Annotated in this window: 207 protein-coding genes, 7 tRNA genes, 2 pseudogenes and 2 riboswitches (1 of these 218 running past the window's edge); of the genes and pseudogenes, 86 read left to right on the forward strand and 130 right to left on the reverse strand. The window is 53.8% G+C overall.

What is annotated here, in order from left to right; genetic code table 11:
- From bcsA to KUO20_RS10575, 5 genes are all read right to left on the reverse strand, one after another.
- A protein-coding gene (gene bcsA / locus KUO20_RS10555; protein ID WP_235039830.1) for a UDP-forming cellulose synthase catalytic subunit crosses the window boundary here: on the reverse strand, positions 1 to 769 show its start. It extends 3,758 nt beyond the left edge of the window; the window shows 769 of its 4,527 coding nt (coding positions 1-769); the start codon lies at positions 767 to 769; the stop codon falls past the left edge of the window.
- Entirely contained in the window at positions 769 to 1,551 is a 783-nt protein-coding gene (gene bcsQ, locus KUO20_RS10560) for a cellulose biosynthesis protein BcsQ (RefSeq protein ID WP_235039831.1), read from the reverse strand. Before bcsQ ends, bcsA begins: the two co-directional genes overlap by 1 nt.
- Positions 1,548 to 1,976 (reverse strand): hypothetical protein, encoded by a 429-nt coding sequence (locus KUO20_RS10565; protein ID WP_235039832.1) that lies wholly within the window; start codon positions 1,974 to 1,976, stop codon positions 1,548 to 1,550. The genes bcsQ and KUO20_RS10565 overlap by 4 nt, the downstream gene beginning before the upstream one ends.
- Positions 1,977 to 2,175: 199 nt before the next feature.
- The gene (locus KUO20_RS10570; RefSeq protein WP_235039833.1) at positions 2,176 to 3,057 is read right to left on the reverse strand and encodes a DMT family transporter; all 882 of its coding nucleotides are present in this window, start codon (positions 3,055 to 3,057) and stop codon (positions 2,176 to 2,178) included.
- Positions 3,054 to 3,323 carry an Rdx family protein gene (locus KUO20_RS10575; RefSeq protein ID WP_235039834.1) on the reverse strand — a complete coding sequence of 90 codons (270 nt, stop codon included), beginning with the start codon at positions 3,321 to 3,323 and terminating at the stop codon, positions 3,054 to 3,056. The genes KUO20_RS10570 and KUO20_RS10575 overlap by 4 nt, the downstream gene beginning before the upstream one ends.
- 361 nt (positions 3,324 to 3,684) lie before the next feature.
- Between KUO20_RS10575 and KUO20_RS10580 the strand changes: the two genes are divergently transcribed.
- From KUO20_RS10580 to ettA, 3 genes are all read left to right on the forward strand, one after another.
- Positions 3,685 to 4,107 carry a PAS domain S-box protein gene (locus tag KUO20_RS10580; RefSeq protein WP_235039835.1) on the forward strand — a complete coding sequence of 141 codons (423 nt, stop codon included), beginning with the start codon at positions 3,685 to 3,687 and terminating at the stop codon, positions 4,105 to 4,107.
- 183 nt (positions 4,108 to 4,290) lie between these two features.
- Entirely contained in the window at positions 4,291 to 4,503 is a 213-nt protein-coding gene (locus KUO20_RS10585) for a PA3496 family putative envelope integrity protein (protein ID WP_235039836.1), read from the forward strand.
- 182 nt (positions 4,504 to 4,685) lie between these two features.
- Complete coding sequence (ettA, locus tag KUO20_RS10590; protein ID WP_235039837.1) at positions 4,686 to 6,347, forward strand: energy-dependent translational throttle protein EttA; 1,662 nt, start codon at positions 4,686 to 4,688, stop codon at positions 6,345 to 6,347.
- Between the two features lie 101 nt (positions 6,348 to 6,448).
- Here the strand turns inward: ettA and coq7 are convergent, their stop codons facing one another.
- The 6 genes from coq7 to phaR form a co-directional block, all read right to left on the reverse strand.
- Positions 6,449 to 7,090: a 2-polyprenyl-3-methyl-6-methoxy-1,4-benzoquinone monooxygenase gene (gene coq7, locus KUO20_RS10595; protein ID WP_235039838.1), complete on the reverse strand. Its 642-nt coding sequence runs from the start codon at positions 7,088 to 7,090 to the stop codon at positions 6,449 to 6,451.
- 47 nt (positions 7,091 to 7,137) lie between these two features.
- Positions 7,138 to 7,479 (reverse strand): histidine triad nucleotide-binding protein, encoded by a 342-nt coding sequence (locus KUO20_RS10600; RefSeq protein WP_235039839.1) that lies wholly within the window; start codon positions 7,477 to 7,479, stop codon positions 7,138 to 7,140.
- A 30-nt stretch (positions 7,480 to 7,509) separates the two neighbouring features.
- Positions 7,510 to 8,382, reverse strand: coding sequence for a phosphoribulokinase (locus tag KUO20_RS10605; protein ID WP_235039840.1), 873 nt, complete (start codon positions 8,380 to 8,382; stop codon positions 7,510 to 7,512).
- The gene (locus KUO20_RS10610) at positions 8,382 to 8,822 is read right to left on the reverse strand and encodes an acyl-CoA thioesterase (protein ID WP_235039841.1); all 441 of its coding nucleotides are present in this window, start codon (positions 8,820 to 8,822) and stop codon (positions 8,382 to 8,384) included. The genes KUO20_RS10605 and KUO20_RS10610 overlap by 1 nt, the downstream gene beginning before the upstream one ends.
- A gap of 56 nt (positions 8,823 to 8,878) precedes the next feature.
- Complete coding sequence (gene purD / locus KUO20_RS10615; RefSeq protein WP_235039842.1) at positions 8,879 to 10,165, reverse strand: phosphoribosylamine--glycine ligase; 1,287 nt, start codon at positions 10,163 to 10,165, stop codon at positions 8,879 to 8,881.
- A 66-nt stretch (positions 10,166 to 10,231) separates the two neighbouring features.
- Positions 10,232 to 10,765, reverse strand: coding sequence for a polyhydroxyalkanoate synthesis repressor PhaR (gene phaR / locus KUO20_RS10620; RefSeq protein WP_235039843.1), 534 nt, complete (start codon positions 10,763 to 10,765; stop codon positions 10,232 to 10,234).
- 151 nt (positions 10,766 to 10,916) lie between these two features.
- Between phaR and KUO20_RS10625 the strand changes: the two genes are divergently transcribed.
- Positions 10,917 to 11,630, forward strand: coding sequence for a 16S rRNA (uracil(1498)-N(3))-methyltransferase (locus KUO20_RS10625; protein WP_235039844.1), 714 nt, complete (start codon positions 10,917 to 10,919; stop codon positions 11,628 to 11,630).
- Positions 11,631 to 11,639: 9 nt separating this feature from the next.
- Here the strand turns inward: KUO20_RS10625 and rloA3 are convergent, their stop codons facing one another.
- From rloA3 to hemH, 12 genes are all read right to left on the reverse strand, one after another.
- Positions 11,640 to 12,194, reverse strand: coding sequence for a retropepsin-like aspartic peptidase RloA3 (gene rloA3 / locus KUO20_RS10630; RefSeq protein WP_235039845.1), 555 nt, complete (start codon positions 12,192 to 12,194; stop codon positions 11,640 to 11,642).
- A 42-nt stretch (positions 12,195 to 12,236) separates the two neighbouring features.
- Entirely contained in the window at positions 12,237 to 13,505 is a 1,269-nt protein-coding gene (locus tag KUO20_RS10635; protein WP_235039846.1) for a lytic murein transglycosylase, read from the reverse strand.
- Positions 13,506 to 13,597: 92 nt separating this feature from the next.
- Entirely contained in the window at positions 13,598 to 14,887 is a 1,290-nt protein-coding gene (locus tag KUO20_RS10640) for a DASH family cryptochrome (protein WP_235039847.1), read from the reverse strand.
- Positions 14,871 to 15,080 carry a DUF2256 domain-containing protein gene (locus KUO20_RS16780; protein WP_096278990.1) on the reverse strand — a complete coding sequence of 70 codons (210 nt, stop codon included), beginning with the start codon at positions 15,078 to 15,080 and terminating at the stop codon, positions 14,871 to 14,873. Before KUO20_RS16780 ends, KUO20_RS10640 begins: the two co-directional genes overlap by 17 nt.
- A gap of 163 nt (positions 15,081 to 15,243) precedes the next feature.
- On the reverse strand, positions 15,244 to 15,648 hold the full coding sequence (gene mnhG / locus KUO20_RS10645) for a monovalent cation/H(+) antiporter subunit G (RefSeq protein WP_235039848.1): 405 nt from the start codon (positions 15,646 to 15,648) through the stop codon (positions 15,244 to 15,246).
- Complete coding sequence (locus tag KUO20_RS10650) at positions 15,641 to 15,910, reverse strand: MrpF/PhaF family protein (protein WP_096278986.1); 270 nt, start codon at positions 15,908 to 15,910, stop codon at positions 15,641 to 15,643. Before KUO20_RS10650 ends, mnhG begins: the two co-directional genes overlap by 8 nt.
- Positions 15,910 to 16,383, reverse strand: coding sequence for a Na+/H+ antiporter subunit E (locus KUO20_RS10655; RefSeq protein WP_235039849.1), 474 nt, complete (start codon positions 16,381 to 16,383; stop codon positions 15,910 to 15,912). The genes KUO20_RS10650 and KUO20_RS10655 overlap by 1 nt, the downstream gene beginning before the upstream one ends.
- Complete coding sequence (locus KUO20_RS10660; protein ID WP_235039850.1) at positions 16,380 to 17,978, reverse strand: Na+/H+ antiporter subunit D; 1,599 nt, start codon at positions 17,976 to 17,978, stop codon at positions 16,380 to 16,382. The genes KUO20_RS10655 and KUO20_RS10660 overlap by 4 nt, the downstream gene beginning before the upstream one ends.
- On the reverse strand, positions 17,975 to 18,322 hold the full coding sequence (locus KUO20_RS10665; protein ID WP_096278980.1) for a Na+/H+ antiporter subunit C: 348 nt from the start codon (positions 18,320 to 18,322) through the stop codon (positions 17,975 to 17,977). Before KUO20_RS10665 ends, KUO20_RS10660 begins: the two co-directional genes overlap by 4 nt.
- Before the next feature lie 18 nt (positions 18,323 to 18,340).
- Positions 18,341 to 18,772 (reverse strand): Na+/H+ antiporter subunit B, encoded by a 432-nt coding sequence (locus KUO20_RS10670; protein ID WP_096278978.1) that lies wholly within the window; start codon positions 18,770 to 18,772, stop codon positions 18,341 to 18,343.
- Positions 18,765 to 21,116 (reverse strand): putative monovalent cation/H+ antiporter subunit A, encoded by a 2,352-nt coding sequence (locus KUO20_RS10675; protein WP_235039851.1) that lies wholly within the window; start codon positions 21,114 to 21,116, stop codon positions 18,765 to 18,767. Before KUO20_RS10675 ends, KUO20_RS10670 begins: the two co-directional genes overlap by 8 nt.
- 221 nt (positions 21,117 to 21,337) lie before the next feature.
- Positions 21,338 to 22,417 (reverse strand): ferrochelatase, encoded by a 1,080-nt coding sequence (gene hemH / locus KUO20_RS10680; protein WP_235039852.1) that lies wholly within the window; start codon positions 22,415 to 22,417, stop codon positions 21,338 to 21,340.
- Between the two features lie 195 nt (positions 22,418 to 22,612).
- Between hemH and KUO20_RS10685 the strand changes: the two genes are divergently transcribed.
- On the forward strand, positions 22,613 to 23,011 hold the full coding sequence (locus KUO20_RS10685) for a thiol-disulfide oxidoreductase DCC family protein (protein WP_235039853.1): 399 nt from the start codon (positions 22,613 to 22,615) through the stop codon (positions 23,009 to 23,011).
- A gap of 18 nt (positions 23,012 to 23,029) precedes the next feature.
- On the opposite strand, the gene KUO20_RS10690 is transcribed toward KUO20_RS10685, so the two are convergent.
- The 9 genes from KUO20_RS10690 to rnr form a co-directional block, all read right to left on the reverse strand.
- The gene (locus KUO20_RS10690; protein ID WP_235039854.1) at positions 23,030 to 23,332 is read right to left on the reverse strand and encodes a DUF6482 family protein; all 303 of its coding nucleotides are present in this window, start codon (positions 23,330 to 23,332) and stop codon (positions 23,030 to 23,032) included.
- A gap of 176 nt (positions 23,333 to 23,508) precedes the next feature.
- Positions 23,509 to 23,802: a hypothetical protein gene (locus KUO20_RS10695; RefSeq protein WP_096278968.1), complete on the reverse strand. Its 294-nt coding sequence runs from the start codon at positions 23,800 to 23,802 to the stop codon at positions 23,509 to 23,511.
- Positions 23,803 to 23,834: 32 nt separating this feature from the next.
- The gene (gene dnaB, locus KUO20_RS10700) at positions 23,835 to 25,223 is read right to left on the reverse strand and encodes a replicative DNA helicase (protein ID WP_235039855.1); all 1,389 of its coding nucleotides are present in this window, start codon (positions 25,221 to 25,223) and stop codon (positions 23,835 to 23,837) included.
- 202 nt (positions 25,224 to 25,425) lie between these two features.
- Positions 25,426 to 25,872, reverse strand: a complete 447-nt coding sequence (gene rplI, locus KUO20_RS10705; RefSeq protein WP_096278964.1) for a 50S ribosomal protein L9 — start codon at positions 25,870 to 25,872, stop codon at positions 25,426 to 25,428.
- 15 nt (positions 25,873 to 25,887) lie between these two features.
- On the reverse strand, positions 25,888 to 26,739 hold the full coding sequence (locus tag KUO20_RS10710) for a hypothetical protein (RefSeq protein WP_235042468.1): 852 nt from the start codon (positions 26,737 to 26,739) through the stop codon (positions 25,888 to 25,890).
- Between the two features lie 12 nt (positions 26,740 to 26,751).
- Positions 26,752 to 26,979, reverse strand: coding sequence for a 30S ribosomal protein S18 (rpsR, locus tag KUO20_RS10715; protein WP_007113337.1), 228 nt, complete (start codon positions 26,977 to 26,979; stop codon positions 26,752 to 26,754).
- A 33-nt stretch (positions 26,980 to 27,012) separates the two neighbouring features.
- A complete protein-coding gene (gene rpsF / locus KUO20_RS10720; protein ID WP_235039856.1) occupies positions 27,013 to 27,390 on the reverse strand; it encodes a 30S ribosomal protein S6 in 378 nt (125 codons plus the stop codon).
- A gap of 205 nt (positions 27,391 to 27,595) precedes the next feature.
- Complete coding sequence (rlmB, locus tag KUO20_RS10725) at positions 27,596 to 28,381, reverse strand: 23S rRNA (guanosine(2251)-2'-O)-methyltransferase RlmB (RefSeq protein ID WP_235039857.1); 786 nt, start codon at positions 28,379 to 28,381, stop codon at positions 27,596 to 27,598.
- A 2-nt stretch (positions 28,382 to 28,383) separates the two neighbouring features.
- Complete coding sequence (rnr, locus tag KUO20_RS10730; RefSeq protein WP_235039858.1) at positions 28,384 to 30,816, reverse strand: ribonuclease R; 2,433 nt, start codon at positions 30,814 to 30,816, stop codon at positions 28,384 to 28,386.
- Between the two features lie 249 nt (positions 30,817 to 31,065).
- Between rnr and KUO20_RS10735 the strand changes: the two genes are divergently transcribed.
- From KUO20_RS10735 to KUO20_RS10760, 6 genes are all read left to right on the forward strand, one after another.
- Positions 31,066 to 31,152: transfer RNA gene (locus KUO20_RS10735), tRNA-Leu, on the forward strand.
- Positions 31,153 to 31,252: 100 nt separating this feature from the next.
- Positions 31,253 to 31,339, forward strand: a tRNA-Leu gene (locus KUO20_RS10740).
- A gap of 44 nt (positions 31,340 to 31,383) precedes the next feature.
- Positions 31,384 to 31,470 (forward strand) — tRNA-Leu (locus tag KUO20_RS10745).
- A gap of 317 nt (positions 31,471 to 31,787) precedes the next feature.
- Positions 31,788 to 33,350: a BCCT family transporter gene (locus KUO20_RS10750; RefSeq protein ID WP_235039859.1), complete on the forward strand. Its 1,563-nt coding sequence runs from the start codon at positions 31,788 to 31,790 to the stop codon at positions 33,348 to 33,350.
- On the forward strand, positions 33,347 to 35,371 hold the full coding sequence (locus KUO20_RS10755; RefSeq protein ID WP_235039860.1) for a CocE/NonD family hydrolase: 2,025 nt from the start codon (positions 33,347 to 33,349) through the stop codon (positions 35,369 to 35,371). Before KUO20_RS10750 ends, KUO20_RS10755 begins: the two co-directional genes overlap by 4 nt.
- Before the next feature lie 84 nt (positions 35,372 to 35,455).
- Positions 35,456 to 36,361, forward strand: coding sequence for a LysR substrate-binding domain-containing protein (locus tag KUO20_RS10760; protein ID WP_235039861.1), 906 nt, complete (start codon positions 35,456 to 35,458; stop codon positions 36,359 to 36,361).
- Between the two features lie 13 nt (positions 36,362 to 36,374).
- On the opposite strand, the gene KUO20_RS10765 is transcribed toward KUO20_RS10760, so the two are convergent.
- A complete protein-coding gene (locus KUO20_RS10765; protein ID WP_235039862.1) occupies positions 36,375 to 37,238 on the reverse strand; it encodes a DNA/RNA non-specific endonuclease in 864 nt (287 codons plus the stop codon).
- Between the two features lie 73 nt (positions 37,239 to 37,311).
- Positions 37,312 to 37,587, reverse strand: a complete 276-nt coding sequence (locus tag KUO20_RS10770) for an Lrp/AsnC family transcriptional regulator (protein WP_008958975.1) — start codon at positions 37,585 to 37,587, stop codon at positions 37,312 to 37,314.
- Positions 37,588 to 37,943: 356 nt separating this feature from the next.
- Here KUO20_RS10770 and KUO20_RS10775 point away from each other — a divergent pair, with 356 nt between their 5' ends.
- Positions 37,944 to 38,258: a high-potential iron-sulfur protein gene (locus KUO20_RS10775; RefSeq protein ID WP_235039863.1), complete on the forward strand. Its 315-nt coding sequence runs from the start codon at positions 37,944 to 37,946 to the stop codon at positions 38,256 to 38,258.
- Positions 38,259 to 38,371: 113 nt separating this feature from the next.
- On the opposite strand, the gene KUO20_RS10780 is transcribed toward KUO20_RS10775, so the two are convergent.
- Genes KUO20_RS10780 through KUO20_RS10790 form a run of 3 tightly spaced genes read right to left on the reverse strand, consistent with a single transcriptional unit; the run spans position 38,372 to position 43,239 of the window.
- Positions 38,372 to 39,937, reverse strand: coding sequence for a SpoVR family protein (locus KUO20_RS10780; RefSeq protein ID WP_235039864.1), 1,566 nt, complete (start codon positions 39,935 to 39,937; stop codon positions 38,372 to 38,374).
- Positions 39,938 to 39,980: 43 nt separating this feature from the next.
- A complete protein-coding gene (locus tag KUO20_RS10785; protein WP_235039865.1) occupies positions 39,981 to 41,267 on the reverse strand; it encodes a YeaH/YhbH family protein in 1,287 nt (428 codons plus the stop codon).
- 49 nt (positions 41,268 to 41,316) lie between these two features.
- A complete protein-coding gene (locus KUO20_RS10790) occupies positions 41,317 to 43,239 on the reverse strand; it encodes a PrkA family serine protein kinase (protein WP_235039866.1) in 1,923 nt (640 codons plus the stop codon).
- A 318-nt stretch (positions 43,240 to 43,557) separates the two neighbouring features.
- On the opposite strand from KUO20_RS10790, the gene KUO20_RS10795 reads away from it, so the two are divergent.
- A complete protein-coding gene (locus KUO20_RS10795) occupies positions 43,558 to 44,076 on the forward strand; it encodes an invasion associated locus B family protein (RefSeq protein WP_235039867.1) in 519 nt (172 codons plus the stop codon).
- Between the two features lie 39 nt (positions 44,077 to 44,115).
- Here KUO20_RS10795 and KUO20_RS10800 read toward each other — a convergent pair whose 3' ends face one another.
- A complete protein-coding gene (locus KUO20_RS10800) occupies positions 44,116 to 45,159 on the reverse strand; it encodes a threonine aldolase family protein (protein WP_235039868.1) in 1,044 nt (347 codons plus the stop codon).
- A gap of 194 nt (positions 45,160 to 45,353) precedes the next feature.
- Positions 45,354 to 47,375, reverse strand: coding sequence for an NADPH-dependent 2,4-dienoyl-CoA reductase (locus tag KUO20_RS10805; RefSeq protein ID WP_235039869.1), 2,022 nt, complete (start codon positions 47,373 to 47,375; stop codon positions 45,354 to 45,356).
- Between the two features lie 150 nt (positions 47,376 to 47,525).
- On the opposite strand from KUO20_RS10805, the gene KUO20_RS10810 reads away from it, so the two are divergent.
- On the forward strand, positions 47,526 to 48,440 hold the full coding sequence (locus KUO20_RS10810) for a DMT family transporter (RefSeq protein WP_235039870.1): 915 nt from the start codon (positions 47,526 to 47,528) through the stop codon (positions 48,438 to 48,440).
- 42 nt (positions 48,441 to 48,482) lie between these two features.
- Positions 48,483 to 50,078 carry a bifunctional GNAT family N-acetyltransferase/carbon-nitrogen hydrolase family protein gene (locus KUO20_RS10815; protein WP_235039871.1) on the forward strand — a complete coding sequence of 532 codons (1,596 nt, stop codon included), beginning with the start codon at positions 48,483 to 48,485 and terminating at the stop codon, positions 50,076 to 50,078.
- A gap of 60 nt (positions 50,079 to 50,138) precedes the next feature.
- On the opposite strand, the gene KUO20_RS10820 is transcribed toward KUO20_RS10815, so the two are convergent.
- The 3 genes from KUO20_RS10820 to KUO20_RS10830 form a co-directional block, all read right to left on the reverse strand.
- Entirely contained in the window at positions 50,139 to 50,438 is a 300-nt protein-coding gene (locus tag KUO20_RS10820; protein WP_235039872.1) for an MGMT family protein, read from the reverse strand.
- A gap of 16 nt (positions 50,439 to 50,454) precedes the next feature.
- Positions 50,455 to 51,891: an alanine/glycine:cation symporter family protein gene (locus KUO20_RS10825; RefSeq protein WP_235039873.1), complete on the reverse strand. Its 1,437-nt coding sequence runs from the start codon at positions 51,889 to 51,891 to the stop codon at positions 50,455 to 50,457.
- Between the two features lie 120 nt (positions 51,892 to 52,011).
- Positions 52,012 to 52,875 (reverse strand): LysR substrate-binding domain-containing protein, encoded by an 864-nt coding sequence (locus KUO20_RS10830; RefSeq protein WP_235039874.1) that lies wholly within the window; start codon positions 52,873 to 52,875, stop codon positions 52,012 to 52,014.
- Between the two features lie 153 nt (positions 52,876 to 53,028).
- On the opposite strand from KUO20_RS10830, the gene KUO20_RS10835 reads away from it, so the two are divergent.
- From KUO20_RS10835 to KUO20_RS10845, 3 genes are all read left to right on the forward strand, one after another.
- Positions 53,029 to 54,216, forward strand: a complete 1,188-nt coding sequence (locus KUO20_RS10835) for a TauD/TfdA family dioxygenase (protein WP_235039875.1) — start codon at positions 53,029 to 53,031, stop codon at positions 54,214 to 54,216.
- A 118-nt stretch (positions 54,217 to 54,334) separates the two neighbouring features.
- Entirely contained in the window at positions 54,335 to 55,273 is a 939-nt protein-coding gene (locus KUO20_RS10840) for an ABC transporter substrate-binding protein (protein WP_235039876.1), read from the forward strand.
- Positions 55,274 to 55,559: 286 nt separating this feature from the next.
- The gene (locus KUO20_RS10845; RefSeq protein ID WP_422823076.1) at positions 55,560 to 56,096 is read left to right on the forward strand and encodes a lipocalin family protein; all 537 of its coding nucleotides are present in this window, start codon (positions 55,560 to 55,562) and stop codon (positions 56,094 to 56,096) included.
- Here the strand turns inward: KUO20_RS10845 and KUO20_RS10850 are convergent.
- The gene (locus tag KUO20_RS10850; RefSeq protein ID WP_235039877.1) at positions 56,065 to 57,021 is read right to left on the reverse strand and encodes a LysR family transcriptional regulator; all 957 of its coding nucleotides are present in this window, start codon (positions 57,019 to 57,021) and stop codon (positions 56,065 to 56,067) included. The two genes, KUO20_RS10845 and KUO20_RS10850, sit on opposite strands and share 32 nt — an antisense overlap.
- A 163-nt stretch (positions 57,022 to 57,184) precedes the next feature.
- Between KUO20_RS10850 and KUO20_RS10855 the strand changes: the two genes are divergently transcribed.
- The gene (locus KUO20_RS10855) at positions 57,185 to 58,258 is read left to right on the forward strand and encodes a tartrate dehydrogenase (RefSeq protein ID WP_235039878.1); all 1,074 of its coding nucleotides are present in this window, start codon (positions 57,185 to 57,187) and stop codon (positions 58,256 to 58,258) included.
- A gap of 113 nt (positions 58,259 to 58,371) precedes the next feature.
- On the opposite strand, the gene KUO20_RS10860 is transcribed toward KUO20_RS10855, so the two are convergent.
- Positions 58,372 to 59,526: an alpha-hydroxy acid oxidase gene (locus KUO20_RS10860; protein ID WP_235039879.1), complete on the reverse strand. Its 1,155-nt coding sequence runs from the start codon at positions 59,524 to 59,526 to the stop codon at positions 58,372 to 58,374.
- Positions 59,527 to 59,699: 173 nt separating this feature from the next.
- Between KUO20_RS10860 and KUO20_RS10865 the strand changes: the two genes are divergently transcribed.
- The 8 genes from KUO20_RS10865 (at position 59,700) to KUO20_RS10900 (ending at position 66,940) form a co-directional block, all read left to right on the forward strand.
- Complete coding sequence (locus tag KUO20_RS10865) at positions 59,700 to 60,728, forward strand: SMP-30/gluconolactonase/LRE family protein (protein WP_235039880.1); 1,029 nt, start codon at positions 59,700 to 59,702, stop codon at positions 60,726 to 60,728.
- Positions 60,729 to 60,889: 161 nt separating this feature from the next.
- Positions 60,890 to 61,330 (forward strand): hemerythrin domain-containing protein, encoded by a 441-nt coding sequence (locus KUO20_RS10870; protein ID WP_235039881.1) that lies wholly within the window; start codon positions 60,890 to 60,892, stop codon positions 61,328 to 61,330.
- A gap of 174 nt (positions 61,331 to 61,504) precedes the next feature.
- Complete coding sequence (locus tag KUO20_RS10875; RefSeq protein ID WP_235042470.1) at positions 61,505 to 62,491, forward strand: succinylglutamate desuccinylase; 987 nt, start codon at positions 61,505 to 61,507, stop codon at positions 62,489 to 62,491.
- A 256-nt stretch (positions 62,492 to 62,747) separates the two neighbouring features.
- On the forward strand, positions 62,748 to 63,518 hold the full coding sequence (locus KUO20_RS10880; RefSeq protein WP_235039882.1) for an ABC transporter ATP-binding protein: 771 nt from the start codon (positions 62,748 to 62,750) through the stop codon (positions 63,516 to 63,518).
- A gap of 15 nt (positions 63,519 to 63,533) precedes the next feature.
- Positions 63,534 to 64,235, forward strand: coding sequence for an ABC transporter permease (locus KUO20_RS10885; protein ID WP_235039883.1), 702 nt, complete (start codon positions 63,534 to 63,536; stop codon positions 64,233 to 64,235).
- Between the two features lies 1 nt (position 64,236).
- On the forward strand, positions 64,237 to 64,968 hold the full coding sequence (locus KUO20_RS10890) for an ABC transporter permease (RefSeq protein WP_235039884.1): 732 nt from the start codon (positions 64,237 to 64,239) through the stop codon (positions 64,966 to 64,968).
- Between the two features lie 171 nt (positions 64,969 to 65,139).
- Positions 65,140 to 65,910, forward strand: a complete 771-nt coding sequence (locus tag KUO20_RS10895) for a transporter substrate-binding domain-containing protein (RefSeq protein ID WP_235039885.1) — start codon at positions 65,140 to 65,142, stop codon at positions 65,908 to 65,910.
- Between the two features lie 226 nt (positions 65,911 to 66,136).
- On the forward strand, positions 66,137 to 66,940 hold the full coding sequence (locus tag KUO20_RS10900; protein ID WP_235039886.1) for a TraX family protein: 804 nt from the start codon (positions 66,137 to 66,139) through the stop codon (positions 66,938 to 66,940).
- Between the two features lie 102 nt (positions 66,941 to 67,042).
- On the opposite strand, the gene KUO20_RS10905 is transcribed toward KUO20_RS10900, so the two are convergent.
- Together KUO20_RS10905 and purE are read right to left on the reverse strand one after the other, a co-directional pair.
- Positions 67,043 to 68,200, reverse strand: a complete 1,158-nt coding sequence (locus tag KUO20_RS10905) for a 5-(carboxyamino)imidazole ribonucleotide synthase (RefSeq protein WP_235039887.1) — start codon at positions 68,198 to 68,200, stop codon at positions 67,043 to 67,045.
- Positions 68,201 to 68,212: 12 nt separating this feature from the next.
- On the reverse strand, positions 68,213 to 68,728 hold the full coding sequence (gene purE / locus KUO20_RS10910) for a 5-(carboxyamino)imidazole ribonucleotide mutase (RefSeq protein WP_235039888.1): 516 nt from the start codon (positions 68,726 to 68,728) through the stop codon (positions 68,213 to 68,215).
- Positions 68,729 to 68,948: 220 nt separating this feature from the next.
- Between purE and KUO20_RS10915 the strand changes: the two genes are divergently transcribed.
- Entirely contained in the window at positions 68,949 to 69,221 is a 273-nt protein-coding gene (locus KUO20_RS10915) for an XRE family transcriptional regulator (RefSeq protein ID WP_235039889.1), read from the forward strand.
- A 102-nt stretch (positions 69,222 to 69,323) separates the two neighbouring features.
- On the opposite strand, the gene chrA is transcribed toward KUO20_RS10915, so the two are convergent.
- Together chrA and ilvD are read right to left on the reverse strand one after the other, a co-directional pair.
- A complete protein-coding gene (gene chrA / locus KUO20_RS10920; RefSeq protein ID WP_235039890.1) occupies positions 69,324 to 70,517 on the reverse strand; it encodes a chromate efflux transporter in 1,194 nt (397 codons plus the stop codon).
- A gap of 102 nt (positions 70,518 to 70,619) precedes the next feature.
- Positions 70,620 to 72,302, reverse strand: coding sequence for a dihydroxy-acid dehydratase (ilvD, locus tag KUO20_RS10925; protein WP_235039891.1), 1,683 nt, complete (start codon positions 72,300 to 72,302; stop codon positions 70,620 to 70,622).
- A gap of 144 nt (positions 72,303 to 72,446) precedes the next feature.
- Here ilvD and recC point away from each other — a divergent pair, with 144 nt between their 5' ends.
- The 5 genes from recC to recD all read left to right on the forward strand — a co-directional run bounded on the left by recC (position 72,447) and on the right by recD (position 83,278).
- Entirely contained in the window at positions 72,447 to 76,103 is a 3,657-nt protein-coding gene (gene recC / locus KUO20_RS10930; RefSeq protein ID WP_235039892.1) for an exodeoxyribonuclease V subunit gamma, read from the forward strand.
- Positions 76,104 to 76,279: 176 nt separating this feature from the next.
- Entirely contained in the window at positions 76,280 to 76,588 is a 309-nt protein-coding gene (locus KUO20_RS10935; protein ID WP_235039893.1) for a nucleotidyltransferase family protein, read from the forward strand.
- The gene (locus tag KUO20_RS10940) at positions 76,585 to 77,112 is read left to right on the forward strand and encodes a hypothetical protein (RefSeq protein WP_235039894.1); all 528 of its coding nucleotides are present in this window, start codon (positions 76,585 to 76,587) and stop codon (positions 77,110 to 77,112) included. Before KUO20_RS10935 ends, KUO20_RS10940 begins: the two co-directional genes overlap by 4 nt.
- On the forward strand, positions 77,109 to 81,008 hold the full coding sequence (recB, locus tag KUO20_RS10945) for an exodeoxyribonuclease V subunit beta (protein WP_235039895.1): 3,900 nt from the start codon (positions 77,109 to 77,111) through the stop codon (positions 81,006 to 81,008). The genes KUO20_RS10940 and recB overlap by 4 nt, the downstream gene beginning before the upstream one ends.
- A complete protein-coding gene (gene recD, locus KUO20_RS10950; protein ID WP_235039896.1) occupies positions 81,005 to 83,278 on the forward strand; it encodes an exodeoxyribonuclease V subunit alpha in 2,274 nt (757 codons plus the stop codon). The genes recB and recD overlap by 4 nt, the downstream gene beginning before the upstream one ends.
- A 141-nt stretch (positions 83,279 to 83,419) precedes the next feature.
- On the opposite strand, the gene KUO20_RS10955 is transcribed toward recD, so the two are convergent.
- The 3 genes and pseudogenes from KUO20_RS10955 to KUO20_RS10960 all read right to left on the reverse strand — a co-directional run bounded on the left by KUO20_RS10955 (position 83,420) and on the right by KUO20_RS10960 (position 85,343).
- Positions 83,420 to 83,992, reverse strand: coding sequence for a hypothetical protein (locus KUO20_RS10955; protein ID WP_235039897.1), 573 nt, complete (start codon positions 83,990 to 83,992; stop codon positions 83,420 to 83,422).
- Positions 83,993 to 84,086: 94 nt separating this feature from the next.
- A pseudogene (locus KUO20_RS16840) lies at positions 84,087 to 84,179 on the reverse strand (transposase); the annotation flags it as partial.
- An 11-nt stretch (positions 84,180 to 84,190) separates the two neighbouring features.
- A pseudogene (locus KUO20_RS10960) lies at positions 84,191 to 85,343 on the reverse strand (IS3 family transposase).
- A gap of 36 nt (positions 85,344 to 85,379) precedes the next feature.
- Between KUO20_RS10960 and KUO20_RS10965 the strand changes: the two are divergent.
- Both KUO20_RS10965 and KUO20_RS10970 read left to right on the forward strand, forming a co-directional pair.
- Positions 85,380 to 85,781, forward strand: a complete 402-nt coding sequence (locus tag KUO20_RS10965; protein ID WP_235039898.1) for a response regulator transcription factor — start codon at positions 85,380 to 85,382, stop codon at positions 85,779 to 85,781.
- 220 nt (positions 85,782 to 86,001) lie between these two features.
- On the forward strand, positions 86,002 to 87,204 hold the full coding sequence (locus KUO20_RS10970; protein ID WP_235039899.1) for an MFS transporter: 1,203 nt from the start codon (positions 86,002 to 86,004) through the stop codon (positions 87,202 to 87,204).
- A gap of 306 nt (positions 87,205 to 87,510) precedes the next feature.
- On the opposite strand, the gene KUO20_RS10975 is transcribed toward KUO20_RS10970, so the two are convergent.
- Positions 87,511 to 89,274, reverse strand: a complete 1,764-nt coding sequence (locus KUO20_RS10975; protein WP_235039900.1) for an ATP-binding protein — start codon at positions 89,272 to 89,274, stop codon at positions 87,511 to 87,513.
- Between the two features lie 42 nt (positions 89,275 to 89,316).
- On the reverse strand, positions 89,317 to 90,369 hold the full coding sequence (locus KUO20_RS10980) for a hypothetical protein (RefSeq protein WP_235039901.1): 1,053 nt from the start codon (positions 90,367 to 90,369) through the stop codon (positions 89,317 to 89,319).
- Between the two features lie 261 nt (positions 90,370 to 90,630).
- Here KUO20_RS10980 and KUO20_RS10985 point away from each other — a divergent pair, with 261 nt between their 5' ends.
- Both KUO20_RS10985 and KUO20_RS10990 read left to right on the forward strand, forming a co-directional pair.
- Complete coding sequence (locus KUO20_RS10985) at positions 90,631 to 90,894, forward strand: transposase (protein WP_078087611.1); 264 nt, start codon at positions 90,631 to 90,633, stop codon at positions 90,892 to 90,894.
- Positions 90,843 to 91,751 (forward strand): IS3 family transposase, encoded by a 909-nt coding sequence (locus KUO20_RS10990; RefSeq protein WP_235042471.1) that lies wholly within the window; start codon positions 90,843 to 90,845, stop codon positions 91,749 to 91,751. The genes KUO20_RS10985 and KUO20_RS10990 overlap by 52 nt, the downstream gene beginning before the upstream one ends.
- Here KUO20_RS10990 and KUO20_RS10995 read toward each other — a convergent pair.
- The 4 genes from KUO20_RS10995 to KUO20_RS11010 all read right to left on the reverse strand — a co-directional run bounded on the left by KUO20_RS10995 (position 91,745) and on the right by KUO20_RS11010 (position 95,187).
- Entirely contained in the window at positions 91,745 to 92,836 is a 1,092-nt protein-coding gene (locus tag KUO20_RS10995; RefSeq protein ID WP_235039902.1) for a hypothetical protein, read from the reverse strand. The genes KUO20_RS10990 and KUO20_RS10995 overlap by 7 nt on opposite strands.
- 25 nt (positions 92,837 to 92,861) lie before the next feature.
- Positions 92,862 to 93,071: a DUF427 domain-containing protein gene (locus KUO20_RS11000; protein ID WP_235039903.1), complete on the reverse strand. Its 210-nt coding sequence runs from the start codon at positions 93,069 to 93,071 to the stop codon at positions 92,862 to 92,864.
- Between the two features lie 275 nt (positions 93,072 to 93,346).
- Positions 93,347 to 93,949 carry a glutathione S-transferase N-terminal domain-containing protein gene (locus KUO20_RS11005; RefSeq protein ID WP_235039904.1) on the reverse strand — a complete coding sequence of 201 codons (603 nt, stop codon included), beginning with the start codon at positions 93,947 to 93,949 and terminating at the stop codon, positions 93,347 to 93,349.
- Positions 93,949 to 95,187 carry a YbfB/YjiJ family MFS transporter gene (locus KUO20_RS11010; protein ID WP_235039905.1) on the reverse strand — a complete coding sequence of 413 codons (1,239 nt, stop codon included), beginning with the start codon at positions 95,185 to 95,187 and terminating at the stop codon, positions 93,949 to 93,951. Before KUO20_RS11010 ends, KUO20_RS11005 begins: the two co-directional genes overlap by 1 nt.
- Positions 95,188 to 95,349: 162 nt before the next feature.
- On the opposite strand from KUO20_RS11010, the gene KUO20_RS11015 reads away from it, so the two are divergent.
- Positions 95,350 to 96,240, forward strand: a complete 891-nt coding sequence (locus tag KUO20_RS11015; protein WP_235039906.1) for a LysR family transcriptional regulator — start codon at positions 95,350 to 95,352, stop codon at positions 96,238 to 96,240.
- 178 nt (positions 96,241 to 96,418) lie between these two features.
- Here KUO20_RS11015 and KUO20_RS11020 read toward each other — a convergent pair whose 3' ends face one another.
- The 9 genes from KUO20_RS11020 to trpB all read right to left on the reverse strand — a co-directional run bounded on the left by KUO20_RS11020 (position 96,419) and on the right by trpB (position 104,760).
- Complete coding sequence (locus KUO20_RS11020; protein ID WP_235039907.1) at positions 96,419 to 97,432, reverse strand: zinc-dependent alcohol dehydrogenase family protein; 1,014 nt, start codon at positions 97,430 to 97,432, stop codon at positions 96,419 to 96,421.
- A gap of 60 nt (positions 97,433 to 97,492) precedes the next feature.
- Entirely contained in the window at positions 97,493 to 97,828 is a 336-nt protein-coding gene (locus tag KUO20_RS11025; RefSeq protein ID WP_235039908.1) for a zinc ribbon domain-containing protein YjdM, read from the reverse strand.
- A 226-nt stretch (positions 97,829 to 98,054) separates the two neighbouring features.
- Positions 98,055 to 99,404, reverse strand: a complete 1,350-nt coding sequence (locus KUO20_RS11030) for a carboxylesterase family protein (protein ID WP_235039909.1) — start codon at positions 99,402 to 99,404, stop codon at positions 98,055 to 98,057.
- 30 nt (positions 99,405 to 99,434) lie between these two features.
- A complete protein-coding gene (gene mmuM / locus KUO20_RS11035) occupies positions 99,435 to 100,394 on the reverse strand; it encodes a homocysteine S-methyltransferase (protein WP_235039910.1) in 960 nt (319 codons plus the stop codon).
- Complete coding sequence (locus tag KUO20_RS11040) at positions 100,391 to 101,869, reverse strand: amino acid permease (protein ID WP_235039911.1); 1,479 nt, start codon at positions 101,867 to 101,869, stop codon at positions 100,391 to 100,393. The genes mmuM and KUO20_RS11040 overlap by 4 nt, the downstream gene beginning before the upstream one ends.
- 240 nt (positions 101,870 to 102,109) lie before the next feature.
- Positions 102,110 to 102,469, reverse strand: coding sequence for a VOC family protein (locus KUO20_RS11045; RefSeq protein WP_235039912.1), 360 nt, complete (start codon positions 102,467 to 102,469; stop codon positions 102,110 to 102,112).
- Positions 102,470 to 102,507: 38 nt separating this feature from the next.
- Positions 102,508 to 102,678 (reverse strand): hypothetical protein, encoded by a 171-nt coding sequence (locus KUO20_RS11050; RefSeq protein ID WP_235039913.1) that lies wholly within the window; start codon positions 102,676 to 102,678, stop codon positions 102,508 to 102,510.
- Positions 102,671 to 103,546, reverse strand: coding sequence for a tryptophan synthase subunit alpha (trpA, locus tag KUO20_RS11055; protein WP_235039914.1), 876 nt, complete (start codon positions 103,544 to 103,546; stop codon positions 102,671 to 102,673). The genes KUO20_RS11050 and trpA overlap by 8 nt, the downstream gene beginning before the upstream one ends.
- Positions 103,543 to 104,760, reverse strand: a complete 1,218-nt coding sequence (gene trpB / locus KUO20_RS11060) for a tryptophan synthase subunit beta (RefSeq protein ID WP_235039915.1) — start codon at positions 104,758 to 104,760, stop codon at positions 103,543 to 103,545. The genes trpA and trpB overlap by 4 nt, the downstream gene beginning before the upstream one ends.
- Before the next feature lie 146 nt (positions 104,761 to 104,906).
- On the opposite strand from trpB, the gene KUO20_RS11065 reads away from it, so the two are divergent.
- On the forward strand, positions 104,907 to 105,809 hold the full coding sequence (locus KUO20_RS11065; RefSeq protein ID WP_235039916.1) for a LysR family transcriptional regulator: 903 nt from the start codon (positions 104,907 to 104,909) through the stop codon (positions 105,807 to 105,809).
- A gap of 7 nt (positions 105,810 to 105,816) precedes the next feature.
- Here KUO20_RS11065 and KUO20_RS11070 read toward each other — a convergent pair whose 3' ends face one another.
- The 3 genes from KUO20_RS11070 to KUO20_RS11080 form a co-directional block, all read right to left on the reverse strand.
- The gene (locus KUO20_RS11070; RefSeq protein ID WP_235039917.1) at positions 105,817 to 106,446 is read right to left on the reverse strand and encodes an SDR family oxidoreductase; all 630 of its coding nucleotides are present in this window, start codon (positions 106,444 to 106,446) and stop codon (positions 105,817 to 105,819) included.
- Positions 106,447 to 106,631: 185 nt separating this feature from the next.
- Positions 106,632 to 108,233: a PQQ-dependent sugar dehydrogenase gene (locus tag KUO20_RS11075; protein WP_235039918.1), complete on the reverse strand. Its 1,602-nt coding sequence runs from the start codon at positions 108,231 to 108,233 to the stop codon at positions 106,632 to 106,634.
- A 126-nt stretch (positions 108,234 to 108,359) separates the two neighbouring features.
- Positions 108,360 to 109,430, reverse strand: a complete 1,071-nt coding sequence (locus KUO20_RS11080) for a zinc-binding dehydrogenase (protein WP_235039919.1) — start codon at positions 109,428 to 109,430, stop codon at positions 108,360 to 108,362.
- A 177-nt stretch (positions 109,431 to 109,607) separates the two neighbouring features.
- Between KUO20_RS11080 and soxR the strand changes: the two genes are divergently transcribed.
- Entirely contained in the window at positions 109,608 to 110,051 is a 444-nt protein-coding gene (gene soxR, locus KUO20_RS11085; RefSeq protein ID WP_235039920.1) for a redox-sensitive transcriptional activator SoxR, read from the forward strand.
- Between the two features lie 125 nt (positions 110,052 to 110,176).
- Positions 110,177 to 111,112 (forward strand): glycerophosphodiester phosphodiesterase family protein, encoded by a 936-nt coding sequence (locus tag KUO20_RS11090; protein ID WP_235039921.1) that lies wholly within the window; start codon positions 110,177 to 110,179, stop codon positions 111,110 to 111,112.
- A gap of 61 nt (positions 111,113 to 111,173) precedes the next feature.
- Here the strand turns inward: KUO20_RS11090 and KUO20_RS11095 are convergent, their stop codons facing one another.
- Complete coding sequence (locus tag KUO20_RS11095) at positions 111,174 to 112,067, reverse strand: dihydrodipicolinate synthase family protein (RefSeq protein ID WP_235039922.1); 894 nt, start codon at positions 112,065 to 112,067, stop codon at positions 111,174 to 111,176.
- Between the two features lie 468 nt (positions 112,068 to 112,535).
- On the opposite strand from KUO20_RS11095, the gene KUO20_RS11100 reads away from it, so the two are divergent.
- The 4 genes from KUO20_RS11100 to KUO20_RS11115 all read left to right on the forward strand — a co-directional run bounded on the left by KUO20_RS11100 (position 112,536) and on the right by KUO20_RS11115 (position 117,964).
- Positions 112,536 to 113,009, forward strand: coding sequence for a substrate-binding domain-containing protein (locus tag KUO20_RS11100; RefSeq protein WP_235039923.1), 474 nt, complete (start codon positions 112,536 to 112,538; stop codon positions 113,007 to 113,009).
- Positions 112,978 to 114,201 carry a hypothetical protein gene (locus KUO20_RS11105; RefSeq protein WP_235039924.1) on the forward strand — a complete coding sequence of 408 codons (1,224 nt, stop codon included), beginning with the start codon at positions 112,978 to 112,980 and terminating at the stop codon, positions 114,199 to 114,201. Before KUO20_RS11100 ends, KUO20_RS11105 begins: the two co-directional genes overlap by 32 nt.
- Before the next feature lie 33 nt (positions 114,202 to 114,234).
- Positions 114,235 to 117,063, forward strand: a complete 2,829-nt coding sequence (locus KUO20_RS11110) for a bifunctional diguanylate cyclase/phosphodiesterase (protein ID WP_422823144.1) — start codon at positions 114,235 to 114,237, stop codon at positions 117,061 to 117,063.
- Positions 117,064 to 117,145: 82 nt separating this feature from the next.
- A complete protein-coding gene (locus KUO20_RS11115; RefSeq protein ID WP_235039926.1) occupies positions 117,146 to 117,964 on the forward strand; it encodes a PEP-CTERM/exosortase system-associated acyltransferase in 819 nt (272 codons plus the stop codon).
- Positions 117,965 to 117,981: 17 nt separating this feature from the next.
- Here the strand turns inward: KUO20_RS11115 and KUO20_RS11120 are convergent, their stop codons facing one another.
- A complete protein-coding gene (locus KUO20_RS11120; RefSeq protein WP_235039927.1) occupies positions 117,982 to 118,947 on the reverse strand; it encodes a zinc-binding metallopeptidase family protein in 966 nt (321 codons plus the stop codon).
- 108 nt (positions 118,948 to 119,055) lie between these two features.
- Positions 119,056 to 119,787 (reverse strand): oxygen-insensitive NADPH nitroreductase, encoded by a 732-nt coding sequence (gene nfsA / locus KUO20_RS11125; RefSeq protein WP_235039928.1) that lies wholly within the window; start codon positions 119,785 to 119,787, stop codon positions 119,056 to 119,058.
- 154 nt (positions 119,788 to 119,941) lie between these two features.
- Between nfsA and KUO20_RS11130 the strand changes: the two genes are divergently transcribed.
- Entirely contained in the window at positions 119,942 to 120,709 is a 768-nt protein-coding gene (locus tag KUO20_RS11130) for a class I SAM-dependent methyltransferase (RefSeq protein WP_235039929.1), read from the forward strand.
- Positions 120,710 to 120,729: 20 nt separating this feature from the next.
- On the opposite strand, the gene KUO20_RS11135 is transcribed toward KUO20_RS11130, so the two are convergent.
- The 5 genes from KUO20_RS11135 to hemA are packed head-to-tail and all read right to left on the reverse strand — an operon-like array spanning position 120,730 to position 125,263.
- Positions 120,730 to 121,485 (reverse strand): HesA/MoeB/ThiF family protein, encoded by a 756-nt coding sequence (locus KUO20_RS11135; RefSeq protein WP_235039930.1) that lies wholly within the window; start codon positions 121,483 to 121,485, stop codon positions 120,730 to 120,732.
- A 4-nt stretch (positions 121,486 to 121,489) separates the two neighbouring features.
- Positions 121,490 to 121,990 (reverse strand): winged helix-turn-helix transcriptional regulator, encoded by a 501-nt coding sequence (locus KUO20_RS11140; RefSeq protein ID WP_235039931.1) that lies wholly within the window; start codon positions 121,988 to 121,990, stop codon positions 121,490 to 121,492.
- A 29-nt stretch (positions 121,991 to 122,019) separates the two neighbouring features.
- A complete protein-coding gene (gene prmC / locus KUO20_RS11145; RefSeq protein WP_235039932.1) occupies positions 122,020 to 122,871 on the reverse strand; it encodes a peptide chain release factor N(5)-glutamine methyltransferase in 852 nt (283 codons plus the stop codon).
- On the reverse strand, positions 122,871 to 123,959 hold the full coding sequence (gene prfA, locus KUO20_RS11150; RefSeq protein ID WP_235039933.1) for a peptide chain release factor 1: 1,089 nt from the start codon (positions 123,957 to 123,959) through the stop codon (positions 122,871 to 122,873). The genes prmC and prfA overlap by 1 nt, the downstream gene beginning before the upstream one ends.
- A complete protein-coding gene (gene hemA / locus KUO20_RS11155) occupies positions 123,956 to 125,263 on the reverse strand; it encodes a glutamyl-tRNA reductase (RefSeq protein ID WP_235039934.1) in 1,308 nt (435 codons plus the stop codon). Before hemA ends, prfA begins: the two co-directional genes overlap by 4 nt.
- A gap of 258 nt (positions 125,264 to 125,521) precedes the next feature.
- Between hemA and KUO20_RS11160 the strand changes: the two genes are divergently transcribed.
- From KUO20_RS11160 to KUO20_RS11200, 9 genes are all read left to right on the forward strand, one after another.
- Complete coding sequence (locus tag KUO20_RS11160) at positions 125,522 to 127,315, forward strand: tetratricopeptide repeat protein (RefSeq protein ID WP_235039935.1); 1,794 nt, start codon at positions 125,522 to 125,524, stop codon at positions 127,313 to 127,315.
- A gap of 128 nt (positions 127,316 to 127,443) precedes the next feature.
- The gene (gene lolB / locus KUO20_RS11165; protein ID WP_235039936.1) at positions 127,444 to 128,091 is read left to right on the forward strand and encodes a lipoprotein insertase outer membrane protein LolB; all 648 of its coding nucleotides are present in this window, start codon (positions 127,444 to 127,446) and stop codon (positions 128,089 to 128,091) included.
- A gap of 24 nt (positions 128,092 to 128,115) precedes the next feature.
- On the forward strand, positions 128,116 to 128,988 hold the full coding sequence (gene ispE / locus KUO20_RS11170) for a 4-(cytidine 5'-diphospho)-2-C-methyl-D-erythritol kinase (RefSeq protein WP_235039937.1): 873 nt from the start codon (positions 128,116 to 128,118) through the stop codon (positions 128,986 to 128,988).
- A gap of 132 nt (positions 128,989 to 129,120) precedes the next feature.
- Positions 129,121 to 130,062: a ribose-phosphate pyrophosphokinase gene (locus KUO20_RS11175; protein WP_235039938.1), complete on the forward strand. Its 942-nt coding sequence runs from the start codon at positions 129,121 to 129,123 to the stop codon at positions 130,060 to 130,062.
- 96 nt (positions 130,063 to 130,158) lie between these two features.
- Entirely contained in the window at positions 130,159 to 130,803 is a 645-nt protein-coding gene (locus KUO20_RS11180) for a 50S ribosomal protein L25/general stress protein Ctc (protein ID WP_235039939.1), read from the forward strand.
- Between the two features lie 184 nt (positions 130,804 to 130,987).
- Positions 130,988 to 131,575 (forward strand): aminoacyl-tRNA hydrolase, encoded by a 588-nt coding sequence (gene pth, locus KUO20_RS11185; RefSeq protein ID WP_235039940.1) that lies wholly within the window; start codon positions 130,988 to 130,990, stop codon positions 131,573 to 131,575.
- Positions 131,576 to 131,689: 114 nt separating this feature from the next.
- Positions 131,690 to 132,781 (forward strand): redox-regulated ATPase YchF, encoded by a 1,092-nt coding sequence (ychF, locus tag KUO20_RS11190; protein ID WP_096278819.1) that lies wholly within the window; start codon positions 131,690 to 131,692, stop codon positions 132,779 to 132,781.
- 141 nt (positions 132,782 to 132,922) lie between these two features.
- Entirely contained in the window at positions 132,923 to 135,091 is a 2,169-nt protein-coding gene (locus KUO20_RS11195) for a cation:proton antiporter (RefSeq protein WP_235039941.1), read from the forward strand.
- Positions 135,092 to 135,200: 109 nt separating this feature from the next.
- Positions 135,201 to 135,277: transfer RNA gene (locus KUO20_RS11200), tRNA-Met, on the forward strand.
- Positions 135,278 to 135,417: 140 nt separating this feature from the next.
- Here the strand turns inward: KUO20_RS11200 and KUO20_RS11205 are convergent.
- The gene (locus KUO20_RS11205; protein ID WP_235039942.1) at positions 135,418 to 136,737 is read right to left on the reverse strand and encodes a M18 family aminopeptidase; all 1,320 of its coding nucleotides are present in this window, start codon (positions 136,735 to 136,737) and stop codon (positions 135,418 to 135,420) included.
- Positions 136,738 to 136,874: 137 nt separating this feature from the next.
- On the opposite strand from KUO20_RS11205, the gene KUO20_RS11210 reads away from it, so the two are divergent.
- On the forward strand, positions 136,875 to 138,986 hold the full coding sequence (locus KUO20_RS11210) for a carboxy terminal-processing peptidase (RefSeq protein WP_235039943.1): 2,112 nt from the start codon (positions 136,875 to 136,877) through the stop codon (positions 138,984 to 138,986).
- Positions 138,987 to 139,230: 244 nt separating this feature from the next.
- Here the strand turns inward: KUO20_RS11210 and KUO20_RS11215 are convergent.
- The 3 genes from KUO20_RS11215 to KUO20_RS11225 form a co-directional block, all read right to left on the reverse strand.
- A tRNA-Asn gene (locus KUO20_RS11215) sits at positions 139,231 to 139,306 on the reverse strand.
- Between the two features lie 58 nt (positions 139,307 to 139,364).
- Positions 139,365 to 139,440 (reverse strand) — tRNA-Asn (locus KUO20_RS11220).
- 69 nt (positions 139,441 to 139,509) lie between these two features.
- Positions 139,510 to 139,585 (reverse strand) — tRNA-Asn (locus tag KUO20_RS11225).
- Between the two features lie 202 nt (positions 139,586 to 139,787).
- Here KUO20_RS11225 and miaB point away from each other — a divergent pair.
- The 5 genes from miaB (at position 139,788) to lnt (ending at position 145,460) form a co-directional block, all read left to right on the forward strand.
- Entirely contained in the window at positions 139,788 to 141,131 is a 1,344-nt protein-coding gene (miaB, locus tag KUO20_RS11230; RefSeq protein ID WP_235039944.1) for a tRNA (N6-isopentenyl adenosine(37)-C2)-methylthiotransferase MiaB, read from the forward strand.
- A gap of 98 nt (positions 141,132 to 141,229) precedes the next feature.
- Positions 141,230 to 142,309: a PhoH family protein gene (locus tag KUO20_RS11235; RefSeq protein ID WP_235039945.1), complete on the forward strand. Its 1,080-nt coding sequence runs from the start codon at positions 141,230 to 141,232 to the stop codon at positions 142,307 to 142,309.
- On the forward strand, positions 142,306 to 142,821 hold the full coding sequence (ybeY, locus tag KUO20_RS11240; RefSeq protein WP_235039946.1) for an rRNA maturation RNase YbeY: 516 nt from the start codon (positions 142,306 to 142,308) through the stop codon (positions 142,819 to 142,821). The genes KUO20_RS11235 and ybeY overlap by 4 nt, the downstream gene beginning before the upstream one ends.
- A 194-nt stretch (positions 142,822 to 143,015) precedes the next feature.
- Positions 143,016 to 143,915 (forward strand): HlyC/CorC family transporter, encoded by a 900-nt coding sequence (locus tag KUO20_RS11245; RefSeq protein ID WP_235039947.1) that lies wholly within the window; start codon positions 143,016 to 143,018, stop codon positions 143,913 to 143,915.
- A gap of 63 nt (positions 143,916 to 143,978) precedes the next feature.
- A complete protein-coding gene (gene lnt / locus KUO20_RS11250) occupies positions 143,979 to 145,460 on the forward strand; it encodes an apolipoprotein N-acyltransferase (protein ID WP_235039948.1) in 1,482 nt (493 codons plus the stop codon).
- 106 nt (positions 145,461 to 145,566) lie between these two features.
- Here the strand turns inward: lnt and KUO20_RS11255 are convergent, their stop codons facing one another.
- Positions 145,567 to 146,640 carry an NAD(P)-dependent alcohol dehydrogenase gene (locus KUO20_RS11255; protein ID WP_235039949.1) on the reverse strand — a complete coding sequence of 358 codons (1,074 nt, stop codon included), beginning with the start codon at positions 146,638 to 146,640 and terminating at the stop codon, positions 145,567 to 145,569.
- Between the two features lie 191 nt (positions 146,641 to 146,831).
- On the opposite strand from KUO20_RS11255, the gene KUO20_RS11260 reads away from it, so the two are divergent.
- On the forward strand, positions 146,832 to 147,725 hold the full coding sequence (locus KUO20_RS11260; protein ID WP_235039950.1) for an AraC family transcriptional regulator: 894 nt from the start codon (positions 146,832 to 146,834) through the stop codon (positions 147,723 to 147,725).
- A 52-nt stretch (positions 147,726 to 147,777) separates the two neighbouring features.
- On the opposite strand, the gene KUO20_RS11265 is transcribed toward KUO20_RS11260, so the two are convergent.
- On the reverse strand, positions 147,778 to 148,203 hold the full coding sequence (locus tag KUO20_RS11265; RefSeq protein ID WP_235039951.1) for a VOC family protein: 426 nt from the start codon (positions 148,201 to 148,203) through the stop codon (positions 147,778 to 147,780).
- 132 nt (positions 148,204 to 148,335) lie between these two features.
- Between KUO20_RS11265 and KUO20_RS11270 the strand changes: the two genes are divergently transcribed.
- Complete coding sequence (locus tag KUO20_RS11270) at positions 148,336 to 149,223, forward strand: LysR family transcriptional regulator (protein ID WP_235039952.1); 888 nt, start codon at positions 148,336 to 148,338, stop codon at positions 149,221 to 149,223.
- 75 nt (positions 149,224 to 149,298) lie between these two features.
- On the opposite strand, the gene mqo is transcribed toward KUO20_RS11270, so the two are convergent.
- Complete coding sequence (gene mqo, locus KUO20_RS11275) at positions 149,299 to 151,023, reverse strand: malate dehydrogenase (quinone) (protein ID WP_235039953.1); 1,725 nt, start codon at positions 151,021 to 151,023, stop codon at positions 149,299 to 149,301.
- A gap of 150 nt (positions 151,024 to 151,173) precedes the next feature.
- Here mqo and KUO20_RS11280 point away from each other — a divergent pair, with 150 nt between their 5' ends.
- Positions 151,174 to 151,404, forward strand: a complete 231-nt coding sequence (locus KUO20_RS11280) for a DUF3820 family protein (protein WP_096282316.1) — start codon at positions 151,174 to 151,176, stop codon at positions 151,402 to 151,404.
- Here the strand turns inward: KUO20_RS11280 and KUO20_RS11285 are convergent.
- Positions 151,401 to 151,742 (reverse strand): hypothetical protein, encoded by a 342-nt coding sequence (locus tag KUO20_RS11285; RefSeq protein WP_235039954.1) that lies wholly within the window; start codon positions 151,740 to 151,742, stop codon positions 151,401 to 151,403. The genes KUO20_RS11280 and KUO20_RS11285 overlap by 4 nt on opposite strands.
- A 64-nt stretch (positions 151,743 to 151,806) precedes the next feature.
- Here KUO20_RS11285 and KUO20_RS11290 point away from each other — a divergent pair, with 64 nt between their 5' ends.
- The gene (locus KUO20_RS11290; protein ID WP_235039955.1) at positions 151,807 to 152,574 is read left to right on the forward strand and encodes a DUF1499 domain-containing protein; all 768 of its coding nucleotides are present in this window, start codon (positions 151,807 to 151,809) and stop codon (positions 152,572 to 152,574) included.
- A 4-nt stretch (positions 152,575 to 152,578) separates the two neighbouring features.
- On the opposite strand, the gene KUO20_RS11295 is transcribed toward KUO20_RS11290, so the two are convergent.
- The 3 genes from KUO20_RS11295 to KUO20_RS11305 all read right to left on the reverse strand — a co-directional run bounded on the left by KUO20_RS11295 (position 152,579) and on the right by KUO20_RS11305 (position 154,398).
- The gene (locus tag KUO20_RS11295) at positions 152,579 to 152,941 is read right to left on the reverse strand and encodes a ribbon-helix-helix domain-containing protein (protein WP_235039956.1); all 363 of its coding nucleotides are present in this window, start codon (positions 152,939 to 152,941) and stop codon (positions 152,579 to 152,581) included.
- 116 nt (positions 152,942 to 153,057) lie between these two features.
- Positions 153,058 to 153,627: a DJ-1/PfpI family protein gene (locus KUO20_RS11300; RefSeq protein ID WP_235039957.1), complete on the reverse strand. Its 570-nt coding sequence runs from the start codon at positions 153,625 to 153,627 to the stop codon at positions 153,058 to 153,060.
- Positions 153,628 to 153,783: 156 nt separating this feature from the next.
- The gene (locus KUO20_RS11305) at positions 153,784 to 154,398 is read right to left on the reverse strand and encodes a flavin reductase family protein (protein ID WP_235039958.1); all 615 of its coding nucleotides are present in this window, start codon (positions 154,396 to 154,398) and stop codon (positions 153,784 to 153,786) included.
- A gap of 107 nt (positions 154,399 to 154,505) precedes the next feature.
- Between KUO20_RS11305 and KUO20_RS11310 the strand changes: the two genes are divergently transcribed.
- The 3 genes from KUO20_RS11310 (at position 154,506) to KUO20_RS11320 (ending at position 156,203) form a co-directional block, all read left to right on the forward strand.
- Entirely contained in the window at positions 154,506 to 155,453 is a 948-nt protein-coding gene (locus tag KUO20_RS11310) for a D-2-hydroxyacid dehydrogenase family protein (protein ID WP_235039959.1), read from the forward strand.
- 88 nt (positions 155,454 to 155,541) lie between these two features.
- Positions 155,542 to 155,958 carry an alternative ribosome rescue aminoacyl-tRNA hydrolase ArfB gene (gene arfB / locus KUO20_RS11315; protein ID WP_235039960.1) on the forward strand — a complete coding sequence of 139 codons (417 nt, stop codon included), beginning with the start codon at positions 155,542 to 155,544 and terminating at the stop codon, positions 155,956 to 155,958.
- A 38-nt stretch (positions 155,959 to 155,996) separates the two neighbouring features.
- The gene (locus KUO20_RS11320) at positions 155,997 to 156,203 is read left to right on the forward strand and encodes a DUF1289 domain-containing protein (RefSeq protein WP_235039961.1); all 207 of its coding nucleotides are present in this window, start codon (positions 155,997 to 155,999) and stop codon (positions 156,201 to 156,203) included.
- On the opposite strand, the gene KUO20_RS11325 is transcribed toward KUO20_RS11320, so the two are convergent.
- The 5 genes from KUO20_RS11325 to KUO20_RS11345 form a co-directional block, all read right to left on the reverse strand.
- On the reverse strand, positions 156,179 to 157,237 hold the full coding sequence (locus KUO20_RS11325) for a proline racemase family protein (RefSeq protein ID WP_235039962.1): 1,059 nt from the start codon (positions 157,235 to 157,237) through the stop codon (positions 156,179 to 156,181). The two genes, KUO20_RS11320 and KUO20_RS11325, sit on opposite strands and share 25 nt — an antisense overlap.
- Entirely contained in the window at positions 157,237 to 158,427 is a 1,191-nt protein-coding gene (locus KUO20_RS11330; protein ID WP_235039963.1) for an alcohol dehydrogenase catalytic domain-containing protein, read from the reverse strand. The genes KUO20_RS11325 and KUO20_RS11330 overlap by 1 nt, the downstream gene beginning before the upstream one ends.
- A gap of 23 nt (positions 158,428 to 158,450) precedes the next feature.
- On the reverse strand, positions 158,451 to 159,419 hold the full coding sequence (corA, locus tag KUO20_RS11335; RefSeq protein ID WP_235039964.1) for a magnesium/cobalt transporter CorA: 969 nt from the start codon (positions 159,417 to 159,419) through the stop codon (positions 158,451 to 158,453).
- Between the two features lie 93 nt (positions 159,420 to 159,512).
- Positions 159,513 to 160,907, reverse strand: coding sequence for an SLC5/6 family protein (locus KUO20_RS11340; RefSeq protein ID WP_235039965.1), 1,395 nt, complete (start codon positions 160,905 to 160,907; stop codon positions 159,513 to 159,515).
- A riboswitch (TPP riboswitch) is annotated at positions 160,897 to 161,005 on the reverse strand. (Overlaps the previous gene by 11 nt.)
- Before the next feature lie 74 nt (positions 161,006 to 161,079).
- A complete protein-coding gene (locus KUO20_RS11345) occupies positions 161,080 to 161,682 on the reverse strand; it encodes a peroxidase-related enzyme (RefSeq protein ID WP_235039966.1) in 603 nt (200 codons plus the stop codon).
- Positions 161,683 to 161,859: 177 nt separating this feature from the next.
- On the opposite strand from KUO20_RS11345, the gene KUO20_RS11350 reads away from it, so the two are divergent.
- Positions 161,860 to 162,552: a hypothetical protein gene (locus KUO20_RS11350; RefSeq protein ID WP_235039967.1), complete on the forward strand. Its 693-nt coding sequence runs from the start codon at positions 161,860 to 161,862 to the stop codon at positions 162,550 to 162,552.
- A gap of 98 nt (positions 162,553 to 162,650) precedes the next feature.
- Here the strand turns inward: KUO20_RS11350 and KUO20_RS11355 are convergent, their stop codons facing one another.
- Positions 162,651 to 164,150: a CoA-acylating methylmalonate-semialdehyde dehydrogenase gene (locus KUO20_RS11355; RefSeq protein WP_235039968.1), complete on the reverse strand. Its 1,500-nt coding sequence runs from the start codon at positions 164,148 to 164,150 to the stop codon at positions 162,651 to 162,653.
- Between the two features lie 278 nt (positions 164,151 to 164,428).
- Between KUO20_RS11355 and KUO20_RS11360 the strand changes: the two genes are divergently transcribed.
- Positions 164,429 to 165,484: a zinc-binding metallopeptidase family protein gene (locus KUO20_RS11360; protein ID WP_235039969.1), complete on the forward strand. Its 1,056-nt coding sequence runs from the start codon at positions 164,429 to 164,431 to the stop codon at positions 165,482 to 165,484.
- 4 nt (positions 165,485 to 165,488) lie between these two features.
- On the opposite strand, the gene KUO20_RS11365 is transcribed toward KUO20_RS11360, so the two are convergent.
- Together KUO20_RS11365 and KUO20_RS11370 are read right to left on the reverse strand one after the other, a co-directional pair.
- Positions 165,489 to 166,505 carry an alpha-E domain-containing protein gene (locus KUO20_RS11365; RefSeq protein WP_235039970.1) on the reverse strand — a complete coding sequence of 339 codons (1,017 nt, stop codon included), beginning with the start codon at positions 166,503 to 166,505 and terminating at the stop codon, positions 165,489 to 165,491.
- Between the two features lie 4 nt (positions 166,506 to 166,509).
- Positions 166,510 to 167,991, reverse strand: coding sequence for a circularly permuted type 2 ATP-grasp protein (locus KUO20_RS11370; RefSeq protein WP_235039971.1), 1,482 nt, complete (start codon positions 167,989 to 167,991; stop codon positions 166,510 to 166,512).
- A gap of 360 nt (positions 167,992 to 168,351) precedes the next feature.
- On the opposite strand from KUO20_RS11370, the gene KUO20_RS11375 reads away from it, so the two are divergent.
- From KUO20_RS11375 to KUO20_RS11390, 4 genes are all read left to right on the forward strand, one after another.
- On the forward strand, positions 168,352 to 171,702 hold the full coding sequence (locus KUO20_RS11375; protein WP_235039972.1) for a transglutaminase family protein: 3,351 nt from the start codon (positions 168,352 to 168,354) through the stop codon (positions 171,700 to 171,702).
- Between the two features lie 62 nt (positions 171,703 to 171,764).
- Positions 171,765 to 174,176 (forward strand): circularly permuted type 2 ATP-grasp protein, encoded by a 2,412-nt coding sequence (locus KUO20_RS11380; protein WP_235039973.1) that lies wholly within the window; start codon positions 171,765 to 171,767, stop codon positions 174,174 to 174,176.
- Positions 174,173 to 175,039 (forward strand): transglutaminase family protein, encoded by an 867-nt coding sequence (locus KUO20_RS11385; protein ID WP_235039974.1) that lies wholly within the window; start codon positions 174,173 to 174,175, stop codon positions 175,037 to 175,039. The genes KUO20_RS11380 and KUO20_RS11385 overlap by 4 nt, the downstream gene beginning before the upstream one ends.
- Before the next feature lie 118 nt (positions 175,040 to 175,157).
- The gene (locus KUO20_RS11390) at positions 175,158 to 176,882 is read left to right on the forward strand and encodes a potassium/proton antiporter (protein WP_235039975.1); all 1,725 of its coding nucleotides are present in this window, start codon (positions 175,158 to 175,160) and stop codon (positions 176,880 to 176,882) included.
- Positions 176,883 to 176,907: 25 nt separating this feature from the next.
- Here KUO20_RS11390 and KUO20_RS11395 read toward each other — a convergent pair whose 3' ends face one another.
- Positions 176,908 to 177,615, reverse strand: coding sequence for a DUF3581 family protein (locus KUO20_RS11395; protein WP_235039976.1), 708 nt, complete (start codon positions 177,613 to 177,615; stop codon positions 176,908 to 176,910).
- A gap of 109 nt (positions 177,616 to 177,724) precedes the next feature.
- Between KUO20_RS11395 and KUO20_RS11400 the strand changes: the two genes are divergently transcribed.
- Positions 177,725 to 180,670 carry a translocation/assembly module TamB domain-containing protein gene (locus KUO20_RS11400; RefSeq protein WP_235039977.1) on the forward strand — a complete coding sequence of 982 codons (2,946 nt, stop codon included), beginning with the start codon at positions 177,725 to 177,727 and terminating at the stop codon, positions 180,668 to 180,670.
- Between the two features lie 5 nt (positions 180,671 to 180,675).
- Here the strand turns inward: KUO20_RS11400 and KUO20_RS11405 are convergent, their stop codons facing one another.
- Entirely contained in the window at positions 180,676 to 181,392 is a 717-nt protein-coding gene (locus tag KUO20_RS11405) for a trimeric intracellular cation channel family protein (protein ID WP_235039978.1), read from the reverse strand.
- Between the two features lie 241 nt (positions 181,393 to 181,633).
- On the opposite strand from KUO20_RS11405, the gene KUO20_RS11410 reads away from it, so the two are divergent.
- The 4 genes from KUO20_RS11410 to KUO20_RS11425 are packed head-to-tail and all read left to right on the forward strand — an operon-like array spanning position 181,634 to position 189,340.
- Positions 181,634 to 183,760 carry a type VI secretion system Vgr family protein gene (locus KUO20_RS11410; RefSeq protein WP_235039979.1) on the forward strand — a complete coding sequence of 709 codons (2,127 nt, stop codon included), beginning with the start codon at positions 181,634 to 181,636 and terminating at the stop codon, positions 183,758 to 183,760.
- Complete coding sequence (locus KUO20_RS11415) at positions 183,760 to 184,566, forward strand: DUF4123 domain-containing protein (protein WP_235039980.1); 807 nt, start codon at positions 183,760 to 183,762, stop codon at positions 184,564 to 184,566. Before KUO20_RS11410 ends, KUO20_RS11415 begins: the two co-directional genes overlap by 1 nt.
- 14 nt (positions 184,567 to 184,580) lie before the next feature.
- The gene (locus KUO20_RS11420; protein ID WP_235039981.1) at positions 184,581 to 188,150 is read left to right on the forward strand and encodes a hypothetical protein; all 3,570 of its coding nucleotides are present in this window, start codon (positions 184,581 to 184,583) and stop codon (positions 188,148 to 188,150) included.
- Complete coding sequence (locus KUO20_RS11425; protein WP_235039982.1) at positions 188,150 to 189,340, forward strand: hypothetical protein; 1,191 nt, start codon at positions 188,150 to 188,152, stop codon at positions 189,338 to 189,340. The genes KUO20_RS11420 and KUO20_RS11425 overlap by 1 nt, the downstream gene beginning before the upstream one ends.
- Positions 189,341 to 189,595: 255 nt before the next feature.
- Here KUO20_RS11425 and copM read toward each other — a convergent pair whose 3' ends face one another.
- Entirely contained in the window at positions 189,596 to 189,961 is a 366-nt protein-coding gene (copM, locus tag KUO20_RS11430; RefSeq protein ID WP_235039983.1) for a CopM family metallochaperone, read from the reverse strand.
- A 204-nt stretch (positions 189,962 to 190,165) separates the two neighbouring features.
- Here copM and KUO20_RS11435 point away from each other — a divergent pair, with 204 nt between their 5' ends.
- Both KUO20_RS11435 and KUO20_RS11440 read left to right on the forward strand, forming a co-directional pair.
- Complete coding sequence (locus KUO20_RS11435; RefSeq protein WP_235039984.1) at positions 190,166 to 190,660, forward strand: nodulation efficiency, NfeD-like protein; 495 nt, start codon at positions 190,166 to 190,168, stop codon at positions 190,658 to 190,660.
- Between the two features lie 2 nt (positions 190,661 to 190,662).
- Entirely contained in the window at positions 190,663 to 191,715 is a 1,053-nt protein-coding gene (locus KUO20_RS11440) for an SPFH domain-containing protein (RefSeq protein WP_235039985.1), read from the forward strand.
- A 158-nt stretch (positions 191,716 to 191,873) separates the two neighbouring features.
- Here KUO20_RS11440 and KUO20_RS11445 read toward each other — a convergent pair whose 3' ends face one another.
- The 7 genes from KUO20_RS11445 to KUO20_RS11475 all read right to left on the reverse strand — a co-directional run bounded on the left by KUO20_RS11445 (position 191,874) and on the right by KUO20_RS11475 (position 198,063).
- Complete coding sequence (locus KUO20_RS11445; RefSeq protein WP_235039986.1) at positions 191,874 to 193,376, reverse strand: sodium:solute symporter family protein; 1,503 nt, start codon at positions 193,374 to 193,376, stop codon at positions 191,874 to 191,876.
- Positions 193,369 to 193,596: a hypothetical protein gene (locus KUO20_RS11450; RefSeq protein WP_235039987.1), complete on the reverse strand. Its 228-nt coding sequence runs from the start codon at positions 193,594 to 193,596 to the stop codon at positions 193,369 to 193,371. The genes KUO20_RS11445 and KUO20_RS11450 overlap by 8 nt, the downstream gene beginning before the upstream one ends.
- A gap of 29 nt (positions 193,597 to 193,625) precedes the next feature.
- Positions 193,626 to 195,035 carry an amidase gene (locus tag KUO20_RS11455; RefSeq protein WP_235039988.1) on the reverse strand — a complete coding sequence of 470 codons (1,410 nt, stop codon included), beginning with the start codon at positions 195,033 to 195,035 and terminating at the stop codon, positions 193,626 to 193,628.
- 145 nt (positions 195,036 to 195,180) lie between these two features.
- A complete protein-coding gene (locus KUO20_RS11460) occupies positions 195,181 to 196,086 on the reverse strand; it encodes a LysR family transcriptional regulator (protein ID WP_235039989.1) in 906 nt (301 codons plus the stop codon).
- 10 nt (positions 196,087 to 196,096) lie between these two features.
- On the reverse strand, positions 196,097 to 196,570 hold the full coding sequence (locus KUO20_RS11465; RefSeq protein ID WP_235039990.1) for a GNAT family N-acetyltransferase: 474 nt from the start codon (positions 196,568 to 196,570) through the stop codon (positions 196,097 to 196,099).
- A 113-nt stretch (positions 196,571 to 196,683) separates the two neighbouring features.
- On the reverse strand, positions 196,684 to 197,388 hold the full coding sequence (gene bluB, locus KUO20_RS11470) for a 5,6-dimethylbenzimidazole synthase (protein ID WP_235039991.1): 705 nt from the start codon (positions 197,386 to 197,388) through the stop codon (positions 196,684 to 196,686).
- A 186-nt stretch (positions 197,389 to 197,574) separates the two neighbouring features.
- On the reverse strand, positions 197,575 to 198,063 hold the full coding sequence (locus KUO20_RS11475; RefSeq protein WP_235039992.1) for a MarR family winged helix-turn-helix transcriptional regulator: 489 nt from the start codon (positions 198,061 to 198,063) through the stop codon (positions 197,575 to 197,577).
- An 84-nt stretch (positions 198,064 to 198,147) separates the two neighbouring features.
- Between KUO20_RS11475 and KUO20_RS11480 the strand changes: the two genes are divergently transcribed.
- The gene (locus tag KUO20_RS11480) at positions 198,148 to 199,065 is read left to right on the forward strand and encodes a DMT family transporter (protein WP_235039993.1); all 918 of its coding nucleotides are present in this window, start codon (positions 198,148 to 198,150) and stop codon (positions 199,063 to 199,065) included.
- An 80-nt stretch (positions 199,066 to 199,145) separates the two neighbouring features.
- On the opposite strand, the gene KUO20_RS11485 is transcribed toward KUO20_RS11480, so the two are convergent.
- The 8 genes from KUO20_RS11485 to fabV form a co-directional block, all read right to left on the reverse strand.
- Positions 199,146 to 200,663, reverse strand: coding sequence for a Na+/H+ antiporter NhaC family protein (locus KUO20_RS11485; protein WP_235039994.1), 1,518 nt, complete (start codon positions 200,661 to 200,663; stop codon positions 199,146 to 199,148).
- 375 nt (positions 200,664 to 201,038) lie between these two features.
- Positions 201,039 to 202,394: an N-succinylarginine dihydrolase gene (gene astB, locus KUO20_RS11490; RefSeq protein WP_235039995.1), complete on the reverse strand. Its 1,356-nt coding sequence runs from the start codon at positions 202,392 to 202,394 to the stop codon at positions 201,039 to 201,041.
- Positions 202,391 to 203,863 carry a succinylglutamate-semialdehyde dehydrogenase gene (gene astD, locus KUO20_RS11495; RefSeq protein WP_235039996.1) on the reverse strand — a complete coding sequence of 491 codons (1,473 nt, stop codon included), beginning with the start codon at positions 203,861 to 203,863 and terminating at the stop codon, positions 202,391 to 202,393. Before astD ends, astB begins: the two co-directional genes overlap by 4 nt.
- A 50-nt stretch (positions 203,864 to 203,913) precedes the next feature.
- Positions 203,914 to 204,945 carry an arginine N-succinyltransferase gene (gene astA, locus KUO20_RS11500; RefSeq protein WP_235039997.1) on the reverse strand — a complete coding sequence of 344 codons (1,032 nt, stop codon included), beginning with the start codon at positions 204,943 to 204,945 and terminating at the stop codon, positions 203,914 to 203,916.
- On the reverse strand, positions 204,945 to 206,009 hold the full coding sequence (locus KUO20_RS11505; protein WP_235039998.1) for an arginine N-succinyltransferase: 1,065 nt from the start codon (positions 206,007 to 206,009) through the stop codon (positions 204,945 to 204,947). Before KUO20_RS11505 ends, astA begins: the two co-directional genes overlap by 1 nt.
- A gap of 38 nt (positions 206,010 to 206,047) precedes the next feature.
- Complete coding sequence (locus tag KUO20_RS11510) at positions 206,048 to 207,262, reverse strand: aspartate aminotransferase family protein (protein ID WP_235039999.1); 1,215 nt, start codon at positions 207,260 to 207,262, stop codon at positions 206,048 to 206,050.
- A gap of 116 nt (positions 207,263 to 207,378) precedes the next feature.
- A complete protein-coding gene (locus KUO20_RS11515) occupies positions 207,379 to 208,356 on the reverse strand; it encodes a GlxA family transcriptional regulator (RefSeq protein ID WP_235040000.1) in 978 nt (325 codons plus the stop codon).
- 127 nt (positions 208,357 to 208,483) lie between these two features.
- Positions 208,484 to 209,695, reverse strand: a complete 1,212-nt coding sequence (fabV, locus tag KUO20_RS11520) for an enoyl-ACP reductase FabV (protein ID WP_235040001.1) — start codon at positions 209,693 to 209,695, stop codon at positions 208,484 to 208,486.
- Between the two features lie 190 nt (positions 209,696 to 209,885).
- On the opposite strand from fabV, the gene KUO20_RS11525 reads away from it, so the two are divergent.
- Complete coding sequence (locus KUO20_RS11525) at positions 209,886 to 210,272, forward strand: DUF7079 family protein (RefSeq protein ID WP_235040002.1); 387 nt, start codon at positions 209,886 to 209,888, stop codon at positions 210,270 to 210,272.
- Between the two features lie 18 nt (positions 210,273 to 210,290).
- Here KUO20_RS11525 and KUO20_RS11530 read toward each other — a convergent pair whose 3' ends face one another.
- Complete coding sequence (locus KUO20_RS11530) at positions 210,291 to 210,782, reverse strand: glutathione peroxidase (RefSeq protein WP_235040003.1); 492 nt, start codon at positions 210,780 to 210,782, stop codon at positions 210,291 to 210,293.
- Between the two features lie 60 nt (positions 210,783 to 210,842).
- Positions 210,843 to 211,460: a LysE family translocator gene (locus tag KUO20_RS11535; protein WP_235040004.1), complete on the reverse strand. Its 618-nt coding sequence runs from the start codon at positions 211,458 to 211,460 to the stop codon at positions 210,843 to 210,845.
- Between the two features lie 203 nt (positions 211,461 to 211,663).
- Here KUO20_RS11535 and KUO20_RS11540 point away from each other — a divergent pair, with 203 nt between their 5' ends.
- Complete coding sequence (locus tag KUO20_RS11540; RefSeq protein ID WP_235040005.1) at positions 211,664 to 212,398, forward strand: YebC/PmpR family DNA-binding transcriptional regulator; 735 nt, start codon at positions 211,664 to 211,666, stop codon at positions 212,396 to 212,398.
- Between the two features lie 11 nt (positions 212,399 to 212,409).
- Here the strand turns inward: KUO20_RS11540 and KUO20_RS11545 are convergent, their stop codons facing one another.
- Positions 212,410 to 213,246 carry a mechanosensitive ion channel family protein gene (locus KUO20_RS11545; RefSeq protein WP_235040006.1) on the reverse strand — a complete coding sequence of 279 codons (837 nt, stop codon included), beginning with the start codon at positions 213,244 to 213,246 and terminating at the stop codon, positions 212,410 to 212,412.
- Between the two features lie 38 nt (positions 213,247 to 213,284).
- Complete coding sequence (locus KUO20_RS11550; RefSeq protein ID WP_235040007.1) at positions 213,285 to 214,430, reverse strand: hypothetical protein; 1,146 nt, start codon at positions 214,428 to 214,430, stop codon at positions 213,285 to 213,287.
- A gap of 166 nt (positions 214,431 to 214,596) precedes the next feature.
- Here KUO20_RS11550 and KUO20_RS11555 point away from each other — a divergent pair, with 166 nt between their 5' ends.
- Entirely contained in the window at positions 214,597 to 214,863 is a 267-nt protein-coding gene (locus KUO20_RS11555; protein ID WP_235040008.1) for a hypothetical protein, read from the forward strand.
- A gap of 84 nt (positions 214,864 to 214,947) precedes the next feature.
- On the opposite strand, the gene KUO20_RS11560 is transcribed toward KUO20_RS11555, so the two are convergent.
- The 3 genes from KUO20_RS11560 to KUO20_RS11570 form a co-directional block, all read right to left on the reverse strand.
- Complete coding sequence (locus tag KUO20_RS11560; protein WP_235040009.1) at positions 214,948 to 215,955, reverse strand: zinc-dependent alcohol dehydrogenase family protein; 1,008 nt, start codon at positions 215,953 to 215,955, stop codon at positions 214,948 to 214,950.
- A 52-nt stretch (positions 215,956 to 216,007) separates the two neighbouring features.
- Positions 216,008 to 217,894: an ABC transporter ATP-binding protein gene (locus KUO20_RS11565; protein ID WP_235040010.1), complete on the reverse strand. Its 1,887-nt coding sequence runs from the start codon at positions 217,892 to 217,894 to the stop codon at positions 216,008 to 216,010.
- A gap of 75 nt (positions 217,895 to 217,969) precedes the next feature.
- Positions 217,970 to 219,010, reverse strand: a complete 1,041-nt coding sequence (locus tag KUO20_RS11570) for an AbrB family transcriptional regulator (protein WP_235040011.1) — start codon at positions 219,008 to 219,010, stop codon at positions 217,970 to 217,972.
- A 219-nt stretch (positions 219,011 to 219,229) separates the two neighbouring features.
- Positions 219,230 to 219,400: riboswitch (FMN riboswitch) on the forward strand.
- Positions 219,401 to 219,500: 100 nt separating this feature from the next.
- On the opposite strand from KUO20_RS11570, the gene KUO20_RS11575 reads away from it, so the two are divergent.
- Positions 219,501 to 219,977: a 6,7-dimethyl-8-ribityllumazine synthase gene (locus KUO20_RS11575; protein WP_235040012.1), complete on the forward strand. Its 477-nt coding sequence runs from the start codon at positions 219,501 to 219,503 to the stop codon at positions 219,975 to 219,977.
- Between the two features lie 134 nt (positions 219,978 to 220,111).
- On the opposite strand, the gene KUO20_RS11580 is transcribed toward KUO20_RS11575, so the two are convergent.
- From KUO20_RS11580 to KUO20_RS11620, 9 genes are all read right to left on the reverse strand, one after another.
- The gene (locus KUO20_RS11580) at positions 220,112 to 221,017 is read right to left on the reverse strand and encodes a ribokinase (RefSeq protein ID WP_235040013.1); all 906 of its coding nucleotides are present in this window, start codon (positions 221,015 to 221,017) and stop codon (positions 220,112 to 220,114) included.
- A 157-nt stretch (positions 221,018 to 221,174) separates the two neighbouring features.
- Positions 221,175 to 222,131 carry a D-ribose ABC transporter substrate-binding protein gene (locus tag KUO20_RS11585; protein WP_235040014.1) on the reverse strand — a complete coding sequence of 319 codons (957 nt, stop codon included), beginning with the start codon at positions 222,129 to 222,131 and terminating at the stop codon, positions 221,175 to 221,177.
- Positions 222,132 to 222,209: 78 nt separating this feature from the next.
- Positions 222,210 to 223,307 carry an ABC transporter permease gene (locus tag KUO20_RS11590; RefSeq protein ID WP_235040015.1) on the reverse strand — a complete coding sequence of 366 codons (1,098 nt, stop codon included), beginning with the start codon at positions 223,305 to 223,307 and terminating at the stop codon, positions 222,210 to 222,212.
- 25 nt (positions 223,308 to 223,332) lie between these two features.
- A complete protein-coding gene (locus tag KUO20_RS11595) occupies positions 223,333 to 224,880 on the reverse strand; it encodes a sugar ABC transporter ATP-binding protein (RefSeq protein WP_235040016.1) in 1,548 nt (515 codons plus the stop codon).
- 9 nt (positions 224,881 to 224,889) lie between these two features.
- On the reverse strand, positions 224,890 to 225,534 hold the full coding sequence (locus KUO20_RS11600) for a DUF2291 family protein (protein WP_235040017.1): 645 nt from the start codon (positions 225,532 to 225,534) through the stop codon (positions 224,890 to 224,892).
- Between the two features lie 47 nt (positions 225,535 to 225,581).
- Complete coding sequence (locus tag KUO20_RS11605; protein ID WP_235040018.1) at positions 225,582 to 226,688, reverse strand: MDR/zinc-dependent alcohol dehydrogenase-like family protein; 1,107 nt, start codon at positions 226,686 to 226,688, stop codon at positions 225,582 to 225,584.
- Positions 226,689 to 227,121: 433 nt separating this feature from the next.
- Complete coding sequence (locus KUO20_RS11610) at positions 227,122 to 228,090, reverse strand: sugar-binding transcriptional regulator (protein ID WP_235040019.1); 969 nt, start codon at positions 228,088 to 228,090, stop codon at positions 227,122 to 227,124.
- A 38-nt stretch (positions 228,091 to 228,128) separates the two neighbouring features.
- Positions 228,129 to 229,859 (reverse strand): dihydroxyacetone kinase family protein, encoded by a 1,731-nt coding sequence (locus KUO20_RS11615; protein ID WP_235040020.1) that lies wholly within the window; start codon positions 229,857 to 229,859, stop codon positions 228,129 to 228,131.
- 117 nt (positions 229,860 to 229,976) lie between these two features.
- On the reverse strand, positions 229,977 to 230,450 hold the full coding sequence (locus tag KUO20_RS11620; protein ID WP_235040021.1) for an RpiB/LacA/LacB family sugar-phosphate isomerase: 474 nt from the start codon (positions 230,448 to 230,450) through the stop codon (positions 229,977 to 229,979).
- Between the last annotated feature and the right edge of the window lie 236 nt (positions 230,451 to 230,686).

Raw genomic sequence — 230,686 nt, forward strand, 5'->3', positions numbered from 1 at the left:
CAAAGGGGTCAGGCGAATAAAAATGGTGGGGAGTCTGTATAAGTGCTTGCTTCTCGTCGACAAGAAAAGAGCCCACCGTCGCCTGTAAAAAAGCCCGCGTGGCAATATGGTCACAGTCAAAAATACAAATAAGCTCGCCTGTCGTTTTTTGCAGAGCATTATTTAAATTACCCGCTTTTGCGTGCTTATTATCTGAACGTGTTATATACCCTACACCCGCCTGAGATGCGAAAGCGCTAAACTCGGCTCGTTTACCATCATCTAGAAGGTAAACATTTACTTTATCGGCTGGGTAGTCAATATTTTGTGCTGCCAAAACCGTATCACGAACTACGTCTAAGCTTTCGTTATACGTCGGAATATATACATCTACCGTCGGCCATTGAGTGATGTCTTTAGGCAGTGGGACAACTTTACGATCAAGCAGCCACGCCGACTGAAAAAAGCTCAGCACCAAAACAACCCAGCAGTAACCTTCAGCGGCCAACAGTCCAAAGCTCAAAATAGGCTCTATAAAACCATCAGTAATGAGCGTTTCAGTTACCCGCCAATAGAGGTACCGAGTGGCCGTCATGACGGTTACTAATGCCATGGCTAAACGTATCCGCGGCAAATCAATCTGCCCCATTATTAATAAAAATACCGCGGTAATCCCACCAAATGCCAGCTGATTATTCAAAGTCATTGGCGTTGAAACAACAATTATCAATACCGGTATACAAAGAATAAGCAGTAGAGCAATCCAGCCTTTATACACAAGAGATTTCATTATTCGCCCTCTTGCCGTACTTGGGACAGCTCGGCATCTTGCATCAGACGAATAAGATTGTGGGCGATCGCTTCAATATCATTAACAACCGCGGAGGTATGCGCATGTTGTAACACAGAAACCTGCAGTGCATGTGCTTCGGACACCGCCGCGTCACGGTGAATCGATCCTAGTAATGACGCCTTCAAACGCTCTTTTAAAAGCGCGTATACATCGCGACTAAGGTCATTGCGAAGGTCTAACTGATTAACGACATAATACAAATGCCTGCCAACGCTTTCAGGATAAAAACCACCACTTTCAATAGAAGGTAGAACAGCCAAAGAAGCGCTATCGGCCATTAGTACTGTGATGCAAAGCGGCTTCAGCTGACAAACAGCTTCTAATGCTACGGAGTGTCCAGGCGGCAAATCAACTATTAGCACATCATTCGGAGAGTTATAAAAACCGCTAAGCGCTTGATACAGGGCTCTTGGATCACTGGCGAGAAATGTTTCGAAACGATGGCGCTGTTCTCTAGTCGTACTACCATAGGCAAGCACATCAATGCCGCTTGCCGTTGTACGGGCCATCTCACCCCAATAGGGAGTAGACGCAGCTTCTACGACATAGCCCTGAGTATCATTAAAAGCAATACCGAAGTGGAGTTTAAGCGCATCTTGGCTATCAAAATCAATGACAGTGACATTAAAGCCTTGGCGCTGCAAAGTGTAAGCGAGATTAGCAGTTAACGTTGTTTTACCAACACCTCCTTTCGGAGAAGCAACGCAAATAAGTGTCATGTATTGATTTGCCTTAACAACGCTTTTAGCGAAGTTCCCTGTTGGTGATTACTTTGAGCATCATCATTATTATCTGTGTATGACTGAAATAGATGGCCAAAAGAACGCTGCTTTGATGGTTTTTCAATCGGGTGCTGACGAGAAATATCAACACGTGGTGTCGGTGATTTATCTTCTAGGCGAGATAGCACCGCCTGCTGCACAGGCGGCTGTTCACGCTCCTGCACATAAATCGGAGGTATAGCAATGGGCCTAGACCGCTCGACGATTTTTTGCGTGGTGCCCGGTGCTTGCTTGGCAATCCCATCAAGCAACTTCCAACGCTGCTGATCGTGTGAATAAGCCACATCAGACGTAAATTGCTGATACTCAAAATCTTCCCCTAATCGCTCGCTCAACGTACCAATGTCTGTGCTCTTGTCCATACCTTTGTTATAACCTCGCTCTAGCCTCAGCTACCCACCTAGCCTGCGCCTAATGTATCGTTATGATCACATTTAATTATTTAAGAAAATGTACTCATACTTCAGCACTAGTATTTAGTTTGACTTTTATACTAGTTCACATTTCACTTCAAGGATTAAAATAATAAAAAACATGCAAAAAAACATTGCTCTATCCAGACTATTTCCCCTCTGGCTGTTTCTGCTGAGTTTGCAGCCCTAATCCCAAAAGGATCAACACCAGCCCCGCCAGGGTTGATGGCAAAATAGGCTCTCCAACCACCAAAAAAAGCAGCATCAGCGATACCGGTGGTGAGAGAAAAATAAGATTAGAAACTTTTGCAGTACGCGACACCTTGTGAACAGCCATCTGCCATAAAATGAACGCGATACCCATTTCAAACAGCCCTACGTAAACGCCTGCGCCTAACGCCCCCCAGCCGTGCCACTGAAAGCCAGGCCCCAGCAATAGCAAGATGGTTAATACCGGTAAACCTACTGTGAAATTTTGCCATTGGCCCACTAATGCCGGGCGCGAGTCGCGTGCATTCAGCAACCAATAAAGCGCCCACAGCAATGTTGAAGCTAGTGCTAGAACAACCCCTAGCGGATCAGCAAAAGAGACATTAAACACCGTGCCACGCGTTGCAATCACCCACACCCCGGCATACGCAATCAGTCCAGCGACGATATCCATGCGCGTTAAGCGCTGCCCCAGCAAAGGCACGGCTAAGAATGCCATCGCCAACGCCCAGGTGTAGTTGAGCGCCATCGCCTCCTGCCCGGGCAACCGGTCATAAGCAGCAAAGAGCACTAAATAGTAGGCGACAGGGTTCATTAACCCCGCCCACGCGGCAGTCTTCCAACCGGTGCGCAGCGCCGTAGCAAGATTGCCCTGCTTGATAACGAGCGCCCCCATTAATGCCCAGGACACTAGCACTGCGAGCCACATCAATTCTAATGGGCTCATCCAAGCAAGGGCCACTTTGAAGGCAGTCGCCACTGTCGACCATAGTGCAACGGCCCCTAGCCCATACAGAATTGCTTGGCGATCCTGATTCATCGGTCGATATGCCCTAAATCACGCCCAGGCTCTAGCTGGTCACGCACACCCTGCTTGAGGCGTTTGATATCAGGAAAACCACCGTCGCGCTTGCGCTCCCAGAGCAGCACGTCTTCATACCAAATTTCAAAAGTCCCTCCATGAGATGGCATCAGCGCCACTTCATCTAAATCTTCCCCGAAGGTTGAGAGCAGCTCCTGGGCATACCAGGCACTGCGCAGTAGCCATTGGCACTGCGTGCAATAGCGAATTTGAACACGTGACATTTTAAATTTTCCGGTCAGATTAATAGGGCCTCTTTAAACGCCATTCTGTCATGTCGAGTTAGCTTGAAACAGGAAACAACCACCCGCTCGCCTAATAGCGTTACGTTTTATGCATCGCTATCATGTCGGCTCATGGCCAACGGCGAAGGCAGGTATATAAAATACGTCGAGACTGATGCCAAGAGTGCGTTGACGATTGCAATGCATCGCAACGCTCGCCATGATGTAGCCAGATAGCCGTTAGGGACGGACACATTGGCTATCTAGCCTCTAAAAATGAGTAAAAAATCCCGCTCGGGCCAAGCATAGAGTGAAAGGCATGGTCTCCGGAAAGGACAGGAGCTGCAACAGGAACCCTTAGATGAAACGATCTCCCTTGATCAGCCCAGAACTGCTCGAACGCATTATTGATGCATCTGAAGATGGCATTGTGGTTGCCGAACAGGAAGGGGATGAAAATATCCTCATCTACGTCAATAAGGGCTTTGAGCGTTTGACGGGCTACAGCGCAGACGAAATTTTATATCGCGACTGTCGCTTTTTACAAAACGAAGACCGCGACCAGGACGCGCTTGGTGCCATTCGAGAAGCGCTAAAAGCAGGCCGGCCATCGCGTGAAGTGCTGCGCAACTACCGCAAAGACGGCACCATGTTTTGGAATGAACTTTCCATTACGCCCGTCTACGACGAGGCGGATAAGCTGATGTATTACATTGGTGTACAGAAGGACGTCACTGATCGCGTAGAGGCACAGCTTGCTTTGGCTGAATTACAAAAGCAGTAAGAAACCAGCTAAAAACTAACTTTTTCACGCAAAAAAACCAACAAGACTTGAACTTTAGCCCAACTGGCGTTATATAGCGGCAAGGCGCTTAAACTGCGCTAGGCGCTTCACTTTGTAAACTAAACGCGTTTACCAATGAAGCCGTTGTGATGCCGGTACGCCGGCTGGGTTGGAGGGCATATCATGAGCCGTGACCCCTTAAGTCGTGAAACCTTTACTACCGATAGCATCGACTCAGACGAGTTCGAAAGCTTAGATGCCGTTAATGATGACCATTACAGCAAAAGCAAACCCAGCAAAGCCGACAGTTTGCGCTCTCGACGGCAAGTTGAAGCTTGGTTAGAAGAGCGCCGATTGCAGCGCGTTATTGAAGATGACTGGGATGAAGAAGAGTAGCCATTCGCTCTATCGCTTTCCAGTACTGCCATCAAGCAGCTTGGCCTTCTCGCTTTATGGGTAGGCTTAGCTAGCAGAACACCTCTCACAGCCTAGCCTTTCCCGGCGCAGACCTCTATCATCAGTGCATAGCTAGCCGCATTCGGCTATCGCTTTTTCTTTCATCAACCTAACGGATCTCCATGGCGCAATACGTTTTCACCATGAATCGGGTTGGCAAAGTAGTGCCACCCAAAAAGCAAATTCTTAAGAATATTTCGTTATCGTTTTTCCCAGGTGCCAAAATCGGCGTGCTGGGCCTCAACGGTTCGGGTAAATCCACACTGCTGCGTATTATGGCCGGTGTCGATAAAGAGTTTGAGGGTGAAGCTCGTCCGATGCCCGGTATCAATGTTGGCTACTTACCTCAGGAGCCACAGTTAGATGACGAGAAGAACGTCCGTGACACCGTCGAGGAAGCGCTCGGTGCCATCAAAGAGGCGCAGGAGAAGCTTGATGCGGTTTACTCTGCCTACGCAGAGCCAGACGCAGACTTTGATGCACTCGCAAGCGAACAGGCGCGTCTTGAAAATATTATAGAAGCAGCCGATGCGCACAACTTAGAACGTAAGCTTGAAGTGGCCGCGGAAGCCCTTCGCCTGCCCCCGTGGGATGCCAAAGTAGGCAATCTATCGGGCGGTGAACGTCGCCGCGTAGCGCTCTGTCGCCTACTGCTTTCCAGCCCCGATATGCTGTTGCTTGACGAGCCCACCAACCACCTTGACGCAGAATCGGTGGCTTGGCTTGAACGCTTCCTGCATGACTATAACGGCACCGTGGTCGCAATTACCCACGACCGCTATTTCCTGGATAACGTTGCAGGCTGGATACTTGAACTTGACCGTGGGCAAGGTATCCCGTTCGAGGGTAACTACTCGCAGTGGTTAGAGCAGAAAGATGAGCGCCTGGGTCAAGAGGCCAAACAAGAGGCCTCGCGCCAGAAAGCCATCAAGCAAGAGCTTGAATGGGTGCGCAGCAACGCCAAAGGCCGTCAGGCTAAAAGCAAAGCACGCCTTAACCGCTTCGAAGAAATGCAGTCCGGTGACTTCCAAAAGCGTAATGAAACTAACGAAATTTATATTCCGCCGGGGCCGCGCCTGGGTGATAACGTTATTGAGTTTCGTAATGTCACCAAGCGCTTTGAGGACAAGCTACTTTATCAAGACCTCTCCTTCACCATTCCACATGGTGCGATTGTAGGTATTGTCGGTGGCAACGGTGCGGGTAAATCGACCTTATTTAAACTGATAACGGGTAAAGAGCAGCCTGATGCCGGTGACGTAGTGATTGGCGAGACGGTCGATATTGCTTACGTTGAGCAGCTACGCGACGCGCTGGATGACAAGCAAACCGTGTGGGAAGCCGTTTCTGGTGGTCAGGACATCCTCAACATCAACGGCTATGAAGTGTCATCACGCGCCTACGTTGGTCGCTTTAACTTTAAAGGCAACGATCAGCAGAAGCGCTTAGCAGAACTGTCTGGCGGTGAGCGTGGTCGCTTGCAGCTTGCACAGACGCTTCAGCAAGGAGCAAACGTTCTGCTGCTTGATGAGCCATCTAACGACTTGGATATCGAAACGCTGCGGGCACTGGAAGAAGCACTGCTGGCATTCCCAGGCTGTGCCATGGTGATTTCGCACGATCGCTGGTTCCTTGATCGCATCGCTACCCACGTGATGGCATTTGAGGGTGATTCTGAGGTGGTCTTATTCGAAGGCAACTATGCAGAATACGAAGCAGACCATAGAAAGCGGGTGGGCAATGACACGCCTAAGCGCATGAAATATAAGCGCATTGATGCCTAACGCAAGATAAGATGACGGCACTAAAAAGGCTCCGCTTGCGGGGCCTTTTGATTTTCAAAGAATGTTCACCGCAAATATCAGCAGCTTCTCGGCCCTGCCTTTTAAAAGTGGTAGACACTCTTGGTCATCGCTTCAGCGCTTAAACGCATTACCCACTTAACTGGCGCAGGAAAGCGCAACCCTCCAGCCTCTAGGGCCATATGCGCATGATGCGCTTTATCAACGGCCATTTGACCCAGTATAGCGCGTGAACAGTCATCACCTGCGGGTAACGACTGCTGGTGTGCGTCAAGACACTTACCTACCTGCTCTTCGGCGGCGGACACAAAACCTAAACTCACGCGATCACTTACCGCCCCCGTGGCCGCGCCTATTCCAAACCCGGTGAAATAAAAAAGCGGATTTAAGTAACTGGTTCGGCTGTGTAACTGCTCAAGGCGCTCGTCACACCAGGCGAGATGATCGATTTTCTCAAGCGCCGACTGCTCCATTTGCTTGCGAGCATGGGGCAACCTCACGGTGATGCTTTGTCCTTGGTACAGCCCTTGCAAACACACCTCGCCGGTGTGATTAATACGCATTAAGCCAGCGGCATGACGGCGCTCGTGATCGTCCAGCTTTTCTCCGGTGACACCCTTAGCGGGACTGACACGCTGAGGAGATGCCGCATGGGGGACAAGAGTACGCAAAACGGTATCAAACTGATTAATCAGTCTATCGGCACGACTCTGCAGACGATCCATGGAAACACTCCGTTGTCTTACTCAGCGTACTTGCTAAAGCGAACCTACTAGCCGGGAGGCCAGGTGAAAATACGCCCGCCCATTAAATGCATGTGAATATGATAGACCGTCTGCCCGCCCATTTCATTGCAGTTCATCACTACACGGTATCCATCTTGATCAAAACCCTGCTCACGAGCCAGCTTAGCGGCGGTGAGCTGAAGGCGCCCTACGGTGGCAAGATCAGGTTCTTCAATATCATTCAGCGTCGAGATATGCTTTTTAGGAATAATCAGCTGATGGGTAGGTGCCTGAGGGCCGATGTCGTTAAAAGCCAGCACGTGCTCATCTTCGTAAACAATATCGGCCGGGATTTCACGATTGATGATTTTACAAAAGAGGCATTCCATACATTACTCCATTATTTTTATCAGCAAGGATTAGCGAAAGCGTCGCTGCGCCAATAAATGGCGTACTAAGGGGGCAAGAATCAGCTCCATCGCCAATGACATCAGTGCGCCGGGCACTACCAGCGTATGGGGGCGAGTCATAAAGGAGTCTTTAATCATGGCCAGCAGCCAGGGAAAGTCAACGGTGGAAGGATCTCTAAAGCGGATGACTACGAGCGACTCAGCATCCGTGGGAATATCCTGCACTTCAAAGGGGTTAGAGGTATCAACAGTAGGCACACGCTGAAAATTGATGTGGGTGCGCGAGAACTGCGGCTGAATGTAGCGCACATAGTCATCCATTCTGCCTAAAATCGTATCGATCACCGCCTCTTGTGAATAACCGCGCAGCTTGGTGTCACGATCAATCTTTTGGATCCACTCAAGGTTCATGGTGGGCGCAACGCCAACTAAAAGATCAACATGACGCGCAATATCAAACTCTTCTGTCACCAGCCCGCCGTGCAAACCTTCATAAAAAAGCAGATCAGTACCACAGGGCAGCGACTGCCACTCGGTGAAGGTGCCTACGCGGCAGCCGGCTTCAATTTTCTGCTTATCTTCGGCGTGAATATAGTGCCGAAACGTACCGGAGCCATGCTCGCCGTACTCACCGAACAGCCCTTCTAGCCGATCCAGCAAATTAGCCTCAACGGCAAAATGCGAAAGCTCGTCTTTACGTTCTGGCTCATCTCGAAAAATACGGTGCAAGTCATCACGCGTATAGCGATGAAAAGCATCGCCATCGACGATTGCTGCATGCACATCTTCGCGTAAAAACATACGCTCGAAGCTGCGTCTTACGGTCGTTGTCCCGGCCCCAGAGGAGCCGGTCACGGCAATTACCGGGTACTCTCTTGACATCAGCCACTCCTCGCAAGAGAAAGCGCATGTTTAACGTCAGCGGGCACATCCACAGGGCGACCGGTGCTCTGGTCAATCAGCAACTGATTGACGCGCGCCGTCGCCACAACCTTCTGCGAGTCACTCTGTAGGATGCGCTGATAAATCGTCAACGCTTTGCCTTGAGGCTCGGGTACGGCAGTTTCAATGATCAAGGCATCGGGCCAGCGCGCTTCGCTGAGATACTGGATCGCCAGATCAGCCACTAGGCTGGGATACCCACACATGTCCCATTCGGGCAAACCAAGCGCCGCAAAAGCCTGCACACGGGCCTCGTGAAGCAGCGACACTATGGCGTCATGCCCTAAGTGTCGGCCGTAATTCATATCGGTTACCCGCACCGTCAAGGGATGGCGATGAATCACCGCTTCAGCGGGAAAGTCCAGCTTGACACGCTCCATGCCTGAATCCTCAACGGTGTTGGATAGCAATTACGCTAAATGGGCGTAACCGTTTTTTAGGCCTCGCGCGACATCGCTCTAAAGGCAATATCACGCCGGTATTCAGCGCCGTCCCAGCGAATCGCCTTAACGCCTTGATACGCTAACTGCTGTGCCGCCGACACCGTCGTACCCAGCGCAGTGACACACAGCACGCGTCCGCCGTTGGTCGTAATCTCGCCCTGAGCATTCTGCGCGGTGCCGGCATGAAATACTTTACAGCCATCTTGCTCCGCCGCTGCCAAGCCATGAATCACATCGCCCTTACGGTAGTCGCCAGGATAACCACCTGCCGCCATCACCACACCGACCGCCGCACGCGGATCCCATTCGCAGTGATGCCCTGCTAATGCACCCTGTGCGCCGGCTAAGCAGAGCTCAGCGAAGTCAGACACTAGCCGCATCATAATCGGCTGGGTCTCGGGATCACCAAAACGACAGTTATATTCAATCACTTTGGGATTGCCGGCGACGTCAATCATCAGGCCTGCGTACAAGAATCCGGTGTAGGCATTTCCCTCTGCGGCCATGCCGCGCACGGTAGGCCAAATGACCTGCTCCATAATACGCGCGTCAATCTCGTCAGTAACAACGGGCGCCGGCGAGTAAGCCCCCATGCCGCCGGTATTAGGGCCGGTGTCGCCGTCATAAGCGCGCTTATGGTCCTGGCTAGTCGCCATGGTCACAACGTTCTCACCGTCCACCATGACAATAAAGCTGGCTTCTTCACCTTCTAAAAACTCTTCCATGACCACGCGTGCGCCAGCATCACCAAACGCATTAGCTTCCAGCATGTCACGAATGGCGTCGGCTGCTTCTGCTTCGCTCATCGCGACAATAACGCCTTTGCCCGCCGCCAGACCATCCGCTTTGATGACAATGGGCGCGCCCATTTTGCCCAGGTAGGCAAGCGCGGGCTCGACCTCAGTAAACGTTTGGTAGTCTGCTGAAGGAATGTGGTGGCGCGCCAAGAAATCTTTAGTGAAGGACTTCGAGCCCTCAAGCTGAGCCGCGGCTTGATTAGGACCAAAAATCGTCAAGCCGGCTGCTTGAAAACGATCAACGACACCTTCCACCAGCGGCGCTTCCGGGCCAACCACCGTCAAGCCAATCTGCTCGTCGCGGGCAAAGGCCACCAGGCTATCGATATCCGTTGCCGCAATGGCGACATTGGTGACCTTAGCTTCCGTCGCCGTACCGGCATTGCCCGGTGCAACGAAGACGTGTTCAACGCGGCTCGACTGAGCCAATTTCCAAGCTAGAGCGTGCTCACGACCACCGCCGCCAATCATCAAAACCTTCATGTTCATCCTTCTCAAACGGGAGAGCGTTATTGGCGGCATTATGCCACAGCGCGGCCCCAAGTGGGGTCAGGAGGTTTTGTCCTGTTTCTTTTTATTGTTTCCGCCGGCGTCGTCACCAGGCTCAACGCTACTTTTTGGCGTTTGATGATCGTCAGCGTTAGCGTCATCGCTTTGCGCAGATTGATTCAAGGTCTTTTGCCAAAAACGCATATTCTCTTCGCCTAGCTCGCGCATAAAGTCCAGCGGCGTGTTACGCATGGCCTGCTTCCATTGGCTTTGCATGCGCTTTTGCTGTTCCATCATCAGCTGCGTACCCTGCTCAAGATAACGCGACAGTGGCAATGGCGACGACATGTCATAAACGCGGATCAGCTGCGCCAACAAATCGTTGGAGAACACCTGAGACTCACCGTCTGCCTGCTCTTGCTCAATGATGATCGATAGCAAAATAGTGCGGGTCAGGTCTTCCCCGCTTTTGGCATCTTCAACGCGAAAAGGCGCTTCATCGATGATTAAGCGACGCAGGTCTTCTAACGTTACGTAGCGGCTTTGCTGTGTATCATACAGCCTGCGGTTAGCATACTTGCGAATCACGCGCACGGCGCATCTCCTTAAAAGCGATAGGGACTTTAAAAGCGATAGGGGCTTTTTCCCGTTGCTGGTATTGTGCCTGCACCACGCGCCCATGCAAGCGGCTTTGATCGATTAGATAGACGCAACACGCCTATTCTGTGACCAATAGACTCTCATTATGAATTTGATTTTACTCAGCCCCGATGACCTTACCGACGATAACCGCGCCTGCATCAGCGACCCGAGAAGACTGGGCCATCTGCACAACGTTCATCGCTCCTCGCCTGGAGACCTGCTTACCGTCGGCATCCAAGGCGGGGCAATGGGCAAAGCGCGGCTAACTGAACTCACCGCTGAACGCGCTTACTTTACGTTAGAGACGATGGATGAGCCGCCGCCAGCGCCACTACCAGTGCATTTGGCATTAGCACTGCCAAGGCCACGTATGCTAGCACGCACTCTGGAGCACGTGACTGCGCTAGGTGTGAAAGACATCACCCTGCTGCATACCAAGCGGGTAGAAAAAAGCTACTGGCAGTCTCCCGAGTTACGCGCTGATAAAATTCACCAGCACCTAGTCCTAGGTTTGGAACAAGCTCGCGACACGCAGCTGCCCAACATTACGCTTAGCAAGGGGTTTAGGCCTTTCTTAGAAGAACAGCTTCCCAACCTACTCAAGCAATACCGAGGACTGCTGGCACACCCGGGCATGCCAAACGCTTGCCCAAGAGATGTTAAGCACCCAACGCTCTTATTGGTAGGCCCAGAAGGCGGCTTTATTGCTTGGGAAGTAGAGCAACTGCTTGCGGCAGGCTGCGAGGGAATGCACCTAGGGCCGCGTATTTTGCGAGTAGAAACAGCCGTGACAGCGCTGCTGTCACGGCTGTTCTAGGCGTTTGCGTTAAGACTGATCATCTTCCGGGTCGTGAGGCACGACCTGGGAATTCTCATCACATCCTGGCTCTTGCAGAAAGCTGTTACGCACATCTAGCAAGCCAAGGTGGCTGATCGTGCTGCGGCCAAGCAGCATCGGATATATCATCTCTTCGCGATCGCGCAGACTGAACTGCTCTTCGTAGATGGTATCGCCCATGCACACTTCCATTAGAATAACGGGGCGGTCATCACTGCCACCCGCGCCGCGCACGGTTTGTTCGCGATACAGCGGGCGCTCAATCTCATCGCTGAATGTTTCTCCGCTGTCCTGATCTTCAAGCTTGAGACGAAAACGCACCCACTCTTCATCATCTTGCTCGAACATCTCAATGTCACGAGCGTCAAGCGATGATGTTAATGCACCGCTGTCGAGCTTTGCCTTAACCGTAATGTCCCAGGGCTGAAGCGTCGCATTTTCTACCCAGCCAAACACTTGGTCGTCATCTGCCATCGCGGTGGAAGTAGATAGCAAGGCACCAATAACAGCGCTGCCTAATAACGTTTTTCCTAGCACTCGCATAGCATCATCCTTGGTAAGTTAAAACTTTCAATAAAACGTTGCCTACTCAGCACGGTTTCGCAATTGCTCTAATAGGGTCTGAGTTGCAAAGCCGTCTGGTATTAACCCTTGATCACGCTGGAAGTTCCGTAATCCTTGACGCGTATTGGGGCCCATGACGCCGTCAGCCCCGCCCGCTGAGTAGCCGGTACGGTTTAGCTCGCGCTGGAGTTCTTTCACGTCATCGCGGGTAAGCGTCGTTTCACCTCGCGGCCATTCATGCTGGATACCCTCTCGCCCGGCAATAGCATCGCCCAGCGTAGCCACGGCAAGGGCGTAACTGGTGGCATTGTTGTAACGTAAAATAGCGCGGAAATTAGCCCCCACTAAAAAAGCGGGGCCTTGGGCACCAGCAGGTACCACCACTGACGCGCTGTCGAAACTTGGCAGCTCGCCCTGCTGCGCTCGAACGCCTTGATTACGCCACTCGGCACTACTGCGTCGGTCGGTCTGAGTATAATCAAACCCTTCCGGTAGGCGTATTTCCACGCCCCAAGGCTGACCCGTTTTCCAACCAGCTCGCGCCAGGTAGTTTGCCGTCGACGCCATGACGTCGGGAATACTTCCCCAGATATCACGCCGACCATCACCATCGCCATCGACGGCATACGCCTCAAAGCTGCTGGGAATAAATTGGGTATGGCCCATCGCCCCGGCCCATGAACCCTTCATTTGATCGGCGGCAATATCACCTTCGTCAATGATACGCAGCGCAGCAAGTAGTTCACCTCTAGCAAAATCACGGCGGCGGCCATCGAAAGCGAGCGTAGCAAGGGACTCTAACGTTGAGAAATCACCGAAATTGCTGCCGTAGTTACTCTCGATTCCCCAAATAGCGACAATAATTTCGGCGGGTACGCCAAAGCGCTGCTGCATTTCCAGCGCGGTATCGCGGTGAGCCGCTAACTTTTCTCGCCCGGTATTAACACGCGTAGATGAAACCGCGGTATCAAGGTATTCCCAAATAGGCCTGACAAATTCGGGTTGATAGCCATCGAGCTCAATGACGCGATCAAGGTGGCGTATGCCATCGAATGCTTCGCTCAATGTCGCTTCGCTAATGCCTTCACCGGCGGCATAGCGACGAAACTCATCTAGCCATTGCTGAAAATTAGCGTAGTTAATCTGTGTAGTAGCACGCGCATCGACTTCAGTCATTAGCTGCTGATTTGCGAGTGCTGCGCCTCCAACGAAAGGGGTGCTCAACGCTATCGCCAGCGAGGCACACAGTAAGGGGCGGTAACGCCGCCCTGCAGGCAAATTAATAGACATCGTTTATATCCTTAGGCAGTCCTTGGCATGTCTAGAATGATGGCCTAGAAAAGTAGTAGATACTAGACGCTGAGGCTGATTAGGGGGCGCAATTATCTTTCAAGCGATGTCATCCAGTGGGCGACATAGCGCCCATGCGGGTCATAATGGTTGATCTGCTGCTGCACATCAAAGTAGCGACGATGGCGCGCGCCTCTTCCCACGCCGGCAATATAGCGCCAGTTTCCCCAATTGCTGGCAACGTCATAATCAATCAAGCAATGCTCGAACCATAAAGCGCCTAAACGCCAGTCTACCTGCAGGTCGTTGACCAAAAAGCTGGCGACATTTTGCCTGGCGCGATTAGATATCCAGCCGGTGCGATGAAGTTCCAGCATGGCCGCATCCACAAACGGCACGCCAGTCACAGCATTACGCCAAGCATCAAACGCCGTACTCGGCTTGGCCGCTAGAACCTTACCAAACATTTGCACACCTTCAGCCTGCGCGACACGTATAAAATACTCACGCCAAAGCAGTTCAAACGTGATCCAGTAGCTCGATTCATTGCTGCCGTGTTCGGCTTCCCACGCTTTCACTGCATCATTAACTTGGCACGCAGTGACACAGCCGCGCGCAAGCCACGGCGAGATGCGTGTTGAAAAATTCGCGCCTAAAAGACCGTTTCGAGTTTGCTTATAGACTTCTGCGCCCTTTTGATGCCACAGATAGTCATGAAGACGCGCATGCGCCGCCGACTCCCCTCCCTCGTAGGTATAGCCTTGACGTGTATCCGGCTGCCACACAGCGCTATGCTCAGAGACAGCCTTTAACGGCGGAAAGCCACGTGGCGCCTCAGGCCAAGGCGGCAGTGTTACCGGTGCAGGTCGGCTCGCGGAAAGTGAGCAGTTTTTTTCTACGCAGCGCCTAAAGGCCGAAAAACTTTGCGGTAACCTATCCGCGTCGAAAGGCAGCGCCTGCCGATTAATCAGTTGCCCGCTCTCAATACAGCTCAGCGTTGTGTGGCCGGAAAGCCCGCTGGCCACCGCTTTAATCTGCTGTATTTCTTCAACCCCGGGGTGGTCAGAAACGCGGACCTGGCGAGCACTAAGCGACCTGGCCAGCTCAATCACCACATCGCTTGGATTACCGATGCGGACAAGCAAATCACTGCCGCGCTTTAAAAGCTCGCCGCGCAACGCCATTAAGCATTGCCATAGGAAGCGTAAACGCGCCGGGCCTATCCGCGGCACGGAATCGTCTTTTATGAGAGGAGCACACCAGCGCTGGTCCAACACATAAAGGCACAGCAAATGACTGGGGGGAGCATTAAAGTGTAACAGAGGGTTGTCGGCCACGCGCAGGTCGTCTTGCAGCCAGACAATATCAACGGTGGTGTTCATGCCCTTGCCTCCCAGAAGCGCTTTGCTGTTTTGCAGTACGTCGACATCGCTCGCTGCAATAGCGCACCTCATCCCAACAGCGCGCCCATTTCTTTCGCCAAGCAAAGGGTCGCTGACACAGGGCACACGTTTTTTGGGGCAGGTGTTGTTTGCGTTGCTTGCTCACAGTCGGCGTACTTCTTAATAGGCACATGATTAATTATGAACATATCATCCTACACGGTATAACTGTTGTACATTAATTGTTAATCATCGATGCTGATAAAAATAAAGCGTTGCGAAACATCAAATGCAAAAAAGCCACCCTTAGGTGGCTCAGCGGCAAGATACAGCCTTCTAACTATCGAACTCGCACTCTAATCTGGATCAGTATCTCTTGGCTGACGCTTGGCATTTTCTTGGGTCTCCAGGCCACTTTTTAATTCGTGGGTCAAAGGATCATAGTTAGGCCGTAATTCATCCTTTATCGTGCCGCTCCAAAGCTTGGACCCAACGAAATAACCGGCACGACCAATCACATGGGCGGCCACCGGTGCCGTCATTAAAATAAACAAAATGACGGCAAATGAGCGCGCCACGATCCCCACTTCAGCAAAGTGCATTGCCGCCGCCAGCATAATCAAAATAACGCCCAGTGCGGCGGCTTTCGTAGTTGCATGCATACGCGTTAGCAGATCGGGTAAACGCAGCAAACCCACAGAGGCAAGCAGCATAAACAGCGCACCGCCAAGAATCAGCGTGCCTTTTATAAAATCAATCATCTCGCGGGCCTCCTCGTTCTAAAAAGCGCGCAAAGCCAATAGCCGCCAAAAAGCCCATCAGTGCGACCACAATCGCAGCGTCGAGGAAACTAGCAACCTCTGTTTTAATCGCATAAACCCCCACCAATCCCACCAGGGTGGTCGAAAAAAGCTCTAACGCTACAACGCGATCAGGCAAGCTGGGGCCGCGTACGACGCGCACAAAGGTGAGTATGAGCGCGATACTCATAATCACTTGGCTAATTAAAATAACGGTATCCATCAGCGAAATAGCTCCAGGGCCCGGTGCTCCATTTCTTTTAAATTACGCCGCAGCTCTTCTTCATCGTCTAAAAACATCGCATGGATATAAAGCACCTTGCGATCATCAGACACATCCAGGCTAAGCGTACCGGGCGTCAGCGAAATCAAGTTAGCTACCATGGTGATTTCCATTTCCGTACGAGCCGAAAGTGGCAGCGCAATAACGCCAGGTTTCATATGCCAAGGCGGTGTCAAAATATCGAAGGCCACCCGCAGGTTGGCTTGAATCAGCTCTTTCAGGAAAAAACCGATAAAACCCACAAGCCGCGGAACGCGCGCCGGATAGCCTTTCAATGAGTCAAGCTGAGGCTCAATCAAAACCAGCGTGATATAGCCGAATATCAATCCGACAAGAAGGTTCAAACCGGTGAAGTCGCCGCTCAACAATACCCACGCCAGACCTAATAGTAAGTTCCAGATAGCTCCCGTCATGGCGCATCCTCTCCTGTTTGCGCTTCTTCAGCGTCCGCGGCTGATGAATTCAGCAACGTGTCTTCTACACTGACCGAAGCGCCCAGAACGGCTTCGATATACCCCGATGGCTCAAGCAGCTGATCACCAATCCCGGTCATCACCCACATAATTGGCTCAGCAAATACTCCGATCAACAGAGAAGACATCGCCAACACCATCACCGGTAAATACATCATCCACAGGCTTGGCTTTAACAGTCGCCCATCATCCCCAGTCGGGGTAACGGTTTCAGGCACGTGATTATCATTCGGCAGCGACTTCCAGAACACCTCATTCCAAATTTTCACCATGGAGTAGAGCGTCATTAAACCGACCGCCAGGGCGATTCCAGTCACGACATAGGCTTCAGCCTCCAGGCCTGCCCGCACAATGACAAATTTAGCAAAGAAGCCAGACAGCGGCGGTATGCCCGCTAGAGAGAAAGCCGAAATAAAGAAGGCGACGGCTAGCCACGGGCGCTCCCGATACAAGCCCCCCATCTTTTTGAGTTGATAGGTGCCCTGCAGACGATGGGTAATCCCGCTAATCAAAAAGAGGTTAGTTTTCACCACCATGTTATGCACGATGGCAAATACGCCACCGGCTATCGCCAAGGGTGTATAAAGCGCTAAACCCAAGATCATATAGCCAATCTGGCTGACAATATGAAACGATAGAATACGCCTAAACTCATACTGGGCGGCCGCGCCCAGCACGCCCGTCACCATCGTAAAGACCGCTCCCCAGAGCATAATGTCCTGCAAATAGCCCATGGTCTGGTCAAACATCAGCGTAAAAACGCGGAACAGGGCATAAACGCCGACCTTGGTGAGCAGCCCGGCAAACAGCGCTGAAACGGCGACGGGCGGCGTATGATAAGAAGCAGGTAGCCAAAAGAACAATGGAAAGGCGGCCGCCTTAATACCGAAGGCCACCATAAACATAACGGCCAACACTTCAACCATGCCCGTGTGCTCAGCTTCCCCCATACGCAGCGCTATATCGGCCATGTTAAGCGTCCCCACCATGCCGTAGAGCAGCCCAACGGCGGTCAGGAAAATGACCGAGGCCAGCAGATTCAAGGTGACATATTTAATCGCCCCCTCCATCTGCGCACGCTCCCCGCCTAGAATTAGCAGCGCAAACGACGCCACCAGCATCACCTCAAACCACACGTAAAGGTTAAAGATATCGCCGGTTAAAAATGCCCCCATAACGCCCGCCAGGAGCAGGTGCATTAAAGGGTAATAGCCAAATTTCTCATGGCCCCGGCCGGTCGTGGCCAGCGAGTAGATTCCCATTGCTAAACCGATGACGGCGGTCATCAACACCATCACGGCACTCAGCATATCGGCGATGAGCGTGATGCCAAACGGCGCGGGCCAACTACCCATCTGCATGGTGACGTAGCCGTCTGAGAGCGTGGAGACGAACAGCCACAGGCTAACAATCAGCAGCGCCGCATTACCGGCCACGGCCAAAAAGCGCTGCATGGGGCGGGAACGCCAAAACAACAAAGAGATTGCCCCTGAAAGCAGCGGCAAGAGGACGGGAAGAGCAACTTCAGGCCTCACGTATCGGTATCCTTCATCTTATCAAGATCATCAGCCTTAACGACTTCATAGGCACGTCGAATCAACACCACCGCAAAGGCAAGTACGCCAAAGGCAATCACGATAGCCGTCAGCACTACCGCTTGAGGTAAGGGATCAGCGACGGCGCCTACCGGCTGCATCATGCCTTCAGGAATCAATGGCGGCGCGCCTCGCGTCAATCCCGCCGTTGTAAAGATCAGCAAATTGGCCGCGTTTGAAAGCAGCATTAATCCAATCACCAGCTTAACGATAGAGCGGCGCAGCATCATGAAAATAGCCGTCGCGTAAAGCAGCCCGATGGCTACCGCCATTAGTGGTTCCATGCTGAGCCTCCTGTTAACTCAAGGTTCATCCTTGTCGACCTCCATTAGCGTCATTACCATGCCGGTGACAGAGCCCAGCACCGCAAAATACACACCGATATCAAAAATCAGCGGCGTTGAGGCTTTAAAGTCGATGATTGGAATAGTCCACCACTGGGCAGTTAGAAACGGTTGCCCCATAAACCAGGCAGGCACGACGGAAATCATTCCCAGCAATAGGCCAATGCCAATGAGGTCTCTGGGATCAACCATACGCAGCACTTGCTTGGTCGCGCTAACGCCAAAGGCAAACAGGTAAAGCGTAAATGCCCCCGCCGCCACAAGGCCTGCGATAAAGCCACCGCCCGGCTCATCGTGTCCTCTAAGCAATAAGAAAACGGAGAACATCAGCTGCAGTGGCATTAAAAACCGCGCAGCCGTGTTGAGAATAATGGTGCCTGACTTAACCATCGTTAGGCTCCTTAGCCGCTACTTTGCTGCTTTCACTCGGTTTATTCTCACTACCTTCACCATGACGCAGCCTCAGCATGGCAATAACGCCAACGGCTGCAAGCGCCAATACAAACATTTCGCCTAGCGTATCTAGCGCTCGATAATCGACCAAAATGACATTGACGATATTGCGGCCAAAGGCCAAGGGAGCGCTGTTCTCAATCATATATGTCGAGATCGGCTCAAACTGCTTAATACTCCACGAGGTCATAATCAGTAGGCAGATCAAAATGCCCATCATGGCGGCGACAGCGCCATCACGGATACGCTCAAGGCTGGTAGAAAGACTCGAAAAGCGCGGCAGCCGGAACAATACCAGTACCAGTAAAATCACCGTCAAGGTTTCCACCAGCAGCTGGGTAATGGCGAGATCAGGCGCACTGAAGAGAATAAATATTAACGCGATAGAGAAGCCCATCACGCCGACCGACACCACTGCCCCAAGCCGGGATCGAGAAATGGTCGCGAACAACGCCCCCATTACCATACAGCCTGCCACCACGGCCTCGTGAAAGCGCACGTCTAGATCAAAGGCAAACTCAGGCGAATGACGCAGCAATATGGAGTTACTAATCAAAACGATCAGCGTAATCAGCATAATAAGAATGTAATTACGCATATAGCCGTTTTGCAGCAAGCGCGTTTGCCATTCGGAGAAATGTACGATGCCGTTCATCGCGCTCTCATAGCCGGCCTCAGGGCCATGGCGCATGATCGGCGCCAGTATGGATAGCCTGGCGCGTACGCTGTCCCAGCGTTTAAACAGCAGAAAGCCTAAACCAAGGCTGATAACCGACATGACTAATGCCACATTCACGCCATACCAAAGCGACAGCGAAATCTCCATCGGTTGCCCAGAAATCGAGCTTGCGGCAGCGCTCAGCAACGCATCGGCGCCTAACGCCGCTGGCCATAAACCAAGCAACAGTGATCCTGTTACTAAAAACGCCGGCCCCGCTAGCATGCTGAGCGGCGCTTCATGAGGATCTAGCGGTGTTTGATGGCGTTTGCCGAAAAAAGGACGTAACGCAATGATAAAGGCAACCGCGATAGTTAATACCGCGGCAATAAAGGCAAATAGCACCAGCAACATGTTGAAGCTGTCAGCGCCGAGTGCCGACTCAAACTTCAACTCCTTGCCTATAAAACCAATTAACGGCGGCACGCCCGCTAGCGAAAGCGCAGCAATCAGCGCAATCGTCGCCGTCACCGGCATCACTGAGCGCAGCCCGCCCATGTGCGTGACATCCTTGGTACCGGTTTCGTGATCCAGAATACCGGCGACCATAAATAGCGCCCCTTTGTACAAAGAGTGCGCCAGTAGGAAAGTAACGAAGGCAGTCATCGCATAATCACCGCCAATGCCTAGCAGCATTGTCAGCGTGCCCAGCGCCATAATCGTTGAGTAGGCTAATAGCTTTTTAATATTCGTATGCTGAATGGCTAAGAATGAACCGACCAGCATCGTGGTCGCGCCAACGACGGAAAGAATTGCCACCCATAACGCCGTGCCGCCCAGCTCTGGGTGTAGTCGCGCTAGCAGATAAATACCTGCTTTCACCATGGTGGCTGAGTGCAAGTAAGCCGAAACCGGCGTTGGCGCAGCCATCGCATTAGGCAGCCAAAAATGAAACGGAAACTGGGCTGATTTGGTAAACGCGCCAAGCAGCAAGCAGATCAACATGGGCGTATAAAGTGCATGCTCACGTAAATCTGTATCGCCACCCAGAATCTCTGACAGCGACCAGCTGCCGCTAGCAATGCCCAGCAGTATCAGACCGGCCATTAATGCCAGGCCACCAGCGACGGTCACAAATAATCCTTGGCGCGCTGACTTACGAGCTTCTATATCGGCATGATTAAAACCAATCAGCAAATACGAGGTAATACTGGTTAATTCCCAAAAGATGAACAGTGTTAATAAACCGTCGGCCAGCACTAGCCCCAGCATGGAAACCATGAAGGCTATCAGCGCGATATGAAACCGCGCGAGATCAGGATGGTCTTTCAAATAACCGCCGGCATAGACAAGAACGAAAGAACCAATGACGGTAATCAATAGTCCGAAGAGTAGCGACAGACCATCTATCAAAAACGTAAGGCTGATGCCCAATGACGGCACCCACTGCCACTCAAGCAGCAAGCTACCATTTTCAATCACATAGGGAGCTTGAAGAGCCAACCACGCCGCTAGCCCGGCTGGAAAGACTGCCAGCACAAGGCTGGTGCGTTGGCCAAACCATCGATGCAGCAGCGGCGACGATGCAGCCAGCAAAAAACCCATTAATACGGCAAGTTGCATCTTGCAAAATCTCCTACATAACAAAAGGCCCGACCGTTTGATCAGGCGCGAAGATTATTGGCACCATGCCTTTGGACTGGAACGCCAGCGTTGAATAAAAGTGATTTCAAAGTGAGACAGCTTATAACAGGCAGTTTTGTCTGACCAGTCAAACGCTTAAATGCAAACAGCCGCAGCGAAGTAAACCCCGCTACGGCTGTTGTTGCGCCACTCTAAAAAAATTAGCGGGTGGGCAACCATCCGGCTAATTCATTATTAATCACCGCGAGCAGTGCCTCTATATGGTCGTCGCGATCATTCAAGCACGGTATGTAGCTAAACGTTTCACCACCTGCCGCCATAAAGCTATCGCGAATTTCTTCTTCTATCTCTTCCAGTGTCTCAATGCAGTCTGATGAGAAAGCGGGCGAAATAACCGCGATGTGCTTGTGCCCCTGTCGAGCCAACTCGGCCACGTGCTTAACGGTCGCCGGCCCCAGCCACGTCTCAGGGCCAAACTTCGATTGAAAAGCCGTATCCACGTCTTCTTTGCTGAAGCCGAGCTGCTCGCGCAGCAGCCGCGTTGTTTTCTGGCACTGGCAGTGATAGGGATCCCCTTGCATCAGGTAGCGCTCTGGAACCCCGTGATAGCTAGCCACCAGCTTGGTTGGCCGCGTCGGCAACCCGGCGTAAGCCTCTTGCACAGAGTTAGCCAGCGCCTGAAGGTAAATAGGATGATCAAAATACGCGGGCACCGTGCGAATGTACGGCTGCCACTTCATCTTCATTAACGTGCGAAACGCCTGGTCATTAGCCGATGCTGTCGTTGGCGAACCGTATTGAGGATAAAGCGGAAAAAATACGATTTTTTCACAGCCTTTCTCTTTCAAGCGCGTCAGCACACTTTTAGTTGAAGGATTCCCATAGCGCATACAGAAATCAACTTCAACATCATCACCATAAAGCGCCTTTAAGCGCGCCGTCATTTTCACGGTCTGCGCGCGGGTTATGGTCAGTAGCGGACTTTCATTTTTTTCTTTATTCCAGATACTGCGATACGCCTTGCCCGACGAGAATGGCCGCTTGCTCAAAACAATCAGTTGCAGCAGCGGCTGCCATTTCCAGCGCGCATAGTCGACTACGCGCTGATCAGAGAGAAACTCGTTTAAATAACGACGCACAGACCAATAGTCCGTGGCATCCGGCGTACCCAAATTCGCGAGCACAACACCCACTTTGGCACGCGGTACCGGCGGGTGATCACTGGACGCATGCGCTAAGCGCCCTGCTCCAGGCTGATCTTTGACGACGCTTTCGGTCATTAGATTTACTCCCGAAAATACCTAAGCAATTGAAAAATTGGTAATTAAAAACATAAAAAACGCACAACATTATGGCTTAACTGCCAAGCGGCCCCGTAAATGCTATCACTTATCGGCAAACTGCTGACATAAAGTTATACTATCATCATCAATTGTATAACTATGTTGCAAATAGCCACCGATAGGCGAACCGCTATGAACCGTTTTACGCCGCTGCAGGCCCATCCTCCGGTTACTCTATTTCACGACGGTCACTGCCCCTTCTGCCGCCAAGAAATTGCCTGGCTAGCCAAACATCGCCACCGAGAACACATCACATTAGTGGATATCCAGGCACATCATTTTAACGCGCAAACGCACGGATGCGAATTCACCGCCATGATGGGGCAGCTGCATTTACACGATATTCAGGGAAAATGGTATATCGGCATGGATGCCAGCCGTGCCCTGTATGCGGTATTGGGCTACCGGCGGCTGGTATGGATATCGTGCTTGCCGGGGATACGCGGCTTAATGAACGCGGGTTACCGGTTTTTTGCCCGTCGCCGAATACGAATCGGGCAGTGGTGGGAAAAACGTCAATCTAAAGCTTAGCAAGGTGACTTAAACGCGTTAAAAGACTAGCGGCATACGCGAAGTAAGTGGCTCACTGTAGTGCGTGTCGCGACCAATGACTTCATCGTGAGGCACGTGCTGGACTAAATAGGCACGGTGAATCGCGGCGCGCTTAAGCTCCATATAAACGTCATCTAACGAACGGAACAACATCGGCTTATTGCGCTGCGTTAACATATGGCGCTCGCCTTCAACATCCTCTAACTCAATTTGATAAAAACGACTACCCGAATGGGTAATCACGCGTATTTCGAAGTTGTCGTGGCTGGCGACAAACTGTTTAAGATCTTTCAACTCCATGGTTCACTCCTATTATTGATACATACTAAATAGGGCACAGCATGGCTGTGCCCTATGACATTTAAGTTGCCTGATTATTACATTGTCATGACAATTTTCAGCTTCATGATATTCAACAACTAAGACGGCAGTAGTGCAAGAGAGTTCCTGACCAAAGCGTCAACAAATGCGGTTAATTACTGATATTCAGAGGGATCGATCGCTTTACCCAGTGAATTACGATCAATCCAATTGCCACCTTTCGTTTCTTTATAGCGGAAAACCACTTTATCGCCCACGGTGACGGGAACCTCTCCGTCTTCGGTTTGATAGCTGTATTTCTCGCCCTCCACTACCAGGTGGTAACGATAAAGATCCGGCATACCCAGCCACTCTTTGAAAGGCCCTTCCCGCTCTAGTGACTGTAGCTCACCGCGACCTTCAAGCTTAGGAAGACGCTGCCGATTACCGCGCCGAAATCCACCTGCCATTTGCTACTCCCGTTTTTACATTACACATCAAGTTAATCGCCAAACGAATCGCCGTAGCTATCCGGGGCTAAATCTTCAAAGCGCGTATACTTACCGATAAACGCCATATGCACCGTACCGATAGGCCCGTTACGCTGCTTACCAATAATTAACTCGGCAATCCCTTGGTTGTCGGGATTGTCAGGGTTATAAACTTCATCGCGATAAACAAAAGCGATAACATCAGCATCCTGCTCGATAGCGCCCGACTCACGCAGATCCGACATGATAGGACGCTTGTTAGGACGCTGCTCCAACGAGCGGTTCAGCTGTGAAAGCGCGACCACCGGGCAATTAAATTCTTTCGCTAAGCCTTTCAAAGAGCGCGAAATTTCCGAAATCTCGCCGGTGCGGTTTTCACTGAAGCCGGGGATCTGCATTAGCTGAAGATAATCGATCATGACCAGCGCAATGTTGCCATGCTCACGAACTACTCGACGCATCCTGGAACGCATTTCATTGGGCGACAATGCGGCAGTATCATCGATAAACAGCTGCTTATCTTTGAGCAGATTCACCGCCGAGGTTAAGCGTGGCCAGTCTTCGTCTTCTAATTGACCGGTACGAACACGGGTTTGGTCAATCCGACCCAGCGAAGACAGCATCCTCAGCATCAACGATTCCGCGGGCATCTCCATCGAGAACACCATCACCGGCTTGTCGCTGGCGATGACCGCATGCTCGACCAGGTTCATGGCAAACGTAGTTTTACCCATCGATGGCCGGCCAGCAATAACCACCATATCCGATGGCTGCAGACCCGTGGTCATTTCGTCCAGGTCACGAAAGCCCGTCGAAAGGCCGGTCATCTCACCCTTCAGGTTAAACAACTCGTCAATACGGTCAACGGCTTTGGTAAGCAGCTCACTCATGCCGATAGGGCCGCCCGTTTTGGGGCGTTCCTCAGCAATCTGGAACACTAGCCGCTCGGCTTCATTGAGCAGTTCATCCGCCGGACGCCCTTGAGGCGTAAAGGCGCTGTCAGCAATTTGACTAGCCGCACGGATCAGCTTACGCAGCGTGGCACGCTCACGCACAATGTCGGCATAGGCGCGAATATTGCTGGCAGACGGCGTGTTACGCGCAAGCTCGGCCAGAAAGGCCAGCCCACCCACGGTATCCAGGTGGTCGCGTGCTTCCAGCGCCTCAGAGATCGTCACTACGTCCAGCGGCTGTGCGGACTCGGCTAAGTGGATCATCACGTTGAACACCAACCGATGCTCATAGCGATAAAAATCATCGGCGACCAGACGCTCTGAGACGTTATCCCACGCCTGATTATCCAGCATGAGCCCGCCTAATACCGACTGCTCTGCCTCAAGCGAATGCGGCGGCAGTTTTAGCGCGGCCGTTTCTTTATCAGCAGAAGGCGTGTCCTGCATAGCAAGCTCCTTTAAATACGACAACGTACCCAGTGAAGGTGCTTATCTTAGCCGAGCCCATACCGCGCGACGACCCACATCATCAAGATGTTGCCTTAAAGTACCCGGCGTTCATGCGCTGGATAATTTAGGCAACGTCCAGAAATAACAAAAGGCGCGGGAAAACCCGCGCCTTTTGAAGCGTACGTGTCAGCGCAAAGAATTACTCTGCAACGACGACCACGCGTACAACGGCGTCCACTTCAGCGTGCAAGTGTAGCGCGATGTCGTATTCGCCAGTTTGACGAATCGGGCCATTCGGCATACGTACTTCGCTCTTGGCAACATCGATGCCAGCAGAGGAAATTGCGTCGGCCAGGTCACGTGGACCAATCGAACCAAACAGTTTGCCTTCGTCGCCTGCTTTGGAAACCAAAGACAGTTCGATGTCGTTCAACTGTTCAGCACGCGCTTCAGCTTCTGCTTTACGCTCAGCGGCTTGCGCTTCGAGCTCAGCGCGCTGTACTTCAAACGCTTCGATGTTGTCTTTGGTGGCCGGTACGGCTAAACCGTAAGGCACCAAATAGTTACGACCATAACCAGGCTTAACAGTGACCTTGTCACCCAGGCCGCCCAGCTTACCAATGTTGTCGAGCAGAATGACTTCCATCTCGTAAACCTCTTGTCAGTTGCTGCGGGCAAGGCGTGCGCGAACGTTCGCGAATGTATCAATCAGCCCCAACAGCAGCACAATGAGAATCGTGGGCCAGGTCGTGATTAGCAGCACATAAAATGCGACTAGCCACAGCCCGTTCATCCCCTTTAATCCAATAAACCCGTGCACTAACGCAACGCCAGCTACCAATAGCGGAATCCAGCCAAGCATGGCTAACGCGTGGACACCTAACAGCGAGCCTGCCACCCCAATCACGGCCAAAATGGCCAGCTCTTTAGGGCTCAAGCGCAGTGCGTGAAACTCTTCACGAAAGCCGCCTGGGTTGTACAACCCAGCTTGCCAGCTTCGTGCAAGTGCTAAACACACTATGGCTGCCAACAGCACCACGAGCCCGGTAACTCCCCCCACTACCAGCGCGGCAATGGTTTGAGTGTCGTAGCCTTGGTTGGCAAATTCCGTGAGCATGCGATCCACTTCTTGCGAACCTTCTCGCAGCTGCTCAAGCATTAGCTCTGTACCACCTGGCGGTGAAAAAATGCCAAGTTGAACCATGACCACAGCGACCAGTGTCCCCACAATCAATGTTTCGCCCCAACGCATTCTTTCGCGCAGGATGACGGCCATCAGCGTTACCAGCAGTATGCTAGCAAGCGGAATCACGTCGCCCTGGGCCCACCACCAGCCAGCCGGTAGCGCTGCTGCGATGATCACCGGTAGCGCAGGCGCAAAGCCTTTACGCAGGGTTATCAGCGCGGCAATGGCTGCTCCTAACCAGAACAGCCAAGGCACTAGCGTTGCTAGGGCCGCCACGCCTGCAGCGTAGGGCGTGCCCCGCATCAGCCATCGGGCTAGTGCCAGCATCACGTTAAACGCTTACTGGTGGCTATCGGAGTAGGGCAGCAGTGCCAGATAGCGCGAGCGCTTGATAGCGGTCGCCAACTGACGCTGATAGCGTGCTTTGGTACCGGTAATACGGCTTGGAACGATCTTGCCGGTTTCGGTGACATAAGCCTTCAGCGTGTCCAGATCTTTATAATCGATCTGTTTGATGCCTTCAGCAGTAAAGCGGCAAAACTTACGGCGACGGAAAAAACGTGCCATGGACTAGCTCCTTAAAACGTGCAGTGAATAAAATCAGGCAGTTTCTTCTTCTTCAGCGCGCGGTTTATCTTCGCGACGCGGACGTTTTTCTTCTGCCGGTTTCATCATCGGGGAAGCTTCAGTAACGGCTTCCTTGCAGCGAACAACCAAGCTGCGGATGATGGCGTCGTTGAAGCGGAAGATATTCTCGATTTCTTCGAGAGTCTCGCCAGCACATTCGACGTTCATCAGCACGTAGTGGGCTTTGTGGATCTTGTTGATCGGGTAAGCCAAGTGACGACGGCCCCAATCTTCTAGACGGTGCACAGTGCCGCTATTTTCAGTAACAATGCTGGTGTAGCGCTCGACCATAGCCGGCACTTGCTCGCTTTGATCCGGGTGGACCATAAACACGATTTCGTAATGACGCATGGAATCTCCTTGCGGTTTGACAGCTTCCTTAGTGTGCCACTGCGAAAGCAGATAGCGACTGGGAAGCAAGGAGTTAACTGAAGTGTTCGATGGCCGCATTAAGCGATCACCAAAGCATCAAACAGATCGTTTATTTCAATTACACTGTTCACAGCTAACGCCCGCTTGCATACAAACGGGCGCATGTATCTTAGTGGCGCGGCGGTTAACTTGCAAGCTGCCGCTGACGAACAGCTTCAAACAGACAAATTCCGGCCGCGACCGATACATTCAGGCTAGACACCTCACCCGCCATCGGCAGCTTAGCAAGGTTGTCACATCCTTCACGGGTTAACCGGCGCATGCCCTTGCCTTCAGCGCCCATCACTAGAGCCGTCGGGCCGGTCATATCGATGGCAAATACGCTGGACTCCGCCTCACCCGCCGTGCCGGTTATCCAAACGCCCGCATCTTTGAGCTTGGCGAGGGTGCGCGCCAAATTGGTTACTTGGTAAACCGGAACAACTTCGGCGGCACCGCAGGCCACTTTACGCACGGTGGCATTTAGCGGCGCCGCTTTATCTTTCGCTACAATCACCCCGTGAGCACCGGCAGCATCGGCACTGCGTAGGCAGGCACCAAAATTATGCACGTCGGTCACACCGTCTAAAATCAGCAAAAGCGGCGGCGTTGACGACGGCCAGGCTCGCAGCTTTAACCATAGCGACTCTTCGCCTTCAGGCGTAAGCGGCGGGCAAAAAGCTACCACGCCCTGATGAGCCGCGCCTTGCGTCAACTGATCCAGCAGGTCTCGCGGCTGCTCCTTCACGCGAGCACCGCGCGCCTGAGCTTGAGCAACGACCTCTTTTAAGCGGCTACCTGCGCCCTGCTGCACCCAAAGCTCACGTGGCGACTCACCTCGATCCAAAAGGCTTTGCAGGGCATGTACGCCATACACTTGATCCAACCCATCGGGAGTCTTAGGCCCCCGTCGAGACGATGCCGGCTTCATGCTCAACCCTTATTCGGTGATGGCTTGCGCGGGCCAGTGCGCGTCCGCCGAGGGCCACGACGGACGGCAGGCCGATCGCCGTTAGATGCCTTAGCACCGGCAGCCTTAGCACCGGCAGCCTTAGCGCCTCCAGCCGAAGAACTACCGCCCTCTTCTCCGCCGCGACTCTTACGCGGCTGACGACGCGGCCGAGGCTTTTCATCGCCTAGACCAAAGTCGATCTTACGATCGTCCATATCGACGCGTGCCACCTGAACAGTAAGGCCATCGCCTAGCCGGTAAGTGGTGCCCGTCCGCTCGCCCTTGAGGCGGTGCTTTTCAGCTTCGTAATGATAGTAATCGGAAGGCAGCGAGGTTACGTGAACCAAGCCTTCTACGTAAAAGGCATCTAAGCGTACAAACAGACCAAACTGAGTAACCGATGCAATGGTGCCTTCAAACATCTCACCTAGCTTGTCGGACATAAACTCACACTTCAGCCAGCTCTCGACATCACGCGTGGCCTCATCGGCGCGCCGCTCGGTCATTGAGCAGTGTTCGCCCAGCTCGAGCATTTGCTCAAACGTATACGGGCACCACTTGCTCGGCGGCTCAACCGGCGCACCCTCAACGCGCAATACCGTGTTGGTCTGGCGCGGCCCGCGGATCACCGACCGTATAGCGCGATGCACCAACAGGTCAGGGTAACGGCGAATGGGCGAGGTGAAGTGGGCGTAAGCTTGATAAGCCAAGCCAAAATGGCCTTCATTTTGCGGAGAATAAACCGCTTGATTCATCGAGCGCAGCATAACGGTCTGGATGATATCGAAATCGGGACGATCGGCAATAACTTCACGCAGCGCCTGATAGTCTTGCGGCGTCGGCATATCACCGCCGCCAACAGACAGGCCGAGTTCGTTCAGGAACAGGCGCAGCTTATCAAGGCGCTCAGGCGTAGGACGCTCGTGGATGCGGTAAAGCGCCGGCAAATCATGCTTATCTAAGAAGCGCGCGGTCGCAACGTTGGCTGCCAACATGCACTCTTCAATCAGCTTATGGGCATTATTACGGCTACGCGGAACGATTTTTTCGATCTTACGCTCATCGTTAAAGATGATCGCCGTTTCGGTAGTATCAAAGTCGATAGCGCCGCGCTCTGCTCGCGCTTCACGCAGCAAGTAGTATAGCTCTTCCAGGCTTTTCAGCGGCTTCACTAATTCGCTGTATTCTGAGCGAAGCGCTTCGCCCTCTTCGCTTGTCTCATCAAGAATCGCCGCCACTTTGTTATAAGTAAGGCGCGCATGAGAGTTCATTACCGCCTCATAAAAGCGATAACGACTAATCGCCCCCGTCTGGGAGATATTCATTTCACAGACCAGCACTAAGCGATCCACATGCGGATTCAGTGAACAAAGGCCGTTTGAAAGCAGCTCCGGCAGCATAGGGACGACTTGGCCAGGGAAGTAGACCGAGTTACCACGCGTGCGGCCTTCATCATCCAGCGCCGTACCAGGGCGCACGTAGTGGGAAACGTCGGCAATCGCCACCAACAGCTTCCAACCACCCGACTTTGTTTTCCATGCGCAGACGGCATCATCAAAATCTTTGGCAGACTCATCATCAATGGTGACCAGCGGCACATCGCGTAAATCAACGCGGTGCTGCTTATCGTCTTCCAGCACTTCGGCTGAAATGCTACCAATTTGATCAATAACCTCAGGCGGAAACTCAGCAGGAATGTCATAGCTACGAATCGCTATATCAATTTCCATGCCGGGGTCCATACGTTCACCCAGCACTTCAACCACCTCACCTACCGGCTGTACGCGGGTAGCGGGCTGCTGAACAATTTTGGCAGAGATCACCTGCCCATCCTGTGCGCCGCCGCAGGCGCTATGAGGAATAATCACTTCCTGCGTGATGCGCGGATTTTCCGGAATCAGGATGCCAAACTCAGGCGTATTGCTACGATAAACGCCTACAATCGTTTGCGTGTTGCGAGCGATAACGTCGGCGATGGTCGCCTCATCGCGGCCACGACGATCGCGGCCACTAATGCGGGCCAACACATGGTCGCCGTGAAACACACGCCGCATTTGGCGCGGAGGCAGTACCAGGTCAGGTTTTTTGCCGTCATCACGCAGCAGAAAGCCAAAGCCATCGCGATGGCCCAGCACTTTGCCTTTCACTAAGTCGAGCTTATCAATCAGCGCGTAGGCACCTCGACGGTCGCGCAGCACCTGGCCGTCACGCTCCATGGCGGCCAAACGACGCCTGATCGCTTCGATAAGATCTTCGTCTTCAAGCCCCAACATGCGGCTCATATTTTCGTGGCTAATCGGCTTGCCGTAGCTTTCTAATGCGGCGAGAAGGTATTCCCGGCTCGGCGCTGGGTTGCCGTATTTGTGCGCCTCGCGCTCGGCGTGCGGATCATCACTTAACGTCCAATACTTCATGCGATCAACATCCTTGATGGCGTCATCTGCGAGAGGCGTAAAAAAAGCGCAGACGCTATGCGTTGCGGGCGGGCTACTTCAGCGCTTGAAAGGCTAAAATGAATAGGGTTTTGTTTAGTCATGGCCGCAGTATAGCGCCGCGCGCTCAATCACCCAACCGTCTTAGGCGTTGTTTATACAATTTGCTTTATAAAAAGCGCCTGAGAGGCCTTGCATTTAACCATCACCCCGGTATTATACGCGCCACTTGCCCAGATGGCGGAATTGGTAGACGCGCTAGCTTCAGGTGCTTGTGTCCGTATGGACGTGGAGGTTCAAGTCCTCTTCTGGGCACCATACTGTTTCTATCCCCCTCACGGATATAAACAGTAAGGTGTAAAGTAAGGCAGTACTCGTCAAGGCAGTATTGCTAAGCAGTGGTAAATGTTTTGTGTTCGCCCAGGTGGCGGAATTGGTAGACGCGCTAGCTTCAGGTGCTAGTGTCTGTATGGACGTGGAGGTTCAAGTCCTCTCCTGGGCACCATACGAACACAAACAGTAACTCGTAATCCAAGCTTTAAATGATGCGCCCAGGTGGCGGAATTGGTAGACGCGCTAGCTTCAGGTGCTAGTGTCCGTATGGACGTGGAGGTTCAAGTCCTCTCCTGGGCACCATTTATAGTTCCAGCTTTTTTTATACTCATCTACGCCTTCCTAGCTTTATCCTAGCCCTTCTTTAATTATCACGCTTGTTGTTAATACAACACGCTATCTACTACCTTTTTATTTACCCAGTCTCCTATCACCGTTTCAATACACTCTTATTCATTAGTATTTGTGCTTCATTGCAGCCCCCATTTCAAACACCCCATGCGTACAGCGCATGCCCTCATGCCCAGTTTGCAATGCCTCTCGGGCCTGAAATGACGTTAAGTTATACTGCCATGATATGTATGCATGGAGAATGACGATAACGATAATGAGGGAAAGGTATGCAAACATCACTTCGACCGCTGGTCTTTTGGCCAACTTTTCTTGTTCTGATTGCGGCAGTCATTGCCAGCTATGTCAATTTAGATGCATTTTTAGCCACGGCTAGCGCCCTTAATGAGGCGGTTCTCAACAATTTCTCCTGGCTGTTCAGCCTGGGTAGCCTTTATCTTCTAATCATGGCGGTGATCGTTTACTTTTCACCGATCGGTCGCGTGCGTATCGGTGGCCCGGATGCGACGCCGCTGCTGTCGCGGATGCGCTGGTTCTCAATCACGCTCTGCACCACACTGGCTGTCGGTGTTTTGTTTTGGACCACGGCCGAGCCGCTCTATCATTTTATGAGCCCGCCGGTGTCGAGCGGGCTTGAAGCTGGCTCTAGCGATGCCATGCTATTTGCGATGTCGACCATGTTTCTGCACTGGTCTTTTACCCCTTACGCTATCTACGCTGTGCCGGCGCTGATCTTCGCCCTGGCGTTCTACAACCTGCGTCTGCGCTTTTCTATTTCAAGTATGTTGGAGCCGATCTTCGGTCCAAAAGTGAAGCGCTTCGCGGGATTAATCGATGCAATCTCGCTCTATGCGCTGGTTGCAGGCATGGCGTCATCATTGGGTACCGGCGCTTTGACGCTGGCCGGCGGTGCGGGCCAGTATCTAGACGGTGAGACCAATCCGCTGCGTCTTGGCATCGTGATCGCCATCATAGTAGTGACTTTCGTGCTCTCTGCAGCCAGCGGCCTGCAGAGAGGTATTGCAAGGTTGTCATCACTGAACGCCTTTTTACTGCTGATTCTCGGCATCTTCGTGTTTATAGCTGGCCCCACGGCCTTTTTCCTGGCGCTGGGCGTAGAGTCATTCGGCCGCTATGTCGATAACTTCTTTAGTATGAGCCTGTTCACCGGCGCCGCCGGCCAAGATCAGTGGCCACGTTCTTGGTCGACCTTCTACTGGGCGGTATGGTTTTCGTGGGCACCGGTTGCAGCGCTATTTTTGGGCAAAATCTCCCGTGGCTATACCGTCAGAGAATTCCTACGCGTCAATCTGCTCTACCCAGCACTGTTCGCCAGCGTGTGGATTGTCATTTTTTCTGGCACTGCCCTCTATTTTCAGTCACAGCTTGGACAAGCCAGTACCGGCATCGACCTCTATAGCGTGCTAAATGATCGCGGCGTAGAAAACGTTCTATACGAACTATTTCGCCAGCTACCACTTTCAAATATGTGGATTCCGGTGCTGCTATTCGTCGCTTATATCTCCTATGTCACCGCCGCCGACTCGCAGACTGATGCCATCGGCAACCTTTGTACCCGCGGACTGACCGCCGACTCCGACCTCAATGCAGGAATAGCCATGAAAGTCATATGGGGAATTATTGTCGGCATCGTCTCTTGGATAATGGTCAGCTTTGTGGGAATTGACGGCGTCAAGATGCTTTCTAATCTGGGTGGACTGCCCTCAATGCTGATAGTGCTGCTAGCCAGCGGTTCACTTTGGGTCTGGCTAAAACACCCGGAACGGCTCCAGCCGGTGCCCAAACTCACCCGTGACGAGAATGCGCCATGAAGATCAAGCAAGATTTCCCCCACAGCATCCGCGAGATCGAAAATATCTGGATACCGCTGGCCGATGGCACACGCCTAGCCGCCAGAATTTGGTTACCCGAAGATGCTGAGATAAAGCCGGTACCTGCGATTCTAGAGTATTTGCCTTATCGCAAGCGAGACGGCACGGCGGTTCGCGACGAGCTGACTCACCCTTATTTCGCCGGTCACGGTTATGCTAGCGTGCGCGTTGATATGCGCGGCAACGGCGAATCCGATGGTCTTATGGAAGATGAATACGCGCCACAGGAACAAGCCGATGCTCTGGAAGTGATCGATTGGATCGCGACCCAGCCCTGGTGCGATGGCAAGCTCGGCATGATGGGTATCTCGTGGGGTGGTTTTAACGGGTTGCAAGTGGCGGCACTGCGACCTAAGCCGCTGAAAGCCATCATCACGCTCTGCTCTACCGACGATCGTTATGCCGATGACATCCACTTCAAAGGTGGCAATATGCTGCTTGAGAATCTTGGATGGGCCGCCACCATGCTAAGTTTCTCTGCTGGCGTGCCCGATCCGGCACTAGTCGGCGAGCGTTGGCGCGAGATGTGGAAGCACCGCCTCAACAATATGCCGCTACTGGCCGAAACCTGGCTTGAGCACCAGCATCGTGACGACTATTGGAAGCACGGCTCAGTTAATGAAAACTATGGCGATATTGAAGCTGCGGTTTACATGATCAGCGGCTGGGGTGATTCTTACATTAATACCATTCCGCGTATGATGGAGAACCTGAAGTGTCCGAAAAAGGCTCTGCTGGGGCCCTGGATGCACAAGTACCCGCACTTTGCGATTCCCGACCCGGCGATTGGCTTTCTTCAAGAAGCCTTGCGCTGGTGGGATTATTGGCTCAAAGATACCGATACTGGCATTATGGATGAACCGCCCTGTACCTTTTATCTACAGGATGGCCTCCCCCCAGCGCCCAAGTACCTAGAGCGCCCCGGGCAGTGGATTCGCACTCACCGCTGGCCAATGCCTAGCGACAACACTGACATCAGTAAGTTAGTGCTTGGCGATAACGGGCTCACTCAAGATGGCCAGCTAAGTAACGATCGCCTTATCGCATCGCCACTGACAGCCGGTTCGCTGCAGGGCGAATACATTCCCCTCTGGTTCGGCGCAGACTTCCCACCGGATCAGCGTCGTGACGATGGCTTATCACTCATCTTTGATTCAGCCCCCTACGATGATGGCCTCGACATTCTCGGCCAGCCGACGGTGTCAGTATCATTGGAAAGCAGCGAAGACTGCGGCCAACTGCATGTACGTCTTTGCGACGTTGCACCCAGCGGGGAAAGTGCATTAATCACCTACGGCACGCTGAACCTCAATCTTCGCAACGACCCGGGAACGATAACCCCGCCAATCCCCGGCGAACCCATGGACGTGCGGCTCTGCCTAGATTTGATTGGCTATCGCTTGCCAAAGGGGCACCGCCTTCGCATCGCGCTCTCTAGCGCCAGCTTCCCGCTGGTCTGGTCGCCGAAGAAACGCGCCGACCTGACGCTAAAGGCAGGCACTCCAACACTAAAGGTACCACTGTCAACGGCAGACTATGTTCCGATGCCGTTCGAACCACCAGAGAGCGCCTCACCTTGCCAAGTCGAAACACTGCGCGCCGGTCAGCCAAAGCGCACTATCAGTGAGGATATCGGTAGCGGGGAAGTGACCATCACCGTTGAAGATGACATGGGGGACATTCGCTTCGAGGATCACGGTCTGCGCGTCGAACAGCGGGCGAAAGAGGTTTACTCCAGTCATCCAACCGATGCCACGCGGACACGCGCTGATATCGAATGGATTTATCGCGCTCGTCGTGATGAGGGTGAAGGCCAATTCGCGGTAGAAGTGACAAGCCGTTACCATCTTCATTGTGACGAAACAACGTTCTACCTAACCGCAGAGCAGCGCGCGTTTGAGGGGGACAACTTGGTCAGCGAGAAATCGTGGCAGCGTGAAATTCCGCGTACAGCGATTTAAGCTTGAGATACCTCGCGGGGGTCGAATTGATATCTCGCGTGGTATGCTTTGGGCCATCGCTCCCAGACCCTTGAGATTTATGCAATGCGCGATGCCTTACCGCCGTTATCTTGCTTACGCGCCTTTGAAGCCGCGGCCCGCCACAGAAGTTTTACTCAGGCGGGCAGCGAGCTTAGCTTGAGTCAAAGCGCCATCAGCCGTCAGATCAAGCGACTAGAAGATGATCTCGGTCGCCCGCTGTTTGAGCGCCATTACGACGGCCTACGCTTAACCCCGGCTGGCGAGCATTACTTTCGCGTTGTTCAACGCCTGTTGCGCGAGTTACGCACCGAAAGTGCACGCCTTAGGCGACGCGGCGATGATCGCCAACTGACGCTAGCCTCCAGCCCTACTATTGCCTCAATCTGGCTTGCACGCCAACTGCCCGACTTTCAATACGCCCATCCCGATATCGAGATACGCATTCTTACCGTTGAGGATCCACACCGTCTTGATCTCGCCGAATTCGATCTCGGCATCTACTATCATGTGCCGAGAGAAGTCGATCCGCCTGGCCTAAGCGCAGATGCTATTTTCAAGCATGAAGACGTTGCCGCCGTCTGTAGCCCTATTTATTTGGAACGCCATGGCAACATCGCTGATCCACAGGATTTGCTCATGCGGCACACGCTGATGGTGGTCGAGGATCATTATCATGATTGGCTCACCTGGGAACTCTGGTATCGATCCCTTGGGCTCGATTGGCAGCCGCCAACTCATACGTTACGCGCCAACAGCTTTCAACTACTGATGAACGCAACGCTGGCTGGTCAGGGCGTCACGCTGGGATGGACGAATCTGCTCGCCGCCGAGTTTGAACAGGGCAATCTTGTGAAGGCATTGCCCTTAGCGCTACCCAGCAAAGGAAAACTGTCGCTGCTCACACCGCGGCGCAGACACCTCACTGAGCCCATGCGCATTTTCCGCCAATGGGTGTTAGATAGCGCTTAAACACCGAAAAACCCTACTGAAAACGCCCGGGCCGACGTGATACTTCTTCAAGCGCCCATCCTTGCGTACGCAGCTCTCCTTCCAGAACAGCTTCCACCTCAGCACTCAACTCTGGAAAGAAGTTAAGGCCAGTAAGCGCCTCAACTTCATCAATCGTCACTAAGTAATCATCGAGCGGCTCGTTACCCCGAACATCTTGCGGCATGATAAATGCCAGCGCTAATGGCGCGTTACTGTGCGGCGCAACGATGATCTTGTAGAACGCCTCAGGCACTTCGACAAAGCCCACACGGTTAAACACGTTATCCATAAAGCTTGCTGGAAAAATAGGCCCCGTAATCACCTGCAAATGATCAAAGCGCGGCGCGAAATGATCCATGACCGATTCTTCTAAGCGTTGCCATAGCTGACGATTGAGCTGTGGCCGTTGCGGTGTCATGTTACTCATTAAGAACGTATCGACCTGGGCGCTGCGGCCATGCACAGCGGCAATGGCATAGTTAGGTGCCATATGCCCTCGGTCATAGCCACTGCCCGCATAGTCGCCAGTGCCTATTGGCCAGAGCGTGCGCCAATCCGCTTGAAAACTAGGTCGCGAGCCGATTCGCGTGTCGTCGCCAACCGCTTCAACCTGATAGCTCACCCACAGCGGATTAACCCGCACATCCGACCAACCCACTAAATAGCCGTCGTTACGCAGCACTCGATGCATCGTTGTGGGGCTAAACGCCTCCCATGTCGGCACGCCCATCCAGGTATACGCATCTTTGTGTTGGCGTTCTTGAAACTCCCACAGCCCGGTACCCGCAACAATAAACAGCACAACGATGCCCAGGCGTCGACCGTTACTACGCCAGCGCGAAAGCGATTTCCCCAACAGACTTACTCCCTGCCTAGCGCCTAAAAGCACCTATCGTTTTGTTCAAACACTAATGGCGAATTTAGAACGCCTACCAGCCCAGTGAAAACATGGTTTCCAGGTCATGGCGCGAATGTACCTGCATGGCGTTGAGTGTCTCGGTATCGCTGATACCTTCAACGGCGTTTAAGCGCTCGGTAACCAGCTCGGCTAAACTTTCAAAATCACGGGTGCGGGCAATCGCCACCAGGTCGTAACGACCACAGGTGGAATACACCTCACTAATACCCTCTACATCGGCCAGCCGCTCAGCGACGGCTTTCACTTGCCCTTTGTCGGTATTGATTAAAATGACTGCGTTTTGCATGGTGCGCCCTCTCAACAGAAAAAAATCACGACTCACAATGGGATGTCGGCGTCGGGCAGAGTATACCAGCGACATGAAGGCGGGCGTAGCACCTGGCGCCGGCGCGGCTTATTGCTGGCTCAGCTCATCAGTATGCGCACAGACTTATTCGCACAACCTTATTAGCACAACCTTACTCGCACAAACTTTGTCATCCGCTAGTATCTAGCAGATAATTAGCTGGAGACTGATTGAGAGCCCTGTGAAGGCTTTGAAGAATACGTTTTAAGCTAATTAACAGAACCAAGAGACTCAAGAGGTGGATAACCACCCGACAATCGTGGTCTAACGTCAAACCGTGACGATAAGGAGAAATCATGGCTAATCAGAATCGTCGTGACTTCATGCGCAAGAGTTTACTGGGGCTTGCCGCCCTTCCACTAGGTGTGGGCATTCTGTCTAAGACCGCTTTTGCTCAAGGCCTTCCGCGTCTTGATCCTTCAGCGCCTAACGCACAGGCACTTAATTATGTAGAAGTTGCCCGTGATGCCAGTGATCATCCGGCTTTTAAAGAAGGCGAACTCTGCGACAACTGCATGTTCTATAGCGCTAATAATGAAGGCTGCCAACTATTTCCAGAGAATAGCGTGGAACCTGCCGGATGGTGCCAGTCCTGGACTGCCCAGTCCTAAGCATCTATCGCTAATGAAATGCCTATAAAGCACTGCCCCGCTCATCATGCGGGGCAGAGATAGTTAAAGAGCCGGCGCTAAAAAAGTCCTTCAACAATCCTCCCCCCCCCCCTTTAAGCAGTGCTGTTTTCGTCTTCAATCGGCCAGTGATAGCGGCGCGTTACGCGGCCTTCCTCAAGCGAAACCAAATGAACGGGAAACCCCCATAGCTGCTGCAAATGGCGCATGACGGGATAGACGCTACGCCCCAGCGGGCGACGGCTGTCCTGGACATGATGAAGCGTCAATGAGCGATCTCCCCGGATAGCCGCTTCGGCAACTTGAATATTAGGTTCACGCACAGACAGCGCATACTGGGTAGCCAGCGCGTCACGCACGCGGCGGTAGCCCTGCTCGTTGTGAATAGCCGCCACTTCAAGCGTCTCAGCCTGATCATCATCCACGACAAGAAACAGCTTATGGTCGCGCATCACCTTCGGCGATAGAAACTGCTGAATAAACGATTCGTCTTTGAAGTTACGCATCGCAAACTCTAGCGTCTCCCGCCAAGGTGTTCCGGCAATGTCTGGAAACCACGCCTGATCTTCGTCATTGGGCGCCTCACAGATCCGCTTAATATCTATAAAAATTGCAAAGCCTAGCGCGTAGGGATTAATGCCACTGTAGTGCGGGCTATCAAATGGCGGTTGATAAATAACGGCCGCGTGGGACTGCAAAAATTCCAGCATCAGCCCCTCATCGACATCGCCATCGTCGTAAAGCCGATTCATTAACGTGTAGTGCCAAAAACACGCCCAGCCCTCATTCATCACCTGCGTTTGCCGCTGAGGATAAAAGTACTGTGCTAATTTGCGTACAATCCGCACGATTTCACGCTGCCACGGCGAAAGCAGCGGCGCGTTTTTTTCAATAAAATAAAGTAAGTTTTCCTGGGGTTCCGAAGGATAATGCCCGCCGCTATGCAGGCCTAACGGGTCATCATCGCTATGCAGGCTGGCCAGTAGCGGCGAGCTGCCCTCAGGCAATCCCGGAATGGTGCGCCAGAGCATGTTTACCTGGGTTTGTAGATAGGTCTCTCGCTCATCTTGGCGTTTAGCTTCTTCTTCCGCAGAGATCGGCGAAGGCCGCTTGTAGCGATCCACGCCATAGCTTTGGAGCGCATGGCAGGCATCCAGCAGCTGCTCGACGGCTTGCACACCGTGACGCTCTTCACACTGATTGATATAGCGTCGGGCAAACACCAAGTAATCGACAATTGATGAGGCGTCGGTCCAGGTTCGAAATAGGTAATTGCCTTTAAAAAAAGAGTTATGGCCGTAGCAGGCATGCGCCATCACCAGCACCTGCATCATCAGCGTATTTTCTTCCATCAAATAGGCAATGCAGGGGTCAGAGTTGATCACCAGCTCATAGGCCAAGCCCATTTGGCCGCGCTTGTAAGCTTGATCAACCGCTAGAAACTGCTTACCAAACGACCAGTGATGGTAGCCAACCGGCATCCCTACGCTTGCGTAGGCATCCATCATTTGCTCAGTGGTGATCACTTCTATCTGGTTAGGATAAGTATCCAGCCGATACTCGTCGGCAAGACTTGCCAGCTGCGTGTCGAAGCGTTCCAGCACAGCGAAGTTCCAATCGGAGCCGGTGGCAATCGGCTTGCGTTTGCGGGTCGCACTCATAGCCCACTCCTCTTCACGCGGTCCCTAGCCTCGATATAAGGTCTTAGGACTGGCTTAAGCGACGCTTAAACAGCTCGCGAAAGACCGGATAAATATCGCCCGCCTCCACAATTTGCCGCATCGCAAACCGATCGGGAAACTCATTAACCACGCTCTCATACTCCTGCCATAGCGACTGATGATCGTGAGGAGTAATTTCAACGTAGGCATAGTACTGAAGCTGCGGCATTAGCTGCTTAATCAGCAAATCGCGGCAGATATTCGAGTCATCATCCCAGTTATCGCCATCGGAGGCCTGCGCTACATAGAGGTTCCACTGGCTAGTGGGATAACGCTTCTCGATGATTTTATTAACAAGGTTTAGCGCGCTGGAAACAATCGTGCCGCCGGTTTCACGTGAGTAGAAAAACTCCTCTTCATTTACTTCCCTGGCGGCCGTGTGATGGCGTACAAACACCAGCTCGACTTTCTCATAGTGTTTTTCCAAAAACAGGTAGAGCAGGAGGAAAAAGCGCTTGGCGATATCCTTGTGGTTTTGAGTCATTGAGCCGGAAACGTCCATGACGCAAAACATCACCGCTTGATTAGAGGGCTGCGGCTGTGCGCTGAGCTGGTGATAGCGCAGGTCATAAGTGTCAATAAAAGGCACGCCAGCAATACGCTTCTCCAAGCGCTCGATCTCGGCTTTTAGCTCGGTGATACGCGTAGGGTTGCGCAGCACCGAGTCTTTACGCTCTTCGGCATCCAATGCCTCAACCGCGTCCTTAAGCGCTCGTTTAATGGGCGCTCGCATCGCAATACGCCTGGCGTACGCCTCACGCATCGAACGAGTAATGCTGATACGTGAAGGAACCCCGTCGCGCGAAAGCCCCGCCCGCACCATTTTGACCTCTTCCAACGACTTAAGCGGCTTGCGCTGCAGGTGGGGCAATTCAAGGCCATCGAAAACGAACTCTAAAAACTCCTCACGACTAAGGGTAAAAGCAAACTCGTCAACGCCCTCGCCTTGGTTCGATGCTCCCCCTTCACCACTCCCGTTGCCATCCCCCTTGCCCTTTGGTCGGCTAATCTTATCGCCGGCAACATATTCCTTATTTCCGGGCGAAACGATATTGCGCGCGCCCCCCGGGCCATGCTGGAAGACTGGTTCAGAGATATCCTTCGTCGGAATAGAAATTTTCTCACCGCGCTCCATGTCGGTAATTGAGCGGCGGTTAACGGCCTCCTCGACCGAGCGCTTGATATGCTTACGGTAGCGCTCTAAAAAGCGCTGCCGGTTAACCGCGCTTTTATGTTTAGCGTTTGGTCTTCGATCAATAAAGTAGGTCATACGACCTCCTTAAGCGTACAACGTAAGCGCGGCTCTTGTACGCTGCCCCTTACTGAGACTTGCGTACACGCAAATACCATTCGGATAACAGCCGAACCTGTTTCTCGGTGTAGCCACGCTCGACCATCCTGGCCACAAAATCTTCGTGCTTTTTCTGATCCGACCGGGAAGCCTTGGCATTGAACGAGATCACCGGCAGCAGCTCTTCCGTATTGGCGAACATTTTGTGTTCGATAACGCCTTTCAATTTTTCGTAAGACTGCCAGCTTGGATTCATGCCGTTATTTTGCGCTCGCGCCCGCAGCACAAAGTTAACCACCTCATGTCGAAAGTCTTTCGGGTTCGAAATCCCCGCGGGTTTCTCGATTTTCTCTAGCTCTTCGTTCAACGATTGGCGGTTTAGCTGCTCGCCGGTTTCATGGTCACGGTATTCCTGATTCTGAATCCAAAAATCGGCATAGGTGACATAGCGATCGAAGATGTTCTGGCCATATTCGCTGTAGGATTCGAGATAGGCGGTCTGAATTTCTTTACCAATGAACTCCACATAGCGCGGTGCCATAAATTCTTTGATAAAGCCTAAATAACGTTCAAACGCCTCCGACGGCAGCTGTTCGCGCTCTAACGCCTGTTCCAATACGTAGAGCAGGTGCACCGGGTTAGCCGCCACTTCAACACTGTCAAAGTTGAACACTTTAGACAGAATTTTGAACGCAAAGCGGGTAGACAGCCCCTGCATGCCCTCGTCCACACCGGCCGCGTCGCGGTACTCCTGAATCGATTTAGCGCGCGGGTCGGTGTCTTTCAGATTTTCGCCGTCGTAGACGCGCATCTTTGAATAAATATTAGAGTTTTCCGGTGCTTTAAGCCGCGACAGCACAGAGAACTGCGCCAGCATGCGCAGTGTGTCCGGCGCACAGGGGGCGGCGTTAAGCGAAGAGTCTTCAAGCAGCTTTTGATAGATTTTGATTTCTTCCGACACCCGCAGGCAGTACGGCACCTTAACGATATAGACCCTATCGAGGAAAGCCTCATTGTTACGGTTATTACGAAAAGCCTGCCACTCAGATTCGTTAGAGTGAGCTAAAATAACGCCGTCAAACGGGATCGCTCCCATGCCTTCGGTAGGGTTGTAGTTGCCTTCCTGCGTTGCGGTGAGCAAGGGATGAAGCACCTTGATAGGCGCTTTAAACATCTCAACAAACTCCATCAGCCCCTGGTTAGCGCGGCACAGGCCACCGGAAAAACTATAGGCATCGGGGTCATCCTGGGAATAAAGCTCTAGCTGACGAATATCAACCTTGCCCACCAGCGACGAGATATCCTGATTGTTCTCATCGCCGGGTTCGGTTTTAGAAATAGCGATCTGATGGAGTCGCGAAGGATACAAACGCACGACTCTAAACTGAGAGATATCGCCGCCGTACTCTTTTAGCCGCTTTGCCGCCCAAGGCGACATCACGCTGCGTAAATAACGCTGTGGAATTTTGTACTCTTGCTCTAATAGCTCGCCATCTTCTTCCGGGGAAAACAGCCCCAGCGGCGACTCATAAACCGGTGAGCCTTTAATGGCATAAAACGGAATGCGCTCCATGAGCAGCTTAAGACGCTCCGCTAGCGATGACTTACCGCCACCTACCGGGCCGAGGAGATAGAGAATCTGTTTGCGCTCTTCAAGCCCCTGGGCCGCATGCCGAAAGTACGCCACAATTTGCTCAATGGCGTCTTCCATACCGTGAAACTCTGCAAAGGCAGGATAACGGCGGATGACTTTATTGGAAAAAATACGCGATAACCGTGCGTCCTTAGCAGTATCCACTACGCCTGGCTCGCCAATCGCTTCAAGCATGCGCTCGGAAGCGCTGGCATACACTGCTGGCTCACGACGACACAACGCCAAATACTCCTCCAGGCTCATGTCTTCTTGCTGAACGCGGGAAAAACGGTCTTGAACGTGATCAAAGATGCTCATGGCACTCTCCTGTGGCCCATCCCCGGACAGTCACCGCCAAGCCAAGTGTTTCGCAACGGCGTGCCAAACGAGGTGTCGCTTTTTTAGCGTAGTCAGTATTAGCAAAAAGTGATGACTAAAACCTTCAACGCTAGAGGGTCGAAAAGGTTTAAAGTGCCCCGAGGCATCGCGGCCGACATTTGAACGCGATACTGGAACCCTAGGCTTGCATCATGTTCGAATGCAGGTAATCTTTAATCGCTTGTCGGCGACCTCTTTAGGGCAGCCGTTTTTAAGCCCTGTTTTTAAGCCCTGTTTAACCCCCGGAGATATGACTTCATGCAAATTCGTCGCGTGCTGATGACCGCTTTGTTACCGCTGTTCGCCGCCATCGCTACTTCAACGGCCCAGGCCCAGCAGCAAAGCGCCCCGAACTTCGACACCGAACGCTTTCAGGACTGGGAAGTGAGATGCCCCTCCGGGTCCGGTCAGCAGCAGGGCTGCACCATGAACCAGATAGTCAACAACCCTGACAGCAATGAACCCTTGATGAGAGCAATGGTCGGCCGTTCGCCTCAGATAGATAGCCCGGTGATGGCCTTTGTGATGCCGCTGGGGGTGAACCTAGCGTCAGGTATGCAGCTGCAGGTAGATAACAACGAGCCGGTCGGTTTCCCCTACCAGTTCTGCCAAGAGCAAGGCTGCCGAGCCGATCTGCCGCTGGAGTCGAGCATGTTGCAGCAACTGCGCAGCGGCACTACCGCGACCGTAAGTGCCATCTCGCCGGACGGCCAACGCATTGATATGGACATGTCACTGATGGGCTTTACCAGCGCCAGCCGAGAAATATCGCCCTGATCGGCCCGGCGCCCGGCGGTTAAGCCAGCCCAATGAGAGCTAAGCGATCACCTCTCTCACGTCGGCTAACAGCGCGTCTAGCAATTCAACGGTGGTGTTCCAAGCGCACACAAAGCGAGCGCCGCCGGCGCCAATAAAGGTATAGAACGTCCAGCCTTTTGCTTTCAACGCTTCAATCGCCGGGGGCGGCAGTTCGACAAACACGCTGTTGGCTTCGGTTGGAAACATCAGCGACACGCCTGGCAGCGCCTGTAGCCCTTCCGATAGATAGCGGGCCATGGCATTCGCATGCTGGGCATTGGTTAACCAGGCACCGCTTTCCAGCAGCCCTAGCCACGGCGCCGATACGAAGCGCATCTTAGAAGCCAGCTGGCCGGCCTGCTTACAGCGGTAAGAGAAATCTTCGGCAAGCTCACGATTAAAAAACAAAATGGCTTCGCCAAATGCCAAGCCATTTTTAGTTCCAGAGAAACACAGCGCATCCACGCCGACCTGCCACGTTAGCTCTGCCGGCGTGGCATTGAGGCTTGCACAGGCATTGGCAAAGCGTGCCCCGTCCATATGCAGGCGCAGGTCGTGTTTATCGGCAATGGCGCGAATGGCCATGAGCTCTTCGCGGGAGTAAAGCGTTCCCACCTCGGTTGCTTGCGTCAGCGATACGACTTTGGGCTTGGGATAGTGAATATCGCTTCGCTTAGTGACCAGCGCCTCGATACCTTCAGGCGTTAGCTTGCCATTTGCACCTGGAGAGGTCAGCAGCTTCGCACCGTTGGAGAAAAACTCAGGGCCGCCGCATTCATCCGTTTCGATATGGGCCAATTCATGGCAAATAACGCTGTGGTAGCTGCGCCCCATTGCGGAAAGCGCCAGCGAGTTGGCGGCCGTCCCATTGAAAACAAAGAAAACGTCGCAGTCATAGTCAAACATCTCGCGGAAACGGTCTGCGGCGCGGGCCGTCCAAAGATCGTTACCATAGGCCAGATCGTCACTACGGTTGGCTTCAAGCAGATATTCCATCGCCTCTGGGCAAATGCCTGAGGTGTTATCACTGGCTAAAAAACGCGGGCTACACTCCGAGGTCATGACGCTTGTCCTTATATCTGGCGATCTTACGGCGCAGGCTGGGTGCCACCAGCGCCTTTAATGCCTAGTTACGCTTAATAAATAGGCCAAGAAATCCCTTATTAAATGGTCATTTAGTCTATCGCCATTTATAGGCTAACGTCACCCGCGCTTTTTAAGCATTTGCTTATCCATACATTCTGATGCACTTAACGCTATAAAAGCGCGGCCAGACGAGTGCCCTGCTCAATCGCCCGCTTGGCATCCAGCTCGCTGGCTTCATCAGCACCGCCGATAATATGCACCGCCATCCCGGCCTGCTCTAGGGGCGTCAATAAATCACGCACCGACTCCTGCCCGGCGCACACCACCACGCTATCTACCGCAAGCAGCTGATCAACGCCGTCTCGCCGGATATGTAAACCGGCGTCATCGATATTGAGATACTCACAGCCGGTTAGTATCTTCACGCCACGCTGCTTAAGCGAAGCGCGGTGCACCCAGCCGGTTGTTTTACCCAAGGACTTACCCGGCTTAGAGGTTTTACGCTGCAACATCACTATGTCACGGGCAACCTCTGGCGGCGTGGGCGCCTTTAACCCACCTCGCTCACCTACGGCTAAATCAACGCCCCATTCGTCGCACCAGTCATCGATATCCTGCGCGGCATGGCCCTGGTGTGCTAACAGCTCAGCGACATCAAAGCCAATGCCTCCTGCGCCAATCACCGCCACCCTACGCCCTACTCGTTCAGGGGATTCAATCGCCTCAGCGTAGCTAAGCACCGTGGCATGGTCGTGACCTGGCAAGCTTAGCTCGCGAGGCTGAACCCCTGTAGACAGCACCACCTCGTCAAAGCCCGTTAACGCTTGCACCGTGGCTGCCGTGTTCAAACGTACCTCTACGGCATATTTAGCAAGCATGACGCGGTAATAGCGCAGCGTTTCGTTGAACTCCTCTTTACCAGGAATTTTGCGCGCATAGTTAAACTGACCGCCTAGTTCACTACGCCGCTCAAACAGCACCACGTGATGCCCGCGACTGGCCGCCGTCACCGCCGTGGCTAGCCCCGCAGGCCCGCCCCCCACAACGGCGATGTGCTTGGGCGCATGTGTCGGTGCAATGGTTAGCTCGGTTTCATGACAGGCGCGGGGATTAACCAAGCAGGATGTCAGCTTTCCCGCAAAGGTGTGATCCAAACAGGCTTGGTTACAGGCAATGCAGGTATTGATCTCCTCTGCCTGGCCTGCATGCGCCTTACTCACCCAGGCCGCATCGGCCAGAAACGGCCGCGCCATAGACACCATGTCAGCGTGGCCTTGCGCCAGCACCTGCTCAGCAACGTCCGGCATATTGATCCGATTGGTGGTAATCAGCGGGATCGTGAGCGCCGACTTAATACGCCGGGTCACCTCGGTAAAGGCCGCCCGCGGAACGCTCGTCACAATGGTCGGCACCCTGGCTTCGTGCCAGCCGATGCCGGTATTGATCACATCGGCCCCGGCCGCCTCAATCGCCTGCCCCAACGTGACGATCTCCTCCCAGGTGCTGCCGTCTTCAACCAAATCAATCATCGAGAGGCGGAAGATAATCACAAAGCTATTCCCTACCGCCGCGCGTACGCGACGGACAATATCGACGGCAAAGCGCATCCGGTTCTCAAATGGCCCGCCCCATTCGTCGTCGCGCTGATTGGTCCGCTGGCAGATGAATTGATTGATCAAATAGCCTTCCGAGCCCATCACCTCAACGCCATCGTAACCCGCCCGTTGCGCAAGCTGGGCGCAGCGAACGTAATCGGCTATCTGCTGCTCAACGTCTTCGCTGCTCAGCGCCCGGGGCATAAAAGGATTAATCGGCGCCTGAATGGCCGAAGGGGCGACTAAATCCGGCGAATAGGCATAGCGCCCGGCGTGAAGAATCTGCATGCATAAATGGCCGCCTGCGGCATGCACCGCCTCTACTACCTGGCGATGCTCAGGCAGCTGCGCTTCATCAGTCAGCGCGTGCGCACCCTGAAATACCGCACCCTCAGCGTTGGGAGCTATCCCCCCTGTCACAATGAGGCTAACCCCTTCCCGCGCTCGCTCCGCATAAAACGCCGCTAAGCGTGAAAAACCGTTAGGCGCTTCTTCCAAATTGGTATGCATTGAGCCCATTAATACGCGATTGGGCAGCGTTAGGTGGCCAATGGTGAGCGGGTGAAAAAGATGCGGGTAGGCGGGTTCAGGGGTCATCAGGTTTCTCCAGTCATTATTAGACGCCATTATTCAAACAAGCGTATGACATCCTGAGCATCACGTATAGTCCCGCGGGGTTCTGTCAATCGCTTGCCCAGCGTATGAATTCACGGCACATTACCCGGCTAACGATAAGGAAACGTTGCTATGCCCTTGATTTACTTTTTACCGCCGCTCGCTACCGTGCTTATCTGGTCGGGCAACATGACCATTAATCAGCTTAGCGTAGGTGCCATTGCACCGAGCAGCATCGCTTTTTTACGCTGGCTATTAGCACTGGCGGTAATGACCCCCTTTGTACTGCCAGCGGTGCTGCGACACCGCGCGGAGATTCGCCGCCAGTGGCCTAAGCTTGCGCTGCTTGGGCTGCTCGGTATGGGGCTATGGCAAGGGCTTGCCTATGTCGCGGCAGAAACGACGACCGCGACGAATATGGGCATCCTGGCCGCGATGGTACCGCTATTAACAGTGCTGCTAAGCGCGCTGATTCTGCGCGAGCCACCCACTCTCGGCGGTATCATCGGCGGCGTGCTGGCATTTATCGGCGTTACGGTACTGCTGGGGCGCGGCAATCCGCTGTCACTGCTGCATTTACAGGTCGCGCTTGGCGATGCGCTGATGGTTGTGGCGGCCACCTGCTACGCGCTGTATGGCGTTATGCTCAAACGCTGGTCGATGAATTTACCGCCCTGGGTAATGCTCTATGCGCAGGTTTGTTTTGCGGTTTTGTTCTTACTACCGCCGTACTTGATGGGCCCGATGACGCCCATCGATGGACAAAACATTGGATTGATTCTCTATGCAGGCATTCCCGCCTCAGTAATTACCACCTTTCTTTGGATGCGCGCGGTGCGCCAAATCGGCGCCAACCAATCAAGCATTTTCATCAATTTAATGCCGCTGTTTAGCGCCGTGATAGCCATGATTTTTTTAGGCGAACAGGTGGCTAGTTTTCATCTGATGGGAGGGCTGCTAATTCTGGCTGGCGTGATCATGGCGCAAACGCTGACACGGCCGTTCGCACGTGACTTAACCTCCGATAAGTCGAGTCGCGCTCGATAATGCTAGAATGGTCGTTTATTTCTGACGCTGGGAAGCCCTAATATGTCCCTGGAAGAGCTGCATCTTAATCTGCGCAACCTAATGAGCGATGACTACGATCAGCTCAAGACATTGATGGACGCTGTCTATCACGATATTGGCGGTGCTTGGCCAAAGCGCACGATCGACAAGCTCATTCAAGAGTTTCCTGACGGCCAAATCGCCATTGAAGATGATGGCAACCTGGTAGGCGTGGCGCTGACGGTACAGGTGGATTACGACGAGTTTTCTAACCCGCACAAGTATGACGACCTGATCGGCCATCGTGAGATTATCCTCAATAATCAGGAAGGCGATGCGATGTACGGGCTGGATGTGCTGATCCATCCGGACTACCGCGGCTACCGCCTGGGCCGTCGCCTTTATGAAGCGCGTAAGGAGCTGTGCCGCTCGCACAACCTGCGCGCCATATTGGCCGGTGGGCGCATTCCCGAGTATTACCATCATGCCGATGAACTGAGCCCGGCACAGTACATCGACAAAGTCTCCCGCAAGGAGATTTACGACCCCATCCTCTCGTTCCAGCTGGCCAACGATTTCCAGGTCAAGCGCCTGCTGCGCAAATACCTTCCCGAAGACGAGCAGTCCAAGGGGTACGCGACCCTGCTTGAGTGGAACAACATTCTGTTTGAGCCAGCCGAGAACGTGCTGGACACGCGGCCAACCCAGGTGCGGGTAGGCGCCGTACAGTGGCAGATGCGTGAATTTGCCTCGGCAGAAGCCGCGCTACAGCAAATCGAATACTTTGTGGATGCGCTGTCGGACTATCAAAGCGACTTTGCGGTATTTCCTGAACTGTTCACCACGCCGTTAATGGGCCTTCAGGATCGCGCCGCGCAGCAAGATCAAATGGGCGCTATTCGCTTCTTGGCCGGGTTCACCGAACGCTTCAAGACCGAGCTTTCGCGCATGGCGGTCTCATACAATATAAACATTGTCGGCGGCTCGATGATTGAAGCCGGTGAAGATGACCGGCTCTACAATATCGCCTACCTGTTCCATCGCGACGGCAGCATCGAACGCCAGGCCAAGCTCCATATCACGCCACAGGAGCGCCGCGACTGGGTGATTGAGGGTGGCGACGGGCTACAGGTCTTTCAGACCGATGCAGGCCGCGTCGGCATTTTGATCTGCTACGACGTAGAGTTTCCAGAGCTGGGTCGTCTGCTGGCCGATCAAGATATGGACATTCTGTTCGTACCTTTCTGGACCGACACCAAAAATAGCTACCTGCGCGTACGTCACTGTGCCCAGGCGCGGGCCATTGAAAACGAATGTTACGTGGTGCTTTGCGGCAGCGTCGGCAATCTGCCTTCGATTGAAAACCTCGACATTCAATACGCTCAGTCAGCGGTTTTCTCGCCGTCTGATTTCGCCTTTCCTCACGATGCGGTACTGGCGGAAACGACGCCCAATACCGAGATGATTTTCTTCTCGGATCTGGATCTAACACGTCTCACGGTCGTGCGCGCTGAAGGCTCAGTGACGAACCTGAAAGACCGTCGTAAAGATTTGTTCGATTTACGCTGGCGCGACTGGTCGTGGAAATCAGGCGGTAAGCCTGACGAGCTAATGATTGGGCAAAATACCGATTCATAAGCTTAAACAACAACGCCGCCCCATTGGGCGGCGTTGTTGTTAGTAAGCGGCACGGCGCGCTCAATCAGGCCAAACAAGATGGGCAGGCACTCGCCCTTTCGCATCAAACAGCACGCCTTCATCGCTTAATTTGCGATGCTGACGCTCAGCCCCGCCGTGATCAGCCAGTTTCAAAGACGCCGCAATCACGCGATGCCAAGGCAGCTGATGGCCGTCCGGCAAATGCCGCATCGCCGAGCCGACCATGCGCGGCGTCGCGCCTTCCGTCATTTTAGCGATGCGGCCATAGGTGGTCACACGGCCAGGCGGAATCTGATCGACGATCGTGTAAATCTGTTCGAGTAGTTCCGGTCGAGCCATGACGACAACCTCCTTTTTACTTTTTCGGCCAAGCCTTAGGGTCAACCTTATTGGCTAACTTAGGGAACTTGCTGGGATCGAAGGTAGGCTCCTTGCCCGCTTTCAACTGCACTTCATAGTCGCGAAAGAGTGAGAAAGCCACCGGCGACAGCATCAAAATAGCCACCAAGTTAATAATCGCCATCATCCCCATCGATAGATCAGCGAAGTTCCAGATAGCTCCCAGGCTGGCCACCGAGCCCACCATAATCATCGCCAGCACCGCGAAGCGATAAAGCATAACGGCCACGGGGGCACGGCGTCCGGCTAAATACTCAATATTAGACTCACCGTAAGAGTAGTTGGCAATAACCGACGTAAACGCAAACAGCAGAATTGCCACCGCGACAAACATGCCGCCCCAGTCGCCCACGTGGCTGGATAGCGCCATTTGGGTTAGCTGAATGCCATTATTTTCATCACCGGACATGAGCTCTGGCCCGGCCATAATGATGATCGCCGCCGTTGCCGTACAGATGACCAGGGTATCTAAAAACACCCCCAGCATTTGGATAAAACCCTGCGCGGCAGGGTGGTCCGGCCGGGTAGAAGCCGTTGCCGCGGCGTTGGGTGCCGAGCCCATACCCGCCTCGTTAGAGAAGAGCCCGCGCTGAATACCGTTCATTATCGCCTGAGAAACGGCGTAACCAACGGCACCGCCGGCTGCCTGTTCAAGACCAAAAGCACTGCGCACAATCGTCATGATCGCGGCGGGCAATTCACTGATATTCAACCCCACCACGACCAGCGCCAGCACCAGATAAAGCAGCGCCATCAGCGGCACCACCAGCTCAGCTACTTTGGCAATCGACTTTAAACCGCCAAAAATGATCGGTGCGACCACCGCCATCAAGACTAACCCCATGGCCCAGGTGGGAATGGCAAATGCCTGTTCCATCGCCTGGGCGATGGAGTTGGCCTGAACACTGTTAAAGGCCAATCCAAACGCAATAATTAAACAAATTGAAAACAGCATCGCCAGCCAGCGCAAGCCAAGGCCTTTTTCAATATAGCGGGCCGGGCCACCGCGAAAGGTATTATCGCCATGGTCGGTTTTATACGCCTGCGCCAACGTTGACTCTACAAAGCTGGTTGCCATGCCGACCATCGCGGTCATCCACATCCAGAAAATGGCGCCGGGGCCACCAAAATAGATAGCGACGGCCACGCCAGCAAGGTTACCCGTACCGACTCGCGCTGCTAAGCTGGTTGAAAGTGCTTGAAATGAAGAGATACCGCCGTTTGATTGGCGGGAGCTGCGCAGCAGCTTAAACATATGGCCAAAATAACGAACTTGAACACCGCGGGTCATAACGGTGAAGTAGATACCAGCACCAATCAATAAGTAAACCAGCACGCTGCCCCACAGCAGTCCATTGCCTCGATCCACTAGCGCTGCAAGAGAAAATTCCATATATCAGACGCCTTTTTTTAGCATTGAAAACGCATCATTCTTCACGGTTGCACCAAAATGGCAAGAACATTGGAAAAATGATGCCTGTCACCAACGCATCAAACCAGCGATACAAGCGTCTTAACGTGACTCGACTAGCCACGTCCAAACCAAGGCGGCATCCTCATCTGCGTGACGACGATTAGGCCGCACTAACCAAAAGCGCTCATCACTCACTACGCTAAGCGCAAAGGGGGCAACCAGATCCGTACGCCGCTCCATTAAACGTCGATGGGTAAGCGCGATACCCCCGCCCTGGCTGGCTAGTGCCAGCGTCATCACCAGGTTATCGCAGGTTATTGACCAACACCGTGCTTCCATATCCGCTACGTTTGCGGCCTGAAGCCAACCTGACCAGCCAATGCCAAACCCTGCCGCATGCAGCAATGTATGCCCTGCCAAATCGCTTGGCGAAGCCAGTGTTTTAGCCAGAGCGGGCGAACAAACCGGCATCAGCTGATCCTCACCCAGCGACTGCATATCCACACCGGCCCATTCCCCTTTGCCGTAGCGAATTTCAATGTCGGCGCCCTCTGGGCCGAAGTCATCTGGCCAGATCGCACTGACCAAGCGAAGGGCCACCTGTGGATAGGCACGGTGGAAAGCGATTAAGCGCGGTGCCAGCCAGGACTGCTGAATGACAGGGGTCGTGCGCAGCGTAACCGGTTGCTCAGAGGTGCTGCCAAAGACTTCTAGCGTGCCTTCGCTGATACGCGCGAAAGCATCGTGGATACTCGGCAGCCATGCCTGCCCGGCGGGCGTTAACGTCAAACTACGGGCATGGCGCACAAACAGTTTTTGGCCTACGCGGTCCTCCAGCAGCCTAACACGCTGGCTGATGGCAGCCTGGGTGACGCCCAGCTCGTTACCTGCGGCGGTAAAACTCAAAGTGCGCGCCGCTGATTCAAAGGCTTGCAGCCATAGCAACGGCGGTAATTGACTCATGAAAAAGCAACCTATAAGTAAAACGATGTCTTAGGGGCCAGATTAATCGTTTGTCACCGGCGCGGCTACTCCTTCACCCTAGATAGCAACTAAGCACACCTCTTAGGCATCACCCTTTAGGCACTGCTGCCAAGGGAGCTATTCGGAGTTTTAATGAACAGCGCAGTACAAACGATACCCACGACAATAACGAACACTGCTCAAGTACCCAACATGGGCGAATTAACCCCCTACCAAACTGGTCCTGCACTCACCCAGGCAACGCTTGCCCAATATGGCGTCTCACTTGAGTGGCAAGATGGCCAGCAAACCACCCTGCCCCTGCTCTGGTTGCGCGACCACTGCGCCTGCCAAGCCTGCCGTCACCCGCAGACACGCGAAAGGCTCTACCTGCCACTTGAAGCAATTGCTGAGCCGCCAAGCGTTGAACTACTGGATGGCCACCTGCATCTGAACTGGCAAGATGGGCATGTCAGCGCATTTCATAGCGGCTGGCTATATCAACGCCGCCCAGAAGCGAGCCTGAGCTCAGCGGTCCCCAGCGTTAAGCCGTGGAACGATAACTTTGCGCCTGAGCGCATCAGTCACAGCGATTTTTTAACGCCTCACGGTGAGAAAGTCTGGCTCACCGCCATGCTACGCGATGGCTTGGCACTGATGACAGATGGCCCCCTGGTAGAAGAGGAAGTCAGCCGCTTGGCTGAGCGCATAGGGCCGCTGCGTGCCACCAACTTTGGCGCTCGCTTCGATGTGCGCTCAAAACCCAATCCTAACAACGCGGCTTATACGGCGGTAGGATTACCGCTGCATATCGATTTGCCCAACTGGCGCCAGCCGCCGGATATTCAGTTGCTCTACTGCCTGCAAAACGACGCCAGCGGTGGCGAATCGCTGTTTGCAGATGGCGCCCGCGTCGTCGAAGCCTTGCGCCAGCAGGATCCAGCAGCGTTAGCCATTCTCAGCGAGACACCGATTGATTTTCGCTTCCAGGATGAAACCCACGATATCTCTATGCGAGCGCCGGTGATTACGCTGGATAGCGCAGATAACTTGGTTGAGATACGTTTGAATAACTGGATTCGCGACGCACTTCACCTACCGGTGGAACAGATGGATGCTTGGTACAGCGCCTACGCTCTACTGTGGGAGCTATTTCACAGCCAAGCACACGAGATGGAGTTCACCCTTCTCCCTGGGCAGATGGTGGCGTTTGATAATCGCCGCGTGCTTCATGGTCGGCGCGAGTTCGACCCCAACAGCGGCGCACGCCATCTGCAGGGCACCTACCTAGACCGCGACATGCTGGCTTCACGCCTGCGCGTGCTGGCCCGCAACGTCTAGCGGTATTCAATAATCACCGCTTAGCTTGCAACATCTATTCGCCCATAAAGCCTATTTCACGACAAAATCTGTCCCACAATAAAATCTGTTCCACAGTAAACTTTAGCAAGGAGATCGCATGACACGGCTTAAACCTCTCGTATCAGGCATTGCCCTCGTCACCACCACACTATTTGCGTCGACCGTTCAGGCAGACGATCAAACCCTCGACTTTGGTGTACCCGCCTGGCCCGGCATTACGGTCAAAACCGCTATCGCCGAGCAGCTATTGAACCCATTAGGCTACGAGACTAGCACGCAGGAAATCGGCCTACAGGTGGTTTACCAAGGTATTGAAAGCGGTGATATCGATGCCTTTCTAGGCGCTTGGTTGCCCGCCCAGCGAGATATGTTTAACCCTCGTAAAGAATCGGGGGTCCTCATAGACGTCGCCAATAATGTTGATGGTGCGCAAATGACCTTGGCAGTGCCGGAATACCTGTATGAAAGCGGTATTCAAAGCTTTGCAGACCTTGACCAGAATCGCGATCAGTTCGATGGAAAAATACATGGCTTTGGCGCAGGCTCTGCGGCCAGTGAAATTCTCCATCAAGCGATTGATGACGACACCTGGGGATTGGGTGACTGGCAGATAGTTGATACCAGCGAAGTAGGCATGCTGTCCGCCGCACGCGATGCGATATCAAGGGAAGAGCCGATTGTCTGGGTTGGCTGGACGCCTCACTGGATGAACCTTGAACTGCCGATGCGCTACTTGGAAGATCCCGAAAATCTATTCGGTGAGAACAACGGCGAAAGCGACGTGCTGACACTTCTGCGCAACGACTATGCAAAAGCCAATCCCAATATCGTCACGTTTTTCGAGCAATTTACCTTCACCGCCGAAGAGCAAAGCGGGATGATTCAGGCGTTTGGTCAGGAGGAACGTCCGCTATCCGATGTCGCGGAGCAGTGGATTAGCGACCACCCAGAGCGTATTGAAGCGATGCTCGCTGATGTAGCCGCCACCGACGGTGATCCCGCCTGGCCGGTGATTGAAGAGCGCTTTAAGCTATAAGCTAAAAGCTATAAGCCTTCACCAGCATTAAGATTCTTTACCGCCATTCGATGTGGCCAATTGCCGCCGCGTCCCTCCTGGGTCGCGGCGTTCTCGCTGCCCCGAACCTGTGCCCCTGAAAAGTGTTCCTAATGAGGGTTTCTAACAAAGGCTATGCCGTTTGCTGTAAGCGACTTTTTAGTGATCACGTCACGTTAAAAGATGCTGATTCGCAGCGGCATGCTCTATTCTGTCGCTATTATCATCAACAGCCGCTGAACAAATTTACCGGCAAGGAGAGCGCTCAGTGAAAACCCTTATAGGCAGCAGCTTAGCTAGTGTGGCACTACTCACCGGCTGTACCGGCATTCCAGAAGGCACGCAGCCCGTCACCGGTTTCGAACTAGACCGCTACTTGGGCCAGTGGTACGAAATTGCCCGTTTAGATCACTCTTTTGAGCGCGGCCTTGATTGCGTCACCGCCACCTACAGCCTGCGTGACGACGACGGCGTGCGGGTTATTAACCGCGGCTACAATTTGCAGGAGCAAGAGTGGGATGAAGCTGAAGGCCGCGCCTATTTTATAGACGACGAGAGCGTCGGGCGTTTAAAAGTCAGTTTTTTCGGCCCCTTTTACGGCGGCTACAACATCTTAGAATTGGATGATGACTATCAATCCGCGCTAATAGCGGGCCCTAATCGTGACTATCTGTGGATTTTGTCACGCACACCGCAAATGGATAGCGCGACAGAAGCGCGTCTTCGTCAGCGTGCGGCAGAGCTCAACTTCCCGACCGATGAGCTCATCGACGTTACTCAGGGCGAGGCGTGCCCAGGCCGTTAATCGTTTCTTCTGGCAGTGCCGACACTCGCCCCACCATCTCGCGTTGCGCAAAATCAATAAAGGCGCGCAGCCTAGCAGGCACGTGGCGGCGCTGCTCAAATACCGCGTAAAAGTCTGCTCGTACGCCTTGCCAGCTTGGCAGTAACGCCACTAAGGCGCTGTTCGCTAGGTGCTCATTAACATCCCACCAAGAGCGCAACATCACGCCGTGGCCATCTAGCGCTAACCGGGTGATAACCTCCGCATCATTGCTTGCCAACCGGCCGCTGACTTTGACCGACTGCACCTTGGTAGGCTGACCGCATCGCTCAAAGCGCCACACCGGAAAATCGCTGTCGTTCTCGCGGATCACTAAGCAAGCATGCTGCTGCAAATCTGCGGGCGCTTGAAGCGTTGGCGCCTGAGCGATATACGCCGGTGATGCACAGAGCACTCGCCGATTCGCCAAAATTCGCCGGGCAACTAAGCGCGACTCAGGAGGCTCGCCAATGCGGATACCAATATCAAAGCCGTGATCGCTCAAATTAAGCGGAAAGTTAGTGAGCTCGAGCCACCCTTCTACGTCGGGATGCTGGGCACAGAAACGCGACAGCAGCGGAGCAATGTGGCGGCGACCAAAGCCGAAGGTGGCGTTAATACGCAGCCTGCCGCTAAGCGCTTGGTTAATATTCTCGCCTAATGAATTTTCCAGCTCATCAAGCTCATCTAAAATCAGCGCGCCGCGTGCAAAATAGCGCTCGCCCTCGGCCGTCAGGGTTAGTCGCCTTGTGGTGCGGGCAGCCAGCTCGACGCCTAAACGCCCTTCCAGCATTTTTAACCGCTTGCTCACCGCTGACAGCGAAAGGCCAAGCTCGCGCGCCGTCGCCGTTAAACTTCCGGCACGAGCTAAATGCTGAAAAAAAGCCAAATCATCCAAGTGAGCCATCTAATCCCTCGGCTATTCTCTACTTTCAGGCAATAATACCTTGAATAATAGCCTGATTATCTCTTAACAAATAGCCGCTACACTGAGTCCAGGTATTGCTGTGACGTTTCAATACGCATGCATCAGCACTCATCGTTAATAACAAACAATGTAAGGAGTTACCATGGCTCATACGATTGCAGTCATCGCTGGCGACGGCATTGGCACCGAAGTCATGCCCGAGGGCATTCGTGCGCTTGAAGCGGCTGCCAAGCGTTTTAATATTGATCTTGAATTTACCGTCTTTGAATTTGGTAGCTGCGACTACTATCTGGAACACGGCAAAATGCTGCCGGATGACTGGCTCCAGCAGCTAAAGGGTTTCGATGCGCTCTTCTATGGTGCCGTTGGCTGGCCCGAAAAAGTGCCCGACCATATATCCCTGTGGGGCTCATTGCTACAATTCCGCCGTCAGTTCGATCAATACATTAACCTGCGCCCTTGCAAGCTAATGCCCGGCATTAAGAGTCCGCTGGCGGGTCGCGAAGCGGGTGACATCGACTTTTATGTGGTTCGCGAGAACACCGAAGGCGAGTATTCAAGCGTTGGCGGCAAAATGTTTGAAGGCACCGATCGTGAAGTCGTCATTCAAGAAACCATCATGACCCGCATCGGCGTTGACCGTGTGCTGAAATATGCATTTGAGTTGGCTCAAACACGCCCACGCAAAAAGCTCACCTCGGCGACCAAGTCCAACGGCATCTCAATCACTATGCCCTATTGGGATGAGCGCGTAGTCGAAATGTCGAAAGGCTACCCAGAGATCGCCGTGGATAAATTCCATATCGATATTCTGACCGCTAACTTTGTACTTCATCCGGACTGGTTTGACGTAGTAGTGGGCAGCAATTTGTTTGGCGATATACTGTCTGACTTAGGTCCCGCCTGTACCGGCACTATCGGCATTGCGCCTTCGGCTAACATTAACCCGGAAGGCAAATTCCCGAGCCTGTTCGAGCCGGTTCACGGCAGCGCGCCTGATATCGCAGGCAAAGGTATCGCCAATCCTATTGGCCAGATATGGTCAGGTGCCATGATGCTTGAACACTTAGGCTACAAGGAAGCCGCCGATGCAATGGTAACGGCGATTGAAGAAGTACTTAGCGAAGGCGATAGCCAAGTGCTTACCCGCGACGTAGGCGGACAAGGCACTACCGCAAGTCTGGGCCGCGCCATTGCTGACAAACTTGCAGTCTGAGCAGAAAAGCGAGGCGTTCAATAAGTCGCTTATCCTCTTTGCTAGCGATGCACGTTTAAACCTGCGCTTGTAGCAACACAACGCCGCGTGAGCCATTGGCTCACGCGGCGTTTTTAAGGGCGGACCACTAAGTGCTCAGGAGCAAGCTGACCAATATCCGTCACTCCCATTAATGCCAAGTCGCGGACGACCTCTTCGCGCAGTAGATTCAAAGCATGAGTCACGCCCGCCTCCCCTGCATAGGCTGCCGCGTAGTTAATCGGCCTGCCAATGAATACAAAATTTGCACCTAATGCTAGCGCTTTAATAACGTCCGTGCCGCGTCTAAAACCGCTATCGACCATCACCGGGATATGCTCCACAGCCTGGACAATATCAGGCAGCGCATCGAGTGCCGCAACGCCACTATCGAGCTGCCGGCCGCCATGATTGGACACAATAATAGCGTCGCCTCCCAGCGCCTCAACCCGCCGTGCGTCCTCAGGATGCAGGATGCCTTTGACGATCAGCTTGCCTGGCCATAGCGCCCTTACCCGCTCCAGATAGCTCCAGTCGAGATGGGTGCGGCCAGAGAAATCGCGAGTGACATTCTTGGAAATAACCGCAATGCCTCGCTCGGCATAGTTATTCTCAAAATGCGGTATGCCGTGATGATAGAGCGTGCGTAGAAAGGTACCGACGAGCCAGCGTGGGCGAATAATGCCATCCCAGGCCAGCCGCAAACTCGGCCGAAGCGGCGATGAAAAACCGCTGCGGCGATTATTGTCGCCATTAGGCGGCACGGCATAATCCACCGTAATCACTAAGTTGCGGTAGCCAGCCCGCTCGACGCGGGCAAGCAATGCTTCAATCTCAGTAAGCGTGCCGGGCAAATAAGCCTGGAACCAGTCGGTGGGCCCCTCTTTATGAACGGTTTCAAGAGGGATAAGCGAGCTGCCGCTAAGGATCATCGGAAGCTTGGCTTTAGCGGCCGCGCGCGCCTGCACAAGATCACCGCGGTAAGCCGTTAGGGCACTAATCCCCATGGGAGCAATGCCAAAGGGCGCGCTATAGCGCTGGCCTAACAACTCGGTTTCGGTCGAGATTGCTGAAACGTCAACCAGGGCCCTTGGCCGCAAGGCGTAACGATCAAAAGCCTGCCGATTGGCGAGCTGCGTTTTACCTTCTTCTGCACTGTTAGCCACATAGCCAAACAGCGGCCTTGGTAAGTGCTTACGTGCTACGCGCTCAAAGTCCTGCAGGTTGCCAATTTGTTTTAGTTGCTTCACACCATTTCCTATTGGGTCTTCGTCCACGCGTTGGGGTTAAACAATAATAAAACTTATTCAACAGTCAATGTGTGACCTTTAATCGATTATGTTCTACATTTCTCATGAGGTGAATATACCCTCACTTCCACTTTGCCCACACCATGCAATCAAACAATAATCAGGATAACGCTATGAAACTTGGACGCCGTCAGTTCCTTTCGGCAACGGCCGCCCTAGCGGCTGTTAGCACGTCACCTCAGCTGTTTGCTTCTCAGATCTCATTAGGCCCTGTCCCCGACCGCTACCCCATTGATGCTTGGAAAGTCGAGGACTCACGCTTCAGCGATTACATGATTTTCAATAGCCCACTGGAGCGACATTGGAGCGGTGGGCTATGGACAGAAGGACCTGCTTGGAACGCAGTAGGACGTTACGTCGTTTTCAGCGACATCCCTCGCGCCAAACAAATGCGCTGGGATGAATCGACCGGCCAAGTCAGCGTCCTTCGAGACAATGTTGGCTACTCTAACGGTAATGCCTTCGATCACCAGGGTCGATTGATTTCTTGTGAGCACTCTCCCGCCCGCGTCTTGCGCTATGAGTGGGACGGCAGTACAACCGTTCTCGCTGAGCGCTATCAGGGCAAGCCGTTGAATGCGCCCAATGACCTGGTGGCACTTCCTTCAGGTGGTATTATTTTTACCGATCCAGGCTATGGTGCCCACTTCGACTACGAGGGCAAGAAGCGTGACCTGGAGCTTGAGACAGCCATCTATTACGTCGATGACAGTCTTGATGAACCCATAATGCTGACCGATGATATCCGTAAGCCAAACGGTATTGTACTGACACCAGATGGCAACGGATTCTACGCCAGCGACAGTGCCTCCACCCATTTTGAAGAACCTGCTCAGATCATTCACTGGTCGCTTGGCGCAGATGGGCGAAGCGTCAGCGATCGGCAAGTTATCGTGACCAGTGAGGATACAGTCTTTGACGGCATGACCTGCGACATGGATGGCAATATTTGGTCGAGTGCTAACGGCGGTGAAGGGATCGATGGTGTGGTGATGTTTTCACCGCAAGGCGATCTGCTAGGACGTATTTTGCTACCCGAAGTCTGTTCTAACGTGTGTTTCACTGGCAAGGATCGCAACCGGTTGTTTATGACGGCAAGCCAATCCGTGTACACCATTTATACGGCAACTCGCGGGGCATAAAGGGCCATATAAGGCCAATTGATACCGAGAGCTTTCAGTGGTGGGTTAGCGTGCCCACCACGGCCCCCATTAAGGTGAACATATTTGCTACCTTGCACTTTACGCCATCCACCGCTAGCTTTTGTCATGCCACCCCCTGAAACGTTTCCAAGGAGCTAGGAATGACGATTTTTGAAGCCCTGCGCAAGGATCATGATATTCAGCGCGACCTGCTCGCCCAGTTAGTGGAGACTCATGGCGACAGTGAAGAGCGCGATAGTCTTTATCAGCAGGTGCGGGCTGAATTGCACTGCCATGCGGCGGCGGAAGAGCGGGCGCTGTATATCCCCATGATGGCCATTGATCTAACCCAAGAAAAAGCGCGCCATAGCGTGGCTGAGCACCATGAAATTGACGAGCTATTAGAACTGCTCGATGAGACTGAATATAGCGCGACTCACTGGCTGACCCATGCTAAACAGCTGCAGCATTTAGTGACCCATCATCTGGATGAAGAAGAGCAAGAAGTCTTTCAGCTGGCCGGGCGTGGGCTTGAAGACAAACAAAAAACCTCTCTCGCCAGCGAGTATCAGCAAGAGATGAAGCGCCAGCGTTCAGCCTAACCTGATATTTCTTCTGCAAAAACGCGCGCATGCTTAGCATGGGCGCGTTTTTATTGTTTCATGATTAAACTGGGCTTTTTCACGCGAACGACCTATGGGTATGTCACACCCGCTCAACGTGCTAAACCTAGGCTCACGGTTATGCTGACAACCACATGGATGAAGGAACCAACAATGCTAGGCCACTGGCTCGATTGGTCGCTTGACGAGCAGCCCCCCGCCTCTCGCAGCGGCGCTTTTAGAAGCGGAACGTATTCTTTGCACGCGCCAGGCATTATGGAGCTAGCCCCGCATCAGCCAAGTGCCGATGCCCACGCGTGTATCTTTTCAGCAGCGATTCATGGTAACGAAACGGCACCGGTCGAGCTTATCGGTGAGTGGCTAAGCGCCTTGGAAGCAGGCACCGTGACGCTGGGCGCGCCGGTGCTAGTTATTCTGGGCAACTTGCCTGCGCTTAAGGCTCAGCAGCGCTTTCTCAGCACTAATTTAAACCGCCTGTTCAATCGCGAGCTAACGGCTGAAGGCCCAGAGCCTGATCGCGCCCGTGAACTCATGGCCGCGGTCGATCATTTTTATACTCGCCATGCCAATCAACCCAAGTTGCATTACGACCTTCATACCGCCATTCGAGGCAGTCGCTACCCACGTTTTGTCGTGGAACCCTTTGCGCAATCAGCGACTAACCCTGCGCAGTGGGAGTGGTTCGCGGCAGCAGACATGCAGGCAGTGCTGCATCAACACCAGCACAGCTGGACATTCTCTCACTACAGCAAGCATTATCACGCAGCCCAGGCGTTTACGTTTGAGCTGGGGCGTGTAGCGCCTTTCGGCCAAAACGACATGGCATCGCTGATACCCATGGGTGCGCTGCTGACATCACTGAGTGAAGGTCATCAGCCAGCAAGTAAGGCAGCGTCACAGATGGTATTTTTTCAAGTGCACCACGAACTCATGCGTCGCTCTGACAATTTCCAACTCTGTTTTGCCGATGACACGCCCAATTTCAGCCGCTTCGAACCCGGCACGCTTTTGTCGCAAGACGCTACTGCGGGTGATTTTCGAGTAGGCGATAAGCCTCTTTGCGTGGTGTTTCCTAACGCCAACGTTGAAGTTGACGCTCGGGCAGCGTTATTAGTAGCGCCTATTTCAGCGCAATCTTAAGTCAGCAAAATCCTAAGAGCATCACAAAAAAACTGAGAAAAACTGGGCTTTAAAACCGTATAAAAGTAAGCGATGTTGACAATAATAATGGCGAGATGATCACAGGCCCTTAAGCACCACGACGAACGTCGAATGCTTAATCTCATAATTAGGGCGCGCGCAGTGTGCCCGGCCTGATAGAATCGCCCCTTTTTTCGCGCCAGCCGCACCAAACAACCTACTGTTGCTGCGGCAACTCTGTACTGGAGCCAATCTTATGGCCGCTACGCCTACTCCCCTTGAAGTGCGTAATATTAAAAAGCGCTTTGGCGAAACGGAAGTCCTGAAAGGCCTTTCACTGCAAGCCCAAAAGGGCGATGTCATCACGCTGATTGGCGCCTCTGGGTCAGGTAAAAGTACCTTTTTACGCTGCATGAACCTGCTTGAGCAACCCGACGATGGCGAACTCATTGTTCACGGCGAGCCAATCCGCTTTAAAACCACTAAACATGGCCGCGAGCCAGAAGATTGGAAGCAGGTGGTGCAAATGCGCGCCAAGCTTTCGATGGTGTTCCAAAGCTTTAATCTGTGGGCACACATGACGCTGCTGGAAAATATTATTGAAGCGCCGATCAATGTGCTGAAAAAACCCAAAAAAGAAGCTTTAGAGCATGCTCACGCCTTGCTTGATCGCGTGGGTTTAACGGCGCGTGCCAATGCCTACCCCGCCCAAATGTCAGGGGGCCAGCAGCAGCGTGGCGCGATTGCGCGTGCCCTGGCGATGGACCCAGAAGTGATGCTGTTTGACGAACCCACCTCTGCACTTGACCCTGAGCTTGTTGGCGACGTACTCAAGGTCATGCACGGCTTGGCTGAAGAAGGTCGAACGATGGTCGTGGTCACGCACGAGATGAGCTTTGCTCGTGACGTGTCCAGTCAGGTTATTTATCTTCATCAGGGCTTAGTGGAAGAAGCTGGGCCGCCTGATCAGGTGCTTGGTAATCCGCAGTCTCCGCGTCTGAAGCAATTTTTAGCACCTAAATACTGATCTGCGAGGCTTACCATGCTTGATTTACAAGGTTATGGCCCTCGGCTGATCGAAGGGGCTGGCGTCACTATTCAGTTGGCGGTGCTGTCGTTAATACTGGCGATTATTTTAGGGCTGCTAACCGCCACCGCCAAGATGTCGCGTAATTGGTTTTTAAGGCGAACCGCTACGGTTTACACCACGCTGATTCGTGGCGTGCCTGACCTTGTGCTGATGATGCTGCTCTTTTTTGGTGGCCAAATTGGCGTGAACGCTATTAGCGACATGCTTTATTACAGCTACGAGATCGATCTTTATATTAATTTCAATGCCTTCGCAGCTGGCGTGCTGACCATTGGCTTTATCTTTGGCGCCTACATGGGCGAGACCTTTCGCGGTGCCTTTATGGCGGTCGACAACGGTCAGATTGAAGCGGGTAAAGCCTACGGCATGAGTAGCGGCCTGGTATTTAGGCGCATACGTTTTCCGCAGATGATGCGCCATGCGCTGCCAGGGCTATCGAATAACTGGATGGTACTGCTGAAAACCACCGCGCTGGTGTCCGTTATTGGCCTGACCGATATGGTTCGCGTCGCCGCAGAAGCCTCCCGCGCCACTCACGAACCGTTTACCTTTTTAATTCCCGTTGCCGTGGTTTATCTGCTAATTGCCAGCGTATCCGAATGGATTTTTGCGCGGCTGCAAAAACGCTACGACATCGGCTTCGGAGGTCAGTGAGATGCTTGATATTTCCACTTGGTTTAATGACGTGCTCGCTGGCAACACCATTTTTACCGCCGATACGCTCGGGTACTACGCCCAAGGGTTTGTCACCACCACCCAACTGGTCTTTTTATCGCTGATTGCGGGGCTAATTATCGCCGTGCCGCTGGCGATTATGCGCAGCTCAAAGCATAAATGGATTAGTTTGCCGATTTACCTGTTTACCTATGTATTTCGCGGAACGCCGCTGCTGATTCAGCTCTACATCATTTATTACGGCGTGGTGTTTATCGACGGCATTCAAGAGTCTTTTTTATGGCCCATACTGCGCGGTGCTTTTTATCCTGCGCTGATTGCCTTCACGCTTAACACTGCCGCCTATACCACCGAGATTTTTCGCGGTGCGATCAAAGCGACCTCGCAAGGTGAAATTGAAGCCGCCCGCGCCTACGGCATGTCACAAAGCCTAATGATGCGGCGAATCATCTTGCCGAGTGCCTTTCGGCGCGCCCTGCCCGCCTACGGCAACGAAGTTATCTTCATGCTACATGCAAGCGCCATTGCCAGCGTAGTGACATTGATGGATTTAACCGGTGCCGCACGGTTTGTGTATGCGCGTTTTTACGCTCCGTTCGATGCATTTCTGTTTGTCGCTGCTATCTACCTATGCTTAACGTTCGCAATTTTGTACTTTTTCCGTTTCTTGGAAAAACGCCTATTGGCGCACTTGCAGCCACAAACGCCTTAATCAATCCATGCTAGCCCCTGGGCCTGTTAAGTTTGTAGCAGCGAAACATAAATCTGCCACCGTCAAACAAGCGTTGGTTTATAGCAGTAATTGCCTCTTTTCGTCTGCCGTCAGCTGGGGTAGGTTAAGGGGGATGATAATTAGTGAACCTGTTCCCTATGGAGTAGAAAAATGAAAAAACTAGTAACGGTTTCTCTTCTGGGCGTAGCCATCGCCGCAGCCTCCTCCGCCCAAGCGCGCGATTACGATAACGTCCGTATTGGCGTAGACGTTCCCTATGAGCCGATGGAATTTCGCACCGCTGAAGGTGAGCTTACCGGCTTTGATATCGACCTTGGCAACGAGCTGTGCGATCGCATGGGCGTTACCTGCGAATGGGTTGAGCAAGAGTGGGATGGCATTGTTCCCGGCCTGATGTCACGCAACTACGACGCCATCATGTCGTCGATGACCATCAACGATGAGCGTCGCGAGCAGGTGCTGTTTTCTGACCCCTACATCACTATGCCGTCAGCCTGGTTTGCCGCCAGCGACCTGGACATCAGCGAAGCAAATGAAGAAACGCTGGCAGGCATGACTATCGGCGTTCAGCGCGGCACCTTGCAAGATAACTACGTGACGGACAACTTTAGCAGCGTCGCCGAGATCAGCCGCTACTCCACGGCCGACGACATGGTGCTGGACATGGAAGCCCAACGCCTGGACATCGTTTTCCTCGACTTCCCGATTGGCCAGACAACGCTGCTTGAAAGCGACGATGCTGACTATGTAGTGATCGGTGAGCGCATTAGCGAGCCTAAAGAATACTTCGGTGACGGTTTTGGTATCGCCTTCCGTCAACGCGACGAAGCGCTAGCCGAAAAATTCAACGAAGCGCTGGCTGAAGTACAGGAAGACGGCACCTACGACGAAATCTTTACCCGCTATTTCGGTGAAGAGTAATCGCAAAGCCGGGTGAGCAGTCTCCCGCTTAACAAGCAACAAGCGCTATCGTCACCCCGGCCTATGCCGGGGTGACGCGCTTTCAGGCCGTACAATGGCGGCACGGTCGGTACGTTCTCACTCAGCTAGCGCCCATTCTAGCTGCTTTCAAAGGCAGCAAATTCAGTGAACTAGGTAGAACGGCCTGAGTCTGTGTATCATTGCAGTTGATCAACACGGAGGTTTTATGGCTCTTTCACCGGGTACTCACCCAGACACTCGCTCGCGCCCGTCATCCCATTGGACTGGCTGGGGGCAATGGCTAGCACTGTTCACAATGACCGTCGATCATCTCACGCGCTATGTATTGCCGGGTGATTGGGATTTAGGTTGGGCAGGTTCATCCATTGGCCGCATTGCTTTCCCACTCTTCGCTGCGATGGTGGCCTGGCACGGGCTGTTTAATACGCGTAACCCGCTGCGCTATTCACGGCGCATTTTGGTGATTGGCCTGGTTGCTCAGCTGCCCTATATGCTCATGCCCCGTGCATCCGACGCCTTCATCTTAAACGTCTGCTTTACCTTGGCCAGTGGCCTTGTGCTGGGTACGTTAGTACGCCAAGGCTGGCAGCACTACCAGCAGCAAACGCTAGGCTTACCTTGGCTTTTAGCCGGTTCAGCAGTAGGCGTGACAGTTTGGTATTTACTCGGTTTCTGGGTGGAATACGGTCATAACGGGCTGCTGCTGATCCCGCTGCTAATGTTTGCGATGCACGCACTACATCAAGCAGGCAATCATTTCCAAGCGCGCCTATGGGCGGGGCTAGCGGCCTTTCCCGTGCTCTGGATTGCAGGGCAGATGAATGCTTCTGATATGGCCAAATCATTCACCGTCGGCACCTGCGTCATCGTGCTTATTCTCGCCGCCGGTGCGGCCCGCTCTATTCCTACCGTCATCGTGGAGATGCCGCGCCGTTTATGGCTAGCCTGGTATCCCGGCCACTTTGCACTCATTGCGCTGTGGGTAGTGCTGAGTGGCCAGCTGAGCTAAATGCGTCAGTGATCAGCAGTACTCAATCACCAGTACTCAATCACCAGTACTAAAAAAGCCGCCTGCTGTGAACAGGCGGCTTTTTTCTGATACAGCTTGATATCAGAGCTTGCCAGTAAAGCTTAGCGCTGGGGGCGGCGCCTCTGGCAGCAGCGCGCTACAGGCGCGTACTTTTTCAAGCAGTTCGGCGTGATTAGCCGCGAGGATATTGACGTGAGCAAGCTTACGACCGGCGCGCTCAGCCTTGTCGTAGCGGTGCAGGTGCGTGTTGGCAAGCGCCAGCATGGCCGCGTTATCGCCTTCGCGGCCAATGATGTTAATCATGCAGGTAGGCGCAATCGCTTGAGTATCGCCTAGCGGCAGGCCCTGTATCGCACGCAGATGGTTTTCAAACTGGCTGGTGACGGCCCCATCCATGGTCCAATGACCAGAGTTATGCACGCGAGGGGCCATTTCATTGGCTAGCAGGCTGCCGTCACGGGTTTGAAATAACTCCAGCGCCAGCACACCAACGTAATCCAGCTCATCTAACAGCGCACGAATATAGCTATCGGCGGTTTGCTGAACGCTGGCATCCAAGTCCGGCAGCGGCGCAACCGAGTAGCGCAAAATGCCGTCAACGTGCTGGTTTTCCGCCATGGGATAGAACACCACCTCGCCATCGCGACCCCGTACGGCAATCATCGATACTTCGCGAACGAAATCAACGAAGGCCTCAACGACCAGCTGCGAGTGGCCGATAGCCGCCCATGCGTCCTGCGCCTGCTCAGGATGCTTCAACACCGCCTGGCCTTTGCCGTCGTAGCCTTCAGTAACTGATTTAGCCACCACGGGGCAGCCAAGCTCACGGGCAGCCGCCTCAAGCTGCTCGGCACTCTCAACGACCCGGTAGGCGGGCGTGGGGATGCCTAAGCGATCAAACAGCGTCTTTTCTTCGACACGGTTCTGGCACACTTCAATTGCCCGGCTGCTGGGGTATACCGGCTTGTGCTGCTCAATGTCACGGACCAGTTGAACGGGCAAGTGTTCAAACTCGTAGGTCACCACGTCGACGTTAGCCAGGAACTCGGCCAAGCGCTGGTTATCGGGGTCGATGATCACCTCACCGATGCCCGCACTAGGGTAGCCAGTGGTATCCAGAAAGGTGAAGCGATTACCCAGCGGATATCCTGCCAGCGCTAACATACGGCCCAGTTGTCCGGCGCCTAAAATGCCGATACGTTGGGTAATGCCTGAATGTTTGGTCATACCAGACGTCATAACCGAGCTTCCTTATTCAACGTCCGGCTCGGGGCGCGGATCTGGGTTATCGAGTACTTTCTGGGTCTGCTCGGCGCGAAAGGCTTCTACCGCACGGCGCACCGCGGCATCTTGCAGGCCAACGATTTGTGCCGCCAATAGGCCTGCGTTGGTCGCCCCGGCTTTACCAATCGCGAGCGTTCCTACTGCAATACCACCCGGCATCTGCGCAATCGAGAGCAGTGAATCCAAGCCCTTCAAGGCTTTGGACTCCACCGGCACACCCAGCACGGGCAGCGGGGTCTGTGAAGCAACCATACCCGGCAAATGGGCCGCGCCACCCGCGCCAGCCACAATGACCTGCAGGCCGCGCTCAGCCGCGCTCTTGGCATAGTCGAACAGCAGGTCAGGCGTGCGATGAGCCGATACTACGCGCGTCTCATAAGCCACGCCCAACTGTTCCAGCATCGCCACGGCGTGCTCCATGACGGGCCAGTCAGACTTAGACCCCATGATCACGCCCACCTTGGGTGTGCTGTTCGACGACATGCAAAACTCCTCGGCCCAACGGCCTATAAAAGCGAAACGAAATTGAAAAAAACGGCGTGCGCTAAGCCAGGCACACTGAAAAATAGGAAGGCGGATAGTTTACCAGAGCTAGCCCGTTTGCGGGCTTTGCACGCGTCGTGAAATTTTCATCAAAATAGGCATTGAAATGCGCACGCGTTGGCGGCATTGTGTGTTTGTCATTTCAGACTAATGGAGCCACATGAGCACGGCACGCGCAACTGCCACTGCGGAACAGGTTGATCCCCCGCGAAGCAGCCCTGACCTCGATGTCAGGGAACTAGAAAAACGTACGCGCTTAATGCGTATTATCACGCGTCTGATCGCAGTATCAGACCTAGGAAGTCGAGAAATTGCCCGCCGGGCAGGACTTCCCGTCCAGAAAATTAGCGACTTGCTCGCCGGAAGGCTTGAGCATCTGTGCGTGGATGAACTCCTCGCCCTGCGTCGCACCTTAGAACTGGAGGCGCCTTAGCAGTATTCTTCTGCTTTCTCATCGCGCTTTCTTCCACAGGCCGCCTCCCGGCGGTCTGATAAAACTCTCTTTATGTTTAGACCTCACACTCCAATCATTTGCTTAGGGTGCGATCACTGCTCCCCCCACCGCGACGACGGCGACCACTAGCCAAGCGGGCAGCTTCCATACGCTTAATAGTAAGAAACCGGCCAGCGCCAAAACGAACTCCCCCATTCCCACAATCGCACTGGTCCATACCGGCTGATAAAGCGCGGCCGCTAAAATACCCACTACGGCGGCATTGGCCCCTCGCATCAGTGCTTGAGCATTGCTCCACCGGCGAAAGTGATTCCAAAAAGGCAGCACGCCGACCAGCAGTAAAAAACCCGGCATAAAAATCGCCAGCAGTGCTAGCACCGCTCCCGCGAAAGGATGAATGCCGGGCAACAGTGCCCCCAGGTAAGCGGCAAAGGTGAATAGTGGCCCAGGCACCGCCTGAGCTGCGCCGTAGCCGGTAAGAAAGTCATTCGGCGTCACCCAGCCAGACTGCACCACTTCGGCCTCTAACAAAGGCAGCACCACGTGCCCGCCACCAAACACCAGGGCGCCTGCGCGGTAAAACGCATCAGCGATATTTAGCCATTCAGCGCTGACGGCGAACAGCGGCAGCAGCACAAGCAGCCCGCCAAAAATCATCAGCGACACGGTACCCGCAAGGCGTGAGACCGGAAAATGCAGCGCCTCACCCACGGTTGTTATCGCTGTATCACGGCATAGCATCAGCCCGGCTAAGCCGCCCGCAGCAATAGCGGCAACCTGGCCAAGCGGGCCATTCACCATGGCCACCGTAAACACAGCAGCCAGCGCGATCCCTGCGCGTGTTTTATCCGGGCACAGGCTGCGCGCCATTCCCCACACCGCATGGGCCACAATCGCCACCGCCACCACTTTCAATCCGTGAATAAGGCCGCTGGCAATCGGACCACCCATTACCGTCGCACCAAGTGCAAACAGCATTAGGATAATTGCCGACGGCAGTGTAAATGCCAGCCACGCCATGGCAGCGCCCCAAGGGCCTGCACGCAGCAGCCCCAGCGCAAAGCCCACCTGGCTACTAGCGGGCCCTGGCAAGAACTGGCATAGCGCGACTAGATCGGCGTAGGCCTGCTCAGAAAGCCATTGGCGACGCTCTACAAACGCCGTGCGAAAGTAGCTCAGATGCGCGACCGGGCCACCAAAGGAGGTTAAGCCCAGTGCTAAAAAGGCCCAAAACACCTCACCTATTCGTCCGCGCGTCTGCGTTTGCTCTACCATCGACCCCACCGTTTAGCCACTGACGTTTGACTACAAAAAAAGCGCAAGGCTCATATGCTAAGCCTTGCGCTTGACGTTTTAATGACACTCGCCGATAAACCGTTACTCTTGGTCGGTTACCGCACCGGTACTGGCAGAGCTAACGAGACGCGCATATTTAGCGAGAACGCCGCGCGTATAGCGGGGTTCTGGCTGCTGCCACGCCGCGCGACGGCGAGCCAGCTCTTCATCCGACAAATCAACCTCAATCGTGTCCGCTTCAGCATCAATGGTGATGGTATCGCCATTTTCCACCAGCGCCAGCGGGCCACCGTCGAAGGCTTCCGGCGAAACATGGCCGACCACAAAGCCGTGGCTGCCGCCCGAGAAACGTCCGTCGGTAATCAGCGCCACGTCGTTACCCAGGCCGCGACCCATAATGGCTGAGGTAGGTGTTAGCATTTCGCGCATACCCGGGCCACCTTTCGGGCCTTCATAGCGAATAACCACAACGTCGCCCGCCACAACGGTGCCGTCATTAATGCGTGCCTGCGCTTCTTCCTCAGAGCCAAATACCCGCGCGGAGCCAGAAAAACGCGTGCCTTCCTTGCCGGTAATCTTCGCAACGGCCCCTTCTGGCGCCAAGTTGCCGTAAAGCATACGCAAATGGCTTTCTGTTTTAACGGGCTTATCCAGCGGCGCGATGATCGGCGGCTCAGCGGGATAAGGCGCCACATTTGCCAGGTTTTCTGCCAGGGTTTTGCCGGTGACGGTCATGCAGTTACCGTGCAGCAAGCCTGCGTCCAGCAGTATTTTCATCATTGGCTGAATGCCACCAATCGCCACCAGCTCGCTCATCATGTAATGGCCGCTAGGACGCAGGTCAGCCAGTACCGGCACGCGCTTACCAATCTCGGTAAAATCAGAAAGCGTCAGCTCAACACCAATGGTGCGCGCCATACCAATCAAGTGCAGCACCGCATTGGTAGAACCACCCAACGCGATAGTGACCGTAATGGCGTTTTCAAACGCTTCGCGGGTCATGATATCGGAAGGCTTAATATCGGCTTCTAGCAGCGCCAGCACCGCTTCACCCGCCGCTTTGCAGTCATCGCGCTTCTCTTGAGAGATAGCGTTCTGCGCTGAGCTGCCCGGCAGGCTCATGCCCAGCGCTTCAATCGCGGAGGCCATGGTGTTAGCGGTGTACATGCCGCCACAGGAGCCCGGGCCAGGAATAGCGGTTTCTTCGATATTCTTTAATTCGATCAGATCGATATCGCCACGGGAGTGCGCACCCATGGCCTCAAAAACCGAAACAATATCGGTGTGCCCTTTACCCGGCATGATAGTGCCGCCGTAAACAAATACGCTGGGGCGATTCAACCGCGCCAAGCCCATCATGCAGCCCGGCATGTTTTTATCGCAGCCGCCAATCGCCACCAGGCCATCAAAGCCTTCACATCCGGCCACCGTTTCGATGGAATCCGCAATCACTTCACGGGAAACCAGCGAGTACTTCATACCTTCGGTGCCATTCGCAATGCCATCAGAGATAGTGATGGTATTGAAAATCACGCCTTTACCACCGCCTGCATCAGCGCCATCGCGGGCGAAATCAGCCAACTCACCAATATGGCTGTTACACGGGGTCACCATGCTCCAGGTGGAGGCAATACCTACTTGGGGTTTCTTAAAATCATCATCATTAAAGCCCACCGCCCGCAGCATGGCGCGGCTAGCAGCTTTACCTGGACCATCGACCACTAGAGAAGAGTGGCGACGGGAATGTTGGGATGACTCAGTCATTGTTGATCTCTCTTAGCTTTGCTCACGGTATCCGTATAGCTTGGCGATATATTTCGTATCCCGCAAGATGATTAACATATGGCACCATAGCGCTATGCCCATCGCCACTGCCGTCAAGGAATCATTCATTAAGGACTATCGTGCATGCCTGTAAACCCTCTGCTCTCACAAACGCCGTTAGCGCCAGGCTTTATGGTGGTGCATGCCAATCGTCTTGAAGACCTGCGCGGTTTGGCGGTGGAGTGGATGCGCAGGCACCCGCTAGCGCCGCTGGAAAATGAAACCATCTTGGTACAGAGCAACGGTATCGGGCAATGGCTAAAACTGGCGCTCGCTGAAGACCCCGCGCAAGGCGGCGCAGGCATTGCCGCAGCGCTGAATGTCACCCTGCCCGCGCGCTTTCTATGGCAAGCCTACCGCACGGTGTTAACGCACGTTGCGCATGACGACACAGCATTCGAAGATACAGCCTTCGACGACAACGCCCATAGCGAACAAGCGGTGCCCGAAACCTCACCCTTTGATAAATCGCGATTAGTATGGCGCTTACTGCGCCTGCTGCCCAGCCTTGCCGAGCAGGACATCTTTGCCCCGCTGGCACGTTTTTTAGAGGTCGATCGCGACCAGCGCAAGCACTACCAGCTGGCCGAGCGGCTGGCCGATCTATTTGATCAGTATCAAGTTTACCGCGCGGACTGGCTCGACGCCTGGGCGAAGGGCAGCGATGTGCTGATTACCGCTCGCGGTGAAGCGCGCCCGCTGGAAACGCACCAGCAGTGGCAGCCGGCACTATGGCGAGCACTGCGCGACGACGTGGCCCACACGCAAGGTGCAGCGGGCCTTAACAGCAGCCGCGCCCAGGTGCACAGCCGTTTTTTAACCGCGGCTGAGCAGCTCGAAGGCCAGTCATGCCCGCCCGGCCTGCCTCGGCGACTCATCATTTTTGGCATTTCATCGCTGCCGCAACAGACCCTGGAAGCGCTGGCCGCACTGTCGCGCTGCTGCCAAATTGTGCTCTGCGTGCACAATCCCTGCCAGTACTACTGGGCGGATATCATCGAACACAAAGACCTGCTGCGCGCCAGCCGCTATCGCCAGCAGCGTAAGGCAGGCATGCCCGACGCGCTGGACGTACTGGGTACCGGCGATGCCACTGACGCTCTGCATCTTCACGCCCAGCCGCTGCTGGCCGCCTGGGGCAAACAGGGCCGCGACTACTTACGCCTGCTTGATGAGCACGACGATTCAGGCAACTACCAAACGCTGTTTGAGCAGCAGGCGCTGCGAATCGATATGTTTGAGCCGTTTAGCGGCGAAGAACGCAACTGCCTGCTCAGCCAGCTGCAGGACGACATCCGCGAGCTGCGCCCGGTCGCTGAAACTCAAACCCACTGGCCCGCATTAGACGCTGCCAGCGACGATTCCATCGTGTTTCATATCGCCCACGGCCCCCAGCGTGAAGTGGAAATCCTCCACGACCAGCTGCTCGCCGCGTTCAGCGCCGACCCGGATCTTCGACCACGCGACATCATCGTGATGGTGCCAGACATCGACCGCTACGCGCCGCACATTGCAGCCGTGTTTGGTCAGTTGCAAAGTGACGACCCGCGCTACATTCCCTACACGCTGTCGGATCAGGCCAGCCGCCACCGGCTACCGCTGATGATCGCGCTGGAAAAGCTGCTGCGCCTGCCCGAGCTACGCCTCTCGGTAAGCGATCTTTTAGATCTTTTAGAAGTCCCCGCGCTGCGCACCCGCTTTGGCATTGAAGAACACGACCTGCCCACGCTGAGCCGCTGGATTGAAGGCGCGGGCATTCGCTGGGGGCTCAATGCCGAGCAGCGCACTCGGCTGGATTTACCTGAAGGGCTGACCCAGAACACCTGGGCATTTGGCCTGCGCCGCCTGCTGCTGGGCTACGCCATTGGTGACGCCGACGCCTGGCAAGGCATTGAGCCGTTTGACGACATTGGCGGGCTGGAAGCGTCGTTAGCGGGCCCGCTAGCCACCTTGCTAGAGCGCCTGGAAAACACCTGGGAAACGTTCTGCCAGCCCACCGATGCCGCCACCTGGGTGGCACGGCTGCGTGAGCTGTTGGAAACCTACTTTGTAACCGACGACGCCCAAGAGAGCGTGATGCTCACCAAGCTGGAAACCGCGCTGCAGCAGCTTCTGGACAGTACCGAAGAGGCCCAGCTTTTTGACCCTCTGCCGCTTTCCATGGTGCACGAACACTGGCTGGGGCAAATCGACGAACATAGCCTCTCACAGCGCTTTTTAGCCGGGGCGGTCAACTTCGCCACGCTAATGCCGATGCGCGCGATCCCGTTCAAGCACGTCTGTTTACTGGGCATGAACGACGGCGAGTACCCACGCTCGCAGCCACCGCTAGATTTTGACCTGATGGGCAGCGACTACCGCCCCGGCGACCGCTCACGCCGGGAAGACGACCGCTACCTGTTCTTAGAAGCGCTGCTCTCTGCCCGCCAGCAGCTCTACATTAGCTGGGTGGGCCGCAGCCTGATCGATAACAACCCGATGCCACCGTCGGTGCTGGTCGGCCAACTGCGCGACCACCTTAAAGCAGGCTGGCACACGCAAAGCGGTGAACCGCTGCTAGACGCCTTAACCACCGAGCACCCGCTTCAGCCGTTCAGCCGTCGCTATTTCACCGCACAAACCAACGACTCACCCGCTCAGGCGCGGCTCTTCACATACGTTCATGAGTGGCACGCGTTACACGCTCCACGGAAGATCGAATCAAGCGCAAAACCATCACGGCTTGAGGCCTATAGCGAACAACCGGCCTCCATAAATCTAGTTCAGCTGGGCAGCTTTTTACGTGAACCGGCGAAAGCGTTTTTCAATACCCGCCTAGGTGTTTATTTTGAGCAGGAAGAGCTTGCCCAGCTCGATGTGGAACCCTTCACCCTAGACGGGCTACAAAACTGGCAGCTACAGGATCAGCTAATCGCCGCCCAGCGCCATGCCATCGATAACGGCCTGCCACGCATCGAAGCACTGCACGCGGCGCTTGAACGCTTTAAAGGCCAAGGCGTGCTCGCCGTGGGCGCTTTTGGCGAGCGCATGCGCGAAGCGCTGGCAGAGCCGATGGAGGCACTGTTTGGCGCCTACGAAGAAGCGTTACAAGAGTGGCCCCACATAGTGACGGCGCCACAGGCAGTGCATGTTGTTGAAGAACGAGTTGTCGAAGAAAGAGTTGTTGAAAGAGTTGAAGGACGAGTAACGCTGGAAGACTGGCTGGGCGAGTTACGAGAAGATAGCGAGGGCAACCGCTGCCGCCTATTACTGCTGAGCAGCAGCCTGGTAAGCCAAGGCCGCGGGCGCGCTCAGTACCGCTGGCAGCACCTGCTACGGCCCTGGGTCGCCCACCTAGCGGGTAATGCCGAGCGCCCGATGACCACGCAGCTGCTCTCAAAAGCAGGCCATGTGCGCTTGGAGCCTTTAGAGGCCGAGAATGCCCGCTACCAACTACACAACATGCTCAACGCCTGGAGCGATGGCATGCAGGCTCCGCTACCGCTCGCCCCGCAGGCCGCGTTCGCCTGGTTAGCCAAACAGGGCACGCCAGAATCTGACCCAGCAAGCGATGCCTACGCCGCCGCTGAAACGGCCTATGAAGGCGGCCGTTTTCAGGCCGGTGAAGTTGCCCAAAGCGCCTACCTCGCCCATCAATGGCCACACTTCGAAAGCCTGTTTAGCGAGAACAATAGCGGCCACTGCTTTGCGACACTGACGGAGATGCTTTATGCGCCACTGCATCAGTCGGTAAAAGGCTGATGGACATCAGCATGACATTTCATCGTTAGGGTGAAGCGAGGCCGCCGGTAGCGTAAACTGGTTATCTCAATAGTGGCTTAGCGGCAAGGCTATTAATGGCGGGCCTCTCATATCATTTAGAAGCTAAGTTATTAGGAGCTATGTTACTAGGAGCTACGTTACTAGGAGCTACGTCGATGCGACTTACGCAAACACAGCGCGCCATTATCCATTCGAGCGTGCGCGAGTTTATTGGCATTTCTGCCCGTGTTCACGTGTTTGGCTCGCGGCTGGATGATACCAAGCGAGGCGGCGATGTTGACCTGCTGCTAACCTCACAAACTGCGATACCGCTGCTTGCCTGTGCTGAGCTCAAAATGGCACTTGAAGAACGTCTCCAGCTGCCGGTCGATATAGTGACCTATGTTTCGACAACGCAACCCACGCCCTTCCAAGCAATCGCCTTGTCACAAGCCTGCCCAATTACTAGTGAGGAAGCGGCATGAGTCAGGATGTTCTTAGCGACCAGCAACGCTATTTAGCTCAGCTGTTAGAAGCAATCCAGCGTTGCGCCTGGTTTCTGCAACAATCACGCAACAAGATCAACTGGCCGATTGAGGGTGAGTGGCTGGTCGAACATAAAAAAGATGTGACGCTGTTCGAAACACTGGCCGCCATCAACGAGCGGTTTGCCAAGCTGCAAGACTCTATCGCCTCGGCGATGCGGCATAGCGCCCTGCTTGCAGGAGAATCCACCGACAGCTTTCTCAAGGTACTGGCGCTGTTTGAAAAGCAAGGTGTGGTGAATGCGACCAGTGACTGGCAGCGCTGCCGTGCCATTCGCAATATTGCCACCCATGACTATTCGACTGATTATGCCCAGATAGCAGAACACTTCAATCTGCTGAATGAGCTAGCCGATATACTCTTAGTGACGTCGCAGCGCCTTTTAGCCTGGAGTGCTGAGCAGCTGCAGATTTTCCCCGCCAGCCAAGATTTCGCCACTGAGTTTGACACCATTTTCTTATGAGCCAGCCCGCCCCACTCAATCCATTACGTCTCCCGCTTCACGGCAGTCGTTTAATTGAAGCAAGCGCAGGCACCGGTAAAACGTTCACCATCGCGCTGCTTTACGTGCGCCTAGTACTCGGCGGCCACAGCGTTGACGACGACACCGCGTTTATCCGCCCGCTCACGCCGCCGGAAATCTTAGTCGTTACCTTTACCAACGCCGCCACCCAAGAGCTACGCGAACGCATCCGCAACAGGCTGGTAGAAGCGGCGGAAGTGTTTCGTGAGACTCCAGATGCTAAGGAAGCAGGTCACGAAGAGGGTCTTTTGCCATGGCCGGAAAATGTTCCCGACGATTCCGGCATTCCCGCCGTCCATGGCGGTCAGATGGCAAAAGTAGCGCCCAAGGACGGGTTCACAGCGCCCTCGCAGTGGCCTGCTTCCGTGCCACCTGCTCATGATCCGCTGCTCGTCCAACTCCGCGACCAATACGACCCGGCCACCTGGCCCGCCTGCTCGCGTCGCTTAGCGCTAGCCGCCGAATGGATGGACGAAGCCGCGGTTTCCACCATCCACAGCTGGTGCTACCGCATGCTGCGCGAGCACGCCTTCGACAGCGGCAGTTTGTTCTCGCTCAATCTAGAGAACGACCAGCGCGAACTGGAGCAGGAAGTGGTGCGCGACTACTGGCGCAGCTTCTATTACCCGCTGGACAGCGACGCGCTGGGCATTGTCACCCGCTACTGGAAATCGCCCGACGATCTGCATGCGTTACTGCAGCGGCTATTGCCTGAAAGCGAAGCGCTGGGCGGCGCAAAGCCACAGCCCCGCGAGACACTGGCCGCTACCCAAGCCGAACGCAGCGCCCAGCTCAGCGAGCTCAAAGCGCCCTGGCCCGCTTGGCTAAACGAGCTAGTGCCCGCCCTGGAAGACGCCGCCACGCGCAAAGCCTTCAAGGGCCAAAGCTTCAACGCCAAAAGCCGCGCCAACTGGCTAGGCGCACTGCGCGAGTGGAGCGAAAGCGATGCCGACCGCCCAGCGCTCACCGACGCCGCCTGGAAACGCATGACGCCCGACGGCATGGCCGATATCTGGAAAGACGGCGCGCCGCCCTGCCCGCAGGTTTGGGAAGCACTGGCGCAGCTACCGGCAGCGTTAGACGCCCTGCCCGAGCCACGCAACGACCTGCTGATTCACGCCGTGCAATGGTGCCGCGCCCGACTGGAGCGCGAGCAGGAACGCCGTGCCGAGATGGGCCCCAACGACCTGCTAACCCATCTCGACCGCGCCCTGCAAGGCCCCAATAAAGAAGCCCTGGCAGCACAAATCCAGCGCCAGTTCCCCGTCGCGCTGATTGATGAGTTCCAGGACACCGACCCGGTTCAGTACCGCATCTTCAACGCCGTATATGACGTCGCAACGCCCCGCCGCGACATCGCCATCCTGCTGATTGGTGACCCCAAGCAGGCCATCTACGCCTTTCGCGGCGCGGATATCTTCACCTACCTGCAGGCCCGCCACGACACCGATGGCCGCCATGTAACGTTGGGCACCAACTTTCGCTCCAGCCGCGCCATGGTGGCGGCGGTCAACCACTGCTTCAGTTACGCTGATCAGCACGACGCCGGCGCCTTTTTGTTCCGCTTGGATGACGGCGGCAACCCGCTGCCGTTTCAGCCGGTTGATGCCAAAGGCACGTCCAACACGCTGGTGCTCAACGGCCAGCCGCTACCCGCAATGACCCTGTGGCCCTTGGAAAGCGACGAGCCGCTCTCCAAAACTGCCTACCAAACCGAGATGGCAGAGCGCTGCGCCTCGCACATGGCCGCGCTGTTGGAAGCAGGCCGCAAGCAACTGGCAGGCTTTGCGAAAGCGGTAGACAACAGTGCGACGGGCGATAGCAGTGTGAGAAGCGAAGAGCAATCACTCACACCGCTTGCCCCTTCGGACATGGCGGTGCTGGTCAACGGGCTGCAGGAAGCCCGAGCGATTCGCCTGGCGCTGGCCAGCCGGGGCATCAAGAGCGTGTATCTTTCCGATCACGACAAGGTGTTTAGCTCCCCCGTTGCGCCGCAGCTGGCCATTTGGCTGCGCGCCTGCGCCGAGCCCCAGGCCAACTCCCGCCAAGCGGAAGCAAAACTGCGCGCCGCCCTGGCAACGCCGGTGATCGGGCTAAGCTTGGCGGCGCTTGACCACCTCAACCAAAGCGAGCTGGCCTGGGAAGCACGGGTCGAGCAGTTCAGCGGCTACCATCGCCTATGGCAGCGCCAGGGCGTGCTGCCGCTGGTGCGCCGACTGATGGTTGATTTTGATATCGCTGCACGGCTGTTGAGCGAGTTTGCCGAGGGTGAGCGCTTGCTAACCGACCTGCTCCATCTGGGGGAAATGCTGCAGCACGCCAGCCAAGAGTTGGATGGCGAACACGCGCTGATTCGCTTTCTTTTTGATGCCATTGCCGACCCGGATAGCCACGGCGACAGCCACAAGCTGCGCCTGGAAAGCGATGCCGATCTGGTCAAAGTAGTCACCATTCACAAATCTAAAGGACTGGAGTACCCGCTGGTGTTCCTGCCGTTTATCGCCAATCACCGGCCGGTCAGCGATACCGATCTACCGCTGCGCTGGCACGACAGCGAAGGCAGGCTGCAGCTCAGCCTAAGCGCCGATGAAGCCACGCTGGCCACCGCCGACCGCGAACGACTGGGCGAAGACCTGCGCAAGCTTTACGTTGCCCTCACCCGCGCCCGCCACGCTACCTGGCTAGGGCTGGCTCCGCTTAAAGGCAGTGAGAACAGCGCCATCGGCCATCTCATCAACGGCGGTAAAACCATCGCCCCCAGCGCGTTTACTCAAGCGCTAGGCGAGCTAGTGGCAGGCAGCAATATCGAACTGAGCGCCGCGCCGGAGCCCACTGCATTACGCTTTACCCCCGCGCCGGAACAGCAAGCGCTGGGCCACGCCTGCGCCCCGCTGCGCCCAGCCCGCGAACAGTGGTGGATCGCCAGCTACTCGGCCCTGCGCACCTCAGGGGCCATAACGCCATTGATGCCGACGCCCGAACCCACCACGCCCCAGGAAGCCACCACCCTGGAAGTGCTGGATGAACCCCACGACAACGCCATCAACACCGAGGCGTTTCACTTGCACCGTTTTCCCCGCGGCCCCGGCCCCGGCACCTTCCTGCATGGTTTGCTGGAATGGGCAGGCCAACTCGGCTTTCAACACGCCTTGGACGACCCCGCCGCACGGGAAGACATGCTGCGACGGCGCGTGCAGCTGCGTGGCTGGCAGACATGGCACGACACCCTGTCGGGCTGGTTTGAAGAACTGCTCGCCATACCGCTGCCTCTGCCAACGTCACGGCCCGGCCATGGCGGCCACGTGGCGCTGAGCGAGCTTAAAAGCTATCAGGTGGAACTGGAGTTCTGGTTTGCCGCGCACCACGTGGGAACGCGTAAGTTGGATGAGCTGGTAAGTGACCACTTACTGCCTGGGGTGTCGCGCCCCGCGTTGGATGCCGACACCCTCAACGGCATGCTCAAAGGCTTTATCGACCTTGCCTTTGAGCATGAAGGCCGCTTCTATGTGCTCGACTGGAAATCCAACTACCTGGGTAGCGATGACAGCGCCTACACCGCCGATGCCCTGCGCAACGCCATGCTCGAAAAGCGCTACGACCTGCAAGCGGCGCTGTATCTGCTCGCGCTGCATCGGCTGCTCAAAGCGCGCCTGCCCGACTACGACCCGCACCAGCATTTGGGCGGCTCAATGACCGTATTTCTACGCGGCAGCCGCACCACCGCCCGCGGCGTACACGCCGTGCCTGCGCCGGTGGTGCTGATTGAAGCGCTGGATCACTTATTTGCAGGCACCGCGGCAGATACCGCAGCCACCCATCAGGAGGCGGTCGTATGAGTAAGCGCGAGACGGGCTCTATGAATTTCGACCTATTTGCCGATGACGCACCGCCCGTTCCGGCTGACTCAACGGCACCGGCAGCAGCATCGACAGAATCAGCCACCAGTGCCGAGTTGCCACATCCCGCGCTAAGCGATACCGCCGCGCTGTTACAGCTGTGTGAGCGCTGGGTTTCACGTGGCTGGCTGCGGGATTTAGATCTGGCACTGGTGCGCTTTTTTGAGCGCGAAAGCCAACACGCCCCGCCGCTGTTACTGCTGGGTGCAGCGCTAGCCAGCCACCAGTTAGGCCGTGGCCATGTGTGCCTGGATTTAGCCGCCACCCTGGAAGCGCCGGATTTTGCGCTTTCACTGCCACCGGAAGGCGACGATCTCAACGACCCGCCGCCGCTGCCCAGCCACGTGCTAGCCACGCTAACGCTAAGCGAGTGGCAGGCCGCGCTTCACCACCCCACGTTAATTAGCGATGGCCCCGGCAATACGCCACTGGTGGTGAGCGACAACGGCAACACCAGCAAACTCTACCTGCGCCGCTACTGGCAGTTTGAGCAAACTCTGCACCAGGAAATCGCCAACCGTGTTAGCACGAGCAACGAAGCGAATAGCCCGCTACTCAAAAGCGCGTTAGATACGCTATTCCCCGCCTGCGAAAACCTGGATTGGCAAAAAAACGCCTGCGCCCTGGCCGCCCGCAGCCCGTTCGCGATCATCACCGGCGGCCCCGGCACCGGCAAAACTACTACCGTGGTGCGCCTTCTGGCCCTGCTGCAAACCCTGCAGCTAGCAGAACCCAACGCACACCCGCTGCGCATTCGCCTAGCCGCCCCCACCGGCAAAGCCGCCGCACGGCTAAATGAATCCATCGCCGGGCAGGTCAATAGCTTACCCATTAGCGCGTTAGAGTCGCTGCTGAGTGAGCACTCACCTGCCTCAACATCTAGCGTAATAGCAATTCCCACCGAGGTGACAACGCTTCATCGCTTGTTAGGCGCTAGGGCCGACACCCGCCACTTCCGCCACAACGCCGCCAACCCTCTAGCGCTGGATGTGCTGGTGGTCGATGAAGCCTCGATGGTGGATATCGAAATGATGACGGCGCTACTCAGCGCCCTACCCGCCAGCGCCAAGCTGGTGCTGCTGGGGGATAAAGACCAGCTGGCCTCTGTAGAAGCAGGCGCCGTGCTGGGCGACCTATGCCGCCGCGCCGACGCCGCCCACTACACCTCCGCCACGGCGCAGTGGCTGGCCGAACTCACCGGCCACCCGCTGCCGGAAGCATTAATCGACCCCAACGGCCAGCCGCTGGATCAAGCCATTACCATGCTGCGGGTCAGCCACCGCTTTACTGCGCAAAGCGGCATCGGCCAGCTCGCACAGGCGATTAACCAGCCGCTAAGTGAGGCATTGCGGGAACGGGATAAACACAAAGCCGTGCATGGCGTACTGAATAACGGCTACGCCGACCTGCACCATCTGGTGTTGAAGCCAGATGCACAAAACGAAGACAGCGCCCTAGAGCGCCTGGTGATCACCGGCAGCCCGCAGCGCTTTCCCAACGCAGGCGAAAACCGCACCAATTTTAAGGGCGAGCCAATTGCACCACCCACCGGCTACCAGCACTACCTGAATACCCTAGCGAGTGAACGGCCTGATACGGTTCTAGCGTTTGAAGAGAACGGCGAGAATTACGATGCCTGGGCGAAGCAAGTACTCAACGCCTACAGCAGCTTTCAGCTGCTGTGCGCACTACGCAAAGGGCCGTGGGGGGTAGAAAGCTTAAACCTGCGCATCGCCAAAACATTGCGCCGCGAAAAGCTGCTGTTCGGCAACGACCACACGTTAGAGAAAGGCTGGTTCGAAGGCCGCCCGGTACTGGTCACCCAAAACGACTACGGCCTAAAACTGATGAATGGCGATATAGGTATCACACTCGTCGTACCTGATCCCCGCACTCCCGGCAGGACACTTTTACGCGTCGCCTTTCCAACCAGTGACGCAGAAAACACAATTCACTGGGTGCTGCCTTCCCGCCTGCATGCAGTAGAAACCGTGTTCGCGATGACGGTACACAAGTCACAAGGCTCAGAATTTCAGCACACCGCCCTGCTGCTACCGCAAACGCCCAACCCCATCCTCACCCGCGAGCTGGTCTACACCGGCATCACCCGCGCCCGCGATTGGCTCACGCTAATCGAAGCTAAGCGCGGGATATTGAATGATGCGGTGACTAGGGAAGTTATGAGGGTTAGTGGAATGGGGAGGTTGTAATCAAAACCGATATTACCGTTGATGGTGTCGTTTTTCGGTCAGGAGCGGTCTTTTCGGCGACACTTATATATAATGTGGAAACTCAGCTGACAGAAAAACGCGCAGCTTTTTGATGGTTGGAGTGCACCGCATTGTTAAGCGTTATAGCTGCTCAGTGCATGCGATTCTGTAAGCAGCAGCAAGCCTTGCGGCACCATCTCGGATTCCGGCGAGTTCGGTGTTTGCATCAAACTCGCCTTCGCGGGGCGGAGCACGTTGCTCGAGAGGAACTTCGCTAGTCCGTAGGCTCGTAACAACATAATGATGAAGCGTAGTGCGGCTTAGAGTCTCAGCCTCTGATTCTGCCAAGAAAGGAATTAACTCAGAGGCTCTTTTTTCAAACCCGAGTTGTTCAGCATTTATCTGAGCCGTTGGGACTGAAAGCTCTCCTAGACTCTTATTCCCAAATGCAAAGTCGCTGAGCTGAATGGCGTTGAGGTACCCTCTATCGGCACTGAAATTTATCTCTGCGGCAAGAGTTGCGCTGGCCTGGAGCTTATCGCAGGCGAGCTGTGCCCCCTTTGCTCTACGTTCAACGGCAGCCCTCTCGGTCTCTTCTCTCATCTTTGCTCCTAAAAGCAGATAGGAAGAGGCAGACGTACCAATCGTGGTTGCGATGCTCATAACGATGGTGAGTGCAACGGCGACGTGCCAGGGTCGTTTTTCAATTTCCAATACAACGCCTCATGCAATGTAATAAATTTACGCTTCCCAACGCCCTGGACTCGTGCCGGTTTGGAGCCGCAAAGCGACGGAAAAGCGGTCACAGTGAGAGCACTTTGAAAATAATATTGGTTTCGCAGCTCCACTGCACTTCGCGGCTGGAGGTGATGACTTTTAAGTAAGCAAACACGATGAATCGCCCCGAGTATTCTAGACACCCGTTAGGCTCTTAAAGTAACGCCTTTCATACTCAACCGGTGACAAGTTATCACTTGTGCCGTGTCGGCGCCTTGGGTTGTAAAACATTTCAATGTAATTGAACACGTCACATCTAGCCGCTTCGCGTGTTGAATAAATCTGTCGCTTGATTCGCTCTCGCTTGAGAAGTTGAAAGAAGCTTTCAGCAACGGCGTTGTCATGACAGTTACCACGTCGGCTCATGCTGCCTACCAAGTGATTCGCTTTCAGAAAGCTTTGCCAGTCTCCACTGCTAAACTGGCTTCCTTGATCCGAATGCACCATCACCGTTCCTTGTGGCTTGCGTCGCCAGACTGCTGATAACAAAGCATCCAGTACCAACTCCGTGGTCATGCGAGACTTCATCGACCAGCCAACCACTTGACGAGAAAACAGGTCGATAACTACCGCTAAGTAAAGCCAGCCTTCGTAAGTGCGGATGTACGTGATGTCCGTCACCCAAGCAACATTTGGCGCTGTTACTTCAAACTGACGGTCTAAATGGTTAGGGGATACAACAGCCGGTTTTCCACCGCCATATCCGCCAGGACGTCGTCGATAGCCCGTCTGAGAGCGTAAACCTTCCCTACTCATAGACGCGCCACACTGTGCTTCCCGCAAGCTTCGCCAGCTTCACGCAAGTCCTGGTAGACCTTGCGATAGCCATATACACCGCCGCTTTCAAGCCAGGAGTGCTTGATCAATCCCAGCAGGCGCTCATCTTCCCGAGCTCGATTAGAGAGCGCTTTTTTACACCATGCGTAGTAACCGCTGGGATGCACTGCCATCATCTGACACAAGCGACGTACCGAATATTGGCTCGCATAATGTTGAATAAACGCGTACCTCAGTCGGACTCCCTGGCGAAGTACGCGGTGGCCTTTTTTAATATGTCTCGCTCTTCTGATACGCGTTTGAGTTCGGCCTTCAAACAACGGTTTTCAGCTTGGAGATTATCATCTTCTTGCCGTTGTTCTACCGGCTTATCGTAGCGCTTGATCCAGTTGTACAGGCTGTGACCTGACACCCCTAGCCGCTCAGCGACCTCGGCCACGCGATGGCCGCGCTCTACCACCTGTTTGACGGCTTCGATTTTGAATTCTTCAGTGTAGCGGGGATGGCTCATGGTTCCTCCTAGATACCTTTAGTATAAGGCCTGGAGGTGTCTACGAAACCTGGGGCGATTCATATTTCTCATGGAAGAGAGGTTGGCATACTCACTTTATGTCTAGATAACAAAGAAACTAGCTTATTTTCCATAATAAAGAAAAATGAAGCAGAAATTCAATTCTGTTTAATAAAATATCATGAACAACATAAGCAGCTTTACACTCACTGTTCAGGCACCAATGAACATGATCGGATCAAGAAGCTATCGTGCCGGGAAATAGAGGTATTACGCTGGGTGTCGAGTGGTAAAACATATTCAGAAGCTGCCGTTATTTTAGGCATTACCGAGCGCACCATTAAATTTCACGTAGCCAACATAAAGCAAAAACTCGATGTATATAGCTCACGGCAGTTGGCTTCTATTGCCACCAAGTACGGCCTGATTCACTTATAAACTAAACACTTTAAAACCCTGCATGACAGCGAAGCTTTTTAAGCCTGCTGCATTTTAACTGACCCTAGGTACAGTTGTTTCAGGTTAGCAACATCTTAAAATCACTCCTCCATTTTAAATACTGATAGCTACGGACACGGCAGCCTTCTATTGGCCTTGCTTAATCCTGCTTGGTAGTGGCCAAGCACGAATACGTGCTTATTAAAACTTGGAGATAAACGTGAAATATCAAAGTATGGGGACGGTTTACCTGATAGCTCTGGGTGCTTTTGCACTGGGAATGGCTTCTTACGTTATTGCAGGGCTGGTGCCAATGATTGTCAGCGATTTTAGTGTGTCGGTTGCCAGGGCTGGTCAGTTGGTTACCGCCTTTACACTGGCCTATGGCATCGGATCACCGGTATTTGTTGCTCTGCTACCAGCCAATAAGCAGCGTTTAGGTCTATTGATCGCGCTGGCTATTTTCACCGTAGCCAACCTGGTTAGTGCACTGGTAACGACCTATACAGCTCTGGTCGTTAGTAGAATTTTTGCTGGCGTAGGCGCCGGTGTATATCTAGCCATGGGGATTGCTGCATCGGCTGCCGTTGTACCAAAGGATAAACGTGGCCAAGCACTGGCGATCATTATGGGTGGAATGGCCAGCGGCACCGTATTAGGCGTGCCTGCCGGACTAATGATCGCTGAGCAATTGGGATGGGCCTCAACGATGTGGCTTATTGCTATTCTTGGGCTCGTCTCAATGGTGAGTCTGGCAATAAAACTTCCTGCACTTCCCGCCTCAGAAGCCTCCACCCTTCGGGAAAAATTTACCATCCTTAAAGATATGAAAGTCACTTTGATTCTGACAGTTTCCCTATTAGCTGCAGTATCTAGCCTTGGGCTTTACACCTATATCGCGCCCATAATGGCTAATGAAAGCTTCGGTGGTATTTCAAATATCACTCCTTGGCTGTGGGTATGGGGTATTGGCGGTGTAGTGGGCAGTTTCCTTATTGGCCCTATAGCAGATCGCGTTAGCGGACCAAAGCTCGTGGCCATTATCATGCTTATGCTGACCGTATCCCTAGCTGCCCTACCCTTCACCGCGGGTGTTAATGCCTGGCTAGCAATGGTGCCGATTGCCATATGGGGAGCTGTGGGTTGGGCGCTACAAGTACCCCAGAACAATCAGTTGATATCCGCACGTGAAGGAATTGGCGGTGGCAACGTAGCCGTAGCGCTCAATGAATCAGCACTTTACCTGGGTAGCGCGATTGGTGCCGCTGCTGGCGGGCTAATATTTGCCTTCCAGTTGGGAGGGTGGGCACTGCCTTTTACTGCCGCATCCATTGCGGGGCTTGGATTACTGTTGCAATTAATAGCACTGAAATCAAATGGCATATTTAGCGCAAACAAGCCTGCCAGCTGTAGCTCTTCCTGACTGTCATATCGATATATCGAGGCCTCGCTGCTCACTGGTTAAATAAAGGCACGAGGCCTTACTACTTCTACCACAAATGCCCAAGCCGATTCTCACCCGTGAGCAGGTCTGCACCAGCATCATCCTTTTACCCGGTTGGCTCACGGTGGTGGAAGCCAAACGCGGGGTGTTGAATGAGGCGGTGACGAGGGACGTTATGAGGGTTAGTGGAATCGAGGGTCAAAGCCTTTAACACATATGGCTTTGTAGTTAATGTGTAGCATCACTACAAAGCCGTAGCTATTATTTTGATTATTAAAAATTAAACTATGCATGAGCTTCGCCACCAAGTTCCTTTAAAAGCCAGTTCAACTGATTCCTAGCATTTGAAATAATCTCGTCAAAAATAACAACCTCAGTATTAGGCTCTCGATTATAGTGAGGCGGGAGGTCTTGACCTCTTTTTCCTCCCACTAGTAAAATCTTCATTTCTGCACTCGTATAGGGTACAAAATCATTTCTATAAGCAGTAGCTTGTTGATAGTCTTTGTATCTTAAGCTATGGCTTGGTCGTTTGAATTCTATCAAAAGATATTCATTTGCAAAATTAGAGCTCATCAAAAGATCAGGACGCTTACTTTCTCTTTGTCCCGAATATTTTTTATTTAAATAACTTTCAACCTGGCGCTTAAGCGTTTTATTACTACTAAATATCGAATACTTAACACCAAAAACCCATAAGCACTTTTCAAGTGCTGAGTGAACCACATTTTCCTCCGTATCATCTTTATTACAAAGCTCCTCAAACCGATCAAGGAACTCCAATCTAGTCTTTGCCTGCTCAGCTACGATAGCAAGCTCTGCCAATCCAAATTCGGACAATGCTTCGGCTAGCTTAGCTATATCAGAATGTTCAGCTTCATGGATATAGTCTAATATAGCGCGATAATCTGTTCGTTCAAGAGCATCTAACAAGACCTCGACCATTGGCTCTACTTTTGCTTCTGGCTCTCCGTAGTACCTTCCCAAGATTGACTTTATAGCCTTATCCGCGTATTGCCTCTTATACTCTGGTAGATGTGCAAGTCTTTCATTAATTCTCTTCTTCAATCTTGCTTGTGCAAGCCCCATTTCGCGGCCATATTCCTCTTTGACTTTGGCTTTAATTATCGGTCGCACATACTCTGCAACCTCATGATAAAGTTCGCTATTTTCGACCAGCGCTCCCCAATCAGAAGTAACGTGATCAAACAATCCATCAACTTCTACTTCTCCATATATTTTTTCTAATAATTTTGGAGGAAAATCTTCTTCTTTGTCTAACCCGAAAAAGTCAGGTCTACCTACTACTTTACCGCCAACTCTTATAGATATTCCCGGTTGTTTCAGTTTCCCTTTTTGATTAGAAACCGTGAATTGCAGGGTCACTGCACCAACAGACGGGAGCTTTTCATGATATTCATTATATATCCCTTGTATGTCATCAATACCCAATATTTTGCCGTTAACGTTAATAACAAACCCTTCCTCTCGACCATACTCTTGAAGCAATAATTGTCGAATTTTTTCTGGACTCGGAAATACCAGCCCATGAATCAAGTCTGATAGTGTAATTTTGGTACCCTGCATCTCTGAGTCACAGTCTTTAACAAAAAGATTTATTGGCAACTCTTCTATATCAGTTGCATTTTCAAAATCTTTAATTGATATTGAAAACTCACATATTCTTCCTCTCGACCATGTCTCTAACTGCATTGAATTTGCAATCATTAACCCCGCGAATTTACCTATACCTTTCTTGCCTTTTACTTTTCGCCTCTTTAACGCTGTAATATTGCCTCGTCTTTTTCTGCGATCACTAGCAATAATTAGATATTCTTTTAAGAGTTCTGTTTCTGTCATTCCAGAACCATTGTCATATATAATAATAGGACTATCTGTCATAGGTTCCGGTAAAAAAATATTAACTGATGACGCATCCGCATCCCAAGCATTATCGACTAATTCTTTAAGAGCCCTCTCAGTCGAACGATAATTTTCTGAGAGGAGCTTGGCTAGCCTTGTATCAACTTGAAATGCTATTTCTTTCATAATTAACTCCATTATTTTAAATCATATTACGCATACTACTTATTATGGAATATTTGCTACAGAGCCAAAGTCTTTACGGTTAATTTCCCAATAGTCGAGCAAGCAGCCAATTACCCCGCGAAGTTCAATTGAAGACTCATAATGGCTTCTAAAACTTCGACTCATTGCGACATTTTCTAGCTCTTTTGCCACTGAAAAAATCACCTTCCCAACTTCACTTTTCGAAAAATATTCGCCGATAACATTTGTTGGCAAAGATTCAAAATCAGCAATTACCTTTGCACGTACCAGTGAAGATACAGCTTTACCTTCTGGAGCAAACTGTTCTACAAGAGATAGCGACGTAGACAACATTTTTGTAACGCCATTTCTACCCATAGAACCATATGTAAACCCTTCGACCAGCTTATTCATCCTTTCATCATGATCCAAAAATGAAAGTTCTTTTAGAATAAAATCCACACCTACAGAAAACAATGATAAAGAATAGTAGAAGCACCTTAATGCGACTTCTCGCTGGCTAGGCTTAGTCAATACCTGTTCAGCAAAAAATCTTGAAACTTCCATCCATTGATTACATGCATCAAAACCAATACCTTTAGCTAATAAGCCTTTTGATTTAATAATTTGGCCTTTCCAATCACCATCCAATTTACCTAAACTATAACCATCAATTAGCTCCAAAAATTCTTCATCAGCAAGCCTGGTTTTTAAGAACCGATCTGACTTTGATAATTTGGAAACAAAAACCCCATCCAATACTAAAACATCTAAATCATGACCAAATTCTTTAACTTCGCTTCGCTTATCTGTCGTTGCCACTACAACATTGTTCGCATTTACGGCTTTCGCCAAACCTTTAGCCCAGAAAATCCTTTCAATGGCTTGTGGAGTTTTTTTATTTTTCACATCAACTATGGTAATGTTTCTTGCTAGAGAAGATTCACGGCTATATAGCCATAAATCTATATCGGTAACATCAAAACCTTTATATTCAAAGGGAACACCTCGAGCAACATAGTAACCTGATTGCAGAAAATAACTTCTTAGTTGCTCTTCCATTTCAAAACCTTTGGGATTTTTTTTGACCGTCAAAATCCACCTCCTGTTCTCAAGGAATTTATCATGTCATTAGTTTCAAATGGACTTCTTTGTATTTGTTCTCGCCTAATTATCTCCCTATTAACTTCTGGCCCTCTGAACTTGGTAATTGCAGCTCCAGGAAGAGAAGCAATTGACTGCTCACTTACGTCACCTTGTCTTATTGCCTGCAAAGCTAACTCTCCCACCGACGTCCCCCCCTGATTGAGTAGCGCTACACTTTAGAGTCCGATCCTATGCGTAAGGAGATTGGACATGAAGAAGCGTTTCAGCGAAGAACAGATCATTGGTTTCCTGGGCGAAGCCGAAGCGGGACTGCCCATCAAGGAGCTGTGCCGTCGGCACGGTTTCTCAGAAGCCAGCTATTATCTTTGGCGCAGCAAGTTCGGCGGAATGAGCGTACCGGACGCCAAGCGACTCAAAGAACTCGAAACCGAAAATACGCGATTAAAGAAGCTACTCGCCGAATCGCTACTGGAGATGGAGGTCACTCGCGAGGCGCTGAGAAAAAAGTGGTGAGCGCGCCTGCACGCCGCGAGATGGTGCGCTTCATGGTCTCGCGTGGCCTGAGTGAGCGCCGTGCGCTCTGTGTCATCTGTATGAGTGCCAGCGCGTTGCGCTATCAAGCGGCCCCTGATCGCAATGAGGCACTGCGTGAACGCATTGTTAGCTTGGCCCATCGGCATCGTCGTTATGGCGCTGGCATGATCTATCTGAAGCTGCGTCAAGCCGGTGAACGGGTCAATCATAAGCGCGTCGAGCGCCTCTATGCCGCGGCTCGATTGCAGATAAAACGGCGCAAGCGCAAGAAGGTTCCCATGTCTGAGCGTAAGCCACTGAGCCGCCCTAATGCTGCCAATCAGGTCTGGTCAATGGATTTTGTGTTTGACCGTACAGCGGAAGGCCGCGTCATTAAGAACCTCACCGTTGTCGACGACGCTACGCATGAAGCCGTGGCTATCGTGCCTGAACGTGCCATTGGTGGTCTGTTTTTAACACGGATGCTGGATCATCTGGCTTTACAACGCGGCCTACCTAGCGCCATTCGTACGGACAATGGAAAGGAATTCTGTGGGCGGGCCATGCTGTTATGGGCGCATCTACGTGGCGTTGCACTGTTTTTAATCGAACCTGGACAACCCAATCAAAACGCCTACATCGAATCGTTTAACGGGCGTTTTCGGGATGAATGTCTCAACGAGCACTGGTTCACCAGCCTACATCACGCCAGGGTCGTCATCGAGGCGTGGCGACGGGAATACAACGAGGAGCGGCCGAAGAAAGGACTTGGAGGGTTAACGCCTTCCGCCTATGCAGAGCAACTGGCGTTAAAAAACGATAAAGTAACTTCAGACTCTAAACCCGGATGCTACTGAGAATGGGGTGACGTCGCCACTTCTTTCTTTAAAAGTCTCATCAGTGGGCCACTACGACCACCTTTTGAACCATTCCTTATCGAGACTACACCTTTCAATTCTAATATCTTGTAATCTTGCCCAATAGCGCTCACGGGCCCGACCTCTCTTCCTTCAATTAGAGCCCCTAACAGTCTATCTATCATACTTATCTGACCTCTCACATACGTACTTTTGGTCATACCATAAGTTAATGAGGCTACAAATGCTTTAGCCAAATCAAATGCATCATCAACCATAGAACTACTATATTTTGAGAATGCTGATGGTAAAGTAAGATAACCGACTTCCTCTTGATTATTACTTACGATATTAATATCAAAAAAACCGATTGAGTTTACTTTTTTAAAAAGTGGCTCACCTAAAATTTTAACTGCATCTACATATGAAACACATGCTTTTTGTTTGAGTAGTAAAGTTAATTCTTGAAGGGATACTTGTTCGCTTGGACGTAGAGAGTCTAAAACAAGCTTAGTTTTAACTGCTGAGTCTCTTCTAAAAAGATTACCATTAAAAAGTAATTTTTCATTTTTTCCAATAGCCTCGGCATCAACAAATCCAATAGATTCAGAGTCATAAAACAACTGCAGAATTTCATTTTTAGCAAGTTTGTAATCATCTGACAACTGTTTTTCCAGCTCTGAACTTTTCACAGGTTTTACAGACGCAAACTCTGCTAATTCCAAAGCAGAAATTTCAATACTTTTGGGAACAAGAGATTCGAATATATTAGACGTATGCTGTAATGCTGATGAGGTTGTTATACCAAGAACACCAATACCTGATGGAGCAATATCAACCAATTCTTGCTCTTTTAAAACCTCAAGTAGTCTTGGAAGCTCAAATCCTATATTAATGTTAGAAGCGCTAGCTAAAACCTCTAACTTTTCATTTGACAATGTACTTTGATTAGTCTCAGAAATAGCTGATAGCAGAATTCCTGCTTTCCCTGCAACAAAAGTGTTCTGATACTGACCCTGGTTCGTAACATTCTGTAACTTATTCGTATGGTGAATTAACCAAGCACCTTGTACTTTTTTATCCAAACAACACCTCCTTATCAAAAATTCTTTATAACGTTGCTATGTGTAAGGGCAAAAAAGTAGTGGTTTCTGAAACGGTGACTAAATCAACCCATACATCTTCACAGTAGATATAGTGTCTTGGCTGGTAGGCGAGTACGCGATACGCAAGTGCTTGTTTAGAGTTAGCGGACAGCTCGCCATCAATATGTACTTGCTGGCTAATGGGGTAAAGCTCAATGCGTGAGGCATTTTGCATGTAGATTGTCCCTGCGGCGTTTTTTTCGCTCTAATTATTTCAGATTAGCAGCTAAGTTCGTTGAAACCCATATTTGATTCATTAAACTTTAGGCTACGAGAATGACTTGAATCATGCTCATACCCCATTACCGCCCTGCTACTCCCCCTACGCTACTGCGGGACAGCACGGCTATGATCTGTACTTTTTGTAAATCACGATGGGCGAGATGCCATCATGAAATCACCCCGCAATAGCGAGGCGTAAAGGCTGCGAAGGAGTTGTCATGGGCTCTTCTAAACGAATGCAGTCTCCTGAAAACTAGCACGTGCAGTCACAGCAAGGTGCCATTCCTGTAACTGTGGATTCTCTTCTTTCCAGCTCACCTCAGGCAGCCTGAACGCTAGATAATCCAACGCCACCGCAATAGCAATTTCACCCAAATTGATAGTTGAGGGCTGCGGTGTTTCTCCAAGCTCACCTTTCAACTGATTCAACAACCTCTGAATGGCTCGCGAACGCCTCTGGCCCAGCTCGCTCTCGTCAATAGCGTTGCCATAATGCTTTCTGGCGATCACGGTCGTGAACGCGGCATCCATCAGGTTTTGGCCCAGCCCCGCCAGGTGCATCACTTCTGCCATATTGGCTGCTGGCAGCATTGGCGGGTTGGGGCTTACGCTATCCAGGTAAACGGCAATCAGCATGGATTCGCTAAGCGTGGCGCCCTCCTCCGTTACCAGCGCGGGAATACGCCCGGCGGGGTTGGCCTTTAAGAGTTCGGCATCGTCTGCCCAGGGGTCGCACCATTTGAGAGTGACGGTTTCTGCTAAGCCTTTTTCGAGTAACACGATGCGCGTCAGGCGCGCATAGGGTGATGTGGCGTTTAGGTAGAGTTCCATTATTGCCTACCTTGGTGTGTAAAGTGCTTTGTAGAATGCTGATCAGGTAAGTGGGCTTGGCGCTGCTGTACGCTACGGCTGAGTAGCACCAGCAAAAAACCTGCCGCTAGCATAACGCCGCTGATGGCAAACAGTGGCGCGTAGCTGCCCCAGGCGTCATAAAGCGCTGACATGCTATAACCCGCCACGGCTTGGGCCGCAGCAAAAGCAGCGGTTGCCTGCCCCCAGAGCTTCTTATGTGCAGCCGGGCCGACTAATTCGGCAAGGCGGCCAGAGGTGAGTGCGACAATGCCGGGGATCATCGCCCCCACCATGAAGGAGGAAACGGATTGGCTGAGCAGTGCGAGCGAAAATACTGGCAGCGAGACGGCGGCTGCTTTGACCACAAAGGCAGTCGCCAAGCCACGATGCCAGCCCACTCGCTGCGCTAAGGCCCCGGCCATTAGCGGACCACAGACGGCGCCCAAGCCGAAAATACCCCACTGCAAGGAAGCGGCGTGATTACCCAGTGCGTTTTCCCTGGCGAGATAATCCACCCAGAACACGGTATGGGGCACAAAGCCAATCGCATCCAGGGCGTATGCGCCAATAACCAGCAACACCACTAGCTTTATTCCTGCATAGCCCTTCTGGCTATTGGCCGTTGGGCTAGCCCTCAAAGGGGTGGCTAAGGGCGTCACGCCTTGTCGTAAAAAAGCGTCGCTTACCAGGCCCGCTGCGATACACAGTAGCCCCAGCGTGGCCCAAGTAGCCGTTAGGCTTAACTCAAGAAGTACGGGTACGATGGAGGCCGAAAGCAGTGCACCTAGGCCAATGCCGGTAAACACCATGGCCCCCACACTGGCTCGCCTCTCAGGCGGTGTCGCCGCCAGCGCCAGCGAAGGGCCAACTACCATCAAGATGGCCCCGGCAATACCGGAGACTAATCGCCATAAGAAGAACCAGAAGAAACTACCCGCCCCAGCGCAGAGTATAAAGCTGAGCGCGATAGCTGCGAAGCTTGCGCCGATGACTAAGCGGGAAGAAAAACGCTCGCTCAGAGCGTGGGCGCAGAGCGCGCCGATAAAGTAACCCAGCAGGTTAGCGGCCCCGAGGTAGGCGCCTTGGCTGGCGGTGAACCAGCCTTCCTGAATAATCGCCGGCAATAAAGGTGTGTAGGCAAAACGCGCAATGCCAATTCCCGCCAAGGTTGCCATTACCCCTATCATCAGGGGGGGCCAGTCTTTTCTGTTGATCATGTCGTGTCCTTAGCGTGCCGCCATTTGGGCAAAGTCGTCAGCTCGTTTGTGTAGGTACAGACTACCCGCGCAAGCGCATTTTCTAAAAACGATTATAATTGATCGCCACTATCTTATTTTGAGATAGTCATAGCGTGACGATTATCGACCGGGAGGTAGGCCATGCAACTTAAATCGCTGCGGCTGTTTATGGCAGTGGCCGAAACAGGCAGCTTCGTCGCGGCGGCTAATCAGCTGCACACGGTGCAATCTAACGTGACCGCCCACATCAAAAAACTTGAGGAGGAGTTAGGCGTACAGCTTATTCAGCGTGCGGGGCGAGTGCGGCCTACGAATGCGGGCTTGGCGCTAGTGGAGTACGCCGAGCGCATACTAGCGGCCCACGATGAAGCGGTGTCGCTATTCAAAGGCCAGGAGAAGGCCTGTGGCCGGCTGCGGATAGGCGCCATGGAGACCACGACCGCCCTGCGCCTGCCGCCGATACTGGCGGCTTACCACGCCGCGCAGCCTGACGTTGATATCCAGCTAAAGACCGGGCCAACGGCAGAATTGGTCGAGCTGTTGCTAAACGGGCAGGTGGACTGTGTGTTTGTGGCCGGGCGGCTTGAGCATAGTCGCTATCACTTGCTCAAAGCGTTCAGCGAGCAGCTTGTGCTGGTCGGCTCAACGCCGATGTCGACGATGCCCTCTTCACAACAGCTGCTGACCTCTGCCTTTATGGCATTTCGTCAGGGGTGTAGCTACCGCCAGCGTATCGAGCTATTGCTGGCCTCCCATGGCGTTAATGCGGGGCGGATATTTGAGTTCGGGTCATTGGACGCGATGCTTGGCTGTGTCGCGGCGGGAATGGGTTATACGGTGCTGCCCCGTGGGACAGTTGAAGCCCACCAACACCGGTTCGCAATTCACACCCTGAAGCTGCCCGCGTCCATCGCTAATGTCGATACCTATTTTGTCGCCCCCGAACCGGAGACCTGGACACCCGCCCTGGCAAGCTTCGCTGAAACGGTACGTGACGCGGTGGTAGATGAGCCTCAGCTTACTGCGTCTTGAGAGGGGTGCTGTCCATGTCATGCCTCCTGTCGTCGCGAAGGTACTATGGTGGCTCAACTCAGGGGGGTGAATTCTATACCCAACGACGAAGAGCCAATAAAAAAGCTAACTCAATAAGCCATATAAAAAATCTCGCAGCAGCTTCTTCTTTTTGTTTTTGAAGCTTGTTAGCGCAATTTTAGAATTTGATCAGTACTTTGCCGATGTGTTTGGCGGCAGCTTGGAAGCGGTAGGCTTCTGGGGCGTCGTCAAAGTCAAAGGTTTTGCTGATTAGGGCGGTGCTGTCGTTTGCTGCCAGTGCGTTGATGTAGTCGACGAACATGGCGCGGCTGCCGTTGGCGATGCCTTTGATGGTGATGTTTTTGAGGATAAAGGCGATGTAGTTAGGAATCGGCGAGTTCTGCCCTGGGGAGACGCCGATGATAACGATGCGACCATTAACCGCCGCTGCTTCAACAGAGTGGCCTAGGGTGTCTTGCCCGCCGGTTTCGACGATGATGTCGGCGCCGTGGTTGTTGGTTTGCTTCATTAGTTCGGCAGGCCAATCTGGGTATTGCTTGTAGTTGATGGTGATGTCAGCACCCAGTTCACGGACAACGCTGAGTTTCTCGTCACTTGATGAGGTAATCGCCACGCGCGCACCGTGCATTTTCGCCACTTTTAGTGCGGCTAAAGACACGCCGCCCGTACCAAGGCAAAGCACGAGATCGCCCGCTTTTATTTTAGAGATTTCTACCAGTGCGTTCCAAGCGGTTAATCCGGCGGAGGCAAGCACGGCGGCATCTTGATCTGGAAGGCTTTCTGGAAGGCGAATCAATGAGGCGGCAGGGAGCAGAACTTTTTCTGCTAACCATCCATCGTGGGTGATGCCAATGTCGTGGGAGAAAATATTGGCACTGAACGGGCCTTCGCGCCAGTTAGCAAAGTGACCACACACCACGCGGTCGCCAACGCTGATCTCTGTTACGCCTTCGCCAACGGCAATCACATCGCCTACGCCTTCGCTGCCAGGCACGCGCTTTGGGTCTTGTAATGGGCCGTATGTGCCGACGAGTATTTGTATATCTCGACTGATCAGGCTGACTAACCGTGGCGCAATGATGGCTTCTCCAGGACCTGCGATCGGTTCTGGTCGTGTGGTGGCACTTAAGGTGTTGGTGCTGTGTTGTTCGCCAATTTGAAATGCTTTCATCGAGTAGGTAATCCTTTTTTTGCCTGTATAAGAAAGATGCTATCGCGTTGGGCTAACAGTTCAGGCCTTTTTCACAAAATGGGCGGTTACCATCATGTCACCCACACCATCGACCTTGCAGTCCAGCTGGTGATCCTTGCCCTCTTTGAGCCGCTTGATAACGGCTTTGGTACCTACCTTGAGTACCAGCGAGCTGCCTTTAACTTTGAGGTCTTTGATCATCGTTACCTTATCGCCTTCCGCTAACAGCGTACCGTTGGCATCTTTTACCGTTACGGCATCTTCCGCTTCAGCTTCAGAGGGGTTCCATTCGTGGGCACACTCAGGGCAGATGAACAGGCGTTGATCTTGATAGACAAATTGAGATTGGCAGTTTGGGCAAGGTGGGCATGACATAAATAAAGGCTGCTGTGGTTTGGTTGGCTGCTTATGGTACCGAGCCTGTGTGACCTTGGCGAATGCTCCGGGGCAGGGCCAAGGGTAACTAAAGCCAGCCCTTTGAGGAAGCTGACCGGGAGAATGTTCTGGCTTTTCACCTTCTCTTTATAGAGCGAGGGCCAACGCTCTCACGGCCGCACGTTGACACAGTAAACGGCTCGCAGTTTCCCAAGATGAGCTAGCGCTAGCCCACCTCCCACCACTCAAGCACCTGCGGCTCAATGTGGCCGGTAGCCGAAAGCTGGCCGGTACGCGCGAAGTCAGCCCATAGGGCGCGCAGGCGTTGGCCGTGTTCCAACAAGGTGGCCTCATCCACGCCTTTTACCAAATCGGCATGTTTCCAGCTGGATGGCTCGCCCAGTAGCAGCGGCAGGTCGATCGTGTGGGCGGCGCCAAACGGGTAGCGGCCCTTGCACCAGTCCAGCCGATACAGGTAAGCGTGCCCACCCGCCTGCGTATGGCGGCGGGCAAATTTGTGCGCATCGCGTATGTAGACGCTGCGTGTGGTGACAGCCACCATCGCTTTGCAGAGTGCCTCCCCCACCAAGGGCGTGTTACGCAGGCGTGTAAGGCTCGGCGACATGACTAAAAACAGCGCGCTCTCTTCCGCGGTGTAGCCAATAAACAGGTCAATCTTTGTGGCCGCACGACGCCAGGCCGCATCTGCATCGGCCTCAATCGGCAGCGGGTAGTGGCCGTACTGGGTGCCAAACGGCATGGCCGCTTTCAGGCCAAAGCCACGAGCGGATTCCGCCACTTGGGTTTGCACGCGCAAAAGCTCCTCAAGCGGTGCATCGTCTTTTAAGGTGGCCGCCTTTTGGCCCATCTTGGCATTCATTTTTGCTCGGCCACGGCTAATGCCCAGCGGCGCGCTCTGAATAATAGCGCGCTGAAAAAGCCCCTCGGTGCCTTCGGCAATCATCAGATGCGCCGCCGCGTCGCCCCCGGCGGACTGGCCAAACAGAGTGACATTGGCGGGGTCGCCTCCCATGGCCGCAATATTGGTGTTTACCCAGCGCAGGGCTGAGATCATATCGAGCAGGCCCAGATTCGCAGGGCGGTTGGCGTAGCCACCCAGAAAGCCTAACAGGCCAAGCCGGTACGTCACCGCCACTACAATTACGTCCTGCTCAAGCGCCAATGGGCGTACGTCGAACACCGAGAGATCCCCGGCACCAAACACGTAAGAACCACCGTGAATCCAGACCATCACGGGGCGCGGCGTTGACGAGGGGTTTTCCGGCAGGGTGACCGACAAATGCAGCTCGCCTTCGCAGGAGGAGAACGCCTGGGCGCTAATCCCCAGCGCAGCGTTTAGCTCGGGAATGATGTTTTGCGGCGAGCAAGGCGACCAATCGGTGGCCTGGATGGGCGCGGTTGAGGGCAGCTCATCTTTTGGGGCGCAAAAGCGCTGGGTGCGGGCATAGCAAATGCCCGTGGCGCGGATAACGCCGCGGCCCCGCCAGCCGACAATCTCTCCGGCTGGGGTGGTAAAGCGTGGCGCATCGTGGTCTTTTAGCTCAGCGTGGCGCATACCGCTCCTTGGTTTTCTTCATTAAATAAGCTAGCGCAACCGCCGCCACTGGGCCAGCGCTTGAATATCGCGGGGTGCTGTTCGACAGCACCCGCCAATGCCTGATGCGCCTGCGGCTAGCCAGTGCTCAACCCCCTGAGCCAAACCAGAAGGCCCGCTGGCAGTATGCGCGCAATCGGCGGCGTGCCAGGTTTTAGTCACCGCGTCGTAGACTTCTCCCGAGTTGGGGTAGACCAGTATTGGCAGGTCACACTCACGGCGGATTTCCTGAATCAATGATTCGATGTGGGCCAGCGCGGTGCAGTTCACGCCGATGGCCGCGACGCCTGGGCAGCCAGCCAGGGCGGCCGCACACTCGGCGATTGGCGTGCCGTCGCTGATGTGTTGGCCATCCTTCGCGGAGAACGTGATCCAGGCCTGTGCGCCGGGGTGTTCGGCCAGCAAATCGGTGATTGCCAGCGCTTCATCCAAGGAAGGCAGGGTTTCAGCGGCGAGTAGGTCCGCGCCCGCCTCTAACAACAGCTTAAAACGCTCGCGGTGAAATGCCACCAGCCCGGCGCGATCCAGGTCATAGCCGCCTCGGTATTCACTGCCGTCGGCTAGGTACGCGCCATACGGGCCGACGGAGGCCGCCACCAGTGGTTTGGGCCGGTCTGTTTGACCCGGTTGCCAGACCGAATCCCGTGCCTGCTGCGCCAGCGTGACCGAAAGCTGAATTAGCTCCCGCGCCTCTTCTGCCGTCATCCCTGCCTGCATAAACCCAGGCACCGTGGCCTGATAGCTGGCGGTGATGGCACAGTCGGCCCCGGCTTCAAAATACGCCTGATGCACTTGGCGAATCTTCTCTGGAGCCTGCGCTAACAAACGTGCCGACCACAGGGCATCGTTAAGATCGCAGCCGAGCGCTTCTAGCTCCGTGGCCATGGCGCCGTCAATGACCATGAAGGGCACTTCTGCCAACAGGGCGGTGATCGGATTCGACTCACTCATGGGGACGTTTCCTTAATAGTGTGGCTTAACGAAGGCGATGGGCGTTGCGCGGCCCCGCGATGGCGTACGAAGTGCACCAGATAGCACAGCGCAATAAACGGTACGCCGAAATACAGCGCCACGCGCTGCTGCGGGTCAAACGCGATGCCAATGCACGCCGCCAGACAGGCCGCAAACGCGATTAACGGCACCCAGGGGTAAAACGGCGTGCGATACACCAGGTCCTTCAATTGCCCGCCTTCGCGCAGGTAGTGGCGGCGGAAATTGAACTGGCTGAGCGCTATCGCCATCCAAACCACCACCACGGCCAAACCGGAAATCGAAACCAGCACCAGGTAGACGGTTTCAGCGGCATACACGCTGGAAAACAGCGCCCCCAGGCCACCCACCATGCTGAGTAATACAGCATTCATCGGAATGCCGCGCTTGTTAATTCGACCTAGCGATTTGGGTAAGGTGCCCTGATCTGAGAGGGTCCATAGCATGCGTGAGGAAGCATAAAGCCCGGAATTGGCCGCCGAAAGCAACGCAGTAATGATGACAAAATTCATGATATCGGCTGCGCCCGGCACCCCAAGCCGCTGAAAAACCGCTACGAAGGGACTCTCGCTAAGACTTGCTTGGCTTTGTGGTAACAGCGCCGCAATCACGATGATGGTGCCCACGAAAAACAGGATCAAGCGCCACAGCGTCGCGCGGATAGCCTTGGGTACATTGCGGGCGGGGTCGACGGTTTCCCCAGCGGCAACCCCAATCAGCTCAGTGCCTGAAAACGCAAACATTACCGCCAGCAAGGTGGTGCCAATAGCCAGCAGGCTGGGCGGCATGGCGCCTTCTCCCCATAGCGCCGACAACCCCGGCGAGGCAACCTCAACACCCGCCTCATTATGCAGCGGTACCCAGCCAATAATCGCTATCGCACCCACCAACACAAATACGACCACCGCGATCACTTTGATCAATGAGAGCCAAAACTCAGACTCGGCAAAGAAGCGCGAGGTAAACGCGTTCACGCCAAAGACAATCGCAGCGAACAAGCCACTCCAGTACCAGCCGGGGATATCGGGAAACCAGCGGCCCATAAACACCGCCGCGGCGGTAAACTCTGACCCCAACGCCACCGTCCAGGTGAGCCAGTACATCCAAGCCACCATATAGCCGGTGCCCGGGCCGATATAACGGCTGGCATGAGCGCTGAAGGCGCCTGAATCTGGCATATGCACCGCCAGTTCGCCCAGGCACATCATCACTAGCCAAGCGATAATGCCACCGACCAAGTAAGCGAGCACCGCGCCGATAGGCCCTGCCTGCTGTACGGTATAACCGGAACTCAGAAATAATCCGGTGCCAATCACCCCACCCAGCGAGAGCATCACCAAATGGCGCGTCTGCATGCTGCGTTTGAAGTATGCGCTGCCTTCTTGCTCGCTCTGTACTAGCTGATTCTCTTCTTGCTGACTCGCCTGCTCAGGCATAGTGGCATCCCCATTATTGTCCTATCGAGGCACAGCAGCACTGCGGCCTGCCTTAAAAAGGCACCATATTAGTGCATTAAAATATCTCAAAAAAGCATAAATATCGTATTTTATATTCTTATTTTGAATATGCGGAGCTGATGAGGCGATACGCGTTACCGCTGCGCTCCAGCCCAGCTATAAAAAAAGCGCCCCGGCTGGGGCGCTTCTGAATTTAAGCTACTTTTTAAGCAGCCTGCATTAGGTGCGCGCCTCTGACCAAACCGCAAACTCGTTGCCACTGGGCTCCTGAAAGTGAAAACGGCGGCCACCGGGAAAATCGAAAACAGGCCGTGTGATTTCACCGCCGCTCTTCTCAACATTGCTGAGCGTTGCGTCAATATCCGCACTATAGAAAACCAGCAGCGCACCGCCGTTTGAGCTTTGGTTACAGGCCTGCGCTTGGTAGAAACCGCCATCCAGCCCCTGATTGGAAAACGCGGTGTATTCAGGGCCGTAATCGACAAATTCCCAACCAAATGCCGCAGAGAAAAATGCTTTTGTCGCGGCCAAGTCTTTCGCGGCGAACTCGACGTAGTTGAGCTTTTCATGCTGATTCATCGCCTGCTCCTTTGTTTGTTGTTTTTTCATTCGTCAGACTACGGTGCGTTGTCTATTGGCTGAACCACCACGGGAACTTGCTCACTTGAAACCGTAGCTACGTTACCCGCACGAATGTCGTCTAGCCGGCTACGAGCAACATCGACCCATTCCAGCAGCAAAAACAGCGTTAATCGATGAGGGACGAAGCCTGCCTCTTTATCAGCCAATTAGCGGTTCACTCACCTCTCGGCATGACCTGACGCTTTCCGCCAGCTCACTGACTAAGCCATGTACCCGCTCAATAGCTTCATCAGGCGTGTTGGCATGCTCGATACAGTCGACCAGCGCGGAGCCAACGACAACCGCATCGCTGTAGCGGCCAATGGCGGCCGCTTGCGCTGGCGTGCGAATGCCGAAGCCAACGGCAATAGGAAGATTCGTGTGCTCGCGCAGATCGGCAACGGCGCACTCCAAACGCTCCGGCGTCGGTGCGCTGCCGCCGGTCACGCCCGCCACTGAGACGTAGTAAATAAATCCTGACGCGTTAGCCAGCACCGTGGGCAGCCGCTTGGCATCGGTGGTCGGCGTAGCGAGGCGGATAAAATCAATGCCGTGCTTCGCCGCTGGCTGGCAGAGTTCGTCGTCATGCTCGGGGGGCAGGTCGACCACAATCAAGCCATCCACCCCGGCGCGCGCTGCGTCCGTAAGAAAGCGCTCAACGCCATAGCAATAAATAGGGTTGTAGTAGCCCATCAGCACAATCGGCGTGGTGCTGTTTTCTTCCCGGAAACGGCGCACCATTTCCAGCGTTTTGGTTTGCGTTTGGCCGTTTTCTAAGGCGCGCAGCGCCGCTTTTTGAATCGCGGGACCATCGGCCATGGGGTCGCTGAACGGCATCCCCAGTTCGATAATATCCACCCCGGCAGCTGGCAAGCCGTGTAGCAGGCGGCGCGATGTGTCGGCGTCCGGGTCACCGGCCGTAAGATAACTCACCAGCGCGGGGCGATTGGCTTGCTTGAGCTCAGCAAAGCAGCCTTTAAGACGTGAAACCTTGTGCGTGGCGTCGCTCATCGCGTTGTCATGTGCTGTACTCATTTGAACTTATCTCCTAAATAGTGGGCCACGCTCATCATGTCTTTATCGCCACGGCCGCTTAAATTCACCACCATTAAGTGGTCACGGGGCAGCGTGGGCGCGCGCTTGGCTACTTCTGCTAAGGCGTGGGCGGTTTCCAACGCGGGAATAATGCCCTCCTGGCGGCAGCACACTTGAAAGGCTTCCAGCGCTTCGTCGTCGGTGGCAGAAACGTACTCGACCCGCCCCTGCTCGTGCAGCCATGCGTGCTCTGGCCCAATACCGGGGTAATCTAAACCGGCGGAAATCGAGTGGGCGTCGCTAATCTGGCCATCTTCGTTTTGTAGCAGATAGGTACGATTGCCGTGCAACACGCCGGGGGTACCGCCGTTGAGGCTAGCCGCGTGCAGGCCGCTCTTAACCCCTTTACCTCCCGCCTCTACACCGATCATTTTCACGCTAGGCTCGTCGAGGAACGGATGAAACAGTCCCATCGCGTTTGAGCCACCGCCAATACAGGCCACCAGCGAATCAGGTAGACGGCCCCGCTTTTCAAGCATTTGCGCGCGAGTTTCGTGGCCAATAACCGCTTGGAAGTCGCGCACCATGGCGGGGTAAGGATGCGGCCCGGCGACGGTGCCAATAATGTAGAAGGTGTCATCCACATTGGTGACCCAGTCACGCAGCGCTTCGTTCATGGCGTCTTTTAACGTGCCGGTGCCGGAAGTTACCGGGATGACTTCGGCCCCCAATAGTTTCATGCGGAACACGTTGGGCTGCTGGCGCTCGATGTCGGTGGTGCCCATGTAAATCACGCATGACAGGCCAAAGCGCGCCGCGACGGTGGCCGTGGCCACGCCATGCATGCCCGCGCCGGTTTCAGCGATAATGCGTTTTTTGCCCATCTGCTTGGCAAGCAGCACCTGGCCAATGCAGTTGTTGATCTTGTGCGCACCGGTATGGTTGAGCTCTTCACGCTTCAGATAAATGCTGGCGCCGCCGAAATGATCGGTCAGCCGTTCGGCGAAATAGAGCGGGCTTGGCCGCCCCACATAGTCACTCTGAAAATAGGCCAGCTGACGCTTGAATTTAGGGTCATTTTTAGCGGTGGCGTATTCGTCTTGTAGCTCTAGAATTAGCGGCATTAGCGTTTCGGCGACGAAACGGCCACCGAAGCTGCCAAACAGGCCGTTGGCATCGGGCAGGCTCTTGGATACGTCTACAGGTTGATTCATCACGACCTCTGAATGCGTTATCAAACAGTTCAGTGAAAACCGTTTAGTGAAAACAATGCAGTGAAAGTAACGCAAGCGGGTGGGGATAAAAATCGATAAGATGTCAGCAATATGTGAGCTTAAGTCAACAGTCAGCAGGACATACCATGCAACATAGCATGCCACCGCTTAGCGCCCTGCGCGCCTTTGAAGCCACTGCCCGGCTGGGTAGTGTGACTGCCGCTGCTGGGGAGCTGAGCGTTACTCACGGCGCAGTTAGCCGCCAGCTAAAGAGCCTAGATGATCATTTTGGCGTAGCGCTTTTTACCAAAGCGGGCCGGGGCATTGCATTGACCCAACACGGGGAACGGTTACAAACCGGTGTTGGTGAGGCATTCACACGACTGAAAGATAGTTGCGCAGCGCTCAAGCATGATGTGGAAGAAGCGCCCTTCACTCTCGCCTGCCCGGGCAGCCTGCTGGCGCGCTGGCTGATCCCCCGCCTGGATCGCCTGCACCGCGAGCTGCCCCAACTAAAGCTCAAAGTTGTGGTAAGTGAAAGCGAGCAGCCAGGTATAAAGAGTGACGCCAGCGCTACTTTGGCTTTTGCAGAGCCCCCTTGGCCTGCAGACGTTGAGGTATTCGAGCTAATGCCGGAACAGATTTGCGCGGTAGCAAGCCCTCAACTAATGTCACACATTGACTCCACCAAGCCAGAAACACTCTTTGCAAACAAACTACTGTACACCGCCTCCCGTCCTCAGGCCTGGCCACAATGGGCCACGGCACAAGGTCTTGAAATGTCACAGCTGGAGCAGGCGCTAAACGAAGGCCAAGGCTTCGATCATCTCTATTACTTGATGGAAGCAGCAGTGGCTGGACTGGGTATCGCTATTGCGCCGCGGCTATTGGTGGAAGACGATCTGAGGAGTAACAGGCTGGTGGCCCCCTGGGGAGGTATCGAAACCCCTGCGCGCCTCTGCCTGTGGTTACCCCGCCAAGCCCACCCTCGCCAAAGCGAGCCGCTGGCAAAGTGGCTTAAGCGAGAGTTGGATTACGAGCACTGCTGATATCTCATTAGCCAATAATTTCTTCAATAGAGCGCTTACCATCCAGCAGCACGTACTCTTGATTAATCAGGCTAGCCGTTTGCACCACGTGCAGCAATGCTTGGACCACATTGGCACGCGAGATTTGGTTATCGCCTGCTTCCTCCAATGAGCTAGCAAACTGCTGACTGGCGGCTTCGTCAGTCAAACGTCCAGGCTTAAGAATGACGTAGGGAAGACCGCTATTGCGCAAGTGGGCATCTGCGGCGAATTTCGCGACCATGTAGGGACGCATTTTAGCAGGCGCTTCAAGCGGTTGCTCGGCGCGTATAGCGCTAATCATAATGTAACGGGAAAGACCCTTTTGCTTGGCAATATCGGCCGTACGAATCGCGCCGAACAGGTCTATCATCAGGGTTTTGTCTGGTCCCGTGTGCGGCCCTGAACCAGCGGTGAACGCAACTTGGTCACACCCTTCAAAAGCGTGCTCGAAATCACCTTCAAGGTCGGCAATCACGGTGTCAATGCCGCGCTCGCTAAACCAGGCTGCCTGCTCTTCGCTGCGGATCATTGCCTTGATAGGCGTTCCTGCCTGCTGTGACAGCTCGCAAAACTGTTTGCCAATCTGTCCGTTCGCACCAATCACTAACGTCGTCATATTAAGTCCTCGTGAATCAGTTACTTTTTAGTAAATGCAGGCATCTGGGCACAATTCAACCCTGTAAAACAGATCACCTTGCATATCACTCGTCGGCATCTAAAATGACAGCGCGCAGCCAACCTGTACGGTGAAATCGAGGATGCCCTGCATGAATCATGAGATTATCCTCATCGTGATAAACGTTAACTGCCTGATAAAGACGGCATCACTCGCAGAATCCTACCCTCCGGACTGTCGGTCAGTAGATAGATCGCGCCTTCTGGGCCGACGCGCACATCTCTAATGCGCTCCTCCAGTTCGCCAAACAGGCCTTCTATATCCTCCGCGCTTGAGCCATCATCTGATAGGCGCACTCGACGCACTTCTTGATTAACAAGAGCACCTACTAACAGATCACCTTGCCATTCGGGAAACAGCTCGCCGGTGTATAGCGCCATACCGGATGGGGCAATTGAAGGCGTCCACTCCAGCACCGGTGGCACGGTGCCTGGGTAGGCCGCGAACGGTGTGATCCTTGCGCCGGTGTAGTCCAACCCGCCCGTTGCAATCGGCCAGCCGTAATTGTCACCCGCTTCGATGATATTAATTTCATCACCGCCTCGCGGGCCGTGTTCATGGGCTATCAGCCGCTGATATTGCTCATCAACGACCAACCCTTGCACGTTACGATGCCCGTAGCTGTAAATTTCTGGATGGGCATCGTCGCGATTCACAAAAGGATTATCTTGCGGGACGCTGCCATCGGGGTTCAGGCGCACAATGCTCCCGATAGGGTTATGCAGATTTTGGGCTTGCTCACGATAATCAAAGCCATCGCCCAGCGTTAGAATCAAGGTGCCGTCTGGCAGCCAGGCCATACGACCACCAAAATGGGCGTTGCCCTGTTTGGCGGGCTGGACACGAAATACCTCGCTAACGTCGTTTAGTCCGGTTTCTGTCAATGTGCCGGTGGCAAGACAGGCGTGATTGGCTTCTTGGCTGCCACAGGCATAGCTGAGATATACCCGCTGATCCTTTTCAAACTGGGGCGATACCAGCACGTCAAATAGCCCAGACTGCCCAGAGGCATAAACGTCCGGCACGCCGTTAAGCGATTCTACAAGAGTGCTACCTTCGGCACTTAATAATCGCAGGCGGCCGGGGCGCTCTGTTACCAGCATGCGCCCATCAGGCAGGAAAGCGAGTGACCAGGGGTGCTCTAGAGCATCGGCTATTGTATCAATCTGGTAAGGCTTGCCCTGTTCTTGCTGCGCCACGGCCTGCTCGGATGTTAAGCCTGCGACTCCGAGCATAACGACTAAACTGGCGACGTTATATGAGGCATTAAAGCGACTCGAACGCCCTTTCATCACGGCGAATAATCCGCCTGCCAACGCGGCCGTTATTAGCATAATTCCTAGTCCAAAAGTGCTGCGCGTTGCCGCAATAAAGGTCGGCATGGGAGCAAAGGTATCCACGAGGTTTAACGTTATCAGCAGCGCTACCGCTGCGGCACCCGCACTGAGCAGCATCAGAAACCGCCCCCCCAACCAGCGTGATAGCCACACGGCGGCGGCCTGGGCTAACAAAAATCCGATAGAAAAAAGCAGCGCATAAATGGGAGCAAAGGTGATTAGATCGCTAAGCGTGATTTCTAAGCGAAGCAACGTTGGGATTTCCACGCCCATGTTTTGAAGCGCTGCCAAATTTAGCTGGGTTTGAGCGATACTTCCGAGCAACACCCCCACCAGCAGCGCAATAAGGAAATTAATACTGGTCGATAACCATCCTGCTCGTGCGGGCATTGTAAAATCTCATTGTAAGTAGCGTTTAATGTCTAAAAGCGATCCTCAAGATTAGCAGCTGTTCAGCGTCAATAGGAGAAGGTCAACACAGCAGCGGAACGGCGCACGTTCCGCCACTTAATTGCATCAGGGTTTCAGCGCGACAAAGTTCAGCCCGGTCGTCTTCGTGGCTTTTTCGATGGCAGACTTCGGATCTTCGATGCCTACCTCAACCATTCCTACTTTATCAAGATCGATCAAGCCGGCCTCAACCATTCTCCAGATTGCTAGAACCGTCGAAGAGCGATACATGCGCGATCCTCGGATCGTCAGCCTGCGGCGCAGAATCTCACCATAGGGAATCGGAACATCACGGCGCACTCCGCCCATCAAAACAATGGTTCCGCTATCTCGCAAGGCTTCAAAGCCTGCCAATATTGCATTGGCGCTGTCGGCATCGCCCATCGTATCGATAATGACATGAGGAGCCCCCGCACAGGACATCGCCGCTGCGTCTACGGTGATATTGCCTGTCAGTCGAACGGGCACGACACGAGCATCCAGCGTCGCTAGTTTCTCTAAAGCGGCTTCGTTACGACCCAGCGCGATGACGCGCGAAGCGCCTCTGGCAAGTGCCACAAGAACAGCTGCACCACCCATTTGCCCAGTGGCACCTAGGATGGCGACAACATCGCCCGGCTGCTGACCGGATTGCACAACGCCCTCCCCGGCTATTCCCAGCCACGTGAGAAACGCGAGCCGACCGGGATCGTTATACTGCTCGGCCCCTGGAAGCCGGGTGACTGCCTCCTTGGGAAACAAAACTTGCTGTGCCATCGTGCCGTTGCGCCACTGCGTGCGCATGGCATCCACAACCTCGGTTTCCTCACCCCGTCCACCGACTTCGCCAAGGCCCATCAGTACGTCTTCGGGATGATCGATATCGCCGGACTCGACCAGGGAATCAAGCGCCACAACGTCACCAACAGACACGTTAAAGACATCGTCCGCTTTTTTACGAACCACGCCAACGCCCCCTGCGCCGAGTACCAGAGGAACGGGCAGCGGAATGTCCGTGCTGTCGACCATCGCCATCAGGTAAGCCGGCACGTGAACTGCCATGACATCCACGATGACGGTACCGGGCTGGATGTCGGGATCAGGGCGTTCGACGCAGCGCAGAGGAGTGTCCAACGCTTCCTTGTACCAAGCTTTCATCAGTAATCACTCTTTAAAATCTGATAGATAAAATGTCCAATATGGCGATTAGAGCCACTGCCATAGGCTATTACCTCAACTATAGTTTAGGTCAATAGCCTTTTTTTTTGTTCAAGTAACTGTATTTCGATCACTGAAAAGAAAATCAATGAACCATTGTCGAGGTGTGTAAATATCATGGCTATCGATCTATCGGTGGGGGATGTTGCCAAGCGCAGCGGCGTGCGGGTGTCGACCCTTCACTTTTACGAGTCCAAGGGCTTGATCCAGTCATGGCGAACGAGCGGCAATCAGCGCCGCTATCCGCGTAGCGTTTTGCGGCGCATTGCGGTGATTCGGATCGCACAGCGTGCCGGTATCCCGCTTGCAATGACCAAGGAGCATCTGGACTCAATTCCCACCGACCGACAGCTGAATGCGTCAGATTGGCAGGCGATTACGGCCACCTGGCGAGCGGAAATCGACCGGCGCATAGAAAGCCTGATGCAATTACGCAACCAGATGGATCGATGCATCGGCTGCGGCTGTCTCTCCCTGGCCGACTGCCCGCTGCGTAATCCCGATGATCATCTGGCTGAGGAAGGCCCCGGCGCTCGTTTACTGGTCTCGCCTAACCGTTAGAGCGTGTTTGAGCATGACCCAAGTAAATTACCGGCTTGACGGAGGGCTCATTAATTCGCCGGGTTTGGAATGCCGCGATAAAAGCGGTAGGGTCATTGATCAAACATTCAACAAAAGGAGTTGTCATGCAACGTCACGCAATCGTCTCTCTGCCCCTGGGTCTTTTAGCAGGTGCTCTTGCTTCGGGTAGCGCCCTGGCCGATATCACGCCACTGGAGCAGCAGCTAAAGGATCTTGAGTCTTTTCAAGTAATTGCTCACCGTGGCGCCAGCGGGCATGCGCCGGAGAGCAGCATGGCGGCGCTGGAACTCGCCCGCGAATGGGGGGCTGATTACTTAGAACTTGATGTTCAAATTACGTCCGATGGCGAGCTGGTGGCCTTTCACGATGATGATATCAGCCGTACCAGTAACGGCGAAGGCAGCATTAACGAGCACACGCTGGCAGAACTTAAGGCATTAGACACCGGCGCATGGTTTAACGACGCCTATCCCGATCAAGCCGACGAAGCATTTGAAGGCACTCAAATACTGAAACTCGATGAGGTATTTGAACGCTTTGGTCACGATGCACGCTACTACCTGGAAACCAAGTCGCCGCAGCTGAATCCGGGATTGGAAGAAGCCTTAGTAGCCATGCTTGAAAAGTACGACATGATTGAAAGTGGTCATGTGTTGATACAGTCTTTCGAGCAGGATAGTTTGCTGAAAGTACACGCATTAAACGAGAACGTGCCGCTCATTCAACTGGTGTGGTACTACCCCAGCGACGACGACACTTCACGCCTTGTAGAATGGACCGGCGTAACGCCGGGGCCAGAAGAAATCACGGATAAAGATTTCCAGAAAGTCGCGGATTACGCAGCGGGCATTGGCACTAACTTCATTTACGAAGGTGAGCAAGTCATTGACGATGACTTTATTCGTCAAGCCAATGAAAACGATCTACGGGTGCACGTCTATACCATCAATGAAACCGATGAGATGGGGCGCTTAATGGAAATGGGCGTGAACGGCCTGTTCACTAACTATCCTGACCGCCTGCTTGAACTCACTAAATAAGCGTGATGTGAATGCCCGTAATGCCCGGCCCGACTGAGCCGGGCGTTATTCGTATAGCGTCTTAATCGAAGCCCAGCTGCTTTAGCACCTGCTCCACTCTTTTTCGGCTGTCGCCTTGCAGCGTTTTAAGCGGCTGCGGCAAGCAAGGCTGGCTCACCTTGCCGGTTAGCTCGGCAATGGTCCCCGCCACTCGCAAGCTGCCCCCATAGTCGCGATAAAGTGCCCATAGCGGTTCAAGGGCATCTGAAAGCGTTTGGAAAAGCAGCATATCGCCTTTTTGCGCGGCGCGTGTAATGGCCAATGCCTGCTTGGGAAACAGTCCGCCGAAAACGGAGTACCAGGCATCGCAGCCTGCGCTTAGCCCTACCCCAGCTACTGGATCGCCGCTAATACCGATGGTGACACCGGCAGGAATCAGCTTACGCAGTCGATCAACGCGGGCACGAGCGACCTCTACTTCACTCGCCACGGGCGGAATCTTGATGGAATGTACCTGCGATAGCTGAGCAATACGGCCATGCAGTTCATCGCTAAATTCAAAATGCGTGGTGCCGGGGTTGTCGTACACGCAAAGCGGCACACTCAGCGAACGACAAACCGTTTCATAAAGGTCAAAAACCTCATTATCGGTAAGCTTTTGGTACGAAACAGGGGCTAACAGAACGCCGCTGGCACCTGCTTTCTGGGCACTTTCTGCATTGGCTAACACATCGCGGGTGCGTAGCGCGCCAATACCCACCACAACCGGCACGCTGGCGGCGCTTTCCACGCTAAGCTGAGCCACACGGGCGCGCTCTACTTGGCTTAAATAGGCATAGCTGCCGGTCGATCCCAGCACGCCAATGGAGTCCACCCCAGCGTTGGCTAAGTGCTCCACTAAATACCTCAGCTCGCGCTCTTGGATGCCCTGCTCGTTCATAGGGGTTAGCGGGAACGCACTTAGGCCGGTGAACATGGTGGATCGTCCTATTTAGAGAGTCTTTATCACAGTGTCGCACAGGGGCTTAGCGACTAACTAAAAGCATTTGATATAGAAACGGCCGTAGGCAACGTATAATAATTGGCCAGGCCAGAGCCTACATTAGTAATTCCACCCAGTTTCAATCGGTTATGTGCGTGACCGAGCGGTGGATATCCATTGAGTCAATCCAACAGTCTCCATCAAGCCTGATCGTCAATCATTAACATAACTGCCTGTTATTTTTCTTGAATTGATGTAGTGTCTGCGTATATTCCTTAGCACAGACGCAGTGATGATTTTCTGAGGCTTATCATTTCTTTATATCCTAAGCACTCGACATAAAAAACGATATTTAAAAAAGGCTGAAAGGGGAGAAATCGCCATAAAATCATACGCGTATCAAGTGCAGCTAGAATCTGTATGGTGCATGATCCTGGCATTCCTTAAGCAGCAAGTATACCAATGCCATCATCCTTCCTGATTAGTTTCATCGCGCGGATAGCTTTATTAGCGGTGATCACCACTATTGTATTGGTGTGCATTTCATTTATGAGCACCAGTGCCATGGCGCGGGAAGCACCTATTGTTCTGGTTGCACACCCTGATGTTGCTACTAATGGGCTTAATACTGATACCACCCGCGCTATTTTCGCCATGCGTCAACGCACATGGCCAAGCGGGCAAGCGGTCCAAGTCTTTGTGTTGAACAACAACGACCCTGTGCATGCCCGCTTTGCTAAAGAACATTTGGCCGTTTACCCACATCAACTCCAGCTGGCCTGGGACCGAATGGTGTTTTCAGGTACCGGGCAAGCGCCCAACCTAGTAAGCGATCAGGAGGAGATGCGCGAGCGCGTTGCGACAACGCCCGGCGCCATTGGCTATCTTGAAAGGGAGTATCTGGATGATAGTGTCCAAGTCATTTCGATGGAATGAGTGCCGTTCAACCGCGGCATTAGTCGGCGCGCTGGCCTTGATGCTTTCCGCTCAAAGCCAGAGCAATGAGGACATTCTGGATACTTTTCAGATGCATGGCTTTCTTAGCCAGGCGCTGATCGTTACTGATAACAATAACTTTTTTGGCCCCAGTAGCGAAAATGAAGGCAGCCTGGAATTTACTGAAGTAGGCCTAAATGCATCATTACGCCCGCATCAAAATGTCCTGATTGCTGCCCAGGTACTAAGCCGCCGAGCAGGTGGCGACATTAGCGATGCAAACCCTGTGCTCGACTACGGCCTCATTGATTATCAACTGATATCCAATCAACAACGTACACTGGGTGTTCAAGTAGGACGCTTTAAAAACCCGCTAGGGTTTTATAATCAGACACGCGACGTAGCCTTTACTCGCCCAAGCATATTATTGCCGCAATCCATTTATTTTGATCGTACGCGGTCGTTAGCGCTTTCAGGTGATGGCATAAGCCTTTATCACGAGGCACGATTATCTGCTGGCGTGGTACGCACTCAAGTAGGAATTGGCCAGGCGCAAGCGGGTGACGATTTACAAAGCGCCCTGCGACTAGAAAATGTGCCAGGAAGTTTGGATGCTAAACAATCTGCCATTGGTCAGATTCGCTATGAGCATGACGGAGGCCGTATTATTGCAGCGCTGAGTGCTGCACAAGCAAAAGCGCGCTTTGACTCAGGCACGCCGCAGCAGCCTGACATTGCCTTTCGCTTCCGCCCCGCTGTTTTGTCCTTGCAATACAACGAAGAGCTTTGGAGCTTGACCGGCGAGTTCGCGCTTAGGTCAACTAAACTTGGCGGGGTAGAAAATCCTTGGGTTAATGATGTCACCGGAGAAAGCTGGTATATCCAATACACGCGTCGATTTGCAAATACCTGGCAATGGTTAGCTCGGTATGACAGCTTGACCAATAATCGCGATGATCGTAGCGGGCGGGCGTTTGAAGAAAGCACCGGTGGCGCCATCCCAGCCCACACCCAGTTTGCAGATGACCTGACGTTTGGTCTTCAGTGGACCCCGCATCCAAGAATCATGCTGGCAGGCGAGTACCATCATGTGGATGGCACTGGTTGGTTACCTATCCGAGATAACCCTGATTCATCACAGACTAGCCGTCGTTGGAATATGCTCCTATTCCAACTATCGCTTCGCTTCTAACGTCATGCTCACTAGGTTAGGAAGCTGAATGTGATAAAAACCACCGTTCCTATTCACAAATCTCATCGACTCAGCCTTACTTGGCGCGTCATTACGCTAAGCAGCTTACTGCTTCTGGCATTAGTGACACTGTTTACCATGCTAGGCCACGACAATTTAACTCGCCAATTTCAGGAAAGCCGAGATCAACACCTTGAACGCCAGCAGCGTGAAATTCGCTTGGCCCTGCAGCACTCGTCGGAAAATCTTCGTCAATTAGCGGGATTAACTGCAGCGTCTTCAAGCCTGGGGCCTCCGCTGCAAGCTGGCGACTCAGCAACGGTTAGCCAAGCATTAAATTCGCAATGGCCTGCGCTACAGCTTGAGGCGGGCATTGATGAAGTTCTGGTTATGGACACCAGTGGTCAAGTGTTAGGCAGCTGGGGAATGGGGGCTAGCGAACGCAAACTGCCCATATCGAACTGGGTTAGGCGTGTGATCAATACCGAGATACCGCTCACCACGCTGCGGTGCTCAATCAGTTGCCAGCAGTTTGCTGCCGTGCCCGTATTGGTCGAAGGTGAAAGCGTCGGTATGCTCGTATTAACCCGGTCATTAGCCGATGTGACCAGGGAGGCCAATGAGGTTTCAGGTAGTGAAGTGGCATTGGTCGTCACAGGGGCGGATGAACAGTTCGATACTGCCGATGATCGCTACTTAGAACGCTGGAATGGTCGTATCGCAGCGCTAACGCATCAAGAACATAGTTTGGCACTCTTACAACAGGCCGCTGAGACTGTTTCGCTGCCTAGCCTTTTAAAAGCGCCGGCTATCTTTCAAAATGAGAGTAGGAGTTTAGAATTAAGTGCCGTCGATATTGAAGAAGATGCAGACCTTATTCATAGCAGCTACTTCTTATTGATATCCGATATTACCGAACAAATTGATACTATTAATCAAGACACGCGCACGCTGCTGTTTGTCGGCGTGATTGGTTGGATCTTAGCGGAGTTGCTGCTGCTATTCATACTCCTTGGACCCATGGCTCGGCTACGCCGGGTGGCGGTGCTGCTGCCAACACTGGCGAGTGGAAGGTTTAATGATATACGTGCCGCCATTCCCGACAGACGCCGACGTTTTCCTGACGAAATTGACGTGCTTGAAAGCACCACACTGGCACTTTCCCATCAGCTCGAAATGCTAGAGACGCAAGTCCAGGAACGCGGTGAACAATTAGCCGAACGTATTGAAGAGCTAGCTAAGGAACGTGACTTTGTTAACAGCCTGTTAAATACGGCCCAAGTGTTTATTGTTGCTCAGGACAGCACCGGGCGTATCAGCCTGGTTAATGAATATTCTCAAGAGATGCTAGGGCTCAATGAATCCTCCCTACTTGGGCGCGATTTTGGCGACATCTTTGAGGCTGGCAGTTCAACATTGATCCATACACCAAACGTTTGCCAGCAAGAGGAAAAAATGCTGCTAACGTCAGACCAAAACCTGCATACCATCGCGTGGTACCACGCCCCATTGCAGGCTGGCAGCGACGGGCCGTCGCCAAGAATATCGGTGGGACTTGATATAACGGAGCGTAAAGCTGCCGAGGCGCGTTTAACTTGGCTGGCCGAACGAGACCCTCTCACCGAGCTTTATAACCGGCGCTATTTCCAAAACGCGCTGCACGCTGCTATTGAACGCACTGCGTATGCTAGCGGCGCCGTACTCCTGCTGGATCTAGATCAATTTAAAGAGATTAACGAGCTTAGCGGGCATCATGTGGGTGACCAGCTGCTATGCGAAGTGGCCAAGACACTCTTTCACAACCTTGGTCGGCATGGCGTTGTTGCCCGCTTAGGCGGCGATGAGTTTGCGCTACTGTTAGAAGATACCAGCGCAGAACAAGGCGTTAAGATCGCGCAATACATCGTGCAATTGCTTGAGGATATCGGCTTCATCGCAGGAGAGCGGCGCCACCGTGTTACTGCCAGCATCGGCATTGCCCTCTTCCCCACCCATGGTCATACACCTGCGGACATGATGGCGAGTGCTGACGTCGCCATGTATAAAGCCAAGGAAAGTGGCCTCCAGCATTGGCATTTACTATCCAAAGCGGAGAATGCTAAAGACGAGCTGAAGGAGCGGGTCTACTGGGTTGAGCGCATACGCAACGCGCTTGAAGAAAGCAGCTTCGAGCTGATGGTACAGCCGATTGTGCGCTTAGAAGACAACGACGTAAAACACCATGAGGTGTTACTACGCATGCGTGATACGGACGGTAGTCTAATTTCACCTGCGCACTTCATTCCCGTTGCCGAACAAAGCGGTCAAATTATCCTCATTGACCGCTGGGTATTACGTCAAAGCTTGAAGGCGCTTAGTCAACTTCAGAAACAAGGTATTACCCTGGCGGTTAACCTTTCTGGCCAGTCACTGCACGATGAGGAACTAAATCAGTATCTTTCCGACGAACTGGCCACTAGCGGTGCTGACCCACATCATCTTATATTAGAAGTGACTGAAACCGCGGCGGTGACCGACTTCTCCACTGCGCGGGGTGTTTTGCAAGCCGTGCGTGATTTGGGATGCCGCACCGCGCTGGATGACTTTGGTGTCGGCTTCAGCAGCTTCCATTATTTGGGACAGCTGCCCATTGATTACATCAAGATTGACGGCTCATTTATTAGTAGCTTGCTGACCAACCCCGATAGCCGCGTCATTGTCCAAGCTATTGCTGACATAGCCAAAGGTTTCGGAAAGCAAACTATCGCTGAATTCGTCGATCAAGAAGCGTTGCTACCGTTATTAAAATCCTATGGCATCACCTATGGTCAGGGGTTCTATCTTGGTAAGCCCGTCGCCATTGGCAGTGCTTTCTCTGACTAACCGTCAGCAGGTAGATATTTAAACTAGCGATAACACCTGACTCAATTTATTTTAATAATCTTTTAGCCAAGGAAAATCATTGATGGAAGTAACTCAAAAAAAGGAGAGTAATAGCACTACGGCTTCTGATCTTTTTGCCTTTTTTAAAAATGATTTTAATTTCAAAATAGCCATTACTGATATTGAAAAGCTTCGAATATATAAACTTCGCCATGAAGTTTATTGTCAGGAAATTGGCTATCAAACACCTGAAATGTTAAGCAACAACATTGAGCTCGACATTCACGACGCTCACTCCATTCACTGTTTGATAGAACATCGCCGCTCGGGCTTAGCGGCAGGCTGCCTTCGTTTAGTGCTCCCTGCACCCTGTACTGACCACAATATAAAAAGGCTGCCTCTGCAAGACTTTGGCGAACAACACTTATCGCATAAAACGTTGCATCCAGACATGCTGCCCTACAACAGCATTTGTGAAATATCACGCTTTGCTATTGCCAGAGCGTTTCGCCATAAAGCCATCAAATATGAGACGCTTGACCTCAATGATATTGGCTACCAGTTTACTGATGCTGAAAGAAAAACGTTCCCTTTAATCGTCATTGCATTATTTCTTTCAACCTACTCGCTTGTAGGTCTAATGAACAAGCGCCATGTCTTTGCCATGATGGAGCCACGGCTTCCACGGCTTCTCTCCATGTCTGGCTTCAAGTTTATAAAAGTGGGAGAAACTATCGAAATGCATGGCAAGCGCAACGCTTTCTACATTGATCACGCTAAAGCCGAAGAAGAAATGCACAAAGATCTAATACCATTTTATTCGTACATTAGGAAAGCCTTAGACCCACAGCTTAAGGAACTGCTAGCCGTAAGGCCCAACAGCTCCATTCAAGCTAGCTAATGCGGCTAACAATATGCTTACAGCCCCTGGGCGCCTCGACGCAGCCATTCATGGACGAAGGCAAGCTTGTGTCGGGCGGTTTCTGACAGCACAAAGGGGTAAAGATCGGGTAAGCCCATAGAGCGATTTATATGATTGACGCCCACAGTGAGCCCCGCTGCCACGTAAATCAAACGCTCGGCGTCCGGCTCTGCATAAGGCTCCCACTGATGGCTAGGGAGGTCCGGGGAAGAAAGGTTGGATGCTGCAAAGCTATCGGCTATATCGGTTAAATGCAGAAGATGAGCAGCCGTTTCAGCCCAGTCTTCATGAGGGTGCGCAGAAGCGTAGGTGGTCAGAAAGCTCTCCTTCCAGTTCAAGGGAGGGCCTTCCTTGTAGTGGCGCTGAAGCGCAGCCGTATAGTCTTGACGCTCGTCACCGAACGTTTCGCGGAAAGCGTCAAGAAAATCCTCTCGCAGACTAAGCCGCCACCAGAGCATGTGCGATATCTCATGGCGCATATGACCAATCATCGTTCGATACGGCTCTTCTAATGCCTCACGACGCGTTGTGACCAACACGGGATCTACCTCTGCCACGCTGATGGTCACTACCCCTTCTATGTGCCCCATGGGCACCGGTGTCTTACCTTCTGCCAGCAGATGAAAAATCGGCGGTGCGCCTGCATCTTCAGGACGAAACCAGTGCCAGCGACCTAAGTTATCCAGCACCCAGCGCTTAGCTGCCTCCGTTTTCGCCCAGTTAGCTATCGCATCGGGAAGCTTGGGATCCGGTGCCAGTGCCGTCATCGCACAAGAGCGGCAAAAAGCGCCTTCTTTAGGTGCAATCCAATTACAGCCGATAATATTTCGATTGAGACAGAATGGCGGCATGGGTACAAAGGCCCTTGCCTGGGGATCATAAGCAACGGGGGTACCGTCAGCCGTCGCGAGGTTGTCAAACCAAAGAGAGCCAGCACCGACGGGGTTGGAAAATACACGCATACGGTAGAGCTCCTAAAACAAGAAAAGAGAGCGCCTCTAAGTAGTTGATCGCTCTCTTTTCCGAACAGCTTATCCAGCAAAATGCCACGCCCCACAGGCCCTCACAGCTTACTTCATCTCAAAGCCGCGCTTGACCAAAAAATCACGCATATGGGGACGCAGCTTGTTATCGAACAGTGGCTTAAGATTATGCGACCAGTCAGTGTCTTTATTGCCGCCGCTACGCGCTTGATAGTAAGCCTGCATAGTCGCGTCAAAAGCGTGAACCTGCTCGCTGTCTTCAGTGTAGTAGTCTTCCTTCAAAATAGCCTCCACTGATAGGCGAGGCTTAACGTCAGGTGCGTGATCAGGATAGCCAAGGCACATCCCAAACACTGGATAAACGTGCTCAGGCAGCCGGAGCAGATCACTAATCGCCTGGGGGTTATTGCGGATGCCACCAATATAGCAAATGCCCAGCCCTTCAGACTCAGCCGCTACTGCCACGTTTTGAGCCATCAGCGCCGTATCTACCGTCGCCACCAACAGCTGCTCGGTCATGCCTCGGATGACGTTGGCACCGGTGTGTTCAGACGCCTCAGTGGGCCGCTTCATATCAGCACAAAACACTAGAAAATCTGCGCAGGTAGCCACATAACTTTGCCCACCGGCCAGCTCCGCAATCTGTTCGCGGTTCGCGGCATTTTTCACATGAATAACGGTATAGGCTTGAACATGGCTGGAGGTCGCCGCGCCCTGCCCCGCTTGAATCAGCTCTAAAAGCAGCTCTCGCGGAATCGGTTGATCGCTAAATTTACGGATCGAACGGTGGGATTTTAACAGTTCAATAACGTCGTTCATGGAACCTCGCTTATCTGAATAGCACTTTTCTGATTAACGCTTACCGGTATAACCACTGTATCTAGGCTAACAGTATCTCACAGCCTGGCAGGACTAGCGTATGCTGCATACTGACTGACGCTTGATGAAATAATCGCGAGGCTTAAAAGAAGACATGACTCATACACCTCAAAACGCCCCTGGCCAAAAGTGGAATGCCAGTGGCTATGCCGAGAATGCTGACTTTGTACCGAAGCTAGGTAGCGACGTTCTTAAGCTTTTGTCGCCTCAAGCTGGTGAAAGAATTTTGGATCTTGGCTGTGGTGATGGTGCTTTAACAGAGCGTCTCGTTCAGCTTGGCGCCAATGTACTAGGAATCGATGCGTCAGAAGAAATGGTAAATGCAACACGTCAGCGCGGCATGACCGCGCAAATCGTTGACGCCCACCAGCTAGATTTTGCCCATGAATTTGACGCCGTGTTCAGCAATGCGGCTCTGCACTGGATGCTTGATCCGCAGCCGGTCTTAGTGGGCGTCAAGCGGGCATTAAAGCCCGGAGGCCGATTTGTAGCCGAATTTGGCGGCCACGGTAATGTAGCGGCGATCTGTACGGCGCTGATCGCTGCGCTGCACCTGCGCGGCATTAGCATTGAAGGCCGTCACCCATGGTATTTCCCCACCCCTGCTGAGTATGCAAAGCGGTTAGAAAGTGCCGGTTTTAAGGTTGAAAGTATCGCGCTGATTCCACGCCCAACGCCACTACCGACCGGCATGGCAGGATGGTTAAAAACGTTTGCCAGCCCGTTTATGCATGGTTTGGATGAGAACGTACGTAAAGCCGTATTAGAGAATACCTTGATGCTGCTGGAGCACAGCCTTCGTGATGGGCAAGGAAACTGGACGGCAGATTATGTTCGTCTGCGCGTTTCAGCCCGCGCGTAACGTAGCCCAACGGCTGCCCCTTACCGAAGCGATGCACATACCGGGCAGGCAGGGTCTCTTGGAACCTGAAAGTGGCGCCATTGGCCGTTCAAGCCATCAAACGTAGAAAGCCCTTGATGGGGTATGCCGGCGCCGCTGAGTAGCTTGAAAGCTTCAATCGCTTGGAAGCAGCCAATTAAACCAACCAAAGGCGCCATAACGCCGCTTTCAGAACAGCTGAGCGCTTCGTCGCCGCTATCATCGGGCGGGTAAAGGCAGGCGTAGCAGGGGCAATCGGCTCGGCGCGGATCAAACACCGCCAGCTGGCCAGAAAATCGTATGGCGGCGCCAGAAACTAACGGCACACCGGCCTTTTGTGACGCCGCATTGATGGCATAGCGGCTTGAGAAACGATCGGTGCAGTCCAGCACGACGTCCACCGAAGCGATCAGGTGTTCCAGCGCGTCACCTTCTACATGCTGGTCTAACGCGATGACGTGACAGTGTGGATTAAGCGACTGCATGCTGGCCTGAGCCGAGCGCGCTTTATTGTCACCGATACTCGCCTGCTGGTGAGCGATTTGGCGCTGAAGATTGGAAAGTTCAACATGGTCAGCGTCGGCAATGGTGATGCTCCCCACGCCCGCTGCGGCTAAATAAAGCGCAACCGGTGAGCCAAGGCCGCCGGCGCCAACAATCAGGGCATGGGCCGACTGCAGACGCTCTTGGCCCTCAATATCCACCTCGGGCAACATAATCTGGCGGCTATAGCGCAGCAGCGCCTGGTCATCCATCATGGGCTTACTTATCCTCAAATTCCTCATAGGCGGGAATGTGTAAATTAAAGCTTTCTTTTACCTCTTCCATCACCACGTAGCTTTTGGATTCTTTCACGCCCGGCAGCGTTAACACGACATCTCCCAATAGCTGGCGGTAGGCGGACATTTCGGGGATACGGCATTTTAAGATGTAGTCGAACTGGCCTGAAACAAGATGACACTCTTGGATTTGGGGGAGTTTTTCGACAGCGCGACGAAACTCATCAAAAACAGCAGGCGACTGTGTTTCTAAGCTGATCTCAACAAAGACTAATAAGTTGGCTTTTAAAGCCCGGGGATCAAGAATCGCTTGGTAGCCACGAATAATGCCGGCCTTCTCAAGCCGCTTAACGCGCTCAAGACAAGGCGTTGTGGATAACCCCACTTCCGAGGCTAAATCAACGTAGGAGATACGCGCATTCTCTTGCAGGCAGCGCAAAATTTTAAGGTCGATACGGTCCAGCGTTCTATTTTTAGGTTTCATGCCAGAATCCATTGCTAATAATCGGGCCGTTATTTTAAGCGCCCAAGAGTAACGCGTTCATGCCCGCCTAGGTCACAAACACTTTCAACGTTTTGATAGCCCGCGCTGCTGAGCGCCGCGCGCACCTTAGCCGCCTGGGTGTAGCCGTGCTCAAGCAGTAGCCAGCCAGATGGCGCTAAATAACGCTGAGCAGTATTCACCAGATGCAGTAGATCGGCCATGCCCTCAGCCCCCGCCACCAGCGCAGAGCGAGGCTCAAAGCGCACATCGCCCTGCGCTAAATGTGAATCATCGGCAGCGATATAAGGAGGGTTGCTCACAATCATATCGAACGACGCCACGCTCTTCTCATCGGTGCTTAAAGCACTAAACCAGTCGCTTTGGCAAAACACGGTATTGGTAATCGCAAGCGCCTGTGCATTACGGGCTGCCAATGCTACCGCTTCGGCGCGCACATCCATGCCGAGCACTTCCCAATCGGGCCGTTCACTGGCAAACGCTAGCGCGATAGCGCCAGTGCCCGTACCAAGATCAAGCAGGCGGCCTGCCGATGCTGTCGACCGGCTGAGCGCCAGCGCTACTAAGGTTTCGGTATCGGGCCGGGGAATTAACGTATCGGGCGAGGTGGCTAAGCGCAGCCCCCAGAACTCACGCTCGCCAATTAAGTAAGCGACGGGCGTCCCTTGAGCACGTGCCGCCACGAGGGCATCAAAACGCGCATGCTCCCACGCCGGGCAGCGCTGGTCTCCCCAGGTATAAAGCCAGGTTCTATCACGTTTAATAACGTGGCTTAACAGCACTTCTGCATCGACGCGCGGTGAAAGTGAGCCCGCCGCCTGTAAGCGCTGTGCTGCCTGTTTAAGCAGCGCATCAAACAGCATTAGGCGTCCTGAAGAGCAGAAAGCTGTTCCGCCTGATACTCATGAATCAGCGGGCTGATGACATCGTCAAGCTGCTCGCCGCTCACCACTTCGTTGAGCTTATAAAGCGTCAGATTAATCCGGTGATCCGTAATACGCCCTTGCGGAAAATTATAGGTGCGAATCCGCTCACTGCGATCCCCAGAGCCTACCAGCGAACGACGCGCATCCGACTGCGTTTGATGCTGAGCATCGACGGCATTGCGCTTCAATTTAGCCGCCAGCAGCGACATCGCTTTGGCGCGGTTTTTATGTTGGCTACGCTCTTCCTGACACTCCACCACAACGCCGGTAGGTAAATGGGTAATGCGAATTGCAGAGTCGGTGGTGTTAACGTGCTGACCGCCAGCGCCACTGGAGCGGTAGGTATCCACCCTCAAATCGGCGGGATTAATCGTGATATCACCGATCTCATCGACTTCAGGCATCACCGCAACCGTGCAGGCAGAGGTATGAATACGCCCCTGCGATTCGGTGGCGGGTACGCGCTGCACCCGGTGGGCACCGGATTCAAACTTCAGCTGTGCGTATACGCCATCGCCTTTAACGCGGGAGATAATCTCTTTGTAACCGCCCTGCTCGCCGTGACTAGCGCTGACAACTTCTACTCGCCAGCCGCGCTTTTCGGCATAGCGGGAGTACATGCGAAATAGGTCGCCAGCGAAAATAGCCGCTTCATCGCCGCCGGTTCCCGCTCGCACTTCCAAAAACACCCCGCGCCCATCATCAGGGTCTTTAGGCACGAGCAAACGCTTTAACTCAATGTCCAGCTCAGCTAGCCGATCGCGTCCTTCGCTTAGCTCCATCTCCGCCAGTTCGCGCATATCAGCGTCACTGTCGCCGCTAAGCTGCTCGGCATCCTGCATATTGGCTTCAACGTCACGATACTGCTGCCAGGCAGCGACCAGCTCTTCTAGCTCGGAATACTCACGCGAGTAGTCGCGAAAACGCTGCTGGTTATTGATCACTTCTGGATCAGACAGCAGCATCGCCAGCTCTTCAAAGCGTTCCGAAAAGCTGTCTAAGCGTTGGCGCAAAGTCTCTTTCATGCGGGCGTATCATCCTTCTGACGGTTAGGCACAGGCGTGGTTTCAAAAGCGGGCTTGGCGGGCAAAAGTAGCCGCGTCGCCGCATTCAGCAGCTCGTGGTGCTCTTCAGACGCAGCATCGCGTATTGCCTGTGTCGGCTGATGAAGCAGACGGTTGGTCAATTGGTGCGCTAAGCGCTCAATGACTTTAGCGGGATCTTCACCACTTGCCAGCCGCGCTAACGCCTGGTCGCGGGCAACATCGCGCAGCGCTTCGCCCTGTTGGCGATAGTCACGGATCAGCTCGCCGCCGTTACGAATGCGCCGCTCGTGCTGCCAACTCCCGACGCCGTGCTCAATTAATGATTCGGCTTGGGCCGCGGCAACCTGGCGGTGACGACGATTCTCTTGGATCACTTCTTCCAAGTCATCCACGGTGTAGAGAAATACATCCGCCAGATCGCCGACTTCGGGTTCAATATCCCGGGGGACGGCAATATCCACCATAAAAACAGGCCGATGGCGGCGCTTTTTAAGCGCTCGCTCAACCATGCCTTTACCAAGAATAGGCAATGGCGAGGCGGTAGAGGAGATCACAATATCGGCATGTTCAAGCGCTTCAGGAATTTCTTGCAGCGTAATCGCCGACGCGCCCAAGGGCCCTGCCACTCGCTCGGCGCGCTCACGAGTACGATTCGCCACGGTCAGTTGACGAACGCCCGCCTCATGTAAATGCCGAGCCACCAGCTCGATGGTTTCACCTGCGCCAATCAATAGCGCCCGTGAACGGCTGAAATCATCAAAAATACGGCTGGCCATGCTGACAGCGGCATAGGCCACCGACACGGGGTTTTTACCAATACCGGTCTCGGTGCGCACCTGCTTAGCGACGGCAAAGGTATGCTGAAACAGTCGCTCAAGCTCGCCGCCCAAGCCTTTAGACTCACGCGACTGCTGATAGGCATCTTTCAGTTGGCCCAGGATCTGTGGCTCGCCCAGCACCATAGAATCCAGGCCAACGGCCACGCGCATTAAATGGCGCGCCGCATCGTTGTCTAAATAATGGTAGGCACAGCGAGTTAGCTCATCGACGCGAAGATTATGAAAGCGCCCAAGCCAATTCAATACTGCCTGTTCGCCAGCCGCATCCGTGACACAGTAAAGCTCCGTGCGATTGCAGGTTGACAGCACGACCGCTTCACTAATTTGTGGCAGGGCACGCAATTCAGCCAACGCGGCATCGAGCTGCGTTGGTGTAAAAGCGACCTGCTCACGCACGGCCACGGTGGCGGTACGATGATTTATTCCCAGGGCAAGAAGCGTCATGCGTTATGCGTCTTCGCTAGTGTGTCGGACTTTTCGTCAGCCGCCGGCCTAAGCAGGCAGCTGTAACGTCAATTGTGGCTTGCTAAAACAAGTCTTAGGTATGGTCTAAGTGAGGCATATTCAGTAGGCATAAAGATTGCCAATCACTTTTTCAAGGAGGAACATTCTATCACAGCAGGCTATCATCTGGCTCACACCACTTTGCCGCAGGCAGGCAAGCCGCTATGCTGAGCATTCGGCCACTTAATTGAGAGACGCATGCGACTTCGCTCTACATTACTGGGCACCACATCGATGGGCTCTATTTTAAGGGGTTCGACCCTATTATCCATGACCGCTGCTGCGCTGATGCTAAGCGCCTGCCAGTCTGCACCCAGCTCGCAGGATGGGCCGCTAGGCCCGTGGACAGACGACCCAATGCGCAACGCTCCGCCCATTACGCGCGGGCTTGATGCGGCAGGGCTCAGCGCACTGTTAGGGGCTGAGCTTGCTGGTCAGCGCGGCGACTATCGCTATGCCAGCCAAGGCTATCTTGATGCCGCGCAGCGCTACCAAGAGCCGGCGCTCGCTGAGCGGGCAACGTTCGCCGCCCGCTTTGGCAATGAAGCCGCCTTAATAGAAGCCTCGGCTCTGCGCTGGCGCGAGCTGGCGCCTCAAGCAGAAACGCCTAATCGCCTACTGGCGGCTTTTTCACTGCAGCGCGGTGATTGGCTCGATAGCCTAACCCAGCGTCTTTCAATTGTGGAAGCAGGCGGCCACGGCGATTTAACCGCATTTGCAGAGATTGCCGTCGCTGAAAATGCGCCATTAACGTTAATCGCCCAGCAGCTGCGCGACCACTTAGCCCAACCCAATGCCGCGCAGCTAGAGCATCATAGCGATGTAGTGCTGGCCACCGCATTGATTGAGGCGGCGCTTGGCGACACCGCCAGCGCTCAGCAGCGGCTTGATCAAGTTGAGGCGCTCGAACCTGAGTTAGCCGCGCTATGGCTGGCGAAAGCGCAGCTAGCCTTTGAGACAGGCAATCTCAAAGCGGCTCAGCAGGCTGCCGAGCAGGGTCTTAGCTTGGCACCTGACGACGTCCGCTTTATTTTGCTATTAGCGCAGGCGGAAATTCGGCTTAGCAATATTAGCGCTGCCGAAGTTCAAACGGACGCGCTGCTAGAAAGCCATGGCGGCAATCAAGAGCTGCGTTTAGCGCTGGCCCAGCTGTATCTTGAAGAGGGCCACCCCGCCCCCGCCCAACGTTTACTCCAGCCACTGATCGGCCAACCCGACGTACCTAACGTAGCCTATTACCTGCTGGGCGCCATCACCCAAGCGCAGGGCGATATCGACAACGCCCTGCTTTATTATCGCCAGGTCAGCGAGGGCGATGAATTCATGCCCGCGCGTGCGACAGCGGCACAAATGCTGCTTGAAGAAGACCGCCTGCTGGATGCCCGCGCCTTTTTACGCATTGAGCGCATGCGCTCCGAGCGTTATTTCACTGAGCTAGTGATGCTCGAAGTGCAGCTATTGGATGAAGCGAATCAGCGAGAGGATGCCGCTGCGCTGTTAGATCGAGAAATAACGCGAACGCCTGACGACGAAGCGCTGCTTTATATGCGAGCGATGCGACGCTGGGAGGCGGGCGATATCACCGGCATGGAAAACGACTTACGCCAGGTACTGGTCACCGAACCAAAAAACGCCGAAGCGCTTAATGCGCTGGGTTACACCCTGGTTGATTTGAATCTTCCCGATCGCTTAGAAGAAGCCTTTGCACTTATTGAGCGTGCCTATGAAGCGGACCCCAGCAATCCTGCCGTACTCGACAGCATGGGTTGGGCCTACTACCGCCTTGGCAATCTGGAAGAAGCGTTATCCTGGCTAGAAAGTGCCTACGCGCAATTGCCGGATCAAGAAGTTGCGGCACATTTAGCCGAAGTACTCCAGGCGCTAGGGCGTGATGAAGAAGCGCGCCGAGTTCTCCAACACATCATGCAACGAACCGACCGGCATCCGCTAATTGACCAGCTGCTGGAGCGTCACCCGGCGCTAACGCCTTAACAAAAATCATCAATGGCACGTTAAAATCAACGTGCTCACTGAGAAGGGTAGTGATCAATAATGGTACTCTACCCCTTACGCTAAAATTTTCATCTTGCGCTTACCCTTATTTAACATGGAGCCTGTTTATGCCGACAATGACGTCCCTTTCATCCCGCTTCCCTCTCTCTATTCCTTCCTCACGCCTCTGGCTGGCGGGCATGGCGCTGCTGTTACTCGCTGGGTGTGCCTCCCAAGGCCCAATCGATGAAAGTGGCCGCCAATCCGGCCAGTGGGAGCGCCAACAGGCCGACGTAGAAGCGTTTGACACTTGGACACTAGTAGGCAAGACGGGTCTGCGCACGTCGGAAGAGAACATAAGCGCCAACCTCGACTGGAACCAGCACCCCCACTACTTTCGCATGCTGATCAGCGGCCCTTTTGGCGGAGGGCGCAACGTGCTTGAAGGCCGTGAAGGACGTTTTTCACTTTCCAACAGCGACGGACGCTTTGAAGCTGAAACCCCCGAAGCGCTCATGGAAGAACAGCTTGGCTGGGCACTACCGGTCAGCGCCATGCCCGACTGGGTGCGCGGCCTACCCGGCGAAAATGGCAGCTATCAAATAGAAACCGACGAATTCGGCTTTCCCAGCCACTTGGCGCAAGACGGCTGGGAAATCGATTATCGCGACTGGGAGAAAGTCGATTCACTATGGCTGCCTCGTCGCCTAGTCATGCACTATGACGACGTTCGCATCACCCTGGTGGTAAATCAGTGGCAAGCCACCGGCGAGTAATTAAGCGCACTTAAAAGAGCCGAAATGATCGCACCACTAACGCTGCCAGCACCGGCAAAGCTTAATCGCATGCTGCATATTGTGGGCCGTCGTGAAGACGGCTATCACAGCCTGCAAACGCTATTCCAAATTATTGACCTCTGCGACCATATTACCTTTACGCCTCGGCGTGATGGTGAAATCCACCTCACCAGTGCAGTTAGCGGCGTTGATCACGATGACAATTTGATCGTGCGCGCCGCGCGACTACTGCAGCAATATAGCGGCTCGCATCAGGGCATTACTCTTGACGTTGAAAAGCGCCTGCCGATGGGCGGTGGGCTGGGCGGCGGCAGCTCCAACGCAGCGACTGTTTTGGTGGGGCTCAATCATATTTGGCAATTAGGCTTTTCTCTTAACACGCTAGCAGCGCTCGGGCTACAACTGGGAGCCGACGTGCCGGTTTTTGTGCATGGGCACACCGCCTGGGCAGAAGGCGTTGGTGAACAGCTTACGCCGGTCACGCTTGATACTCCGTGGTTCGTGATTATTCATCCTGGCATTAGCGTCTCTACCCCTAGCGTCTTCCAAGACCCGCAATTGACACGTGACAGCCGCCCCATTACTATGGCGCGCGCACTGCAGGGGGGAGCGCCGGAGTGGCGTAACGACTGTGAAGCCGTCGTAAAGAAACGCTATCCGCCGATTGCGGAAGCGCTCGACTGGCTCGAACAGTATGCGCCTAGTCGCCTAACCGGCACGGGTGCCTGTTTGTTTGCTGCGTTTAAGACGCAACAGGCCGCACAGGCAATCGCTCATTTGTCAGCTGAACGCTGGCCTACATGGGTAGCGCACGGACTCAACACCTCCCCCCTACATGATGACCTGGGCTATTTCACGAAAGCCCTGGGTCGCTGAAAGCGCCCGGTCATCGCAATCGTTTATTGTTGGGGTATCAGCATTCCCAGGTTTGAATCCTGGTACTCCAGCCAACCTAGGGTTGGTCAGCGTTTTCTCCCCCGATCCCCAATACTGCAAAGGTGGCTGCGCGTGTCAAAATTGATGGTTTTCACTGGGAACGCCAATCCCGAGCTCGCTCAAAAGATTGCCGAGAGCTTGGACAGCCGGATGGGTAACGCCACGGTGGGTCAATTTAGCGACGGCGAAATCGCAGTCGAGATCAATGAGAACGTACGTGGCAAGGACGTCTTCATTCTGCAGTCCACCTGTGCACCGACAAACGATAATTTAATGGAGCTGATTCTGATGGTCGACGCTCTTCGTCGTGCCTCAGCAGCCCGCATCACTGCGGTACTCCCCTACTTTGGCTATGCACGTCAGGATCGTCGCGTACGCTCCGCTCGCGTGCCTATTTCTGCCAAAGTCGTTGCCGACATGATGGTTAAAGCAGGCGTTGACCGCGTGATGACCATGGACCTGCACGCAGACCAGATCCAAGGCTTCTTCGACGTACCGGTCGACAACGTATATGGCTCACCCATTCTGCTGGATGACATAGAGCGTCAGAATTACAGCGACTTAGTCGTAGTCTCTCCTGACGTAGGTGGCGTTGTTCGCGCTCGCGCCATCGCCAAACAGCTAAATGCCGATCTTGCCATTATTGACAAGCGTCGCCCTCAGGCTAACCAAGCTCAGGTGATGCATATCATCGGTGAGATTGAAGGCCGCACCTGCGTGGTCGTCGACGATATGATCGACACCGCGGGCACGCTATGCAAAGCCGGTGAAGCGCTTAAAGCGCACGGCGCCAAGCGCGTTGTGGCTTATGCGACGCATCCGATTTTGTCTGGCCCGGCGGTCGACAACATTACCAACTCCGTACTGGATGAAGTGGTGGTGACCGACACCATCCCGCTTTCTGACGTTGCACGTCGTAGCGGAAAAATTCGCCAGTTGAGCGTTGCCGGCCTGATCGCAGAAGCGATTCGTCGCGTCAGCAACGAAGAATCCGTCAGCGCGATGTTCCACTAATCGCCTGACGATATAGCCCCCTTTTGGGGCCACGGAAACGCTGTCATCTGGTCGCGGTCGACAGCGCCTTCCTTACTTAAACTAAGAGGCAATTCCATGTCTGATTTCATCCTAAAAGCCAGCGTTCGTAACGACCTGGGGAAAGGTGCGAGCCGCCGCCTGCGTCGTGCGAACCAGCAAGTGCCGGCCGTTGTATACGGTGGCGAGAAAGGCGCGCAGTCTATCTCTGTAGAAAAAACAGCTTTCTACAAAGCGATCGAAGACGAGACGTTCTTCTCTTCAGTCATCAAACTGATGATCGACGGCAAAGAAGAGCAGGTTGTTGTTCGTGATCTACAGCGCCACCCTTTCAAGCCGTTGTTGACCCACGCTGACTTCCTGCGCGTTGATGCTACTCACGAAATCACCATGAACGTGCCGCTGCACGTCACGGGCGAAGAGAAGTGTGTCGGTATCAAAGATCAAGGCGGCGAACTCCACGTACTGTCCAACGACATTGCGATCAGCTGCTTGCCGAAAGATCTGCCTGACTTCATCGAAGTCGACATCGCGGCTGTTGAGCTGGGTACGACGCTACACTTGTCAGATCTTACCCTGCCGGCCGGCGTCACCTCTGTTGACCTGTCTCACGGTGAAGAGCACGACAATGCCGTGCTAAGCATCTCTAAAGTGAAAGAGCGTGCTGAAGAAGAAGACGAAGCCGGTGAAAGCGAAGGCGAAGCAGGTTCTAGCGCCGAGTAAGTACCCCGTTAAGCACTCTATTAGGGCCATGCCTGCATGGCCCTAATGATGCTGACATGATGTTAAGATCAAGCGCCTCGGCGCTTGATTTTTTTTGCGGCAAGCCACCACTGGTAGCCGCCCTTCGGGCCGCCGCTTACGCGACGTCGAAAATTTCTTCTGGAAATTTTTTGGAGGTGGGAAGATGAGCCAGGTAAAGGCCATTATTGGACTCGGCAACCCAGGTGCTGAATATGACGCCACGCGACATAACGCCGGCTTCTGGTTAGTCGATGCGATTGCGCAAAGCGCCCACGGTGAACTGCGCCCGGAAAAGAAGTTTTTCGGCCACTATGCAAAAGTGCGGATGGACGAGCATGAACTCCATTTACTTAATCCCGCGACCTTTATGAATCGCAGTGGCGCCGCCGTGGCTGCACTGTGCCAGTTTTTTAAACTCACTCCCGAAAATTTACTGGTCGCCCACGACGATCTCGACCTGCCTCCCGGTCAGGCGCGCTATAAAACGGGTGGTGGGCACGGCGGCCATAACGGGCTGCGCGACATTATCAGCGCACTAGGCGATCAGAAGCAGTTTCATCGCGTACGGATTGGCATCGGCCATCCTGGTGAAGCACGCCAGGTGACCAATTATGTTCTGGGGCGCCCCGGCAAGGCCGAACAAGAAGCTATCGTCCGCGCCACGGATGAGTGTATTGCCACCCTGCCATTAGCACTAGCAGGCGACTGGGCAAAAGCCATGAATAAGTTACATAGCCTTAAGTCAGAGTAAGCTTTCGAAAGGCAATCGTTAAGTCGGTGGCTGACCGCTAGCGCATCTCGTAGAATAGCGATTAATTTCACGCCTCACCGCCTTATTTACACAAACACTTTTCAGGAACATTTTATGGGTTTCAACTGCGGCATCGTCGGTCTGCCCAACGTCGGCAAGTCCACACTGTTTAATGCACTGACAAAGTCAGGCATCGATGCAGAGAACTTTCCCTTCTGCACCATTGAGCCGAACGTGGGTATCGTTCCGATGCCTGACCCGCGTCTCGACAAGCTCGCTGAGATCGTCAAGCCGCAGAAAGTACTGCCGACCACGATGGAGTTTGTCGACATTGCTGGCCTGGTCGCAGGCGCCTCTAAGGGCGAAGGTTTAGGCAATAAATTCCTGGCCAATATTCGTGAAACCCAAGCAATCGCCCATGTCGTGCGCTGCTTCGATAATGACAACGTCATTCACGTAGCCAACCACGTCGACCCACGCGCCGATATCGAAACGATTAACCTTGAGCTCGCCCTAGCCGATCTCGACACCGTTGAAAAAGCCAGCCAGCGCCTCGTTCGCTCGGTGAAAGGCGGGGACAAAGATGCAATTGCTACCAAAGCAATTCTTGACCGCATTCAGCCGCACGTAGCGGAAGGGTTTCCGCTACGCAGCTTTGGCTTGAGCGAAGAAGAACAGCGCCAGGTGAAGAGCTTTGGCTTCTTAACGCTGAAACCCACCATGTACATTGCTAACGTCAACGAAGACGGCTTCGAGAACAATCCCTATTTGGATATTGTTAATGAAATCGCCGCTGAGGAAGGCGCGCTCGTGGTACCCGTGTGCAATCAGCTAGAAGCCGAAATCGCTGAGCTGGATGATGAAGAACGCTCTATGTTCTTAAGCGAAATGGGCATGGAAGAACCGGGGCTGGATCGCGTCATTCGTGCAGGCTACTCATTATTAGGCCTTCAAACCTACTTCACCGCCGGCGTAAAAGAAGTGCGCGCATGGACGGTGAAAGAAGGCGCCACCGCCCCTGAGGCCGCCGGCGTGATTCACACCGACTTCCAAAAAGGCTTTATCCGCGCCGAAGTTGTCGCGTACGACGACTTTGTTTCGCTGAACGGCGAGCAAGGTGCCAAAGATGCCGGCAAATGGCGTCTGGAAGGCAAAGAGTACATTGTTAAAGATGGCGACGTCGTTCACTTCCGCTTCAACGTCTAATTGTCACGATGCCGCACTGCCCTAAGCGCATCAATGCGCTCAGGGCAGTGCGGCACGCCTGATAAATGATGGGCTTAAGAAAGCATCACCTCAAGCCATCGATACCTGCCCCAGAGTTTATCTGGCTGGAACGTATTATCCATGGAAATACTGTTCAACTTACTGATCCTGGGCAGCCTACTACTCTCTATTATTGCGTTTGTGCAGTGGTTTTCTGCGCGCACAGCCTTCCCTGAAGCGACGTTACTGGCGCTAGTGGGCATTGCCCTCGGCTTTTCTTACGCCACGCTATCAACGCTGTGGCCAGAAATACACCAGTTCGACCCGCTATTGACCGCATCGCTACCTGCCGAAATCTATCTGTGGATCTTTCTGCCTCCCTTACTTTTTCAAGCGGCACTGAGTGTCGATGTCCGCGAAATGATGCCGAATGCAGCGCCTATTCTGCTGCTGGCAGTGGTCGCCGTTTTTATTGCCACCGGCATGGTCGGCGTCTCGGTGTGGCTACTGGGCGGCGTGGCGCTCTCGGCAGGCCTGCTGCTAGGGGCGGTCATTGCGACGACCGACCCATCGGCAGTGATTGCGATTTTTCGCAGCGTGGGTGCCCCAGCACGACTGATACGCTTGGTTGAAGGAGAAAGTCTGCTCAATGACGCTGCCGCCATTGCCATCGTCGGCGTGCTGGTGGCATCGCTCACCGGCAATGCTGCCGCTGCCACGTGGCAAGCAGGCGCTTGGGCTCTTGCGGCCGACTTCGGTGGGGGGCTACTGTTTGGCGCCGCGGCCGGCAGAATTGGCGCTGCCGTGCTGGCATTTTTTGGCAATGATGGCAAAGCACAAACGGCGCTAACGCTTTCGTTGCCCTACCCTGTTTACCTTATTGGCGAAAGCATTGGGGTGTCGGGCGTGGTGGCGGTGGTGGCCACGGGGCTAGTGCTCAGTGGCCTAGGGCGAACGCGCACCTCGCCCGCCAACTGGGCGTATTTACAGCTACTTTGGGCGCAAATTGCCTCGCTCGCTGGTGCCACCGTGTTCCTGCTCGCCGCACTGCAGGTGCCGAAAATGCTAGAGGGCATCACGCTTGAATGGCTGCCAATGCTCGCCGTCGTTATCGTTGCGACACTGCTGGCCCGCCTAGTGGCTTTATTCGGCTTTTTGCCACTGCTCAGCCGGCTCAAACTTTCTGCCCCTATCAGCGCCAGCTACAAGCTAGCCATTACCTGGGGTGGATTGCGCGGCGCGGTGACGCTCGTGCTGGCTCTGGGAATAGCGGAGCAAACGGCGCTCCCCGAACAGATCCGCCACTTCGTGGCTATTTTGGCTACCGGCTTCGTGCTATTCAGCCTGTTAGTTAACGGCGCCAGTCTGCGCGGTGTTATTCGCTGCCTCAAGCTCAATAAGCTAAGTCACCACGACAGCGCTCTTCAGCAGCAAGCGATCCGCCTATCGACCACGGATGTCGAAAATGCTGTCAAGCGCACCGCGCACAATCTTCATATTGCCCCGTCAATCACTGAGGAGGTCATTGCACGCTACCACCGCGATATGGCCATTGAAACGGCACCGCTCGATCTTGATCAAGCCCTTCCAGAGCGTGACCGCATGACCATCGCCCTGGTCACGCTGGCAATTCGAGAACGCGACCTTATTCCCCGCTATGGCAGCGGCGTCACCAGCATTCACAACCTGGATGCCATGATGCATAACAGTGGCAGAACTATTGATGCCGTCCGCTCAGACGGCCGTATTGGATACAACCGAGAAGCACGTAACATTCTGGCCACCAGCCTTTGGCTAAAACCAAGCATCTGGCTTAACCGCCACCTGCACATACGCTGGCCGCTGGCGAGGCTGCTGACCAACCGTTTCGAGCTGCTGATTTGCCGTCGTGCCGCGCTTGAGGAGCTGCGCCATTACAATGCACAGCGGCTAACGCCGCTCTTTGGCGAGCGCATGTGCGCCTTGCTTGATGAGATACTCGACGTGCGAATTATCGCGGTTGACCAGGCGATCCAGCAAACGGAAGCACAGTTTGGCCCCCATGCGTATCGTCTTGAACAGCGCATGCTACGACTTTTTGCGCTTCGCCGAAGCACTGAGAGCATGGAAGAAATGGTACAAGACCGACTAATTTCTCAGCAGGTTTTCGACGATGTTCAGCGCGGCTTGCATCGCGCTTGGCGCAATGCCCTTGATCGGCCACATCTTTCACACACCGCTGAGGCGCCATTTTGGGAGCAAGAAAAAACGACACCAGAGGCTTCAAAAGATAAATCGCCGCCAAAAAAGACTAGCGGTGAGCCAAAATAAGCGTGGTCAGAAAGTGCTGTCGACCACGCTGGGCAGGCTGCCGATATGATTCCTGGCACGAAGCAGTTGACGAGCGAAATATCTCTGGTATCATTCGCCCCCGTTGAAAGGCTACGTAGCTCAGCTGGTTAGAGCACATCACTCATAATGATGGGGTCCCCTGTTCAAATCAGGGCGTAGCCACCAAACGAATTTAAGCAGTACAAAAAAGCCCGCTGATCACATCAGCGGGCTTTTTGCTTTGCTCTTATCTATTTCTACCTGCTTATTTCTACCTGCTTATTTCTACCTGCTTATGTCTACCTACGCCAATCTGCGTCGGTTTTTCAGCTCAAGGCCGCTCGATTTAAAAACAGCGTCAGCGCGCGGGTCAAGTGCTCAACGTCGTAAGTACCCGCCGTTTCCCGGATGGAATGCATTGCCCACTGGGGAATGCCAACGTCAATGGTGGGAACGCCTAGCTCTGTGGCGGTAATCGGCCCAATCGTGCTGCCGCAGCCCATATCCGCTCGCGTTACAAACGACTGTACCGGCACGCTCGCCTCGCGGCACACATCTCTAAACAGCGCCCCTGTCACGCTATTGGTGGCGTAGCGCTGGCTAGCATTCACCTTGATCACCGGACCACCGTTAATCGCAGGGCCGTGACGCTCGTCATGCTTATCGCGAAAGTTAGGATGCAGTGCGTGAGCGTTATCACACGAAATCATGTAAGACGACTGAATCAACTGAATCAGCGATTCCTCATTCCCTTTACCACCCTCACGTCCGCCCACTTGAGCATTAATGCGCTTGAGCACGTCTGCTAAAAATGGCCCTTGGGCGCCACAGGCGCTAGCGCTGCCAACTTCTTCGTGATCATTGGCTACCAATACAGCGCCCTGGGTGCCATCGCAGGCTAACAGCGCTTCTAAGCCTACAAAACACGAAAGCAGGTTATCTAAGCGCGCACTTGCCACCAGCTGCTGCTTGACGCCGACCAAAGATGGCGGCTGCACATCATAAAAACTTAGTTCAAAATCAACTATCTCAATATCATTCAAGCCATGCTGCTCGCTTACCCATTGCGTCAACAGCTCGCTGAGTGTGGCCGTCTCACTCTGCATCAGCACGGGCGTCATTTGCGTCTGAGCATTCAGCGCGCGGCCGCTGTTCACATCGCGATCAAGGTGAATCGCTAGGCTCGGCACCATAGCAATCGGCTGATCAACGTTAAGCAGCACGCTTTCTAAGCGCCCATCGGCATGACGCACATGCACCCTGCCCGCTAATCCCAAATCACGGTCAAACCACGGGGCTAATAACACGCCGCCGTACACCTGCACGCCCAGCTGTAGCCAGCCAGCGGATCGCTGTGTCGCGTTGGGCTTTAAGTGCAGCCCAGGGCTATCGGTATGCGCACCGATCATGCGCAGGCTGGTTAATTCAGACGCAGGCAGCTGAAAAGCAATAATTGCCGAGTCGTTGCGGGTGACGTAATAGCGCTCTCCCGGCGTCAGCTGCCAATGTGCCTTCTCTTCCAGCCGCTGAAACCCAGCTTGCTCCAAGCGTGCCGCCATATTGCCTGCGGCATGCCATGGAGTCGGCGATTGGCGCAGAAAATCGCATAGACGCATTAAACGATCAGCGTTGAAAGTCTCGGACATGGAAATCCTCATAACAGTAATGATTGAGTCTCATCGTGCAAATGACCTGCTACAATATCCCTCGGCCTACGCAACTCATGGGTCATACGCGAGTCTAGGGAAGAATGAGTGTACACAAATCCGGGAGAGCTTGACTGATGAGCTTGTTTGCAACGCTTTCGCGTTCGGTCGCCCTGGCTGTCATGCTGGTTATTACCAGCCCAGCAGCATTAGCGCAACTTGAGCCGACCGACGAACAACGCCAGGCGGCTGTGGAAATCGCGGACTCACTCCGCTATGGCCACTATGCTGATATTAACTTTGATGAAGCGTGGTCAGAAGACGTCTTCCAGCGCTATTTAGATATTCTAGATAGTCAGCGAGCTTACCTGTTGCGGAGTGATATTGAGCCCTACCGTCACTTAGAGTCCGACATGGCAGACGCTATTTTCAATGGCGACTTGGACGAGGCTTTCGCTTTATACGATACGTTCAGTGAGCGGCAGCGTTCACGCTTAGAGTCATTGCTTGCACAGCTCGATGAAGGGCTAGATTTTGACTTTGAGAGCAATGAGCGCTTAGAAATTGATCGTGAAGATTCGCCATGGGCCTCGCGTAAAAGCGAGCTTGATGATCTATGGCGCAAACGCCTCAAAAACGATGCCCTCACGCTTGCGCTCACCGATCAGGATAACGAGCAGATTGAAAGCAACCTGCGCCAGCGCTACGAAGGCCAGCTCACTCGCATAGACCAAACAGAACCTGAAGACGTTTTCGGTGTGCTCATGGCCGCGATTACCAGCACCGTCGACCCGCATACCGGCTATCTTTCTCCTCGTCAAAGCGAGTCGTTTGATATTCAGATGAGCCTCTCACTGGAAGGCATCGGTGCGCTGCTTCAATCTGACGGTGAATACGTCAAAGTCGCAAGCCTAGTGCCCGGTGGCCCCGCAGAACGCGCTGGCGTCTTGGAACCGGCAGATCGCATTATTGCGGTTGGTCAAGAAGACGGTGAGATGGTTAACGTCGTCGGCATGCGCCTGGACAACGTCGTTGATCTCATCCGCGGCCCTAAAGACTCTGTCGTTCGCCTGGATGTGATACCTGCCCAGGCGGTTGATATGACGCGCTCACAAACCGTCGAAATCACTCGCGATACCGTTAGCCTTGAAGATCAAGCCGCTCACGGCGAAGTCATCGAGGTTGAGCGCGACGGCGAGCCGCACCGCCTTGGGGTTATCAATGTCCCTACGTTTTACGTTGACTTTGACGCATTCCAAGCCGGTGAAGAAGAATACCGCAGCACCACGCGTGACGTAGCGAGAGAAATCGATCGCCTCAAAGAAGAAGGCATAGAAGGCATTGTGCTGGATCTGCGCAACAACGGCGGCGGCGCACTGCAAGAGGCCAATTCGCTGATCGGCCTGTTTATCGATCGCGGCCCGACGGTGCAAGTACGCGATGCGCAGGGTCGTATTCAACTGTATGGCGATACCGAAGCCGGCACTCACTACGATGGTCCGCTAGGCGTTCTTGTCAATCGGCTGTCCGCCTCTGCATCAGAAATCTTTGCAGGCGCCATACAGGACTATGGCCGCGGCCTGATCCTGGGCACATCAACGTTCGGAAAAGGGACGGTGCAAACGCTTAATGAACTAAGCCACGGGCAAATTAAGCTAACGCGCGCCAAGTTCTATCGAATTTCTGGCGATAGCACGCAGAATCGTGGCGTTGAACCGGATATCCTTTTTCCGAGCTTGATTGATCCCGAGCGGATTGGCGAAAGCAGCTTAGATAACGCGCTAGCGTGGGATACCGTGCAAAACGTGCAGTATCGACGCTATGGTGAGCCAGAAACCGTGCTGGACAAGCTCATTGCCCAGCATGATACCCGGGCGCAGAATAATCCGAATTTCCGCTATCTGGAGCGCCAGTCGACGCTGGCCCGCCAACTTCGCGAGCAGTACACAAGCGTAAGCTTAAATCGCGAACAGCGAAAGCGTGAAATGGAAGCCCAAGAAGCCGAACAGCTTTCCCTGGAAAATCAACGCCGCCGTGCACTGGGCCTTGACGAGCTAGAAGAGTGGATGGATGCTCGCACCGAAGGCGTAGCCGGCGCGCTAGAAGAAGAGCCGGACGCTGAGAGCGAAGGCGAAGGCGAAGAAGACGATAAAACGTCCGTCGATCGCGCTCACGTGCTTGAGTCTGCAGAAATTTTACTTGATTACGCCAAGCTGCAAGACACCCGTCGATTAGCCGCTAAACGCTAATTCATCAGGGCTAACGAACGCCGGCACCTTCAAAGGGCCGGCGTTTTTTTATGCCAAATTAATGTCGTATAAACACTACTTGAAAGCACTTAATCGCCACAGGGCAGTTTGCAGGCAGCACTAAACACCCAGCATTATTAGGCAGCGGGCTAAGATATAGGGATACAATTAATGAGGGATAAAATACAGTAAGGCGGAAGGATCCTTGGCTGACACAGAAATAAACAACGCCAAGCGTACTAGATGGCTCCTCGAACAGGACTCGAACCTGTGACCCAATGATTAACAGTCATTTGCTCTACCAACTGAGCTATCGAGGAATCTTGCGCTATCTTCAACGGCAAACCGTAGACGATAGGTAAATAGGGCACTACAACTTGGCTCCTCGAGCAGGACTCGAACCTGCGACCCAATGATTAACAGTCATTTGCTCTACCAACTGAGCTATCGAGGAACATCATAAGTTGTGTGTTTAAAGCAGTGCTTTGAATAAATATTCAACCAGCCATTGCCAGCAAAATATTGGCTCCTCGAACAGGACTCGAACCTGTGACCCAATGATTAACAGTCATTTGCTCTACCAACTGAGCTATCGAGGAACTGCTCAAACACGGTGCGTAGTATACCCATAGAAATGTTATGGTCAAGTATCGATTATTGAGGAACGCTAGCCGCTGCTTTCTTGTATCCGTATAATACCGCCATTAAATAAAGATAACGGCCTGGTGACGATAAACACTGGCCGTACGATAACTTTCCATTCATCCTCGTCCCCCGACGACTCATAGACGACAGGTACCGATGGCGAAGAAGCTCTTCATCAAAACGCACGGCTGCCAAATGAACGAGTATGATTCCTCCCGTATGGCGGATCTGCTCGGTGAATCTCATCAGCTTGAACTCACGGATAATGAGCGCGAGGCGGATGTTATTCTGCTGAACACCTGCTCGATTCGCGAGAAAGCGCAGGAAAAGGTTTTTCATCAGCTGGGTCGCTGGAAAAAGCTCAAAGATGCCAACCCTGACTTAGTGATTGGCGTTGGCGGCTGCGTGGCAAGCCAGGAAGGTGAAGCGATTCGCAAACGTGCGCCCCATGTGGACATGATATTTGGACCGCAAACGCTGCACCGCGTGCCCTCCATGCTGGATGCTCGTAGCAATAATCAAATTGCAGCGGTCGACGTGACCTTTCCAGAAATCGAAAAGTTCGATCATCTGCCCAAGCCAAGCTCTGATGGCGCCTCGGCGTTTGTCTCGATTATGGAAGGCTGCTCAAAGTACTGCACCTTCTGCGTAGTGCCCTACACTCGCGGCGAGGAGGTTTCTCGCCCCTTTGAAGGGGTCATGGATGAAGTTATTCACCTGTCCGATCAAGGCGTGCGCGAAATAAACCTGCTGGGGCAGAACGTTAACGCCTACCGCGGTGAAAATCAGCTGGGCGATGAGATCGATCTCGCCGAGCTAATTGCCTGCGTCGCGGCGGTAGACGGCATTGACCGCGTGCGCTTCACCACCTCACATCCGGTTGAATTCACCGAAAGCCTCATCGATGCTTTCGCCGATATTCCTGAACTGGTGAGCCATCTTCATCTACCGGTTCAGTCCGGCTCAGACCGCATTCTCACGGCGATGAAGCGTGGCCACACGGCGGCGGAATACATTGATAAGATGGAGCGTATCCGCGCCAACCGCCCGGACATTAGTTTCTCCTCTGACTTCATTATTGGCTTCCCGGGCGAGACCGAAGAAGATTTCGAAGCGACGATGAACCTAATTCATCAAATCGGCTTCGATCACTCGTTTAGCTTTGTTTATTCGGCACGCCCAGGCACGCCTGCCTCAGGCCTACCCGATGAAACGCCGGAGAGTGTTAAAAAGCAGCGCCTAGCCATCTTGCAAGAACGAATCCTTCAGCAAACGGCACAGATTAGTCGCCGCATGATGGGAACCACCCAGCGTGTACTGGTTAACGGCTTTTCGCCACGTGACCCCGGCCAGCTTTCTGGGCGCACCGAGAATAACCGTGTGGTTAACTTCCGGGCAGCCAACCCTACCGAGCTAATCGGCTACTTTGTTGATGTTGAAATCACTGAAGCCTTCCCCAATTCGCTGCGCGGTGAGCTAGCGTCACCCGAGCGCTATTGAGGGTTCGTTTAGCACAATCGTTAACACAGGTAATTGCCCCGATCATGGTCGGGGCAGTAAGCTGAACACCACACACACTAACGAGGGGTTCCCCACTCTTGAGCCAGCCAACACCTCAGGCCAATCGCATTCTCACCTTAAGCCTTGAACCCAATGATCCGCAGCGCCTTGCTAGCCTTTGCGGCCAGCAGGACGAGCATTTGAAGCTGATTGAAAGCCGCCTGGACGTGACGCTGCGCAACCGGGGCAATGTGTTTCAGCTAGCCGGTGCTGCCAACCGTATTAAGGCCGCGGCCAACGTGCTGGAACATCTTTATCGCGAAACGGCAGCCAATGATCTTGACGCCGACACCGTGCATCTTTTCCTTCAGGAATCAGGGCTTGAAGCACTGGAAGACGAAGAGGAAAGCACCGGCAGTAGCGATGAAGTGATCATGCGCACACCGCGCACCATGATCAAACCTCGTGGGCTTAATCAGCAGCGCTACGTTAGTAGCATCCGTGAGCACGACATTAACTTTGGCGTCGGCCCCGCGGGCACGGGCAAAACATACCTTGCTGTGGCCGCGGCGGTCGAAGCGCTCAATCAGCAGGAAGTTCGGCGCATATTACTGGTACGCCCAGCGGTTGAAGCCGGTGAAAAGCTTGGGTTTCTACCGGGCGATCTGGCTCAAAAAATCGACCCTTACCTGCGTCCGCTTTACGATGCCCTCTACGAAATGATCGGCTTTGAGCAAGTGGCAAAGCTAATTGAGCGCCAGGTGATTGAGATTGCGCCGCTGGCCTACATGCGCGGTCGCACGCTCAATAACTCCTATATCATTTTGGATGAGAGCCAGAACACCACGCCGGAACAGATGAAAATGTTCCTAACCCGGATTGGCTTTGGCTCCACCGCGGTGATAACGGGCGACGTTACCCAGGTCGATCTGCCCAAAGGCCAGCGCTCAGGTCTGATCCAAGTACTCGACGTGCTAAAAGACACTCAGGGAATCGGCGTTACTCACTTTGCGGCCAAAGATGTTGTACGCCACCCGCTGGTTCAACGCATTATCGAAGCCTACGATATGTTTGAGTCCCAGCAGGAAGTCGAAGAGCGCGCTCGCCAAGAAGCACGCCAGCAAGAACGCGATGCACGTATGCATGCTCGAGAAGATTCATGGGACCGCTCACGATGAGCGAAAGAGCACTAAGCGAGATCGTGATTGATCGCCAGGCGGCTATCAACGAACCGCTGCTGCCTTCGCTGACACAGCTCACCCAATGGGTGGGCTGTGTTTTTGCGCACCACCCTGATGATCAGCGACGTGAGCTGACTATTCGCTTTGTTGATGAACTCGAAGGCCAGACGCTTAACCGTGACTATCGCGGCAAAGACAAAACCACTAACGTACTGTCGTTTCCCTTTGAGAGCCCGCCGGGTATTGAGCTACCCCTGCTAGGCGACCTAGTGATTTGTCACGCGGTCGTAGCCCAGGAAGCCAGCGAGCAAGGCAAATTATTGGAGCATCATTACGCGCACATGGTCGTGCATGGCACTCTGCACCTGATGGGCTATGACCATATTGATGACCAGGAAGCGGAGGAGATGGAGCAGTTCGAACGTGAGCTACTGGCAGAGCTGAATATTCCCGATCCCTATGAGACGGATACCGGTGCTGGCGATGACGACAGTCGCCCCGTGCATTAACAAGCGGCTGCCCTAATTATTGGAGCGTCCAATCACCTAGCAACGAATCTGGTACTATCCTTGCTCAGTTGATATAACAACTCCAGTGATACAACAACTCCAGCGATACAACAGCTTCAAAGATAAATTAGCCTCAGCAATTAATTAGCCACCTGACATTGCAACTGTCTGTCCGCAAACAAGAGATTTGACGCATGAGCGAAGATCGATCGAGCACCCCTAGTCAAAAATCTTGGCTCGAGAAACTCTTTGGCGCCCTTTCCGGAGATAATGACGAACCCAGCTCACGCGATGAGCTGATGACGTTTTTACGCCACACCGCAGGCAAATTAAAGCTTGATCAAGACGCCATCATGATCATTGAAGGCGCGCTTGATATTAGCGATCAGCAGGTACGTGAAGTGCTGATCCCGCGCTCGCAGGTGTCGGCAATAGCCCTAGATCAAGCAAGCGACGGCTATTTGCCGTTAATCCAAGAAACCGGCCATTCACGCTACCCGGTGATCGGCGAAAATTTGGATGACATCAAGGGCATACTGCTAGTTAAAGACTTACTGCCGCTACTTTCGCAGACGCAAGCTCAGCGCGACGCCTTCAAGTTAGACGACATCTTGCGCCCTGCCATGTTTATTCCCGAATCAAAGCGCCTAAACAGCTTGCTTAAAGAGTTTCGGGATACGCATAACCATATGGCGGTGGTCGTAGACGAATACGGCGGCACTGCAGGCATCATTACAATCGAAGATATTCTTGAGCAGATCGTCGGCGATATCGAAGATGAGCACGATACCGATGAAGAGGACGATATCCGCGAGACTGAGAATGGCCATTTCGCCATTCGCGCGCTAACCCCCATCGAAGACTTCAACGAACGCTTTGATACTGAGTTCTCCGACGACGACTTTGACACCGTCGGCGGCCTGGTCATGCAACAGTTTGGCCATTTGCCACGGCGAGGCGAACATACCATCCTCGGCGGCTGGCGATTTGTGATTCTCAACGCCGATACTCGCCGCATTCGCCTGCTTGAGGCATATCGTGATCAACGTCGTGATGAAGATGAAGACGACGACCAAGAAGACAAGCAGGCCTAGTCGACGCCACTCCATTGCCTCTCTGCCCACTCTCTCAAACTTTACCGACGATAGGTCATCGCTATGGGCTTACCCCCCGCGTTTTTGTTACAGCTGCTTGCTGCGCTGGTGGCAGGCGGCTTCACCACGCTAACCGCCTCCCCTTTCGAGCTATGGTGGCTAGGCCCCGTTGCGATTGCACTGTTGTACGTTGGGCTGCACACGCTAACGCCTGCTCAAGCGGCACTTAAAGGCTGGCTATATGGCGTTGCACTGTTCGCCAGCGGTACGTCGTGGGTATATGTATCGATCCATGACTACGGCTATACCGGGGTTCCATTAGCGGTATTTCTGACCGCCCTGTTTGTGACCGTTCTAGCGCTATTCTTTGCCGGCACGTTTTGGCTCTACCGGCGCTTTACATCCGCTCGCCTCGCGTTTATTAGCTTTGCTGGGGCCTGGGTGCTGGGCGAGATACTGCGAACCTATCTGTTTACTGGCTTTCCTTGGCTACTGCTGGGCTCTGGCTACGTTGACTCGCCGCTAGCCTCCTGGGCGCCCGTTGGCGGGGTCTACTTACTGTCGCTGCTGGTCGCGCTCAGCGGCGCGCTCGCGGCGGAGCTACTGCTACGCCGTCAGTGGTGGACGCTTGCCCCACTCGCCGCCATTTGGTTAATTCCTCTAGCACTCCCCGCGCTGTGGACCACGCAAGCCAGCGAGCCAACGCGGGTAGCATTGCTACAAGGCAACCTGCCGCAGCTGTTAAAGTGGACCTCAGAAGGTCAGCGCGTAGCTGCTAATACCTATAGCCAGCTGACCCGCGACGTTGCCGATGATGTTGATCTAATCATCTGGCCAGAAACGGCCCTACCCATGACTGAAGCTCAGGCGCGACCTGTATTGGAGCGGGTACAAGCAAATCTACCGCCCGGCGTCGCCCTGCTGACCGGCGTCGTTCAACGCGATGAGCAGGAACGCTACTTCAATGGCGTGATTGGCGTTGGCAACGTCGAAGGCAGCTATCAGAAAGAGCATTTAGTGCCTTTCGGTGAGTACTTGCCGATGGAAAGCTTATTGCGCGGGGCGATCAACTTTTTTGATCTACCCATGTCGTCCTTTACCAAAGGTGCGACTGAGCAAGCGCCCATGCAGGCAGCGGGAACCTATATTGGTAATGCGATATGCTACGAAATCATTTACCCAGGGTTAGTAGCCCGTCGCGCGCAAAGCAGCGACGTCATCGTAACCGTCTCCAACGACACCTGGTTTGGCGCCTCTATCGGCCCTAATCAGCACCTGCAGATGGCACGGCTACGAGCGCTAGAAAATGGCCGCTACGTGCTCCGCGCGACCAGCAATGGCATTACCGCCATTATCGACCCTACTGGCCATATCGTTGACCGTGCTCCGCAGTTTCAAACAGCCACGATTAAGGGCGAGTTCTACGCTATGGAAGGCTTAACGCCGTTTACGCGTACCGGAAGCTGGCCAGCGTGGCTGCTGGCGGGTGTGATGCTCTTAGCGGGCGTAGTTGCAGCACGAGGCGGGCGCCGAGCAGCACGCTGATAAGAAATGCCACCATGCGCGGCTGACTAAAAAAATGCCCCGAGTCCTGTGAAGGACTCGGGGCATTTCGTTGACGCCTGCCCTTAGCGAGCAGGTGCAAAGTGATTTAAGCAGGGCTGTTTTTCAGCGTTGCCATGTCAATCACGAAACGATAGCGTACATCGCCTTTTTCCATGCGCTCGAAGCCTTCATTAATCTTATTCATATCGAGCATTTCGATATCACAGGTAATGCCTTGGTCGGCGCACAGTTTGAGCAGCTCTTCAGTTTCAGCGATACCGCCAATTAAAGAACCCGCCACAACGCGACGTTTGAAGACCAAGTTGAACGCTTCAATAGCAGGCTCAATAGGCTCAAGCAAACCAACGATAATATGCGTACCGTCATACTTTAGCGACGTTAAGTAAGGGTTAAGATCGTGCTGAACCGGTATGGTGTCGAGCATGAAGTCGAAACTTTCAGCCACGGCATCCATCTGCGCCTGATCGCTGGAAACCACGACATGATCCGCACCGTTGCGCTTTGCTTCTTCAACCTTAGCATCGGAGCGCGTGAATACGGTCACTTCAGCACCCAGCGCTTTAGCTAGCTTAACACCCATATGACCTAAGCCGCCCATGCCAATCACGCCGACTTTATGGCCTTTTCCTACGCCGTGGTGCTTGAGCGGCGAATAGGTAGTAATGCCCGCACATAGAATCGGTGCCGCAGAGGCCAGATCAATACCATCAGGCATTTGCAGTACAAAGTGCTCACTCACCACGATAGCGTCGGAGTAGCCGCCCTGCGTCATGGTGCCGTCTTGGCGATCTTCACCACCGTACGTCATGGTAAAGCCTTCAAGGCAGTACTGCTCTACGCCGTCTTTACAGGCAGAACAAGTACGGCATGAATCTACCATGCAGCCTACACCAACTAGATCGCCGGCTTTGAAGCGCACGACGCTATCGCCAACAGATGTTACTCGGCCGACAATTTCGTGGCCGGGAACAACGGGGTACTGACTCATGCCCCAGTCGTTACGCGCGGAGTGCAGATCGCTGTGGCAGACGCCGCAGTAAAGAATTTCAATCGCCACATCATCGGGGCGCGGCTGACGACGTTCAAACGTAAACGGTGCTAGCGGCTTGTCGGCAGCAAACGCTGCATAGGAATGTACTTGTGGTAGCGCTTGGCTCATCGGTGGATTCCTCATCTTCAAAACATGGCCTTCTAAATCTGCCATTATTATTGGCCTAATCAGCGAGAATAGCGATAAACAAAGCTACGCCATTTTTGCCTATTCCTACGCACCTACGTAATTAAATAACAAAAATAACGCCAAAATAGTTATTATTATACAAAATCCACTATAAAGTGAGAAAAGCGTTCATGGCCTCTACCTCCCAGGCTGGCAATGCGCTGGCTGATGTTATCCAGCCCCTCGTTGAGGGCGATGGTATGGTTGCAACACCTTTAGCTGGCGTATCACTACTCTGCTTAAGCCGCCATCAAGTGCGCACGCCGCTGCTTTATGAGCCCAGCTTGATCATCATTGCTCAGGGACGTAAAACGGGCTATCTGGGCGATCGAGAAATCCATTACGATCCGGGCCATTACTTAGTACAAACACTGCCGCTACCCTTTGAATGTGAAACCTACGGTTCACCAGAGTCTCCCCTGCTGGGCATATCGGTACGCCTTGATCCTGCCCTATTAAGCGAAATGGTGACGGCCATGGGCGATATTGGTCATTATTCCCAGGCGCCGCTGCCAATGGCGTCTGTCGCCATGACAGAGGGCATGCAAAATGCCGTGCTGCGCTTAGCACGCTCGCTGCCTATACAGGTAGAGCATAGTACGATGGGCACAGCGCGCATTCGCGATGTGGTGTTTGAAGCACTAAAAGGAGAGCAGGGGCCCGCATTAAGGGCGCTGGTACTAGGGCACGGCCATTACTCACGCATCGTGCAGGTGCTCTCAAAGCTACATGCTAACGTTGCAGGTGAGTTTAGCGTAGAGCAGCTGGCCCAGCAGGCAAATATGAGCCCATCAACGTTTCACCAGCACTTCAAGCAGATCACGCGCTCGTCACCCGCTCAGTACTTAAAAAGACTTCGCTTGATCAAAGCGCAACAGCTGCTTGTGCAGGATAATCATAACGTCAATCAGGCCGCTGCGGCCGTTGGATACCGCAGCGTTCCTCAGTTTAGCCGCGACTATAAACGCTACTTTGGCGAACCGCCTTTGCAGCATCGCCGCCAAGAGCAGGCCTTACGGGCTTAAACTACATAGAGCGCTGATTAACGCCCGATGCTTACTTTTTAGCGCCCGATGCTTACTTTGCGAACACTTGGCTCATGTCTTTAAACGCTTTGAACTCGAGCGCGTTACCACAAGGGTCGAGCAGAAACATGGTGGCCTGTTCGCCTACTTCACCCTTAAAGCGTACGTAAGGCTCGATTACAAACTGGGTATCGCGTGCTTTTAAGCGCTCAGCTAACGCTTCCCACTCGCTCCACCCTAAAATCACACCAAAGTGCGGAACTGGCACGTTATGGCCGTCAACGGGGTTGGTATGCGCGCTGTCTTGGCCTGGCGTTTTAGGCTGCTCATGAATGACCAGCTGGTGACCAAAAAAATTAAAATCGACCCACTGCTCGCTGGAGCGCCCTTCTTCCAAGCCAAACACATCATTATAAAAGGCTCTTGCAAGCGCTACGTCGTACACGGGAATTGCCAAGTGAAAAGGTGAAAGGCTCATGAGCATCTCCTAAATCTTTGCGTTAGGTAAAATGGCTAGCGTCTTGCAAGGCCACGGTGTCATTATCCTAAGACGTGATATGCAAAAATAAAATCAATTGTTTTTTAACTAATCCACAAAAAGTATTTATGAATGATTCGTGAGCTCAAAACGTTGATTGCCGTTGCCCAGGAAGGCACCTTCGCAGCGGCAGGTAATAAAATAGGCCTGACGCAAGCCGCGATCAGCGCTCAAATGAAACGCTTGGAAAGCGCCCTTGGCGTGGCTTTGTTTGAGCGTAAAGGCCGCGTTGCAATACTGACTCAGCGCGGCCAAGAAACGTTGCAGCAGGCCCACTCGCTGCTTGCGCTTTATGGCACTTTAGGGGCTTCGCCCTCCGGTCAAGAGCTGAACACTCGCGTGAACATTGGCGCTATTGCCTCTATTCAACGTACGTTTTTACCCGACATTTTGGCCAACTTTCATCGCCGATTTCCTGAATGCTGCACCCGGGTAGTCCCCGGTCTTTCCATGGCGCTAATGAACCAGGTCGATGCCGGTGAGCTAGATATGGCGGTGATCATTCGCCCGCCGTTTTCGCTGCATAGCGATTTACGCTGGACGCCGCTTGCCCATGAGCCTTTTCGCTTAATAGTCCCGCGCCGACTACCGATTGAGTCTTGGCAACAGATGCTGGCTACTCACCCTTTTGTGCGCTATGACCGCGCATCTTTTGGCGGCCGGCAGGTGGATCGCTTTTTAAGAGACAATCACTGCCATGTCCGCGAGGTATGCGAGGTTGATGAGCTAGATGCCATTGTGCAATTAGTGGCCAATGGGGTGGGCGTGGCACTTGCCCCGCAGTCGGGAGCACTTAAACGCTGGCCTAAAGAAGTACGGGCTATTGATCTAGCCGAGCGGACGTTTCACCGCGACATTGGGCTCATCCACCGGGCTAGCGGGCATTTAAGTCCGCCCGCCGCTGCGCTCGCCGACTTACTTAACGGCTCCGCTCAAATCATCGAGCAGCCATTGAAGTAATCACAAAAAAGCAAAAAAAACGCCAGCTCAACAGAGCTGGCGTATTGGTACGTGAAAAGCGTTAGTTCACACGCATTAAGCGTCGGTCGTAACGTCTTGCTGCTCGGTGTCCTGTGCGTCGTTCATCTCAGCATCGTCCTCTTCAACGTCACCTTGAATCTCGTCTCCACCGCCGTTGGGTTGCGGCTCATCCGCACTGGTGTTTGCTTCTTCTTCCAGCGCTTCATCGCTGCCATTGGCAGCGGCCAAATTCGCTGGCTCGTCAAGCTCTAAAGCATTCGCAGTGTAAGCACGCACCTCACTCAACAACTCAGGATTTTCTGCGAGATGCTGGCCGTATGAAGGCACAATTTGACGCAGAGTATCTTGCCATTCGCTACTTTCCATCTGTGCTGGGAAGGCCGTGTCAAGCAAATTCAACATGATAGAAGGTGCCGTCGAGGCGCCCGGTGAAGCGCCCATCAGAGCTGACATGGTGCCATCAGCAGAGATGACGACCTCGGTACCAAATTGCAGAGTGCCGCCGTCTTCAGGATCATTCTTGATAATCTGTACCCGCTGCCCCGCTGTCCATAGCTCCCAATCATCTGGGTTGGCTTCTGGATAAAAGGCCTGCAAGGCTTCCATACGATCGCCATCAGACATCAGCACCTGGCCAACCAAATAGCGCACCAGGTTAAAGTTATCCAGGCCGACTTCCATCATTGGCCAAGTATTGTTGAACGTCATTGAGCCAAACAGGTCCGTCCAGGAGCCTTCTTTGAGGAACTTGCTGGAGAACGTCGCAAACGGGCCAAAGAACAACGCCGGCTCACCGTTAAGATTACGGTAGTCTAAATGCGGCACTGACATGGGCGGAGAACCCTCGCCAGCCTTTCCGTATACTTTAATTTGATGCTGAGCGACGACGTCAGGGTTCGTGGTGTAAAGGAATTGACCACCTACCGGAAAGCCTGCATAAACACTCGCTTCAGGAATACCCGATGCCTGAAGAAGCGGTAGCGCGGCGCCACCGGCACCAATGAAGACAAAGCGAGCGTCAACGCTGGTTTCATCGCCGCTTTCTAAGTTTTTAACCGTCACATGCCATGTATCGTCGTCATTGCGCTCAAGCCCGCGCACTTCGCTGTTCAACGACAAAGTGTAATGTTCGTTATCGCTTAGCGATTCAATCATCTGCTCTGTTTGGGCGCCGTAGTTAACCTCCGTCCCCATCTGCATTCGCGTTGCCGCAACGGGAGTATCACCATCGCGACCGGCCATCACGAGTGGCATCCACTCTGCGATCTCGTCACGGTCTTCAGAGTATTCCATATCAGCATAAAGCGGATTTTGTACCATGGTGGCATGACGCTCGCGCAGGAACGCGACGTCATCTTCACCCCAAACAAGCGCATGATGTGGAACGGTGTTGATGAAAGCGGCCGGATCACTCAAAACATCCTGGTCTACCTGATGCGCCCAGAATTGACGAGAAAGCTCGAACTGCTCGGTTACGTTGATCGCACGCTCAATTTCGACGTGATCGCCATCGCCCGGCGTATAATTCAGTTCCATAAAGGCGGAGTGGCCGCTGCCGGCGTTGTTCCAAGCATTCGAGCTTTCTTGACCCACTTGATCAAGGCGCTCAAAAAGCTGGATATTCCACTCAGGCTCTAACTCTTGTAGATAGGTGCCGAGCGTGGCGCTCATAATACCGCCACCAATCAACACGACGTCTACAGGCTCATCGGCTGAAATGGGCATAGCTGCTAGCGCTAAAAGCGGCGAACAGAGTAAAAGGTTGAAACGTTTTTGCATGTCATGCCCCTGGCGGTACATAAAGAACGTGCCGGAAAGATAGGCGTCCTTTATCGAGATAGGTATCATTTGTCGACGAAAGTCTAACAAAAATCCGCCACATCAGAAACATATGGCATCACTTAAATGAGAATGGATGGAATTTAGCGTATGAAACCAGAAGACCTGGAAAAGCTAGTGACACGCACCATGCCTTTTGGAAAGCACGCGGGTTGGCTCATTGCCGACCTCCCCGGCCCTTACCTGAACTGGTTTGCTCGGGAGGGATTTCCTTCAGGTGAAATCGGCCAGCTGCTACAGTTGATGCAGGAAATTGACCATAATGGCCTTAGTGAGCTGTTAGAGCCACTGCGCCAGAGACCCAGACAGCGTCAAGATTAGTGCTGGCTGCGTTCGCTGACCGCTCGCTGAAACTCAGCGTGATACGCCGCCTCATGCAGCGCTCTATCAGAAGGAAAGCGCCCAAGTGCAACGGCTAGTTCAAAAAAGCCTGCTGCCGGCAAGCCATTGCCTTGCCGGCTAACCACTAATGCGGCCATGAACGGCTTTTCTTGCGTAGCGTCTTCCCGCATTAACTGCTCAAGTGACTGAGTGACCTGGGCGATGGTACGAGGCGGGGTTAGCGACAGTGCTGAAGCGACCTGCTGATAGGTCATAGGCAGTGCCTCACGCGGTGCGCTCACGAGCAATTCGCGTAGCGCTGTTTTTATAGCGGTCATAAAAATCTCATTGATGGCGCAGTTGCGTTAACAATAGCTGAATACGATGTAATAAGGAGAAAACGTGACGACACGCCAAAAAGCCTCTCGCCCCAACCTTAGCCGCTGGCCGGGTGTGCTCGCAGGGTTAAGCATTGTACTGCTCATCGTGGCAGCCATGATGATGGCCGGATCAGGCCCAGCATACCGCGGTGAACATATCTCGTTAAGTGAGGCATTTATCTTACTACGCAACGGCGTCTATGCCGCCGGGGCAGCGGTTGCATTAAGCCTTGTGGCGCTTCTCGTTAGTGCGATCAAACGCCGCTCCACGCCAGCAGTGATAGCAACACTCGTTATTTTTAGTGCGGCAGCGCTGCTTTACGTGCCTTGGCAGCACTGGCAGCGTGCCCAGTCTCTACCCGCCATTCACGACATCACCACCGATATGCAAAATCCGCCTGCTTTTGAAGCATTAGCCAGCGCTCGCCAAGCAGCGCCTAATGCACTCGCTTATCCCGGCGAAGAAACCGCTCGGCAACAGCAAGCGGCTTATCCGGCGATAAAACCTCTCATTTTGAAGGCAACGCCCCCGGCAGTCTTGGCGGCGGCACAGGCAGAGGCAGAAGAAGCTGGCTGGCGAATTGCCAGGATTAGCGACGATCACATAGAGGCGACGGCCACGACACCCTGGTTTGGGTTTGAGGATGACGTTGTCATTCGCTTAACGGAACGCGAGGACGCAGTGCAGGTGGATATGCGTTCGGCATCGCGTATAGGCGCCAGCGATGTAGGTACTAACGCTGCGCGCATTCAAGCCTTTTTGGATGAATTAAAAGCGCGCCTCAACTAACGCTTTAATGTATTGAGCCGAGCCGGTGGCCACCTTCACGTGCTAGGATTTTCTCAGCGTCTAATGTGGCGATAGGCACCTGATGCCGCGTAGGAATATCGCCGGTCAACTGAAGCGCCTGATAGCGCAGCGCACAAACGCGTAAAAACGAGGTGAAGTTGCCCAAATCGTGCCCAGCGTCGATGGACTCATGATAAAGCCGAGTAATCATCTGAACCGTGTTCATGTCATCACGCTGAGCAATCTCTTCAAGAAGTTGCCAGAAATAATTCTCCATACGTACGCTGGTGACCATTCCGTCAATGCGCAGCGAGTGGGTAGCACTGCGCCACAGTTCGGGATTAGCGTTAATAAAGAGCTTACACATGGGCATTGTCTCTTAGCGGCTTAATGAGTGCGGGTCGCTTGCTAATAGCATAGCGGGCAAGCGCATAGTTCGCCCAGCACAGTGCTGGGCGAACGTCGTTATCTTGCCATTCAGGCTTACTTATTAAGCAACGCCATAAACTGGGCAAGCCAGGCCGGATGGGCTGGCCAGGCGGGCGCCGTGACCAAGTTACCATCGGTCACGGCCTCGGTTACCTCTAGATTAGCAAAGTGGCCGCCAGCTAGTTCTACCTCTGGCTGACAGGCCGGATAAGCGGAGCACTGACGCCCCTTTAACACGTTAGCCGCGGCTAACAATTGCGCACCGTGACAAACGGCGGCGACAGGTTTGTTGGTTTCAAAAAAGTGCTGAACCATCGCCAGCACATCTTTATTTAAACGCAGATATTCCGGGGCGCGACCGCCAGGTATCACAAGCGCATCGTAGTCGGCGGGGTTGGTGCTCGCAAAATCGGCATTCAGCGCAAAGCGATGGCCAAGCCTTTCAGAATAGGTTTGATCACCTTCGAAATCATGTATCGCGGTAGCCACAGTATCGCCCGAGGCTTTTCCAGGACAGATCGCATCCACACGATGCCCAACGGCCATGAGCGCCTGAAAAGGCACCATCGTTTCATAATCTTCAGTGAAGTCGCCGGTAATCATTAAAATGCGCTTACTGCTCATCTCATTACTCCTTATCGTTATTGGTCGAGCGATTGAGCACACGCCTAGCGTGTGAAACGAGACTAGCAAGCGCTTACCGGCAAGGGGTAGTAGTCCATTACTACAGAGCAACTTCTTCAGCTACCGTTACTTAACCCATAGCAACAGAAAGTCTTTTTAAGCAGGACGTTCAATAGCAAAGCGGTCGCTGATACGAAGGTAATCGCTACCGGCTAATCGACCCACGGGCTTGAGCCGTTCCATATCAACATGGCGGCCATCCCACAGCGCATCATCAATATGAATCGAGACCACCTGGGCAAGCACTAAGGTGCCTGCTAAGGGCTGGTCGCCAAAGCGAATCATATCGAACAGTTTGCAGCCAAAAGCAACCGGCGCGTTAGCAATCCGAGGGACGCTAACACCGGGCATGCTGGCTTTTTCTAGCCCGGCCAGCGCAAACTCGTCTTCGTCTGGCGGCACGCTTGCACTGGTGACATTGAGCGCCTCAACGAGCCCTTCACTGCCCACGTGGACGACACATTCTGCGACTTCATTTAAATTGCGGACCGTGTCTTTAAGCTCTCCACTGCCGTTTAGCAACGGTGAGAATGCCAGCACAGGCGGATTGACGCTGGCTACGTTAAAAAAGGAAAACGGTGCCAAATTGGCATTGCCGTGTTTATCTTGAGTCGCGACCCAGGCAATAGGGCGAGGGCAAACAGTGCCAGACAATAAGCGATATATAACACCTGGACTTAAGGGGGATTCATCTAGCAAGTAGTCGCTCATCGATAACGCCTTAATAGCTAATTTCGGGGTACGATCACTTTACAACAGCATTACTAGCGATGATGCGTTTTATAAATATTAGTGCGGCCAAGCAAGGAGCTCTCGCAATGAAGATTGCCATTCCCGACGATTATCAGGGCTGTGTTCACGATTTAGATGCTTTTCGGCAGTTGGAAGGTCACGACGTAACGGTTTATCACGACACCCTCACGGATGTAGACGCGCTGAGCGCGCGACTTAAGGACGCCGAAGCGTTGGTACTCATTCGTGAACGCACGCCCATTACGGCGGCCTTACTTGAGCGCCTGCCCAACCTCAAGGTGATTAGTCAAACCGGTGGCGGTGCGGCGCATGTTGATATGGCGGCCTGCCGCCGCCATGGCGTGACCGTGATGGCGGGCACCGGCTCGCCTAACGCCGCCGCGGAACTCACCTGGGGACTAGTGCTGGCCGCGATGCGCCATATCCCAGCCGAGGTTGAAAACCTAAAAGCAGGCCGTTGGCAGCGCACGCTGGGCACGGGGCTCAAGGGGCGCACGCTAGGTATTTTTGGCTATGGAAAAATCGGCAGCCTCGTCGCGCGCTATGGCCAGGCGTTTGACATGAAAGTACTGGTATGGGGGCGGGAAAGCACCCGCCAGCGCGCCATTGAGGCTGGCCTTGACGTTGCCAAAAGCCAGGCGGATTTTTTCCAGCGCGCCGATGTGTTAAGCCTTCACTTACGTTTGAACGATGATACCCGGGGTATCGTCACCGCTGAATCACTCGCCCAAATGAAGCCCACCTCACTACTGGTGAACACTAGCCGTTCTCAGCTACTGGCATCACAGGCGCTTGAACAGGCGCTACGCGCCGGACGCCCAGGTCAAGCCGCGATTGACGTATTTGATGCGGAGCCTGTCGTCACAAGCTCTCTGCTCGAATTGCCCAACTTAGTCGCCACACCGCACCTAGGCTACGTCGAAAAAGACAGCTATGAGCTCTACTTTGGCGATGCGTTTAGCAACCTACTGGCTTATATCAATGGGCAGTCAGTCAATAATTTAGCTGGCTAGAGTTGGTTAGTATCATTCAGCCAAGAAGCCCCGCCTCTGTGCCAATTGTGCTAGCCTTATAGGCTCATGAGTAACACAGAGGACATGAATGCTCACCATTTCCAGTAACGTTACCTTGGCTGATTGGGAGATTGATATCAGCCAGATTCGTGCCCAAGGCGCTGGCGGCCAGAACGTCAACAAGGTCGCGTCAGCAGTACACTTGCGCTTCGACATTCTGAGTTCCACGCTGCCACCACTCTACAAAGAAAGGTTAATGGCGTTGTCCGATCAGCGCATTAGCAAAGAAGGCGTGGTGATTATTAAAGCCCAGAGCCATCGCAAGCTTGAGCTAAATAAAGAAGATGCACTGGCACGTTTAAGAGAGCTGATACGGAGTGCCACCAAACCGCAAAAAATTCGCCGTGCCACTAAGCCCACTAAAGGCTCACAACGCCGACGGGTTGACCACAAAACCCGCAAAGGTAAAGTCAAATCGCTGCGCGGCAAAGTATCTGCCTCATAAGCCATCGCTCGATACTTAACGCCAAAGAGCTTTCAATCATGACTAAAACCCATGCACTCGCTAAGGTGCGGCCTATTTCGCCTTGCGTACAAATCTGCCAAATAGAATCGTCAACATCGGTGTGCGAAGGCTGCGGCCGTACACTAGATGAAATAGCCTGCTGGGGAGCCATGACCGAAGCTGAAAAAGCCCCGGTATGGAAACGGCTGGAAGCAGAAGGTTACGTCTCAGACTCGGTGCGCTGATGACGATCACGCAATATATGATGTAGCTCGCCACAGGCCACCATAGGGTCGTCACAGTTGATAACGATATCAGAGTGAGCCAACAAGTAGCTGCGACCGGTGATAGTGTTTTCGACGACCTGATAATCGCCCTCTTGATGCGTGCCAGTGAAGGTGCCGATAAAGCCCGTCTCACGCAGCGAAACGGTCTCCAGCTGATCCCCCACGCTCAGCCGCCCTTCATAGTTCATTAGCGCTAAGCGTGCCGACGTACCGGTACCTGTGGTGCTGCGGCAAATAACGCCAGGATGAACATAAGTGGTGGAACGTGAGCGTATATAACTCTCTGCTATCTGCTCCTCAGGGCCCATAAAGTGTAAAAATGGCAATGGCCCTACATCACCAAGCGTGTAGTGGGAGAAGCCACGCTGCGCTTTAATTGCCTCAACAATTTTATAAGCGCATTCAGCCAGCGCTCGTTCCTCATCACGCACTAGCTTAAAACCAAGCTCAGTAGCATCTACCAACGCATAAAAGCCACCGCTATAAGCGATTGAGTAGGTCACATCGCCAATACTCGGCACGTGAATCGTAGCGCGATGGGTGTCGATATAACTGGGCAACCCGCTGCAGGTAACCGATTCGACAACGCCGTTATGCACCTGCGCTTCAATTTGCACGAGGCCCGCGGGCGCTTCTAGCTTGAAGCGCTGAATACCTTCTTGCTTAGGCACAATGCCGCTCTCTAGTACCGCGGTGGCCGTGCACAGCGTATTGGAGCCAGAGTAAATGGGGTAACCCATCACTTCCATAATGATGTAACCCGCGACGGCCTCCGGATGGCAGGCTGGCACCAACAAATCGACCGACATTTCCGGTACGCCGTAAGGCTCTTCTAGTAGCAGGCGCCGCAAACCGTCGGCGTCATCGCGCAGGTACTCCATCTGTTCGCGCACGGTGGCACCCGGCAAACTATCAATGCCTCCCGTAACAATACGGCTAACGTCGCCACCGGCGTGAGTATCCATTAACTGAATGGTGTGAAAATTATGCACTAGCGTTGCTCCTGAGCGTCGGAAGAGATGTTTTCAAGAGCGAACAGCGCACCGTGCGAGGCCCACTGTGAATCGGGAACCAGCACAATTTTGCCCAGATAGTTGCTACCCCGATTTACAAAATAGCGTTCGGCAGCGTGTAGCTCGGAAAGTTTAAACGCTGCGTGAAGCACAGGCTTTAATTGGCCGTCGCGAATCCAGGCAACAAGCTGTTCAGCCTCTTCACGGGTACCGTGAGAAACGCCAAACATCTGCACCTGATAAAGATAAATGCGGGTCCACATCATTTCGCTGAGATTGCCACCGCTGGCACCGGCTATTGAAAGCCGCGGATAGCTCTTACGGCCCTGCATATCGACAATCATGGTATCGATAAACAGGTTCGTCATCTCACCACCCACCAGATCCATCACTGCATCAATCGGTTTGCCGTCAGTGGTAGCCAGCACTCGCTCAACAAACGTCGGCAAGTCGCCACGATCAATCACCGCCTCTGCGCCGAGTGCGCTTAGCGCAGAGGCTTTATCACGCTGGCTGACGGCATAAGGGATGGCTCCAACGATGCGGCACAGCTGAATGAGCGCCGTCCCCACGCCACCGCTGGCGCCGCTTACCAGCACCCGCTCACCGGCACCTATATTGGCAGCTGTCATCATGTGGTAAGCGGTTTGATACGAGCACATACCCATCGACGCCAGCTCAGCATCGCGCAGCTCAGGATTCGGAACGGCGTAAAACTGATCAGCAGGTACGGCGATATATTCAGCAAAGCCACCGTCAGCCCCGTGGCCGTAATAATCCGGCGTTAGATTAATATCGCGACGCTCGTCAGCGTAGATATTAAAATCGAGCAGACCCCGCTCACCAATACGCTCGGCGCCAACACCTTCACCCACGGCTACCACGCGGCCTGCCACGTCAGCGCCCTGAATACGCGGAAAGGTAAGCGTTGGCGTGCCGCCCATGGCAAACGACGTGACGTCGCCCTTGTCTTTGGTGGGATAAAGGCCTTCCCGGGCTTTTCGATCCGTGTTGTTCTTGGCCGTGGCGGTTACCTGCACCAGTACCTCACCTGCCCTGGGTTGCGGCGTAGCGACATCCTGATGGTATTCCAATTTATCGATATCCCCATGCCCCGTTAAGAGCATGGCGGCCATCGTCGCTGGTACCATCTGTGCAGTATCGGCCATAGCGCTGGCTCCTCTGTCTGGCGTTAAAACCAGTGTTTACGTTTGAATAGCCAAATCAGTATCCCACCAATTCCCAGCATGGCTCCCCACACAAAAAAATAGCCGTACTGATAGCGAAGCTCAGGCATATTTTCAAAGTTCATGCCGTAAATGCCGGCAATAAACGTCAGCGGTACAAAGATGGCGGTAATGACCGTCAGCACACGCATGGTGATATTTAGCTGGTGGGATGAAATAGAGATATAGCCATCGACTAAATCACCGCAAATCTCATAGTACATCTGCGTTAAGGTGTAGAGGCGCTCGAAGCGATCCGCGACATCGTTAATCGCGTGAAGCGTCTCGCTTTCTTCACGGGGCACATGCTCGTAGTCGTAAGCCGTTAGCTCTTGGGTAATTCCCTGGTGATAGCTAAAGATACGGCGCATTTTCACCAGCCGAGAGCGATAGGTAATGATCTTGCGCATGAGCACATCGTTACCGTCTTCGAGCAGCTCATCCTCCAGGTCGCTCAGTTCGGTTTCAAATTCGAGCAGACTATCGATATAAAAGCCGGCGGAAATATACATTACTCGCAGCGCGACATGCTCAGGGGAGTGCGCCAGCAGCGTCTTGCCGTGCTCATTAAACAGCCGTTCAATACTGAGCGCTTCACCGGGATGAAGCGTCACTAAAAACCGTTCACCGACAAAAAAACAGACCTGCTGGGGAAGATAATTTAACTCGGCATCGAAAGATGAAATACCTCGGTAGATAATCAGCGTGTGATTATCGAACTCTTCAATTTTTGGCGGATGGCGCTCTTTATGGGCATCCTGAATCGCCATGGGATGAAATTCAAAAGCCTCTAAAATGGTGCGTTCACTGTCCTGCGTCTCACCCTGCATATCGATCCAGATATGGCTGTCAGGCGTGGATTTCCACATGGCCAGCAAGTCTTCATTACCTTCGTGAACCGCACCATCGGGCGTAGTAAGCATAGTTCTAATCATAGTCGTCCTTGCGATTAGCTAGCGCTCAGAAGCGCTAATCGTTCTACGTACTTAGCCACTATAGCGATGCAGTCCCGGCACACCAAGCTCACGCTACGCGGCACCCTTCTGCACGGGCTGTTTCTTTATAGCATAGGCGAGCACCACGCTGACCAACGTTGAAATAGTCAGTGCGCCCAGAAAGGGGCCCAGCGTTGGAATACTGCCAGGAAAGCTCGCCGCCACCACGCCTGCGCTGAAACTGCCCTGGCTTAGCCACCCTGGCAAAATAGCCCCGAGCAGCCCAGCAACACCGCCGCCAACCGCAGCTATTGGCGTCATGCGCTGCCACAAACCTAGCAATACTGGCACCACAATGGCGGCGCAAAGTAAGTCGGCAATCAGGAAAAGGCGCAGTACCGATAACCCCTGCAAAGCAATCACCACCACGGGAATCATTAACCCAACCGTCACCCACCGGGCGGCAACCAGCGAAACACCGCGCTGCCCGCTACGGGCGACAATGAGCGAGGCAATACCGTTTTGTAGCGTATCGACACTGGAGGCTACCAAGGTCACAGCCAATACCAGCGCAGAGAGCGACAGCCAAGCGGGCGCATCTGTTAGCAGCGCAAAAAACGGCATCGGTGGTGCGCCCAGAGACACCCCGCTCATTGCCGCCAATATGCCTAAACCACCAATGACCATCACCACTACTATCGTCATAGCGCCGCCGAGCAATGCGCCACGCCCCAGGCTTTGGTCATCTTTAGCAGCCCATACGCGCTGCCAATAGCCCTGATGGAATAAGTTGGCGGCCGTTACCGCAATCACCAGCGTCAACGCCACGCTGAGCGCGCTGGTCACAGGAATAGCAGGCAGCGCCGCTTCGCTCGGCATAGAGGGCAGCCGCCAAAGTGCCATGCTGCCCACCACGGCCAATAGCGCCAGCAGCAGCCAGGCCTGCCAACGATCAGTAGCAAGGCTGGCTCGCAGGCCGCCCACTGCCGTATAAATAAGCGTGGCCAGCGCAACGCCAATAATCACTAAAGCGGGAGGCACATCAGACAGCAATGCCGTAATCGCACCAATCGCGGTTAGCTCAGCGGCTAGAAAGCAGGCCATATAGGCAATGGACACTAACGTGACCCAGCGCCGTACGCCGAGGCCATAGCAAGCCTCTGCAAATTCAGCGATGCTACGCCCCTCAGGAAGCGCCCGGCGAATCTTAGGCCCGTAAAGACCTAATACAATAAAAGGTAATGCCGAGCCAAGCGCATAGCCTGCCAGGGCAAGCGGGCCCACAAAGGCACCAATTTCCGGCGGCGCAAAGAGAATCCACGCCCCCATGCCGGACGCAAGAAAGGAAAGCCCCAGGGTCGAGGCCGTTTGCGAATTGCGAGCGGTAATATAATCATCGAGCGGGCCATCAACCCAGCGTGCCCGCAGGCCTAGAAAAGCAAAGCAGCACAGCGCCGCGCCAAGTACAGCTGACGTTAGGTAAAGCATGTCGCACTTCCTCCGCCGGTATGAACCGGATCAGGTTCCAGGGTCTGCGCAACGCGCATTCTCAGCCCTCCTTGATAAGGGCTCCCCTGGCGACAGTGAATGGAGGCGCTATCCTCAATGAAAACCGCGCCTCAGTAAAGGAAAGTGAAACAAAGCAAAGGTAAAGTAACGCTTAACCGCTGGGCGTCGCTGCCTCGCGCGGCACGCGCCCCATCAGGTAAAACTCCTCATTAGGCGGCGTCCCCGCCAGCGTCACCAGTCGATTAGACAGGCCAAAAAAAGCAGCAATAGCGCCGATATCCCAGCAATCCTCTTGACTGAAGCCGACGGCCAGCAAGCGTGCAGACCACTCGTCGGTCATTTCACCGATATCAATTGCGCAATGCATGGCAAAATCGAGCATCACGCGATGGCGCTCGCTAATGTGCGCCACGCGATAATTAATCGCGACTTGGTCGGCCAGCAGCGGGTCTTTACTATAAATGCGCACCAGCGCACCGTGTGCCACCACGCAATATAAGCAGCGGTTTCGCGCACTGGTAGCGACCACAATCATCTCTTTCTCTGCTTTAGTGAGCGACTCTGATTCCCGTTCCATTAACGCGTCGTGATAGGCAAAAAACGCCCTGAACTCAGCGGGACGATGGGCCAGCATTAGGAAAACATTGGGCACAAAGCCCGCTTTTTCCTGAACGGCCAGAATCGTAGTGCGAATATCGTCGGGCAGATCATCGAGCGTTTCTGGCACGTTAAAGCGACTTAATGATGGCAACATAATCACCTCTTTATTGTTAATTTCAACGACTTCATTAAAACTGTTTACCTAATACAAAATAAACAGTTAACTTAAGAAACGTTGCATCGGCAGCCCTGCTCGCCATAATGAATAACCGGGTTACGCAGAAACTTATGCGCGACGCCTACTAAATAGCTCTTTCAAAGAGACATTGTCATGAGTCATAACGAAGCTAAGGAACATATCTCTGGCCGTCTAAACGAGCTGTTTACCGACCCCTATCGAGCGTTTGAAAATAATACGGATGAGCGCCAGCTACACATCCGAATCATGCTGCATATGTTGCTTGCTCGGCCTATGAATCGGGGCCATATGACACTAAGAGTGATCCATGGCTGGGAAAATGGCGGCTTTGAACCCGAAGATCTTCAGCATGTGGACTATCCTCTCCATGGTGTGGCTGACTTTAAGCGTGCAGTTCAAGAGTTTGTCAATGCGGCAAAGCACAACACGCCATTACCTGCCGATAAAACTGCCGTTCTAGCAACGCCTCTAGATGATGCCATTGCAGATGCTGAGGCCGTGGGTCAAGATCTTACCCTCGACATTCGCGACACGCCGGCTCGCTGGCCTGCCTTTGAAGGCGGCTTAGCCCTTTATACGTTGTTCAAAATGTACCACCGCCTCACTTATGGCGAGGATGACAACTACCGGTGCACCCAATGTATAACACCGCTGGGCATACGCGAAATACACGAATTTCATCTTGAAGAAGGCGAATTTGCGCTACTCGTACCACAAGCGCCCAACGTCATCAATGAACCCTCTTTACTTGTATTGCATGAGAGTCAGCTTGATCCAATCGAACAGCTGCTTGAAGAAAGCCTGACTATTTTTGATAACTTTTGAGTAATGCGACACCGCTTAATCCATACAGGTAGCGCCCTGCCCTACTATCATTAGACCCCGTTTAAGCGGGGTCTAATGGGGCGATGAACCGCGTTTTTTTAGCCCAGCGAAATCGTGCTATTAATGCCACTAGAAACGTTCTCCGGCTCGAACCAGCGTGCCGTGACGGTTTTTGTTTGCGTCCAGAAAGCGATGGCCTGCTTACCGTTTGGCCCTAAATCACCGAGCTTCGACGCCCGCGAACCGGTAAAGCTGAAATATGCCACCGGTACCGGAATCGGCACGTTAATACCGATTTGCCCCACATCAATGTCGGTTTCAAAACGGCGCGCCACCCAGCCTGAGTTGGTAAAAATCGAGGTACCGTTACCGTTAGGGTTGGCATTGATAAAGGCGATGGCATCATCCAGCGTTTCAACGCTGACCACACACAGCACAGGCCCAAAAATCTCCTCACGATAAATAGTCATATCGGCGGTCACATCGGCAAATAGCGTCGGCCCAACGAAGTTACCGTTAGGGTAGCCCTCTACCTGGACATTGCGGCCATCGACCATCAGCTTGGCGCCCTCTTTTTCACCCGCATCGATTAAGCGCAAAACACGATCACGCGCAGCGGGTGAGACCAACGGGCCTAAGTCTGCATCAAGCTGGGTACCTGGCCCCACTTTCATATTACGTGCGGCATCAACAATATCGGTTAACCATTCCCGTGCATCCCCCACGAGTACGACCACCGAGTTGGCCATACAGCGTTGGCCCGCGGCGCCAAATGCCGAACCCAGCAAGTTGTTAATGGCCTGACTGCGGTTGGCATCAGGCATGACCACGCAGTGATTCTTAGCACCCATCATCGCCTGCATCCGCTTGCCTGCTGCCGCCGCGCGGTTATAAAGCAATGAACCTACGTGGGTTGAGCCAATAAACGAAAGCGCTTTGATATCTTGATGATCAGCAATCTGATTGGCCACATCAGGCCCACCGTGCACCACGTTGAGTACCCCGGGCGGGATTCCAGCCTCGTGGGCCAGTTCCACCAAGCGCATGGTAGAGCTTGGGTCTTGCTCCGACGGCTTTAGAATAAAGGTGTTGCCGGTCGCAATCGCCAGCGGGAACATAAAACACGGCAACATGATTGGAAAGTTAAACGCAGTGATCCCCGCACCAACGCCGAGCGGTTGATGCATGGTGTAAACATCGACTTCATTCGCCGCATTTTCCGCCAGCTCGCCAAGCTGCAGCGAAGTAATCGAACAAGCGTGTTCTACGACCTCTAGGCCACGACCTACTTCGCCTTCCGCATCCGGTAGGGTTTTACCATGCTCTTCGGTAATCAACGCCGCGAGTTCCGACGTGTTATCGCGAATCAAAGCCTGGAGTTTGAGCATAATGCGCATACGCTTGCCCAGCGGCACTTTACGCCACGTCTTAAACGCCTCTTTTGCGCTGCTAACAGCGCGCTCCACTTCCTCAGCCGTGCAGAACGGTACCCGAGCGACCACTTCTTGCGTCGCAGGGTTAACCACGTCGTGCCACTCTTGGCTTTTTGACTGCACGGGCTGACCATCGATATACATAGGGATTTGGCGAACGGACATAGTGCTGCTCCTGTTACTTAAAAATGCGTATTTATTGTTGGAAAGCGGTTACTGACAGGCGTAGTGATAATAAATGGGTGTTCAGGGTATAGCAGCAAGTTGACGTTAACGTCAACCAAGTATCACGTGAGTAAACAAAATCTTCGGCGTGGCGTCAATTAGCTTTTCCCAATTGAGACAACGCTGGCTATGCTTCGGCTAATCAGGCCAGCCATGCCTGAGAGGATTGTTCACGATAAATGCTAGGCATGACGTGTTATAAGCACAGGGAACTATTTATGCAGACTTTTAGCTGTTGCTGTGGCAATCCTGTTTTTTATGAGAATACTCAATGCCTTGCATGCCAGTCAGAAGTAGGCTGGTGTCCGAGTTGCAGCAACATTGTAGCCATTGAACCGCTGGAGAGTGGCGGCTTTCTCTGCACACACCCAGGCTGCGAAACCCCGCTAATGAAATGCTATAACTATGCCGTTGAGAACGTCTGCAACCGGATGGTGGTGATGAAGGAAGGCCACGCTGACACGCTATGCGACTGCTGCCGCTATAACGACGTCATCCCTGACCTGGCGATTGACGGGCACCGTGAGCGCTGGGCAGCCCTTGAAGCCGCTAAGCGTCGGCTATTTCATACGCTGGATCTACTCAAACTGCCGCACGGCACCAAAGACGATGATATTGCCGTGCCCTTAAGCTTCTCGTTTATGGCGGACGCCCTGCCCGACCAGGGGCTGTGGCGCTCGACCGCCAAGCAAGAGAAGGTATATACCGGGCATGCCTCTGGACACATTACGATCAACGTCAAAGAAGCCGATGACGTGGAGCGTGAGCGCCTGCGGGTCGATATGAATGAGTCCCACCGCACGCTGATCGGCCATTTCCGTCATGAAATTGGCCACTACTATTGGGACGTGTTGGTGAAAGAGCGCGATGAAGAAGCCTGCCGCGCGGTATTTGGCAATCATCACCGGCCGAGCTATGCCGAAGCCCTAGAGCAGTATTACCAAACGGGCGCTCCCGCTGACTGGTCCAATCGATTCATTTCCGCTTACGCCACCATGCACCCGTGGGAGGATTTTGCTGAAACGTTCGCGTACTACTTGGATATGGTAGCGGTGCTGGATACAGCGCTGCATATGGGCATTACCCACGTTGAATACGACGGCAGCCTAGATAGCATGCTGATTGCTTTTCATCAGGTCGGGTTAGCGGTAAACGAACTGAATCGCGATATGGGACTACTCGATTTAGCCCCTGGAGTGCTTGCCCCGCCCGTACGTGAAAAGCTGGCGTACCTGCATAAAATCATTCAGGCCGCCAGCCCGGTACCGCGTTAACCGGCTAGTCGTTGTCGTTATCGCCAGCGTGACTTTGGCTTTGACTTTGGCTCTGCCCCGGCGATTGCGCCACGCGCGGCACGCTGTCGTCATTAACAAAATACGTCGCGCTGAGCGTATCGTGAATGGCGGCAAAGCCAATCTGCAGCTCATCGATGAACGCATGCAGCTTGCTGGGCGAATGCGCCAGCGCTTGAATATCGGCGTCCACCACGTCGGCACGTACCAGCGAAACAGTCGCCGCTGGGCGGTCTTGTCGGGGCAATAGCGTAAGCTCATGGAGCAACGTTTCAAGACTGCAAGCAATCGAGCGCGGCAAGTTTGGGTCTTGCAGTAGAAAGCGCAGTACGTCCGGCCCCCGCACACGCAGGCGCACCTGTTGACGGTACATTTGGTAAGCGGTTAGTGATTTAAGTACGCTCATCCACTGAAGGTTTTCAAACGGCAGCAGCTCTTCAGGGTTCTGGGGCAGCAAGCTGGCAGAGCGCACGTCAACAATACGCGTGGTCATATCGGCGCGCTCTAGCTGGCGGCCCAGCTCAATAAACGTTCGCGCCGGGCCGTGGCTTAAGGTGCCTTCAATCAGCCCCGTTAGCGCCTGGCATCCGCGAATCACACTTTTTAAGAAGCTATCTCGGCGCCTTGGGCTAACGCCATTTTCGGCATGGTCGGCCACACTCAGGTAAAGCTGATTGACCTCTTCCCATATCTCTCTTGGCACAACGTCCCGCGTGGTTCTTAAGTTCTCGCGGGCACTGGCGAGTGCGGAAATAATCGAAATATCATTATCGGGATCAGCACACAAAAAGTGCACTACGTTGCGCTCATCAAAGCTGTCATGACGCGATTTAAAAGTTTCCAGGCTGCCAGTCATATCAATGAGCGGTGCCCAGCCCAACGGTAGGCGCCCTGGCAAATCAAGCATTAGATGGCTGTTAACACTTAACAGACGCGCGGTATCTTCCGCACGTTCGATATAACGCGCCATCCAGTAAAGGTTCTCTGCAACGCGTGACAGCATGGCGTTAGTCTCCTTTCACCGCGGCCGCTGCCGCTTTTTCATCGGTTTCCACAATCCAAGTATCTTTACTGCCACCGCCTTGGGAAGAGTTAACCACCAGCGAGCCCTCTATTAACGCTACTCGGGTTAAACCACCGGTGGTCACATGAATTTCAGGCCCTGAAAGAATAAAGGGCCGTAAATCCACATGGCGCGGCTGCGGCACACCATTCGCCAGCGTAGGGGTCGTCGAAAGCGCCAGGGTGGGCTGAGCCATGTAGTTGCGCGGATTAGCTTTAATCAGTCGCGCGAACTCTTCGCGCGTTTCTTTGGTTGAACGTGGGCCAATCAGCATGCCGTAGCCACCCGACTCATTGGCAGGCTTTACCACGAGTTCATCCAAATGATCGAGGACATAGCGCCGGTCGTCTTCGAACATACACAGGTAGCTGGGGACGTTAGGCAGCAGCGGCTCCTGGTCGAGATAGTAGCGAATCAGCGCGGGAACAAAGGCATAAACGACTTTGTCATCTGCCACGCCAGCGCCGGGCGCATTGGCCAGCGCCACTTTGCCCGCCCGCCAGGCGCGCATTAGGCCTGCCACCCCCAGCATAGAGTCAGGATTAAACACTTCGGGATCTAAAAACTCATCGTCAACGCGGCGATAAATAACATCCACTCGGCGCATGCCTTCTACGGTGCGCATAAAAACGACATTATCGTCATCGACCAGCAGGTCACTCCCCTGTACCAGCTCCACTCCCATTTGCTGGGCAAGATAGGCATGTTCAAAGTAGGCAGAGTTATAGATCCCTGGGGTAAGTACGACGATCTGTGGTTCATCCCCCGGGCGCGGCGACATAGCTGCCAACATGTCGTAAAGCTGCGCGACGTAATCATCTACCGGCAAAATCTTGCCTGAGGCAAATAGTTCCGGCAGCACTCGCTTGGTAACGTTACGATTTTCAAGCATGTAAGACACGCCGGAAGGTATGCGCAGGTTATCTTCCAATACATACAGCGTACCGCTGCCATCGCGCACTAAGTCAGAGCCACAGATATGCGCCCACACGCCATGGGGCGGATTAATCCCGACACACTGGGGGCGAAAGTTAACTGATTGGGCCAACACCTCAGCCGGCAGCACCTTATCCTTGATAACTTTTTGATCGTGATAAATATCGTCGATAAATAAATTCAGCGCCTGCACACGCTGTTTAAGCCCCGCTTCTGTTTTACGCCACTCGCTGGCGGGAATAATCCGCGGCACAATATCAAAAGGCCAAGCGCGATCAATCATTGCGCCTTCTGAATAGACGGTAAACGTAATCCCCATGGTGCGTATCGCGATCTCGGCCGCGGTTTTCCGCTCGGCCAATTCCTCGGCGCTAAACCTTGCCAACATGTTGCACAATTCACCCGCTGACTCGCGCGGCTGACCCGGTGCGGCCATCAGCTCATCGTAATAGTCACGACACGCATAGTTATTCCAATTCACTTGGCTCATGGGCGCTCTCCTAGCGCTGGGGTGGAAGCAGCAACTTCCTCAATGCTCAGTGTAGGCCTGCTGCGCGCAAAACAATCAAACAATTGAGAGCAAAATACGTACCATCTTTGGCGATATTTCAACGCTTGCTAGCGCAAACGTTATTGGACAAGGCGAGCAATCAAATTAACGGCCCGTTTCGCATTATTTTGGTGCAATAAGTGGGTGTTATATTAGTGCACACAGCGCTTTCCACTTTAGTTAAACGCCTTAGTTAAGATACCGGCTGCAAAATAGTAAAAGTGGAACGATACTTGCGAAACGTTCGGTTATTCCTTATCCCAACCATACGGTTGATAACGGTTCTTTTGAGGGTGGCCCATGACCATTCGCGTTGCCTTGTATCATCGAACGACCTACCATTTTGATCGCCCGGTGCGTCTTTCGCCCCATGTCATTCGGCTGCGTCCGGCGCCTCACTGTCGCACGCACATTGAGGCTTACTCCCTCAAGCTTTCTGGCGACGACCACTTTTTGAACTGGCAGCAGGATCCGTTCGGTAACTTCAATGCACGGGTGGTCTTTCCAGAGCCGCGTAAAGAGTTAACGATTGCCGTCGAGCTCATCGCACCGATGACGGTCATTAACCCGTTCGATTTCTTCTTAGACGATATCGCGCAAACGATTCCCTTTGCTTACCCAGAAGCGCTGCGTCAAGAGCTCAGCCCGTATTTGGAAATTACCGAATCGGGACCGCTGCTAATAAAGTGGCTTCAGGATGTATCCCACGAGCCCACCACGACGGTTGATTTTTTAGTCGCGCTTAACCAGCGCCTGCAGAACGATATCGGCTATCTCGTGCGCTTAGAGCCGGGCGTGCAGAGCTGCGAAGAAACCTTAACGCTTGCTAGCGGCTCCTGTCGCGATAGCGCCTGGCTGCTGGTGCAGATTTTTCGACATCTCGGGCTAGCTGCTCGATTTGTCTCGGGCTACCTCATTCAGCTTAAATCCGATGTTAAAGCGCTGGATGGCCCTAGCGGTACCGAGGTCGACTTCACTGACCTACACGCCTGGACCGAGGTATTTCTGCCCGGCGCAGGCTGGGTAGGGCTGGACCCAACTTCGGGTCTATTCGCTGGCGAGGGTCATATACCGCTAGCCGCTACCCCAACTACCGGCAGCGCGGCCGCGATCACTGGTTTTTCCGACAAGTGTGAAGTCACGTTTGACGTGACCATGGAAGTAGCGCGCATTCACGAAGACCCGCGCGTCACCAAGCCCTACAGCGATGAGCAGTGGCAGCGGATCTGCACGCTAGGCGATGACGTAGATGCCGAACTCCTCCAGCAGGACGTCCGCCTGACCATGGGCGGCGAACCGACGTTTGTTTCCATTGACGATATGGAAAGCCCGCAGTGGAACACCGAAGCACTGGGCGAGCACAAGCGTGAACGAGCCGAGGCGCTGCTTACGCGCCTGCAGAATGCCTACGCACCCGGTAGCGCTATTCAACAACAGCAGGGCAAGTGGTATCCCGGCGAGCCGTTACCGCGCTGGGCGCTGGCCTGTTACTGGCGCAAAGATGGCGTGCCGCTATGGCGAGATCCTCAATGGCTGGCCTGCCTGGAGGGCGCCGCCCAGGTAGATGTAAATGACACACTGGCTCAACGTTTCACCCAGGCGCTTAGCGAGCGCCTGGGCGTGGCTGCACGCTACTGGATTCCTGCGTTCGAGGACACCTACTACTATCTCTGGAAAGAGCAGTCGCTTCCGGTCAATGTTGATCCCCGCGAAACGAATCTGAAGGACGATGCCGAACGCTTGCGTTTAGCTCGCCTATTAGAACAAGGCTTAGATGAAGTGATTGGCTACGCTTTGCCGCTGCGCCATTCGCTTAGCCAGGCCCATCGCTGGGAAAGCGGGCGCTGGCCGCTCAAGCGCGAGCATCTATTCCTAGTGCCCGGCGATTCCCCCATGGGGCTGCGATTACCGCTTGCGGCGCTTCCCTGGGCAGACCCCGAAGAGCAGCCTCAGCCGGAATCACTGTTCGCCCACCGCCCAGCGCTAGGCGATATTCATGGCGAAGTCGCGCGCAGAAATGTCGAACAGCTGCATATTAGCGATGCTGAACGCCTGGGCCGCTCTAGCCATCCCAGCTCGTCACATCCTGAAGGCGAGTCCGTTCAACAGCAGCCGCGAGCAGACACCGACCGGGAAAGCGGCGTCATTCACACCAGCCTGTGTGTGGAGCCACGCGACGGACGTTTACACATTTTCCTACCACCGCTGACCAGCCTTGAGCACTATCTTGACCTGCTTAGCACCGTCGAAGAGTGTGCGAAAGAGCTTGCCTGCCCGGTGATGGTAGAAGGCTACTCGCCGCCCAGAGACCCACGGTTGGAAAACTTCATGATCACTCCCGACCCTGGCGTGATCGAGGTCAATATTATGCCCGCTGCCAGCTGGCAAACCCTGGTGGCGCAAACCGAACGGCTGTACGTCGAAGCGCGGGAAACACGCCTGGGCACCGAAAAATTTATGCTTGATGGCCGTCATACCGGTACCGGCGGCGGCAACCATGTCACGCTAGGCGGCTTAACGCCGGAGGATTCGCCGTTTTTACGCCGCCCTGATTTGCTTGCCAGCCTAGTCACCTACTGGCAGCACCACCCTAGCCTCTCCTATCTGTTTTCGGGCTTGTTTATTGGCCCGACTAGCCAGGCCCCGCGGGTTGATGAAGCGCGCCATGAAGCCTTGTATGAGTTAGAAATTGCCCTTCAGCAAATACCTGAAGGCGAGGTGGTTCAACCTTGGCTGGTCGATCGGCTGTTGCGCCATCTGCTGACTGACTTAACCGGCAATACGCATCGTGCCGAGTTCTGTATCGACAAGCTTTACTCGCCGGATAGCGATAGCGGGCGTTTAGGGCTGTTAGAACTGCGTGGTTTTGAGATGCCGCCGCATGCCCGAATGGGGCTTATGCAGATGATGCTAATACGCGCGCTGGTGGCGCGCTGCTGGAAAACGCCGTATCGCGCTAAGCCGGTGCGTTGGGGCAGCGCACTGCAAGATCGTTGGATGCTGCCCCACTACTTATGGAATGACCTTGACGACGTGCTGGGCGACTTACGCCATCACGGCTTTGATTTTGATCTTAAATGGTTCGCCCCGTTCCTTGAGTTCCGCTTTCCGCTGCATGGTCGACTGCAAACCCCCATGCTGAATATAGAGCTGCGCCAAGCCATCGAGCCGTGGCACGTGTTGGGCGAAGAGGCTTCCGCAGGCGGCACGGCGCGTTACGTCGACTCCTCGGTTGAGCGCCTGGAAGTCAAAGTCAGCGGCATGAGCGGCGACCGCTATGTAGTGACCTGCAATGGACGCCGTGTGCCTCTTGCCGCCACCGGCCGAAACGGTGAAGCGGTTGCAGGCGTGCGCTACCGTGCCTGGCAGCCGCCTTCTGCTCTGCACCCGCAGATTCCCATCCACGCGCCGCTCGTATTTGACGTTATCGACACCTGGAACCAGCGCTCTGTTGCGGGTTGCACCTACTATGTGGTGCACCCTACCGGGCGCAATTTCGACACTTTCCCAGTCAATGCCTTTGAAGCCGAAGCGCGGCGGCTAGGGCGCTTTAGTGATAGCGGCCATCGTCATGGGCATCAGGTACCCAAGGTGGAAACACCCAGCCTTGAGCTGCCGCAAACGCTCGACCTGCGCTGGACGCCAAGCTAATGCTTTTCTCTTAGCGTTCAGTGCAGGATAATCCGCCCCTCACTTTTCAGGATTATAAGGAAATGACGGCCCCTGTCTCTCCCTCTCTTATCGCGCCGCTCGCTAACGGGCTCGTTGAGGACTACTTGAATCAGCTAGGCAAGGGACAGCCCGGCACATTTGACGCCATGCTTGATGGCCAAGGGCAGCTGCGCCCTGGCTGGCAAAGCCTGCTGGGTTCTTTGGAAACCCTGGGCCCAGAAGGCCGTTATCATCAGCATGAAGAAATTCAGCGCCTGCTAGCCGAGAACGGCGTGATTTTCAATATGCACGACGAAGCCCAGGGGCGTTCTTGGCGGCTGGACCCACTCCCCTGGGTGATTGATGAAGCCCAGTGGCAAGCGTTGGAAGCGGGGCTCACGCAGCGCAGCCGCTTACTGTCCGCAATTTATGATGACATTTACGGGCCTAGAACGCTCTTTGATGCCGGCTTGCTGCCAACTCAGGCACTGCTCGCCTCCTCAGACCTACTGCTGCCTTGCCACGATTCACTGCCTAAAGATCACGCCCCGATCACCTTCCACGGCGTGGATGTGATTCAAGACACACAGGGTCAGTGGCGGGTAATGGCAGACCGGCTGCAAGCGCCCTCAGGCACCGGCTTTGCGCTTGAAAATCGTATTTTGATGGCGCGCGCGCTGCCGGACATGTACCGCAATGCGCCGCTTAAACGCTTAGCCGGCTTTCTTGACCTGCATCACCGCACGCTTATCGCCATGGCCTACCAACACCGCGATAACCCGACGCTTATCTTGTTGACGCCGGGGCCAGCAAGCCCACGCTATTTTGAGCACGCTTACCTGGCCAACTACCTCAATATTGCGCTGGTAGAAGGCCAGGATTTAGTCGTGCGCGACACCCAGGTGTGGCTGCGCACGCTGGGTGGCTTGCAGCCAGTGGATGTAATATTGCGCCACTGCGACGATAGTTACTGCGACCCGCTAGAGCTACGCGGTGACTCTCAGCTCGGCGTGCCAGGGCTACTGCAAGCGATGCGTGCTGGCGGCGTGGCGCTTTCTAACGCGCTGGGGGTCGGTATTTTGGAATCCCCTGTACTCGCCGACTACCTGCCTGCGCTGTGCGAGCACCTACTGGGCGAAACGTTACTGCTTGCCAATGCCGACGCCACGACTCAGCCAGCCACCGCACCCATTTTTGACAGCTACCTGCAGCGTTTAGCGCCCACCACGCTCAATCTGCGCTGCTTTGTGACGCGCACGCCTGCTGGTGGCGCCGCTAAAACGCCTGCGACGAGCGAATACCAGGTCATGCCCGGCGGCCTAGCTTGGGTTGGTGAGCCCGGTTCCCCCTCGCTCAGCAGCACAGTCGTTAAAGATGTATGGGTCACGGCTGCCTCACCTCAGCCGCATGTTAGCCAGCTACGCCAGGCCCGAGGCCCGGTGGTGGCCACTCGCGATGGAACAGACCTGCCTAGCCGAGTGGCTGAAAGCCTGTTTTGGCTGGGCCGCTATGGCGAAAGGCTAGATACCCGCGCTCGCCTGCTGCGTGAAGCGCTGCTGAGATTAATGGAGTATGACCAGGACGAGATTGCTGACCAGCTGCTTGATGAGCTGCTGCTGGCGCTGGATATCACCACGCTCAATGAAGACGACGAACACCGACTTCTGGCACCGCTCGTTGGCTTTGATCAGAAGCGCACGGCGCTGCTGGCTCAGTTTGACGATGTCGACCCCCAGGCCTTGCAGCCGCTGTTTGCACAGCTGATGCGCAATGCCCGCAGCGTGCGTGATCATTTAGGTGACGACTCTTGGCGCGTGGTACATCAATTACGCCAACGAATAGCGACGTTTAATCCAAGCCTAGGCACCAGCGCTGCACGGCGTGCCTGTGAAGGTCTCTCTGCCCAGCTGGCGGCCTTCTTTGGGCTGTGTAACGAAACCATGCCACATCACTATGGCTGGCGCTTTATGGATATTGGCCGATTCTTAGACCGCGTGCTGGGGCTTCTCTCGCTACTTAAGCTGACGCTCAATGCTTCGCACACGCCGGGGCTGGCCCTGTGGGAAGTAGTGCTGGCGACGACCGATAACTTCACCGCTTACCGGCGGCGCTATCGCAGCGAGCTTCATCCAGCGGCGATTCTAGATTTACTGCTGTTCGATGAAACCAACCCACGCTCGGTGGGCTACATGCTCAAACGCCTTGAGCGTCAGATGGAGCGTTTACCCGGCACAACGTCACCTTATCGTAACGCTGAACGGCGGCTATTAATTCAAGCCAATGCGGCGCTGCACCTTGCAGACATTGATCGCTTAAGCCACTTAGCCGATACACCCTCGGCACAAAAGGCATTAGAACAATTGCTGGATGCTCTCATTGAACCGTTAAGCGCGCTTTCCGAAGCCGTTGGTCAGAGCCATTTCAGCCACGTGGAGCGCCCGCGCCAATTGGTTAGCATGGAGCCCAATGCATGAACTACACGCTGCGGCATACTACGCGCTATGACTACAGCGCCCCGGTCACGCTGTGCCATAGTGAAGCGCGTGTATTGCCACGAGAAACACCCCACCAGCAGTGTGGCGTTTCTGAGCTGCACATTAGCCCTGCCCCGCAGGTGCAAATGGAGCGCCGCGATGTGTTTGGCAACCGTGTACTGTATTTCGCCATGGAAGACGTTCATCAGCGTCTGGATGTCACGGTGATAACCTCGCTGAGCACTCAGCCGCTGGCCGCGCTGCCGAGCACATCACCAGCGTGGGAAGACGTCGTTAAACATCTTAGCCAAGACGCTCGCTTTGACGTTCAGCTCTATCGCTTAGACTCGCCGTTTATTCGCCGCAACCCTACATTAGCCGCTTTCGCACGCGAGTGTTTCACGCCGGGCCGGCCGTTAGTTGAAGCGGCATTAGCACTTAACAATCTGATTCACAGCACGTTTGAATACGACCCAAGCTTCACCACGCTAGCGACGCCGCTGAGCGAAGTGCTCACCAATCGGCGCGGCGTCTGCCAAGACTTCGCTCATCTAGCCATTGGCGCATTACGCTCGATAGGCCTCACGGCCCGCTACGTCAGCGGCTATTTGGAAACTCAGCCGCCGGCTGGGCAGCCGCGCTTAATTGGCGCGGATGCCTCTCATGCATGGCTGGCCACCTGGATTCCTGAATGGGGCTGGTTGGCACTTGATCCTACCAACGGCACCGTGCCCGGCGAGCAGCACCCCGTGCTCGCCTGGGGGCGAGACTATGCCGACGTGGCGCCGCTTAAAGGCGTGATGAATGGCGGTGGCGAGCATCGTTTGGAGGTAAATGTTGATGTGCTGCCCGCTGCAGGCTAACGCGCATTCTGTCTATCTCGGCGTAGTAATAGTTATTTGTTGTGTAACTATTAATGGAAAACCAAATAACGTTCTGTCATTTCGTGTACTCAGTACTATTTAAAAGGGCTCTACGTTTATGTTCCAAGTTGATCATCTCATTTTACTTGCCGCGATACTGATATTAGTCGGCATCGTGTCAAGCAAGCTATCTGCGCGTCTTGGCTTACCTGTTTTAGTACTGTTTTTAGTTATAGGAATGTTAGCGGGTGAGAGTGGTGTTGGTGGCATCGCCTTCGATAACCCCGCCGGTGCGCATGCGCTCGGCACCCTGGCACTTGCGATGATTCTATTTGATGGCGGGCTGCAAACGCCGACATCCTCAATTAAGAAAGTATGGAAACCCGCTGCGCTACTGGCGACTTTCGGGGTATTAATCACCGCCATTATTACGGGCTTAGCGGCGGCTTACATTCTTGATTTGCCATTGTTGGAAGGCCTGCTGTTAGGTGCGATTGTCGGCTCAACGGACGCAGCGGCGGTCTTTTCCCTACTGCGCAATGCCGGCATACATATCAACAAAAAACTCAAATACACCTTAGAAATAGAAAGCGCCTCGAACGATCCGATGGCGATTTTCCTGACCGTAGGCCTGCTAGAAATACTGGTTAACGGCATGCAGCCAGGCGTGGGCTTGCTGGAGCTTTTCGTACTCCAAATGGGGGTGGGCGCACTCGTAGGGCTTGGGGTCGGCTGGGCGTCAGTGAAAATCATTAATCGCATACATCTTGTCGCATCGGGGCTTTATCCGGTGATGGTCGCGGCCTGCGGCTTTCTCTCATTTGGTATCTCGGCCAATGTGGGAGGCAGCGGTTTCCTAGCGATTTTTTTAACCGGCGTGGTGATAGGTAATCATAGAATTGTCTTCCAACGCAGCACCTTCTTATTTCATGACGGCTTGGCCTGGCTAAGCCAGATCATGATGTTTGTGGTGCTCGGACTCCTCATTAATCCCCTTTCGCTACTCGATGTCTGGCTTGAAGGTCTCATCATCGCCGCCGTGCTGATCCTGGTTGCGCGTCCGATTGCCGTTATTCCGATTATGCGTTTATTTGGCTTCAACGCCCGCGAAACGACGTTAGTCGCCTGGGTCGGCTTGCGGGGCTCGGTACCGATTATCCTGGCTATTTTCCCGCTGATGTTTGGGCTCGAGGGAGCGGAATTAATCTTCAACGTGGTGTTTTTCGTGGTGCTTATTTCAGCCACCATCCAGGGCACGACGCTTCCGCTCGTCGCTCGTCGGCTTAAGCTCACTGAAAAGCCGCCCGCCTTATCAGCGGCCAGTATTGAAATCACGGCAATTGAAGAAGTCGATGCTGATATCGTTGAGTACACGCTGAGCGAGCACCCGAGGGCGGCAGGAAGGCGGCTTTCACAAATGGCCTTGCCGGATACCACCGTGGTCGCCATGATTACCCGTGGTAAAGATGTCATTCCACCGCGTGGCTCAACGACGTTAATGGCCGGTGATCATCTGTTTGTGGTGCTTCGTCCTGAAACGCGCCCGTTTATTGACTGCGTGTTCTCTGATGCCGTGGATGACATCAGCAACGAATTACCTGATCAGGAGTTGAAGCTTAAGGGGAGCACTAAGATAGATGATTTACACCACTCCTATGGCCTGTTGATCCAAGAAGAGGATCAGCATATGACGCTGGATTCGCTGCTACGCAACGCCCTAGCCGGCCAGCCAAATGCTGGCGACTCGATGCAGATTGAAGGGCTGACGTTGGCGGTACTAGAAACGCTCGGTGGCCGCATCACTACGGTAGGCTTAACGGTACAGGAAAAGCCTAATCAGTAAGAGAAGCCATCCACCACATTAACGCCTAGGCCGTTTCGTAAGCGGCCTTTAGGCGATAAAACTCTTCTACAATCGCGGCCATTTCGTCTGCGTCGTAACTGCAAAGCCCGCTAACCACGAGCTTTTTAGAACCGACCCCGACTGCCTCACCGGCAGACTCAATGGAAAACTCCAACAGCGCATCCGCGCGTTTCCCCTGAACACTCAGCGACGATTGATTTAACGTTAAACCCGGTGAAAAACCATCTAAGCGCTTGAGTGAAAAGCCCATGCTGTCGTAGATTACCAGTGGGCGCTTAGGGTTGAACATTACCCCATGCTGCTCCATCAGTGGTTTTAAATAGTGCGGGAAGTTTTTGCCCGAAAACGCTACATAGCAGCGCGCAAAGGCTTCCACTGCGGCTACGTCGTGGGTAATCTCACCACTGCGCAGCACCTGTAAGTAGCATTTCCCGCTCTCATCGCAGACATGAATTGAGCCGTTATCCGCTTCGCAAAATTTAAGCGGTGTCTCCGCCGCCACCATGTTGGTGAAGCGAAACTCCATCTCCCGCGACAAGCCGAATTTTGTCAGTACCAGTACAAATAGCAGGTCGCCAGGAACGCAAAAACGGCGTGCCCCCGGATTATGGATAGGGTTGTAATCGCCAGCCACGCCTTTAGCGAAACGGCTGGCCTGCTCTGCAGAGATCACGACATACTCTCCGCGCTGCGCGTAAAAATCCTTAAACATGGCGTTTGCTGCCTGCCTAGCGTTGAAATCGAAAACCCATCAGTGCCCAACGTCGCGCATAATGCCATAAAATACGGCTCAACAGGAGTTATCTGCTAGGGAAGCCACTATGTCAGATGCCAGCAAGCGTAAAAATCGCCTTCCCCGCCTGCTATTAAGGGTGTTGATTGGCTTACTGTTTATCGTCGCTATCTGGGTGGCGGGCAGCTATTGGCTGCTCAACAGCCAGTGGCTGCCCGAGCGCATTTCTCAATTTGACGGCATTGAGATACGTTGGGAACAGGGCGCCAGCCGCCACCCCGGGCGCTGGGAAGTAGAGGGGCTGTATTTAGCACGCGAAGATGCGGCGCTGCCCATCAGCATTGAGGCCGAACGGGCGACGCTTTCGCTCTCTCTATTGGCCTTATTACGCGGAGAGCTGCATATCGAAGCGCTGGATGCCGAAGGCATTCGCCGCCTCACGGTGGGTGATATCGCCCTGGAGGCGCAGGGCCAGCTGCACGTGGCGGATACCACGTTAACGCGCGACACCTTAGCGATCCCCGACTTTTCACTGGCCATTACTGACGGCCGCTTAGTTCGTTTAAGTGATCAAGCTACGCTAGTACGCGATATCAATCTTAACGCGGAGGCAACGCTCACCAGCGTGACACCCGTGGCCGCTGCAACGGGCGAACTTAATCCCGATCTATTGGCAGCGCTTTCTGCACAGATTCAGATTGAGGCGCAGGCAGATGCCTGGGATGTTTTCATGCCTTATCTTGATGCCCTGCCCTGGCTTACTCTTGAGGGGCGCGGGGATTTAGCCGGCACGCTTGATCTAACGGCTGGCGAGTTACAGCACGGCAGTGTTTTAACCTTGGACTCGCCAACGCTGCGTTTAGCGGTCGATGAACAGCGCCTACGCACATCCAGTGGCTCACCGCGCTGGCTCATTGCAGACAACCCTCCCCCGCGCCACACGGCCACTGGCAACGGCCAAGTCCGCTTGGCGGTCGAGAATGATCAGCTGCATTTTTCGACCCAACTGGCTAACGTAACGCTTGCTGATACTCACCCCTATGCTGAACATGCTGAACTACGCCTTGCCACACAGATATCCAATCAGCGGCTGGACCGGCTTGACCTTCCCACCGATGTCACACTTGCCTTACAGGGCAGCGTGATTCGCCTGGACATGTTTGATCGCTATTTAGCGGCGACCCTTGACGGCAAAGGCATACGGCTTTCCGGCAATGGGCAAATAGAGGCGAGCGCCACGCTCGTTGATGCGCGCCCTCAGCATGCGGCGCTGACCATTCAGGCACCGCTACTTGCTGCCGAGGCCCTGGATTTCAAAACACAGGGTAGCGGCTCGCTAAACGCACGACTCACGCCTGACGAATACGTTGACGCCCGCTTATCGTTCGCTAATGCAACCTTAACGCATCATCAGCAAACATTGCTTGCCGATGCCGACATCACGTTAACGGCAAACAGCCCGCTAGATACACAAAGAGCGCGCCAAGAAGCCACGGCAACGCTCAGTTGGCAAGCGGCGCAGCTACCCGACATTAGCGTACTGCAAACGTACCTGGGGGCGGTATTACCTGAGCCTGCCCCGCTTCAACTGCTGAGCGGCCAAGCCACCAGCCACGGCCAGTTTCAGTTAACGTCTGAGCAGGCGACTGGGCAAGTGCATCTCTCCGGCGAAGGAATGACCACCCGTTGGCAGCACGGTGAAAACGCCGGCACGCTAACCAGTGATATGCAGCTTTTTCTGCCTATTCGACAAGCGGCGCTAGATAGCTCCGCGTTGAATATCAGCGGCACTCGGCTGAGCTGGCAAGTGGCCAGCCTAGAGCAGCCTGACGAGCAACTAGAAAGTATTTTGATTCTCACCGACGGTCGATTTCAACGTCGCGAAAACGTGCCTAGCGGGCAGTTTTCCCTTGAAGGTAGCGTGCAGCAGCTGGGCTTTTTAAATACTTTTTTACCCGATGCTCATGGCCTATCGCTGGCAGGCAGCGGTCAGCTTTTTGCGCAAGGAGCCTTTCGCGATAACCAACTCCTAGCACCTACCCGGCTACGCGTGAATGCTAATCAGCTTGAGGTCGCCTTTCTCGACTACTTGGCTACCGGGCGCGGTGAACTCACCGCTCAGCTGGATAGCGCTGAGCAGGCCCAGCTATCGCTGGGTATCCCCCAATTTGCGCTGATGCGCCAAAACGACGACCGCCCTCACCTTGAAGGCCGCCACTTTGCGCTTACCGCCCAAACCGATCGTTTTAGCGAGGTGCTTCAGTCGCCGCTGCCGGAGCACTTCGTCACCCGCATCGCTATGCCGATTATCGATGTGCCAGACTTTACTCGCTACAACCGCTATCTGCCCGACGATGCCGGGATTCGCTTGCTAGGCGGGCAAGCGAATCTTGCCAGCGAATGGCGGCTTGATGGGCTAGAGGCCCAGGGAGAGATCACGCTTCGTGCCTTTGGTGCTGACATGGAGCTACTTGATCAGCGCTTACGTGGCGATATTGAATTTTATTTAAACCTGACAGAAGGCGATTTAGATGCGCGACGCTTCACCGCCAACGACTCATTTCTACGCTTAGAAAACGTGTTTCGGCTAAGTGAGCAAGGTGCACAGGATGCCGGCTGGTGGATACAACTCAGTATGGATCAAGCGCAGCTTGAATGGGATGACCCTATTCGCCTAACGAGCCAGCTTCGTTTAGGAATGCGCGATACGGGCTTGCTGGCACGGCTGTTTTTAGCCCGTGCCCGTGAAAGTGACTGGCTAGGCAGATTGTTAAACGTGCACGATATTAACGGCACGGCTCGACTGCAGGTCGGCGACCAACGTATTCGGCTGCAAGATCTTACGCTTACCGGCGGGCCGCTACTGCTGCTCTCCGACGTTACTCTGCAAGACAAAAGCGCTAACGGAGCACTTTATGCCCGCATTGGTGCCTTAGGCATTGGCGTAGAGCTAATCGACAGCGAACCTACCCTACGGGTGATACAGCCGCGCCGATGGTTTGATCATTGGCAAAAAACTAACCACCCAGAATGATAGTGTTAGCGCTTTTTTCGCTCTCGACGAATCATTCTGACCCGCTCCTTGGCTTTTTGCGGGCTAGACAGCGGCACTGCGCTCTCATCATGGGTTTTCGGCGGCACAGTGACCCAGGCAAACACCGGCAGCGCTAAATGCCAGTGAATTGCCGCTAAGCGCAGCCCTAGCGTTACGCTTAATGAGGCGCCAATGGTGATCGTCAGCGGTACGCCCAAGGCGTCTAGCACCACGTAAACAATCCCACCGGCCATTGCAGCGGTGGCGTAGATCTCTTCGCGCAGCACCATGGGAACTCGCTGGGCCAACACATCACGGATCATACCCCCCGCTACGCCGGTCATCATGCCCATCAATACGGCCACAGTGCCGGAGCTACCGAGTAACAGCGCCTTATGCGTGCCAATCACCGTAAATAACGCCAGTCCAAATGCATCAGCCACCGGTAAAAAGCCACGAGAAAGGCGATGGATATAGTGAAACCCCACCAAGGACACGCACACCGTGGCTAAAATCACCCATAGATACGTCGGGTCCGTCACCCAAAATACCGGTCGTACGCCCAGGACTAAATCACGAATGGTACCGCCACCAATCCCGGTTACCGCTGCCAGTACCAGCATCCCCATCGGGTCCATTTTTGACCGGCATGCCAAAATAACGCCTGAAAGCGCAAACACAATAACGCCCGCCATATCCAGCCAGTAGATCACCCCCGACACGCCCCTCTCCTTTTGTTCGCCTGCGATTAAGGCAGGCAGAATAACACCTCTGCCACAGCTCATGAGGCCAACGTTGTTTACTTTTTAAGCATCAAACGCCGATTTTGTAAGAGATTGCCTACACGGCTTGTAAGACATTGCCGCTAGATAGCGCACAAGGGTTGCTGTGAGGGGTCAGGTCGTTATCCTGATCGTTTCTCATTTGTTTAGATTACTCTTGTCAATTATCCCTGGAGGGGGCATGACGCTTAGCACCGGTTTGCAATTCACGGTGACGCTTCCCGGCGTTAATGATATCGCGGTGATCAACTTCACCCACCGCGAGATACTCTCCCAGCCCTTTGAACTGGCGATTAATCTGGCAAGCCGCGATGGCAGCCTAGACGCCGCTGACCTGCTTGATCGCGACGCCACCCTGACGATTTGGCAGGACGGCAAGGCCTTGCGCCGAGTGCACGGCATTGTCAGCGAGTTTGGCCGTGGCGACCGGGGCCACCGCCGCACCTTCTACTCGCTAGTACTGCGCCCAGCCCTCTGGCGGCTTTCGCTACGCCAGAACTCGCGGATTTTCCAGAAGACCGACCCGCTCACCATCATCAATACCCTATGCGATGAGCGTGGTATCACCGATGTGGCTTTTGCCGTCAATCGCACTCTTCCTGAGCGCGAGTACTGCGTTCAATACCGCGAGACAGACCTAGCTTTTATTGAGCGCCTCGCCGCCGAAGAAGGCCTGTTTTACTTTCATGAATTTGCTGAACGAGGTGAAGGCAGCGATGGCGGCTCCCACCGGCTGATCTTTGCCGACGATCCGCAAGTGCTAACGAGCCTAGGCGAACGCACTTATCACAGCCGGGCGGGGGGCACGGCTCCCAGCCGCCATGTACGCAAGCTGAGTCAAAAGGCCCGCGTCGCTGCGGCCTCCGCCACGCTGAAAGACTACAGCTTCAAGAACCCGGCCTACGCCCAGTTACACGAACACTTAGGCCGTGATGTGGAAGCCCACGGGCAGCAGTCTGACTACGAACATTTTGATTACCCCGGCCGCTATAAGCAGAACGCCTCCGGCGAGCCCTTTACCCGCATTCGCCTGGAGCAGCTTCGCCGCGAAGCCATTACCGCCAGTGCCGAAAGTGATCTGCCCGAACTCGCGCCTGGCTTGCGCTTTAGCCTGACCGATCACGATACTGACAGCCTTAACCGCGATTGGCAGGCGATAAGCGTTACTCACCACGGTGAACAGCCCCAGGCGCTGGAAGAAGACGGCATGACTCAGGGTGATGCCAACGGGATGACCCGTTATTACAATCAGGTCACGCTAATTCCCGGTGATGCCCCTTGGCGGGCCATCCCTAATCCCAAGCCCCGGGTCGATGGCCTTCAGGCCGCCTTTGTGGTCGGCCCCGAGGGCGAAGAGATCCACTGCGATGAGCACGGCCGGGTCAAAGTCCAGTTCCCCTGGGATCGCTACGCCGAGCCTAATACCGCCGGGGCTAGCGGCGAAGCCGCTGGGAAAGACGCCAGCTGCTGGGTACGCGTCGCCCAAGGCTGGGCAGGCGGCGGCTACGGTAGTATCGCCATTCCCCGCATTGGGCATGAAGTGATTATCTCGTTTCTGGAAGGCGACCCGGATCAGCCCTTGGTCACCGGGCGTACCTATCACGCGGTCAATACCGCGCCCTACCCACTGCCGGCGCACAAAACCCGCACGGTGCTGCGCACCCAGAGCCATAAAGCCGAAGGCTTTAACGAACTGCGCTTTGAAGACGAAGCAAATGAAGAACAGATTTGGCTGCATGCCCAGAAAGACCTGGAGTTGCTCACGCTCAACGACCGTATCGAAGAGATCCGCAACGACAGCTTCTTGAAGGTCAAGAACGACCGCATCAGCGAGATCGACAACGACGACCACCACACGGTGCACGGCAATCGTTTCGAGCACACCGAAGGCCAGCAGCACTTCAACGTGCAAGGCTCCCTGCATATCAACGCCGGCCAAGCCTGGCTCAGCGAAAGCGGCCGTGAGCTACACATCAAGGCCGGCCATAAAGTCGTGCTTGAAGCGGGTGACGAACTCACCCTGAACGCCGGCGGCAGTTTTCTTAAGTTAGATGGTAGCGGCATTACGATCGTTGGCCCAAAAGTACGCGTTAATGCCGGCGGAAACCCTGGCAATGGCTCCGGGCAGGCCGTGGAAGGCCCGCTTCTGCCAGGGCATGCGGTGGCTGAGGTGCATGAAGCGATACCGCCGGTGACTCATGAGGCGCTACTGGAAGCTTCAGCACAGGAGGCCAGCATCATCCAGCTATGCCAAAAGCAAACCGATGGCAGTTGCCCACTGGCTGACTGCCCATGCAGAGCGACTTAATGCGTTACGTAGCAAAGCTACCGGAGCAAAGAGAGCGGCGTTACTGGTTGGTCGATACCGCCAGCCTTCCCGAGGGGGAAGTGTTACGCCGTTTTTATGCCACAACAAACCAACCAATGTTTCGCTGGCTATACGACGGCACGCCCTATCAGGCAGTACGAGACAGCGGCCCGGCACTCCTAGACATCACACAAGACGACAGCGTTTGGCAGCAATATGCCGCTAAATGGATGCAACATGCCGCCTCGATAGTTATCGACACGCCGGCTTCTCTGAATGACCTGCAACAGCGCCTCGCCGCCTGCCTTACCATTGACACGCCTGGGAACGGGATGGGCTTGCTGCGCTTTCACGAGCCGGCAGTCTTGCACCTCTTATTGGGGGAAAAAAAACTCGACCAGACAGACCGTCTTGCCCTGATGGATAAAGACACCTGCTGGTCGTGGCCGCTTTGCCGGAGTGCTGACGGTATTGTTTATGAACGCCATTTCTCGACTGGCGGCAATAGTATACCGAGTGGCAAGGCACTACGGCTGGACGAGGAGACTCAGCACCGCCTGCAAGGCTTGAGGCAGTTTTCCCGGCTAATGCCATTATTGGGCGACGCCGTTCACCGTTTCGACCTGCTGCAAAAAGATGACAACTGCATCATCTCTCTCTGGCGGGCGCTAGAGCACTACTGGCACGATACGTGGAAACTCAATCTGTCACGCAAGCAAGCGGTGGAAAACGCGCAAGGCAGGCTAATAACGAGTGACGCATTTGAACACTTCATCGAGTCCCTTTCTCCTGAAGCGATGAAATGACAAAGGAAACAGGAATGTCACAGAACCACGCGTGCAGCCCCAAGGCGATCTATGTAGAAATCACGGGCCATCACGAAGATAACGACCAGAACGAGTATTGGCTCTATCAGGATGACGCAGCGGTAGAACGTCTGGAAGAGCGAGATGCGTCCGAGGGGCGTTTCGGGCCCATTGTCGAGTCGCAGAAAGAGTGCTTAGAGGAAGAGCTGGCAGGCTATTGCCTGATACAAAAGCTCGGTGACATTGAGATCCCATTACTGCAGATGGAAGAGATCTCGCAATCCGGCCTGATTCCCAAACAGCGGGCTTTTCAGCATAATCTGATGGTGTCGACCGTACCCATGCTGTATCTCGACCACCATGAGTTGGCAGCAGGGCCATGCCGTGGCGGCTTTCTCTACGTGTTCCTCGACAACCGCCTGATCCGGGAGTTGGTGATATCCGGCGAGCCGAACCAAGCGCCACGGTTCACCGATAGCGACATCGCGACGTATCGGCAACAGGATAACGTTCCTACGGTTCGAGATTTCACCGGTACCGCGCTGTCACAACTCCATTTGCCCCTCAAGCTCAATGGCGAAACAGCCAATGTGTACTTGGCCTTCTCTGACCACCCCTGGCCTTGGGCACATATTCAACAATTGGAAGCCAATCCAAGCCTGATCGAAAAACGCTGCCAGCCTCTCGCACTGAACGAATCTTCTGTTGCCGTCATGCTTCAAGGGCAGGGGCAAAATCTCTATCAGCATGGGCTTGAGGTCAACCGCGATGAGTGCGCGGGTAAGGCCTGGTTGGACTGGTTGCCGCCCATGCGCGCACGCGATGCGGTATATGAGCAAGCGTGGGGCAGCCCGCGCGATTATATTGAAGATCCTGCGGCAGAAGGCTGGAGCGCGTTGTTTGATCAGCTTGAATCCGAGCGAGCCTTTTTCGATTCTGATGAGGAAGACGCAACGCTCCCGGATATCGATATGGCGAAAAGGCAGCGCAACTTCTCACCAGGCCTACGCGGCACCCTGTTACAACAGTGGTGCAACCCCCTAAGGCCCGATGATGAACAGGCCGAAGAAGCACAGTTAGCGCTTATAAAAGCGCCGACCGCCACAGAGGATTGTTTAGCACCGTTACGTGATCAGCAGCTCTGCTGTGTCTTCCTGCGTGATCCTAAGCAGGCAGCCGAACATCTGATTGCCGATATCCAAGCCACTACCGAATTGCTGATGGTGCTGGCGGAGAGCATGAAATACCACCCTCATGGTGCATCGGCGGAGCTGGTACATGCTAACTGCTTTATGGCCGAAGGGCCTGATGGTGAAAGCAACCCGCGCTACCTTGATGAGTGGTTTGACCGTAAGCTTGACCGCGGCCGGGAAAGCCTGTTTTGTCGGCTAGTCAAAATGGAAGAGCGCCGCCTTGCTCGGCTAAGGCGCGATGAGTCCCTCTCAGCCCTTGCCGAATTGCTGGATGATGTCTCGCCTGGGGCGCTTACCCATGCGCTGCATGATGCCATGCTGTTCGATGACATCAACCTGCTCGAACCCTATGTCATTCTCGCGCGCAGCATCGATATGCTGCTAAATGGGTTGCGACCCTTTGATCCCAAAGGTATCACAGAGGAACTGGCCGACTATCGCTCGCCCGAGCGCTGTCGAGCTACCCTTGATATCCTCTATGAGGGTAAGCACCCTGTCTCAACGTTCTTCTTCAAGGCGGCGCTGTGCGATGTAGATGACAGCTGGGGTGAAGCCTATGAAAGAGACCTGGATCGAATCACCCAGGCCTCGCAGCAAATACTCTCCCAGGAAGCCAGCGCCGCCACGCTAACCGCGGATGACCTGCTGGCCCTGCAGAACCAACTTGTCGAAGAAACAAACCCCACGGCGGATGTTTTGCGCCGTGTGCTCAATGGCTCCGATGCGATTGTCATCAGCGCCCTGCCTCCTCTCATGGCCGCCATTCCCTGGCTCAAACTTGGTCAGAGCATGGAGATTGACATCGCCACTGACTACGCTGAGTTAAAAGGCGCCTTGGGGGGCGGCTTGTCGATCAAAGCCGAATTAAAGGGTGGTGGGATTGTCTGGATTGCGCCGCGCGAGTTCAAAACAGTCACCGCCGAAATGGCCCAAGCCAGTGCAGCCCTGCAGGCCACGGCGACCACCAATGCGCTAGGCGGCAATGCTGTGTCTTCTTCCGGAAACCAGACCGTTCGTGTGACTGGCCGTGAAACAGGCGAGTGGCGTTTTTATGGCGCGCGTACAGGCTATACGGCTTTTTGGGCTGTTTTAGCGGTGTTAGAGGTGAATAATGCCTTTGCTGCTGGGGAAGCTGCTTCTACTGATTTTAGTGGTCGATCTGGTGCAGGTGTTTTTAGTGCAGCCGTTGATGCTTTTTTACTAAGCGCCCAGGGGTTGAAGCTGGCTAATAGTCAGTGGAGCTGGGCCGTAAAGACCAATAATTTTCTAGATACTTCCTATTTCAGAGCTAGCGCTTGGCAAGAAGCCATGGACGATGCGGGAAAATATCGTGGTTTAGCGACGTTAGGGGCCGGTCTGTTGACTACTATCCTTGTGGCCAATGATGCTTATCAACTGGCCCAGCGTGGCGAACAACGGGCTGCATGGTTGACCGGCGCTCAAGCCGGTGCAATGGGGGTAGCAACCGTTTACGGATCAGGCTTCGGTACTGCTGCTAGTCGTGTATCTGAAGCTAGATTATTACCTAGTCAACTTGCTAATCGCGTATTGGGCTGGGTAGGTACATCAAGGCCAGTGCCCATCACCGTGATTAGCCTGGCGGCCTCTGTTTTCTTTCAGTACCTTGCAACCAATAGCCGCGATGACGGTTTTTCTCTTTGGGTACATTACGGCCCTTTCGGCAGCCGCCGAGATGAACTGGAATCTCGCTTGGCCCAGCTCGCTGCCCAAGAGGATGACCAGGATTCAGTCGCTATTCATAATTATCTAATACAGCTAAGAGGGGCTAGCCCCCACCAAGCCTACCTTTACCTGCTGCAGGGGCTGCATGACACCTATGCTGAACTGGTATCTCCTCGAGCGTTAGCTGAGTTAGCACCGCGCTTTGCAGACTGTGAACTCGCGGTCAAATTCAGCTGCGCCGGTTTACGCTATGGCGAGTTCCAACTTCCTCCTCTAGGCGTCAGCGCCGACTATCTGGCGCCGGTGCCTGATATGGGCTTCACCTATCAGTATTATCCTGTCGTAAAGGATCAGCGTTTAATAGCCTCTGCTGAGGCGGAAGACCCTGAAGATAAAGCTATCCGTTATCTGGGAATTTCCTTGCCCCGGAAATGGCGGCGCATGGGTATTCCCAGCTCGCATCTAGGTGTCGACCCACGCTGGTTGCGCCAGAGCCGTGGCCGTTTTCAGCACGAGCCCGATCACAGGCAGGAGTATCACCAGAAAACCAACCTGGTGCGGTTGTATCTTGACGATCTAACGGGCCAGGGCTCCATACAGTACTGGGATCAGGCAAATAGACAATATCAAACTATCGAGGACGAAATGACCTTTACCACGCACCCCTCGTCGTTGACCTGGGTATTGAATCAGCAAGGAGGCCGCTGATGAGTTTGCAAAACGAACCACTAACGTCTGCGGATGGCTACGCCGAGACCGCCTACCGCGCCGATGCGATTCCCGAGCAAAGCTATGCCCCTCAAAACGAGATGCTGCGCGGACGCATTTTGGAAACTCGCCTGCCCTGGGGCAGTTATCTAGGTGTCAACCCGACTACCTATCAGTACTCGGAAAGCTGGTTTCGGGAGTATCAATATATCGGCAACAATTATCATGACTACACCATGATAAACGAGCATCGCTGGTCAAAGAGAGTTGATGAAAAAATAGGCATTCTTTATCGCCTGTTACGCTTTATCTTTGTTATCTACTCCCATGGTTTTAGCTTTGTTAGAGCAGGAGGAGGAGTGGGGGGGGGGTACCTATTCACAGGAATCATGGCTGTTTGCACAATACTATTTATCTTTGCTGCCGACACCTTACTACAGGCATTTACACCCTTGATTATAGTGTTGGTCATTTGCGGCTTCGCGACTCTTCTTCTGCGACTTTGGGAAAAGTATGAGTTGAAATTCTATAAAGGCAACCGTAATTGGTCAGATGATTATGCTTTTTGTCGACGCACCGGCATGGTCATGACCTCTCGAGGTGATTTCCCCTTCTATGAGTTCGATGCCTATATCGAAATGCGGGTAGGCACCCAAGGGTCACAGTTTCACTCGTTCAAAGTAATCCACCGCTACCCTCATCAGAGCCCTGACCCGCTGACCAAGAACCCACTGGAGTTTAGCTTTGCTGTGGATGGCAGTATCGCCCAGCGCTATGCTGCTTGGGATATGTTGCAGCGTTATATGGATGTCACTCAGCCGCTGCCAGATGTACCTGAATTAGAGCCCTTCCGTCACTTTGATCCGACCACAAAGGCTTATGATGAGGCGGGTAAGCGTGACCGCCCCGCTACCTACTGGCGTGATTTATATGCCAATAGCAGCGCTGAAGAACTCAAGGCACTGCGTGAGGCGCATCGGGCCGAAGTGGATGCGACCCACTGGGGAGGGCGCCCAGACCTGATGGAACTCTCAGTACCCAACTACCGCGAAACCCGCAAAGGCGAACCGGAAGACGTCAACGACTTTGGGCGCTTTCCTTGGAAGGCGGGTAAGTTCATTGATCGGCCGGAAGCGACGCCGTCCGGTGATTCCCCGGATCAGCACCAGAACGACGAACACCCGCGCTGAGAGCTAATCCGGCACACAGCCATTGGCTATCCGCTCAGGAAAATAGCGGTTTTCTTCCTGGGCGGATACTCCATCACGTATTATTGACTACGAAATGACCTTTACCGCGCACCCTGCGTCGTTGACCTGGGTATGGAGCAAACAAGGGGCCGGCGTATGAGCCAGACCGAACAGCAGCAAGCTCATTATGCTGATACAGCCTTCCAGGCTAATGAATCGCCCCAGATCCGCCAGACACTTAGCCTACTCTTCTGATCAATGCCCTTTCTGAGCAAGCCATTCACGTAGAAAAGCAATTTCATTCTCCTGAGCAGCAATAATTTCTTCTGCTAGCTGGCGAATCTCTTCATCTTCACCGTACTCCAACACAATGTTTGCCATGGCAATTGCCCCCTCATGATGAGGAATCATCCCTTGTGCGAAATCTACATCAGGGTCGCCAGTAAATGACATCGTCATGTCTTCGTGCATACGGCCATTGGCTGCTTGATACGCCGCGACAGCAGGATCATTTGTGTGCTGTTGGTTTGATTCTTCGTGCTGGCCGTGACCACCGAGCTGCTCTTCAGCTTCATGATGCTGAGCATAGCTAAGAGGTGCCACCAGCAAACTCACCAACATAAGCGAAACTGCTGCTACGGGAATGCCCCTTCGAGTGTCAGAGCGAGTGTTGCCACTAACACGCGTTGAGTGGAATGGCAGCATAAAAGTCTCCAATAGAATAGTGTGGTTTGGACAGTTTAAAGCCTATGGGTTGCCTACAGGTCAAGGGCACGTTAATACGTTATTCTAGTGCCAGACCATTAATCCATTTTAGGAGACGCTATGGATTGGAATCCTGCATATACATGGCTAGTACTAGCCCTGCTGCTTAGCTTAGGTGAGCTCACATCGGGCGCGATGGTGTTACTAGCGCTAGGAATTGCCGCTGCGCTAACGGCGGCGGTCACTACGTTAGGATTAACGCTTCCCTGGCAGTTGCTCAGTATGGCGATTTTTACAGGCGTACTGCTACCACTATGCATCATGGTCATTCGTCCGCGCTTTTCACCTCGCGGAGTCGCCTACGGCACTACGGGCACTGGTGTCGAGAAAGGCAATCATTACACCACTCTGCGCCGTGATTTTGATGATGCCACCGGCATCAAAGTAAACGGCGATTTTTATCGTTTACGCGACCTTGATACTGGTGAAATCGAGTTACCCAGCGGCACAACGGTAGTATTTAGGCGCTTTGAAGGTACTACCGCATTGGTCACGCTACATCAGCCTGCAGACATTGCCCCTCAAGATGACAACTCACAACATAAGGAACCCTAACAATGGATCTACCTATTAGCCCAGGTTTATTAATAAGCTTAATTATTGTTGCGATCGCGATCGTGATTATTTCTAAAGGCTTAATCATTATTCGCCAATCTGAAGTCATGGTGGTGGAACGACTTGGGTCGTTCAATCGCGTATTGGAAAGCGGTATTAACATTATTATCCCGTTTATCGAGCAGCCCCGCGCCATCACTATGCTGCGCTATCGCAAACTCGGTGAGGAATACACTGCGATTACCACCGACGAAATCCGCATCGACCGCCGCGAAACGGTCATGGACTTCCCCGGCCAGCCGGTGGTCACCACCGATAACGTCACGGTGCGTATCAATGGCGCGCTCTATTACCAGATTATCGACCCTAAGAGGGCCGTGTATGAGGTCGTCAATATGAGCCAGGCGGTTGAGGTGCTGGCCAAGACAACGCTGCGTTCAGTCGTCGGCAAGATGGAGCTGGATAAGCTGTTTGAATCTCGCGCGGAAGTGAATAATGAGATTCAGGCGGCAATGGAAGAACCCGCTTCTAAGTGGGGCATAAAAATATCTCGCGTTGAGGTGCAGGATATCGCCATGCCGGAAGAAGTAGAAACCGCCATGCGCTTACAAATGGCCGCTGAGCGTAAACGCCGTGCCACCGTCACCGAAGCCGAGGGTGAAAAGTCAGCGGCGATTGCCATGGCTCAGGGCCAGCGGGAGTCATCCATCCTCAATGCTCAGGGTGATAAAGAATCAGCCATTTTGCGCGCCCAGGGCGAGCAGGAGTCGATCAAGCTGGTGCTTAGCGCTATTGGCGACAGTGAAGAGAACAAGCGCACGGTCGTCGGCTATCTACTCGGCCAGAGTTACATCAAAGTATTACCCAACATGGCAAAAGACGGCGAGCGCGTATTCGTACCGTATGAATCATCAGCGCTGCTTGGTTCTATGGGCATGTTCCGCGAAATGGCAGGTTCACCTGAAGACACCGTGTCTACTCATCTTAAAAACCGCAGTGGCAGTAACAGCGATTTTCGTAGCGGTATAGTCGGCGGTGCTGCAGGCGTTAATTGATTTCTTCATCACTAAACGATTAAGAAATAAGCACTTATAAGCCGGCTCACTTGTGAACCGGCTTTTTGTTGGCAGTATGAAGGGTTATAGCCAAATCGGTGAGGCTTTAGCCATCATTTGATGTATGCATTCACCGTAGCGAATGCAATTATCCGTGGTTATTTTTTAGCCCCACCAAGCCTAGTAAAACCACGCGGTGCGGCAATACGAAAGAAGCGCTCAACTACGTCGTCATTGGTCGCTGGTGTCATTAAAGACACGGCCACGAAGACCGGTAGGTTGATCATTAGCCCCCAGAAACCTGCGTGAATGCCCAGCGGATGCGGCCATAGCGTCGTAAACGCAACGGTTACTAAAAACCCCGCCACAATGCCAGCCATTACTCCCAGACGAGAAGCGCGCGGCCAGAAAAACATGCCAATGAATGCCGGTAATACCTGGGAGGCAAACCCCAGCCCCACTAACAGAATCATCACCAAACTACCCGGTTCAGCAATAGCCAATGGGGCAACCACCAGAAACATAATGGGTAGAATTAATAGTCGTGCGAGCTTGCCAGTCGCCCCGTCAGAGAGCTTTAAAACCGGTTGAAGCACATCTTTACTAAGTGACAGCGATACCGAGTGGATAAACGGCTCGCTGGAAGACATCGATGCCGCCAGAGTGCCTGCCCCCAACAAACCAACTAATACGACGGGCAGGTGCTGCATGGCGTATTCCAGGGCAACCGTATCAGCACGGGCCAACTCCGGCAGCGAGAAAATGCCGATAAAGCCGACCACTACCATGGGCAAAATCACCACGTAATAAGTAGGTAACCAGGTCGCGCTACGGCGGATAGTGCGCGCTGATGAAGCACTCATCCACTGCGTCCATACCGGCGGCATAAAAGAGAACATTGAAACGATGATCGAGGTCGTCCAGAAACTAAAGCTCATATCACCGCCCGCCCCCGGCAGCGTTAAAAACTCACTGTGTTCAGTTTGAATGCGCTCAAATACGCCAGAAAAGCTCAGCCCCCCGGTAGCGCTATGGACGGCCCATAAACCAACCGCCCAAGCCACGATCAGCATGAGCACGCCCTGAAACGCATTGGTACGGCCAATTGCTCGCTGGCCGCTGGCATAAAGATAGACCGCAATACAGGCCAGCACGGACAGCACGCCCAGCCAAATGGGTATCATCCCCCCGCTCATTACGAATAAAATGTAGGCCGAGCCGATAGTTTGTAGCACCGCATAGGCAACAGAGCCAATCGCCATCACTAGTGCCGCTAAAGCTCCAAGCGCTGGGCTTTGATAGCGATCAGCGATGGCGCTTGCCTGAGTCACGTGGCCAAACTGATCGCCGAACTGCCACACCTTCGGCCCAAAATACCACGCTATCAGCGCCAAGTAAGCGAGGTAGATCGCCACGTAAAACACCGCCACGCCTTTGGAGTAGGCCCACCCCGGCGCGCCCATAAAGGTGTAAGCACTGACACTCCCGGCGGCAATCAGCAGGTATAAGGTGACCGGCCCCATGCTGCGCCCTGCCACGCCCCACTCTTCTAGGCTGTTCATATCGGCATTCTTGGCACACCCATTGCGGGCACGCAGGCCAATGATCATCGCGATAGCCACATACGTTAAGGTGATGAGCAAAGGCCAAACACTATTCATGATCGTCTCTCTCTACAATATGATTGCCAATGAGCATGACCGCCACGCAGGCAAAAATAATCAGGTAGCTCCATACCACCATGAGCGGCAACCCCATCACTAGCGTTGCACGGTTCACCAGGCCAATCACCGGCCATGTACCCGCCAGCACCAGCGCCACAAAAGCGATTAACAGCCCCCAGCCTGCTCTAGAGGTAGGCAGCACAATCAAGCGTCTCATCGATATCCCCTTATCATTATTGAATGACATCAATTCACTGTCGGAAGTGTTGGCCGCTGCATAGGTAACGCTAATCGGTCTTCCAGCTGCTTCGCTAGCTTTAAAACAAAATGATCAGCAAAACGTGGCCCGATTAGCTGCACGCCAATAGGCATATTCAAGGAAGTAGCTGCCCGGCTAAACCCGGCATTAATTGTGATCGCCGGCTGCTCGCCCATATTCCATGGCACGGTATAGGTAATGTGCTCAAACGGCTGAGACGGATCATTCGTAGGTGATGACCACTCTGCTGGAAAAGCGATATTGGGCGTCGTGGGTGAAATCACCGCGTCTACCTTATCAAACGCTGCTTCCGTCGCGCGGCGCATTGCCATGGTTTGCTGAAAGCCTTGCACCGCGGCTACGCCCGTTAAGCGAGCACCGCCCTCGGCCCAGGCGAGAATTGAGGGCAGCACCTGCTCACGCTCTTTAGGCGAAAGCTTCAGTAACTCGACCCACTGGCGGCCCTGCCAAAAGTTATCCAGTCCATCCAGCATTTCACGTGTCAGCACTGGCGCAAGGGGTACCAGCGTTGCGCCAGCGGCTTCCAGCTGCTTCGCAGCCTGCTCTACGCAGTCGCGAATTTCTTCATTCAGCGGTAGCCCGCAGCCCGCCTCCATCATTACACCCACGCGCAAGCCATGCAGATCTAACGCCAAGTCGGTCCAATCGATCTTTTCTGGAGGCAAGCGCATTGCATCGCGACGGTCTGTACGAGCGAGCGCAGTCATCATTAACGCGGCGTCCTCTACGCTGCGCGTCATTGGCCCTGCACAGCGGCCCATATAATACGGATCGATGGGCACCCGGCCTAGCGTGGGCTTAAATCCCACTACGCCACACCACGCTGCAGGCAGACGTATGGAGCCACCGATATCAGTCCCCACATGCAGCGGGCCAAACCCGGCGGCAGCGGCTGCCCCGGCACCAGAGCTAGAACCGCCGGTGTTGCAGGCCAAATCCCAAGGGTTGCGGGTTAAGCCATGAAATGACGAAAGGCCTGATGAAAGCATGCCAAAATCGGGACATGTCGTTTTTCCCAACAGCAACGCATTGTCTTCGTCTAATCGTGCCGCCGGTGGGGCATCCTCGGTAGCTAGTGCCTGCTCGCCAAGCCCTGTTCCACCGGGCACGGGCATGCCTTGCGTTGCAATTAACTCTTTTAAGGTGACCGGTACACCATCAAGGTGGCCACTTGGCTGGCCTTTGGCCCAACGTTGGGTAGACGCCTCAGCGGCGTGAATGAACGCATCAGGCTGATAAGCATAGAGTGCATTAATGTGCGGCTCCCACTTGGCGATATGTTCGACCAGTGCACCGGCCACGTCGCGTGGGGAAAAGGAATGCGCCCGGTAGCCCTCTAAAAGTTGCGTCGCCGTTAGTTGATGTAATTCAGGCATGGCATCACCTATTGCTGTTGTTATCGAATTCTTGCTATCGAACTGTCTTTATCAACAACCTCAGCATGGACCGACCATGTGTCTTGTGCCATTTCAATATTGACCGCAGCGTGTCCACATTTTGTGCGCACTCCCCTGGCAGTAGTTAGGAGTTATCTAATGTCTGCAAAGTACTGGCCAAAAGCGAAAGGCAGGTTTCCGTCGCGAAGCTACGCTGGCGATGGCGATAAACGCAGAGATCAATACGCGCAGCCTCCAGCTCAGAGGGCGCTAAAGGAACGCTCACCAGCTCGCCTAACTGGCACTCGCGGTGCACGGCCATCGGCGGCAGCACCAAAACGCCTGCCTTGTTAAGGGCTAGTGATTTTTGGGTTTCCAGTGATGCGGTGTTAAATATCGGCGCTAGAACAACGCCTGCTCGATGCGCAGCGCGCTGTAGCGCTTGGCGCACGCCGTAAGATGCATCCGGCAATATTAATCGGTGCTCTGAGAGTGTGTGAAGGCTCACCTCAGTGGCATGGGCCAGCGGATGATCAGGCGCCATCACTGCATGATGATGCAACTCGACGCTGGCGAACGGCAAAATGTCATCATGGCGGGGCATAAAAAACGACAGGCCAATATCCGCATCACCACGGCGTAACGCTTCCACCATTTGGCTTGCACTGGCGATCTGAATATCAAAACGTAGCTGTGGGTGGCGATGCCCCATACTTGCCAAAGCTGGCGCTAATACACCTGCTACAACGCCTTCCGCCACCTGCAAACTTACCCGGCCAGTGCGCAGGCCTTTCAAATCAGCGATATGCTCCTGCACTCGTTCAAGATCACGCAAGGTGCGCTGGGCCTGGGCGGCTAGCAGCTCACCGGCCGCCGTCAGGCTAATCCCATTCGGGCCACGCTCGATCAGCGGCGCACCCAATTGATGTTCCAGTAAATCGATCTGCCGGCTGATCGCGGTAGGTGCAATATGCAGCTGGGCAGAGGCTTGTCGCAAAGAACGGCAGCGGGCAACGGTGTCGAAGTAGCGTAATGCGCGGCCACTGATCATAAAGGCCCCCTCACCGCGCAAGCTGCCGTGACATCAGCGTGACGGTTTCGCCTCGATACTCAAGCGTTTCTTCCTCTTGCCAAGCCAAACGCCCATAAAGCGCCTGTTGATCAGGGGTATAGAGATAAAAGTGCTCCATATCGTTCTCAAGCACCTCGGCTTCTACGCGTTGCACTAAGGCCGAAGCAATCCCCTTACTCCGCCATTCGGGCACCACAAATACGGAGGCTAGCCACGGGGTCAGTTCACGACGAGTGCTCATATCATCGGCAATCAGGCTGGCCGTGCCGACAGGCAACTCCCCTTTCATCGCGACGAAGATGGAAGGTACTCCCGCACTGCCGCATTCTGCCTGCGTCAGTTCGATAGCCTCTTCCAACGTGAGCCCTGGGTGCAAATGCCCCCAGGCTTCAAAGGTCCACTTTGCCACGGTCATAATATTGGGATCATCGGCGCTGAGACGCTGAAGAGTAATACCGTGCATTAACGGCTCCTCATCTAGTTAAGCAAAAGCGAATACAATAGCGGCTAATGGGACACCCCGCTATAGGAAGCTAAAGACACGCAGCCGAGAGAGCAAGACAGTGATCACCAGCGCTATCGCGGTTCACTCAGGGCTGCCTCAAGCTGACTATCCGTCAGCGGCTGGCCCCAGCTATCGCTGTGCACTAACTCCTTCAGCGGCAGCCGCGAGCGCCATCCTTTCGCCTCAAGCTCCGGCTGATCTAAAAATTCGCTGACATAGCCAAGGCAAAGGTACGCCACGGGATACACATGGTCAGGCAGGTTAAGGGCCGTGCTCAGCTGTGTTTGATCAAGGATGCTCACCCAGCCGACACCAATCCCTTCGGCCCGCGCCGCTAGCCAAAGATTTTGCACGGCTAGGCAGGTGCTAAATAAGTCGGTTTCTAGAATGCTATTGCGCCCTAATACGTGAGGTCCGCCCCGGCTGCGGTCACAGGTAATACAAAGATTAAGCGGACTTTCCATAATGCCCTGTAGCTTGAGACCGCGGTAACGCTCATTGCGCTCCCCCTCAAACTGCTCGGCGGCCTTTTGGTTCTCCTGCTCGAACATCGCCAGCACCGATTGTCTTACTTCTCGGCTTTCAATCACGATGAAATCCCAGGGCTGCATAAATCCCACTGAAGGCGCATGGTGGGACGCGTTAAGCAGCCGCGCGAGTATTTCTGGTGGGATAGGATCAGGAAGGAACTGCGAGCGTACATCGCGCCGCTCATATATAGCGCGATACAGCCCACGCCGCTCAGCATCGGAAAAATGGCAGTTCGAATGGGTCATGGCGCAGGGCAGGCCTTCTTCTGATCAATGTTATAGACAGAGAAGAGTCTACACGAGGTGAGCCTAGCCGCCATTGTCGAGGTAAAATGACGCTGCCTTTAGGCACTTAAAAGAAATGGAGCGTGATAGACGTTGTTAATTTAACGCTCACATTAAATAACGATTAACGTACGACTATGTTGGCTATTACTGCTGCTCAAAACCCACTAAGAGCTGCTTCAATAAGCGATCAAGTTGAGCGATCTGCTCATCGGTTAAGGCAGCGACTAGCTGTGCCTGCGTCTCTACGTGGGCAGTGACGGCCTCATTGATCACTTCAAGCCCTTGCGGGGAAAGCGAGATCAAAAACCCTCGACCGTCGTCGGGGTTTTTGACCCGTTTTATTAATCCAGCTTTTTCCAACAAGTTAATACGGTGCGTCATGGTGCCCGATGTCACCATCGTGGACGCCATCAAATCCCCGGGGGATAGCGCGTAGGGCGCGCCCGCACGGCGAAGCGTTGCCATTACATCGAAACTGGCACCATTCAGATCGTATCTCGACCATGTCTTTTCCATGGCACGCATTAAGTAGTGATTCAGCCGCTTAATCCGCCCAAGCGTACCCATTGGCGCCACGTCGAGATCGGGGCGCTCTTTCTGCCACTGTTTGAGAATGCTGTCTACATGATCCATGCCTGCATTTTGCGCTTTTTTATCTTGACGTCAAGACTCTACGCAAATATCTTGATATCAAGATATAACGATGAGAATATGCAAATGGCATCACCTACTGCTCCCAAGACTCAATCCAAAAAAGCCTGGCTAGCCCCACTGGCATATCTATTATCCGGCGGAGCCTTGCTGGGCCTATCGACCAACTTAGCCAAACTGGCGGGTGAAAGACAGCTATCAGCGCTCGCTTTTTTATTTTGGTCGATTACCGGCGCGGCGCTGATACTGATTACGATCTCCGCACTCCGTCGCAATTTGCCGCCCATCACGAAACGTACCATTGAGTATTACTTCGTGGCCGCGTTTGTGGGAGTAGCGGGGTCTAACCTGATCTTTTTCTCCGCCATTCCGCATATTGGCGCAGGGTTCGTTGCCTTAACCATTACTCTGCCGCCGCTGCTTACCTATATTGGCGCACTGATATTAAAGCTGGAACGCTTTCAGGCAATGCGTGCGGCGGGCGTGCTGTCAGCCCTTGCAGGCGCCGTCACCTTAGCGGCTCACAAGCTTTCCACGCCGGATGCCGATTATCTCTGGATTCTCCTGGCACTAGCGGGGCCAGTACTGTTGGCGATCGGCAATCTTTATCGGACACTGCGCTGGCCAGCCGGCGTCTCTGGCGATGCGCTGGCCCCCGGCATGCTGATCGCCGCGGTTGTTATCCTATTCGGTGTTGGTTTTCTGCCCGGTTTCTCGCTTAGCATACCCACCGAGCAAAGCCTTCCGCTTCTACTGATCGCGCTTCAATCCCTAGTGTTCGCAGGCCAGTTCTTTCTGCTCTTTTTACTACAGAAAAGCGGCGGACCGGTGCTACTCAGTTTACTGGGTTCGGTGGGCGCCATAGTAGGCGTACCGGTCGCGATATTTTTGCAAGGAGAAGCCGCCCCCGAAGGCTTACTGCTCGGAATTTTTCTCATTGGCTCAGGCATTGCCCTACTGAATATTGGCAAGGTTAGGCAGTAACCTTGAAGTCACCATCCGCTTTAGAGCGCACCTGAGCCAAGAATTATTGTCAGCCCAGTAGCGTGTATGGGCCAATTGGCTTAATGCTTTAGCACAAGATTTTTTTGAACCCGAGATAACGTATAGAAGGTAGCAATCATTGCAAACACGCTGATTAATACGGTCAAGCCGCTTTCAGTGAGACCTGCTATTACGAATGAAACCAGGGCAATACCACCATTAGTTAATGCGTAGGGAAGCTGTGTTCTGACATGGTCGATGTGATCACAACCAGCGCCCGTTGATGCCAAAATGGTCGAGTCAGAAATGGGCGAACAGTGATCTCCAAAGATACCTCCTGACAAGACGGCAGCAATACTTATGATAATGGGTGCTTCTAAACCAGCTGCCATAGGAATCGCCAAGGGAAGCATAATAGCGAAGGTACCCCAAGAGCTTCCGGTAGCGAAGGACATGCCTGCGGCCGAGAGAAAGATAACAGCAGGAACAATAAAGGACGGGACGTTGCCTTCCATAAGATCAACGATATAGTTGGCGGTTCCCATCTCTTTGAGTAGCGATCCTAGTGCCCATGCAAGCACTAGAATGAGTACTACACTGACCATTTTCTGCATACCTGAAATATAGATATCAAAAATATCGCCAAGACGTTTTACTTTGAAATAAATCATCAAACTCATAAGCACTACAGCGGCAAAAAAATAGGCCGTGCTCAGCGCGACTCTAAAGTCACTGCCAGGGACTGACTCGAAAGGAAACCCAGCCGCCACCAAAAGGCTAAATAGAGTAACGAACAGTACACTGAGAGGAAGCCAGATAAGAGATGGGTGGCTTTCTACACCGGTACTATTAAGCTGAGCATCAACTTTACGTAAGGGGGTTGAACCGGGCCAATATAGTTGGCCTGTTTCTCTAACGCGCTGATCCGCCTGTCTCATGGCACCGAAATCAATACGCGCGAGAGCAACCGTCGGAACGGCTAGTACCGTCAAAATTGCATAGAACTGGAAGGGTATCGTTTGCACAAATGCTGTAAATTCAGAGGCATTAATCCCGAGATGATTAAACTCTTCCCGAATGAGCCCCATAACGTAAACTCCCCAGCCAATAAAGGGAATCAAGATGGCGACTGGGGAGGAAGTAGAGTCCAGAATCCAGGCCAGTTTTTCTCGTGAGACTTTGACTTTATCAAATATTTTTTCGAAAACAGGGCCCACAATTAAAGGTGTACCCATATCTGAGAAGAATATTATTAAGCCCCCCATCCACGCTGAGATCTGAGTTTTTGCCTTGGTATTAATATAGTGAATAGTCCGGCTAGCAAGAGCTGCACCGCCACCCGAATGCTCGACTAGTGAAACGAATCCTCCGATGAAAAATAACAGGACAATAACAGCAGCATTGTAGCTATCGGTAAGCTGAGGCGTTACGTAATCACGAATGGTGCTTGTTGTGGCAGCAATCGGGTTTCCACCAGAGAGCATCATTAATCCCGCAAAGATGCCTACAGAAAGGGAGACGATGACATTTCTAAACAGGACGGCTAGCACAATGGACAGTATTGGAGGAATGAGAGAAATAAACCCCATATTTTCCATATTATTCTTCTCCTAATGGATTGAAAGCATATCGCGTAAGCAACGAGTGACATTAGCTCAGAGGATCAATGTATTGTGGCGATGAGTGCGTGAACATACGCAATATGAGAGCTGTAAAGCTCACGAGATTAGCGCCGAACTCAAGCTGCTATACAGCAGCAAAAAAAATAGAGTAGAAAGGGTTTCCTCCCAGGTCTCATCAGTGCTTTTCCGCTAAAATTTTGTGCGCAATATCCATTATTAAACAAACAAAATCAACCCTTTATTTAAAACCAACAACTCCCTAAAGCAATGTTTTAAACGTATACAAGTACATCAATAAAAAATGCCAAGGCAGTGCCTTGGCATTTCGGTTTGCTCTTAACAGCGCTCTTCCTACCTCAACTGAAACGGATAAACCGAGCCAATTTGCAGCAGCTGTGTCAGTTCATCCAATGCCGTGAGCGACTCTTCTGCAAGCTGCGGGTCGGCAAGATCATCGGGCGCTAGTCGGTCACGGTAATGACGGTTGACCCAAGCGGTTAGATCGCCGTACAGCGCATCGGTCAGCAGCACGCGGCCGGTGAGCGCTGCGCACTCGGCATCCGTCAACACTACGCGTAAACGCAGGCAGGCGGGTCCACCGCCGTTGCGCATGCTTTGCTTGACGTCTTTCACGATCACGTCACTGATCGGGTTATTGCCCGCCAGCAGGTAACCTTGCAGCGTGCGCCAGACCGCTTCTCGCTCCTGGCATTCACTGGGTACGACCAGCGTCATCGTGCCGTCTGGATTAGACAGCAGCTGTGAGTTGAACAGATAGGAAGCGACCGCATCTTCCATGCTGACGGCGTCGAGAGGCACGCGTATGGGAATCAAGGGCGTCGACATTTTGGCGCGCAGCTCATCTAGCGTCCCCTCTTCATCCAAAAACGCCATTTCGTGATACAGCAGTACAGGGCCATTGCCAACAGCAATCACGTCATTGTGGAAAACGCCTGCGTCGATGGCGTCCGGGTGCTGCTGAGCAAACACCGTTTGAGCTTCCGTCAGGCCGTGCTGGCGAGCCACCGCTTGGCTAGCTTCTAACGTCTGTCTTGCCGGAAAACGTGCTGGCTGGCGCTCGCCACCAAACGACTGGCGGCCATAGACAAACAGATGCACGCCTGGCTCGCCATGCTCGCCGCAAAGGCGCGTATGGTTGGCCGCGCCTTCATCGGAAAAATCAGGCGTGGCGGGCAACACCGGGTGATGGGCGAAATACTGCTCATCGTGAAAAATCGCCCGCAGTACACGGCCCGTCGTTTGTGGTTCGAGGTAACGATGAAAGCTGGACTGCAGATTCGCCGGAGTGAAATGTACTCGGCTGTCCCACGCATCCCGGCTGGGCGTAATAGTGCCCGCGTTAGCCGTCCACATGCTGGAAGCGGAGCAAACGGCGCGCAGCAAGTGCGGGGCCTCGGTGGCGGCGCGAGCCAACACTTCACGGTGGCTACCCTTGAAGCCTAAATCGCGCAGAGCGCCGATATCAGGCCGCTGCTGAGGTGGCAATACGCCCTGAGCGTAGCCTGCATCCATCAGCGACTTCATTTTCAGCAGGCCCTGCAGCGCGCCCTCTTTGGGGTTCGACACCAAGCCGCCATGGCTCATCGAGGCAACGTTACCTACCGCAAGCCCGGAGTAATTGTGGGTAGGGCCAACCAAACCATCGAAATTGACTTCTCTGACATTGCTGATGGCAGCGGTGCTCATAGAATGACTCCCGGCGGCAGAGTGTCAGGCATCTCCAAGGTGTCGGCTTCCATGGACGCGACGGGGTAGGCGCAGTAGTCCGCCGCATAGTAAGCGCTGGGGCGATGATTGCCGCTGTCGCCCACGCCGCCAAAGGGCGCGTCGCCGGAAGCGCCGGTCGTTTGACGATTCCAGTTAACAATTCCGGCACGGATACGCAGCAAAAAGTCGTCCCAATCGGCTTTATCACCGCCAATCAGCCCGGCAGAGAGCCCGTAGCGGGTATTGTTAGCAAGCTCAAGCGCCTCATCCCAATCGTTGTAACGATGGATCTTGAGTAGCGGCCCAAAATGCTCCTCATCAGGAACGTCCAGGCCCGTCACGTCGATAAGCGCAGGGCTCAGCAAACTGGTGCCCTCCTGAAGCCGCTGCATACGATTGATGACCGTGCCGCCCAGTGCTTCCAGCGCGTCCTGAGCTTTTAGCAGGCCGTCCGCGGCAGCCACGCTAACCAAACCGGCGTAAAATGGCGCAGGATTTTCGTCAAACTGGCCCGCCACATGTAACTTGGTAATCGCCTCTGAAAGCGCGTCGATTAAGCGGTCGCCAACGTCACCAAAGGGCACCATCAATCGACGAGCACACGTACAGCGCTGGCCACCGGAAAGATACGCCGACTGTAGAATAGCCAACACGGCGGCGCGCTGATCGGGCACATCCTTGACCACCAAGGGATTATTACCGCCTAGCTCCAACGCGAGAATCTTATCCAACTGCCCGGCGAACTGCTTGTGCAGCATGCCGCCAACGTTGGCACTGCCGGTAAACAGCAAGCCATCAATACCGGGATGCGCAGCAAGCGACTGGCCGACCGCCACGCCACCCTGCACTAAGTTAATAACGCCGGCAGGCAGCCCGGCTTCTAGCCAGCACTGCAGCGTGAGATCAGCCGTTAACGGGGTTTGGTCACTGGGTTTAAAAACGATGCAGTTACCTGCCAGCAGCGCGGGCACCATGTGGCCGTTAGGTAAGTGGCCGGGAAAGTTATAAGGGCCAAATACCGCCATGACACCGTGGGGGCGATGGCGCAGAACGGCTTTAGCGCTACCCACCGCTTTTTCACGCTCGCCGGTACGTTCATGGTATGCGCTGATCGACAGGGCAATCTTACCCACCATCGCTCCTGCCTCGGTGCGCGCCTCCCAGAGCGGCTTGCCGGTTTCAGAGGCAATCGCCAGGGCGAGGTCTTCACCACGCGTTTTTAGAATCTCGGCAAACCGCTCGACCAGTGCCTGACGCTCAGTAACCGGCGTACGCGCCCAGCTAGGAAACGCTCCCCGTGCGGCGTTAATCGCGGCGCCAACCTGCTCACTAGAAGCTGATGCACCCTGCCACAGCTGCTTAGCCGAGATAGGATCATGTTTGGCGAACGTGTCTGCTTCGCCTGCTACCCAGGCGCCGTTGATCAATTGCTGCTGTTGAGCGTGCATCGTTCTCTCCTAACGTTGCCAAACTTATACCGTGCTTATTTTTACAGGATTTAGGTTTCCAGTAAGCGAACGAAGTCACCGGTGGTGACGTCCAGCCGGCTTGCTTCCTGCTCACTAAGCACGATGGTGTTGTCATGCGCCGGTGCACGGCCTATCCAACTGGCCGTAAAGTTGCGCATTTGGATAGTAGCCGCCAGCCAGCGGCTAACGCTCTCTTGCGGGGCGCTGGGCGAAACCTCTACCTGACACAGCCGCGAGTTGCGAATCGCGCCCACGTCGTCGATATACGCCTCAACCGTCGGGCCGCCATCGAAAATGTCGATATAGCCTTCCCAGCGCAGCCCCTCTTTGTTGAGCATTTCTAGCGCAGGCCGGGTATGGCGATGCACCTGGCCAATGCAGGCGCGCGCCTCTTCGGCCATGAACGTTGTGTAAATAGGAAATCGCGGCATCAGCTCGCCGATAAAGCTCTTCTGGCCCAAACCGGTTAAGCGGTCAGCTTCACTGAAGTCCATAGGGAAAAAGTGCTTACCAAGGCTCTCCCAGAAAGGGCTGGTATTGTTCTCATCGAACACGCCGCGCATTTCCGCCAGCACCTTCTGCGGGAAGCGGTCACGAAATTGAGCGATAAACAGCCACCGAGCCTTGGAAAGCAGCGCGCCATTGCGTAAGTGACAATTCGCTTCGCCACGATACTCCGGGCGCAGAAACAGCGAGCAAACTTCGGCATCACCGGTGTGGTCGGAGCTTAAAAACAGCGTATCGATCGTGCGGTGCAAATCGAGCTGGATGGATGAGTGTGCCAGCGTACCCAGGCGATAGTTATAAAACGGCACTTCACGACCCACCTGGCCCTCAATCGCGCAGCAGCCGGCAAGTTCGCCATTTTCTTCATCTTCTAATACAAAGAAGTAGAGCCGATCGTCTACCGGTGTGCGTTCTTCAAATGCGCTGGCGGCGGCTTCAATTTTACCGGCGAGGAATTCACGATTATCCGGCAACGAGGTAAAGCCAACGCCTGCCTGCTGCGCAAGCGCCTGAAGCCCATCCAAATCTTCACGGGCAATGGGTCGAATGCGCATTACATTTCTCCTTCATCAAGCGCGTCTACCGCGGTGGGTAATGTCAACGGCGCGGCAAGCACCGCTCGCCCTTCGGTGACACCCAGCCGTTTGGCGTGCTCAGGAGACAGCATTAGCTGACCCGTCGGCGAGAGCGCATAGCGCGACACAATGCAGCGGAACTCACCGAGTTTTTGATTGGCGACCATCGCAGGCTCAGCATCGGGCAGCGCATGTTCAGGGCGAATGCGTACCGGATGCCAGGCGGCGCTGCGAAAGGTTTCAAGCCGTTCGCGCTCTGCTTTGACAATCGGCCCGGCGTCGAAAATGTCCACGTGACGAGAACGCACGAAGCCTTCCGCCAACATCTCCTGCAGCGCTTCTTCGTGAGCCGGGTGTTCGCGACCAATCGCGGCCCGCGCTTGGGGCGTAAGCAGCGGTAAATAAAGTGGAAATTGGGGCATCACCTCAGCAATAAAGCTTTTCGAGCGCACGCCCGCAATATGATTAATATCCTGAAAACTGCGCGCAAAAAAATGCCGCCCAACGCTCTCCCAAAACGGCGATTCGCTGTGGGTATCTAAATAGCCAGGAAAAGCCACCGCGAGAATGCGCGAGAAACGCTCCGGATACTGAGCAATAAACATCAACCGCGCGCGGCGTAGAAGGCTTTCTGCACTGGTGCCCTTGTAACGTGGGTTAAGCGAAAAAGCACACAGCAGCGTGGCATCTGATACTTCATGGGAGAGCGCTAATGTCTGCACTTCACGGCGTACATTGAGCTGCTGAGAGGCGTGAATCAGCGTTTCCTGACGATAAGTGTAATAGGCTTCACTGGCGCCAGCCTGGGCACGAATAGTGGCCGTGCCCAGCACCTCATCGCGGCTATCGTCCGCTAACACAAAGGTATAATGCTCGTTTTCAGGAAACTCAGCGTCACCACTAAACGCATCTAAAGAGCGCGCAATGCGCTCTTCAAGACGTTCGCGGTTAGCAGGCAGGTTGGTTAGCTTAGGCACGGCGTGCTCAGCTAACTGCTCCAACGCGTTGAGATCCGTCGCCTTAACGGGTCGTACTACCAGCATTCTCGACGCCCCCTCGGTTAACGCGGCACGTGGCTCACTCATGCTGTCGTAACAAGCCGCTCAATGGCCCGCTCTAGGCGCGCCATACCTTCCGCAATATCCGCCTCAGGAATCACCAGCGAAGGCGCCATGCGCAGTACGTTCGGCCCAGCAATCAACGCCATTAAGCCTTCCTCGATGGCCAGCGGCAGAATATCTTTAGCGCGGCCCTCGAAAGCATCCGACATTTGAGCGCCGATCAATAGCCCCATACCACGAATTTCTTTAAACACGCCGTACTTGCGATTAATGGTTTCTAAATGCTCACGGAAAAGATCGTGGCGCGTTTGAACGCCTGCCAAAACGTCTGGGGTATCGATAAACTCGACGGCCGCCAAAGCAATGGCAGACCCCAGCGCATTGCCGCCGTAAGTTGAGCCATGGGTGCCAAAGGCTAATGACTTGGCGACGTTATCGGTTGCCAGCATCGCGCCTACCGGAAAACCACCGCCTAACGATTTAGCACTGGTGAGAATGTCCGGCGTCACGCCATAGCGCTCGTAGGCGTAAAGCGTCCCGCAGCGGCCAACGCCGGTTTGCACTTCATCAAAAATGAGCAGGGCATTGTACTGATCACACAGTTCACGCAGGCCTTCCAGAAACTCGGGGCTCGCCGGAATAATGCCGCCCTCGCCCTGCATGGGCTCGACCATCACCGCGCAGGTGTCGTCGCCCATTAGGGCACGAACGCTTTCTAGGTCATTAAATTCAGCGTGCAAAATGCCGCCAGGAATCGGCCCAAAGCCCTGGGAGTATTTAGGTTGACCACCAACGCTGACCGTAAAGAGAGTCCGGCCATGGAAAGACTGATTGAATGAAATGATTTTGTCTTTCTTTTCGCCGTGGTGATCCACCGCGTAGCGACGAGCCAGCTTCAGCGCGGCCTCGTTCGCCTCTCCTCCCGAAGAACAAAGGTAGACTTTGTCAGCAAAGGTGCGCTCTACCAGTTTTTTAGCAAGCTTAAGGGCAGGCTCATTGGTATAGATATTGGAGAGGTGCCAAAGCTTTTCACCCTGCTCTTTAAGCGCGTTAACCAGCACGGGATGACAGTGCCCTAGCGAGTTCACCGCAATGCCGCCTGCAAAATCGATATATTCACGCCCCTGCTGATCCCATAGTCGGCTACCCTCGCCACGCACCGGAATAATCTGCTGCGGTGCATAGTTAGGCGTCATGTAGTGATCAAAATCCTGCCGAGTTGGGATGGTGCTCATGGGGCAAACTCTCCAATAGAGTAATGGGGTAGAAACAGTATAAGGCGCTGACGAGGCTATCTGCTTTCAGCAATGTGACAGGGAATTATGAATAACCACGCTTGGCTTTATGCACGCTAAGTCAGGCGCTCCTCACGGGGCGTCATGCCGAAATGGTTTCGATAGGCGGTTGAGAAGTGTGCGCCGGAGGAAAATCCTGTGGCAAAGGCGATATCGCCAATCGCGCGGTCGCTTTCACGCAGCTGCTTGCGTGCCTCTTGCAAACGTAAATCCAAATAGTAACGACTGGGCACTGCCTGGAGATATTTCTTAAATAGCCGCTCTAACTGACGGCGAGAAATACCCAAATGCTCCGCTAGTTCAAGGGTCGAAAGCGGCTCCTCTATATTGGCTTCCATTAGCGTGACGGCATCGACCAAGCTTTGCGGGGCATGCCCCAAACGGCTGCGAAGCGGCACGTGCTGGCGCTCATCGGCTAAACGAATACGATCACAAACGAACTGCTCCGATACCTGCTCGGCCAGTCGCGCCCCGTGATGCTGGCCAATTAGCGTGAGCATCATATCCATTGCAGCGGTGCCGCCCGCACAGGTCAGCCGGTCGCGGTCAATTTCAAACAGCTGCTGGGAAAGCGTTACCTGTGGATACGCCTGGGCAAAAGCCTCAAAACGCTGCCATGGAAGCGTCGCTCGGTAGCCTTCTAGCAACCCACAGCGTGCTAACACTTCCGTACCACCTGCCAAGCCGCCTAACGATACGCCACGGCCTTGGTGGGCTCGCAGCCATTCGTTAAGCTTAGCGGGCAGCGTGTAGGGCAGCGGCGTCGGCGCACAGATCAATAGCAGGTCAATAGGCCCCTGTACCTCGCTTAACGCATGCTGAGCCAGCAGCGAAAGCTGAGCACCGCTGCGCACCGGCTGACTATCCATGCTTAAGGTGGAGGTGTGATAAAGCATCTGGCCACTCAGCTGATTGGCCATTTGCAGTGGCTCAATAGCGCTGGCATGGGCCAATAACGAGAAGCCCGGCAGCAGCAGAAATGCGACCCGCCTGCGGACCACATTAGGCTGCGCCGTTAGCGGGCTAGGCTGCATGATAAGTCACTGAGTTGCATGAAGAACCGCCATCAACTGGTTGGGGTAAAGTGACGCATCAATGCAAATTGCCGGGCACTGGGCCCGGCAATGAAAGCATCAAGTAAGCACGTCGTGGGGCCTAGGCTTACAGACTGACGACATCAAACTTAACTGCCGGGCTGACATCGGCATCGTAATCGACATCGTTTCGCTCAAACCCAAACAGCTTCAAGAATTCGTGCTTGTAACCGGCATAGTCGGTAATGTCGAACAGATTGTCGGTCGTCACTTCCGGCCAAAGATCCTGGCAAGCTTGCTGCACATCGTCACGCAGCTCCCAATCATCTAGTCGCAGGCGGCCGACCTCATCGGTGGCAAACTCGCCGCGCTGACCTTGCTCGGAATAAAGCTGCTCACCGAACAGTCGATTCAACTGGTCAATGGTGCCTTCATGCAGGCCCTGCTCTTTCATGATGCGATAGACCATCGCGATGTACAGTGGCATAACCGGAATCGCCGCGCTCGCCTGAGTGACTACCGATTTAAGCACCGCGACATTGGCACCGCCGCCGCTGACCTTCAGGTGGCTATCAATCGCCGTCGCGGCGCGATCCAGGTCTTCCTTGGCTTTACCAAGCGCACCGTGCCAGTAAATCGGCCAGGTGATTTCTGTGCCAATATAGCTAAACGCGACGCTGCGTGCGCCTTTCGCCAGCACGCCAGCTTTATCTAGCGCGCTCATCCACAGTTCCCAATCTTCGCCACCCATGACGGTAATGGTGTCGTCAATTTCTTGCTGGGTCGCCGGCTCAACTTCCGCTTCGATGATCGCATCTTTATTGGTGTCGATAGCCGTAGCGCGGTACGTTTCGCCAATTGGCTTAAGGCTGGAGCGTTTCAGCTCGCCGGTATCCGGCATTTTACGAACGGGCGATGCCAGCGAGTAAATCACCAGATCAATCTCGCCCATGTCTTGCTTAATCAACTCAATAGCTTTTTCCCGCGCTTCGTGGGAGAACGCATCGCCATTGATGGAATTGCTATACAGGCCTTCTTGTTTAGCGAACTTATCGAAGGCAGCGCTGTTGTACCAGCCCGCGGTGCCAGGCTTAACATCAGTCGCGGGCTTTTCAAAGAATACGCCAAGCGTGTCAGCACCGTACCCAAACGCTGCGGTAATTCGCGCGGCTAAACCATAGCCACTCGATGCACCAATCACGAGCACCTTTTTCGGGCCGGCGCTTTTATCTAAACCGCGGGCACGGGTAGCCTCGATCTGCTCAAGAACGTTTTTCTCACAGCCCACCGGGTGAGTAGTCGTACAAATAAAGCCGCGCACCTTGGGTTTAATAATCATATCGAACCTCGTTATCAGATTGGTTGGATTATCGACATCGCGATGTCGTGACTCAATGGGGCTATTCTAGCTGTCTCCGTGCGCGCTGTCCGCTCTTGCGCTATTGTCCGCGCTTGAGATCACCAGACTTTCGCGTCACGATAGCGGATAACGTCCCTATGCCAGCAACGACTCCCCAGACGAGGCCACCATGAATGCACAGCAGCTAGTAGACGAACGCGGCGATCTTTGGCTAGCGTTAGCGCCGCTGTGGCTTGATCGTGAGCCCAGCGAACGGGATTACGCGCATATGCTGGACGTCGTTCAACGCTACGAGATGTCGCTTAAGGAATTGGAGTGGATGTTTCGTTTGGAAATGGCGCCGGTCATGTCGCGCCATCAGCTTTCCATTGCTAGCGAATGGCGCCAATTTAACGACCGTAAGCTCATGCAGCAGTTGGTCAACCACAACCTGCGCCTGAAAGGCTGGCGGCGTAAAAGCTGGGCGCTGTTTTCAGGATTGACCACCATGATGGTGCGCCACCGCTTGAATGCGCTAATGAACCGCTTGGCCGTCGTACGAGGTGAACAGGTTTAACGCACCCATACCGCGACGCTACGGATAAGATTCATCTAAGGCTTTTTCCAACGCCAATCGCAATGGGCGACCGTGGTCACGCGGGCCAAAGCGAGCAATGACGTTCCCATCACGACCAATCAAGAACTTAGTGAAATTCCACTTAATCATTTGCGTGCCCAGTACGCCTGGCGCCTGATGCTTAAGCCACACAAACAGTGGATGAGCACGGCCGCCATTCACATGCACTTTCTCCAACAGCGGAAAATTGATCCCATACTGCTGCTCGCCAAATTGACAGAACGCCTGGGCATTCTCCGGGGATTGTCGCCCAAATTGATTGCATGGAAATCCCAGCACGGTAAAACCACGATCACGATAGCGCTGATAAAAGGTTTCCAACTCTTTTAGCTGTGGCGTGAAGCCACATTGGCTAGCCACGTTCACCACCAATAACACTTGGCCACGCAACGCCCGTAGATTGAACGGCTTACCTTGATGGGTATAACAGTCTTGGTCGTAAATCGTCATTAAATAGGCCCTACAAATACCTTAAACGGCATAGCCATTACCATGCCACGGCTATGCTTTTTACACCAGCGGCCCGGCAACCACTCTCAGCGCCAGCGCGATGAGCAGCACGCCGGTAATGCGATTAATCCAGTGGGCATTCTTTTGCAGCCAGGGCAGAATTCGTGAATGCGAAAGCACCACCGCGACAAGCACGTACCAGCCACCGTCAATCACCATCGCGGTCAGCACAATAATCCCTTTCGCCAACGCATTCATGTCTGGGGTAACAAACTGACTGAGCAGCGCCACAAAAAACAGGATCAGCTTAGGGTTTCCTAACGCAACCAGCACGCCCTCTTTAGCCGCCTGCCCCCGGCTAGTGGCCATGGCAGCGGGGTGCAAAGCGCCTGCATTGCCGGCGCGCAGCGCTTGAAACCCTAGCCAGGCTAGGTAAGCGGCGCCGCACCAGGTGATCAGTTGGAACAGCATCGGAAAACCGGCAATCAGCGCGCCTAGCCCCCATACCGTCAGCAGTGCGTAAAAGCCTACGCCAAGCGTATGAAAGATTGCCGCTATCACGCCAAACAAACGCCCGCCGCCTAACGTATGGCGTAGCACTAATGCCAAGCTTGGCCCTGGTGACATCGCGCCCATGGCGCAGATAGCGGCTAATGATAGCCAGAGTGTCAGCGGCATCGCGTTTTATTCCTGAGATCAAATGTCAGCCCATGGGGGCAAACTGCGAGTATACGCGAAGTGGAGCCTGCTCTTTGGCGAGCGGCTTAAATAACGCTGTTAGCATGGTACGCTGTTGGGTAAAATTTGCTCTTTGAGCTCTTTTCAAATTTCAAAATACCGCCCGCTCAATGCGCGAGGTATGGCTAACACAGGACGGCAACATGGGTAGGGCTTTTCAGAACCGTAAGGAATCCATGGCCAAAACGGCCGATGCGAAGACCAAGGTCTATAGCAAATACGGGCGCGAGATCTACGTTTGCGCTAAAGCCGGTGGCAGCGACCCAAATGGCAATCTAGCACTGCGTGGTTTAATGGAGAAGGCCAAGAAAGACCAGGTTCCTTCCCACGTTATTGATAAAGCGCTCGATAAAGCCAGCGGTGCAGGCGGCGAAGATTTCTCTACCGCCCGCTATGAAGGCTTCGGGCCTGGCAATGTCATGGTGATCGTTGACTGCCTAACCGACAACCCTAACCGCACCTTTGGCGACGTTCGCGGCTGCTTTACCAAAACCAAGAGCAAAATTGGCACCCCCGGCAGCGTGAGCCACATGTTCGACCACTGCGCTATTTTCTCGTTTAGCGGTAGCGATGAAGACGCCGTGCTGGAAGCGCTTATGGAAGCGGATGTGGATGTCACCGACATTGAGCAAGAAGCCGAGCGCATTACCGTCTTCGCTCCGCACACTGATTATGCCAAGGCCAAACAGGCGCTATTAGACGCTTTTGGTGAGATTGACTTTGAGGCTGACGAAATTCAATTTCTGCCGCAAACCACCACGCCGGTTGAAGGCGACGACGTGGCGCTGTTTGAAAAATTCTTAGGCATGTTGAACGAGCTGGATGACGTACAAAATGTCTTCCACAGTGGCGAACTCCCTGAGTCAGATGAAGCTTAAGCGTTAGTCAGTTAATACGTCGACTGCGCAGCGTTGCGGGCATCCAGGGCAGCATCAGGTGGTAACAGTGCTGACCGGACGCCCGCCGCACTTAGCACTGTTTTGCCACGCACGGTTAGGTCGGTAATAAACAGAAATTGCTGACGTGGGTCTACCGGGTAGGCGCGTATCCGATAGTGAGTCCCCCAGGGCTTCTCTTCGGCCACCACGATGATCGGCTGGTCGAATTTTAAGTAAGCGCTGGTGAGCGCTACATCGCGCAGCGCTTTGCGCACCCAGCCTGCCTCATGCTCAGGATGAAGATAAAAACTCGCCACGCACTGCAAACTAGTCCCGCCATTATTGGCATTATAGATGGCGTGATCCCATAGCTTTAAGTGCGGCACCGCGACTAAATCATCATCGGGCGTTTGAATCTCGACGGTGCGCAGCCCTACGTGCTTGACCTCTCCATAGGTGCCTTCAATATTGACCCAGTCGCCCGGGCGATAAGGCAGCTCAATAGCTGAAACGACCCCCGCAATCAGGCTACTAACGTAGTCCTTCATAGCAAAGCCAATGGCTAATCCCAGCGCGCCCAGCAGCGTCACCATGTTGCGTAACGACGGCTCGATAATAATCGGCGTAATAATCGCCAGCGCCACTATCAGCACCAACAGGCGCGTTAGCGGCACCAGCGCAAAAATTCGAAAGCGCACTTGGCCGTGTAACCGCGAAGCCAGCCAGTTGAGCCCACGCTGGCTGACAATAATCAGCACAATGGCAGTTAACAGCACCAGCCCTACGGTGATTAATGCCTGACTATCGATATCGTTAAACAGTCGTGCGTACTTTTTGGCGTCGTCCATGGAGCCCTCCGTGGGCCTGCCGCTTTTTGAGAGTCGGCTTAAAGAGAATCGATCAGATAATTGCGCGACTCTAATAACTGGCGAACGCTGGCGTAGCTTAACGGGGCGATCTGCCAGCGCCCTTCACAGCTTGAAACAATCCCTTTACGCTGCAGCGCCAGCCGGGCATTGAGCGCTTCGTGATGAGAGAACGGCAGTACCTCTCCCAGCGACTGATCGTCCAGGCCACCGTGAATCAATAGCGCATGCAGCACTAGCGTTGCGATATCGCCAGTATCCGCAGGCAGCTCCGCATCGGCCAGCGCATCTACCAGCCACAGTGCTTGTGTCTCGCCTGACGATGGCTCACGCAGCCGTTCGTGCCAGTAGTGCCAAGCAATGCCCAGATGTCCACGACAGTGGGCCGCCAAACGCTGCAGCTCTTTATGTGCAGATTGGTGGCGTTTTGTTTCTAGCGCCGGCAGTATCTGCTCGCCGGTACGGGTGCTGTAGACCGACGGATACTGACCATCACTTGCGGCAATACTGGAAAAATAGCGTGTTAGCTGTTCGCCTTGCATCGACTGCAGTGTAAATACCGGCGCCCCGTCGATCCCGATCACCTGCTGAAGATAGGCATAGGTCCAGCTATCGCACCCAATCACGCCGTGCCCTAAGCGACCACTTAAGGCACGCTCAAGAAATTCACGAATGCTCTGAATACCCTGCGTGTGGCGCAAAAAATGCCGTTCTAAGGCAGGCACTGCCCAGCTTTTCTGGTTCACACAGTGTGCTATCCACTGCGTATCGCCGTTGGCAAGCTCGCTAAGCGCTGGGGGCTCAACGCAAACGGCGTGATGCTGCTTGGCCCAATGGGTAACCACAGAGGCATGACCGCCATGGGGTGGCGTAATAAAAAACGTTACCGGCGCGTCTTGACCGTCAAGAGCCTGCGCTAACAGGCTTGCAGCAGGTGCCCAGTCGACCGGGGGCACTAAATGAGCCAGCCGAACCTCAGGTAAAGAGCGGAGCTCGTGTTCCTCTTTTATCTGCTGTTCTGAGGTTTGCTTACCGATTAACCACTTTGAAGCGGAGCGCCAACGACGTCGCCACTGGCTCGTCTGCGTCTTTTCGGGGGGGCAAAACTGATCCAGCGCGACCACTTCCCACAGTGGCGAGACGCCTGTTGATGGGTACTCCCCCATGACACTTTCCCTATAGCTGCGTAAGTCATCACTTTAGCACGATGCACTCGGCTTCTAACGACACACGAACTTATAGTCTAAAATAAAGTCTTCATAGACAGGGCATTAAGGTACCTAGCGTACGGATGTGTTTTGCCATAGCGATTGCGGGCTAAAGGAGCAAGCGATGAGTGTCGTTCATGTCAGTGAAGAAGAGCTGCACGATAAAATAGGCAAGTGTATTGCTGGGGAACGGCTACTGATTGAGCAGAATGGTAATCGGTTCAGTGCCCGAATACAGCACGCTACGACGGCGGGCGTGAAAGTGATTCCAGACACTGAAATCAAGAATAGCCACACGTCATCCGGCGATGTAGAAGGGATGACAGTGGCCTATAAAGATATACTTGAGCTTGAGGTAAAAGGCGTGGTTTACAGCCGTTTATTAGATTAATACGCGCCCCTGCCCGCCTTGAACTCACCATCAAGGCGGGCAGGCCGTCTAGCGAGCATTAATGTTTTGAAACATCAGCATGTCTTAAAACGTCAGGCAAATTTTCCCAAAGTGCTTACCTGATTCCTGATGCCGAAAGGCGTCTGCGATGTCGGCCAGCGGAAACTCGCGATCAATGACCGGGTGCATATCCAGGGTTTCCAACGCGCGAATCATCTCAATTTGATGCCGACGACTGCCTACTATCAGCCCTTTAAGATTGGCTTGCTTGGCCATTAACTTGGCGGTCGGCACCTCACCTTCACGGCCGGTCAAGATACCAATCAGTGCGATCTTGCCACCAATTTTTACCGCGTCAATCGACTGAGCCAGCGTGCCGGCACCACCCACTTCAACAATATGATCAACGCCTTCGCCGTTGGTGAGCTCTTTAACGCGCTTACCCCAATCCGGCGTCTCTTTATAGTTGATAGTGTACTCAGCGCCCATTTCCTTCAGCCGTGCCAGTTTTTCGTTGGACGATGAGGTCGCAATGACCCGCGCGCCCATCATGCGCGCAAACTGCAGGGCAAAGATTGATACCCCGCCGGTGCCCAGCACCAGCACGCTATCACCCGCCTTGATATTGCCATCGACCACCAGTGCCCGCCAAGCGGTTAAGCCTGCGGTGGTCAAAGTAGCCGATTCAGCATGGCTGTAGCCCTTAGGCTGGTGAGTAAACCACTCGAATGGGCGTACAACCTGCTCACGCGCATAGCCGTCCACGCCGTCACCCGGCGTCGTACGGAAATCGCCGACGCGCGCAGGGCCTTCCAGCCAATGAGGAAAGAAGGTAGACACAACGTGATCACCCACGGCGAACTCAGTCACGCCCTCGCCCACCGCCTCAACAACACCCGCGCCATCTGACATGGGGATACGCTGATCTTCCGTCGGGATCATCCCGGCGACCACGGCGTAGTCGTGGAAATTCAGCGAGCTTGCGTGCAGGCGTACGCGAATCTCACCGGCCACCGGCTCACCGGGCGCCTCCATCTGCTGTAGGCTGAGATTATCTAACCCACCGGGCTGCTGCAGTGTAATGACTTGCATCGTCTACCTCTCTCGCAGCGCTCGCTGCTAGTGATTTGATGTAAAGGACACGTTAAGACGCATCACTTTCCGACACGTCTAAGCCTAAAAAGCCACCGGACTGACGCTGCCATAGGCTTGCATAGATGCCGTCTTGCTCCAGGAGTTCCTGGTGCGTGCCGGTTTCGACAATGCGCCCTTCGTCCACAACGATCAATCGATCAAGCATGGCAATCGTGGAAAGGCGGTGGGCAATGGCGATAACCGTTTTACCTTCCATCAGCGTATCCAGCTGCTCTTGAATGGCAGCCTCTACCTCTGAGTCCAATGCAGAGGTTGCCTCGTCGAGCACGAGAATCGGCGCATTTTTAAGCAGCACTCGAGCAATAGCAATCCGTTGGCGCTGGCCCCCTGACAGCTTAACGCCCCGCTCGCCTACGTGGGCATCTAGCCCTCGCCGCCCTGTCGGATCGACAAGCTGATCGATAAAGGAATCGGCATGGGCGCGGCATACCGCGTTCCAAACGTCTTCATCGTTGGCCTGCGGACTGCCGTAGCGAATATTGTCGCGCAGCGAGCGGTGAAGCAGCGAAGTGTCCTGCGTCACCATGCCGATCTGATGGCGCAACGACGTCTGGGTGACGTGGGCAATATCCTGCCCATCAATTAAAATGCGCCCGCTCTGTATGTCATAAAAACGCAGCAGCAGGTTAGCAAGCGTTGACTTACCCGCACCGGAGCGGCCAATCAGGCCAATTTTTTCACCCGGGGCAATGGTGAGATTGAGCCCATCAAACACGGTTTTACTTTCACCTTTAGCTTGGTCGTAGCCAAACCGCATCGCCTCGAAGCGAATTTCCCCCTGGGGGACCAATAACGCCGGTGCATTAGGCGCGTCGCGCACCGTGGGCTCCTGGGCGATAGTGTTCATGCCATCTTGTACGGTACCGATATTTTCAAACAGCCCCGCCACTTCCCATAAAATCCAATCGGACATGAAGCGAATACGCATCACCAGCGCAATCGCGATCGTCAGCACCCCCAGGGAAATCGCCTCCATATACCAGGCACTGATAGCCATGGCCGCCGTGCCTACCAAAAGCGCCGTGTTCAGCAGCGTCAGCCCGACGCTCATAATCGTGACCAGGCGCATCTGGTCATGCACCGTCACCATAAAGCCTTCCATCGCATCACGCGCATAGCGCTGCTCGCGCTGAGTGTCGGCAAACAGTTTGATGGTCTGAATATTGCTGTAGCTGTCGACCACGCGGCCGGTCATTTGCGCGCGAGCATCGGCTTGAGCCATCGAAACGTCGCGCAGGCGGGGAACAAAGAAACGCATAATCGCCAAGTAGCCGACGAGCCAAAGGCCAAGCGGTATCAGCAGTAAAAGGTCCGCCCGGCCGAGCAAAAAGGCGGCGCCGGTGAAATACACGATGGCGTAGACCAGCAGGCCCATCACCTTAGTGACGGTTTCGCGGATCGCCAGCGCGGTTTGCATGACTTTCTGCGACACTCGCCCAGAAAACTCATCCTGATAAAACGCCAGACTTTGGCTGAGCATATGGCGATGCGAAAGCCAGCGACCAATCATCGGGTAGTTGCCGAAAATACTTTGATGCGTTACCAGCGACTGCATCAGCACCAGCAGCGGCAAGCCGACCAGCATTAAAAGCCCTAAGCCTGCCAGCCATAGGCCATTTTCGGCCCAAAAGCCCGCTCGCTCAACGTTGCCCAGCCAATCCACTAGCTGGCCCATATAGCTGAAGAAAACCACTTCGGCGCCTGACACCAGCGCCGTAAACAGCGTCATTAACAGCAGCAGCGGCAACATTGGGCGCGAAAAATGCACGATAAAGGGCATTAAGCCTTTAGGCGGTGTTTTGACGTCGCCTTCAGGATAGGGATTAATCCGCGTTTCGAAGTAACGAAATAGCGGCTGTAAAACACGCGATAGCATGGGTCTTCCTTACGTAACTAACGTTGGTTTAACGGTCTTTGGAATAGTTATTTATTAACGTGTTTTGCTGATATTTTAAGAAGCGGATCGACGCATCAACCAGCGCGCCCAAAAGGGCGCGATGATCATTAGGGTCACCATTCTTAGCAGATGGTGGAACGCCACGAACACCGGATCAATGTTGAGCGCGACGGCCAAAATCGCCATTTCACCTATTCCCCCCGGCGCCAGCGCCAACAGCGCCACATCGCGCCCTACGCCCAATAGTTGATGAATCAGCTCCGCAAATAATGCCAGTACGACTAATGCTAATAGGGTTGCAATGCCCGACTGCCACAAATAGCGCCCTAGCAACTTGCGCGTCATGCCCTGAAAGCGCGAGCCAATAGCGCTGCCCAGCACCCAGAGCATTACATTCATGCCCCAGCCCGGTAACGCGAGACTGGCTATATCAAAACCGGACAATAAAGCTGCCATTAGCAGCGGTGCCAGCAGCGCTGGGGTAGGGATGCGCAGAAAGCGACCTAGTGGCAACACAAGCGGTATCGTCAATAGCATCCAGCCATGTTCTAAGCCGCTATTAACAGGGCCAACGCTCTCGCTGCCATCGCCAGAGGCCCAGAACAGTGGCGGTAAAAACAGAATCACCAGGATGATACGCAGCGACTGCGCCACTGCGATACGCTGAGGATCGCCGCCGCATTTTTCACCCAATAATATCATCGCCGTCATGGCGCCGGGCGCAGCCCCAAACCACGCACTGACAGGATCAAATCCACAGCGCCGATACCAGGCGGCCGCCACTGCCGTAGACGCCGCGACTCCCAACAGCAGTAGCCCAGCGGAGACTGGCCAATCGCCCACCCGATGCGCCAACTGCGGCGTGACCTGGCTGCCCAGCACCATACCCATAATAGCTAAGAAAACATTGCGGATCGGCTCAGGCACTGCGACCTTCACGCCTTGAGATGAGACCAGTAAATTGGCAATAAGCGGGCCAAGCATCCAGGCGAGGGGTAGCCCTGTCAGTTGGAAGGCGATGCCGCCGACCGCGCCAACCGCTAACGATGCTGCCAGTCCTTTGACGCTCCCTGCATTTATCTGGATATCCTTCACGCCAACTCCCCTGGTTCCAAAACGTTACTCATCGCTACGCAATTATTAACCTGCTAAGCGTAACCGTCAGTTTACCATCGACGAGACCATTTTGGGCTTCAGGGCCGCGCCTGAACCACCTTCTTACACCCGCTTAAGCGAATACAAAACGTAATTTTTGGCGACGTCATCTACACACACGCAGCCGCACGCGTATAATGCTCAGCTGCCATTAATGGCGAACTTTCTCAGGGCGGGGTGTAAGTCCCCACCGGTGGTAATGCCGCGTCAATCGTTATTGCGGATAAGCCCACGAGCGCTCAGCCAGCTAATAGCTTTTAGCGGCTGAGGTCAGCAGATTCGGTGAGATTCCGGAGCCGACGGTCATAGTCCGGATAAAAGAGAAGGTTTCCATGCTGTGCGTATGACAGTGCCTATTATTAATAGGCCTGGCCGTGTGCCGTTGGATTCCTAATGCCCTGATTCTGGTAAACCATCCAAAAGGATAACCATGAATCAGACCCACGTTTCTTCATCACCTCGCATTGCTTTTATCGAAGCCTCCTGGCATCACGATATTGTCAGCCAAGCCCGAGACGCCTTTATTGCTCAGCTGTCGAGCCAGCATGGTTTTGCCGCAGAGCAAGTAGAGGTCTTCCAAGTAGCAGGCGCTTATGAAATTCCGTTGCAGGCAAAACTATTAGCCAAAACGAAGCGCTACGCGGCCATCGTCGGCGCGGGATTCGTAATTGATGGGGGTATCTACCGCCACGACTTCGTCGCTCAAGCCGTAGTCGAAGGTATGATGCACGCGCAGCTTGAAACTGAAATACCGATTCTTTCTGTTGTGCTGACGCCGCATCATTTTCATGAACACGCCACCCATCACGACTTTTTTCACTCTCACTTTTGTGCCAAAGGAAAGGAAGCGGCTGATGCCGTGGTGATGACGCTCAACAATCATCGCAAAATTCATGAGTTAACATAGATCACACCCTTAAATCTTATGGGGCATGCTGAGAACAGCGGGCGGCCTAAATGACCGCTCGTCACGAAAGTGACGTCAAAAGCGCTTTAATGGTATTGGTCATGTACGTCAGAAAACTAATGCGCTGGCTTCGACTACCCATGGCTATTTTGATATATGAACCCATCAACTTCTTCCACCATCGGAATGCTACTGGCAGCACCGAGCTTTTGTACCGCCAGGGCAGCCGCCGCTGTTGCCCGCTGCAAGCACCGTGAGGGCATTAGGCCAGCTTGCCTCGCCGCAAGGAAGTAGCCTACAAAGGTATCGCCTGCGGCCGTTGTATCAATGGCCTTTACCTTTAAAGCCGGTTGAAAAAGGGTCTCGCTGCTGCGCTGATACCAAGCCCCCTCGCTACCCAGGGTAAGAACCACCTCGACATCGCCAAGCAACTCTTTACAACACTTTAGCAAATCCGCAGCGCTCGACTCGACCGGCACGTCTAATAAAGCGGCGGCCTCTGTACGATTAAAAAAAAGTAGCTCACATTGGTCTAGAGGCAGTGACGATACCTGCAAGGTCATTGGTGCAGGATTAAATATCACTTTGCAGCCGTGGCTCACTGCTAGTGGAATAAGCTGATCAAGCCCGTTACATTCGTTCTGAATAAGTATTGTATCGCCAGGCGCGGTTTGCGCAATCAGCGCCATCATTCTCTCCTGCGTAAAACCATGATTAGCGCCAGAGAATAAAAGAATAGCGTTTTCACCATATGAATCAATTTGAATAATGGCATGCCCACTTGGCTCTGTAGTCAATTCAATATCTTTCACAACAACACCCGCAGACTCAAGCTCATGGGCTACCCAGGCATCTGTCGATGAAACCCGCCCCCAGTGGCTCACCGCTCCCTTGGCGCGAGCTATTGCCAGCGATTGATTGACGCCTTTTCCACCCAAGCCAACATTATATTGATTGCTTTCCAGCGTTTCGCCAGGGCGAACAAAATAGGGAACACGGTAACTATAATCAATATTAATAGAACCAAAATTAAAGATCATTGACACACCCTCTTATTTAAAAAGCCAGCCAGCTTTAAAACTGACTGGCCCTTAAGCAAGATTTTTAACACTTACTTTTCTATACCTACTTTTCTATACCTACTTTTCTATACCTACTTTTCTATACCTACTCTTCTAATGCTTAATCTTCCAACACCTATTCTTCCAACACAAAGGGAGAGGTATAGCTATCAACATTATCCGGCGTGATAAGGATACAATCATAAAGCTGCTTTTCACTATTTAGCCCTGTTTCACCTGTGTTGATGTAATGATCCGCAATTTTTACGGCATCTTCTGCAAATACGGCTACTGGCTGTAGAACGGTATAAGCCAACTCACCCGAGCGAACCGCATCAACAGCATCTGGCGAACCGTCAAAACCACCAACCAACACATCATCGAGCACCCCCTCCTGTTTTAGAGCGACAATTGCGCCTAAGGCCATTTCATCGTTACCGCTAATGACGCCTCTGATATCAGGATGTGAACGGAGCATGCTCTGCATTTTATTGCGCCCTTCGGTTCGGTCCCAATTAGCGATATCAGACGCTGCCAGGGTAAGGTCAGGATACTGGCTAAGCACCGTCTCATAGCCATTGGACCTTGTCGCAGCATTGTTATCAGAAGGAGGCCCCTTTAATTCTATATAAGACCCCTCGCCGTCCAGTTGCATTGCCCACTCTTGCGCTCCTAACGCCGCTCCCTGTGCATTATTGGAAACCAGCTGCGCCTTGGCTAATCCCTGTTGATTAATCTCTGCGTTAATAATAAATACCGGGATTCCTGCATCAATTGCTCTTCGTACAGCGCCAATTGAGCCGTCCGCATTAGCAGGATCCAGAATGATGGCTTTAGCTCCATTAGTGATCGCCGTATCGACCTGATTGCTCTCAGTGTTGGTATCACCCACATGGGAACTTACATTTGCGTCATAGCCCAACTCTTGTGCTGTACGTTCAGCAATTGTCCCTTCCGTTTGCCAATAGGGGTTTGACATATCATTGACAATAATTGAGATCAGCCCCTTATCCTGAGCAACGATAGAGCCGCTAAAGAGCATCGAGACACTGGCGAGTGCTGTAAAAAGTACTTTTTTACTTTTTGGAAGCATGATTATTACCTCATCGTTATGATTGTTAGTCTTTAAATAGATAGACCTGAGCAGGTCACACTTCTAAGCAATGCTACGTTAAGCAGCGCTTGCTCTAGAATCTTCGCGCTTAATTTCTGTCGCTTTCTCAGCTTTTTTCGAGGACTTATTTTTAGCACTGTATTGGACATTATTTAACATAACAGCGAAGACGATAACACTGCCCGTGAAGACCATCTGCCAGTATGCAGACACACCGATGATGACAAGACCATCGGCCAGAAAACCAATCACAAATGCGCCCAATAACGTATTGCGAACCGTGCCACGCCCTCCCATAAGCGAGGCTCCACCAATCACAACCGCAGCAATCGCTGTCAGCTCATAAGTAGTCCCTGCCGTAGGCCCAGCAGACGTCAACTGTGAGGCAAGCACAATTCCAGCCATGGCAGCACATACGCCAGAAATAATATAGACAGAAAGCTTAACGCGATTGACGGGCACTCCAGAAAGCTCTGCAGCACGCGCATTACCACCCGTAGAGTAAATCCACCGGCCAAAAGGCGTACGGCTGAGTGCCAACATGCAAACAATCGCGACACAAAAGAGAATCAAAACGCCTACCGGTATACCCAGTAATTTATTAAACCCAAGCCATTCAAAGCCAGTATTACCTAATGCAGGATCACCACTTAAACTGTTAAACGTTAACCCATCCGTTAGCAATAGAGCGGCTCCGCGAGCAACATATAACATACCCAGCGTGGCCACAAAAGCAGGCACTTTGAAGTAGGCAACTAATACGCCATTGACAGCCCCTACTAGCCCGCCTAGTAAGCAGGTAAGTACCACTACAACCCAGACTGAAGGAAAGAAAGCCAAATCGAGCGCCTCAATCTCTACCCCTTCTAGCAACATACCCGCGAACACCCCGCAAAGTGCTAGCGTAGAGCCAACCGATAAATCGATACCGCCGGTCAGAATGACAAACAGCATGCCGATGCCTAGTAAGCCAAAAACCGCTACATGCGAAGACATGGTTAAAAAATTACCCGTTGAAAAATAAACAGGCGAGAGCATGGAAAACACAATAATGATGACGATTAATGCGAAAAAAGCCCTACCTTCCAGCAAAATCTTCACAATATCGATACTGCCCTTTCCAACCTGCAACGCGTTATTGTTGTGATGAGACATAGCCATTACCTATCCAATTAAATAATCACGCAGCAACTGATTCGCCCGAGGCCGCCATAATTTCATCTTTTGTTACACCCGGTTTGAATTCAGCAGAGATCCGACCTTTACTCATCACCAGCACTCTGTGCGGGATACTCAAGCACTCGCTTACTTCAGAGGTTGTAAAAACAACCGCCAACCCTCGCCGAGCCCCTTGGCTTAATAACTTGAACACTTCGGCCTTGGCACCCACATCAATGCCACGACTTGGTTCATCAAGCATGATGACGTCTGGATGCGTCGCCAACATCTTACCGATCACCACTTTCTGCTGGTTACCGCCAGACAATGAACCAATGTCAGCCTCTCCACCGTCTGTTTTGATGCGCACCTTATCGATAGCTGAATTAATCATTTCTGCCTCCAAACTGGATGACGTAAGCCCCTTGCGAGTAAACGCATGGATACTGGCTAGCGACAGATTTCCACCGACGGACAGGGTAGGCACTAATCCATCACGCTGGCGATCCTCAGGCACTAACACCAACCCTCTCTCGATTCGCTGTGCAATGTTGTAATGCGATACGTCAGCTGAATTGAGCAAGATATCCCCCTTTGACTGCCGGGTTCGCCCTGCCACACACTCCAATAACTCCGTTCTTCCGGCACCCATTAGCCCATAAATGCAGACGATCTCGCCTGCGCGCACATCAAGTGAAAGATCTTCAACAACATAACGATCTGCTATTTTGTCGTCGCTTACGTAAAGATTCTGGATAGAGAGCGCGGTGGCGCCTTGCTCATACCCTGTTGGCGGTGAGCCAAGATCAAAACTCTCTCCCACCATGTGCCTGACAATCCACTGTAGGTCGATATCGCAGCGCGGAGCATAAGCCGTCATGGCGCCATCGCGCAGCACCACGGCATGATCGGTAATCTGTAGTGCTTCTTCCAAATGGTGAGAAATATAAACAATCGACACGCCCTTGCTCTTGAGATCCTTGACGACTTTGAAGAGGGTCTCGACTTCCGTCGCACTCAAGGCGGACGTCGGTTCATCCATAATCAAAATGCGTGAGTTCTTGGACAGCGCTCTAGCGATTTCAACGATTTGCTGCTGCCCCACTCGTAGGTCTTCGACCAGAGTGAGAGGGTGGATCGGTTCGTCAAGCTCCTCCATTAACAATTCAGCCTGACGCGCCTCCTCTTTATAGTCGACGCTGCCCCGCCCTTTAGTCAGTTCACGGCCCATAAAAATGTTGTCACGCACATTCAGATTAGGGGCCAAGCTCAATTCCTGATGAATAATGGCAATTCCCAACGCCTCCGCATCGGAAGGCGAAGAGAAACGGACACTCTCGCCTTCCAACAAAATCTCACCCGCCGTCTGAGCAATGACGCCAGATAAAATTTTCATCAGCGTGGATTTACCCGCTCCGTTTTCGCCAAAGAGCGTTGTCACCTGCCCTCGATATATATCGAAGTTCACTTCCTTGAGGGCTTGCACAGCACCGAAACGTTTTTCAATATTGCGTGCAGACAAAATCATCTCGTGTGAAGCCATTTCCGCTGTTGACCTATCAATACTCATAGCCGCCCCTCACTCAATGATCGCTATACTCACCGGCGTAATTAGCCAGTTTTTGGGATTTATCATGGTAAAAGAGCCGACTACCTCTAACGTTTTTCCGGCTAACGCTTGCTCGGAAATATCCGCAAGTACTTGACGCTTCACTTCATCATTGAGCGCTGCACCGACATCCTGGTATTCAATCTGGTTGGTAAAGCCGCCAAATTGAATACTGCCGGTTGTATCTCTCAGCGTAGTGCCATTAATGACTGGGCCTGTTTGCACACGAATGGTTATATCTGAAGGCACATCGACAACCTCAAGGGTGTAAACGCCCCCACGGCCTTCGGCAACGACTCCGGATAAAGCGACCGGCACAATATGACCAATGCCCGCAGCGACGCCGTATTTCTCACCTGCTGCTCCGGCATCCTGGAGAACCTCTGGCGCCAATACCGATGCGTTTACAGCGTTATCCTCGACATACGCTTGGATCTCAGGAAATGTTTCCTGAGCAAATTGCTGTGGTGAAAACCCCACCTCACTCTCAAGTTCAGTAAGACTAATGACTTTGGTATCAAACGCCATGAGTGCGATCAGTACTAAAGCCAAAGCAGCTGTCATATAGACTTTTATACGCTTATCACCGGGCACCGAATTTAATGTCGCCGACATAATCACTCCGGTTATCATTGTATTTATAAATAAGAAACTTCCACTATCTATTGACCACCGGGTATAAGCACAACCTTTAACGCGTCAGGGTCATTGCGCATTAGATCTAGCCCCTGATGGAATTCGGCTAACGGCAGCTTATGGGTCACCACATGATCCGTTGGGAAATCACCATTACCGATGCCTTCGATCACCAGTGGGTAGCAATAGGGGCCTAGATGCGCACCCAGTATATCTAGCTCTTTACGATCACTGATAATGCTCCAGTCAACCGTAACAGGCTCTTTGAATACGCTGAACTCGACGAAACGGCCAAGTTTACGAATCATATAAAGGCCCTGCTCTACCGACTGCACCGCACCGGTGGCCTCAATATAGATATCGCAGCCATAGCCTTCCGTTATGCTTTTCACGTAGTCAACAACATCGACTTCAGCAGGGTTCAGGACAATGTCGGCACCAAACTGTTTGGCAAGTTCTAATCGCTTATTATTTAGATCCAATACAACCAGTTTGGCAGGCCCGGACTTTTTGATCGCGCCGATCATTCCTAGCCCTAGGGTTCCTGCGCCGGAGAGGACAACCACATCCCCCAGTTCAATCTGAGCACGCTTAACGGCATGCAACGAACACGCATAGGGTTCAATCAGAACCGCTTTTTCCATTGGAATTTCATCGGGCAATTTGTAATTAATGGCTTCTTTAGGGAAGACCATATATTCAGCCATACCGCCATTCACGTTATGCTGAAAACCATATACGTCGTGCTTTTGGCACATCCAGTACTGCCCACGGTGACAGAAACGACACTCCCAGCAAGGCACAATTTGCTCAGAAATGACGCGATCGCCGATTTCGAAATTCTTTACGCCTTCCCCCATTGCCATAACATGACCAATAAATTCATGGCCTGGAATCATCGGTGCTTTGATGTAAGCGGGCTGGGTTTCGTCTCCCCAAAAGCTGGGGGCGCCTTCATAGGCTTTGAGATCGCCAGCGCAGATTCCGCATGCTTCGACCTTTATCAGTACTTCACCCTCTCCCGCCTTCGGCACGTCCACGTCTTCAATGCGATAATCACCAGGCGCGTAGGCTACGACGGCCTGCATGGTCAAGGGTAGTTCGGTGCGAGTGTTGTTGTCAGCGTTATGCATTATTCACTCCTAATGTATCTTGTAGTGCCTAGCTAGCGACGGCTGCATTACAAAAGATCTTATTGCGTACATATGAATTAACTGCTTTAAGCATAGCCGAGTCAATCCATAACGGGGCTTTCTAACCTTATACTTTAGGCCAATAATATAATTAATTGTTTTATATATTTAAATTCTATAAATAAAAAATATTTATTATTGCGACCGCGGAAAAGCATCACTTGAAGACTTACTATATGATCCGAAGTCGTTCAAATGTACACATGCCTGTCAAATATTATTGGCACCGAAGAGGGTGGAAAAGGAGAAAACAGGCATGCTAGAGAGTACCCACATACCTAAGAAAAGCTAATAAACGCAATAGATGACGCTAGACCGGCCTAACCTAATATGCCGATAAACCCTAGGTTTTGAACAAAAAATTAGCGCTCACCTATCCTTTAGTTGCTTCATCGAGACGCAGAATGGTGTGCGCGTTAGTGACACTAGTAGCCAAGGTATCGATAACCCCGGTACGCAGTGCGCCCAGTATGCCGACCGCCTTAGTATTTTCACTGGCGATAGCGATAACGTCTGGAATACGCGTCAGATCCTGTATATTCAGCCCCACCACACGCCCCTGCATCTGCGTGGCCGAAGGCTTCCCATGGATATCGATAAAGTCATAGCCCATCATATCGCCCACTGTCCCAGAGAGTCGTGCTTCAGCAATCTCCTGGGCGGAAAACCACCCCATACGCACCATATTACTGTCTTCACTGACATCGCCTACACCGATCAGAGCGGTATCCGCACGGCGCGCCCGGTCTAGCGTCTGGCGAACGGTGGAATTTTCATACAATGCATCCCTAAGTTCGCCGTTCTGTACCAGCGCAGGGGCATAAAGTGTCTCGCTGTCACCGCCGAATCTACTCGCCAAGCGCCGGCAAATATGATCAGGATTCATGTGCTCACCTGCGCGCAGCGAGCCGCCAATTGCGCACACAAATGAAACCTTTAACGACTCCGCCAGGAAAACGTTATCCGCCACCGCGGCGACGTTACGCCCCATGCCAACGGCCACGATCTGGCCATCAGTCAAACTACGCGACAGATGATCGGCCACTAGACTCGCGACCGACGAGCGCTGCACATCGGGGTCAGCATTATCCAAAGCAATCAATGCTCGCTTCAGGCCAAAGCGCCGCTTGAGCTCCTGCTCAATCTCAACGCTAACGGCGGGATGCAGGCGCACGCGAACATCCACTATTCCCTCTGCCTGGGCACGCTTGAGCAACCGCCCTATTCGCACGCGCGAATGCCCGAGCCTATTAGCGATCGCTTCCTGCGTTTCCCCCTGCACATAGTAGAGTGCTGAAATTTCTGTCATTAAGTCTATATCTGCAGCGTCTTGACCATTCATCCTCGGCATCCAGGGGTTGTTGGAGGGCATGTATCATGTCAGTTTGTTTGACACTTTTTCAACACAGGAATCAGCGCCTGAACAATCAGCGCCAATGAAACAGAACCGGCATCCGGCGTACCCACGCTTTTTTCAGCCAACGGGCGTGCGCGACCAACACGAGGAATTAATTGCCTGGTAGCCTCAGCCGCCTCATTCGCTATGCGTGCAGCAGATTCCCAGCAAGCCAAAGCTCCCTGGCCTTTCTCAGCCTCCCCCGACAGGCCATCGGCAAAAGGCACTAGTACGTCGACAAGCGTTTTATCCCCCAGCTTAGCCTTACCAAATGCCATTACTTGCTGCCGGGCATTAACCACACCAGCAGCAAGGCGCTGCCCTGATAACGGCTTTTCATTGCCAAGCGACTCTCCCATCGCTTTTAAGATAACCCGCCAGATAGCACCCGAGGTGCCGCCCGCTTTATCAGACCAGCGCTGCCCAGCCCACTGCAGCACCGTCTCCGCACCCGCCCCGCCATCGAGAGCCTCTTTAGCCGCTTCAAGCGCAGCCCTGCTGCCCCGCTGCATACCAATACCGTGATCACCATCGCCAGCTATCGCATCAATCTGGCCCAGCATCTCGTGGTTTTCATTGACTGTATTTGCCAGCACTTCGAGCGCCTCAACGATGCCGCACGCTAATGCCCGCGAGGCAACGCTAGCCTTGGGGATCTCATCTTGCGTTACCACCTCCACTTCGGCAGGATCCAGCGCCTGCGCTGGCGTCACGCTGCCTTTTCGATAACCCGGCGCATCCGCTGCAGCGACCCACAGCGGCTCCATGTCTTTATCAAGCCAGAATAACGTTAGTGAAACTCCGGCCATATCAAGGCTAGTCACCAGCTCGCCCACATCGGGCTCCACAACGGTTAACCCAGCTTCCTGAAGCAATTCGTCAACCTTGCGATAAATAACAAACAGCTCTTCATACTTAACGGTACCCAAACCATTGAGTATCGGTGCCAATCGAGCCCCTTGAATGCTGATACCTTCAGGCACTTCTTCCAATAATCGGGCAACGAGGATTTCTGCCAAGCCATCTGCGGATGGGATATCGGTCTCGCCAATACCCGGCTCACCATGAATTCCCAGCCCAATGGCCATCCTGCCTTCAGGCACGTGAAAGAGAGAATCGGCTGCTCCCGGTAACGTGCACCCTTCAAACGCCACCCCAAAAGAGCGCGTGCAGCGATTAGCTTCCTTCGCTACTTGAACCACCTCTTCCAGTGATAATCCCTTTTCTGCGGCAGCGGCAGCGGCCTTGAAAACGGTTAGATCACCAGCAATACCACGACGTTTATCAATCTCCGCCAAGGGTGCACTGGCGACATCATCAGTGACCAGCACGATTTCACAGGGAATACCGTCCGCGATCAAACGCTCGCGCGCCTCGCCAAAATGCAGAACATCACCCGCATAATTACCAAAAGAGAGCAGCACACCACCACCGTTGTTGGCGGCTTTGGCGACGGAGTAAACTTGCTGTGCAGAAGGCGAACAAAACAAATTCCCCATGACCGCCCCATGGGCTAACCCCTGCCCAACCAATCCCGCAAAGGTCGGGTAATGGCCACTACCACCGCCAACCACGACCGCAACAGTGCCTGGCTGGCTGCGCGTACTGCGTACAACGCCTCCCGGCACAGCCATCAGTTTATCGCGATGTGCAGCGACTAAGCCTAAGCGGGCTTCTTCAGGGAAATCACTTGGGTCATTAAATAGGCGTGTCATTATTATATCCTCTGGAGTGAGGCCAAACTGCGTATCACAGCCTGCATGGAGTTGTTATAAATGCTTTTTTAATGTGGTCTTATTAATCAGCGTTAACGAATATTAGCGGCACCACGGTCACTGAGTCTTCAGACGGGACTCATATTCGTCAATTTTTGCTATTTTTAATTCGGAATTGCCGCCCGAAAAATTGCTGGCCAAAAAAGTTTCCACTATTGATTTAGCCAGCTCTGGCCCAATCACTCTCGCTCCCAGCGTGACAATCTGGGCATTATTACTGGTGCGCGCCTTTGCTGCTGAGTAAGTATCGTGCGCCTGCGCCGCGCGGATACCGGGCACCTTATTGGCAGAAATAGCCACTCCGATTCCCGTGCCACATACCAACACTGCACGATCGAAACGCCCCTCCTTAATCGCTGTAGCCACTTCAAAGGCAATGTCCGGGTACAGCACCGGCTGGGCATTGAAAGTGCCAAAATCTTCAACCTCGTAGCCTAACTCTCGGATATAGCCAATGAGAATCTCTTTCAAGTCGTAAGCGGCCTCATCACCGCCAATGGCGACTCTGAGAGAAAACGTCGCATTAGACATTCATGCTCTCCCTTTCCTGATAATAGAAACGCGGGCGACTGGCACCGCTGAACACCACTACGCAGTTGCCAATTGTCTACTGACGCTGTTCAATCTATCACCAACCGAGCATTTGTAAATACGTCGATCATAAGATCAAATTGCTTTTTAAGAGATGATCAAAGAAAAAAACTAACTAATAAAATATAAATAATTGATTAAATTAATAATATTTGAAAATAAAATATTATTCAAAA

This window comes from Vreelandella profundi, assembly GCF_019722725.1.
Classification (GTDB): Bacteria; Pseudomonadota; Gammaproteobacteria; order Pseudomonadales; family Halomonadaceae; genus Vreelandella; species Vreelandella profundi.

Bases quoted from the DNA above. Each gene is read 5' to 3' on its own strand.
- bcsQ (WP_235039831.1), bottom strand. From the start codon at position 1,551: ATGACACTTATTTGCGTTGCTTCTCCGAAAGGAGGTGTTGGTAAAACA.
- KUO20_RS10565 (WP_235039832.1), bottom strand. From the start codon at position 1,976: ATGGACAAGAGCACAGACATTGGTACGTTGAGCGAGCGATTAGGGGAA.
- KUO20_RS10570 (WP_235039833.1), bottom strand. From the start codon at position 3,057: ATGAATCAGGATCGCCAAGCAATTCTGTATGGGCTAGGGGCCGTTGCA.
- KUO20_RS10575 (WP_235039834.1), bottom strand. From the start codon at position 3,323: ATGTCACGTGTTCAAATTCGCTATTGCACGCAGTGCCAATGGCTACTG.
- KUO20_RS10580 (WP_235039835.1), top strand. From the start codon at position 3,685: ATGAAACGATCTCCCTTGATCAGCCCAGAACTGCTCGAACGCATTATT.
- KUO20_RS10585 (WP_235039836.1), top strand. From the start codon at position 4,291: ATGAGCCGTGACCCCTTAAGTCGTGAAACCTTTACTACCGATAGCATC.
- ettA (WP_235039837.1), top strand. From the start codon at position 4,686: ATGGCGCAATACGTTTTCACCATGAATCGGGTTGGCAAAGTAGTGCCA.
- coq7 (WP_235039838.1), bottom strand. From the start codon at position 7,090: ATGGATCGTCTGCAGAGTCGTGCCGATAGACTGATTAATCAGTTTGAT.
- KUO20_RS10600 (WP_235039839.1), bottom strand. From the start codon at position 7,479: ATGGAATGCCTCTTTTGTAAAATCATCAATCGTGAAATCCCGGCCGAT.
- KUO20_RS10605 (WP_235039840.1), bottom strand. From the start codon at position 8,382: ATGTCAAGAGAGTACCCGGTAATTGCCGTGACCGGCTCCTCTGGGGCC.
- KUO20_RS10610 (WP_235039841.1), bottom strand. From the start codon at position 8,822: ATGGAGCGTGTCAAGCTGGACTTTCCCGCTGAAGCGGTGATTCATCGC.
- purD (WP_235039842.1), bottom strand. From the start codon at position 10,165: ATGAAGGTTTTGATGATTGGCGGCGGTGGTCGTGAGCACGCTCTAGCT.
- KUO20_RS10625 (WP_235039844.1), top strand. From the start codon at position 10,917: ATGAATTTGATTTTACTCAGCCCCGATGACCTTACCGACGATAACCGC.
- rloA3 (WP_235039845.1), bottom strand. From the start codon at position 12,194: ATGCGAGTGCTAGGAAAAACGTTATTAGGCAGCGCTGTTATTGGTGCC.
- KUO20_RS10635 (WP_235039846.1), bottom strand. From the start codon at position 13,505: ATGTCTATTAATTTGCCTGCAGGGCGGCGTTACCGCCCCTTACTGTGT.
- KUO20_RS10640 (WP_235039847.1), bottom strand. From the start codon at position 14,887: ATGAACACCACCGTTGATATTGTCTGGCTGCAAGACGACCTGCGCGTG.
- KUO20_RS16780 (WP_096278990.1), bottom strand. From the start codon at position 15,080: ATGTGCCTATTAAGAAGTACGCCGACTGTGAGCAAGCAACGCAAACAA.
- mnhG (WP_235039848.1), bottom strand. From the start codon at position 15,648: ATGATTGATTTTATAAAAGGCACGCTGATTCTTGGCGGTGCGCTGTTT.
- KUO20_RS10650 (WP_096278986.1), bottom strand. From the start codon at position 15,910: ATGGATACCGTTATTTTAATTAGCCAAGTGATTATGAGTATCGCGCTC.
- KUO20_RS10655 (WP_235039849.1), bottom strand. From the start codon at position 16,383: ATGACGGGAGCTATCTGGAACTTACTATTAGGTCTGGCGTGGGTATTG.
- KUO20_RS10665 (WP_096278980.1), bottom strand. From the start codon at position 18,322: ATGGAACCACTAATGGCGGTAGCCATCGGGCTGCTTTACGCGACGGCT.
- KUO20_RS10670 (WP_096278978.1), bottom strand. From the start codon at position 18,772: ATGGTTAAGTCAGGCACCATTATTCTCAACACGGCTGCGCGGTTTTTA.
- KUO20_RS10675 (WP_235039851.1), bottom strand. From the start codon at position 21,116: ATGCAACTTGCCGTATTAATGGGTTTTTTGCTGGCTGCATCGTCGCCG.
- hemH (WP_235039852.1), bottom strand. From the start codon at position 22,417: ATGACCGAAAGCGTCGTCAAAGATCAGCCTGGAGCAGGGCGCTTAGCG.
- KUO20_RS10685 (WP_235039853.1), top strand. From the start codon at position 22,613: ATGAACCGTTTTACGCCGCTGCAGGCCCATCCTCCGGTTACTCTATTT.
- KUO20_RS10690 (WP_235039854.1), bottom strand. From the start codon at position 23,332: ATGGAGTTGAAAGATCTTAAACAGTTTGTCGCCAGCCACGACAACTTC.
- KUO20_RS10695 (WP_096278968.1), bottom strand. From the start codon at position 23,802: ATGGCAGGTGGATTTCGGCGCGGTAATCGGCAGCGTCTTCCTAAGCTT.
- dnaB (WP_235039855.1), bottom strand. From the start codon at position 25,223: ATGCAGGACACGCCTTCTGCTGATAAAGAAACGGCCGCGCTAAAACTG.
- rplI (WP_096278964.1), bottom strand. From the start codon at position 25,872: ATGGAAGTCATTCTGCTCGACAACATTGGTAAGCTGGGCGGCCTGGGT.
- KUO20_RS10710 (WP_235042468.1), bottom strand. From the start codon at position 26,739: ATGCTGGCACTAGCCCGATGGCTGATGCGGGGCACGCCCTACGCTGCA.
- rpsR (WP_007113337.1), bottom strand. From the start codon at position 26,979: ATGGCACGTTTTTTCCGTCGCCGTAAGTTTTGCCGCTTTACTGCTGAA.
- rpsF (WP_235039856.1), bottom strand. From the start codon at position 27,390: ATGCGTCATTACGAAATCGTGTTTATGGTCCACCCGGATCAAAGCGAG.
- rlmB (WP_235039857.1), bottom strand. From the start codon at position 28,381: ATGAAGCCGGCATCGTCTCGACGGGGGCCTAAGACTCCCGATGGGTTG.
- rnr (WP_235039858.1), bottom strand. From the start codon at position 30,816: ATGAAGTATTGGACGTTAAGTGATGATCCGCACGCCGAGCGCGAGGCG.
- KUO20_RS10750 (WP_235039859.1), top strand. From the start codon at position 31,788: ATGCAAACATCACTTCGACCGCTGGTCTTTTGGCCAACTTTTCTTGTT.
- KUO20_RS10755 (WP_235039860.1), top strand. From the start codon at position 33,347: ATGAAGATCAAGCAAGATTTCCCCCACAGCATCCGCGAGATCGAAAAT.
- KUO20_RS10760 (WP_235039861.1), top strand. From the start codon at position 35,456: ATGCGCGATGCCTTACCGCCGTTATCTTGCTTACGCGCCTTTGAAGCC.
- KUO20_RS10770 (WP_008958975.1), bottom strand. From the start codon at position 37,587: ATGCAAAACGCAGTCATTTTAATCAATACCGACAAAGGGCAAGTGAAA.
- KUO20_RS10775 (WP_235039863.1), top strand. From the start codon at position 37,944: ATGGCTAATCAGAATCGTCGTGACTTCATGCGCAAGAGTTTACTGGGG.
- KUO20_RS10780 (WP_235039864.1), bottom strand. From the start codon at position 39,937: ATGAGTGCGACCCGCAAACGCAAGCCGATTGCCACCGGCTCCGATTGG.
- KUO20_RS10785 (WP_235039865.1), bottom strand. From the start codon at position 41,267: ATGACCTACTTTATTGATCGAAGACCAAACGCTAAACATAAAAGCGCG.
- KUO20_RS10790 (WP_235039866.1), bottom strand. From the start codon at position 43,239: ATGAGCATCTTTGATCACGTTCAAGACCGTTTTTCCCGCGTTCAGCAA.
- KUO20_RS10795 (WP_235039867.1), top strand. From the start codon at position 43,558: ATGCAAATTCGTCGCGTGCTGATGACCGCTTTGTTACCGCTGTTCGCC.
- KUO20_RS10800 (WP_235039868.1), bottom strand. From the start codon at position 45,159: ATGACCTCGGAGTGTAGCCCGCGTTTTTTAGCCAGTGATAACACCTCA.
- KUO20_RS10805 (WP_235039869.1), bottom strand. From the start codon at position 47,375: ATGACCCCTGAACCCGCCTACCCGCATCTTTTTCACCCGCTCACCATT.
- KUO20_RS10810 (WP_235039870.1), top strand. From the start codon at position 47,526: ATGCCCTTGATTTACTTTTTACCGCCGCTCGCTACCGTGCTTATCTGG.
- KUO20_RS10815 (WP_235039871.1), top strand. From the start codon at position 48,483: ATGTCCCTGGAAGAGCTGCATCTTAATCTGCGCAACCTAATGAGCGAT.
- KUO20_RS10820 (WP_235039872.1), bottom strand. From the start codon at position 50,438: ATGGCTCGACCGGAACTACTCGAACAGATTTACACGATCGTCGATCAG.
- KUO20_RS10825 (WP_235039873.1), bottom strand. From the start codon at position 51,891: ATGGAATTTTCTCTTGCAGCGCTAGTGGATCGAGGCAATGGACTGCTG.
- KUO20_RS10830 (WP_235039874.1), bottom strand. From the start codon at position 52,875: ATGAGTCAATTACCGCCGTTGCTATGGCTGCAAGCCTTTGAATCAGCG.
- KUO20_RS10835 (WP_235039875.1), top strand. From the start codon at position 53,029: ATGAACAGCGCAGTACAAACGATACCCACGACAATAACGAACACTGCT.
- KUO20_RS10840 (WP_235039876.1), top strand. From the start codon at position 54,335: ATGACACGGCTTAAACCTCTCGTATCAGGCATTGCCCTCGTCACCACC.
- KUO20_RS10850 (WP_235039877.1), bottom strand. From the start codon at position 57,021: ATGGCTCACTTGGATGATTTGGCTTTTTTTCAGCATTTAGCTCGTGCC.
- KUO20_RS10855 (WP_235039878.1), top strand. From the start codon at position 57,185: ATGGCTCATACGATTGCAGTCATCGCTGGCGACGGCATTGGCACCGAA.
- KUO20_RS10865 (WP_235039880.1), top strand. From the start codon at position 59,700: ATGAAACTTGGACGCCGTCAGTTCCTTTCGGCAACGGCCGCCCTAGCG.
- KUO20_RS10870 (WP_235039881.1), top strand. From the start codon at position 60,890: ATGACGATTTTTGAAGCCCTGCGCAAGGATCATGATATTCAGCGCGAC.
- KUO20_RS10875 (WP_235042470.1), top strand. From the start codon at position 61,505: ATGCTAGGCCACTGGCTCGATTGGTCGCTTGACGAGCAGCCCCCCGCC.
- KUO20_RS10880 (WP_235039882.1), top strand. From the start codon at position 62,748: ATGGCCGCTACGCCTACTCCCCTTGAAGTGCGTAATATTAAAAAGCGC.
- KUO20_RS10885 (WP_235039883.1), top strand. From the start codon at position 63,534: ATGCTTGATTTACAAGGTTATGGCCCTCGGCTGATCGAAGGGGCTGGC.
- KUO20_RS10890 (WP_235039884.1), top strand. From the start codon at position 64,237: ATGCTTGATATTTCCACTTGGTTTAATGACGTGCTCGCTGGCAACACC.
- KUO20_RS10895 (WP_235039885.1), top strand. From the start codon at position 65,140: ATGAAAAAACTAGTAACGGTTTCTCTTCTGGGCGTAGCCATCGCCGCA.
- KUO20_RS10900 (WP_235039886.1), top strand. From the start codon at position 66,137: ATGGCTCTTTCACCGGGTACTCACCCAGACACTCGCTCGCGCCCGTCA.
- KUO20_RS10905 (WP_235039887.1), bottom strand. From the start codon at position 68,200: ATGACGTCTGGTATGACCAAACATTCAGGCATTACCCAACGTATCGGC.
- purE (WP_235039888.1), bottom strand. From the start codon at position 68,728: ATGTCGTCGAACAGCACACCCAAGGTGGGCGTGATCATGGGGTCTAAG.
- KUO20_RS10915 (WP_235039889.1), top strand. From the start codon at position 68,949: ATGAGCACGGCACGCGCAACTGCCACTGCGGAACAGGTTGATCCCCCG.
- chrA (WP_235039890.1), bottom strand. From the start codon at position 70,517: ATGGTAGAGCAAACGCAGACGCGCGGACGAATAGGTGAGGTGTTTTGG.
- ilvD (WP_235039891.1), bottom strand. From the start codon at position 72,302: ATGACTGAGTCATCCCAACATTCCCGTCGCCACTCTTCTCTAGTGGTC.
- recC (WP_235039892.1), top strand. From the start codon at position 72,447: ATGCCTGTAAACCCTCTGCTCTCACAAACGCCGTTAGCGCCAGGCTTT.
- KUO20_RS10935 (WP_235039893.1), top strand. From the start codon at position 76,280: ATGCGACTTACGCAAACACAGCGCGCCATTATCCATTCGAGCGTGCGC.
- KUO20_RS10940 (WP_235039894.1), top strand. From the start codon at position 76,585: ATGAGTCAGGATGTTCTTAGCGACCAGCAACGCTATTTAGCTCAGCTG.
- recB (WP_235039895.1), top strand. From the start codon at position 77,109: ATGAGCCAGCCCGCCCCACTCAATCCATTACGTCTCCCGCTTCACGGC.
- recD (WP_235039896.1), top strand. From the start codon at position 81,005: ATGAGTAAGCGCGAGACGGGCTCTATGAATTTCGACCTATTTGCCGAT.
- KUO20_RS10975 (WP_235039900.1), bottom strand. From the start codon at position 89,274: ATGAAAGAAATAGCATTTCAAGTTGATACAAGGCTAGCCAAGCTCCTC.
- KUO20_RS10985 (WP_078087611.1), top strand. From the start codon at position 90,631: ATGAAGAAGCGTTTCAGCGAAGAACAGATCATTGGTTTCCTGGGCGAA.
- KUO20_RS11000 (WP_235039903.1), bottom strand. From the start codon at position 93,071: ATGCAAAATGCCTCACGCATTGAGCTTTACCCCATTAGCCAGCAAGTA.
- KUO20_RS11005 (WP_235039904.1), bottom strand. From the start codon at position 93,949: ATGGAACTCTACCTAAACGCCACATCACCCTATGCGCGCCTGACGCGC.
- KUO20_RS11010 (WP_235039905.1), bottom strand. From the start codon at position 95,187: ATGATCAACAGAAAAGACTGGCCCCCCCTGATGATAGGGGTAATGGCA.
- KUO20_RS11015 (WP_235039906.1), top strand. From the start codon at position 95,350: ATGCAACTTAAATCGCTGCGGCTGTTTATGGCAGTGGCCGAAACAGGC.
- KUO20_RS11020 (WP_235039907.1), bottom strand. From the start codon at position 97,432: ATGAAAGCATTTCAAATTGGCGAACAACACAGCACCAACACCTTAAGT.
- KUO20_RS11025 (WP_235039908.1), bottom strand. From the start codon at position 97,828: ATGTCATGCCCACCTTGCCCAAACTGCCAATCTCAATTTGTCTATCAA.
- KUO20_RS11030 (WP_235039909.1), bottom strand. From the start codon at position 99,404: ATGCGCCACGCTGAGCTAAAAGACCACGATGCGCCACGCTTTACCACC.
- mmuM (WP_235039910.1), bottom strand. From the start codon at position 100,394: ATGAGTGAGTCGAATCCGATCACCGCCCTGTTGGCAGAAGTGCCCTTC.
- KUO20_RS11040 (WP_235039911.1), bottom strand. From the start codon at position 101,869: ATGCCTGAGCAGGCGAGTCAGCAAGAAGAGAATCAGCTAGTACAGAGC.
- KUO20_RS11045 (WP_235039912.1), bottom strand. From the start codon at position 102,469: ATGAATCAGCATGAAAAGCTCAACTACGTCGAGTTCGCCGCGAAAGAC.
- trpA (WP_235039914.1), bottom strand. From the start codon at position 103,546: ATGAGTACAGCACATGACAACGCGATGAGCGACGCCACGCACAAGGTT.
- trpB (WP_235039915.1), bottom strand. From the start codon at position 104,760: ATGAATCAACCTGTAGACGTATCCAAGAGCCTGCCCGATGCCAACGGC.
- KUO20_RS11065 (WP_235039916.1), top strand. From the start codon at position 104,907: ATGCAACATAGCATGCCACCGCTTAGCGCCCTGCGCGCCTTTGAAGCC.
- KUO20_RS11070 (WP_235039917.1), bottom strand. From the start codon at position 106,446: ATGACGACGTTAGTGATTGGTGCGAACGGACAGATTGGCAAACAGTTT.
- KUO20_RS11075 (WP_235039918.1), bottom strand. From the start codon at position 108,233: ATGCCCGCACGAGCAGGATGGTTATCGACCAGTATTAATTTCCTTATT.
- KUO20_RS11080 (WP_235039919.1), bottom strand. From the start codon at position 109,430: ATGAAAGCTTGGTACAAGGAAGCGTTGGACACTCCTCTGCGCTGCGTC.
- soxR (WP_235039920.1), top strand. From the start codon at position 109,608: ATGGCTATCGATCTATCGGTGGGGGATGTTGCCAAGCGCAGCGGCGTG.
- KUO20_RS11090 (WP_235039921.1), top strand. From the start codon at position 110,177: ATGCAACGTCACGCAATCGTCTCTCTGCCCCTGGGTCTTTTAGCAGGT.
- KUO20_RS11095 (WP_235039922.1), bottom strand. From the start codon at position 112,067: ATGTTCACCGGCCTAAGTGCGTTCCCGCTAACCCCTATGAACGAGCAG.
- KUO20_RS11100 (WP_235039923.1), top strand. From the start codon at position 112,536: ATGCCATCATCCTTCCTGATTAGTTTCATCGCGCGGATAGCTTTATTA.
- KUO20_RS11105 (WP_235039924.1), top strand. From the start codon at position 112,978: ATGATAGTGTCCAAGTCATTTCGATGGAATGAGTGCCGTTCAACCGCG.
- KUO20_RS11115 (WP_235039926.1), top strand. From the start codon at position 117,146: ATGGAAGTAACTCAAAAAAAGGAGAGTAATAGCACTACGGCTTCTGAT.
- KUO20_RS11120 (WP_235039927.1), bottom strand. From the start codon at position 118,947: ATGCGTGTATTTTCCAACCCCGTCGGTGCTGGCTCTCTTTGGTTTGAC.
- nfsA (WP_235039928.1), bottom strand. From the start codon at position 119,787: ATGAACGACGTTATTGAACTGTTAAAATCCCACCGTTCGATCCGTAAA.
- KUO20_RS11130 (WP_235039929.1), top strand. From the start codon at position 119,942: ATGACTCATACACCTCAAAACGCCCCTGGCCAAAAGTGGAATGCCAGT.
- KUO20_RS11135 (WP_235039930.1), bottom strand. From the start codon at position 121,485: ATGATGGATGACCAGGCGCTGCTGCGCTATAGCCGCCAGATTATGTTG.
- KUO20_RS11140 (WP_235039931.1), bottom strand. From the start codon at position 121,990: ATGAAACCTAAAAATAGAACGCTGGACCGTATCGACCTTAAAATTTTG.
- prmC (WP_235039932.1), bottom strand. From the start codon at position 122,871: ATGCTGTTTGATGCGCTGCTTAAACAGGCAGCACAGCGCTTACAGGCG.
- prfA (WP_235039933.1), bottom strand. From the start codon at position 123,959: ATGAAAGAGACTTTGCGCCAACGCTTAGACAGCTTTTCGGAACGCTTT.
- hemA (WP_235039934.1), bottom strand. From the start codon at position 125,263: ATGACGCTTCTTGCCCTGGGAATAAATCATCGTACCGCCACCGTGGCC.
- KUO20_RS11160 (WP_235039935.1), top strand. From the start codon at position 125,522: ATGCGACTTCGCTCTACATTACTGGGCACCACATCGATGGGCTCTATT.
- lolB (WP_235039936.1), top strand. From the start codon at position 127,444: ATGCCGACAATGACGTCCCTTTCATCCCGCTTCCCTCTCTCTATTCCT.
- ispE (WP_235039937.1), top strand. From the start codon at position 128,116: ATGATCGCACCACTAACGCTGCCAGCACCGGCAAAGCTTAATCGCATG.
- KUO20_RS11180 (WP_235039939.1), top strand. From the start codon at position 130,159: ATGTCTGATTTCATCCTAAAAGCCAGCGTTCGTAACGACCTGGGGAAA.
- pth (WP_235039940.1), top strand. From the start codon at position 130,988: ATGAGCCAGGTAAAGGCCATTATTGGACTCGGCAACCCAGGTGCTGAA.
- ychF (WP_096278819.1), top strand. From the start codon at position 131,690: ATGGGTTTCAACTGCGGCATCGTCGGTCTGCCCAACGTCGGCAAGTCC.
- KUO20_RS11195 (WP_235039941.1), top strand. From the start codon at position 132,923: ATGGAAATACTGTTCAACTTACTGATCCTGGGCAGCCTACTACTCTCT.
- KUO20_RS11205 (WP_235039942.1), bottom strand. From the start codon at position 136,737: ATGTCCGAGACTTTCAACGCTGATCGTTTAATGCGTCTATGCGATTTT.
- KUO20_RS11210 (WP_235039943.1), top strand. From the start codon at position 136,875: ATGAGCTTGTTTGCAACGCTTTCGCGTTCGGTCGCCCTGGCTGTCATG.
- miaB (WP_235039944.1), top strand. From the start codon at position 139,788: ATGGCGAAGAAGCTCTTCATCAAAACGCACGGCTGCCAAATGAACGAG.
- ybeY (WP_235039946.1), top strand. From the start codon at position 142,306: ATGAGCGAAAGAGCACTAAGCGAGATCGTGATTGATCGCCAGGCGGCT.
- KUO20_RS11245 (WP_235039947.1), top strand. From the start codon at position 143,016: ATGAGCGAAGATCGATCGAGCACCCCTAGTCAAAAATCTTGGCTCGAG.
- lnt (WP_235039948.1), top strand. From the start codon at position 143,979: ATGGGCTTACCCCCCGCGTTTTTGTTACAGCTGCTTGCTGCGCTGGTG.
- KUO20_RS11255 (WP_235039949.1), bottom strand. From the start codon at position 146,640: ATGAGCCAAGCGCTACCACAAGTACATTCCTATGCAGCGTTTGCTGCC.
- KUO20_RS11260 (WP_235039950.1), top strand. From the start codon at position 146,832: ATGGCCTCTACCTCCCAGGCTGGCAATGCGCTGGCTGATGTTATCCAG.
- KUO20_RS11265 (WP_235039951.1), bottom strand. From the start codon at position 148,203: ATGAGCCTTTCACCTTTTCACTTGGCAATTCCCGTGTACGACGTAGCG.
- KUO20_RS11270 (WP_235039952.1), top strand. From the start codon at position 148,336: ATGATTCGTGAGCTCAAAACGTTGATTGCCGTTGCCCAGGAAGGCACC.
- mqo (WP_235039953.1), bottom strand. From the start codon at position 151,023: ATGCAAAAACGTTTCAACCTTTTACTCTGTTCGCCGCTTTTAGCGCTA.
- KUO20_RS11280 (WP_096282316.1), top strand. From the start codon at position 151,174: ATGAAACCAGAAGACCTGGAAAAGCTAGTGACACGCACCATGCCTTTT.
- KUO20_RS11285 (WP_235039954.1), bottom strand. From the start codon at position 151,742: ATGACCGCTATAAAAACAGCGCTACGCGAATTGCTCGTGAGCGCACCG.
- KUO20_RS11295 (WP_235039956.1), bottom strand. From the start codon at position 152,941: ATGTGTAAGCTCTTTATTAACGCTAATCCCGAACTGTGGCGCAGTGCT.
- KUO20_RS11300 (WP_235039957.1), bottom strand. From the start codon at position 153,627: ATGAGCAGTAAGCGCATTTTAATGATTACCGGCGACTTCACTGAAGAT.
- KUO20_RS11305 (WP_235039958.1), bottom strand. From the start codon at position 154,398: ATGAGCGACTACTTGCTAGATGAATCCCCCTTAAGTCCAGGTGTTATA.
- KUO20_RS11310 (WP_235039959.1), top strand. From the start codon at position 154,506: ATGAAGATTGCCATTCCCGACGATTATCAGGGCTGTGTTCACGATTTA.
- arfB (WP_235039960.1), top strand. From the start codon at position 155,542: ATGCTCACCATTTCCAGTAACGTTACCTTGGCTGATTGGGAGATTGAT.
- KUO20_RS11320 (WP_235039961.1), top strand. From the start codon at position 155,997: ATGACTAAAACCCATGCACTCGCTAAGGTGCGGCCTATTTCGCCTTGC.
- KUO20_RS11330 (WP_235039963.1), bottom strand. From the start codon at position 158,427: ATGGCCGATACTGCACAGATGGTACCAGCGACGATGGCCGCCATGCTC.
- corA (WP_235039964.1), bottom strand. From the start codon at position 159,419: ATGATTAGAACTATGCTTACTACGCCCGATGGTGCGGTTCACGAAGGT.
- KUO20_RS11340 (WP_235039965.1), bottom strand. From the start codon at position 160,907: ATGCTTTACCTAACGTCAGCTGTACTTGGCGCGGCGCTGTGCTGCTTT.
- KUO20_RS11345 (WP_235039966.1), bottom strand. From the start codon at position 161,682: ATGTTGCCATCATTAAGTCGCTTTAACGTGCCAGAAACGCTCGATGAT.
- KUO20_RS11350 (WP_235039967.1), top strand. From the start codon at position 161,860: ATGAGTCATAACGAAGCTAAGGAACATATCTCTGGCCGTCTAAACGAG.
- KUO20_RS11355 (WP_235039968.1), bottom strand. From the start codon at position 164,150: ATGTCCGTTCGCCAAATCCCTATGTATATCGATGGTCAGCCCGTGCAG.
- KUO20_RS11360 (WP_235039969.1), top strand. From the start codon at position 164,429: ATGCAGACTTTTAGCTGTTGCTGTGGCAATCCTGTTTTTTATGAGAAT.
- KUO20_RS11365 (WP_235039970.1), bottom strand. From the start codon at position 166,505: ATGCTGTCACGCGTTGCAGAGAACCTTTACTGGATGGCGCGTTATATC.
- KUO20_RS11370 (WP_235039971.1), bottom strand. From the start codon at position 167,991: ATGAGCCAAGTGAATTGGAATAACTATGCGTGTCGTGACTATTACGAT.
- KUO20_RS11375 (WP_235039972.1), top strand. From the start codon at position 168,352: ATGACCATTCGCGTTGCCTTGTATCATCGAACGACCTACCATTTTGAT.
- KUO20_RS11380 (WP_235039973.1), top strand. From the start codon at position 171,765: ATGACGGCCCCTGTCTCTCCCTCTCTTATCGCGCCGCTCGCTAACGGG.
- KUO20_RS11385 (WP_235039974.1), top strand. From the start codon at position 174,173: ATGAACTACACGCTGCGGCATACTACGCGCTATGACTACAGCGCCCCG.
- KUO20_RS11390 (WP_235039975.1), top strand. From the start codon at position 175,158: ATGTTCCAAGTTGATCATCTCATTTTACTTGCCGCGATACTGATATTA.
- KUO20_RS11395 (WP_235039976.1), bottom strand. From the start codon at position 177,615: ATGTTTAAGGATTTTTACGCGCAGCGCGGAGAGTATGTCGTGATCTCT.
- KUO20_RS11400 (WP_235039977.1), top strand. From the start codon at position 177,725: ATGTCAGATGCCAGCAAGCGTAAAAATCGCCTTCCCCGCCTGCTATTA.
- KUO20_RS11410 (WP_235039979.1), top strand. From the start codon at position 181,634: ATGACGCTTAGCACCGGTTTGCAATTCACGGTGACGCTTCCCGGCGTT.
- KUO20_RS11415 (WP_235039980.1), top strand. From the start codon at position 183,760: ATGCGTTACGTAGCAAAGCTACCGGAGCAAAGAGAGCGGCGTTACTGG.
- KUO20_RS11420 (WP_235039981.1), top strand. From the start codon at position 184,581: ATGTCACAGAACCACGCGTGCAGCCCCAAGGCGATCTATGTAGAAATC.
- KUO20_RS11425 (WP_235039982.1), top strand. From the start codon at position 188,150: ATGAGTTTGCAAAACGAACCACTAACGTCTGCGGATGGCTACGCCGAG.
- copM (WP_235039983.1), bottom strand. From the start codon at position 189,961: ATGTTGGTGAGTTTGCTGGTGGCACCTCTTAGCTATGCTCAGCATCAT.
- KUO20_RS11435 (WP_235039984.1), top strand. From the start codon at position 190,166: ATGGATTGGAATCCTGCATATACATGGCTAGTACTAGCCCTGCTGCTT.
- KUO20_RS11440 (WP_235039985.1), top strand. From the start codon at position 190,663: ATGGATCTACCTATTAGCCCAGGTTTATTAATAAGCTTAATTATTGTT.
- KUO20_RS11445 (WP_235039986.1), bottom strand. From the start codon at position 193,376: ATGAATAGTGTTTGGCCTTTGCTCATCACCTTAACGTATGTGGCTATC.
- KUO20_RS11450 (WP_235039987.1), bottom strand. From the start codon at position 193,596: ATGAGACGCTTGATTGTGCTGCCTACCTCTAGAGCAGGCTGGGGGCTG.
- KUO20_RS11455 (WP_235039988.1), bottom strand. From the start codon at position 195,035: ATGCCTGAATTACATCAACTAACGGCGACGCAACTTTTAGAGGGCTAC.
- KUO20_RS11460 (WP_235039989.1), bottom strand. From the start codon at position 196,086: ATGATCAGTGGCCGCGCATTACGCTACTTCGACACCGTTGCCCGCTGC.
- KUO20_RS11465 (WP_235039990.1), bottom strand. From the start codon at position 196,570: ATGCACGGTATTACTCTTCAGCGTCTCAGCGCCGATGATCCCAATATT.
- bluB (WP_235039991.1), bottom strand. From the start codon at position 197,388: ATGACCCATTCGAACTGCCATTTTTCCGATGCTGAGCGGCGTGGGCTG.
- KUO20_RS11475 (WP_235039992.1), bottom strand. From the start codon at position 198,063: ATGGATCATGTAGACAGCATTCTCAAACAGTGGCAGAAAGAGCGCCCC.
- KUO20_RS11480 (WP_235039993.1), top strand. From the start codon at position 198,148: ATGGCATCACCTACTGCTCCCAAGACTCAATCCAAAAAAGCCTGGCTA.
- KUO20_RS11485 (WP_235039994.1), bottom strand. From the start codon at position 200,663: ATGGAAAATATGGGGTTTATTTCTCTCATTCCTCCAATACTGTCCATT.
- astB (WP_235039995.1), bottom strand. From the start codon at position 202,394: ATGAGCACCGCTGCCATCAGCAATGTCAGAGAAGTCAATTTCGATGGT.
- astD (WP_235039996.1), bottom strand. From the start codon at position 203,863: ATGCACGCTCAACAGCAGCAATTGATCAACGGCGCCTGGGTAGCAGGC.
- astA (WP_235039997.1), bottom strand. From the start codon at position 204,945: ATGCGCATTCGACCCATTGCCCGTGAAGATTTGGATGGGCTTCAGGCG.
- KUO20_RS11505 (WP_235039998.1), bottom strand. From the start codon at position 206,009: ATGCTGGTAGTACGACCCGTTAAGGCGACGGATCTCAACGCGTTGGAG.
- KUO20_RS11510 (WP_235039999.1), bottom strand. From the start codon at position 207,262: ATGAGCACCATCCCAACTCGGCAGGATTTTGATCACTACATGACGCCT.
- KUO20_RS11515 (WP_235040000.1), bottom strand. From the start codon at position 208,356: ATGCAGCCTAGCCCGCTAACGGCGCAGCCTAATGTGGTCCGCAGGCGG.
- fabV (WP_235040001.1), bottom strand. From the start codon at position 209,695: ATGATTATTAAACCCAAGGTGCGCGGCTTTATTTGTACGACTACTCAC.
- KUO20_RS11525 (WP_235040002.1), top strand. From the start codon at position 209,886: ATGAATGCACAGCAGCTAGTAGACGAACGCGGCGATCTTTGGCTAGCG.
- KUO20_RS11530 (WP_235040003.1), bottom strand. From the start codon at position 210,782: ATGACGATTTACGACCAAGACTGTTATACCCATCAAGGTAAGCCGTTC.
- KUO20_RS11535 (WP_235040004.1), bottom strand. From the start codon at position 211,460: ATGCCGCTGACACTCTGGCTATCATTAGCCGCTATCTGCGCCATGGGC.
- KUO20_RS11540 (WP_235040005.1), top strand. From the start codon at position 211,664: ATGGGTAGGGCTTTTCAGAACCGTAAGGAATCCATGGCCAAAACGGCC.
- KUO20_RS11545 (WP_235040006.1), bottom strand. From the start codon at position 213,246: ATGGACGACGCCAAAAAGTACGCACGACTGTTTAACGATATCGATAGT.
- KUO20_RS11550 (WP_235040007.1), bottom strand. From the start codon at position 214,430: ATGGGGGAGTACCCATCAACAGGCGTCTCGCCACTGTGGGAAGTGGTC.
- KUO20_RS11555 (WP_235040008.1), top strand. From the start codon at position 214,597: ATGAGTGTCGTTCATGTCAGTGAAGAAGAGCTGCACGATAAAATAGGC.
- KUO20_RS11560 (WP_235040009.1), bottom strand. From the start codon at position 215,955: ATGCAAGTCATTACACTGCAGCAGCCCGGTGGGTTAGATAATCTCAGC.
- KUO20_RS11565 (WP_235040010.1), bottom strand. From the start codon at position 217,894: ATGCTATCGCGTGTTTTACAGCCGCTATTTCGTTACTTCGAAACGCGG.
- KUO20_RS11575 (WP_235040012.1), top strand. From the start codon at position 219,501: ATGAATCAGACCCACGTTTCTTCATCACCTCGCATTGCTTTTATCGAA.
- KUO20_RS11580 (WP_235040013.1), bottom strand. From the start codon at position 221,017: ATGATCTTTAATTTTGGTTCTATTAATATTGATTATAGTTACCGTGTT.
- KUO20_RS11585 (WP_235040014.1), bottom strand. From the start codon at position 222,131: ATGCTTCCAAAAAGTAAAAAAGTACTTTTTACAGCACTCGCCAGTGTC.
- KUO20_RS11590 (WP_235040015.1), bottom strand. From the start codon at position 223,307: ATGTCTCATCACAACAATAACGCGTTGCAGGTTGGAAAGGGCAGTATC.
- KUO20_RS11595 (WP_235040016.1), bottom strand. From the start codon at position 224,880: ATGAGTATTGATAGGTCAACAGCGGAAATGGCTTCACACGAGATGATT.
- KUO20_RS11600 (WP_235040017.1), bottom strand. From the start codon at position 225,534: ATGTCGGCGACATTAAATTCGGTGCCCGGTGATAAGCGTATAAAAGTC.
- KUO20_RS11605 (WP_235040018.1), bottom strand. From the start codon at position 226,688: ATGCATAACGCTGACAACAACACTCGCACCGAACTACCCTTGACCATG.
- KUO20_RS11610 (WP_235040019.1), bottom strand. From the start codon at position 228,090: ATGAATGGTCAAGACGCTGCAGATATAGACTTAATGACAGAAATTTCA.
- KUO20_RS11615 (WP_235040020.1), bottom strand. From the start codon at position 229,859: ATGACACGCCTATTTAATGACCCAAGTGATTTCCCTGAAGAAGCCCGC.
- KUO20_RS11620 (WP_235040021.1), bottom strand. From the start codon at position 230,450: ATGTCTAATGCGACGTTTTCTCTCAGAGTCGCCATTGGCGGTGATGAG.